Annotated in this window: 205 protein-coding genes, 8 tRNA genes and 1 other RNA gene (2 of these 214 only partly in view); 158 read left to right on the top strand and 56 right to left on the bottom strand. The window is 32.5% G+C overall.

Annotation, left to right across the window (positions count from 1 at the left end; genetic code table 11):
• The 7 genes from ROY99_08755 to ROY99_08785 all read right to left on the bottom strand — a co-directional run.
• On the bottom strand, positions 1-186 hold the 5' portion of the coding sequence (locus tag ROY99_08755; GenBank protein MDT3696472.1) for an MmgE/PrpD family protein. Its footprint begins 1,248 nt before the window's first position; only the first 186 of its 1,434 coding nucleotides appear in the window; the start codon lies at positions 184-186; its stop codon lies beyond the left edge, outside the window.
• A 329-nt stretch (positions 187-515) separates the two neighbouring features.
• The gene (locus ROY99_08760) at positions 516-854 is read right to left on the bottom strand and encodes a DUF5615 family PIN-like protein (protein MDT3696473.1); all 339 of its coding nucleotides are present in this window, start codon (positions 852-854) and stop codon (positions 516-518) included.
• 21 nt (positions 855-875) lie between these two features.
• Positions 876-1,097 (bottom strand): DUF433 domain-containing protein, encoded by a 222-nt coding sequence (locus ROY99_08765; protein MDT3696474.1) that lies wholly within the window; start codon positions 1,095-1,097, stop codon positions 876-878.
• Positions 1,098-1,153: 56 nt separating this feature from the next.
• Positions 1,154-3,127 carry a homoaconitase gene (gene lysF / locus ROY99_08770; GenBank protein ID MDT3696475.1) on the bottom strand — a complete coding sequence of 658 codons (1,974 nt, stop codon included), beginning with the start codon at positions 3,125-3,127 and terminating at the stop codon, positions 1,154-1,156.
• Positions 3,128-3,643: 516 nt separating this feature from the next.
• Positions 3,644-4,177: an HD domain-containing protein gene (locus tag ROY99_08775; protein ID MDT3696476.1), complete on the bottom strand. Its 534-nt coding sequence runs from the start codon at positions 4,175-4,177 to the stop codon at positions 3,644-3,646.
• 61 nt (positions 4,178-4,238) lie between these two features.
• Entirely contained in the window at positions 4,239-4,592 is a 354-nt protein-coding gene (locus tag ROY99_08780; GenBank protein MDT3696477.1) for a four helix bundle protein, read from the bottom strand.
• 57 nt (positions 4,593-4,649) lie between these two features.
• Positions 4,650-5,831 (bottom strand): isocitrate/isopropylmalate family dehydrogenase, encoded by a 1,182-nt coding sequence (locus tag ROY99_08785; protein ID MDT3696478.1) that lies wholly within the window; start codon positions 5,829-5,831, stop codon positions 4,650-4,652.
• 187 nt (positions 5,832-6,018) lie between these two features.
• Between ROY99_08785 and ROY99_08790 the strand changes: the two genes are divergently transcribed.
• The 3 genes from ROY99_08790 (at position 6,019) to ffs (ending at position 10,473) form a co-directional block, all read left to right on the top strand.
• Entirely contained in the window at positions 6,019-9,357 is a 3,339-nt protein-coding gene (locus ROY99_08790) for an ATP-binding protein (GenBank protein MDT3696479.1), read from the top strand.
• Positions 9,357-10,310, top strand: coding sequence for a site-specific DNA-methyltransferase (locus ROY99_08795; protein ID MDT3696480.1), 954 nt, complete (start codon positions 9,357-9,359; stop codon positions 10,308-10,310). Before ROY99_08790 ends, ROY99_08795 begins: the two co-directional genes overlap by 1 nt.
• Before the next feature lie 66 nt (positions 10,311-10,376).
• Positions 10,377-10,473: signal recognition particle sRNA small type (ffs, locus tag ROY99_08800), an RNA gene on the top strand.
• A 44-nt stretch (positions 10,474-10,517) separates the two neighbouring features.
• Here the strand turns inward: ffs and ROY99_08805 are convergent.
• The 5 genes from ROY99_08805 to glgC form a co-directional block, all read right to left on the bottom strand.
• Positions 10,518-10,994, bottom strand: a complete 477-nt coding sequence (locus ROY99_08805; protein ID MDT3696481.1) for a histidine phosphatase family protein — start codon at positions 10,992-10,994, stop codon at positions 10,518-10,520.
• A complete protein-coding gene (locus tag ROY99_08810) occupies positions 10,991-11,290 on the bottom strand; it encodes a hypothetical protein (protein MDT3696482.1) in 300 nt (99 codons plus the stop codon). Before ROY99_08810 ends, ROY99_08805 begins: the two co-directional genes overlap by 4 nt.
• 19 nt (positions 11,291-11,309) lie before the next feature.
• On the bottom strand, positions 11,310-12,056 hold the full coding sequence (locus tag ROY99_08815; protein ID MDT3696483.1) for a hypothetical protein: 747 nt from the start codon (positions 12,054-12,056) through the stop codon (positions 11,310-11,312).
• Between the two features lie 37 nt (positions 12,057-12,093).
• The gene (gene uvrC / locus ROY99_08820; GenBank protein ID MDT3696484.1) at positions 12,094-13,926 is read right to left on the bottom strand and encodes an excinuclease ABC subunit UvrC; all 1,833 of its coding nucleotides are present in this window, start codon (positions 13,924-13,926) and stop codon (positions 12,094-12,096) included.
• 208 nt (positions 13,927-14,134) lie between these two features.
• Positions 14,135-15,382: a glucose-1-phosphate adenylyltransferase gene (glgC, locus tag ROY99_08825; protein MDT3696485.1), complete on the bottom strand. Its 1,248-nt coding sequence runs from the start codon at positions 15,380-15,382 to the stop codon at positions 14,135-14,137.
• Between the two features lie 109 nt (positions 15,383-15,491).
• Here glgC and ROY99_08830 point away from each other — a divergent pair, with 109 nt between their 5' ends.
• The 4 genes from ROY99_08830 to ROY99_08845 all read left to right on the top strand — a co-directional run bounded on the left by ROY99_08830 (position 15,492) and on the right by ROY99_08845 (position 21,524).
• Positions 15,492-17,147, top strand: a complete 1,656-nt coding sequence (locus ROY99_08830; GenBank protein MDT3696486.1) for a M1 family metallopeptidase — start codon at positions 15,492-15,494, stop codon at positions 17,145-17,147.
• A 71-nt stretch (positions 17,148-17,218) separates the two neighbouring features.
• Positions 17,219-17,941: a UDP-2,3-diacylglucosamine diphosphatase gene (locus ROY99_08835; GenBank protein ID MDT3696487.1), complete on the top strand. Its 723-nt coding sequence runs from the start codon at positions 17,219-17,221 to the stop codon at positions 17,939-17,941.
• A 10-nt stretch (positions 17,942-17,951) separates the two neighbouring features.
• On the top strand, positions 17,952-20,177 hold the full coding sequence (locus ROY99_08840; protein MDT3696488.1) for a PBP1A family penicillin-binding protein: 2,226 nt from the start codon (positions 17,952-17,954) through the stop codon (positions 20,175-20,177).
• A 39-nt stretch (positions 20,178-20,216) separates the two neighbouring features.
• Complete coding sequence (locus ROY99_08845; protein ID MDT3696489.1) at positions 20,217-21,524, top strand: NfeD family protein; 1,308 nt, start codon at positions 20,217-20,219, stop codon at positions 21,522-21,524.
• 161 nt (positions 21,525-21,685) lie between these two features.
• Here the strand turns inward: ROY99_08845 and ROY99_08850 are convergent, their stop codons facing one another.
• The 6 genes from ROY99_08850 to gatA all read right to left on the bottom strand — a co-directional run bounded on the left by ROY99_08850 (position 21,686) and on the right by gatA (position 27,611).
• On the bottom strand, positions 21,686-22,741 hold the full coding sequence (locus tag ROY99_08850) for a DUF6263 family protein (GenBank protein ID MDT3696490.1): 1,056 nt from the start codon (positions 22,739-22,741) through the stop codon (positions 21,686-21,688).
• A gap of 9 nt (positions 22,742-22,750) precedes the next feature.
• Entirely contained in the window at positions 22,751-23,983 is a 1,233-nt protein-coding gene (locus ROY99_08855) for a DUF1343 domain-containing protein (protein MDT3696491.1), read from the bottom strand.
• A 118-nt stretch (positions 23,984-24,101) separates the two neighbouring features.
• Entirely contained in the window at positions 24,102-24,533 is a 432-nt protein-coding gene (ndk, locus tag ROY99_08860; GenBank protein ID MDT3696492.1) for a nucleoside-diphosphate kinase, read from the bottom strand.
• 9 nt (positions 24,534-24,542) lie between these two features.
• The gene (gene sucD, locus ROY99_08865; GenBank protein MDT3696493.1) at positions 24,543-25,559 is read right to left on the bottom strand and encodes a succinate--CoA ligase subunit alpha; all 1,017 of its coding nucleotides are present in this window, start codon (positions 25,557-25,559) and stop codon (positions 24,543-24,545) included.
• A 131-nt stretch (positions 25,560-25,690) separates the two neighbouring features.
• Positions 25,691-26,200 (bottom strand): GNAT family N-acetyltransferase, encoded by a 510-nt coding sequence (locus ROY99_08870; GenBank protein MDT3696494.1) that lies wholly within the window; start codon positions 26,198-26,200, stop codon positions 25,691-25,693.
• The gene (gene gatA, locus ROY99_08875; protein MDT3696495.1) at positions 26,184-27,611 is read right to left on the bottom strand and encodes an Asp-tRNA(Asn)/Glu-tRNA(Gln) amidotransferase subunit GatA; all 1,428 of its coding nucleotides are present in this window, start codon (positions 27,609-27,611) and stop codon (positions 26,184-26,186) included. The genes ROY99_08870 and gatA overlap by 17 nt, the downstream gene beginning before the upstream one ends.
• 213 nt (positions 27,612-27,824) lie before the next feature.
• On the opposite strand from gatA, the gene ROY99_08880 reads away from it, so the two are divergent.
• On the top strand, positions 27,825-29,711 hold the full coding sequence (locus ROY99_08880) for a Na+/H+ antiporter NhaC family protein (GenBank protein ID MDT3696496.1): 1,887 nt from the start codon (positions 27,825-27,827) through the stop codon (positions 29,709-29,711).
• Between the two features lie 139 nt (positions 29,712-29,850).
• On the opposite strand, the gene tatA is transcribed toward ROY99_08880, so the two are convergent.
• Genes tatA through ROY99_08910 form a run of 6 tightly spaced genes read right to left on the bottom strand, consistent with a single transcriptional unit; the run spans position 29,851 to position 33,053 of the window.
• The gene (gene tatA, locus ROY99_08885; GenBank protein ID MDT3696497.1) at positions 29,851-30,045 is read right to left on the bottom strand and encodes a twin-arginine translocase TatA/TatE family subunit; all 195 of its coding nucleotides are present in this window, start codon (positions 30,043-30,045) and stop codon (positions 29,851-29,853) included.
• A 10-nt stretch (positions 30,046-30,055) separates the two neighbouring features.
• On the bottom strand, positions 30,056-30,757 hold the full coding sequence (gene purQ, locus ROY99_08890; GenBank protein ID MDT3696498.1) for a phosphoribosylformylglycinamidine synthase subunit PurQ: 702 nt from the start codon (positions 30,755-30,757) through the stop codon (positions 30,056-30,058).
• Positions 30,754-31,005: a phosphoribosylformylglycinamidine synthase subunit PurS gene (gene purS, locus ROY99_08895; protein MDT3696499.1), complete on the bottom strand. Its 252-nt coding sequence runs from the start codon at positions 31,003-31,005 to the stop codon at positions 30,754-30,756. The genes purQ and purS overlap by 4 nt, the downstream gene beginning before the upstream one ends.
• Positions 31,006-31,008: 3 nt before the next feature.
• Complete coding sequence (gene pssA / locus ROY99_08900; GenBank protein ID MDT3696500.1) at positions 31,009-31,728, bottom strand: CDP-diacylglycerol--serine O-phosphatidyltransferase; 720 nt, start codon at positions 31,726-31,728, stop codon at positions 31,009-31,011.
• 3 nt (positions 31,729-31,731) lie between these two features.
• Entirely contained in the window at positions 31,732-32,376 is a 645-nt protein-coding gene (locus ROY99_08905) for a phosphatidylserine decarboxylase family protein (GenBank protein MDT3696501.1), read from the bottom strand.
• Complete coding sequence (locus ROY99_08910; protein ID MDT3696502.1) at positions 32,376-33,053, bottom strand: phosphoribosylaminoimidazolesuccinocarboxamide synthase; 678 nt, start codon at positions 33,051-33,053, stop codon at positions 32,376-32,378. Before ROY99_08910 ends, ROY99_08905 begins: the two co-directional genes overlap by 1 nt.
• Before the next feature lie 94 nt (positions 33,054-33,147).
• Between ROY99_08910 and ROY99_08915 the strand changes: the two genes are divergently transcribed.
• The 32 genes from ROY99_08915 to ROY99_09070 all read left to right on the top strand — a co-directional run bounded on the left by ROY99_08915 (position 33,148) and on the right by ROY99_09070 (position 68,131).
• Entirely contained in the window at positions 33,148-33,513 is a 366-nt protein-coding gene (locus ROY99_08915; protein ID MDT3696503.1) for a YbaB/EbfC family nucleoid-associated protein, read from the top strand.
• Positions 33,514-34,110 carry a recombination mediator RecR gene (gene recR / locus ROY99_08920; protein MDT3696504.1) on the top strand — a complete coding sequence of 199 codons (597 nt, stop codon included), beginning with the start codon at positions 33,514-33,516 and terminating at the stop codon, positions 34,108-34,110.
• Between the two features lie 235 nt (positions 34,111-34,345).
• Entirely contained in the window at positions 34,346-34,930 is a 585-nt protein-coding gene (locus ROY99_08925) for a hypothetical protein (protein ID MDT3696505.1), read from the top strand.
• Positions 34,931-34,937: 7 nt separating this feature from the next.
• On the top strand, positions 34,938-35,432 hold the full coding sequence (locus ROY99_08930) for a hypothetical protein (GenBank protein MDT3696506.1): 495 nt from the start codon (positions 34,938-34,940) through the stop codon (positions 35,430-35,432).
• 9 nt (positions 35,433-35,441) lie between these two features.
• Positions 35,442-36,305, top strand: coding sequence for a permease-like cell division protein FtsX (locus tag ROY99_08935; GenBank protein MDT3696507.1), 864 nt, complete (start codon positions 35,442-35,444; stop codon positions 36,303-36,305).
• Between the two features lie 75 nt (positions 36,306-36,380).
• On the top strand, positions 36,381-37,964 hold the full coding sequence (locus tag ROY99_08940) for an SLBB domain-containing protein (GenBank protein ID MDT3696508.1): 1,584 nt from the start codon (positions 36,381-36,383) through the stop codon (positions 37,962-37,964).
• 3 nt (positions 37,965-37,967) lie between these two features.
• Positions 37,968-39,095, top strand: coding sequence for a GNVR domain-containing protein (locus tag ROY99_08945; GenBank protein MDT3696509.1), 1,128 nt, complete (start codon positions 37,968-37,970; stop codon positions 39,093-39,095).
• 84 nt (positions 39,096-39,179) lie between these two features.
• The gene (locus ROY99_08950; protein MDT3696510.1) at positions 39,180-40,721 is read left to right on the top strand and encodes a lipid II flippase MurJ; all 1,542 of its coding nucleotides are present in this window, start codon (positions 39,180-39,182) and stop codon (positions 40,719-40,721) included.
• 29 nt (positions 40,722-40,750) lie between these two features.
• Positions 40,751-41,476, top strand: a complete 726-nt coding sequence (locus ROY99_08955) for a class I SAM-dependent methyltransferase (protein ID MDT3696511.1) — start codon at positions 40,751-40,753, stop codon at positions 41,474-41,476.
• A gap of 302 nt (positions 41,477-41,778) precedes the next feature.
• Positions 41,779-43,182 carry an O-antigen ligase family protein gene (locus ROY99_08960; GenBank protein ID MDT3696512.1) on the top strand — a complete coding sequence of 468 codons (1,404 nt, stop codon included), beginning with the start codon at positions 41,779-41,781 and terminating at the stop codon, positions 43,180-43,182.
• A gap of 632 nt (positions 43,183-43,814) precedes the next feature.
• Positions 43,815-44,912 carry a glycosyltransferase family 9 protein gene (locus ROY99_08965; protein ID MDT3696513.1) on the top strand — a complete coding sequence of 366 codons (1,098 nt, stop codon included), beginning with the start codon at positions 43,815-43,817 and terminating at the stop codon, positions 44,910-44,912.
• 487 nt (positions 44,913-45,399) lie between these two features.
• Positions 45,400-46,323 carry a hypothetical protein gene (locus tag ROY99_08970; GenBank protein ID MDT3696514.1) on the top strand — a complete coding sequence of 308 codons (924 nt, stop codon included), beginning with the start codon at positions 45,400-45,402 and terminating at the stop codon, positions 46,321-46,323.
• 17 nt (positions 46,324-46,340) lie between these two features.
• A complete protein-coding gene (locus ROY99_08975; protein MDT3696515.1) occupies positions 46,341-47,102 on the top strand; it encodes a class I SAM-dependent methyltransferase in 762 nt (253 codons plus the stop codon).
• 18 nt (positions 47,103-47,120) lie between these two features.
• Complete coding sequence (locus tag ROY99_08980; GenBank protein MDT3696516.1) at positions 47,121-48,218, top strand: glycosyltransferase; 1,098 nt, start codon at positions 47,121-47,123, stop codon at positions 48,216-48,218.
• 19 nt (positions 48,219-48,237) lie between these two features.
• Positions 48,238-48,576, top strand: coding sequence for a hypothetical protein (locus ROY99_08985; GenBank protein ID MDT3696517.1), 339 nt, complete (start codon positions 48,238-48,240; stop codon positions 48,574-48,576).
• A 9-nt stretch (positions 48,577-48,585) separates the two neighbouring features.
• Entirely contained in the window at positions 48,586-48,720 is a 135-nt protein-coding gene (locus ROY99_08990; protein MDT3696518.1) for a hypothetical protein, read from the top strand.
• An 11-nt stretch (positions 48,721-48,731) separates the two neighbouring features.
• Positions 48,732-49,745, top strand: a complete 1,014-nt coding sequence (locus tag ROY99_08995; protein MDT3696519.1) for a glycosyltransferase family 2 protein — start codon at positions 48,732-48,734, stop codon at positions 49,743-49,745.
• The gene (locus ROY99_09000; protein ID MDT3696520.1) at positions 49,726-50,871 is read left to right on the top strand and encodes a DegT/DnrJ/EryC1/StrS aminotransferase family protein; all 1,146 of its coding nucleotides are present in this window, start codon (positions 49,726-49,728) and stop codon (positions 50,869-50,871) included. The genes ROY99_08995 and ROY99_09000 overlap by 20 nt, the downstream gene beginning before the upstream one ends.
• A gap of 162 nt (positions 50,872-51,033) precedes the next feature.
• Complete coding sequence (locus ROY99_09005) at positions 51,034-52,194, top strand: DegT/DnrJ/EryC1/StrS family aminotransferase (protein MDT3696521.1); 1,161 nt, start codon at positions 51,034-51,036, stop codon at positions 52,192-52,194.
• 10 nt (positions 52,195-52,204) lie between these two features.
• Entirely contained in the window at positions 52,205-52,780 is a 576-nt protein-coding gene (locus tag ROY99_09010; GenBank protein MDT3696522.1) for a sugar transferase, read from the top strand.
• A 119-nt stretch (positions 52,781-52,899) separates the two neighbouring features.
• Positions 52,900-58,656 carry a C25 family cysteine peptidase gene (locus ROY99_09015; GenBank protein MDT3696523.1) on the top strand — a complete coding sequence of 1,919 codons (5,757 nt, stop codon included), beginning with the start codon at positions 52,900-52,902 and terminating at the stop codon, positions 58,654-58,656.
• Positions 58,657-58,697: 41 nt separating this feature from the next.
• Positions 58,698-60,530: a glutamine--fructose-6-phosphate transaminase (isomerizing) gene (gene glmS, locus ROY99_09020; protein MDT3696524.1), complete on the top strand. Its 1,833-nt coding sequence runs from the start codon at positions 58,698-58,700 to the stop codon at positions 60,528-60,530.
• Between the two features lie 63 nt (positions 60,531-60,593).
• Positions 60,594-60,666, top strand: a tRNA-Phe gene (locus ROY99_09025).
• An 82-nt stretch (positions 60,667-60,748) separates the two neighbouring features.
• Positions 60,749-62,236: a hypothetical protein gene (locus tag ROY99_09030; protein MDT3696525.1), complete on the top strand. Its 1,488-nt coding sequence runs from the start codon at positions 60,749-60,751 to the stop codon at positions 62,234-62,236.
• Positions 62,237-62,373: 137 nt separating this feature from the next.
• Positions 62,374-63,267 (top strand): phosphoribosylaminoimidazolesuccinocarboxamide synthase, encoded by an 894-nt coding sequence (locus ROY99_09035; protein ID MDT3696526.1) that lies wholly within the window; start codon positions 62,374-62,376, stop codon positions 63,265-63,267.
• Positions 63,268-63,582: a DUF971 domain-containing protein gene (locus tag ROY99_09040; GenBank protein MDT3696527.1), complete on the top strand. Its 315-nt coding sequence runs from the start codon at positions 63,268-63,270 to the stop codon at positions 63,580-63,582.
• Positions 63,569-64,174 carry a CDP-diacylglycerol--glycerol-3-phosphate 3-phosphatidyltransferase gene (pgsA, locus tag ROY99_09045; GenBank protein MDT3696528.1) on the top strand — a complete coding sequence of 202 codons (606 nt, stop codon included), beginning with the start codon at positions 63,569-63,571 and terminating at the stop codon, positions 64,172-64,174. Before ROY99_09040 ends, pgsA begins: the two co-directional genes overlap by 14 nt.
• Complete coding sequence (locus ROY99_09050; protein MDT3696529.1) at positions 64,152-64,610, top strand: phosphatidylglycerophosphatase A; 459 nt, start codon at positions 64,152-64,154, stop codon at positions 64,608-64,610. Before pgsA ends, ROY99_09050 begins: the two co-directional genes overlap by 23 nt.
• 2 nt (positions 64,611-64,612) lie before the next feature.
• Positions 64,613-65,869, top strand: a complete 1,257-nt coding sequence (locus tag ROY99_09055; protein MDT3696530.1) for a competence/damage-inducible protein A — start codon at positions 64,613-64,615, stop codon at positions 65,867-65,869.
• A complete protein-coding gene (gene thpR, locus ROY99_09060) occupies positions 65,862-66,407 on the top strand; it encodes an RNA 2',3'-cyclic phosphodiesterase (GenBank protein ID MDT3696531.1) in 546 nt (181 codons plus the stop codon). The genes ROY99_09055 and thpR overlap by 8 nt, the downstream gene beginning before the upstream one ends.
• Before the next feature lie 11 nt (positions 66,408-66,418).
• Positions 66,419-67,477, top strand: coding sequence for a recombinase RecA (gene recA / locus ROY99_09065; protein ID MDT3696532.1), 1,059 nt, complete (start codon positions 66,419-66,421; stop codon positions 67,475-67,477).
• Positions 67,478-67,489: 12 nt separating this feature from the next.
• Positions 67,490-68,131, top strand: a complete 642-nt coding sequence (locus tag ROY99_09070; GenBank protein ID MDT3696533.1) for a regulatory protein RecX — start codon at positions 67,490-67,492, stop codon at positions 68,129-68,131.
• Here the strand turns inward: ROY99_09070 and ROY99_09075 are convergent.
• Positions 68,118-68,549 (bottom strand): NUDIX hydrolase, encoded by a 432-nt coding sequence (locus ROY99_09075; GenBank protein MDT3696534.1) that lies wholly within the window; start codon positions 68,547-68,549, stop codon positions 68,118-68,120. The genes ROY99_09070 and ROY99_09075 overlap by 14 nt on opposite strands.
• A 185-nt stretch (positions 68,550-68,734) precedes the next feature.
• On the opposite strand from ROY99_09075, the gene ROY99_09080 reads away from it, so the two are divergent.
• Genes ROY99_09080 through ROY99_09100 form a run of 5 tightly spaced genes read left to right on the top strand, consistent with a single transcriptional unit; the run spans position 68,735 to position 71,380 of the window.
• On the top strand, positions 68,735-69,205 hold the full coding sequence (locus ROY99_09080) for a redoxin domain-containing protein (GenBank protein ID MDT3696535.1): 471 nt from the start codon (positions 68,735-68,737) through the stop codon (positions 69,203-69,205).
• Between the two features lie 17 nt (positions 69,206-69,222).
• Complete coding sequence (gene bcp / locus ROY99_09085) at positions 69,223-69,681, top strand: thioredoxin-dependent thiol peroxidase (GenBank protein MDT3696536.1); 459 nt, start codon at positions 69,223-69,225, stop codon at positions 69,679-69,681.
• Between the two features lies 1 nt (position 69,682).
• Positions 69,683-70,090, top strand: coding sequence for a 6-carboxytetrahydropterin synthase (locus ROY99_09090; protein MDT3696537.1), 408 nt, complete (start codon positions 69,683-69,685; stop codon positions 70,088-70,090).
• 1 nt (position 70,091) lies between these two features.
• Entirely contained in the window at positions 70,092-70,658 is a 567-nt protein-coding gene (gene folE / locus ROY99_09095; protein ID MDT3696538.1) for a GTP cyclohydrolase I FolE, read from the top strand.
• A complete protein-coding gene (locus tag ROY99_09100; GenBank protein MDT3696539.1) occupies positions 70,655-71,380 on the top strand; it encodes an SDR family oxidoreductase in 726 nt (241 codons plus the stop codon). Before folE ends, ROY99_09100 begins: the two co-directional genes overlap by 4 nt.
• A gap of 13 nt (positions 71,381-71,393) precedes the next feature.
• Here ROY99_09100 and ROY99_09105 read toward each other — a convergent pair whose 3' ends face one another.
• The gene (locus ROY99_09105; protein ID MDT3696540.1) at positions 71,394-71,858 is read right to left on the bottom strand and encodes a Spy/CpxP family protein refolding chaperone; all 465 of its coding nucleotides are present in this window, start codon (positions 71,856-71,858) and stop codon (positions 71,394-71,396) included.
• Positions 71,859-71,985: 127 nt separating this feature from the next.
• On the opposite strand from ROY99_09105, the gene ROY99_09110 reads away from it, so the two are divergent.
• The 12 genes from ROY99_09110 to ROY99_09165 all read left to right on the top strand — a co-directional run bounded on the left by ROY99_09110 (position 71,986) and on the right by ROY99_09165 (position 83,913).
• A complete protein-coding gene (locus ROY99_09110) occupies positions 71,986-72,531 on the top strand; it encodes an RNA polymerase sigma factor (GenBank protein ID MDT3696541.1) in 546 nt (181 codons plus the stop codon).
• Positions 72,521-73,132 (top strand): hypothetical protein, encoded by a 612-nt coding sequence (locus ROY99_09115; GenBank protein MDT3696542.1) that lies wholly within the window; start codon positions 72,521-72,523, stop codon positions 73,130-73,132. The genes ROY99_09110 and ROY99_09115 overlap by 11 nt, the downstream gene beginning before the upstream one ends.
• 12 nt (positions 73,133-73,144) lie before the next feature.
• A complete protein-coding gene (locus ROY99_09120) occupies positions 73,145-73,624 on the top strand; it encodes a hypothetical protein (GenBank protein MDT3696543.1) in 480 nt (159 codons plus the stop codon).
• 67 nt (positions 73,625-73,691) lie between these two features.
• Positions 73,692-73,775, top strand: a tRNA-Leu gene (locus tag ROY99_09125).
• Positions 73,776-73,813: 38 nt separating this feature from the next.
• Positions 73,814-74,575 carry a tetratricopeptide repeat protein gene (locus tag ROY99_09130; protein ID MDT3696544.1) on the top strand — a complete coding sequence of 254 codons (762 nt, stop codon included), beginning with the start codon at positions 73,814-73,816 and terminating at the stop codon, positions 74,573-74,575.
• A 52-nt stretch (positions 74,576-74,627) separates the two neighbouring features.
• Positions 74,628-75,257: a hypothetical protein gene (locus ROY99_09135; protein MDT3696545.1), complete on the top strand. Its 630-nt coding sequence runs from the start codon at positions 74,628-74,630 to the stop codon at positions 75,255-75,257.
• A gap of 204 nt (positions 75,258-75,461) precedes the next feature.
• Entirely contained in the window at positions 75,462-78,428 is a 2,967-nt protein-coding gene (locus ROY99_09140) for a tetratricopeptide repeat protein (protein ID MDT3696546.1), read from the top strand.
• Positions 78,425-80,020: a TonB-dependent receptor gene (locus ROY99_09145; GenBank protein MDT3696547.1), complete on the top strand. Its 1,596-nt coding sequence runs from the start codon at positions 78,425-78,427 to the stop codon at positions 80,018-80,020. The genes ROY99_09140 and ROY99_09145 overlap by 4 nt, the downstream gene beginning before the upstream one ends.
• 10 nt (positions 80,021-80,030) lie before the next feature.
• Entirely contained in the window at positions 80,031-82,121 is a 2,091-nt protein-coding gene (locus ROY99_09150) for an SPOR domain-containing protein (GenBank protein ID MDT3696548.1), read from the top strand.
• A gap of 18 nt (positions 82,122-82,139) precedes the next feature.
• Positions 82,140-82,796, top strand: a complete 657-nt coding sequence (locus tag ROY99_09155; protein ID MDT3696549.1) for a MotA/TolQ/ExbB proton channel family protein — start codon at positions 82,140-82,142, stop codon at positions 82,794-82,796.
• An 8-nt stretch (positions 82,797-82,804) separates the two neighbouring features.
• Positions 82,805-83,209 carry a biopolymer transporter ExbD gene (locus tag ROY99_09160; protein ID MDT3696550.1) on the top strand — a complete coding sequence of 135 codons (405 nt, stop codon included), beginning with the start codon at positions 82,805-82,807 and terminating at the stop codon, positions 83,207-83,209.
• A gap of 2 nt (positions 83,210-83,211) precedes the next feature.
• Positions 83,212-83,913 (top strand): energy transducer TonB, encoded by a 702-nt coding sequence (locus ROY99_09165; GenBank protein MDT3696551.1) that lies wholly within the window; start codon positions 83,212-83,214, stop codon positions 83,911-83,913.
• Here the strand turns inward: ROY99_09165 and ROY99_09170 are convergent.
• Genes ROY99_09170 through ROY99_09185 form a run of 4 tightly spaced genes read right to left on the bottom strand, consistent with a single transcriptional unit; the run spans position 83,885 to position 86,021 of the window.
• Positions 83,885-84,184: a hypothetical protein gene (locus ROY99_09170; GenBank protein MDT3696552.1), complete on the bottom strand. Its 300-nt coding sequence runs from the start codon at positions 84,182-84,184 to the stop codon at positions 83,885-83,887. The two genes, ROY99_09165 and ROY99_09170, sit on opposite strands and share 29 nt — an antisense overlap.
• Positions 84,185-84,189: 5 nt before the next feature.
• Complete coding sequence (locus tag ROY99_09175; protein MDT3696553.1) at positions 84,190-84,699, bottom strand: hypothetical protein; 510 nt, start codon at positions 84,697-84,699, stop codon at positions 84,190-84,192.
• Positions 84,696-85,166, bottom strand: a complete 471-nt coding sequence (locus ROY99_09180; protein ID MDT3696554.1) for a DUF2085 domain-containing protein — start codon at positions 85,164-85,166, stop codon at positions 84,696-84,698. The genes ROY99_09175 and ROY99_09180 overlap by 4 nt, the downstream gene beginning before the upstream one ends.
• 6 nt (positions 85,167-85,172) lie before the next feature.
• Positions 85,173-86,021: an NHL repeat-containing protein gene (locus ROY99_09185; protein ID MDT3696555.1), complete on the bottom strand. Its 849-nt coding sequence runs from the start codon at positions 86,019-86,021 to the stop codon at positions 85,173-85,175.
• A 139-nt stretch (positions 86,022-86,160) separates the two neighbouring features.
• Here ROY99_09185 and ROY99_09190 point away from each other — a divergent pair.
• From ROY99_09190 to ROY99_09360, 35 genes are all read left to right on the top strand, one after another.
• Positions 86,161-86,233: transfer RNA gene (locus ROY99_09190), tRNA-Gln, on the top strand.
• 203 nt (positions 86,234-86,436) lie between these two features.
• Positions 86,437-86,510: transfer RNA gene (locus ROY99_09195), tRNA-Glu, on the top strand.
• 53 nt (positions 86,511-86,563) lie between these two features.
• Positions 86,564-86,911, top strand: a complete 348-nt coding sequence (locus tag ROY99_09200) for a (2Fe-2S) ferredoxin domain-containing protein (protein MDT3696556.1) — start codon at positions 86,564-86,566, stop codon at positions 86,909-86,911.
• Positions 86,895-87,551 carry an endonuclease III gene (nth, locus tag ROY99_09205; protein ID MDT3696557.1) on the top strand — a complete coding sequence of 219 codons (657 nt, stop codon included), beginning with the start codon at positions 86,895-86,897 and terminating at the stop codon, positions 87,549-87,551. Before ROY99_09200 ends, nth begins: the two co-directional genes overlap by 17 nt.
• Positions 87,551-88,114 carry an HDIG domain-containing protein gene (locus ROY99_09210; protein MDT3696558.1) on the top strand — a complete coding sequence of 188 codons (564 nt, stop codon included), beginning with the start codon at positions 87,551-87,553 and terminating at the stop codon, positions 88,112-88,114. The genes nth and ROY99_09210 overlap by 1 nt, the downstream gene beginning before the upstream one ends.
• 239 nt (positions 88,115-88,353) lie before the next feature.
• Positions 88,354-92,343 carry a type IX secretion system sortase PorU gene (gene porU / locus ROY99_09215; GenBank protein MDT3696559.1) on the top strand — a complete coding sequence of 1,330 codons (3,990 nt, stop codon included), beginning with the start codon at positions 88,354-88,356 and terminating at the stop codon, positions 92,341-92,343.
• Positions 92,344-92,445: 102 nt separating this feature from the next.
• Complete coding sequence (gene porV / locus ROY99_09220; GenBank protein MDT3696560.1) at positions 92,446-93,645, top strand: type IX secretion system outer membrane channel protein PorV; 1,200 nt, start codon at positions 92,446-92,448, stop codon at positions 93,643-93,645.
• Positions 93,646-93,651: 6 nt separating this feature from the next.
• Positions 93,652-96,696 carry a T9SS type A sorting domain-containing protein gene (locus ROY99_09225; protein MDT3696561.1) on the top strand — a complete coding sequence of 1,015 codons (3,045 nt, stop codon included), beginning with the start codon at positions 93,652-93,654 and terminating at the stop codon, positions 96,694-96,696.
• Positions 96,697-96,724: 28 nt separating this feature from the next.
• Positions 96,725-99,847 carry a biopolymer transporter Tol gene (locus tag ROY99_09230; GenBank protein ID MDT3696562.1) on the top strand — a complete coding sequence of 1,041 codons (3,123 nt, stop codon included), beginning with the start codon at positions 96,725-96,727 and terminating at the stop codon, positions 99,845-99,847.
• A 13-nt stretch (positions 99,848-99,860) separates the two neighbouring features.
• Positions 99,861-100,733, top strand: coding sequence for a hypothetical protein (locus tag ROY99_09235; protein MDT3696563.1), 873 nt, complete (start codon positions 99,861-99,863; stop codon positions 100,731-100,733).
• A gap of 102 nt (positions 100,734-100,835) precedes the next feature.
• The gene (gene der, locus ROY99_09240; protein ID MDT3696564.1) at positions 100,836-102,146 is read left to right on the top strand and encodes a ribosome biogenesis GTPase Der; all 1,311 of its coding nucleotides are present in this window, start codon (positions 100,836-100,838) and stop codon (positions 102,144-102,146) included.
• 9 nt (positions 102,147-102,155) lie between these two features.
• Positions 102,156-102,785 (top strand): uracil phosphoribosyltransferase, encoded by a 630-nt coding sequence (gene upp / locus ROY99_09245; GenBank protein MDT3696565.1) that lies wholly within the window; start codon positions 102,156-102,158, stop codon positions 102,783-102,785.
• Positions 102,760-103,800: a tetratricopeptide repeat protein gene (locus ROY99_09250; protein ID MDT3696566.1), complete on the top strand. Its 1,041-nt coding sequence runs from the start codon at positions 102,760-102,762 to the stop codon at positions 103,798-103,800. The genes upp and ROY99_09250 overlap by 26 nt, the downstream gene beginning before the upstream one ends.
• 93 nt (positions 103,801-103,893) lie before the next feature.
• Positions 103,894-106,065, top strand: coding sequence for a bifunctional (p)ppGpp synthetase/guanosine-3',5'-bis(diphosphate) 3'-pyrophosphohydrolase (locus ROY99_09255; GenBank protein MDT3696567.1), 2,172 nt, complete (start codon positions 103,894-103,896; stop codon positions 106,063-106,065).
• A 26-nt stretch (positions 106,066-106,091) separates the two neighbouring features.
• Positions 106,092-106,499, top strand: coding sequence for a Holliday junction resolvase RuvX (gene ruvX / locus ROY99_09260; GenBank protein MDT3696568.1), 408 nt, complete (start codon positions 106,092-106,094; stop codon positions 106,497-106,499).
• Between the two features lie 57 nt (positions 106,500-106,556).
• Positions 106,557-106,835 (top strand): BMC domain-containing protein, encoded by a 279-nt coding sequence (locus ROY99_09265; protein ID MDT3696569.1) that lies wholly within the window; start codon positions 106,557-106,559, stop codon positions 106,833-106,835.
• Positions 106,836-106,839: 4 nt separating this feature from the next.
• The gene (locus tag ROY99_09270) at positions 106,840-107,709 is read left to right on the top strand and encodes a BMC domain-containing protein (GenBank protein MDT3696570.1); all 870 of its coding nucleotides are present in this window, start codon (positions 106,840-106,842) and stop codon (positions 107,707-107,709) included.
• The gene (locus ROY99_09275) at positions 107,710-108,624 is read left to right on the top strand and encodes a hypothetical protein (GenBank protein ID MDT3696571.1); all 915 of its coding nucleotides are present in this window, start codon (positions 107,710-107,712) and stop codon (positions 108,622-108,624) included. It begins immediately after the preceding gene.
• Between the two features lie 37 nt (positions 108,625-108,661).
• Positions 108,662-109,285 carry a dTMP kinase gene (gene tmk, locus ROY99_09280; protein ID MDT3696572.1) on the top strand — a complete coding sequence of 208 codons (624 nt, stop codon included), beginning with the start codon at positions 108,662-108,664 and terminating at the stop codon, positions 109,283-109,285.
• Positions 109,282-110,937, top strand: coding sequence for a S41 family peptidase (locus tag ROY99_09285; GenBank protein ID MDT3696573.1), 1,656 nt, complete (start codon positions 109,282-109,284; stop codon positions 110,935-110,937). The genes tmk and ROY99_09285 overlap by 4 nt, the downstream gene beginning before the upstream one ends.
• 5 nt (positions 110,938-110,942) lie before the next feature.
• The gene (locus ROY99_09290) at positions 110,943-111,242 is read left to right on the top strand and encodes a hypothetical protein (protein MDT3696574.1); all 300 of its coding nucleotides are present in this window, start codon (positions 110,943-110,945) and stop codon (positions 111,240-111,242) included.
• A 253-nt stretch (positions 111,243-111,495) separates the two neighbouring features.
• Positions 111,496-112,068 carry a cytochrome c3 family protein gene (locus tag ROY99_09295; GenBank protein MDT3696575.1) on the top strand — a complete coding sequence of 191 codons (573 nt, stop codon included), beginning with the start codon at positions 111,496-111,498 and terminating at the stop codon, positions 112,066-112,068.
• 26 nt (positions 112,069-112,094) lie between these two features.
• A complete protein-coding gene (locus ROY99_09300; GenBank protein ID MDT3696576.1) occupies positions 112,095-112,271 on the top strand; it encodes a hypothetical protein in 177 nt (58 codons plus the stop codon).
• The gene (locus ROY99_09305; GenBank protein MDT3696577.1) at positions 112,264-115,356 is read left to right on the top strand and encodes a TAT-variant-translocated molybdopterin oxidoreductase; all 3,093 of its coding nucleotides are present in this window, start codon (positions 112,264-112,266) and stop codon (positions 115,354-115,356) included. The genes ROY99_09300 and ROY99_09305 overlap by 8 nt, the downstream gene beginning before the upstream one ends.
• A complete protein-coding gene (nrfD, locus tag ROY99_09310; protein ID MDT3696578.1) occupies positions 115,356-116,732 on the top strand; it encodes an NrfD/PsrC family molybdoenzyme membrane anchor subunit in 1,377 nt (458 codons plus the stop codon). Before ROY99_09305 ends, nrfD begins: the two co-directional genes overlap by 1 nt.
• On the top strand, positions 116,725-117,891 hold the full coding sequence (locus ROY99_09315) for a quinol:electron acceptor oxidoreductase subunit ActD (GenBank protein ID MDT3696579.1): 1,167 nt from the start codon (positions 116,725-116,727) through the stop codon (positions 117,889-117,891). Before nrfD ends, ROY99_09315 begins: the two co-directional genes overlap by 8 nt.
• Positions 117,878-119,068, top strand: coding sequence for a quinol:cytochrome C oxidoreductase (locus ROY99_09320; GenBank protein MDT3696580.1), 1,191 nt, complete (start codon positions 117,878-117,880; stop codon positions 119,066-119,068). Before ROY99_09315 ends, ROY99_09320 begins: the two co-directional genes overlap by 14 nt.
• Before the next feature lie 25 nt (positions 119,069-119,093).
• Complete coding sequence (locus tag ROY99_09325) at positions 119,094-120,026, top strand: cytochrome c (protein ID MDT3696581.1); 933 nt, start codon at positions 119,094-119,096, stop codon at positions 120,024-120,026.
• 49 nt (positions 120,027-120,075) lie between these two features.
• Positions 120,076-120,831: an SCO family protein gene (locus ROY99_09330; GenBank protein MDT3696582.1), complete on the top strand. Its 756-nt coding sequence runs from the start codon at positions 120,076-120,078 to the stop codon at positions 120,829-120,831.
• 8 nt (positions 120,832-120,839) lie between these two features.
• Positions 120,840-122,501 carry a cbb3-type cytochrome c oxidase subunit I gene (locus ROY99_09335; protein ID MDT3696583.1) on the top strand — a complete coding sequence of 554 codons (1,662 nt, stop codon included), beginning with the start codon at positions 120,840-120,842 and terminating at the stop codon, positions 122,499-122,501.
• The gene (locus tag ROY99_09340; protein MDT3696584.1) at positions 122,498-123,118 is read left to right on the top strand and encodes a cytochrome c oxidase subunit 3 family protein; all 621 of its coding nucleotides are present in this window, start codon (positions 122,498-122,500) and stop codon (positions 123,116-123,118) included. The genes ROY99_09335 and ROY99_09340 overlap by 4 nt, the downstream gene beginning before the upstream one ends.
• A gap of 18 nt (positions 123,119-123,136) precedes the next feature.
• The gene (locus ROY99_09345; protein ID MDT3696585.1) at positions 123,137-123,442 is read left to right on the top strand and encodes a cytochrome C oxidase subunit IV family protein; all 306 of its coding nucleotides are present in this window, start codon (positions 123,137-123,139) and stop codon (positions 123,440-123,442) included.
• A 2-nt stretch (positions 123,443-123,444) separates the two neighbouring features.
• On the top strand, positions 123,445-124,068 hold the full coding sequence (gene coxB, locus ROY99_09350) for a cytochrome c oxidase subunit II (GenBank protein ID MDT3696586.1): 624 nt from the start codon (positions 123,445-123,447) through the stop codon (positions 124,066-124,068).
• Between the two features lie 18 nt (positions 124,069-124,086).
• The gene (locus tag ROY99_09355) at positions 124,087-124,950 is read left to right on the top strand and encodes a protoheme IX farnesyltransferase (GenBank protein ID MDT3696587.1); all 864 of its coding nucleotides are present in this window, start codon (positions 124,087-124,089) and stop codon (positions 124,948-124,950) included.
• A 17-nt stretch (positions 124,951-124,967) separates the two neighbouring features.
• Positions 124,968-126,290 (top strand): c-type cytochrome, encoded by a 1,323-nt coding sequence (locus tag ROY99_09360; GenBank protein ID MDT3696588.1) that lies wholly within the window; start codon positions 124,968-124,970, stop codon positions 126,288-126,290.
• Between the two features lie 45 nt (positions 126,291-126,335).
• Here ROY99_09360 and ROY99_09365 read toward each other — a convergent pair whose 3' ends face one another.
• The 6 genes from ROY99_09365 to ROY99_09390 all read right to left on the bottom strand — a co-directional run bounded on the left by ROY99_09365 (position 126,336) and on the right by ROY99_09390 (position 132,601).
• Positions 126,336-127,850, bottom strand: coding sequence for a magnesium chelatase (locus tag ROY99_09365; GenBank protein ID MDT3696589.1), 1,515 nt, complete (start codon positions 127,848-127,850; stop codon positions 126,336-126,338).
• Positions 127,851-127,854: 4 nt separating this feature from the next.
• Positions 127,855-128,955: a hypothetical protein gene (locus ROY99_09370; protein ID MDT3696590.1), complete on the bottom strand. Its 1,101-nt coding sequence runs from the start codon at positions 128,953-128,955 to the stop codon at positions 127,855-127,857.
• Between the two features lie 89 nt (positions 128,956-129,044).
• Positions 129,045-130,496 carry a serine hydrolase domain-containing protein gene (locus ROY99_09375; protein MDT3696591.1) on the bottom strand — a complete coding sequence of 484 codons (1,452 nt, stop codon included), beginning with the start codon at positions 130,494-130,496 and terminating at the stop codon, positions 129,045-129,047.
• A 50-nt stretch (positions 130,497-130,546) separates the two neighbouring features.
• A complete protein-coding gene (gene clpP / locus ROY99_09380; GenBank protein MDT3696592.1) occupies positions 130,547-131,167 on the bottom strand; it encodes an ATP-dependent Clp endopeptidase proteolytic subunit ClpP in 621 nt (206 codons plus the stop codon).
• Positions 131,157-132,473 carry a trigger factor gene (tig, locus tag ROY99_09385; protein ID MDT3696593.1) on the bottom strand — a complete coding sequence of 439 codons (1,317 nt, stop codon included), beginning with the start codon at positions 132,471-132,473 and terminating at the stop codon, positions 131,157-131,159. The genes clpP and tig overlap by 11 nt, the downstream gene beginning before the upstream one ends.
• A 45-nt stretch (positions 132,474-132,518) precedes the next feature.
• Positions 132,519-132,601: transfer RNA gene (locus tag ROY99_09390), tRNA-Leu, on the bottom strand.
• Between the two features lie 236 nt (positions 132,602-132,837).
• Here ROY99_09390 and ROY99_09395 point away from each other — a divergent pair.
• The 4 genes from ROY99_09395 to ROY99_09410 are packed head-to-tail and all read left to right on the top strand — an operon-like array spanning position 132,838 to position 139,175.
• Complete coding sequence (locus tag ROY99_09395; GenBank protein MDT3696594.1) at positions 132,838-133,566, top strand: protein phosphatase 2C domain-containing protein; 729 nt, start codon at positions 132,838-132,840, stop codon at positions 133,564-133,566.
• On the top strand, positions 133,563-135,509 hold the full coding sequence (locus ROY99_09400; GenBank protein ID MDT3696595.1) for a YCF48-related protein: 1,947 nt from the start codon (positions 133,563-133,565) through the stop codon (positions 135,507-135,509). Before ROY99_09395 ends, ROY99_09400 begins: the two co-directional genes overlap by 4 nt.
• 41 nt (positions 135,510-135,550) lie before the next feature.
• Entirely contained in the window at positions 135,551-137,767 is a 2,217-nt protein-coding gene (locus tag ROY99_09405; GenBank protein MDT3696596.1) for a hypothetical protein, read from the top strand.
• Entirely contained in the window at positions 137,754-139,175 is a 1,422-nt protein-coding gene (locus ROY99_09410) for a CCA tRNA nucleotidyltransferase (protein ID MDT3696597.1), read from the top strand. Before ROY99_09405 ends, ROY99_09410 begins: the two co-directional genes overlap by 14 nt.
• A gap of 4 nt (positions 139,176-139,179) precedes the next feature.
• Here ROY99_09410 and ROY99_09415 read toward each other — a convergent pair whose 3' ends face one another.
• Positions 139,180-139,593, bottom strand: a complete 414-nt coding sequence (locus tag ROY99_09415) for a hypothetical protein (protein ID MDT3696598.1) — start codon at positions 139,591-139,593, stop codon at positions 139,180-139,182.
• Between the two features lie 422 nt (positions 139,594-140,015).
• Between ROY99_09415 and ROY99_09420 the strand changes: the two genes are divergently transcribed.
• The 7 genes from ROY99_09420 (at position 140,016) to ROY99_09450 (ending at position 146,472) form a co-directional block, all read left to right on the top strand.
• The gene (locus ROY99_09420; protein ID MDT3696599.1) at positions 140,016-141,317 is read left to right on the top strand and encodes a TolC family protein; all 1,302 of its coding nucleotides are present in this window, start codon (positions 140,016-140,018) and stop codon (positions 141,315-141,317) included.
• A 26-nt stretch (positions 141,318-141,343) separates the two neighbouring features.
• Positions 141,344-142,636 (top strand): efflux RND transporter periplasmic adaptor subunit, encoded by a 1,293-nt coding sequence (locus ROY99_09425; GenBank protein MDT3696600.1) that lies wholly within the window; start codon positions 141,344-141,346, stop codon positions 142,634-142,636.
• A 15-nt stretch (positions 142,637-142,651) separates the two neighbouring features.
• Positions 142,652-143,371 (top strand): ABC transporter ATP-binding protein, encoded by a 720-nt coding sequence (locus ROY99_09430; protein ID MDT3696601.1) that lies wholly within the window; start codon positions 142,652-142,654, stop codon positions 143,369-143,371.
• Positions 143,372-143,446: 75 nt separating this feature from the next.
• Positions 143,447-144,682 carry an ABC transporter permease gene (locus ROY99_09435; protein ID MDT3696602.1) on the top strand — a complete coding sequence of 412 codons (1,236 nt, stop codon included), beginning with the start codon at positions 143,447-143,449 and terminating at the stop codon, positions 144,680-144,682.
• Positions 144,683-144,728: 46 nt separating this feature from the next.
• A complete protein-coding gene (locus ROY99_09440) occupies positions 144,729-145,076 on the top strand; it encodes a four helix bundle protein (protein ID MDT3696603.1) in 348 nt (115 codons plus the stop codon).
• Positions 145,060-145,215: a hypothetical protein gene (locus tag ROY99_09445; GenBank protein ID MDT3696604.1), complete on the top strand. Its 156-nt coding sequence runs from the start codon at positions 145,060-145,062 to the stop codon at positions 145,213-145,215. The genes ROY99_09440 and ROY99_09445 overlap by 17 nt, the downstream gene beginning before the upstream one ends.
• 30 nt (positions 145,216-145,245) lie before the next feature.
• Positions 145,246-146,472, top strand: coding sequence for an ABC transporter permease (locus ROY99_09450; GenBank protein ID MDT3696605.1), 1,227 nt, complete (start codon positions 145,246-145,248; stop codon positions 146,470-146,472).
• 88 nt (positions 146,473-146,560) lie between these two features.
• Here ROY99_09450 and ROY99_09455 read toward each other — a convergent pair whose 3' ends face one another.
• Positions 146,561-148,564, bottom strand: coding sequence for a helix-hairpin-helix domain-containing protein (locus ROY99_09455; GenBank protein ID MDT3696606.1), 2,004 nt, complete (start codon positions 148,562-148,564; stop codon positions 146,561-146,563).
• Positions 148,565-149,419 carry a hypothetical protein gene (locus ROY99_09460; GenBank protein MDT3696607.1) on the bottom strand — a complete coding sequence of 285 codons (855 nt, stop codon included), beginning with the start codon at positions 149,417-149,419 and terminating at the stop codon, positions 148,565-148,567. It lies immediately after the preceding gene.
• A gap of 73 nt (positions 149,420-149,492) precedes the next feature.
• Here ROY99_09460 and ROY99_09465 point away from each other — a divergent pair, with 73 nt between their 5' ends.
• Positions 149,493-150,371, top strand: a complete 879-nt coding sequence (locus ROY99_09465; GenBank protein MDT3696608.1) for a DUF4835 family protein — start codon at positions 149,493-149,495, stop codon at positions 150,369-150,371.
• 1 nt (position 150,372) lies between these two features.
• Here the strand turns inward: ROY99_09465 and ROY99_09470 are convergent, their stop codons facing one another.
• From ROY99_09470 to ROY99_09480, 3 genes are all read right to left on the bottom strand, one after another.
• The gene (locus ROY99_09470; protein MDT3696609.1) at positions 150,373-152,367 is read right to left on the bottom strand and encodes a peptidylprolyl isomerase; all 1,995 of its coding nucleotides are present in this window, start codon (positions 152,365-152,367) and stop codon (positions 150,373-150,375) included.
• Positions 152,368-152,382: 15 nt separating this feature from the next.
• Positions 152,383-153,513 carry a hypothetical protein gene (locus ROY99_09475; protein MDT3696610.1) on the bottom strand — a complete coding sequence of 377 codons (1,131 nt, stop codon included), beginning with the start codon at positions 153,511-153,513 and terminating at the stop codon, positions 152,383-152,385.
• A gap of 65 nt (positions 153,514-153,578) precedes the next feature.
• A complete protein-coding gene (locus ROY99_09480) occupies positions 153,579-154,769 on the bottom strand; it encodes a pyridoxal phosphate-dependent aminotransferase family protein (protein MDT3696611.1) in 1,191 nt (396 codons plus the stop codon).
• A 105-nt stretch (positions 154,770-154,874) separates the two neighbouring features.
• Between ROY99_09480 and ROY99_09485 the strand changes: the two genes are divergently transcribed.
• Positions 154,875-155,867 (top strand): NAD(P)-dependent oxidoreductase, encoded by a 993-nt coding sequence (locus tag ROY99_09485; GenBank protein MDT3696612.1) that lies wholly within the window; start codon positions 154,875-154,877, stop codon positions 155,865-155,867.
• Here ROY99_09485 and ROY99_09490 read toward each other — a convergent pair.
• On the bottom strand, positions 155,864-156,283 hold the full coding sequence (locus ROY99_09490) for a hypothetical protein (protein MDT3696613.1): 420 nt from the start codon (positions 156,281-156,283) through the stop codon (positions 155,864-155,866). The two genes, ROY99_09485 and ROY99_09490, sit on opposite strands and share 4 nt — an antisense overlap.
• Positions 156,284-156,615: 332 nt before the next feature.
• On the opposite strand from ROY99_09490, the gene ROY99_09495 reads away from it, so the two are divergent.
• The 24 genes from ROY99_09495 (at position 156,616) to ROY99_09610 (ending at position 178,691) form a co-directional block, all read left to right on the top strand.
• Positions 156,616-156,688, top strand: a tRNA-Ala gene (locus ROY99_09495).
• 79 nt (positions 156,689-156,767) lie between these two features.
• The gene (locus ROY99_09500) at positions 156,768-158,132 is read left to right on the top strand and encodes an MATE family efflux transporter (protein ID MDT3696614.1); all 1,365 of its coding nucleotides are present in this window, start codon (positions 156,768-156,770) and stop codon (positions 158,130-158,132) included.
• Positions 158,133-158,243: 111 nt separating this feature from the next.
• A complete protein-coding gene (locus ROY99_09505) occupies positions 158,244-158,642 on the top strand; it encodes a hypothetical protein (protein ID MDT3696615.1) in 399 nt (132 codons plus the stop codon).
• Between the two features lie 3 nt (positions 158,643-158,645).
• Positions 158,646-159,926: a SpoIID/LytB domain-containing protein gene (locus ROY99_09510; GenBank protein ID MDT3696616.1), complete on the top strand. Its 1,281-nt coding sequence runs from the start codon at positions 158,646-158,648 to the stop codon at positions 159,924-159,926.
• Positions 159,913-160,491 carry a Maf family protein gene (locus ROY99_09515; GenBank protein MDT3696617.1) on the top strand — a complete coding sequence of 193 codons (579 nt, stop codon included), beginning with the start codon at positions 159,913-159,915 and terminating at the stop codon, positions 160,489-160,491. The genes ROY99_09510 and ROY99_09515 overlap by 14 nt, the downstream gene beginning before the upstream one ends.
• Positions 160,491-161,447 (top strand): lysylphosphatidylglycerol synthase transmembrane domain-containing protein, encoded by a 957-nt coding sequence (locus tag ROY99_09520; GenBank protein MDT3696618.1) that lies wholly within the window; start codon positions 160,491-160,493, stop codon positions 161,445-161,447. Before ROY99_09515 ends, ROY99_09520 begins: the two co-directional genes overlap by 1 nt.
• Positions 161,448-161,607: 160 nt before the next feature.
• Positions 161,608-162,024, top strand: coding sequence for a YtxH domain-containing protein (locus tag ROY99_09525; protein ID MDT3696619.1), 417 nt, complete (start codon positions 161,608-161,610; stop codon positions 162,022-162,024).
• 9 nt (positions 162,025-162,033) lie between these two features.
• Positions 162,034-162,420, top strand: a complete 387-nt coding sequence (locus tag ROY99_09530; protein MDT3696620.1) for a hypothetical protein — start codon at positions 162,034-162,036, stop codon at positions 162,418-162,420.
• 42 nt (positions 162,421-162,462) lie between these two features.
• Positions 162,463-164,556, top strand: coding sequence for an elongation factor G (gene fusA, locus ROY99_09535; protein MDT3696621.1), 2,094 nt, complete (start codon positions 162,463-162,465; stop codon positions 164,554-164,556).
• Positions 164,557-164,601: 45 nt separating this feature from the next.
• On the top strand, positions 164,602-165,105 hold the full coding sequence (locus ROY99_09540; protein MDT3696622.1) for an HIT domain-containing protein: 504 nt from the start codon (positions 164,602-164,604) through the stop codon (positions 165,103-165,105).
• A gap of 43 nt (positions 165,106-165,148) precedes the next feature.
• Complete coding sequence (locus ROY99_09545) at positions 165,149-165,679, top strand: hypothetical protein (GenBank protein MDT3696623.1); 531 nt, start codon at positions 165,149-165,151, stop codon at positions 165,677-165,679.
• A gap of 68 nt (positions 165,680-165,747) precedes the next feature.
• A tRNA-Ile gene (locus ROY99_09550) sits at positions 165,748-165,821 on the top strand.
• Between the two features lie 347 nt (positions 165,822-166,168).
• Positions 166,169-169,372 carry an N-6 DNA methylase gene (locus ROY99_09555; protein MDT3696624.1) on the top strand — a complete coding sequence of 1,068 codons (3,204 nt, stop codon included), beginning with the start codon at positions 166,169-166,171 and terminating at the stop codon, positions 169,370-169,372.
• Between the two features lie 34 nt (positions 169,373-169,406).
• Positions 169,407-171,233: a DUF2779 domain-containing protein gene (locus ROY99_09560; GenBank protein MDT3696625.1), complete on the top strand. Its 1,827-nt coding sequence runs from the start codon at positions 169,407-169,409 to the stop codon at positions 171,231-171,233.
• 1 nt (position 171,234) lies between these two features.
• On the top strand, positions 171,235-172,230 hold the full coding sequence (locus ROY99_09565) for a WYL domain-containing protein (protein ID MDT3696626.1): 996 nt from the start codon (positions 171,235-171,237) through the stop codon (positions 172,228-172,230).
• Between the two features lie 106 nt (positions 172,231-172,336).
• The gene (locus ROY99_09570) at positions 172,337-173,281 is read left to right on the top strand and encodes a CBASS cGAMP-activated phospholipase (protein ID MDT3696627.1); all 945 of its coding nucleotides are present in this window, start codon (positions 172,337-172,339) and stop codon (positions 173,279-173,281) included.
• An 18-nt stretch (positions 173,282-173,299) separates the two neighbouring features.
• Positions 173,300-174,502 carry a nucleotidyltransferase gene (locus ROY99_09575; GenBank protein ID MDT3696628.1) on the top strand — a complete coding sequence of 401 codons (1,203 nt, stop codon included), beginning with the start codon at positions 173,300-173,302 and terminating at the stop codon, positions 174,500-174,502.
• On the top strand, positions 174,471-175,166 hold the full coding sequence (locus ROY99_09580) for a hypothetical protein (GenBank protein MDT3696629.1): 696 nt from the start codon (positions 174,471-174,473) through the stop codon (positions 175,164-175,166). Before ROY99_09575 ends, ROY99_09580 begins: the two co-directional genes overlap by 32 nt.
• A 36-nt stretch (positions 175,167-175,202) precedes the next feature.
• A complete protein-coding gene (locus ROY99_09585) occupies positions 175,203-175,610 on the top strand; it encodes a metal-dependent hydrolase (GenBank protein ID MDT3696630.1) in 408 nt (135 codons plus the stop codon).
• A 23-nt stretch (positions 175,611-175,633) separates the two neighbouring features.
• The gene (locus ROY99_09590) at positions 175,634-175,954 is read left to right on the top strand and encodes a hypothetical protein (protein MDT3696631.1); all 321 of its coding nucleotides are present in this window, start codon (positions 175,634-175,636) and stop codon (positions 175,952-175,954) included.
• A gap of 504 nt (positions 175,955-176,458) precedes the next feature.
• On the top strand, positions 176,459-176,956 hold the full coding sequence (locus ROY99_09595; protein MDT3696632.1) for a DEAD/DEAH box helicase: 498 nt from the start codon (positions 176,459-176,461) through the stop codon (positions 176,954-176,956).
• Between the two features lie 136 nt (positions 176,957-177,092).
• Positions 177,093-177,166: transfer RNA gene (locus ROY99_09600), tRNA-Ile, on the top strand.
• A 210-nt stretch (positions 177,167-177,376) separates the two neighbouring features.
• Positions 177,377-178,045, top strand: coding sequence for a CoA pyrophosphatase (locus tag ROY99_09605; protein MDT3696633.1), 669 nt, complete (start codon positions 177,377-177,379; stop codon positions 178,043-178,045).
• Complete coding sequence (locus tag ROY99_09610) at positions 178,038-178,691, top strand: HAD family hydrolase (GenBank protein MDT3696634.1); 654 nt, start codon at positions 178,038-178,040, stop codon at positions 178,689-178,691. Before ROY99_09605 ends, ROY99_09610 begins: the two co-directional genes overlap by 8 nt.
• Positions 178,692-178,782: 91 nt before the next feature.
• On the opposite strand, the gene ROY99_09615 is transcribed toward ROY99_09610, so the two are convergent.
• The 3 genes from ROY99_09615 to ROY99_09625 form a co-directional block, all read right to left on the bottom strand.
• On the bottom strand, positions 178,783-180,498 hold the full coding sequence (locus ROY99_09615; protein ID MDT3696635.1) for an OmpA family protein: 1,716 nt from the start codon (positions 180,496-180,498) through the stop codon (positions 178,783-178,785).
• A gap of 35 nt (positions 180,499-180,533) precedes the next feature.
• Positions 180,534-182,258 (bottom strand): capsule assembly Wzi family protein, encoded by a 1,725-nt coding sequence (locus ROY99_09620; protein MDT3696636.1) that lies wholly within the window; start codon positions 182,256-182,258, stop codon positions 180,534-180,536.
• Positions 182,259-182,362: 104 nt separating this feature from the next.
• Positions 182,363-184,399: a sugar transferase gene (locus tag ROY99_09625; protein ID MDT3696637.1), complete on the bottom strand. Its 2,037-nt coding sequence runs from the start codon at positions 184,397-184,399 to the stop codon at positions 182,363-182,365.
• 237 nt (positions 184,400-184,636) lie between these two features.
• Here ROY99_09625 and asnS point away from each other — a divergent pair, with 237 nt between their 5' ends.
• The 13 genes from asnS (at position 184,637) to ROY99_09690 (ending at position 198,346) form a co-directional block, all read left to right on the top strand.
• Positions 184,637-185,932 (top strand): asparagine--tRNA ligase, encoded by a 1,296-nt coding sequence (asnS, locus tag ROY99_09630; GenBank protein ID MDT3696638.1) that lies wholly within the window; start codon positions 184,637-184,639, stop codon positions 185,930-185,932.
• Positions 185,933-185,970: 38 nt separating this feature from the next.
• Positions 185,971-186,486, top strand: a complete 516-nt coding sequence (locus ROY99_09635) for an NADH-quinone oxidoreductase subunit J (protein ID MDT3696639.1) — start codon at positions 185,971-185,973, stop codon at positions 186,484-186,486.
• 13 nt (positions 186,487-186,499) lie between these two features.
• On the top strand, positions 186,500-186,802 hold the full coding sequence (gene nuoK, locus ROY99_09640; GenBank protein ID MDT3696640.1) for an NADH-quinone oxidoreductase subunit NuoK: 303 nt from the start codon (positions 186,500-186,502) through the stop codon (positions 186,800-186,802).
• Positions 186,803-186,820: 18 nt separating this feature from the next.
• Positions 186,821-188,758, top strand: coding sequence for an NADH-quinone oxidoreductase subunit L (gene nuoL / locus ROY99_09645; GenBank protein ID MDT3696641.1), 1,938 nt, complete (start codon positions 186,821-186,823; stop codon positions 188,756-188,758).
• Between the two features lies 1 nt (position 188,759).
• Positions 188,760-190,310, top strand: coding sequence for an NADH-quinone oxidoreductase subunit M (locus tag ROY99_09650; GenBank protein ID MDT3696642.1), 1,551 nt, complete (start codon positions 188,760-188,762; stop codon positions 190,308-190,310).
• 22 nt (positions 190,311-190,332) lie between these two features.
• A complete protein-coding gene (locus ROY99_09655; protein ID MDT3696643.1) occupies positions 190,333-191,763 on the top strand; it encodes an NADH-quinone oxidoreductase subunit N in 1,431 nt (476 codons plus the stop codon).
• A gap of 45 nt (positions 191,764-191,808) precedes the next feature.
• Entirely contained in the window at positions 191,809-193,365 is a 1,557-nt protein-coding gene (locus ROY99_09660; GenBank protein ID MDT3696644.1) for an NAD(P)H-hydrate dehydratase, read from the top strand.
• On the top strand, positions 193,358-193,792 hold the full coding sequence (locus ROY99_09665) for a VanZ family protein (protein ID MDT3696645.1): 435 nt from the start codon (positions 193,358-193,360) through the stop codon (positions 193,790-193,792). Before ROY99_09660 ends, ROY99_09665 begins: the two co-directional genes overlap by 8 nt.
• Before the next feature lie 89 nt (positions 193,793-193,881).
• Entirely contained in the window at positions 193,882-194,541 is a 660-nt protein-coding gene (locus ROY99_09670; protein ID MDT3696646.1) for an energy transducer TonB, read from the top strand.
• A 281-nt stretch (positions 194,542-194,822) separates the two neighbouring features.
• Positions 194,823-195,482 carry an energy transducer TonB gene (locus tag ROY99_09675; protein ID MDT3696647.1) on the top strand — a complete coding sequence of 220 codons (660 nt, stop codon included), beginning with the start codon at positions 194,823-194,825 and terminating at the stop codon, positions 195,480-195,482.
• 119 nt (positions 195,483-195,601) lie between these two features.
• Positions 195,602-196,630, top strand: a complete 1,029-nt coding sequence (locus ROY99_09680; GenBank protein MDT3696648.1) for a YdcF family protein — start codon at positions 195,602-195,604, stop codon at positions 196,628-196,630.
• 17 nt (positions 196,631-196,647) lie between these two features.
• A complete protein-coding gene (gene nusB, locus ROY99_09685) occupies positions 196,648-197,142 on the top strand; it encodes a transcription antitermination factor NusB (protein MDT3696649.1) in 495 nt (164 codons plus the stop codon).
• Positions 197,132-198,346 (top strand): MFS transporter, encoded by a 1,215-nt coding sequence (locus ROY99_09690; protein MDT3696650.1) that lies wholly within the window; start codon positions 197,132-197,134, stop codon positions 198,344-198,346. The genes nusB and ROY99_09690 overlap by 11 nt, the downstream gene beginning before the upstream one ends.
• Here ROY99_09690 and ROY99_09695 read toward each other — a convergent pair.
• Genes ROY99_09695 through ROY99_09705 form a run of 3 tightly spaced genes read right to left on the bottom strand, consistent with a single transcriptional unit; the run spans position 198,340 to position 202,080 of the window.
• Positions 198,340-199,347 (bottom strand): cation diffusion facilitator family transporter, encoded by a 1,008-nt coding sequence (locus ROY99_09695; protein MDT3696651.1) that lies wholly within the window; start codon positions 199,345-199,347, stop codon positions 198,340-198,342. The genes ROY99_09690 and ROY99_09695 overlap by 7 nt on opposite strands.
• Complete coding sequence (locus tag ROY99_09700; protein MDT3696652.1) at positions 199,348-200,502, bottom strand: methionine aminotransferase; 1,155 nt, start codon at positions 200,500-200,502, stop codon at positions 199,348-199,350.
• 6 nt (positions 200,503-200,508) lie between these two features.
• Positions 200,509-202,080 carry a tetratricopeptide repeat protein gene (locus ROY99_09705; GenBank protein ID MDT3696653.1) on the bottom strand — a complete coding sequence of 524 codons (1,572 nt, stop codon included), beginning with the start codon at positions 202,078-202,080 and terminating at the stop codon, positions 200,509-200,511.
• A gap of 403 nt (positions 202,081-202,483) precedes the next feature.
• On the opposite strand from ROY99_09705, the gene ROY99_09710 reads away from it, so the two are divergent.
• The 11 genes from ROY99_09710 to ROY99_09760 all read left to right on the top strand — a co-directional run bounded on the left by ROY99_09710 (position 202,484) and on the right by ROY99_09760 (position 215,639).
• Positions 202,484-204,109, top strand: a complete 1,626-nt coding sequence (locus ROY99_09710; protein MDT3696654.1) for a CTP synthase — start codon at positions 202,484-202,486, stop codon at positions 204,107-204,109.
• Positions 204,106-205,632 carry a DUF3808 domain-containing protein gene (locus ROY99_09715; protein MDT3696655.1) on the top strand — a complete coding sequence of 509 codons (1,527 nt, stop codon included), beginning with the start codon at positions 204,106-204,108 and terminating at the stop codon, positions 205,630-205,632. The genes ROY99_09710 and ROY99_09715 overlap by 4 nt, the downstream gene beginning before the upstream one ends.
• A gap of 72 nt (positions 205,633-205,704) precedes the next feature.
• Positions 205,705-206,313, top strand: a complete 609-nt coding sequence (gene purN / locus ROY99_09720; protein ID MDT3696656.1) for a phosphoribosylglycinamide formyltransferase — start codon at positions 205,705-205,707, stop codon at positions 206,311-206,313.
• A gap of 32 nt (positions 206,314-206,345) precedes the next feature.
• Complete coding sequence (purH, locus tag ROY99_09725) at positions 206,346-207,863, top strand: bifunctional phosphoribosylaminoimidazolecarboxamide formyltransferase/IMP cyclohydrolase (GenBank protein MDT3696657.1); 1,518 nt, start codon at positions 206,346-206,348, stop codon at positions 207,861-207,863.
• Positions 207,864-207,871: 8 nt separating this feature from the next.
• Positions 207,872-208,900: a rod shape-determining protein gene (locus tag ROY99_09730; GenBank protein MDT3696658.1), complete on the top strand. Its 1,029-nt coding sequence runs from the start codon at positions 207,872-207,874 to the stop codon at positions 208,898-208,900.
• Positions 208,900-209,733, top strand: coding sequence for a rod shape-determining protein MreC (gene mreC, locus ROY99_09735; protein MDT3696659.1), 834 nt, complete (start codon positions 208,900-208,902; stop codon positions 209,731-209,733). The genes ROY99_09730 and mreC overlap by 1 nt, the downstream gene beginning before the upstream one ends.
• A complete protein-coding gene (mreD, locus tag ROY99_09740) occupies positions 209,730-210,221 on the top strand; it encodes a rod shape-determining protein MreD (protein ID MDT3696660.1) in 492 nt (163 codons plus the stop codon). The genes mreC and mreD overlap by 4 nt, the downstream gene beginning before the upstream one ends.
• Positions 210,218-212,032 carry a penicillin-binding protein 2 gene (mrdA, locus tag ROY99_09745; GenBank protein MDT3696661.1) on the top strand — a complete coding sequence of 605 codons (1,815 nt, stop codon included), beginning with the start codon at positions 210,218-210,220 and terminating at the stop codon, positions 212,030-212,032. Before mreD ends, mrdA begins: the two co-directional genes overlap by 4 nt.
• Positions 212,022-213,251, top strand: a complete 1,230-nt coding sequence (gene rodA, locus ROY99_09750; protein ID MDT3696662.1) for a rod shape-determining protein RodA — start codon at positions 212,022-212,024, stop codon at positions 213,249-213,251. Before mrdA ends, rodA begins: the two co-directional genes overlap by 11 nt.
• A gap of 6 nt (positions 213,252-213,257) precedes the next feature.
• Complete coding sequence (pyrF, locus tag ROY99_09755) at positions 213,258-214,055, top strand: orotidine-5'-phosphate decarboxylase (GenBank protein ID MDT3696663.1); 798 nt, start codon at positions 213,258-213,260, stop codon at positions 214,053-214,055.
• A 96-nt stretch (positions 214,056-214,151) separates the two neighbouring features.
• Complete coding sequence (locus tag ROY99_09760; GenBank protein ID MDT3696664.1) at positions 214,152-215,639, top strand: DUF2851 family protein; 1,488 nt, start codon at positions 214,152-214,154, stop codon at positions 215,637-215,639.
• On the opposite strand, the gene ROY99_09765 is transcribed toward ROY99_09760, so the two are convergent.
• Genes ROY99_09765 through ROY99_09775 form a run of 3 tightly spaced genes read right to left on the bottom strand, consistent with a single transcriptional unit; the run spans position 215,623 to position 217,956 of the window.
• Positions 215,623-216,210, bottom strand: a complete 588-nt coding sequence (locus ROY99_09765; protein ID MDT3696665.1) for a DUF151 domain-containing protein — start codon at positions 216,208-216,210, stop codon at positions 215,623-215,625. The genes ROY99_09760 and ROY99_09765 overlap by 17 nt on opposite strands.
• 16 nt (positions 216,211-216,226) lie before the next feature.
• Positions 216,227-217,195, bottom strand: a complete 969-nt coding sequence (locus ROY99_09770; GenBank protein MDT3696666.1) for an electron transfer flavoprotein subunit alpha/FixB family protein — start codon at positions 217,193-217,195, stop codon at positions 216,227-216,229.
• Positions 217,196-217,203: 8 nt separating this feature from the next.
• A complete protein-coding gene (locus tag ROY99_09775) occupies positions 217,204-217,956 on the bottom strand; it encodes an electron transfer flavoprotein subunit beta/FixA family protein (protein ID MDT3696667.1) in 753 nt (250 codons plus the stop codon).
• A 133-nt stretch (positions 217,957-218,089) separates the two neighbouring features.
• On the opposite strand from ROY99_09775, the gene ROY99_09780 reads away from it, so the two are divergent.
• Positions 218,090-218,389 (top strand): ATP-dependent Clp protease adaptor ClpS, encoded by a 300-nt coding sequence (locus tag ROY99_09780; protein MDT3696668.1) that lies wholly within the window; start codon positions 218,090-218,092, stop codon positions 218,387-218,389.
• Position 218,390: 1 nt separating this feature from the next.
• Here the strand turns inward: ROY99_09780 and ROY99_09785 are convergent, their stop codons facing one another.
• Positions 218,391-218,783 carry an SET domain-containing protein-lysine N-methyltransferase gene (locus tag ROY99_09785; protein ID MDT3696669.1) on the bottom strand — a complete coding sequence of 131 codons (393 nt, stop codon included), beginning with the start codon at positions 218,781-218,783 and terminating at the stop codon, positions 218,391-218,393.
• Positions 218,784-219,159: 376 nt separating this feature from the next.
• Between ROY99_09785 and ROY99_09790 the strand changes: the two genes are divergently transcribed.
• From ROY99_09790 to ROY99_09805, 4 genes are read left to right on the top strand one after another with little or no spacing between them, the layout of a single operon-like run.
• A complete protein-coding gene (locus ROY99_09790) occupies positions 219,160-219,693 on the top strand; it encodes a cytochrome c family protein (GenBank protein MDT3696670.1) in 534 nt (177 codons plus the stop codon).
• 40 nt (positions 219,694-219,733) lie between these two features.
• Positions 219,734-220,999, top strand: a complete 1,266-nt coding sequence (locus ROY99_09795; GenBank protein MDT3696671.1) for a hypothetical protein — start codon at positions 219,734-219,736, stop codon at positions 220,997-220,999.
• Positions 221,000-221,009: 10 nt separating this feature from the next.
• Entirely contained in the window at positions 221,010-222,212 is a 1,203-nt protein-coding gene (locus ROY99_09800; GenBank protein MDT3696672.1) for a cytochrome c3 family protein, read from the top strand.
• A 24-nt stretch (positions 222,213-222,236) separates the two neighbouring features.
• Positions 222,237-223,139 carry a CxxxxCH/CxxCH domain-containing protein gene (locus ROY99_09805; GenBank protein ID MDT3696673.1) on the top strand — a complete coding sequence of 301 codons (903 nt, stop codon included), beginning with the start codon at positions 222,237-222,239 and terminating at the stop codon, positions 223,137-223,139.
• 293 nt (positions 223,140-223,432) lie between these two features.
• On the opposite strand, the gene ROY99_09810 is transcribed toward ROY99_09805, so the two are convergent.
• The 3 genes from ROY99_09810 to ROY99_09820 form a co-directional block, all read right to left on the bottom strand.
• Positions 223,433-224,470 carry a PorV/PorQ family protein gene (locus tag ROY99_09810; GenBank protein ID MDT3696674.1) on the bottom strand — a complete coding sequence of 346 codons (1,038 nt, stop codon included), beginning with the start codon at positions 224,468-224,470 and terminating at the stop codon, positions 223,433-223,435.
• A gap of 75 nt (positions 224,471-224,545) precedes the next feature.
• On the bottom strand, positions 224,546-228,091 hold the full coding sequence (locus tag ROY99_09815) for a hypothetical protein (protein ID MDT3696675.1): 3,546 nt from the start codon (positions 228,089-228,091) through the stop codon (positions 224,546-224,548).
• Positions 228,092-228,113: 22 nt separating this feature from the next.
• On the bottom strand, positions 228,114-230,686 hold the 3' portion of the coding sequence (locus ROY99_09820; GenBank protein ID MDT3696676.1) for a TonB-dependent receptor. It continues 187 nt past the right edge of the window; 2,573 of the gene's 2,760 nt are visible here — the last part of the coding sequence; its start codon lies beyond the right edge, outside the window; the stop codon is at positions 228,114-228,116.

Raw genomic sequence — 230,686 nt, forward strand, 5'->3', positions numbered from 1 at the left:
TGTTCCACCCATATCGTGATAGATATTGCGGATTATTCTCACATCTTTTGTATGATAACCGCCAAATGCACATCCAAAAGAATCGTAGAGATATCTTTTTACTTCGTGCACAACGTTTTGTGGTAAATCTTTGTATTGCAGATTAACTGCGAACTCTGACATTATTCTTGAGATTGATTTGCTCATTTGCTTTCCTTTCTAAAAAATTAAATTCGTTTAATTGATAATGGAACACTGATTTAACGGATCAAACTGATTTAAACGGATTTTTTATCTGTTCCAATCTGTCTAATCAGTTCGATCTGTGTTCCAATTTACTTTGTTTATGTTATTGAAACACTGATTTAACAAATCAAACTGATTTAAAAGGTTTTTTTATCTGTTCCAATCTGTCCAATCTGCTCGATCCGTGTTCCAATTATTTTTTTTCTAATTAAAGATTCTTTTATACCCATTCTTCCAATCCGCCGGTAACGATTAGCTCTTGTACTGCTTCTCCAAAAGTTTATAACAGATTATTTTCTGATTCTTAATTTCTTATCCTGGTAAACCGAAAAATTTCCTGCAATATCTTTTGAATGTGTATTAAAAATTTCTAAGAGAACATCAATTTTTTGTTGCCATCTTGCATTTTCCATTCTTAACAGAAGTATTCCTGCGTGAGGTCTCATAGAGTTGAATACCAACTCACCAAAATCTTTATCCATCGTTATAATTACTCTTGCTTCTTTAACGGCGAGTTCAAGTCTATCAGCATCTATCATTGAAGCATTAATGTCTCGTACAGATAGTACATCAAAACCGATTTCCTTAAAATATAATTCAGCTTTTTTACTTACTCCGGCATCAAACAATAGTTCAGGCTGGTTTTATAATCAGGCATTAATCGTATATATTTTTTCTGATTCTAAAACTTTGGAAGCATAAAGCAGTGCAGCTTTAATATCATCCTTTTTTAATTCAGGGTAATCTTCAAGAATTTCTTCTTGTGTTAATCCTGCTGCTAACGCTTTAATTATTTGGTCAACACTTATCCTTAAACCACGGATAGTTGGTTTACCAACAAGAATATCTCTGATTATTGTTATTCGCTGCATTAAGTCCAGTTTTAAACCTCTTTTTTTGCAAATTAATTTACAAAGGTAATCAATTACTATTTCAGTTTTCTCTTCACCCATTCTTCCAATCCGCCGGTAACAATAAGTTCCTGTGCAGCTTCACCGACAGGATCAATTGAATAGGTCCTGTTATCAAATGTTAAAGATGAATTTTCAAAATCTATTTTAATCTTCATTCCAGATTTTACTGTAAGCTTATCTTTCCCATATTTAGATTTTAAATCATTTACAAGCTGCGGGCATTCAATAAGTAAATATCCATTGTTAAGTGCATTACGCTTATAAGTTTCATTAAAAGTGCCGGCAACAACAAGCTGTATCCCTTTATACTTTAGTGCAGTTGCTGCCTGTTCGCGTGAAGAACCCGTTCCAAAATTAAAACCACCGACCAGGATATCACCTGATTTTGCTATCTTAACGAACTCCGGATCATAATTTTCCATAACAACTTCAGCCTGCTGCTGCGGAGTAAAATCATCAATGTAAGTGTATTTACCGGGATAAATTCCGTCAGTATTCATATTATCCTGATGACAGAAAAGTAATTCACCTTCAAGAACCGGTTTGAATCCAGTAATAATTTTAACTGATACTTTCGCATCTGATTTTTTAGGATTAACTTTTACTGTGCCTTTAATTTCACGAAGATCTTTGTTACTCCAGTCAAAATCAATCTTACCGGAAATAGCTGATGAAGCGACAACCGCAGGTGAAGCCAAATAAGCCTGAGCATTTGGTGAGCCCATTCTGCCTTTAAAGTTTCTGTTGGTTGCAGAAATTCCGATTTCACCATCTTCCAGCAAACCTGTTCCAAGACCGATGCAAGGTCCGCATCCGGAAGGAAGTGGAATTGCACCAGCTTCGATAAGCGACTGCCAATAACCGTATCGTTCAGCTTCTTTCTGTACTTCACTTGATGCAGCAGCAATATAAAATTTAACATTCGGATCAACTTTCTTACCTTTAACAACTGCAGCAGCTTCAGCAATATCATCAAGTCTGCTGTTAACACAGGAAACAAGATAAGCTTTGTTGATCTTGATTTCTTTTCCCTTAAGCTCGGAAACAGAGGCATAAGTTTTAACAGTATTGGGTCCCGAAACATAAGGTTCGACAGTTGTTAAGTCTAATTTTAATTCTTTTGCATAGAAAGCCTCTGCATCGGCTTTAGGAATATTATGTTCCAGTTCTTCGATTCTTTTATTATTAATTCTTGGATGTAGTCCATTTCCATCAACATCGGAAAAGACGCCCTGAAGTCCGCGATGTTCAATAAATCTCTCTCGTTTCTTCAGCCAAAGAATTGCTGCAAGATCAATTGGAAAAACTCCTGCAAGCGCACCCCACTCAGTTGTCATATTTGCGATTGCCAGTCTTTCATCAATAGTTAAATATCTAACTCCATCTCCAACGAATTCAATTGCGTGGTTTAACACTTCATCCTGATTGAAGAATCCACAAAGTGCAATGATAACATCTTTACCTGTTACACCTTGTCGTAAGCTGCCTTGCAATTCAACTTTTGCAATAGGCGGAACCTGCCACCAGGTTCTTCCGGTTGCCCAGATTGCTGCAGCATCAGTACGAACAATTGGAGTTCCGAGACAGCCAAGCCCGCCGTACATATTTGAGTGTGAATCTGAAGCAACAACCATTGTTCCGGGCCAGGCATAACCTTCTTCGCACATTATCTGATGTCCGATTCCTCTTCCGGCAGGATAGAAGTCTGCACCCATTGATTTAGCAAACTCTTCAATCTTTCTATACTTTTCAAGATTTTTTTCGGAAGTATCCTGTACATTATGATCGAGAGTATTTACAACCTGTCGTGGATTGAAAAGTTTTGTAGCTCCGATTGATTTAAATTTTGGAATGACTGCACCGGTGTTATCGTGTGTCATTACATACGCAGGTTTGATTGATAAATAATCACCTGCTCTAACTTCGTGTTTTGGATCTAATCCAACTGCGAACTTTTGTGCTATTTTTTCTATTAGTGTTTGTGACATATTTTTCTCCGTAATGATTGTCATTGCGAGTTACGATTTGAGTTGCCATTAGGGAACCAATCGTGACGAAGCAATCTGTAAAATTGTTTTCTACATTTATTTTTTTTGAAATACTATATTGAAGATTGTTTCACAAAAGACTCTTTACCAATAACAGTTATATTATCATTTATAAACTTCTTCAAAATTATATAAGTCTTTCCAATCAGGATTTAATTTATTAATAAGTTCTATCTTCTTTTTTCTAGAACCAGCTTTTATTTGCTTTTCTCTTTTGATAGCATCTCTGGCATTATCAAATGATTCAAAGTAAACAAGCTTATCTACATTATATTTTTTTTGTAAAACCTTCGATTAACTTAGCTTATTGCTCCCACACTCTTCTCATCAAACTATTAGTCATTCCTGAATAAAGTACAGAATTATTTTTATTAGATAATATGTAAATGTAATAATTCTTCATTTATCATAGAGATTGCTTTACTCGAAGACTCGTTCGCAATGACCTTCACTGTGTCAAGCTTTAAACGGATCAAAGGAAACAAAATCTGCATGATGAACAATTATTGCTTCAACATTGCGTTTTGCAAGGTCGCCTTCTTTTGCATGATAAGCAATTATATGCTGAACTTCATAAGGTAATCCAAATCTATCAGCAATTGAAACGCCGCTGAAAGGATGACGAAGCAAATGTCCGGCTTTGCTTGTTACAAGCTTACCGTCAACTTTATCATACTCAATAAGTTTTCCAATATCAATTAAGATTGCACCGGCGATAAGTAAATCCATATCAATTTTTATTTCACTGCCGAAATTTTCTTTCATTCTTTTTGCGATATCAACAGAAAGTTGAACAGCTGTCCGTTTGTGATTCATAAAAGAAATTTTGCAATCCTTAATCAATAATGAAAATGGAATGACTTCAAGATCTTCAGGAGTTAAAACTGAGTTTTCGATTGCATAGACCCAGCAGTTTAAAACTTTCTCTCTGAGCTGGTGATTTTCAATCCAATTAATTTCTGGCCATATTTTTAATACTTTTTCTTTCATTGATCCTCCGTAATAGGAAAGAAGCGAGATACAAGACGATTCATCGCAACTTTAATCATTTTTAATTTTTTTTAATAAATTTTGATAACATCGCAAAAGAATGTTTAATCATTTCTGCGAGTTGTTTAATATCTGTACAGTTTAAATAATCTAACTTAACTGCAATTTCAATCCTAGTATCCAATTCAACTGCTGATGCTCTTGCAATATCCAGAAATCTTAATGTTTCTAAATTTGAGCTTCTGATATTTCTCTCAGAAATATTTAAAGGAATCGAAATAGCAGCTTGCCTGATTTGAGAAGTAAGAGCAAAGTGTTCTTGTGACAGAAATTTTGAAGTAAACTTGTAAACTTCTGAAACGAGTTCAACGCTTTTTTTCCATACATCCAGTTTTTTATGACTAAGATCTAACATTTATTTTCTGATTTATTTTCCTCTTGCGTTTAGGTCTTTCGTCTTACTTCTTTCGTCTCACAATTTAGCAATTATTTCATCTGTCATTTGCTGTGTTGTGCAGGCACCTTTGCTGAATACATCAGGTCCGCCCCGCAGTTTCATCATATCATAAGTTTTAACTTTTCCTTCTTCAACCACTTTAGCAATTGCTTTTTTGATTTTTTCAGATTTTTCTGTTTCACCAATATGGTCAAGCATCATACAGGCACTCATAATCATTGCTATTGGATTTACGATTGAAGGATTTAACTCCTGATACTTTGGTGCACTTCCATGAGTCGGTTCAAAAACTGCAACCTCATCACCAATATTTGCACTGCAGGCAAAACCAAGTCCGCCAATCAGACCAGCAAAACCATCAGAAATAATATCTCCAAACATGTTTTCTGCAACTACAACTCCGTAATCCTCGGGATTTTTAGTAAGCCACATCATTTGTGCATCAATATTGGTATCCCACAAAGCAATTCCGGGATACTCTTTTGCTAATTCTTTTCCAATCTTTAACATCATTCCTGAAGTTTCGCGAAGCACATTTGGTTTTTCACAAACGGTAACATTTTTATAGCCGAATTTTTTTGCATACTCAAAAGCAGCGCGGATAATTCTTGTTGCAGCATGTTTGGTAACTATTCTTGTTGAAATTGCGAGCTCCTCATTGGGAACATCTTTAAATGCTTTCCATTTTGGATGAGATTCAAATGCAGCACGAACATTGGCAGGAGGATTTGTCCATTCAATTCCTGCATAAAGTCCTTCTGTATTTTGTCTGAAAATAACTGAGTTGACAATCGGTTCTTCATAGCTGCCTTTACCATCTTTTCTGATAAAGTTAAGCGGGTTTCCTTTGAATGCAATACAAGGACGAATACAAATATCAAGATTAAATATTTGTCTCATAGAAACTATTGGTGAAAAATAAACATAACCTTTCCCTTTTAATGAAGGATCAAGTTCTTTATCAGCTGCATCTTTTGGTTTAGAAGTAATAGCGCCAAAAAGCCCGAGTTTATGTTGTTTTAACAAATCAATTGTACGCTGTGGAAGTGCATTTCCTTCACTGCACCAGAAATCCCAGCCAATATCTCCATGGACATATTCGGCTTCAAATCCGACTGCGTTTAAAACTTTGATTGCTTCTGGTAATACTGTTTTACCAATGCCGTCCCCGGGCATTGAAACGATGGTTCTCTTCATAAAAAAAATTCCTGTATAATTAGAAAAAATTGACATCTCAAACTTAGCCATTTGATGATGATCAAAGCAAGGATTAAAGCCCCTATTTGGCTGAAACAGGATAAGAAAATTTAGTTTTAATCGGCAAAAATATTAAATTAGTAAGGAATTTGACGATAATAAGATATAATCGAACAAAACTATCAAAATGCCTGAAAATCTATCTGAAAAATCATTAGAACAAGCTAATCTCGAATCATTATTAGATTCTTCAATTGATGTTATTATTCGGATTTCTGATAGTGCAGTTATCTATTATTTGAGTGCTTCTTCTATTAATTTAATTGGATATTTGAATTCAGATTTATATGGTAAATCACTAATTGCGTTTATCAGTGAAGAACAAACTGAAGAGTTTAAATTGTGGCTTACAGAAGTTTTCCAATCTGATAAAACTAAAAGCTTCAGATCTGATTTAATTGACAATAAAAATAAAAAAGTTGCAGTCGAGTTTTCTCTCAAACGAATTGAGATTGATGGAAAACAATTTGCACAGGGAACAATCAGAGATATCAGAGCTCCTAAAGAAACAAAGCAAAATTTATTTAGCTCTGAAAACATTTTTAATTCAATCTGGAAAAACACAAAAGATGGAATGAGATTAACTGACCAGGATGGAATGGTTGTACTTTGTAATACAGCATTTGCTAATCTGTTTGGCAAACCTGCTGATGATATTATCAATCATCCAATCAGCGATCTTTATGCTGCGGAAAAAAGTGAACAGATAATTAAAAACTACAAGCGGAATTTTATTCAAAGCATGGTTAAAGATTATCTTGAAACATCTGCAACTTTATGGAATGGAAGTCAACTGTATTTTGAAGTCTCAAATTCTATAATAGATGATATTGGCGGAAAAAGATTTTTGCTTAGTATTTTCAGAGATATTGGTGAAAGAAAAGTAAATGAGAATCTGATTGATAAGAAGGGAAGGTTGCTTCAGGGAATTGCTAAAGCTTCAAATGCATTAATAACTGATTCAGAATATATAGACGGATTTAACATTGCTCTGGAAATTCTTGGCGAAGCTGCCGGTGCCGACAGGGTTTATATCTATAAACATTTCGAAGATGATGAAACCGGTGAATTATATTTCAGCCCTCAATATGAGTGGACTGCTCCTGGGATTACATCTCAATACAAAGATTCTATATTAGGTAAGCTTTCTTATTCCAGATTTGCACCATTAAAATTTTATGAATCTTTTATAAATGGCGAATCACTAAAATTTATAATTAAAGAATTGCCTCAGGAATTGCGTGAAGTTTTTATTGATAGAAATATCCGCTCAATTATTTTAGTTCCAATTATGATTGATGGAGCTTACTGGGGTTTTATCGGATTTGATGAATGCCACTCTGATAGATTGTGGAGCAGCGATGAAGAGTCAATGTTAAGCGCATTGGCTGCTACTTTCGGCGAAATATTAAAGAAGAATAAGTTTCGTGATGAGCTGCTCAGGAAAAATGCCGAACTGGATAGGGCGGTAATTGAAGCACAAAACGCTGCAAAAGCCAGAAGCGAGTTTTTAGCTTTAATGAGCCACGAAATCAGAACTCCGATGAATGGAGTTATCGGGATGACAGGATTGTTGCTTGAAACAATGCTGACTGAATCACAGAAGGATTATGTAAGTACAATAAGATTGAGCGGTGAGCAGCTCCTGGTTATTATAAACGATATACTTGATTTTTCAAAAATTGAATCTGAAAAGCTTGAGCTTGAAACACAGCCATTTGATCTTAGAGAATGTATCGAAGATTCTATGGACCTTGTATCAACAAAGGTAGCTGAGCAGGAAATCGAACTTTTTTATAATATTGATGAAAATACACCTTATGCAATTTACGGTGATGTTACAAGATTAAGACAAATTCTAACTAACCTGCTGAGTAATGCAGTAAAGTTTACAAAAAAAGGTGAAGTTGAAGTAATAGTAAAATCTGAGCAAATCGATTATAAAGAATATTTATTGAAATTTAATGTCAGAGATACCGGCATTGGAATTCCTGCTGATAAACTTGATAAACTGTTTCAGCCTTTTAGTCAGGTTGATTCATCAATTACCAGAAGTTTCGGAGGTACTGGTTTAGGTCTGGTTATAAGTAGAAAACTTGTTGAAATGATGGGCGGTGAAATTGGTGTAATCAGCGAAGTGGACAAAGGCAGTAATTTCTTCTTTACTATTAAAGCTGAATCTGTTACTTCTGATAAAAAAGTTTATTCTTTTGAATCCTCTTCTAAACTGATTGGCAAAACTGTTATGGTTCTTGATCAGAACTTTTCTAATGGGATGATGCTTAGAGATTTGATGATTAGATGGAAAATGAACTCAGGATTTATTAACAGTCTTACTGATTTAATTCCGAAACTTGAATCAAACAAAGACTCGGAATTGTTTATAATAAACTCACAGGGTTTTGAAAATAATATTCAAATCATAATTGAAAAAATTAAAAATACTATTAAGTCCAAAGAAATTGGATTTATCATTTTAAAAACTTATGGAAAAGAAATTGGTGTACTTGAAAATGAACGCTCCCCTTACTGTAAAATCATTTCTAAACCAATCAGACGAAAACAATTATATCAATCAATCTTAGGTTTTTTTGAAACAGAAGTTAAAGACGAACAAATAAAACCTGCAAAAAAAGAGTTAACACAGTTTGTTCCTGTAAACAAGTTTAAGATACTTCTTGTTGAAGATAATAATGTTAATCAGATGGTTGCAACAAGAATGCTGCAAAGAATTGGTTACATTGCAGATATTGCTTCTAATGGAAGAGAAGCAATTGAAGCATTGGAAAATATCAGTTACGATTTAATATTTATGGATATTTCTATGCCGGAGATGGATGGGCTTACGGCTTGCTCGCTTATTCGTTCAAATAAGGAGTTAAAAAGACAGCCCGTAATTATTGCAATGACTGCAAATGCTATGCATGGTGATCGGGAAAATTATTTGAAAGTAGGAATGAATGATTACATCAGCAAACCAGTAAATATTGATGATCTGACAATGATTATTGAAAAATGGTCTGAATCAATAGCTCGTGAAAAGCAAAACGATGTTTCTGTTGATCAAATATCAGACATTGAACTTAAATTTATTGATGAGACGAGAATCCTGTTCTTGCAGGACTTAAAGTCTCAAGCTGATCTTGAGTTCTTTAAAGAAATGCTTGATATATATATAAATGAAATCCCGAAAAATATTGAACTGATAAGAAATGCAATTTTTCAAAATAATTCAGAACACTTGCGTTTCTATGTTCATAAATTAAAAGGCTCATCCTTAACACTTGGAATTGAAAGTGTTCTGGAATATTTCAAGTCGCTCGAAAATATGGCATTGGAAAATAATATAACTGAAGAATCAATCGTTTTGTTCAAGAAAGTTTCTGCTCAGTTTGAAAAGATTATTGAGGATATTGTTTTGTTAAAAAGCAAATATGCAAATGTCAGTTTTCCTGATATTCAATAATGAATCACATTAATAAAAAACGGGCACCATTAAACCGAACTTTAGATATTACCAGTAAAGAAGCTGCTCGTTTCCGGAAGTCTCTTCTGAAATTGGAAAGTAAATCTTCTGTTGAAGAAATAACCGGAAGAATAATAAATCAGGATATATTTAGTGCGGCAGAATATCTGCCTGTCAAATTTGTTGACTTATTATTTATTGACCCTCCTTATAATCTGAATAAAAATTTTTCAACTCTTAAGTTCAGGGAGATGAAAAATAGTGAATATGAAAAATGGACAGATTCCTGGCTGCAGAAAATTGTTAAAATCTTAAAACCAGATGCTTCCATTTATTTCTGCTGCGATTGGAAAACCTCAATTCCAACTTATAACGTTTTAAAAAAATATTTTAATGTGCGTAACAGAATAACCTGGGAACGTGAAAAGGGAAGAGGCGCAAAAGATAATTGGAAGAATTCTTACGAAGATATTTGGTACTGCACTGTTTCTGACAAATTTACTTTTAATACTGATGCAGTTAAATTAAAAAGATTAGTCCGCGCTCCTTATAAATCTGATAATGGCAATCCTAAAGACTGGAAAAAAGAGAATGGAAAAAATTTCAGAATAACTCATCCATCTAATTTGTGGAATGATATAACAATTCCGTTTTGGTCTATGCCGGAGAATACAGATCATCCAACACAGAAACCGGAAAAGTTACTTGCTAAAATTATTCTTGCAAGTACAAATGAAAATGATTTTGTTTTTGATCCTTTTCTTGGTTCGGGAACAACTGCAGTAACAGCAAAAAAACTTAATCGCAAATTCTGTGGAGTTGAGATTGATGAAACTTTTGCTGCTCTTGCATCAAAGCGTTTAGAGTTTGCAGAAAAAGATAAATCAATTCAAGGTTACCACGATGGAGTTTTTTGGGAAAGAAATAGTTTAATGGAGCAGAAGAAAAAGTAATTCTGGCAGCAGTGTTTCTTGTTTGATAAACTAATTTTCTACATTTTTACAGCCCAACAAAATGGTTTTAGGGCACCGGTTAACAGGTTAATACCCAACCCCGTCAGGTCCGGAAGGAAGCAGCGGTCAGTATATAATTTGTGTAACTGTGTGCCTCTTTTTTATTATATCTGTTTTGTAAATTGTAAAAAGTCGTTCTGTTTGATATTATACTTGTATAGGAGGGATAAAAAACAACAACTTTCCACTGTTATATTTTATCTGACCATTAAATTCAATCCCTGCTAATGCAGCCGGTGGAAAAAAAATATTTAAACTGCCTGAATTACAGAAGTTGTTGATATGGATTGACAGATCAGGCTGATGACCAATAACAGCAATATTTTTATATTCAAGTGCATTAAGTAACTCTATCAGATCAGAAGAGCGGCTGCCTGTTCCAAGGTTATTATCTTTTATTAAACCCTGAGCGGGGTTAAACTCGGATAGTATTATCTCAGATGTTTGAACAGCTCTTATTAATGGTGAGGTTAATATAACATCTATATTTTTGATATAGTTTTTCCAGATTTTAACAGAATTTAATATTACTGTTTTTCCTTCTGAAGTTAGTTCACGATCAAAGTCTTTTTTATCTATAGAGATATTTTCTGCTATACTATGCCGGATTAAGTAGAGATTCATTTTGCAAAATCATAATTGATTGAAATAACAGTTATCATCTGATGAAAATCCATAAGTGTTTTTGCCAGTTGTTTACCTGCTTTAGAATTCATTAGCATATCCATTGTATCTTTTGATTCAAATTCTACTTCACAATAATAAGAATACTTCTGGTCAAGCAGCAGATTACTTTCAACCTTAGCGAGTTCTGTTTTTTTACCGGAAATTTCTATAAGCAATGGAATTATCACATCATTAAAATGCGAAAGTGCTTTGTCTTCTTCAGTTTTATGAAGGAAAAATAGTTGTTTGTACATTAATGATAAACTTTTGATATTAATACTTTTTTGTGGTATCGATAATTAAATTTTTGTTTGAAAAAGTTTTTATAGCTCTTATTTCCCTGATAATGAGCGAATCAAATAAGTTTTTATTACTTATAAATTTTTGGAGTCCGGCATTATAATTGAAAATATCCTTAAGGTTTCGTTCATCTTTCGGTTTTGTAAAAAATATATTTGTAACAATTGCAGTATCAGATATACCTGTAATAATCTGTTCTGCTTCTTTTTCGTCAGTACTAATGTTAGTGAATTGCCTGAAAGCAAGGTCAGAGTTGTGTTGTTCTAAAGTGTAGTATGATATCCTCTTTAGTTTTACATTTGCCTTTGAAATAAAGTCCTCTGTAATTACTGCAAAAATTCTGGAACCTGATTTTTTAAAGTTTAAATTTAGATAACCGTTAAGAGATTCATCTTTTATTAAAACATTAAGATCATCATCAACAATTGCGAAAAGATTATTGATTGGATTTTGATTTTCCATCAGTAAGGTAAAATATCTGATGTTGTTTATCAAAATGCTATCAACAAGGATTTTATTGTAACTATTTAAGGGTACATTAAAATTATGCAGTCCCTGAAAGATTTTTTTACTTGCTTCATTTCCGTTTATTGCTTCAGTAACCTGTTCAAGAAAAGAAGAACCGTTAAACACAAATGGCTCTTCCTTAATTTCTTTTTTGCAGGCAGTAAAAACGACAGCAAATATTAATAAGATTGAAGAAGAAATTTTAATAGTCATAATTTGCTAATAATGTTATGCTAAGATAATTAATAATCTAGTGTATGGCTATAATATTTGTTTTAAAGTATTCTGTCAGTAGCTGAGTTTTCTTTTTGCCGATAACATTTTCAATTTCTTCAATGGTGGAATTTCTTATTCCATTAAGACTGCCGAATTTTTCAAGTAAAAGTTTTGCAGTTTCAGTTCCAATACCTTTTATATCTGTTAATTCAGATTTAATAATTCGTTTACTTCTTCGTTCACGATGAAATGTAATTGCAAAACGATGAGCTTCATCTCTGATTTGCTGCAGCAGCTTTAATCCTGATGAAGTTTTAGGAATCAATTCAGGATCTGATTTACCCGGCAAATAAACCTCTTCAAGTCTTTTTGCCAGCCCAATTATACTGTAGTTCTCTATCTCAAGATAATCCAAAACCTCAACGGCACTTGATAACTGTCCTTTCCCTCCATCAACCATGATCAAATCAGGCAGCGGCTGATTTTCTTTAATCAGTCTTGAATATCTTCTTTCAATAACTTCTCGCATACTTGAAAAATCGTCAGGACCGGCAACAGTCTTGATAATAAATTTTCTATACTGACTTTTTTTAGGCTTTCCATCTTCAAAAACAACCATGCTGGCAACAGTATCGGATCCCTGCAGATTAGAAATATCAAAACATTCAATTTTTTTTGGAAGGATTTTTAATCTTAAATCTCTTTGTAATGCTGAAACTGAATAAGAAATATTGCCAAGATTCTTCATCTTTTGAAGCTGAATCTCTTTTAACTGAAGTATTGCATTTTCTTTACACATTTTAATCAGCGATTTAAGATCCCCGCGTTGTGGTACCGTAATCTTTACTTTTTTATCCGTTTTTGATTTTAACCACTCGATAAGTATTTCTTCATCACTTGGTTTTACTTCAAGCACTATCTCTTTTGGAATTTCTGCTGACTCACTGTAAAAATATTTAATTGCAGATGAGTAAATTTCTTCAATCTCTTCGCCATCTTCGATTGAAAGCTTCAGTTGTTTTTTCCCTATTAATTTTCCATCACGGATATTAAAAACCGCACAGGATGAATCTTTCCCTTCAAAAGCAATTGCAAAAACATCTCTGTCTTCATAATCATCACTTACAACTTTTTGTTTAGCAGAAAGTATTTCGAGCTGATTTATCTTATCTCTAACTTCTGCAGCTTTTTCAAACTCAAGCCTTGAAACATACTCCTCCATTTTTTGTTTTAGTTCTTTTATTAACTCATTTGTTTTACCCTTTAATAGTTTAACAACTTCGTTAACCATATCGTTATAATCTTTTGGTGGGATCAAACCTTCGCAGGGTCCATCACACTTATTAATATGATAATCCAGACATACTCTGAATTTCTTTGCGGCAATATTTTCTTCTGTAAGATCAAGTTTACAGCTTCTTACTTTAAATATTTGGTTTATGATCTTTAACGAAGTCCGCATACTCTTTACATCAGTGTATGGTCCAAAATATTTTGAGCCGTCATTTACGACATTTCGTGTAGAATAAATTCTTGGGAATAGTTCGTTGGTAATTTTTATAAACGGAAATGATTTATCGTCTTTAAGATTAACATTATATTTGGGTTTAAATTGTTTGATCAGGTTATTTTCAAGTATCAATGCTTCAAGTTCAGAATCAGTAACAACTAATTGAAGATCATCAATCTTACTAACAAGCGCTATGGTTTTTGCAGAGCCAGGATTTTCCTGGAAATAACTGCGAACCCTGTTTTTTAAATTCTTTGCCTTACCAACATAAATTACCTTGCCGTTCTTATTTAAGAACTGATAAACACCCGGGGATGAGGGCAGATTTTTTAGGTTGGTTTGTAATTTCTGATTCACAATAAAAAGCAATTATTAAAAATGTTAACTCTAAATAATTCAAAGCAAAGTTAAAACAAATTGATTTTAATAAAAATGACTTTGTAACATCTTGTGATTAAATACAGATTTATAAATAGAAAGAAGAAAGCTAAAAGGCATATTCTGAATCCTATTCCTCAATTGGATGAGCAACAATGAATAAATAATATGAATTATTTTTTAATAATTATTTACCGTCAGACACAACTAAATTTTTAGCAATTACAACAATACCGGTTTCGGTAACTGTAAATCTCTTTTTATCTTTTTCAGGATCAAATCCGATTTCGCAGCCTTCCGGAATAACAACGTTTTTATCGATTATTGCTCTTCTGATTCTTGCATGTCTTCCGATTACAACATTATTCATGATTATTGAATCAGTGATGTAGGAATAACTGTTAACCTTAACATTTGGACCAAGCAGTGATCTTTCGACCAAACCACCGGAAACAATTGTTCCATCACAAACAAGTGAATTTAAAGTTCTACCGACACGCTCACCTTCGTGCGAGACTGTTTTAGCAGGCGGAAACTGAACTTGATAAGTTCTTAATGGCCAATCAGGATCATACAGATTAAACTCAGGTATAACGCTTATCAAATCCATATTTGCTGCATAATAACTGTCAAGCGTTCCGATATCTTTCCAATAAGGCTGACTTTTTTTGTTTTCATCTAAAAACTTATATGCAACTACTTTTAGTCCTGCCTGTATCATATATGGAATAACTTGCTGACCAAAATCATGGTTCTTAATCTTCTTTGATTCCATTTCAAGCAAAACTTCTCTAAGAATATTTGCATTGAAAACATAGATACCCATGTTTACGAAAGAATAATCAGGTTTATCTGGAATGACAGGCGGTTTAGCTGGTTTTTCAATAAAGGAATTTACAATATAATTTTCATCAACTCCTACAATACCAAATCGGGTTGCTTCATATTTAGGAATTTCTAAAGAAGCAATCGACATATCTGCAGCTTTTTCGATATGATTATCCAAAAATTTCAGATAGTCCATTTTATAAATATGATCGCCGCCAAGTATTAAAACCCATTTTGCTTTTTTATCGGAAAACAAATTTAAGTTTTGATGAATTGCGTTCGCAGTTCCAAGATACCATTCGTTGTTTAATTTTCTTTGAGGCGGAACTGAATAAATAAACTCTCCAAGCTCCGGATTAAAAATACTCCAGGCTTCGTAAAGGTGCATATTAAGAGAATCAGATTTATACTGCGTTAATACATAGACTCTTCTAAAGCCTGAGTTTAAGCAGTTAGATAATGCAAAATCTATAATTCGATATTTTCCGCCAAATGGAACGGCTGGTTTACTTCTTACAGCAGTTAAGGGATGTAATCTTTCACCTTGCCCGCCGGCAAGAATAACTGTAATTGTATCTCTTAAAATTGATGAACCTTGAGATGGCATATTAAATCCTTAAATCTTTGTTGAAATATATTGAAATATCGATTGTTTGACAATCAGAGTAATAGTTAAATTAACATAAGTATTTTAAAAATTAAGTAATGATCTTTTAATGGTATCTTACAGAAAACTTTCTCTTTCCTTTATTATTATTATACTTTCGGCATCATCTGTTCTCCCTCAAGTATTTCTGAAGAATAAAGAATTTAACGATAAAAAGTACTTTGTAAGCCAACAACAAAAAGCTCTTGATATTTTATTTTATGATCTTTCAATTGATCTGGATGTTGATAAAAAAATTGTAAAAGGTATTGCAGTCTTAACTGCCGTAAAGGATCAATCCAATTATACTGGTCTTGAATCTGAAATTGAACTAAATTTATATGATAATATGGTGATTACCAATGTTGAGATTAATAGTAAACCTGCAGAATATTATCGCAAAAAAAACAGAATATTTATTAAAGAAACAGAAGCCAATTTTGATACTTTTAAAATCGAAATAGAATATTCCGGAACACCGCAAAGAGGGGGTTTTGATGGATTTGTTTTTGGATCAATAAAAGGTAACTCATTAGTATATAATATAAGTGAACCGGATTTAGCATCAACCTTTTTCCCGTGTGATGAAGATCCGTCTGACAAAGCTTTACTTGACATTAAAATTACCAACGACTCGCAGTTTGTTTCTGTATCAAACGGAAATTTAATTGAAATTAAAAATAAGGGAGCTAAAAAAACTTATCATTACAAAACAGTCTATCCAATATCTCCATATTTGATTGCTGTTTATTCAGCTAAATACCAAACTTTTTCAGATACATATATCAGTCTTGATGAACAAGATACGATGCAGATATATTATTATGTTTTACCAGAGCATTTTGATAATGCAAAAATTGATTTTGCAGGACATTTAGATTACATGAAAACTTTATCTGAGCTTTTCGGAGAGTATCCGTTTATTAAAGAAAAATATGGTGTTGCAGAATTTTTATGGAATTATGGCGCAATGGAAAATCAAACTATTACCGGAATTGGTTATAACTTCGTTAATGGTAATAATTTTTTTGAAGATACTTATGTCCATGAACTTGCTCATCATTGGTGGGGCAATTCGGTTGGACCAAAAACATGGAACGATATCTGGCTTAATGAAGGTTTTGCATCTTATGCAGAAGCTTTATACGCAGAGGCGAAGAATGGTAAAGAGGCATTGAAATCCAAGATGCTTAGTAAGTTTAGCAGTCATTTCAGAGGGACTTTGTATGCCCCAAAAAATTTGTTCGGTGAAGCAGTCTATGATAAAGGAGCCTGGGTTTTACATATGCTGCGTGATGAAATTGGAGACACAAATTTTTTTAACGTATTAAACAGCTATTATGAAATTTATAAATATTCAAATGCTTCGGTAGATGATTTTAAGACAGTTTGCGAAAACATTTCACGTATAGACCTTACTAAATTCTTTGATCAGTGGATTTATAATGGAACAGAAATTATTTATTGTACTTACAGTTTTGAAACAGAAAGCAACGATGGTCTGGAAGAAATAGAATTATATATAGATCAAAAAACAAGAGATTATCCGGAATTTCATTTTAATCTTGATGTAGAAATATTTTACAAAGATGGTACATCTGAAACAAAGAGTTTTTTTATAAACAAAACAAACAACAAATTTAACTTTAACACAGACAGAAAAATTGAAGCAATTTTACCTGATCCTGAGTCTAAACTGCTGGCAGAGTTTGAAAGTGAATATTAAACAAGAACAAAAGATTAGTTTTATTTATTTCTTGTATTCAGTAAATTTCCTGTAAACAAAAACGATTCTGTGTGAATAAAACTTATCTTTTCATCTCCGATATACATCTTGGTCTCCAATCAAAAGAGATCGAGAATAAAAAAGAAAGACAGCTTGTTAAGTTTCTTGAATTTGCTAAAGATAATTGTGATGAACTGTTTATTGTAGGTGATCTTTTTGATTACTGGTTTGAGTATAAAAGGGTATATCAAAAAGGAAATTTCAGAACATTTACTGCTTTACAGGATTTAACTGAAAAGGGAATTAAAGTGCATTACTTTATCGGTAATCATGATTTTTTCCATAAAGATTTTTTTGAAAATGAAATTGGAGTTCAATTATATCCTGATGCGAAAGAATTCATTTTAAATGGTAAAAAATTTTTTATTGGTCACGGCGATGGACTTGTTAAAAATGATCTTGGTTATAATATTCTGAAAAAAATATTGCGCAACCGATTTATTCAGTGGTTGTATGGACTAATTCATCCTGATATTGGTGTTGCTGTGGCAAGCAGAACAAGTAAATCAAGCAGAGATTATACTACAAAAAAAGATTATGGTGAAGAAGATGGCTTGTTTGGAGCCGCTAAAAATTTTATTGATCATGGTAACGATTATGTTTTGTTCGGGCATTTGCATAAAAGATGCTTTTTAAATTATAAACAAGGTATTTACATTAACCTTGGATCATGGATTGAAAATCCTTGCTACGGAAAGTTTACTGATAAATTTGAAATAATAGACTGGAAATAAAGAGTTTTGTATGGCTAAATCTTATAAGAAAAAAAATAACAACAATAAAAAGAAATGGATAATTTGGGGAAGTATTACATTCATTTTTCTTTTACTTGCTGTTTACACGATCAGCGGGCTTCCATCTCTTGATGAACTTGAGAATCCAAAACCTGTACTTGCAAGCAGGGTATTTTCTTCAGACGGTGAATTGATTGGTCAGTTTTTTATAGAAAACCGTATAGAAACTCAGATTGACAGCCTGCCGCCTTATGTTTTAAAAGCACTGATTGCAACTGAAGACAGAAACTTCTATGACCATTGGGGTGTTGATCTTACAAGATTTGTTAAAGCAATGATTAAAAATCTTTTTTCACTTTCTTTGCGCGAAGGTGCAAGCACTATAACACAACAACTTGCAAAAAATCTTTACTCACTTAAGGAAGGAAGAGAAAATTTTCTTGATAAAGGTGTAAGAAAAATCAGAGAATGGATTTCTGCTGTTCAGATTGAAAAGACATTTACTAAAAAAGAAATTGCAGAGCTTTATCTTAATGTTTCTTACTTTGGCAGAAGTGCTTATGGTATTGAATCCGCTTCTAAAGTATATTTTAATAAAAGAGCAAAAGATTTAACCCTGCCCGAAGCAGCTTTATTTGTTGCCTTGTTAAAGTCTTCCGTTATTTACGATCCTGTTACCCGTTACGAAAGTGCATTGCAGAGAAGAAATGTTGTAATGTATAATATGGTTGAAACTGATATGCTTAGTAAAGATGAATATGATAGATTGAAACAGCAGCCTATCCAGCTTGCATCAGAAAGATTGAGCCATGTTAAATCTGAAGCGCCACACTTCCTTGAATATATCCGTCAGCAAATGACAAATTTAGCTGATAAATACGGTTACGATCTTTACCGGGATGGTTTAAATATTTATACTTCGCTTGATATGAGAATGCAGCGAATCGCTAACCGTTCTGCAAAAAAACATATTGCTGATTATCAGATATTGTTTGATAAAAACTGGAACTGGGACCGTAATAAAAGTCTGCTGACTGATATTATTGATAAATCAATTAAGAATGATATCAGATATAAATCTGCCGAATCGAAAAATGACAAAGCACAAATTTATAACAAGCTGAAATATGATCTTGATTTTATTGACTCTGTTAAAAAAGTTGCTGCTAAAGTAGAAGTTGGATTTGTTGTGATTGAACCAAAAACGGGTATGATTAGAGCACTTGTTGGTGGTGAAAATCAGGACTTTGGAAGAGGATTAAACCATGTTACCGGAATAAGAAGACAACCTGGTTCATCGTTCAAACCATTTGTTTACGCAACTGCCGTCGAAAACGGATATACTCCGGCAACAACTGTCCTCAATCAAAAATTTGATTATAACGGCTGGTCACCATCAAATGCAGGTAATGAATACAGCAGTTACGAAACTTTGAGGTGGGGACTGGCAAATTCTGTAAATGTTATTGCCGGAAGATTGACTATTTCAGATATGGCTCCGCCGTATCAGGTAGTGAAGTTTGCACAAAGAATGGGAATAAAATCTAAAATGGATGCTTATCCTTCAATTGCACTTGGAACAGTCGAAGTAACACCATTAGAAATGGTTTCAGCAATGGGCACTTTTGTTAATCATGGTGTACATGTTGACCCAATATCAATACTAAAAATTGAAGACAGAAATGGTGTAGTGATAGATGAGTTTGTTCCGGAATCTGTGCAGGCGATTTCTCCGCAAACTTCTTCAATAATTGTTGATATGATGGCTGATGTTATTAATTATGGAACCGGAGCCGGAGTTAGAAGATACTTTCAATATCCGGCAGCAGGAAAGACCGGAACAACACAAAAATTTTCGGATGCTTGGTTTGTTGGTGTTACTCCAGATCTTGTTGCAGGTGCATGGGTAGGATTTGATGATCATCGTGTTAAGTTTACTAATTGGTATGGACAGGGAGGCAGAGCTGCATTACCTATTTGGGCGATGTTTATGGAAGGTGCTTATAAAGAATTAAAACTGCCGCTTAAGTATTTTACCCTTGCTGATGGAGTTGAAATGGCAACATTCTGCAAAGAAACAATGGACCTTGGAGATGCCAAACTTGCTACGGATGCCTGTCCAAAAACTTATACTGACCTTATTGATGTAAGTAAAGCACCTGGATATTGTGAAATTCATAGCGGAAGCGGCGGAAGAATAATTCATGAAAACCGCGATGGTGATAGTCAATGGTAAATTCATTTTTTTTACTCCTGAAATAAGAGAGAATTTATTATGAAATATTTATTAGCTCTTCTGATAACAGTTTCAATTTACTCTCAGCAAAAGTTAGTTTATATAGCTAATATTGATGGAGAGATAGATCTTGGATTAGCTCCTTATGTAACACGTGTAGTGAATGAAGCTGAAGAGAATAATGCTTCGGCTATTATTTTTAAAATTAATACTTTTGGCGGCAGAGTAGATGCTGCTACTCAAATTAAAGATGCAATCCTTTCCAGCAAAGTATTAACTATTGGATTTATAAATAACCGTGCAATATCTGCCGGTGCTTTAATAGCTCTTTCATGCAACAAAATTGTTATGGTGCCGGGCAGTTCAATTGGTGCAGCAACAGTTGTTGATCAGTCAGGTGAAAAAGTAGGTGAAAAATATCAATCCTATATGAGGTCTGAAATGCGTTCCACTGCAGAAAGAAACGGAAGAAGGACTGATATTGCAGAAGGAATGGTTGATGAAAGAGTTGTAATTGAGGGTTTAACTGATTCAACTCATTTGATTACTCTTACATCTGAAGAAGCTTATAAATATAAAATTGCAGATACATTGATAACAGATTATAAAAATGTTCTTGCTGCATTCAATTTGAAAAATGCTGAAATAGTACAGGTTTCATCTAATTGGGCAGAAGAGGTTGTAAGATTTCTTAATAATCCGATTATCTCTTCAATATTAATCATGATCGGATTCTTTGGCTTGATGGCTGAAATTAAAACACCGGGCTGGGGACTACCCGGTACAGCAGGACTAATTGCGCTCACTTTATTTTTCGGCTCTTCATATATTTTACAATTGGCTTCTATGTTGGAGATATTGCTTTTCCTTTTAGGATTAATTTTGCTGGTTGTAGAAATTTTTATAATCCCGGGTTTTGGAGTAACGGGTATATCAGGTATTACCTTAATATTAGTTTCAATTTTTTTGGCACTTTTGGGCAGCGATCCTTTTCTGGATATGAAATCTGTTTCAATGGCAATTATTCAACTTACAGTCTCACTGGTTGCAGCTTTAACAGGAATTTTCTTACTGGCAAAGTTTCTTCCAAAGTCCACTGCATTCAGCAGGCTTGTACTAGCCGAAACACAAAATGCAGATAAAGGATTTGTTTCATTTCCATCTGACACAAATTTAATCGGTAAAACAGGAATTGCTTATACAACATTAAGACCGGGCGGCACTGCGTTAATTGATGATAAAAAGGTTGATGTAGTTGCTGATTCAGAATACATTGAAAGAGATAAAAAGATAAAAGTTATTCGTGTTGAAGGCATTAAGGTAGTTGTAACAGCCGTTAAAGAATGATGAGATTTTAGAAATCCTGTTAACTTTTCTGACTAACAGCTTCTAAGCAAAAGTTTAGCTGCACTTAATATTTGTATGTTAAACTGCCTGAATTGAAATAATTTTTTATGAGATGAAATAAAAAATTTAAGCCGGTGATTAGCCGGCTTAACAATTAAAATTTATTTTAATAACTCTACAATGTTAGTGTTGGTAACTATGTCCGACCTGCTGCCTTTTTGTTTACCTTGTGGAGTATTTGCTTCCATCGAATAGTTTAACTGCATGCTTGTCTTAGTCTTGGATTTAATCTGTAATCCCTGATCAACATCAAAATAAATTTTACCTTCGGCAGTAGATTTAGGTTTATCGAAATTATAAGTTACATTTCCCTGACTCAATTTTGACTGTCCTTCATAATTAAAATTTATACTGGCATCAATTACTGCGATCCTGTGATCATCAAGCTTTTCAACATTTTCAACTTTGTATTTATTAACATAATTAATCTTATAAACCATCATTGGAACAGGTGCCTGTTTAAGTTCCCAGGTTGAATCTTTATAAACTTCTTTATCAGAAAGTTTGCGGATAATCTGAGTGATTAATGGTGCAAGAATTCCTGCAATTAATTCTTGTCTGATTGTATTGCGGTCATTTACAGAAATCGTATCGGCAGCACCTTTCAACTCAAGAAATTTATTTGATATTTTATCAGCTTTAAAAACTTCAATCACTTCACCTTTTTTGTTGAAGGTAACACTAAAAGGATTATTGTGAAGTGAATGATACTCTGCAAACTGAATTAACTTTGAAGTATCTGTATCTTTTCCTGATTCAAATTCAAATTTTTCTTTGTTAACATCTGCATTAAGTTTAATGGAATTAATATTTAATTCCGCTTCAGTGATTCCGTCTTTATCAACATCTTTAACTTCAAAATCAATCAGATAAACAATATTTTGTTCAACCCCGGAAGTAATTGTTGTATCCATTACAAGTTTTTGAATATTTTTTGAAATACTGGTTACCCTGTAAAGATGTTTATCACCTTTTTTAAACTTGTATTCCATCAAAAATGGCTTTCCGGAATTATCCATGCCTTCTGTTTTCAGGTTTGTTGAGTCAAAGCTGAATTTATTTTCACCGGATAATTCATTAGCTGGTTTACTATTTTTTTCTCCGCAGCTAATTAATAAAAATATAAATGAAATCAGGACAAATAAGTGTTTTAACATTTCTTCCTCTTAATAAAGTAAATAAGTATTTCTTTTCTTCTCAAATTTAGCGAGGTTCTTTTGCCAACTGCCAAAAATTTTATCAGGTGCAGTTTTTTTCTTAATAAGTTCTTTTAATTCACTGCTTCCAGCAAGTCTGTCAAAAGAATTATTAAAGCTCATTTTTTCACCGTATAATTTATTTAACACGTGTAATAGTTTTACACCAAATTTTACTGACTCAAATTTTTGCGGATCAGTTATTCTGATCTTAATTCCGTTGCAGGTCTTTCCTTTAAATTTCGGATTTGTTGCCATACCATCAATATCTTCAGGAATAAAAGCAACAGATTGCAATTCGGCGCCTTCGACCTTTAATAAATTAAGCTTTGAGATCACATCTTCCGAATTAATAAACGGAGCACCAAATTGTAAAAACGGAAATTTTGTCCCTCTGCCTTCAGATATATTTGTGCCTTCCAGTAAACAAATTCCCGGATATACAAGTGCGGTTTCCAATGAGTTAATATTTGGTGATGGTGAAATCCATTTAGAATAAAACTGATTAGGAATTTCCCTTTTCCAGTTTTTGCACTTAATAACATTAAGAACAATTTTATCAGAGTTTGGTAAAAGCTTTTCACCAATAAAATAATTTGCAAGCTCGCCAACTGTCATTCCGTGTGTAATCGGAATAGGAGCTATCCCGACAAATGATTTGAAGTTTTCATCAAGTACAGGTCCATCAACATAATTGCCGCCAATCGGATTCGGTCTATCTAAAATAATTATAGGAATATTATTCTCGATTGCAGATTCCAAAACGTAATAAAGAGTTGAGATATAGGTGTAAAATCTAGCTCCGACATCCTGTATATCAAAAATCAGCAGATTAATATCTTTTAAATTTTCCTGAGATGGCTTTCTATTATTACCATAAATAGAAATAATTGGAACTTTTCTATACAAGCTTTTTTTATTGATAAGCTCACCGGCTTCAGCACTTCCTTTAAATCCATGTTCAGGTGTAAAGATTGCTTTTAATGTAACTCCAGACATGTTGATTAAAGTATCAACTAAGTTAGTTCCATCAGAAAGCAGCGCAGTATGATTACAAACCACTCCAATGTTTTTGCCAGCAATAAGCTTTTGATTTTCAGAAAAAAGCAAATCGGTTCCAGTAAGTATTTGTGCTATATTTGAAACCGGGAAAACAGAAAGTATGATAAAGAATAATAATCCGAGTTTGTATTTTGATATCATTTTAAACTCCTTCTACTACTTCATAAAAACACAAATGTCCGCCTCAGCTTCCTGAAGACTGAAATTTAAAAATGTCACACTTCGGCAAAGATGGGTATGACATACAAAAAATTAATTTTTACACTGGAAAATTTTCGATTAATTCTTTACTGTTAAAAAAGAATGTAATTTCTCTTGCAGCATTTTCATCGGAATCAGAACCGTGAACAGCATTAAACTGAACACTCTTAGCATATAATTTCCTGACTGTTCCTTCTTCAGCTTTTGCGGGATCGGTTGCACCGATAAGTTTTCTATAATCTTCAACTGCATTTTGTTTCTCCAATGCAATCGGTACACAAGGTCCCGAAGTCATATATTCTACTAATTCACTGTAGAAAGGTCTTTCTTTGTGAATTTCATAAAATGCTTTTGCAGCATCTTTAGAAAGTTTAATCATTTTTAATGCTTTAATTTTAAAACCTGCTTTATTAATCATAGAGATTATTTCTCCGATATGATTATCACTTACTGCGTCAGGTTTTATTATTGCCAATGTCTTATTGTTCAATCAACGCTCCTATTTCTTTTTAGTTTTTATCTTATTTACTTTCTTAACCTGCTTCTTAGGCTTAACAGTTTTCTTCTTTTCAGATTTTTTCTTTGTCTTGGATTTTGAAGACTTAACTTGTTTAGTTTTTTTTGCAGTTGATTTTTTACTTTTCAGTTTTTCAATTGCTTTTAACATCGTGATCCCAATATCAGCAGGGCTTTCAATTACCAGAATTCCTGCTTTTTTCATTGCTGTCATTTTCTCCGCTGCGGTTCCTTTACCGCCTGAGATGATAGCTCCAGCGTGACCCATTCTTCTTCCCGGAGGTGCAGTTCTTCCGGCAATAAAACCAACCACAGGTTTCTTAACATTCTTCTTAATAAACTCAGCAGCTTCTTCTTCAGCACTGCCGCCGATTTCACCAATCATCACAATACCTTCAGTATCATTATCATCGTTAAACATTTTTATAATATCAATAAATCTTGATCCGATAACCGGATCGCCGCCAATGCCAACACATGTTGATTGTCCAAGATTTACATCTGTTAATTGTTTAACTGCTTCATAAGTTAAGGTACCAGAGCGCGATACAACTCCGATACTTCCTTTCTTATGAATGAACCCTGGCATAATTCCAACTTTAGCAATTCCGGGTGATATTACACCGGGACAATTTGGTCCGACAAGAATAACTTCCTTATTTCTTATTGAATCATAAACCTTTAACATATCATTTGTTGGAATTCCTTCAGTGATGCAGATAATATATTTTATTCCGGCATTAGCGGCTTCTAATATTGCATCTGCAGCAAATGCCGGCGGTACAAATATTACTGATGTATTTGCCTTTTGAATTTTTACAGCCTCTTCAACTGTATTAAATACCGGAACACCTTGAAAATCTGTGCCGCCCTTACCAGGTGTAACTCCTGCAACTACTCTTGTTCCATATTCAATCATCTGAGATGTATGGAAAGAGCCTTCACTACCTGTAATACCTTGTACAACCAGGCGGGTATTTTTATTGATTATAATTGGCATAATGATCCTTTTCTTAATTAAATTTTATGAGCAAAAATAAGGAAAAACTTTGGATAATGTTAAATGTTTTGTGGGATGTTAAATTCTAAATGTTGAAGGTTAAATGTTCGATGTTTAATTGAGAATTTATATTACTCTATGATTTTATAACCTATCAAATGCGTCACTAAAGTTGAACCCATCTGAAAAGGCTCTTCTTTAATAAAGACAAATCCAAGCTTAATATACCATTCCAGGGTTTTTACATTTTGTTTCATCACTCCAAGCCAAACTTTATTATATTGTTTTTCTTTTGCTGTTGAGTAAGCGTTATTTAATAATTTCTTTCCAATCCCAAAGCCCTGAAATTCCGGAAGGACATATAAAGAAGAAACAAATAATTTTTTCTCGATATAATTATCAAATAATTTCATCCAGCCAACTGGATTTGAGTTAACCTCAGCTACTATTCCTATTGAAAAAGGATCATTAAGTATTTCTAATAATCTATTATCAGAATAAAAATCATAAAAATATTTTTCAATATCTTTTAATGGGATGAAGGAATAAGTGTTCTTCCAGGTTGTGAGTAAAATATTTTTTACGATTGAGAAGTCAGCTTTTGTCCATTGACGTATATTTATTTCAGTTTGAAATTTCATCCTGAATGTGCTTTGCTAACTGAAATATTTTTTCTTCTTCAAATTGCTGAGATAAAATTTGCAAACCAATTGAAAGATTTTCTGAGTTCTTTCCGATTGGAATACTCATTCCGGGTATGCCAGCTAGGTTTGCAGATGTTGTGTAGATATCACTCAAATACATTTGCAAAGGATCATCAGATTTTTCACCAATCTTAAAAGCAACAGTTGGAGTAGTTGGAGTGATCAACAAATCAACCTGCTTAAATGTATTGTCAAAATCTTCTTTAATTAATCTTCTAACTTTTTGAGCTTTGCGATAATAAGCATCATAATATCCGGAAGAGAGAACGTATGTGCCGAGCATTATCCTGCGTTTTACTTCTTTACCGAGTCCTTCTGCTCTTGTGTTTACATACATTTCGTTCAAGTCGTTAAAGCTCTTTGATCTGATTCCATATCTTACACCATCAAATCTTGCTAAGTTTGAAGAAGTCTCGGCAGTTGTTAAGATATAATAAGCTGCAATAGTATATTCAGTTTTGGGTAACGAAACTTCTTTAACTTCATAACCCTCTAGTTTTAGTTCATCAACAATGTTTAGGATTGCTGTTTTAATTTCTTCATCCAATCCATTTGCAAAATATTCTTTTGGAATCCCAATCATAAACTTTTTGTCTTTTGATAATGAAGAAGAAAAATCCGGAATTACTTTTTCGATAGATGTAGAATCATTTACATCTTTTCCCGAAATAACTTCCATCACTAATGCCGCATCTTCAACATTTTTTGAGAATGGTCCGATTGAATCGAAAGATGAAGCGAATGCAGTTAAGCCAAAACGCGAAACTCTTCCATAAGTTGGTTTTAATCCAAACACACCGCAGAAAGCTGCAGGCTGACGAATCGAACCTCCAGTGTCGGTTCCGATTGAAACATCACAAAGATTTGCCGCAACTGCAGCTGCCGAGCCGCCGCTTGATCCGCCGGGCACTCTTGTTTTATCCGCAGGATTTAAAACTTTTCCAAATGCAGAGTTCTCATTTGATGAACCCATTGCAAATTCATCACAGTTTGTTTTGCCGATGATTATTGCATCTTCATCAATAAGTTTTTGTACTGCCGTAGCTGTGTAAAGTGAAGTAAAACCTTTTAAGATGTTTGATGAGCAGGTAAGCGGATGATCTTTGTAAGCAAGGACATCTTTTATTGCGATAACCATTCCCGCAAGTTTACCAGCAGAATTATTTTTTATTTTCTGCTCAACTGCTTTTGCTGTATCAATTGCTTCATCATTAAATACAAAGTTGAATGCATTAAGATCTTTTTGGTCTTCAATGTTCTTTAGAAAATGTTTTACATTATCTACAAGACCTAATTTGCCTGATCTAATAAGTTCTAATTTTTCTTTGTGGTTTTTATAAAAAGTCATCTTATTTTTTTTAATAAAGATTATAGTGTTTAAAATAACACTTTTGGTCTAATTACTGAATTGTTTGTCTTTAAGCTTATAAAGAAAAAATTACAGTGTGTTTGCAGATCAGTTTAAATGTAAGAATCAAAATATTTTTTGAATTATTTGAATTTATAGCATATATTTTTGGTGTTATTTAAACAAGTATTATTCCACTTAATATTTAATAATTTGAACAAATACATTTTTGCAGGTCTTTTTCTTTTATTTTTTTATTCAGGTGCATTTGCTCAGAAAATAACTTCGCCTTCTCTGGTGTTAAGTGATATCAGTTTTAATATAAATGGAACAGGGTTTTCCGATACATTAAAAACGATTGAAATAAAATTTATTAGTGATTCATATTCTAAAGAGATAAAAGTTGATTTAGCTGAAGGATCATTTGATACAGCTTTAACAATTCCGAATGCAGGAAAATACAAACTGATTTATTCCGGAGGTAAACAAGAAATTTCAGTAAATGTAATTCCAGGAATATTAAGTATTGTACCTCCAATTCTTGCTATTGTTCTTGCATTGCTTTTTAAGCAAGTGGTCATTTCTTTGATACTCGGTATCTATTCAGGCTCGTTATTTATAAATGGTTATAATCCGCTTACTGCATTTTTAAGATTGATTGATAAATATATTATTGAAGCAGTCAGCGATGTTTCGCATACGCAGGTTATAATTTTTACTTTACTCTTTGGCGGAGTGATTGGTTTAATTTCAAAAAGCGGCGGCACTACCGGAATTGCAAACTCTCTCTCAAAATTAGCTCGCACACGAAAATCAGGAATGATTGCAACCTGGCTTTCAGGTTTATTGATTTTTTTCGATGATTATGCGAATGCTCTTGTGGTCGGGAACCTTATGCGTCCTATAACCGATAAATTAAAAGTCTCGCGTGAAAAGCTGTCCTTTATAGTAGATGCAACTTCGGCACCGGTTGCAAGTATTTTTATAGTCAGTTCGTGGATAGGTTATGAAGTTGGATTAATTCAGGATGGTTTAACATCCATTGGTTCATCATTAAATGCATATTCAGTTTTTCTTGATTCAATAATTTTTAGATTTTATCCAATTGCGATGTTGTTTTTTATTCTTGTTATTGCCCTTACCAATAGAGATTTTGGTCCAATGTTAAAAGCCGAACGAAGGGCGGTTAGAGAAGGGCTGGTATCATCCCCAACTTCATCAAGCAATAAATTAATTGAGTCTAGTGAATTATTTGGGAATGAGGATAAAGCAAAATGGTATAATGGAATTGTTCCGATATTTTCATTGGTAATCATTACAATTGCCGGTTTGATCTATACCGGTTTAAGTTCGGTAAAAGAACAAGGTTTAACTGACTACAGTGTTAAAGATATTGTCAGCAATTCTAATTCATATCTTGCCTTGCTTTGGGGAAGTTCCTCTGCGTGTTTAATTGCTGCTGTAATGATAATTGCTCAGAAGATTCTGTCAGTTAAAGAGACAATTGATGCGTGGTTTAACGGTATCCGTTCAATGCTTTTGGCAGTTCTTATATTAACACTTGCCTGGAGCATTGGTGCTGTTACAAATGAAATGCGAACTGCAGATTATATTATTAGTTTAATAAGTCAATCCATTGATCCAAGATTTCTTCCTGTTATTGTTTTTGCTGTTTGCGGACTGATAAGTTTTGCTACTGGTACAAGCTGGGGAACAATGGCAATTATGTTTCCAATTGTAATTCCACTTTCTGCAGCGGTTACACAAATGAATAATTATTCTTCTGCTGATACACATTTAATTTTAATTGGAGTTGTTAGCTCTGTTCTGGCAGGCTGCGTTTGGGGAGATCATTGTTCACCAATTTCTGATACAACAATTTTAAGTTCAATGGCATCAAGCTGTGATCATATTGATCATGTACGCACTCAGCTTACTTATGCTGTTTCGGTTGCTGTTGTTACAATGCTGGTTGGTGATATTTTAACGGCGTTTGGTTTATCACCCTATATTGCTTTGTTATTGATTGCATCAGTTCTAATTGGGATGATCTATTTATTTGGAAGAAGAGCAGATGATGTTTCATCAGAAGATTTTTAAAATATTAATCTTATTTATATATAGGAATATCTCTTATAAAATTCCCGCTGTTTCTGAAGCGGGAATAAAAGATAATAAAGTCAATAAATATTAAAGATTTCGAATCAACTCGCTTGGTAGAAAAAATAACTGGTTTTAATTACGACTTATCAGTTTTCTTTACATCGTCATCAGTTTTCTTAATCTCGTCTTCAACATCTTTTAAGGACTTCTTGAATTCTCTCATGCCTTTACCTAAGCCTTGAGCAAGCTCAGGAATTTTTTTCGCACCAAATAATAAAAGGATAACAAGCACAATTATTATTATTTCACCAGTGCCTAAGTTTCCAAACATAATATCACCTTTAGTTTAATATATAATTTGCAATTGATTTAAATATTAATTGCCCATCAGTTCTGCCAAGAGTTGGGTCGCAAGCTCTTTCAGGATGAGGCATCATTCCCATAACATTACCGTTTTTATTTACAATTCCTGCAATGTTAAGTTGAGAACCATTTGGATTTACCTCATCATTAACATTTCCATCAGCATCAGAATATCTGAACAAAATCTGTTTATTTAATACAAGTTCTTCTAACAGTTTTTCATCAGCAAAATAATTACCTTCACCGTGTGCCACAGGTATTTTAACTGATAATAAATCTTTCGTAATCTCACTTGTAAAAATTGTATCACGATTATCAACCGAAAGATAAACATCTTTACAAGTAAACTTAAGGGAATTATTGCGTATCATAACACCGGGCAGTAAACCTGCTTCTAATAAAATCTGAAAGCCATTACAAATACCAATTACAATTCCGCCTTTATTTGCAAAGCTGATAACAGAATTCATTATGGGAGAAAATCTTGCAATTGCGCCTGTGCGAAGATAATCACCGTAAGAAAATCCGCCTGGCAAAAGAACAACACTGCTTTGTTTAAGGTCTGTATCCTTATGCCACAAAAATTCAACTTTGTAATCAAGAATTTTTTTTAACGAGTAATAAGCATCGTGATCGCAATTAGATCCGGGAAAAACTACAACTCCAAATTTCAGACTCATTTTATTTCTTCCAGCTTAAACTCAAAATCTTCCATAATAGGATTAGCAAGAAGTTTTGAACAATATTCATTTACTTCTTTTTCAGCGGCGTTCCGATCATTAACATCAACATCAAACTCAATTAGTTTACCTATCCTCGTTCCGTTAATGTTGGTAATACCAAGATGTTTAGCACCTTTTTCAACTGCAACACCCTGCGGGTCAAGAATGGAAGCCCGTCTTTTTATTAATACTGTAGCTTTAAACACTTTTCACTCAGATTTTTTATTTGAGAAATAGTTAAAAATTTGTCTAAAAATACCAAATACAATCATGAAAACAAAAATGAAGAACAAACCTTTGACAGTGAAGAACACGAGTAATACAAATACTAATAGATAGACTAAAATTAAGTAAGGATTTTTTTTGAAATTTTTGAAAGCATATTTTGATAAAGTATCATATTTAACATTGCTTACCATCAGCAACGATAAACCAATAACAAGCGGAATAATAAAATGCTCTTCAACTCCACTAAATCCATTATTATAAAAACCGAGAACGAAACTTACAATTGTTAATGCTGAAGAGGGAATTGGTAAACCGGTAAAATAAGCTTTATCAAATCCAACTAGTTGAACATTAAATCTTGCAAGGCGAAAACCGCCTGCAATCATTATTATAGAAGAGAGAATAATTCCGATAGTTTCAAACTGGTAGAAATAAGTTTTATAAAGTAAAAACGACGGAGCTGCACCAAAACTTATAATATCCGAAAGTGAATCAAGTTCAACACCAAGTTCGCTGCTTGATTTTGTCAGACGTGCCATAAATCCATCAAGCGCGTCAAACACTGCAGCAACAATAATCAGCCAGGCTGCATATACATAGTTTTCCTGACTTGCAGAAATTATCGAAAAAAAACCGCTGAACATGTTCATAGCGGTAAACAGATTTGGTATTACAGAAGGTGTAAGTCTAAATCGATTCATTAATTAATATTCAAAAAGAATTGTTTCACCAGCAGTAACGTTATCATCCTTTTTTACTTTTACAAGCCACTGCTCCGGAACAATTATATCAACACGACTTCCAAATTTAATCATACCGAACCTATTTCCAATGGATACAGATTCTCCGATTTTTACTTCGCTGATGATTCTTCTGGCAATAAAACCGGCAATCTGAATGAATAAAACTTTTCCAGCAGGCGAATTGATACCAATTTCATTTCTTTCATTTTGTTCCGAAGCTTTATCTTCAAAAGCAGCAATGTAATTTCCTTCGACATATTTTAAATAGTCAACTTTTCCTGTTATCGGTATTCGGTTTACATGAACATTAAGGGGAGACATAAAGATTGATACCATTTTTGCTTTGCTGTTAAGAAATCTCTCATCAATTACGTCTTTTACAAATAAAACTCTACCATCTGCTGGTGATACAACTATATTGGACTTTTCAGGTACTTTTCTTTCGGGATCACGAAAGAAGTTAAGTGTAAAAATAGCAAGCAAAACAGCAGTAAGAATTAATGGGACTCTAATATAATTTGAACTTGAAAAAATACTCAAAACAATAAGAATGAAGACAATAAAAAATACAACACCTATTGTATTGTAACCATATTTTGTAAACATTATTTTACACTCGCAATATTAAAAAGCTGGTCTGTATATTTTCTTATTTCGGCAGCAGTTGTAAGTTTGTAAGGATTTATTGCTTTAGCAGAATCACTTTTAGGAAAAATTTTGATACTTGCTGGTGAAAAGTCTCCGGTTAAAAAAAGTTTATCATCTGTTTTTCCAAAATGGCAGCATACTTCAGCAAGATTTTCATTTCGTCTTTCAAAAAATGATTTAAGAACAGCATTTATTTTAGAACACATTCGTGTAACTAACTTCAGATCTTCAGGGGTACAAAGATCGAAGGCAATTAAGTGACTTTCACTGATAATGCTTTCTTTACCGCATCCATAATGAAATTCAAATACAGGCAGATTTAATTCAGCACCTTCCTTCATTCCAAAAATTTTAGAATTTCTTTTATCAGCATTATTAAGGATTTTTACTCTAAAAGACAGCTGATTACTTACTGAAAATTTCAGTGAGTTCTCACCATCTTTTCTTAAGAATGTTGTCGGGATATGATATTCTTTTAAATAATCAAAGAAAAATGCACTGGTCAAAGCTATTTTTTTGCCAATATCTTTAACTTTTACTTTTTTACCGTTAATCTGGTAACTATCCAGATACTCCAGCAGAAGATAATTACCTTCATCCAATGGAATATCTTTATGTAGTAAAGTTTCTACCATTTTGCCTCTAAACTATAATTTTTACTTGATAAAATTTCAATTTGAAATTAGGCAAATTAAATATATAAAGTCAAACGATTGTATTATATTTGGCTTGAAAAAACTTAAAAATTACAAAATTCAGGAGATGTTTATGAAGGGCGGAATGCAGGGAATGTTGAAACAAGTGCAAAAAATGCAGGCTGAGATGCAAAGAGTACAAAATGAACTGGGAAATATGAGTGTTACCGAAGAAGCTGGCGGCGGGATGATAAAAGCTAAGGCTAATGGGATGAAAGAACTCATTTCTATTGAAATTGACCCACAAGTGATAAATGCGGAAGAAAAGGAAATTCTTGAAGATTTAGTCGTAGCAGCAGTCAATAAAGCTTTACAATCAGCAAATAAAATGGCTGAGGAAGAAATGGCAAAAGTTACCAAAGGGATGATACCCCCTGGCTTAAATATTCCGGGGTTTTAAGTGCAGATTGCAGAACCTCTGTTAATTGCAATAGAAGAGTTGAGCAAGTTGCCAGGGATTGGAAAAAAGACTGCCCAAAGACTGTCTTTGTATATATTAAAATCTGAACAAGATTCTGTTGACAGATTAATAAAATCAATATCTGATCTTAAACTTAAATTGCATTTTTGTTCAAGGTGCTTTAATCTAGCTGAAGAAGAACTTTGTGAAATCTGCAAAAGTGTAAAACGCGATACAAGTAAAATATGTGTTGTTGAAGAAGCCAGTGATGTGATAGCTATAGAGAAATCCAATGAATATTTTGGTTTATATCATGTTTTAGGTGGGGTTCTTTCACCGCTTTCCGGTATAACTGCAAATGATTTAAAGATCAAAGAATTACTTTTAAGATTTGAAAAAGAGAATATCTCAGAAGTAATCCTTGCCTTAAATCCCGATACTGAAGGTGAAACAACTTCTCTTTATCTTGCCCGATTGATTAAACCATTAAATGTTAAGGTAACAAGAATTGCACGTGGAATTCCTATCGGTGGTGATCTTGAGTTTGCTGATGAAGCAACAATTGGCAGAGCAATGCTGAATCGAATTGATTTATAATATAAAATTTATAGAGATTAGACATAATACTCAGAAATATTTATCTGAAATCTTTTTATGAATAATTAATTGAATAGCATCAAGTAATTCTGTCTTTTAGATTCATATCATTTATAAACAAAATTAGAAAAAGCTCTCTGAAATACTGGAATTGATATTTAATAAACTTTAATGTTTTTTTTGATAATTAATTTAGGCATTTTACTTTGTAAAGATTGATTTTGATTTGGAAAGAATGAAAAAGATATATTTTATAATAACTCTTACTTGTTTGCTGGGAGCCTGTAATTTATTTGATACAAGAGATGCTGAAGAACCAGATAAAGGAAAATCTAATTTTATTCCTGCAGTCAGAGCAGAGGATGTCATTACTAACCTTAAAAATTCCTTTGTTGATAAAAATGTTCAGAACTACATTGCTTGTTTTGTGGATACAATTTTTGCAGATAAACAGTTTAGTTTTTCAGCCTCAAGCGAAGCTATAACACGATGGGATATATTTCTTACAGGCTGGGGATTGGTTGAGGAAAAAAGATATTTTAGCAGTGTTGTTAACAAAGTGCCGGCTGATTTTCCTATATCATTAACATTTTCTGACGAGAACTTTAGCAATTTAAGTGGTGACTCATTGATTTACACTGCCAGTTATAATATTAATCTTCCTATTTCCGGTGCTGATCCTACACCAGCTAATTATGCGGGAGTATTACAGTTTAATATGTTAAGAGATGCGAGATCAGAATGGGTTATTTATTTTTGGAAGGACACAAGAGGTCAATCATTTCCAAGCTGGAGTGAATTAAAAGGAATATTCTATTAAAGAATTTTTGTTTATATCGTTCTTACTAATTTTATTTGGCGGTTGTACAAATCCATTTGCACCAAAGCTTGATACAAGCACTGATCAAAGTGTACTTCCTATTTCTGATCAAAAAGATATTCCAGGGGTTTTTCAGAATTTTCAGTATGCCTATTCTTTTAAAGACACAACTATTTATGGCAAACTACTTTCGGGCAGCTTTACTTTTACCTACAGAGATTATGATCAGGGATTTGATGTTACCTGGGGCAGAGATGATGAAATGCGTACAACTAACGGACTTTTTCAAAATGCACAAAGACTTGATCTGATATGGAATAATATTATTTTAAGTACACAAGATTCAGTTTCAGCCAATATTGTTAGAAGTTTTAATTTAACAATTACGTTTAATCCAACAGATGTTGTTCACGTTGATGGAAGAGTGAATTTGTCATTAAATAAAAATCCACTAACTCAGGTTTGGAAAATAGAACGCTGGATAGATGAATCAAATTTTTAAGAAAGACTTATGATTAAATTCTGGCTCAAAGAAGCAATTAAACTGATTGCAAGATCAAAGTTCTCATTTTTTCTTTCGCTTGTTTCGATTACACTTTCTGTAATACTTATTACTTTATCTGTATTTATTATTCAATTCTCAAATCATTTTGAACAGGATTTAAAGAGCAATATTGTTATAAGTGTTTTTATTAAAGATAAAATTGCAAAGACGGAAATTGATTCGATTAAAAGTGAACTGGAAAGCTATAACTTTCTTAAATCTGTTGATTATGTCAGTAAAGATGAAGCTGCAGAAATATTTGTTAAAGAAACAGGAGAAGATTTTAGAAAAATTCTTGACTATAATCCATTGCCAGCTTCCTTTAATCTGAAGCTGAAAGGTGATTATGCAGTTAATGATTCAATAAAATTAATCATACAAGATTTATCAAAACTAAGCTGGGGCGATGATGTAGTTTTCAGGCAGGATTTTTATCAGAAGATTTTAGCCTACATAGATAAAGGTAAAGTATATGTTTTTGCATTAACCGGATTGATATTTCTTGTTTCAATGTATCTGGTTTATAGTACAGTAAGATTAATATTAAACTCCAAATACTCTGAATTAGAAACGATGAAATTTGTTGGTGCAAAACTTTCAACCATTAAAATGCCGATAATTCTTAATAGTGCTCTAGCCGGACTAATTGCCGGTATTACTGCCTTAGCTATTTTAATTCTGTTATATTATTATGCAAGCGAGTATTTATTTTCGTTTGATCAAATAATCAAAGACAAGTATTTGTTTATAGGGATACTATTATGTATTGGACCACTTATCGGAGTATTCGTTACAATAGTATCCTTAAGAAAGATATCATTAAAAATTTAGTGTCATAGAGAATATCTTTCAATAATTATTATCTATTTATTAACTTTGCAGCACTTAAATAAACTTGGTTACAAATTGATAAGCAAAATAATATCATCTGTTATTTTATTTCTTTTACTTTTTAATAATTCATATTCACAGATACTTCCTACATATCCAGAAAGATCTTTCCGTTCATTTACCGATAGTTCATTTTCAAATTATATGCAGGCATCAGAAGGTGTGATAAATCCTGATGAATATAAAGTAGGACCAGGCGACAAAATATTTATTTCGATTAGTGGAGTGGAAGAAAGAATTTTTAACTTACTGATCAATCACGAAGGATATTTATATATTCCCAGAGTTGGCGCAGTTGATTTAAGAAATAAATCACTTGCAGAAGCGAAACAAAGTATTTTAGAAATACTTAATAAAAATTTCAGAAATGTTGATATCTACATTGCCCTGGCAGATGTAAGGAAAATAAAAGTATCCTTAATCGGCGATGTAGTTAAACCAGCAACATATACTCTAACCTCCAATTCAAGATTATTAGATCTTATTAAAACATCTCCGGGTTTAACGTCAACCTCAGATATAAGAAATATAAAAATAATAAACAGAGATAATGATACACTAAGTATTGATTTCCTTTCTTTTCTTAGATTGGGTAAAATTGAAAACAATCCTTTTTTAATAGATGGAGATGCAGTAATTGTTGACAAAGTTGATAAAACAGTTTTTATTAACGGACAAATAAAATATCCGGCTAATTATGAATTCAGAGAAGGTGAATCTATTTATGACTTTATTAAACTTGCTGGCGGATTAAAATACAAAGCAAAAACAGATTCGATTGAAGTGGTTAGTTTTGATAAAGATGGAAAAAAACAAGTAAGCCGTTTCTATTCAATTGAATATCTGAAGAATAATAATGTCCATCTGCAATTTAGTGATCAGGTTTTAGTCAGAGAGATAAGCGAGTATTATGATGAGCAGTGGGTTACAATAAGTGGTTTTGTAAAATATCCTGGTATTTATAAGATTATTAAAGATCAGACAACTCTAAGTGAATTGATTAATCAAGCTGGCGGATTTCTTAAAGATGCTGGTTTGGTTGATGCTTCAGTTTTCAGAACAGATGCCGATTCAAGCTATGATCCGGAATTTGAAAGATTAAAACTAATACCGCGTGCAGATATGACCGAAGATGAATATGATTATTTAAAAGCAAAATCAAGACAGCGCTATGGAAAAGTTGTAGTTGATTTTAGAGCTTTGTTTTTTAGAAATCAATTAAGCGAAGATATTGTTCTTAAACGAAATGATGTAATTACAATTCCCGAGAGAAGAAATTATATTACTTTAATCGGGCAGATAGTTAATCCTGGTAATATCGTCTATGATTCAAAATTATCAGTTAAGGATTATATTGCTTTAGCCGGCGGCTTTAGTTGGAGAGCAATTGAAAGCGATGTAAGAGTAATTAAAGTAAATACCGGCGAATGGATTGATGCAGATGATGTTGAACAACTGGATCCAGGAGACACTATCTGGGTTTTAGAAGATCCACCAGGTCCAAAATTCTGGGAAATATTTACAACAACTATTTCAGTACTCGGACAAGTAGCGGCAGTAATTGCAGCTACTGTTGCGGTAATTGTTGCAACGAGGTAAAAAATGAGCTGGCATGAAATTCTAAATGTTATTTTGTTTAATATAAAAACTATTCTTAAAATTACTATACTTAGCACCCTCTTTCTCTTTTTGATTTTATGGTTAATCTATCCTAGAACGTACAGTGCTAATGTTTCTGTCATGCCGCCCGAAAAACAGGAAAACATTGGTGGATTAAGCTCATTATTTAGCGGAGGAAATTTTTCAAGTATTTTAACAGGTGGAATGGCAACTGCTACCTCACAATTGTATGTCGAAATATTAAAAAGTAGAAGTGCAGCTTTATATGTTGTTGATAAACTGAACCTTACAAAGCTATATAATACTGAAGATAGAATTGAAGCCGCAGAAAAATTAATCGACAGATTAAATACTAATATCTCAAAAGAAGGGATAATAACATTAAATGTAGATGTTAAGTCAACTTTAATACCTATGTTGTTCAGTGATGAAGATTCATTGAAGGAACTTAGTGCAAGAATTTCAAATACATACATTGCTGCATTGGATTCAATTAATAAAGAGAAACTTTCTTCGAAAGCTAAAAGCGCCAGACAGTATATTCAGGAACAAATAGTTCAGACTAAGGCTTTACTAGATTCAGCCGAAACTGCTTTGATGGAATTTCAAAGTAGAAACAAAACTATAGCAATGACTGATCAAATTAAAGCGGCGATTGAAGGTTCTACTCAGCTAAAAACTGAGATAATAAAAACCGAAATTGAACTTGGGTTAGTTAAAACTGATGCAGGAGAAAGTAATCGGTTATATAATTCCTTATACAAAAAACTTCAGGAACTAAAGGAGCAATATTCAAATTTCGAAATCGGCAGTACAGATTATCTTTTAGCTTTTAAAGATGTACCAGTTTTAGGAAAAAAACTTGCGGGGTTATATAGGGAAGTCAGAATCCAGAACGAAGTTTATGTCCTATTACAACAACAATTTTATCAGGAAAAAATTCAGGAAAATAAGGATATCCCAACTGTTCAGGTATTGGATGAAGCGATACCACCAAAGAAAAAAAGTGAGCCAAAAATAGTTTTGAGTACTTTTACAGGATCAATATTAATAATGATAATCTCCATTTTTATACTACTCATTTCTAAAAAGAATAATTATAGTAAATAATATTTCGAGTGGATCAGCATTAGAATTTTTCTTAACTATGAGCTTTTGTAGAACCCAATTCAAGAGTGCAGATTAAAAATCAAAATGAAACACAAATTTTTATCTACAATAAGTGGAGCTACTTTATACATCTCTTTTATTTTAATATTATCTAAAGGTATTGGGTTTATTAGAGAAATCGTATTTGCTGGATATTATGGTACAGGAGTACAGTACGATATCTACTTAGTATCAAGTGTAATTCCATTAACTCTGAATATTATTGTTTTCTTTGTTGGACAAAATTACTTTATCCCTTCGTTGAGTAAATACTCAAATTTCGGAGAGAAGAGTGAGATAAAATTTTCTAAACAGGTATTTGTAAGTTATATATTATTGACATTCATACTTATTATACCATTGTATTTTTTTTCAGAATGGTTTCTTGAAATTTTTTTCAGTTTACCACAAAAGGAAATTAGTAGTACTCCTAAGTTAATCTTCCAAATCTTATTACTAACTGTCCCTCTTTCAGCTGGAATATCAATACTGACCTCTTATTTACAATCTAAGTTAGAGTTTAAATCCCCGGCTATTTCTCAATTATTTATTAATTTTTCAATTATTATCCTTATAGTATTGTATTCAAGTAGTTTAGGAAATATTTCTATTGCTCTGGGATATCTAATTGGTACACTTCTACAATTTGTTTATTTATTAAGGAAAACATTCGGAATCAGGGCATTTATTTTAGAAACAAAAAGTTTATTACCTGAAAAAATCAGATCAGTTTTATATTTAAATATTATTTACATTGTTCTGATTGAATCAATAGGACAGCTTTATTCAATAATTGACAGGATCTTTTTCGCAGAACTACCGGAAGGTGGAGTGGCTTCAATCTATTATGCACAAAGCTTGTTTCTTTTTCCGATATCAATTTTTACTTTTGCATTAAGCACAGTAATATTTCCCAGAATATCAAAGTCATTTTCAGAAAATAATCTTTTTGAGGTTAATGAAATCCTTTCACGTAGCAGCAGAGTTACCGTATTAATTTTTACACCAATTAGTTTGGTTTATTTATTTTATAGTACCCCATTGATAAAGCTAGTTTTTGAACGTGGTAAGTTTTCAAATGAAGGTACATTAATGACCAGCGAGGCTTTAGGTTTGTTTACGATAAGTTTAGTGTTTTATGCAATATATTCTATTTTAAATAAAGTTTTCTATAGTGCAAATTTATCTAAACTGTTACTTCTGCTTACTATAATAGGAATTTGTTTGAAGTATTTACTTAACTATCAACTGGTAGCTTATTTTGCACAGGCTGGCTTGGCTTTAAGTACTTCGATTACTTATATAGTATTTTTTATCATAAGTCTTTATTTAATCAAACTAAAACTAAACGTCAGCCTTGATAAAAAAGTCTGGTTAGAATTATTACTTAATGTCTTTAACGGAATATTTTCTTACATTTTTGTAGAAGCATTCTTTTACATATTTAGTTTTACTGATATTATTCTTGTAAAACTATCTTTTTATTTATTTGTTTATATGATTAATAACCTTTTGATTGAATATGAGACTATCAAATTTATTAAACAAAATCTTTTTAGAAACCAATTATTCTTTAATTTAAAATAATAGAATAAAATAAGTGATTAGGTAATTAAATGGAAAATGATTTTAGACAAGTATTTTATAAAGTATATAATTCCAAATTTAAACACGATCCTATTCATTCTGTTGAAATAGAGAAAAAAAACGAATGGAAGCATTTTGACTTTAAAATTTTCCCACTGATTAGAGATTTTTCAAAAACTGTAAGTATTCTCGAAATTGGATGCGGAAGGGGAACTTTACTTGAATATTTGAGAAATAAAAAATTTACAAACGTTATCGGAATTGATATTTCAAAAGAGCAAGTTGATTTAGCACAATCCAGGGGACTTAATGCAGTTGAATCTGATATTCTAAGTTTTCTTTCAGATTCAAATTCAAATTATGACATAATCTTTGCAATTGATATTGTAGAACATTTTGATAAGTCGGAATTAGTCGAGTTATTTAATGCTCTCTACAATAAATTGAATTGTAACGGTGTATTAATTATTCAAACGCCTAATGGACAGGCGATGTTTCCGGGTAGAATTATCTATGGAGATTTAACTCATCTTACAATTTTTACTCCCAATTCATTAGCACAAATCTTAAAATTAGCAAATTTTAACGGAATTGTTTTTTATGAAAAAGGTCCTGTAATGAAAAACCTTAAAGGTGTAATCAGAACTATTCTTTGGGAGATTCAAAAATTTATTTACAATATTCTACTTTTGATCTATTGTGGCAGAGGAGAAAAGATATTATCTCAAAATTTTATCTGCAGAGCTAGAAAATAACTTAGAATCATAGAATCTGATTTATCAATATCTGAGAACAATCTAAGACAATCATTCAAAATGCTGGAATCTTTATGAGTTATCTTTAAGTTTTTAATTATTAGCTTTTACTTTTATGGTAGTTTTAAGATGATTGCTTTGTATAATAATGATGATATTACTTAAAGATATCTGAAAAATTTTTAAAATTTATGTTTGATTATAGTAAAAAATGATTTCATGTTTGATTGATGTTCTTTAGAAGTTTGATAAAATTAATGATTAAATATTCAGAATATTCACTACTGGAATATCTTAATTAAATGATTAAAGTTTTTGATTTAAGTACTAAAGAATTTTTAATAATCTCTTTAACCTTTGCACTGATGTTATTATTTATTCCAACTATTATAGTCGTTGGGGTAGCCATTCTACTTTTAATCGTATTTTTGTATAAGATTAACAATCGCATCATTTTGCCTCTCGTAATTGTTTCTTTTTTAACAATGTCATCAGACTACTTAGGGGATTACCGAATATTTATAAGCTTATTTTTAACACTTTTACTTGTAATTATCTTTTTAATTGATCATGGTTTTGAATATGCTAAATATCCAAGATTACCTATTGGTATAATAAGATTTGTGATATTCTTATTGATAACTCTCATTTGCTCAACAGTGTTTTCATTTTACATTAATTTAAGTTTTATTGCTACAATAAGAGTAATGACTTTTTTAGTTATTTGTTATTTGATTTATTCGTTAATTAAAGAGAAAATAGAAATAAATATTCTGATTTACTCACTTATTGTTGTTATGATTCTATCAGGCATTTCTATGTTTATTGATTTATATCAATTAGGACTACAAAAATTTTTTATCAGAGGTGTTTTAGAAGATAAATATACCTTAATTGCACCTAAAGGGTTTACTGGAGAAACAATCTTTTTTATCTCATTTACTTTGTTAATTGCATTGTTATTTAAAAATGAAAGAAAAAGTTTCTATTCAAAGTTAGTAATTTGGCTTCTGATATTGGTGAATGGTATTCTTTTGATTTTGGCTAATTCAAGAGGTGGAATTTTAGCTGCAGTTATAGCTACAGCTGTGTTTTTATTAATAATAAAACCAAAAATATTTTTTAAGTTGTTTCTAATAATTGTATCTCTTTTAATAGTACTTTTTGTATTATCAAGTAACTTTAAGGATACATTTGAAGCATATATGAGATTGGAAACTGTTGATCAAAGATTAGTTTACTGGAATATGGGACTTGAAATTATCAGGGATAATCCAGTTTTTGGAGTTGGTCCAGACACTTTTCACAAACAATTTTTTAACTATATACCAAGCTCATTTATTCGTTTTCTTAATCCAGAACTTTCAAATCTTGGTAGTCCTCATCCACATAATTTCTTCATATATTTTTTCGCAGAGAATGGGATTCTTGGTCTATTAACAGCAATATTATTTTTTATAATGTTTTTCTACTATGCTGTAAAAACTTTTAATAAATCTAGAAAATTAAATTCAGAGTTTTACATTTTTACTGCTGTAATATTATCAATCGGTATTGGTATCTTTATAAGGTCATTTCTTGAAATAACTGGGTATCTTACATATGGTTATATAAAAACAGATTTGCCTTTCTGGTTATTATTTATCACTTTGTTAAAAATTAATGTGCAACTAAGTGATGAAACTATTTCAGAAATGAGAAGGTAATTTCCTTTAATACTATAATTATAAATCTGCTATTAGTAAAATATTACTTCGTTATTCTTGCAATCAAAATATGGTAATAAAATTATTTGATGAAGCAATCTTATCTCCTTTGATAGACTGAAGACATATTAATAATGTTAACATTTTAACTATACCAAACTCAAGAGCTTTGGCAGTAGTTTTTGCCCATTCAAACAACAAAAAATCTATGTACCTACATTAGCAGCAATCATTCAAAAACATTGCAGTTTTTATTTTTATACTCCTTGTTAATAGGTTTTGGGAGGTAGCCTAAATTGCTATCGGATATCTAATTGGAACTACTATTCAGCTTATATATGTTCAGTATAAATCAAAAATTAGTATAAAAATTTTTCATTGAATAAAGTAATGTTTTGTAATTGATCAAAGACATCGAGCCGATTACCGATTTTAATTATTATTATTAAATTTGTAGCATAATTAATAATTCCAAGTAGTTTTTTTTTCTTATTTTGATTCTGGAAGCGTTTTAGTCGAAATATCTTTATTTCTAAGTCTTTTTATTGTTAGCTATAGTCTAATAAACCCTAAGATAATTTCAATAATATCCGCTTATTTATAATATATTACTAAAAACAAGTATCATTCTAATGACATTAAAAGAAAAGATTGATAGTTCTAAACTTTTAAATTGGATTGTTGTTTACTTTTGTGATTTCCTTTTCTCATTGATTCGAATAGTTAGCAGAAGAAAAACTGAAATTACAGGGAAAGTTCTTTTGATTTCACTACATAAATTGGGTGATACAGTATTCACGATTCCGGCTATTAAGGCGCTGTTAAGAGAAAAAAATATTTCTATAACTATTGTGTGCTTTTCTCATTCAGAAATTATTTATAAGAAACAGTTAGACTTTGTGGAATATATTATTGTTGATTATGATGAGTTTATCTTTGGTGGGCGGATTGCTTCGAAGAGATTAAGAAAAAAAATAAAAAATCTTCAGGTTGACTCAATTGTTGATATGAAAGGAAGTGTTATCTCCGCCAGCATGATTTTTAATCATCGTTGCAGCCTAATTTACGGCATAAATGAGATTTACTATAGAAAAATATATAGTACTTTTATTCCGATAAGAAACAGCCCGCATCAAATCGATCTTTATTTTGATGCTGCTAAAGCTTTTAATCCTGAACTCAATACAAGTTTTAACGGATTTCAACCGAAAAGAATATTACAGGATGAAATTTATATCATTCCCCTGGCTGGTTGGTCTGCAAAAGAATGGGGACTTAATAATTTCATTTCTTTATATAAAATGCTTATAGAAAAATATAAAGTCAGTTTTGTATTTCCGCAAAATGCTATATCTGATGACATCATCTCTGAATTGAGGTATCAAAATATTAAAGTGATTAACAGTGAAGATATTGAACATTTTTTTCAGCTTCTGGAAACCTGTAAATTACTCATTTCGAATGATTCAGGACCGATACAGATGGCTGCAATGATAGGAATACCTACATTTACTATTTATGGTCCTACCAATCCAATCTTTCACATGCCATTAGGGAAAAATAACCATTTTATTAGGAAAGAATTGGACTGCTCACCCTATACAACAAAAGTTTGTTATGCTGATGCAGGGGAATCTTGTGGTCATAGGTCTTGTATGAATCAGTTAAATATTTATGATGTTTTTAATCAGATTGAGCTTTTAATTAAAGATATTGATAGTGATAAGTAGTTATTTAAAATTAAACCTTTTACATAGTTAAAACATTTGTATATAATATTAATTTTAATACTGAGAGTCCTTTCGCTTAAATAATACTTTTATTTGTCTTATACATATAAAGTTTTGTTATAAAATTTTTAAGTTCAAGCTAATCCTATCTCCTAAAAGTGAATTATAAGTTAAGCAACTTTTTCAATTAAATCTCTCCTGTTTTTTGCTTCAAATTAAACTGCGAACAAATATCTTAAAGTTGAATAATATCTTTTTCAGTTTTATTCATTAATAAAACATCAGAATTTTGTCTCGTTTATTAGTACTTTAGGCATTATCTTTACGCTTGTTTCATAAAATTATCTGCTTAATTAATTGATTAATTAAACACTTGTTTTCGCACGAATATTTGGTTAGTGAATTTTAATTGTTTAGTATCAAGGCTTTTATATAATACATTCAAATTAAAAAATCGTTGTTTTATTAAACTAAAAAAACTAATAAAATGGGAAATAATTTTATTGAAAGGTTTGAGTCTTATTTTGAACAACAACATATCAAATATTCAAAACTTGGTAATACTCTTTGGTATGATTATAATCGAGCCTTAGTTCCCATTGGTCCGGCAAAATTTGATTATAGGCTCAGTGAAGATCAATCAAAACAGTTATTATCAATGTTTCCTAAAACTCTTTTTATTAGATCGAACAACGGATTTCAGAAATTGAATTCTGCTCAATCATCATTGTGGTATGCTGTTATTAAAAATTCCTTCTTAGAAAGAGAGGAAATAAAATCTTATGAATCCAGGAAGAAAATCAAAAGAGGATTGGAATTTTGTAAGGTAGAGAGAGTTGATGCGGATTTTATAGCAAAAAAAGGTTATGATATACTTTATGCAGCAGTCAAAAGTTATAAAGGTAGAGTTAAAATATATACTGATGAAAAAGGGTTTTCTCAAAGAAATAGTGTACGAAATTTTTATCCTGAGATTTTTCACTATTGGGGGGTTTTTCATAATTCAAAACTAATTGGATATGCTGAAAATCTTATTTTTGATTCAATTGAAGCTTCTTATTCAACTATGAAATTTTTACCTGAAAAATTTTCTCTTTTCCCAACCTATGCTCTTGTTTATACTATGGATGAATATTATTTAAAAAAAAATAATTTTGAATATGTTAATGATGGCTTTAGAAATATTCTTCATGATACAAATATTCAAGGGTTTCTTATAAAGAATTTTGATTTTTTTAAACAGCCTACAGAGTTATATCTTTATTACAAGCCAATTATGAATTTGATAATTCAAACTATTTACCCGTTCAGAAACTTAATAACTTATGATAGAGGTATATTCCAAAAGATAAAAGCTATGGTTAAGTTAGAAGAAATTAGAAGAAACAGTTTAGTAAAAAAAATAATTTAATAAAATTGTGTTGTGTTATGAATAATAAAAATGTATTCAGCTCAAAAGAATTTGATAACTGGTTAGATAGAGATGGGTTGCAACCAGAAGAAAAAAAACTGATTGTAGATTATTTGGATAAAAATAAATCTACTCTCGAGGCAGGTACAGCTAGTGGAAGAATTTTGTTTGCAATGGAAAAGCTCGGGTTTACTAATTTATCTGGTTATGATTTTATTAGTGAATATATAAGTGCTGCCAAAAAAAAAAATACCAATTCAACAATTAATTTCTCAGTGCAAGACGCTACTAAATTAGATTTTGAGAATGAATTGTTTTGTCAAATTATATATCTTCAACAGATTGTTTCAACAATTGAAGAACCTGAAATGCGATTGACTGCACTTAAAGAATCATATAGGATATTGAAAAAGGGAGGCACTGCGATATTTTCATTCTTAAGTTATGAAAGCAAAAAAAACGATAGAGTATTCAAATTCATTTCACCTGTTATTAATTTTTTTAGATTCTTTAAATCAAATAAACTAAGTGAGCAATATATCCCATGGTTAAAATTTACAGGTAAAGTTAATTTTAAAGCTTTATTTGATATTGGACCCTTCAATTACTGGTTTCGTAAGCAGGAGATAATTGAATTATTAGAGAGTGTTGGATATAAAATTGAGTTTTATGGTTACCCCCAAAATATATTAAGTAATAATTCTTCCACTGAAAGTACTTTTAGAAAATGCATTGAAGAAGTCGGACATTTTTATGTGGTGTGTAAAAAAGTGTCATAAATTTTTTAATTAATAGATATGAAAGTATTATTACTATCTGATTCAGATTCACCACACACTCTTAGATGGGCTAAATCATTGCATAGTAGAGGTATAATGGTAGGAATTTTTTCAATTCATCGACCGAATCCCAAACTATACTTTGACTATCCTGATCTAAAATTATTTTCATTAAATATTTCGAGAAAAATTCAAGACAAAGCAGAGACAAACTTATCAAAACTAGTCTACCTGAAAGCAATAAGCGAGGTTAAAAAGACAATTGCTATATTTAAGCCTGATATCGTTCATGCACATTATGCTTCCAGTTATGGGTTTTTAGGGGCTATGACTAACTTTCATCCGTTTTTTATTTCAGTTTGGGGGAGTGATGTTTTTAGATTTCCAAAGTACTCTTTTTTACATAAATTTATTTTTACATTTTCAATATCAAGGGCTGATAAAATATTTTCTACAAGCAGGGTGATGAAAGCCGAAATTGAAAAGTATACTGATAAAAAGATTTTTGTTATACCTTTTGGTATTGATGTAGAAAGATTCAGACCAATTCAAGTTGAGAAAGTTTCTAATGATGATTGCATCTTGATTGGAACAATTAAAACTCTTGAGACAAGATACGGAATTGAATTTTTAATTCGTGCTTTTTCAATCTTGAAGGAAAAAAAACTGGGGAAAAAAATCAAGCTGTTAATTTGTGGTAAGGGTACTTTGCTTGATGAACTTAAGAAACTAACAGTTGAATTAGGTTTACAAGATGATACTATATTTACAGGGTACATTAATCATGATGATGTGCAGATTTATCATAATAAATTGGATATTTACGTTGCCCCATCTTTAGAGGAGAGTTTTGGTGTTGCTATACTCGAAGCCAGTGCGTGTAATAAACCAGTCGTTGTGTCCGATGTAGGCGGATTGCCTGAGGTTGTCGATCATGGAGTAACTGGTTTTATCGTTGAACCAAAGAATCCAGTTCACTTAGCTTCAGCTATTGAACAATTGATTATTGATCCTGAGTTGCGATATGAAATGGGTCGAAAGGGAAGAGAGAAGGTAACTGAAGAATATGATTGGAATAAATGTGTATCAGATATGGTGGAGCATTATGACATTTAAAAATAAATAAATTTTGAAAATGAGCATCGCTGAATTTTATTATCGTCTACTCAAGAAACCTGTACCATACTATGCCAAATATCCACTATGGTTAATAGTCTGGAAACCAATCAGGAAATATATAAATGTAGTAATAATACCAAACACACCATTTTCGAACTTGCGTATTTTATTGTATAGGTATTTAATTGGCTACAAGATTGGTAAAAATGTTTTTATTGGCATGAAATGCTACTTGGATGATCTTGAACCAAAAAATTTTACTATTGAAGATAATGTAACAATATCTTGCTGGTGCTATTTTGCTTATCACCAGATTGGACAAAAGTATTCAGGCATAAAAATTTGTAAAGGATGATATATTAGCATGCGTTTAAATATAATGGCTGGTAATGAAGGGATGATTTTTGTAGAAAACAGCATAATTGGAGCTGCTTTTTTAATAAATAAAAATATGCTATCAGATTTAAAAGCAGTTGCTGTACCAACTGAAATAATTTAGCTGATATTTGTATGGTAAAAATCTCTGTCATAATTCCATGTAGAAACGAAAAAAAATACATTATCGATTTTCTGGAAAGCGTTTTTAAGAACGATTATCCAAAAGAACTACTTGAAGTATTTATAATTGATGGCAAAAGTGTTGATGGCACTACAGAAATTCTGCAAAGATTTATTAAAGACTTTCCTATTTTTACGTTGTTAACTAATGAAAAGAAAACTGTTCCATATGCTTTGAATCAGGCAATTAAAAAGTGTACAGGTGATTACATAATTCGACTTGATGTGCATAGTAAAATTCCAGAAAATTATTTCTCAAAGTTAATTAAATCTGCAATTGAAATGGGAGCAGATAACATTGGTACAATTTGTATCACTGAAGTCAAAAACAAGAATCCCAAATCCCATGCTATTAAAAAAGTTTTAAGCAACAAAATCGGTGTTGGTAATTCATATTTCAGGATTGGTACCAAAACAGCCATTGAGGTTGATAATGTTCCTTTTGGTTGTTATAAAAAGAATGTTTTTAAAAAATATGGTTTGTTCAATAATCAATTAGTCCGAAATCAAGATATTGAACTGAATAAAAGAATAATTAAAGGCGGGGGAAAAATAATACTCTTACCTGAACCATATAGTATTTATTATGCGCGTGAAACATTTAATGATCTGGCAAAAAATAATTTTGCTACAGGATTATGGAATATCTTAACTATCTACATTACTAAAAATTTTAATTCTGTTAGTCTTAGGCATTTTATTCCATTAATATTTTTACTGTCATTATTGGTTCCACTTATTATGACTATTCTTAATGAATACTTTGGATTAATATCGTTATTAAGCTTGATAAGTTACTTTATCTTAATAATAACTGTAAGTTTAAAAAATAAAGATAATACAACAACACTTTACAACTTGATTGTTTCATTTATCGTCTTACACTTTTCATATGGTTTTGGTTCTTTGTCAGGCTTATTCAGACTGTATCTTCTATTTAAGAAAAATGAAATCGAATATTTATAAAAAATCAATTGCTTCTTTTTTAGAATGTAACCCTGAGAGAATATTCCTTTATTGGAAGGGAAGAGTTGCATTATATGCAATACTTAAAGCAATGGAATTAGATAACGATAGCGAGGTTATAATACCTGCTTTAACTTGTGTTGTCGTTCCAAATGCTTTATTATACGCTGGATTAAAACCTGTTTATATTGACGTTGAAAAAACAACTTTCAACATGAATGTATCATTGATTGAATCAGCGATTAGTAAGAAAACAAAAGTTATTGTTTGCCAGAATACTTATGGACTTTCATCAAATATTGATGAGATATTAACCATTGCAAAGAAATACAATCTTTATACTATAGAAGATTGTACACACGGTTTTGGTGGATATTACAATGGCAAACCAAATGGTTCTTATTGTGATGCTGCATTTTATTCGACTCAATGGAATAAACCATTTTCAACAGGGATAGGTGGTTTTTTGTATGTCAGTAATGATGAATTATTTTATAAGATTAAAAAACTTGAGCCTGAAAAAATAAAACCAGGAACAGCTGAGATCAGTTTATTAAGATTCTTATTAGTGTTCAGAAAATTTGCTATTAATAAATTTACTCAACCGTTATTGGTTGCATTTTACAGATTTTTAAGTAATAAGAATTTAATTCTTGGCTCAAATCAAGGAAACGAGTTAAATTCTATAGAGAAACCTGAATCGTATTTTAAAGATATTTCAAAAACACAGATTAAAGCTGGGATTAAGAGCCTTGCCCATCTTAAAGAAATAAACGAATTAAGACTGAAAAATGCAAAAGACTACACAGATTTCCTTAAATCCGAGAATAAGAATCATGTTGAAGAAAGTTACTTCAAAAATCATATGTTTCTGAAATATCCATTATTAGTAAAAAATAGAAAATTATTTAATGAATCAGCTAGAAAGATGAAAATTACTTTAGGTGATTGGTTTATATCTCCTTTACATCCAGTTGAAGATGATTTAAGTAAATGGTTTTTTGAGAGTACTAAATATCCGGTCGCCTCTCAAATCTCTAAGATCATTATCAACCTACCAACAGATATAAGAAATAATAACGGAGTTATTAAGTTTCTAAAGAAAAATTTAGAGAATATCTATTGATATTGATTTTTTATTACAATAAAACTCCATAAGACAATTTTGAAAAATTAAATATATTATTATCTTTGACTTCATTTTTGAGGAATACTAAATTATTAAGAAGTAACTTTTACTTACAGAATCTTATTATTATCTTATAACTGTAATTACAACAAAACTTTTATGAACAAAGATTACTTATTATTCCACAAACCATTTATATCTGAAGAAGAAATTAATGAAATGGTTGATACTTTACGTTCTGGCTGGCTTAGCATGGGACCCAAGACTATCAAGTTTGAAGAAGAATTTAATAAGTATATTGGTGCGAAAAAATCTGTTGCTGTTAACTCTTGGACGGCTGCTGGGCATTTAACATTAGAGGCTTTTGGAATTGAAAAAGGTGATGAAGTTATTGTCCCCACAATGACTTTTCCTGCAACAGCAGAAATTGTTTGTTATTTTGGTGCAAAACCAGTTATTGTTGATGTTGATGAAGATACTTTGAACATTTCTCTTAAAGAAATTGAAAAAGCAATAACACCAAAAACAAAAGCGATTATTCCAGTTCATTATGGCGGGCAACCCTGTGACCTTGATGAAATACAACAAATTGCAAAAGCACATAATCTTAAATTGCTCGAAGATGCTGCTCATTCCTTACCAGCAACTTATAAAGGGAAAAAAATCGGAACAATCTCAGATGTTACCTGTTTTAGTTTTTATGCCACCAAAACTCTTTCTACCGGAGAAGGTGGAATGATTTGTACCAATGACCTGGAGATTGCAGAGCGTTGTGCAATTATGCGTTTACATGGCATAAACCGAGATGCATGGAAAAGATATAGTGAGTCGGGTTCTTGGTATTATGAAGTTGTTGCTCCGGGTTACAAATATAATTTCACCGATTTGCAGGCTTCGCTTGGATTACCACAACTCAAGAAAGTTGATATGATGTGGGAATCAAGGAAGAGTATTGCAGCAAAATATTTTGAAGCGTTCAAGGATTTAGATCTAATAACATTACCTGTAATAAAAAGCGATAGAGAATCATCCTGGCATCTTTTCCCAGTCAGGTTAAATCTTAATATGTTGACAAAAAATCGTGCTCAGATTATTGAAGAATTAAAAGCTAATAATGTTGGTGTTGGTGTTCATTTTATGCCTGTTCATCAGCATCTTTATTATAGTGAAACATTTAATTTGGACGATAAAAATTATCCAGTAGCATCTGCAGCTTTCCCAAGATTAGTATCTTTACCAATATATCCCGGTATGACTGAACAAAGTGTAGAAAAAGTTATTACAGTAGTTAGAGAAGTTTTAAATAAGTATAGAAGATAAACTTTCTTTTATGGGAAAACAGGGAAGTTCCTTAAAAAGATTTACTGATATAGTTATTAGTATATTAACTATTATTATTACGTCGCCAATCTTATTAATTTCTGCATTAATAATAAAAATTGATTCTAAAGGTCCGGTGTTTTTTTTCCATGAACGAACAGGTCTGAATGGTAAGCCATTTAAGATGATGAAATTTCGTGGAATGATTGACAATGCGTTATTGCACGGTCCAGGTATCACACAAGTTAATGATCCAAGAATTACAAGAGTTGGCAAAATTTTAAGAAGAACTAGTATTGATGAATTACCTCAGCTTTTTAATGTATTAAAAGGAGAGATGAGTATAATCGGACCAAGACCTGAAATTACAAGCATAACATCTTCATATTCAAAAGAGCATCAAAAAGTATTTGACTTTTTACCAGGCATAACCGGCATATCACAGATCAATGGAAGACAGACTTTAACACCTGAGCAAAGAAATAAAATGGAGATTGAGTATTACAGTAATGAAACATTCTGGAAAGATCTCAGGATATTCTTTGTAACATTTTGGGTAATTGTAACAAACAAAGGAAATATTTAATTTCTAATGATCATTAGGTCATTAAAGGGTATATCAGTTTTTTTTGACCTTGTTTGGGTTTTATATAAAACCTAATTTTTTACAAACCTTATTAACTTTATTTATTCGGGCAAACAATTATGAAAAATTATCTTATTATACTTTTGTCTATTTTATTTTTTCAAAATGTTGTACTCTGTCAGTCGTTATCTCGAGATTATAAAGTAATTGAATCCAATGAAGATTATTTAATTCTGGAATTCAATTTTGAAAATGATTTTAATATAGAAGATTTTTTCATTGATGGAATAAAATTCACAAAAATTATCGACCCGATATATCCGATTCAAGACCCTGGCAATCCTTATTTACCCACAAGATATTATAATATTGGTATCCCTTTGAATTCTGATGCTAAGGTTACGATTCTTGATGAAAAAAAGGATTTTATTAAAGATAAATTCATAATTGCTGTTCCTGATTCTGCTGATCAACCCTACAAAAACCTACGATACAATCAAAACGTTTACGGTGTCAATAGTTATTTTCCTGCTAATTCAGTGAGCATTAATTCAACAGCAATTTTCAGATATTTAAAGACGGCTTCGTTATTCATTTCTCCTTTCCAATTCAATCCGGTTGAAAGAACATTAATTCATAATAAATGGATCCGTATAAGGATTGATTATAAACAGGATATTTCAATTACAGAAAATATTATCCCTGTTCATGATAATATGACTGATGACTACATAAGATATAATTTGGTTAATCCTGATGCAGCTTTAACTTTTACCGGAAAAATTAATCAATCTGCAAATAGAATCACTGATAATTATTGGTACAGTCCAAATAAAAACTATTATAAGATTTATCTAAACAAAAAAGGTGTTTACAGAGTAACCTATGATCAACTTATCGCTGCAGGAATTTCTCCTTCAAGTGGAATACAAGATGGAAAACTTGAGATTTATAACGATGGTTTATCTTTACCAATAGATATTGTTGATATTCAACAAGATGGTGTATTCAATTCTGGAGACTATTTTCAATTTGTTGGAAAACCAGCTACACCAGTTGATCAATACACAAGGATGAATATTTATAATACTTCAAATGTCTATTGGTTCTCTTATCAAGCTGATTCAGTAAATAATTATAAACATAAACAAGCTCATGGTAGTAGTAATATTACTCCTCTTATTACAAATACTGTTGAAACACTTCGTTGGGAAAAGGATACACTGTATCAAAAATTAGGTTATGCTGATGATAATAAAAGAGATTATTGGTTTTGGAACTGGGCTTCGGCGAGGTATCGTGCTCCTTTTAGAGATTTTGCATATTGGATTACCGACAGTCTGGCTTATAGAATTGTTGACTCTAAACCTCAATCGAAAATAAGAGTTGGTATGCATGGCTTAAGCAATGTTAGTTGTGTTGGAGGAAATGGTCATGATGCTTCAATAAAACTTAACGGTGTTACACTTGGTGTGCAGCAGTGGAATGGACAAAAATCAACTGTATTTGAGAAAGATATATATTTGGCTAGGTTTTCTTCTGTAGGAAGCGATACAGTTCAACTTAATTCGGATTCTCAAAAATTTGAGGTAATACTTTATGGAAATATATGTCCAGATGTATCCTTTGATGAAGTTTTAATTAATTATTTTGAGATAGATTATTGGCGTTGGAACAGAACTTATCCGAACTATTATTACTTTAAAAGCCCTCCAAATGATTTTCAGGAAAACAGATATTATCTTTTTGGATGGCAAAGAGATAATATGAAGATATATGTACCTTCGCGAAGTACTTTGTTAGTTAATCCATATATACCAAATGATAATGATAAAAGTGCTTACTTTAATGATACAATAACAGTTCAAACTGAATATTATTGTATAGCTGATGATTATTACTTAAGTGTAGATTCAATAAGACAAAGCTATTCATCAGACTTACGAAATACTAATAATGGTGCAGATTATATAATAATAACTCACAAGAATTTTTTACCAGCAGCCGAAAGACTTGCCGACTACAGATTGAATAATATTAAAGGTATATCAGAACCGAGGACGAAAGTTGTTGAAATTACAGATGTATATAATGAATTTTCTTATGGTTTATTGAATCCCTGGGCTTTGCAAAATTTTGTTAAATATGCTTACGAAAATTGGCAGTCTCCTGCTCCCCAATATATAGTACTTATGGGAGACATGAGTTATGATTATCGAAAGATTTTTCCAGAAAGCAAAGAAAATTTTATACCTTCCATTCCTTATCACTCAATGTTATATGGGCAGGCTCCAAGTGATAATGCTATTGTTACAGTTGTGGGTAATGATATTGTACCGGATTTAGCTATTGGTAGAATTTCCTGTGAAACTCTGGAAGAGGCAAATGTTTTAGTTGATAAAATAATCAACTATCCTGCTGATCCAGGTAAAGAGTGGAAACAAAACGTTTTGCTTTTATCTTCAGGTCTATCAGCAGAAGATGAAAATCAATTTGGATTTAACGACAAAAACATCATACTTGAAAACACATATTTGAAACCAAGTGGTATAAAAGCTACTAAAATATTCAGATATCCAAACAAACCAGATTATATCCCATTCCAGGGAGAAGGTCCGGATATCAGGAGAGAAATTGATAATGGAGCAGTTGTTGTTAGTTATTATGGGCATGGCGGGGGATTGCAATGGGATCTTGTCTTCACTAACAATGATATCCTTGAACTTAGGAATGGAAATAAAATGCCTTTTGTTGTTAGCGTAACATGTTATACAGCCCATTATGATAATCAGGAAATTTTTGGTGAAATCTTTAACTCATTACCTGATAGAGGCAGTATTGCATTTTTTGGTAGTTCCGGAGTTACGTTTTGGCCAACCACTGCAAATTTTAATCAGGAACTTTTCAACCATATCTTTACTCAGAAAGAATATATTATTGGTAAGGCAATTAACCATGCTAAATTAAATCAATCTTATGGTGCTATGATTGCGCTTTTAACTTTACTTGGTGACCCAGCCTTGGAATTAGCTTTACCCGACAAACCTGATTTTGTTATAAAATCCTCAGATATAAAAATTGATCCAACTAATCCGCTCGTTAATGATTCTGTTTCTGTTAAATTAACTATACATAATTTTGGCAGATCATTTCCTAATGATACATTAACAGTAAAATTGTATGAAAATATAATATCAGATACTACTGTAATTGACACTTATTACTTGTCAAATTTCGGAGAAGTGGATTCAACTATTTTTGTGTGGGTTCCAACTGAGCCAGGATTAAAAACATTGATAGCAACAGTTAATGAGGATAATAGAGTCCTTGAAGATGATCATTCTGATAACACAGCTTCAAATTCATTTAGTGTGTTTGATTTTGGTGAACCTAATATTATTAAACCTGTAAACGGATATTTTTCAAATGATGACAGCCTAGAATTTGTAATTGCAGATATTGGACTATACTTCGATAGAGATTTTAATTATTTGATTCAGATAAATAACAACTTAAATTTTGCTGGTCAGTTACTAATACAATCACCAGTATTAAAAGCTACTAATGGGATTGTTCGATGGAAATCTGGTTCTTTTGCTCCAGGTGAATATTTTTGGCGGGCAGTTATTTATGATAATGTTGATACTAATTTTAACTCTCCAAGAATCTTTACCATTACAAATCAACAAGGGAAAGGATATATAGCTCAAGTTGAACAATTAAAAATGTTTGATGTTGTGAACATGGATTATTCGGAAAGTTTTGCAGGACTGATTCTTAATACTCAGCTTAAACCTCCCTATCCAAGTCCAAAGTTTTTGTTGGATTCAATTTACTTTGATATTCCTCCTGATGATACTAAACCATCAATCTTTACAACTGATGGTTCCTATTTTTATTTTGGTACATTGCCCCCGTTTAATAATTGGTCAAAAACAAAAATATACAAAATTGGAACCGGAATTAATGGCACGAATGCCGGAGAAAATTATGGACCGATACCCAATTTGGAGTTATACATATATGGGAATTTAATGGTTCATCAAGGTTTTCTTTACAGTTGTACTGGAGCAACTGATAGGTTAACTAAAATTGATATAAATTCCGGTGACACCTCAATCGTTATAATTCCTGATAGTCTCTTGGTTTCTCTAAATAAACCAACACAAATTGGTGGAGTCTATCTTTATTCTGACGGGCAGTATGTATATAATTTGGGTATAGGTACTTGGAAATACCCTGGTAAATTCGTTTTGCGAAAATTTGATCCTCAGAATAGTTGGAATATTGTTGGGAATGATCTTGTTTTAGGTGGATTTACAATGCCATTAGTTGTTAGTTTTATTATAAGTCAAAATCACATTATAATATATGAAAATCAGAACCTCAAAACACTACAGAGATATAGTTTAGTTGATGGTTCATTTGAAGACGAATGGGTATATGCACTGAAGATCAAAGATTTTTATGCGATTTCCTATGATCATCAGAATGATTTTGTTTACTTTAATACTTTCAGACCAGGTAATACCCCTTACATTCCTGCGTTCTTTAAATATCATGGAACTTATGTAGAAGCCAATGGCAGGATTACTTCGCAAGAAATTGGTCCAGCTTCTAAATGGAATAATTTGCTGTTTAATATAGATCAAACTAATTCAAACGGTGTTTACAAATCTTATTTATTAGGGAAAAGAAAAAGCAACTCTGAATGGGTGATGATTGATTCATTATTTCAAGCTGGTTATGATTTATCAAATATTAATGTTAATGACTTTAATTTCATCAAGCTCAGATTTGATCTTGCAGACTCTTCTTTTGGAGCCGGTGAACCTATGAAGTTCAATTCACTTAAAGTGAACTATGAATATTTACCCGAGATTTCGGTAATTCCGAATAATTTTACATTCATACCGGACTCTATGCTGCACGGTTTACCTGTTCAAATGGACTTTAAAGTTAATAATGTTGGTTATATAAAGGCTGATAGTGTAAGATTGGATTTCTATCATAATCTTACTGATACAATTTTCTATTCAACTTATGTAAATGTTGACGCTGATTCTTCTTCAAGTATAACACACACTATATCAACAAATAATTTATTATATACTGCACCTGTTTCTACAATTGACGTTAAAGTAATTGCCACACCTAAACACGAAGAATACTACACATTTAATAATATGACTAATAATTATTTTTATGTGATTAGAGATTCTGCTAAACCAATATTCAATATTACATTTGATGGAAAAGAAATTATAAATGGAGACATTATTTCATCTGAGCCAGAGGTTGTTATAACTCTTGAAGATAATAGTCCACTACAACTTGATAGTACATTCTTTACAATAGTTCATACTTTTAAAAATGTACCTAAGATCATTAAAATACCAGGACCCGATATTAAATATGAATATACTCCATTCCCAAACTCTAAGGCTGTTGTAACATGGACTCCAAAATTAGAAGACGGAAGACATGTTCTTGAAGTATTAGCTAAAGATGCCTCAGGCAACTTCTTTGATTCTACTTCTTCAAGGTCTGTATTTAATGTTTATAACAATCCCGATTTGTTACAAGTTTACAACTATCCAAATCCATTTTCGGACAATACCTATTTTACATTTGAGATAAGAGGTGCTATGCCGCCAGAAGAATTAAAAATTAAAATTTTTACTGTGGCAGGAAGATTGATAAAAGAATTTGATCTTAACTCATCAGCTTTACAAATTGGGTTTAACAGGATCTTTTGGGATGGTAAGGATCAGGATGGTGATGATATTGCGAATGGTTTATATTTTTATAAAATTATCTCAAAACATGGTGATGAAACCAAAACTACTATTCAAAAGCTGGCTAAAGTTAAGTAGTTTTTGCTGAAATAATTTCAAATTAAGGAGTAACTTTTTAGATGTGTGGAATTGTTGGTTATGTGGGCAGTAAGAATTGTGTCCCAATCTTAATTAACGGATTAAAAAGACTTGAGTACCGCGGATACGACTCTGCTGGTATTGGTATTGTTAACCATAATTCTATAACTATCGTCAAAAACAAAGGGAAAGTTAGTCTGCTTGAACAAAAGGTTGATAAGTTAGATCTGGGATCAGAAATTGGACTTGGGCATACAAGATGGGCAACGCATGGTATCCCAAATGAATTGAATGCACACCCGCACTCGAATGAAGATCAGACAATTTTTTTAATCCATAATGGAATAATTGAAAACTATCAGGTACTTAAAAAAGGGCTGCAGTCTTTTGGCTATGAGTTTAAAAGCGAAACTGATTCTGAAGTATTAGTACATCTGATAGATAGTTTTACAAAGCGCGGTCACGATATAACTAAATCTGTTCAACTTGCACTTCACGAAGTTGAGGGGACTTATGGATTGGCTGTAATCTCATCTAAAGAACCTGATAAAATAATTGCTGCCCGAAAAGGCTCTCCTTTGGTTGTTGGTATTGGAGATAATGAAAATTTTTTAGCATCTGATGTTTCGGCTATACTTTCTTATACTAAACAAATTGTATATCTGGAAGATGGTGAAATTGCTGTTATCAAAAAAAATGAGTTTACAGCTAAAACAGCCTTTGATAATGAAATTGAAAAAGAAATACATGAAATCTCTATGACACTTGATGAGATTGACCGGGGCGGCTATGCTCATTTTATGTTAAAAGAGATAATGGAACAACCGGAAGCTTTGCGCAATTCAATTAGAGGAAGAATTATTGATGAAGATGGTAGGGCAATTTTAGGCGGATTGAGAGATGTAGTTGATAAACTTGCGGATTCTAAAAGAATTATTCTTACAGCCTGTGGCACATCCTGGCATGCAGGATTAGTTGGTGAGTATATGTTTGAACAATTTTGCAGGGTTCCAACAGAAGTTGAATATGCTTCCGAATTCAGATATCGTAATCCTGTTATTGAAAAAGAAGACGCAGTATTTTTCATCTCTCAAAGCGGTGAAACAGCTGATACTTTAGCTGCATTAAAAGAAGCAAAAATTAAAGGAGCATTAGTTTTAGGAATTTGCAATGTTGTAGGCAGTTCAATAGCAAGAGAAACTCAAGCCGGTGTTTATACACATGCCGGTCCAGAAATTGGCGTAGCTTCTACAAAAGCATTTACTACACAATTGACAGTATTAGCCTTAATTTCTCTTTTAATTGCACGAAAGAAAAATTTGAGTAAAGTTGATGGACAGCAGATTGCAAGTGAATTAAAACTTATACCAGAAAAGGTGGAAGAAATTTTAAAGTTAAATCTGCAAATTGAAAAGATAGCTGAAGAATTTAAGGATGCATCAAACTTTCTTTATCTTGGCAGAGGATACAATTTTCCGGTTGCATTGGAAGGTGCACTGAAATTAAAAGAAATTTCCTATATCCATGCTGAAGGTTATCCGGCAGCGGAAATGAAGCATGGACCAATTGCGTTGATTGATGAAAATATGCCAGTTGTATTCATTGCCCCCAAAGACTCAACTTATGAAAAGATTGTCAGTAATATTCAGGAAGTAAAAGCAAGAGGTGGTAGAATAATTTCAATTATTACTGAAGAAGATGAGCATATAAATAAATTAGTTGATTATAAAATTAAAATTCCAAGTACTATTAGAATGCTAATGCCAATCCTTACTGTCATTCCTCTTCAATTATTAGCCTACCATATTGCAGTTAAAAAAGGATTAAATGTAGATCAACCAAGAAATCTTGCAAAAAGTGTAACAGTTGAATAGAATATTTGAGATATTTTTTGTGATTTTGCAGATTTTCCATATTTTTACGCCACTAATTTTTAAGGGCAGGTAGCTCAGTCGGTAGAGCAAAGGACTGAAAATCCTTGTGTCGGCGGTTCAATTCCGTCCCTGCCCACATCTTATAATTGAGAATTATTATCACTCCAGATCTAATGATTATTATTTGTTAGACTTTTATACTCTGAAAATGGTTAAGGATGTTTGAAAGAGTTTTTGAAAGTATTAAAAAAGATAAGAATCTGATTTTTATTCCTTTTCTCACGTTCTTTGTTAGGGCAATTATATTTTATTTTATTCCTAACACCTATGAAGACGCTTTTATAACATTTAAATATTCTGAAAATCTTGCAAATGGCTTTGGGTTGGTTTATAACATTGGTGAAAAAGTATATGGAACAACGACACCATTTTTTGCAATAATACTTGCTTTCTTTAAATATTTTGGCATTTCTTGTATAATTTCTTCTTTGGTGATAAACCTGATATCCGAAAGTATTACTTCTTTATTCGTGTATAAATATCTTAAGAACTATACAAATGAATTAATTTCATTTTTTATTACACTACTTTTCGTTTTTTCACCTTCAAATATTAGTTGGTCCATTCAAGGAATGGAAACCGCATTTTTCGGAATGTTAATAGCAGCTTCATTTTTTTCACTTTACAAAAAAAAGTTGTTTTTAGCTTTTCTCTTTGCATTTTTGAGTGCGATAACAAGAATTGATGGATTAAGTGTTGTATTTATTATTTTTCTTTTTTCGTTTATCGAGAATAAATTTTCTATCTTCAAGTTTTTCACTGTTCCATTTCTAATCTTTATAGCTTGGTTGATTTTCTTACAAATATATTTTGGTAATTTTCTCCCTAATTCAATGTTAGCAAAACTAATTTTATATTCAGGGCACAGTAAATCGATGCTTCCGAATTTAAGTGTTGTATTATCAAAGTATTTTTTATCAGGTTATTATTCGAGCGCTCTTATTACTGTTCTTTTTATTACTGGAATTTACTTTACTTTAAAAAAAAGAATCAAACTTTTACCTATGATAGCTTGGTTCTTTATCTATTATTCTGCCTTGATAATATCTAAAACACAAATACATGGCTGGTATTTAATTCCACCTTTATTTGTTTTTCTTATTGTTTCAGGAATTGGAATTTTTTCTATATATAACATTTTGTTAAAAAACTTTTCCAGATATCAAAAACTATTGAATGCTTTTGTTGTTGTATTTGTTATTTTATCTTCTGCGTTTGCTCTGAAGTTGAAGATAGAGCAAATGAACTTTGAATTAAGCTATGAAGAAACTGTTAGGATACCTATTGGAAAATATCTTAATAAATATACACCAATAAGTTCTACTGTATTTTTAGAACCGATAGGAGTTATCGGATATTATTCAAATAGATACATATATGACGATAGTGCTCTGATCAGTCCAATATTTTTAGAAATAAATCGTCTTACATACAACGCATCTTCAGTTTATAAGAAAATTGAGTTGGTAAAACCTGATTATTTGGTTCTTCGTAATAGAGACCTTGAGGATTTTTACACCTCAACAAATCTCCTCAAAGAATATGAAAAGATTAAGAGTTTTAAAGATACCGTGTGGTTTAAAGAAAATTCTCCCCTTAGTATGACTATTTTTGAAAGAATTATTAAAAATAACCAAGCTAATTAATTGAATTTTCTGTTTTATAGTAAATAACCTTTTGTACTTATTTTATCTATATTCTATTGTTCCTTAAAAAAGCTAATAACTGATTGATAAGTTCTTACTACCTACATATATTTATCTATCAATTACAATGGATTTAAATGAAAGATAATGTAATCCTCGAAACAAATTTCCCTAACCTAAAGTTCTTTAAAAAAGGTAAAGTTAGAGACCTTTATGATTTAGGTGATTATTATTTAATAGTTTCAACAGATCGTTTGTCTGCATTTGATGTGATAATGGCACAGGGAATTCCTTTTAAGGGAAAAGTACTTAACAGGATTTCTGAGTTTTGGTTTAATCATACCAAACAAATTATTAAAAACCATCTTATAACTACTGATGTAAATAAATTTCCTGATGAATGTCTTCAGTATTCTGATGTTCTTAAAGGCAGAAGTATGCTTGTTAAGAAAACACATATAATTCCAATTGAGAGTGTAGTCAGAGGTTATATCACAGGCTCCGGCTGGGCAGATTACAAAAAATCCGGTGAAGTATGTGGAATTAAATTACCCGAAGGAATGGTAGAATCAGAAAAATTTTCAGAACCGCTATTTACTCCTTCAACCAAAGCTGAAATTGGCTTACACGATGAAAATATTTCAGAACAAAAGGCTGTGGAAATTGCTGGTGCTGATACAATAAAGTTTATCAAAGAAAAGACGATTGAGATTTATAAAAGTGCTGTTAATTTTGCCCTTGGTAAAGGTATTATAATTGCCGATACGAAAATGGAATTTGGAAGAGTTGGAAATGAAATAATCTTGGTGGATGAGTTATTAACTCCCGATTCTTCAAGATTCTGGCCTTTGGATAAATATGAAAAGGGAAAATCACAGGAAAGTTTTGATAAACAATTTGTACGTGATCATTTGGTATCAGTTAAATTTAATAAACAACCACCGCCGCCGATGCTGCCACAAGTTATTATAAATAAAACAAGTGAAAAATATCTGGAAGCACTTAAAATGCTTACTGGTGAAAGTTTGTGAATGCAGCCTAAAAAAATAAAATTAATTGATGGAACTAATCTGAAGATTCTTTGGAGTGATGGAGTTGAAGAATCTTTAAGTTTAAAAGAATTAAGGAAACACTGTCCTTGTGCTACTTGTACTGCGGAAAGAGATAAACAAGGGAAAAAATTTATACCATTGTATGTTGAAAATCAGGTGAGTGTCAGATCTATCAGCCAGGTAGGAAATTATGCAATTCAAATAAGATGGCAGGATGGGCATGATACAGGAATTTATGAGTACAAATTTTTAAGAAGTTTTAACTCTGCTGGAGCAAGATATGACTCTGCCTAATCAACTAACAATATTAAGAATCATATTAACACCAGTGTTCTTATTTTTTTTTCTTTCAGATGATAGCACTTATATTCAAATTTCTTTGGGGATATATATAATCGCTGCTCTTACTGATTGGTATGATGGATGGCTTGCAAGAAAATTTAATTATATAACTGAATGGGGAAAATTTTGGGATCCGCTTGCAGATAAGATTTTAACATCTGCTGCATTCATTGGATTTGTTTTAGTTGGCTTTTTGCAATTATGGATGGTGGTCCTGGTAATTATTAGAGATTTATTGATAACGTTATTAAGAATATATGCTGAAAACCGAGGCTATAATTTTGTTACAAGCTATTATGCAAAATGGAAAACTGTATTTCAAATGGTGTTCCTTTATTATCTGCTTCTTCTTTATGTTGGATTACATACTACACAGATTGTGAATGATTATCAGGATCTTCTTAAAATCCTTTCAAATCATAAATTTATCTATTCTACAATGCTGATAATCACTGTTATTACTGTTCATTCAGGTGTATCTTACATAGTGAAAAACAAACACTTAATTGCAAAGTTATTTAATGAAACCAATAAACTTGTTTGAAAAAATTGTTGGTTCAGGTTTGTATACCGGTTATGTCCCATTTGCTTCAGGAACTTTTGGAAGCATAGTTGCTGTCCTGTTTTATCTTATTCCAGGTTTTGAAAATTATTATGTTATTATTCCGTCAATAATAGTTTTATTTATTTATGGTATCTATGTTTCAGGCAAATTTGAAAAACAATATGGTAAAGACCCTTCTCAATGTACAGTAGATGAAATTGTCGGTACCTGGATTTCATTTACTTTACTTCCCAAAAAAATACTAGTAATTGTGTTTGCATTTTTCTTATGGCGTTTATTAGATATCGTTAAACCTTTTCCTGCCAGAAATTCTGAAAAATTATCCGGAGGTTTGGGAATTATGTTAGACGATGTTATTTCAGGTATTTATACTCTAATAATTATTCATTTAACTGTTTACTTTGGAGTACTATAAAAATGAAAGCTTATTTAATCTCAATTGGGGATGAATTATTAATTGGTCAAACTGTAAATTCAAATGCTGCCTTTATAGGCGCTCAGTTATCCGAAAATAATGTTTCAATTATTAAGTCATCGGTAATCAGCGATGATATTAAAACAATTATTAATGAAATTAATCTTGCGGTATCCACTGCAGATTTAGTAATATGTACCGGCGGTCTTGGTCCCACAGTTGATGATGTAACCCGATCAGCAGTTGTTCAATATTTTAATACCGAATTAGTCTTCAATGAACAAGCCTTTGAAGATATTAAATCTATGTTTGAAAGAAGAGGCAGGGAATTAAAGGATGTTCATAAAGATCAGGCAATGGTTCCTAAAAACGCAATTATTATCAGAAATGAGAAAGGAACGGCACCTGGATATTGGATTGAAGAAAATAGTAAGATCATAATTGTAATGCCCGGTGTACCTTATGAAATGAAGGCAATGGTTACAAATTTTATTATTCCAAAACTGGTTGATTATATTGGTAAACCAAATGAATACATTAAGAAAATTACACTTCAAACTACTGGATTACCGGAATCTTCTTTGGCTGAAAGACTTGGAGATTTAAACGAACTGCTCGGTGAAGCCAAGCTGGCTTTTTTACCTAATCAATACGGTGTCAGACTTAGAGTAACCGTTAAATCAACTGAAGAAGAAATTGCAAATAATTTACTTTCCGAAATTGAGCAAAAGCTTAGAAGTAAAATTGGACGTTATGTTTATGGCAGAGGTGATGATACACTCGAAGAAGTTGTTGGAAGACTGTTAAAAGAGCGTGAACTTAGAATTGCAACTGCTGAATCCTGCACCGGCGGCGGGTTGGGTGATAGAATAACCAATATCAGCGGAAGCAGCAAATATTATGAAAGAGGAGTAATAACTTACAGCAATGCTGCTAAGGTTGAATTGCTAAAAGTTAATGAAGATATTATGGCTGAAAAAGGTGCAGTTTCGGCTGAAGTTGCAATGCAAATGGCTGAAGGTGTAAAATCTGTAAGCGGCTGTGATATAGGAATTTCTTTAACCGGAATTTTGGGACCTTTGGGAGGTGTAACCGGTAAACCTGTGGGAACTGTGTATATCGGTTTTTGTGATGATAAACTGTGTACTGCAAAACGATTTCAGTTTGGTGAAGACAGAATTTTAAATAAAAACCGTGCAACACAAGCTGCACTCGAAATGATTCGAAGAAGTTTACTTGGAATTCCATTTGATGAATAGACTTTTTATTTCATTAAATATTCCCAATAATGTGATTGATAAGCTTACTGAATTAAAAAATTTATGTTCAGATGAAAAAGAATTGAAATGGGAACCGAAAGAAAAACTTCATTTAACTTTGAGATTCATTGGAAATGTTGATCAGGAAAAGACTACTGAATTGATAGACCGGTTAAAGATTATTAGTGATTGTTCGGCTATTAAATGCTCTCTTGAAAAATTTGATTTCTTTTTCAGAGATTCTGTTCCATCAATTCTATGGGCTGGATTAAAAATTGATGAAACTATAATAAAGGTGATCAGACAAATAGATGGTGTTCTTGAAAATCTTTCCATCAGTTTTGATAAAAAGAAATTTATGCCACATATTACATTAATCAGATTTAGAAAAGATCCTGGAATTAACTTTGTTAACACATTCAAAAACTTTAGTTTTGAACCAATTGTATTTCAGGCGAATTCAATTACACTTTTTAACAGTGTCTTAAAACCAAAAGGCTCTGTTTATTATGAAATGAAAAAATACTTTTTAAAATAATTGGAGATAATATGGCTTCTGACAGAGAACAAAAATTAAAAATTATAGATGACGCAATTGCCGGTATTGAAAAAACATACGGCAAAGGTGCAATTATGAAACTTGGCGATGGAGTTATCAGTGATATTGAAGCAATCCCAACGGGTGCACTTTCGTTGGATATTGCATTAGGAATTGGCGGAATTCCCAGAGGAAGAATTATTGAGATATATGGTCCCGAATCAAGCGGAAAAACAACCCTTTGTTTGCATATCATTTCTGAAGCACAAAAAATGGGCGGACTTGCTGCTTTTATTGATGCCGAACATGCACTTGATGTTAACTATGCAAAAAAATTAGGCGTTGATACTGCTAATCTATTAATATCACAACCTGATTATGGTGAACAAGCTCTTGAAATTGCTGATACATTGGTAAGAAGTAATGCACTTGATATTATTGTTATTGATTCTGTAGCGGCACTTGTACCGCGTTCTGAAATTGAGGGTGAAATGGGCGATGCTACTATGGCAGTTCAGGCAAGATTAATGTCGCAGGCATTAAGAAAATTAACCGGCGCAATTTCAAAATCAAAAACTTCAGTCGTTTTTATCAATCAGCTTAGAAGTAAAATTGGTGTAATGTTTGGCAATCCCGAAACAACAACAGGAGGTAATGCATTAAAGTTTTATGCTTCTGTTAGAATTGATATTAGAAAGATTGCAGCAATTAAAGAAGGTGATGAAGTAATTGGCAACAGAACAAAAGTAAAAATTGTAAAAAGTAAAGTTGCACCGCCGTTTAAACAAACTGAAATAGATATCTTGTATAATGAGGGTATAAGTAAAACAGGTGATGTTCTTGATCTTGCAACTGAATTAGGCATTATAAAAAAAGGCGGCGCCTGGTTTACTTATGGCGAAGAGAGAATTCAGGGAAGAGAACAGTTCAGACAGAAATTAATTGAATTTCCTGATATGTACAAAAGTATTGAACGCGATATAAAACAAAAGCTTGGCATTCTTAAAGAACCAGCATCTGCTCAGACTGAAGAAAAAGCTGAGGATAAATCCAAAACAAAAAAGAAATAATAATTTAGATGTATGAGGATTATCAGCATAAGAAAAAAGGATGATGAAAACGTAGTAATTAAATTTGATGATTCACAACAGCTGATTATATCAGTTGATACTTTATTTAAAAGCGGTCTTAAAAAAGATGATGAAATTTCTGAAGACCGCTTTGCTTTTTTAATTGAGAGTAATATATCCTATTATATCAAAAAGAAAGCCTTATCATTTTTAGCCAGAAGAGCACACACTGAAAAGGAGTTATTTTTAAAACTTAAAGCTAAATCCTATGACGAAGGTTTAATCAAATCGGTTATTAAAGAACTTCGCAATCTGTCATTTATTGATGATAGAGAATTTGCTGTTCAGTTTGTAAATGAAAAATCTTTCAGGAATAAATGGGGCAGATTAAAAATCAAATCTGCATTAATAAGCCGGGGGATTAACCACAAAATTATTGACCAAGTGTTATCTGCCTCCAGGTTGAAAGAACTGGAATCACAACAAATAAATGAATTAGCAGTAAAAAAGTATTCTATCTTAAAAAAAAGAGAAACTGATGAAAAAAAAATATTCCAAAAACTTATTTCTTTTCTGTTGAGTAAAGGTTACGATTATGATTCGGCATCAAATACTGTTAAAAAAATTATTAAAGCAGATATTATTGATTCTTAGTTAGTTGTTCAAAAAGATTTTTTACAAGTTGTTTGATTTTAACATTATCACTTGCTTCAATCACCTCATTTAATTTCATCCATTTTTTTCTCCTTAAATTCTTTTCAGGAAAGTCATTTAATTCTTCAGCTACTTGCATTGAAAAAACTTTTACTAAACATTTTTCATCATTTTTAACTATAATAAATGAGCCAAGTTCTGAAGTTTCGTTTTCTCCGATAACTCCGGCTTCTTCGTATGCTTCTTTCTTTGCTGATTCAAATGCCGTTAGATTATATTCAATATATCCTTTCGGAAAAATCCATTTCTTCTTTTTAATGGAAGTGATCATTAAAAATTCAATCGTAGTATTGATGTATCTGTATGGAATTACACAAGATTGTATGGAATCAAATTGTAAATCTTTTTTTTCTATCATTTATTAAACTAATTTCTGAAACAAAGATTGCTCAAATATCTAAATGATTTTATATTTTCAAATTGTTAATAATCACAGTCAATATAGTGATTACTTGGATAAAGAATCCGATTTGGCTAATTTTTCAAAGTGATTTCTAATTAACCTAACTAATTATATCAAAATATATCTCAGAGGAGTGTAAAATGGCTTTAAAAGTTGGAGACAAAGCACCAGAATTTAAATTACTTAATCAAGATGGCGAAACTGTTTCATTAAGCAATTATAAAGGTTCAAACGTTGTTGTATTATTTTTTCCTGCTGCTAATACCGGAGTATGTACCAAGGAAATGTGTACCTTCAGAGATGATCTGAAGATATTTGAAAAGCTGAATGCACAGGTTTTAGGAATTAGTGTTGATATGCACTATTCCTTAAAAATGTTTCATGAAAAAAATAATTATAATTTTCCCTTATTAAGTGATTTTAATAGAAAAACAATAAACGATTATGATGTAGTATTAGATGTATTTGCACCTGGTAAATTTGATTATCAGAAAGTTGCAAAAAGAGCTGCATTTGTTGTAGATAAAGATGGAATTCTAAAATATACTGAAGTGCTTTCAAGCCCAGGTGATGAACCGAATTACGAAGCAATAAAAAATGCACTTTCTTAATGGTCAGTAATTTCAAAATGTTAGAAGTTGGTGCTAAAGCTCCTGAGTTTTCTTTGTTAAATCAGGATGGAAAGAAAATATCATTAAAAGATTCTTTAGGAAAAAAAGTAGTGTTGTACTTTTATCCCAAAGACAATACACCCGGGTGTACAAAAGAAGCATGTAGCTTTAGAGATAATTTCACAAGATTTAATAAAATTGATGCAGCTATTCTGGGTGTTAGTCCTGATCCCGTCAAATCCCATAAAAAGTTTGCTGAAAAATATAAATTGAATTTTGACCTGCTTGCAGATGATGAGAAAAAAGTTGTTCAGCTTTACGGAGTATGGAAAGAAAAAAGCATGTTTGGTAGAAAGTATATGGGAGTAGAAAGAACAACATTTATAATAGATGAAAATGGCAGAATCAAAAATATTTTTAAAAAAGTTAAAGTTATAGGGCATGCTAAAGAAGTAATTGAAGCTTTGAAAGATTGAAATGATTTATATAACACGTAGAGAAACATTTGCCGCAGCACATAGATTATTTAAAGATGGACTAAGTGATGAAGAGAACCTGAAGCTTTTTGGAAAATGCAGCAGCCCTAACTGGCATGGACATAATTATACTTTGGAAGTTGTTGTAGCAGGAAAAGTTAATCCTGCCACAGGATTTGTGCTCGACTTGAAAGAGCTAAAAGAGATTATTCAGAAACATGTAATTTCTAAAGTCGATCATAAAAATCTGAATATCGATACTGATTTTATGATTGGTTTAAATCCTACTTCTGAAAACATAGTTGTTGCAATTTGGAAACAACTTGAGGATAAAATCCCTTCAGGTAAACTTTACTCTATAAAACTTTACGAAACAGAAAATAATTATTTTGAATATCGCGGTGAATGACATGGATAAAACGAAAACGAAAAAACTTATAAACGATTTGCTTATTGAAATTGGTGAAAATCCGAAACGGGAAGGTTTATTAAATACACCTAAACGTGTTGCTGAAGCATACGAGTTTCTTACAAAGGGTTATCATCAGGATATTAAAGAAGTTTTGAATGGCGCAATCTTTCATGAAAAGTATAGTAATATGGTGATAGTTAAGAATATAGATTTTTATAGTCTGTGTGAGCATCATATGCTTCCTTTTTATGGTAAAGTACATGTAGCTTATATTCCTGATGGTAAGATTGTTGGTCTCAGTAAAATTCCGAGAATAGTTGATGTCTTTGCTCGAAGACTTCAAGTTCAGGAAAGAATGACTCAGGAAATAGCTGATACCTTAAAAGAGTTTATTCAGCCAAGTGGTGTTGCAGTAGTTTCAGAAGCTTTTCACATGTGTATGATGATGAGAGGAGTTGAAAAGCAAAACTCATCAGCAACTACAAGTGCAATGCATGGTGTTTTTAAGGAAGATGCCCGAACAAGGTCAGAATTTCTTAATTTAATTGCAACAAAAAATTTATGAGAAATGAAAAACCCGGTGTCTGGATTACTGGTGCAAGCTCAGGAATCGGAAGATCAACAGCAATAGAATTTGCAAAGACCGGTGCAAAAGTGTTTGTTTCAGCACGAAGAGTTTCTGAATTAGAAAGATTAAATAATGAGTTAGAAGCAGATAATCTATCAGTTGAAATATATCCTTGTAATGTTGCTTCGCATACTAATGTTGATCAGACAGCAAAAAAAATACTGCAGAATTACAAAATTGATTGTCTGATAAATAACGCAGGAATAACTTCCTTTAAGTTAGCTGAAGATAATTCTGTAAATGAAATAAATGAAATTGTTACAACAAATCTCTTAGGTTCTATTTACACTATAAAAGCTGTTCTGCCACATATGATTTCGAATAACAGCGGAACAATAATTAATATATTATCGGTTGTTACAAAGAAAACTTTTACAAAAAGCTCTGCTTATGCAGCTTCGAAATCTGGATTACTCGCTTATACAAATTCTCTTAGAGAAGAGTTAAGACAGCACAATATCAGGGTGATAAATATTATTCCCGGTGCTACAGAAACAGCAATGTGGTCGAAAGAGGTAAGAAGTAAATATTTAGATAGGATGATGAATACAGAGAATATTGCACGCGTATTGGTTTGGGCTTTTTTGCAAAAGGATAATCTTGTTACTGAAGAAATTTTATTAAAACCTATCAGTGGTGATTTGCAAAAGCCGGATTAACCGGCTTTTAACTTTAATCTGTCATCATTCTTTGATGCATTAGTTTTCTATTAACTTTGTTCTTCATAAATCCCGGATTTCTATCCATTTCAATCCAAATCTTTTTCTGATTTGCATCCAGAATATCATAAACATCCATTCTGTGGTTTGTTCTGGCTAATTCGATTTTTCCCTTTATCTCATTTATTTCTTTGGTTAGATTCAGAACATCATTTCTTGAAAATTTTTCAGCGGTTTTCAGTTTTTTCATTTCCAGTTCTTTAAGTTCTAACTCTGCTCTTAACTTAACCATCTCTTCCTGGTTAGATAAGCGCATAGATTCAATTTTGGATTTTTGCTCTGTTGTTAAATTTAGTTTCTCAAGATTGTTTTCTCTTTGATATTGTCTGCCCTTATATTGATCTCTTTGGGCAAATATATCCTTATTTAAACCAATAATTACCAATAAAGCAACAAGAGGGATTAAGAACTTTTTCATAACTATTCCTTTCGGTTTTTAATTTTTGATTTTGACCTTTTGACAAATCAGGTTTAGTTTTGGTTTAAATGTTAAAGATTAAACCTAAAGTTCTTAATGCTTGTCTAAAATCATAATATAAATACTTATGCATAATACTGATGATGATTTTAAGCTGATTGAAAGTTTTATTGATGGCAACGAATCTGCTTTTAATCGGTTAATCTATAAATATCAGGATAAGATTTACTGGCACGCCAGAAGAATGACCGGTAATCATCTTGATGCCGATGAAATTGTTCAGGAAGTTTTGCTTGTGATATATAATAAAATTAAAACGTTTGAGTTTAAATCATCATTTTATACCTGGGTTTATACTATTACTAATACAAGAAGTATAAATTATCTTAAGAAAAGAGCTGTTAAAAAATATTTTAGTCTTGAAAAGGCTGAAAGTCTGGAAGACAGTAATAATATTATCTTAAACCTTGAGCAAAAACAACAGCTGCAGTTAATTGAAAAAGCTTTACAGAAACTTCCAGTTAAACAACGAGAAGTTTTTATTATGAGAAATTATAATGAAATGAGTTATGAAGAGATTTCTGAAATTACCGGAAAGGCAACCGGAACACTAAAAGCAAATTATTTTCATGCAATAAATAAAATTAAGGAGCTGATTGGTAATGAAATATAATGATGGAGATTTTGAAAATTATCTGATGGGTAAAATGTCTGAAAACGAAAGAAATGAATTTGAAAACTCGTTAATAAGTTCGTCTGAGCTGAAGACTAATTTTGATAAATATAAAAAGCTTACAGAATTAATAACTAATACACGGTCAATTAAATTAAGCGAAGAATATTCATCCAGAATTCTTTTAAGATTCAGAAATAATCTTCAGGTGGATAAGAAAAACAAATCATATTATAATCTTGGAGCAATAACAGCTGCCTTTGCATCAATTATACTCGGATTTGTATTGACAGTAAATCTGTTTATTAAAACCGATGTTGATAAAACTTCTGAACTGGTTACCATTATTGAAAACGATAGAGACTCAATAGTAAATTCTTTCGATATTTCTGATAAACTTATATCCAGAGCAGATTCGGAAAGTCTTAATAGAATTGATTCTGTTTATAATGATTTATTAAGTCAGAATATAGATTTTGAATCTGAGCCTGATAATTTTAATGCTTTTACTTATGATATAGAAAATGTTGATTTTGAACAATTTATCAGTGAAGAAAAAATTGATCAGATTTATGCTCAACTGATGGAAAAAAAATTTTAATGAGAGGTTAAAATGAAAAAAATACTATTAACACTTTTTTTAGTCGGGATTATTTCTTTTGTTGGAATTCCACAAAGAATGCACGATAAACCAAATAAACACAAAAATAAACTGGCACAATTAGAAAAGGCAAAACTGATTGATGCCCTTGAACTTGATGAAGAAACAGCAATACGATTCTTTGCACGGAGAAATCAATCAAAGAAAGATATTGATGAACTCGAAAAAAAATCCGATGAAATAATAGCTCAACTTGAAAATACTATGAAAGATAAGGATTCACATAAAGAAGAAAATCAAAAGCGACTTATTACAGATTTGTTAAAGACAAAACAGCAAATTGAATCTGAAAAACAAAAATTTATTAATTCACTTTCTGATATCTTATCAACTGAACAAATCGCAAGGTTTGTAGTTTTTGAAAAACGGTTCAGGGAAGAGATTCGTAATGTACTGTTTGACAGGAGGACACCAATTAAAACACAAAAATAATTTAATTTAGAACTGTTTAGTGTTGATTTTCATAGCTTATACATATAATTTGCCCACCAAAATTTAAGCGGAAGTGGTGAAATTGGTAGACACGCTATCTTGAGGGGGTAGTGCCTCGTTTGGCGTGCGGGTTCAAGTCCCGCCTTCCGCACATAGCTCAAATATTTATAAAATAAAAGGAAGGATATTATGAAGAGAAACAGCTTATTATCCATAGCTTTAATAATCTTTAGCTTTACGATAAATAGTATTGCGCAGGAAATGAAACCGGAAGCAGGAAAGCTTTATAATGAAGGTAATGCGTTATTGAAAAGTGAGAATATTAATGGTGCAATTGATAAATATAATGCGGCATTACAGATTGAAAAAGATTATAGAATTTATTATCAAAAGGGTGTGGCACTTAAAAAAGCCAATAGATTGGAGGAGTCAAAAACTGCTTTTGAAGAAGCACTTAAACTAAACAGTAATTTTGAAGGTGGATTAAATGCACTTGGTGGTGTCTATTTTTCTATGGGAAATTATTCAGCTGCAATTGATAATTTTGAAAAGATCCTAAATTCTAATGCAAGTAATGCTGTTAAACAAAAAGTTAAGAAAAATATATCACTTGCTTATGCAAAACTGGGTAATGATTATTTATCAAGTGGTGATGTTAATAAAGGAATTGAGTTTCTGAAAAAGGCTGTTGATAATGATAATTATGATGCCGCATATCTTTCACTTGCAAAAGTTTATTCAGAATTAGGTAAATATGATGAATCAATTGAAGCTGCTTTAAACGCTCTTAAGTATCGATCAAAAATTACAAAAGGTGGTCCATATTACTATTTAGGTATTTCCTATAAAGGTAAAGGCGATATGACCAAGGCAAAAGAAAACTTTAAACTTGCTTCTGCAGACCCAACCTATAAGAAAACTGCTGACTACGAACTTAGCAGTCTTAAGTAGTTAACCTGAAAATTTAAACCCTCCTCGCGAGGGTTTTTTGTTTTAAGGATCAATGGAAAAAACAACACAGATAAAAGACCTAAGTGAAATTGAGTTATTAGCATTACTTTCCGCTTGTTCAGTTTTAAGAAAAAAGAGTTATTTCAGAATTATTCTTGAACAATTAATAAAGAATAATACTCAATCAAAAAAGATTTATGAAGCATTGCTGCAAACATATTTATTTGCCGGTTTTCCTTCTGCACTTGTTTCACTTAAAATTTTTCATAAAACAGTAAGTAAACAAAAAAAATATAATGGCTTTGACCTGAAGAAATACTTTAGTCGCGGTAAAAGAAATTGTAAACTTATTTATGCTGATAAATATGATAATCTTCTTAAGAATATCAGATCATTTTCACCTGAAATGGCTGAGTGGCTGATTATTGAAGGCTATGGAAAAGTTTTAGGACGAAAAGGTCTCTCTTTGAAAGAAAGAGAAATATGTATTGTATCTATATTATCTGCAATGAAATTTGAAGACCAGCTTTATTCACATATAATTGGTGCTATCAATGTTGAGGTTGATAAAAAAGTAATACTGAAATCAATTAAAAATTTGTCTTTAATAAATGCAAAATTATCAGCAAAATTTGGTGAATCAGTTTTTAATCTTTATAACACACGTCAAAATAAAAGATAATAATCCTGAAAATAATTAATAAGCTTCTTAAAACTTTCTAAGACTTTTCTTTAGAAGATTCCCATATTTCATTTAGTGGCTTGCTTTTATGAAATATTGAGGTTTATATTTGCCCTGAGTTTTAATAATATTTCCCTGAAAACTTAAATCTTTTTAGATTAGTCTAAAACTCAGTTATACAAAATTTCAAGGCAAGGATTAAGTATGCAGAAATTCCTGTTAATTACTCTCATTTCCGCTTTTTTTCAGATATATCCACAAATATCAGAAAAGTTTGATATAGCAATGCATGCCTATCATAATCAGCAATATGCACAGGCTAACAGACTTTTTGAGGATTTTTTCAATGATTACAAAATTGTTGATGAATTTTTTGCAACAGCAAAATATTATTCAGCAGAATCTTTATTAAAACTTGGCAGAAAAAATGAAGCGGCAATAGGTTTTGAATACGTTGTAAACACATTTCATTGGTCAAATTACCGGGACAAAGCTTTATACAATTTGGGTTTGATTTACTTTAGTACAGAAAAATATGAATTATGCAGATTAAGACTGAAGAAACTTATTAACGAATATCCTGAAAGCGATTATTATGGCAACGGATTATATTGGATTGGTGAATCTTATTCAGTTGAAAATAAAACACAAGAAGCTATTCAATTTCTTGAAGAAGCAGTTGCAGATAAACGAAACAAAAAATATGCTGATTATTCTTTGTATGCTTTAGCTAATGCCTATGAACAAACAGGTGATTATAATAATGCTGTTAAGTATTATGATCAACTTTTAACATATCATAAAAATTCTTCTTTAGCTACCTCTGCACAAATAAGGATTGGGATTTGTTATTTTAAATTGAAAGATTATCAAAGCTCTATTGTTGAACTAAAAAGTCCAAGACTCACAAATCTATCTGATGAAATGTATTCTGAGAGCATTTATTTATTAGCAACTGCTCATTACAGAGTTAATGAATATTCGAATGCTGAAGAAAGTTATCAGGAAGTGATGGAAAAATTTCCGGAATCTGAATATTACAGACCTTCAAAGTATGGACTTGCCTGGTCTTTCTTCCAGCAAAAAAGATATGATGATGCTTACAATCAGTTTAATGAATTATCCACAGAACCAGATTCTATCGGCATTAAATCTTATTTCTGGAAAGGAGAGTGTAAACGATATTTAGGTAACTACACAGAAGCGAATAATATCTATAAAGCATTTCTGGAAAACTTTCCTGATGATAAGCTTGCTGAAGAAGCTAAGTATCAGCTAGGTGTTGTTTACTTTAATACCAACAATACCGATATGGCTACTCGCTACCTGATTTCTGCTAATACTTCCGACAATGATTTAATCAAAGCAAAATCTTTTGCAATGCTTGGTGAAATCGAATTAAGTAAAAGAGATTATAAGTCTGCAAAAAATTATTTTCAGTTGGTCCTGGATAATCAGAAAACCGAAAAACCAGTTATCAATAGGGCATTGCTTGGGATTGGTATAACAGAATATCACCTGAATGATTATAAAAACTCATTAAAGCATTTAAATCAATTAGATAATTCTGATCCATCTTTTGAAGCACAAAAACTTAACTTCTTTATTGCTGAAAATCATTTTGCTTTGAATAATTATAGTGAAGCATTAAATCGTTATAATTTTGCGATAGGAAACGATCCTGAAATTAACTTACAATCTGTGTACGGCAAAGCCTATTGTTATTTTAATAGCGGTGATTATGAAAATTCAGCAATTCAGTTTTTAGACTTTGTAAAAAAATATAAAGATGATAAAAGATTTTCTGATGCAAAACTTAGACTTGCTGACAGCTACTTCGGAAGCAAGAATTATACTGCCGCAAGTAAAATTTATGAAGAATTATTTACTGCTGATACAAGATTAAGCATAAATCCTTATGCCAGATATCAATATGCTCAGGCTTTATATAAATCCGGTAAAACTGCCGAGGCAATAAATGAGTTTATCAATATTCAGGAAAAATTTCCTGTTTCTGAATATGCTGAAGTTTCATTATTTACAATTGGCTGGATTTATTTTCAGCAAAGAAATTATCCTCAATCGATTGCCCAGTACAATAATGTTATTCTAAAATATCCCGGGACAAAACTTAAACCGGTTATTTATTACTCAGTTGGAGATGCGCAGTTTAATCAAGGTAAATATGATTCTGCAATTGTTAATTATGAAAAAGTATTATCTCAATTCCCATCATCTCAATATGTGTTCGATGCTGTAAATGGTATTCAATATAGTTATGTTGCAAAAGGAAATCCGGAAAGAGCCATATCATTTCTTGGCGAGTTTGTTTCTAAAAATCCAGGTTTGCCATACTCAGATCAGTTGTTGTTTAAGAAAGGTGAGATTTACTATGGATTACAACAATATGATAAAGCTAAATCAGAATACATTCATTTTTCTTCTGCATATCCAAACAGCAGTCTTATTCCGGATGCATATTATTGGATTGGAAAAAGCGCACAGAATTTAGGACTGAGTGAAGAAGCGATTTTTAACTTTGATATAGTTGCAAATAATTTCCAATCATCGGAATTAGCTTCTGCTTCCATTCTTGAGATTGGAAATATTTATCGTGCAGCTAAAAATTATCAATCAGCAATAAATATTTATGATAAGGGTATCAATCAACTTAAGAAATCAAATAAGGTTCCGGAATTCCAGTATAATAAAGGAATGACATATTTGGAGATGTCTAAATTTCAGGAAGCTTACTCGGTTTTTGAGGAAGTGGTAATGTATTACCCTGAAACTGTCTTTGGAGATAAATCAAAATTTGAACTTGCATTAATTGATATTGCCGGTGGAAGATTTTCTAACGCTGATGGACTTCTTATAACACTGGCTGAAAACAGGACAGATGAATTAGGTGCTAAATCCCAATACTATCTTGGTCAGTCACTTTACGATCAGAAAAAATATAATGATGCTCTTACAGCTTTGGTAAGAGTTAGAACTGTGTTTTCCAGATATGAGGAATGGTTGATGCGTTCGTATATGTTAAGCGGTGACTGTTATGTAAAGCTTAATGATAAACGAAACGCTGCTGAAATGTACAGAACGGTTTTGGCAAAATACCGCGGCACTCCGATAGGTAATGAAGCAGCACAAAAATTAAGGAAGGTACAATGAAACTGTTAATTTCTCTGATAATATCTTTTACAGTATTTGTTTCATTTGCACAGGATGATAAAACTAAAAATCCTGAAGTAGAACTTCCTGATTTTGTAATTACCGGCAGAAGTCAGCTTAACATTAAAAAGGTGGATAAGATTAAACCGGATTTTGTTTCTTCAATTAATGAGGAATTTATAAAACCTGCCTATTCACCTGAAGAATTAGAGATAGGCAGTTTTTCAAATCCGCTAAAAAGTGATATGAGTTTTTTGGATGATGTTTCTTTCTATAAAGGAAATCTTTCTGTTGGCGTAGGTGTTTACACAATTCCAACAGTTTCCGGTAATTACGCATATCCTTTTGAAAATGGAATAATAGAAGGGATGTTTAACGGTAACTATATTAGAGCATACGAAGATAACAGCGACAGATATAAAACAAGATTTGGTTTTAATCTGACTTATTGGTCTGATATTAATGGTGAGATTTTCCCAGGTACTCAGTTATCACTTAACGGAAACTATGGAACTACAAGCTTTAAGTTTTTCGCCTCAGATAATCCCAGAGAAAGAAGAACTTTGAATTATGGTAAAATTGAAGCAGCAATCAAAAATGATTTTGGTAAGTATTTTTTATTTGGTATTAAGTTCAATGATAATATTACCAATATTTCTCAGGAAATTTTTAGTGAACAGAATATAAGATTAAAAGCCGAAGCATTAGCTAAATTTTCTTCATTTAATCTTGAAACAGTAATTGACTATCAAAACCATATAATTAAAAATAATTTAAGCAATAACTCAGGAAACAGTTCTTTCCTGATCAGACCAGCTGCTGGTTTAAGTTTTACTAAACTAATCAAAGGCAGTATTGGCTGGACTTTTTCAACAACAGCTGGCAGTGTTTATAATGCAGTTTATGCTTCGGTAGCGATGAAATTAAACAAGAATATTACACTGTTTGGTGAATATGCTCCTTCTGTTCAGTTTGAAAGTCCGGGTAATTTTTTAAGAAAAAATCATTACTTCAGAGTTGATAGTATTGGCAGTATTTACTGGAAAAAAAGTAATGCGTTAACAGCTTCTGTTAAATATGAATATGACAAGTATTTTCAGATAGATGGCGGATTAAAATATTTTACTTCAGAAAATTTTCCGTATTTTATTCCTTCAACTGATTCAGGCAAATTTGATTTGAAATATGCTGATATGAAAAGTATTAGTCCGTTTGCAGACTTTTTGTTTTATCTTGGACCTTATGGAGAATTCTATAGCTCATTTGAGTTATCAGATATCAGAGACGTAGATGGAAATCAGATACCTTATCAGTCTGTATTGAAACTAAATGCAATTTACACTTATAAATTTTCTAATGGATTAAGTTCAAGTATTAAACTGGATTATCAGTCTAAAAGATATTCGGACTTAAAAAATGAAATATCACTTGGTGATTATTTCGATTTAGGTTTATCTTTTATTTATTCTTTTCAGCCAAATCTTGATTTAACTTTAGATATTAATAATCTTTTAAATCAGAAAAACTATTTTTGGAATGGTTACCGCGAAATTCCGTTAAATATTATTTTTGGCATAAATTATCGGCTATAAAAAACTGATTATGACTAAAGCAGAATTAATAAGAAAACTTGCGAAAAATTCGGGTATCCCTGATCAGGATGCGAAGATATTTTTTGAACTTCTGTTAAAAAGAATCTCTTCGGATACGAAAATCGGACAATCATTATTTCTGAGTGGTTTCGGATATTTCCACTTGATTAAAGGAAGTATCAAAAAACCGGCATTTAGTTATAGAGATAACGAAGTATCAGAAGAAGAAATTGATCTTATCTTGTTTTCTGAAGACAGTGATCTAAAAAATTCAAATACTAAAGGATTAGTATTTAGTATTCCTTTTACCGATGACGACAATTTCCACCCGATTGACACTGCTTTCAGCCTAAGTATTGGTAAACCTTTAATACCATTAAGAGGTGTTCCTTTTGATGATATTTATATTCCAACTTCGGGATATGAATACAGAAGACTGATTGAGTCCAAAGTAGATAAGGTTGTTACAAGCGCTGTAGTAGCTGAATTAGCAGAAAATTTTCCAATTCTTGTTATTGATGCAAGGTCTTATAATTCTAATCAGATTCAGTTAAAATGGAATGACTATACTGATACTGAAATATCTGATGAGAAACTGCCTGATGAACAAACTGTTCAGAAATCTGAATTAAGTGAATATGAAAAACAAACCCAGGAACTTAAAAACATCGCATGGGATTTTGGTGAAGATTTATCTAAGCAGATTGAAGTGGAATCCATACTTGACATCGCTGATGAAAAGATTAGTTTCGACTTAAATCAAAAAAAGGAAGAACTCATTCAAGATGAGATAAAGCAAAAAGAATTTAATGAAGAGAAAACTGAAACTTTAATTGAAGATTCTTTTATTGAAATTGGTGATGCAGAATTGACAAAACCTGTTGAGGTTTCTTTATCAGAGAATGTTGATAATGATTCATCACAAAAGTTGGATGAATTGTTGAGCTTTGATGAAAATACAGATGAAGTAAAAAGTGAACTAACGGAGATTATTTCATCTGAATCTGCAGAACCGGTTTTAAGTCAATCAGATATTTCTGAAAATAATAGCGATTTACTGATTGATGAATTAAATATTGATGAAATGCAAATTGATGAAGTTACCGGGCAGAATATAGAAATAATTGAAACACCTGATACTGCTGAAGATAAACAGTTCTGGGAGAATACATCAAAGTATTTTGAAACATATACACCCGATAAAACACAAGCAGAAAAAGAAAATGACGAAGCTGTTATCTCATCTGATACTGAACAAGTGATAGAAAATCCTGATTACTCAGAAAAACCTGAGGAAGATATTATAACTGAACTTGCTGAAACTTATGATGAGAATATTAAAGAAGCACAAGCAGAAACTAATAGAATAGAATTATCTGTTGATGAATCAGAAGACGAGGATAAAGAAGATGTTAAGGAACAAACTGAACAAAAAGCTGAATATTATGAACCTGTAGAAAGAAAAAATTATCTTCCATTTATCATTTTCCCTTTGATTGTAATTGTACTTTCTCTGGCTCTTTATTGGTATCTGGAATTTTATCAGAAGAAGGGAAATCCGGTTAGAAATATTAACATAAGTCTTAATACAGCCAATACAACTGTTATTAAAAGAGATTATGATATTCCAGTGTCAATTCCTTATCCAGTTCAAACTGAAGAAACTACTTTAGAACAAAACACCATTGCTTCAGAAGAAATTGAAAAGGAAGAAGTAAAAAAAGAAGAACCTGTGATAAATGAAAAGACTGAGAAACAACCCGAGACAAAAATTGAAAAGAAAGAAGTTAAACCGGAAGTACCTGTTAAGATTCCCGAATCAAAACCATTAACAACGACTTCAACTATAACAAACAATAAAGCATTAAATGTTGGAAACAACATATTTAAATATGGAGACCATTTTGTTGTTCAGGTTGCATCTTTTAGGGTTAGTTCAATCTCAGAAAATGAAGCAGGGAAATACAGGAACAAAGGTTACAATGCTTTTGTAGAAACAGCTGAAATTCGGGGACGTGGTATCTGGTACAGAGTAAGAGTTGGGAATTTTTCTACAAAAGAAGAAGCTCAGAATTTTATTAACAAAAATATAAGACCATAAATTTATTGAAGGAATAATATGAACCTATTTGATATTTTTCTAAAAGGCGGACTAATAATGTGGCCAATTCTTCTTAGCTCTATCATCGGTCTGGCTGTTTCTATTGATCGTTTTTTGATGTTAAGAAAAGCTAAAATTAATGTACCGGCTTTTATGGTAAGGATTCGCGGATTTATTAAGAAGAAAGATATTTCAGGCGCAATTAGTTATTGCATTGAGGAAAAATCTCCGGTTGCAAATATTGTACGGAAAGGATTAAACAAATACAGGTACGGACACGATAGAGTAAAAGATGCAATTGAAAACGCCGGCAGTCAGGAAGTCAGTAAACTGGAAAAAGGACTTTCGGTGCTTGCTTCGGTTGCTGGTATTGCTCCTTTGCTTGGTTTCTTAGGAACTGTTACCGGTATGATACAAGCTTTTATGACAATTGAAGAACTGGCTGGAGCAGCAAATCCAAGTGATTTAGCCGGAGGAATATGGGAGGCATTAATCACAACTGCTTTTGGATTGATTATTGGAATACCAGCTCTTGCACTTTACAATTATTTTTTAGGAGCTGTAAAAAAACTTGTCGGTGAGATGGAAACAGTTGCTAATGATGTGATTGATGTTATACAGGATGAAGGTAAAGGTGATTCTGAGAGTGATGATGAAGTAGAAATGGAATTATAGGTAATCAAATGAAATTTAAATTATCTAAAGAGCCGTTAAGCATTTTTGCTTATTCATCTTTAACCGATATTGTGATGCTGTTGTTAATATTCTTTTTATTAACATCTCATTTTGTAATACAAACCGGAGTTAAAGTTAAATTGCCCGGTTCAAAGATGAACGAAAGATCTCAGCCATCGCAGATGATTGTTACACTAACTGCTGCAGGTGCAGTTTTTGCGGGAGAGGAAGAAGTAAATATTGATCTGTTATCGGCAAAATTGAATGAATTAAAGACAAAAACAAATGAAGATAATCTGATAATCCGTGCTGATAAAACTGTTTCAATCGATCTTGTTATTAAAGTTATTGATGCTGCTAAGATTTCTAATATAGAAAAGTTTACAATTGAAACTGAAAAAGAGAATCTATAAAAATGCAAATATCAATTCAAAATATTAACAGGTTTTCTTATTCTGCTTCAATAGGATTTCACTTAATTCTATTACTTATCTTATTGATTGTTAACATCTCATTTGAATATCAGCCAAAAGATTATGTTGAGTTATCCTTTGGTACTACCGGTGGAACCGGATCATCTGGAACTGAAGGTGTTGCATTTGATGAAAGACTTGAGAAAGCAGAATTACAACAACAGGAAACTACCAAAGAAAAAAATCTTGAAGTGAAGGAAGTTGAACTGCCTAAGGCAAAGAATACTGATGTTGCTGATGTTAATCCTGCAAAAAAAGATAAAGAAGTTAAAAAGGAAACTACCAGTCAAACAGAAGAAAGAGTAAGCAATAATCCGCCTGGTGATAAAAAAGGAAATTTAAATCAGGGTAGTGGTGATTTTGGTTTCCATTTTGAAGGCGGCGGACTGGGAACGCGGAAAATTTACAGTTATGTTATTCCAACTTATCCCGAAGGTGTTAATAAAGAAATTGATATCAGATTGAAGTTTACAATTAAACCTGACGGAACGGTAGGCTCGATATTTTTGTTGACAAAAGCTGATACCAGACTTGAGAATGCTGCAATTAATTCATTATGGCAATGGAGATTTGAACCATTAACAATAAATCAGGCTCAAACTGATCAGACCGCAATTATTGTTTTTCCTTACCGCTTACAGTAGGTTCTTCTTTGTAATAAAATTTATAAAAGAAAAACTCAATTAATGTAAGTAAAGCAAGTGAAAAGGTATCTCTGTCGAAATGGAGACCCAATCCTTCCTGTTCCATAATTAGTTTTGCTATCATTCCTGTTATTGACCAGCCAACCGCAAAGAAAATTCCAATAAATGCTAAATTTTGAAAACCAGAAGCAAGGTTATCATCCTGCCATTTTTTAGTAAAGATTACAAGTGCAAAAATAAGATGACAAAAGAAAATTAATGCAGTTACCATTTAAGTTATTTTTCCTCTCTTAATTTTCTGTTAGCCAGACTCATACCGAAAGCACCGCCAATTATTCCAAAAACTGTATTGATAATAAAATGACTTGATAAGAACATCAGTAAATAACTTAATGAAAATCCGGTCTTTTCAATTTTGTGTGCAGCATTTCTCATCATTTCTAAAGAATCACCGAACAAAGAATCCAGATCCCATTGCTGGATTATAATCTCTGACTGAGGTAAAGTTTGAATAAAGTCGTTAGTTCTGGTTATATAAGTTATTAGCATCTCAAAAATAGTTATAAAAACTGTTGCTGTAAGACCAGTGAGAAAACCAAAACCAAGGGACTTGTTAAGTAAAACCATCTCGTTTGAATTACTAATTTTTTTATCCAGTAAAATACTGAATGCTGCTGCTGCCGGTATAAGTAAACAACAACTAAAATTTTTTATTCCCGGAACTGTTGAAAGAACTGCTGCACCAAATCCGGAGACAATTACCGGTAGATATTTTTTAAAATTCATGGATTCTTTTTCTGTAAAAGTAAATTTTCAATTGCACTTAAAATATATAGAAATACGATTGAACCGAAAAATAAACCGGTAGCTGCTGAGATTATTTTATTATAATTATAAACTTTAAGTGTTGTAAACAATACATCAGCTAATAACGGTAAAGAAAAGAAAACAAGAAGTTTTGTTTTAATCTTAAAAGATCCGTTTATTAAAATAACAGCTAATGCAGTTAAAGCTGAACCCAAATATATTCCACTGCATCTTGCACAAACCAAAAAGTAAATATTGCTGCAAGTAAATGACTTATTAATATCCTGATGACAAACTACTGCATAGAATTGCTTTTGAAATGGATAAACAGTTTTGAATAAGTTGATATCAAAACAGGGAGAAATAATACCTGTTAGCCAAATAACAGATAAGACAAATAAAAACAATCTAAATAATATCAGTTTTCTCTGAACAGGTAATTCCAATAAACATCAATCAATTTTGGAGAAGACTAAAATATTTTTATCAGTAAGAATATAAAGTTTACTGTTTAGAATAATAGCCGAACTGATGTTTGTATTCTCAAAGGAATAATTTAAATCCAGCCTGGTTACATTGCCGGTGCTGGATTTAAGATTAGAAAAGAAAACATTGTTGTTTACATCAGTTATGATCAGATTATTAAACAATATCCTTATAGATTGAAGTGTATTTTCAAATTGAAGTTTGGTAATACCATTGCCAAAGTTATCAAAGATAAAAATATCTCTATTATCAATTACATAGATGTTGTTAGCAGATGAAATTGCAAGTTGTGAAGGATTTTTAAGCTGAAATTTGCCTGCATCAATACCGCCGAAGTTCTGAAAAAAATTTCCGTAGATATCAAATTTAATTACTCTTCTGTTATCAGAATCAATCAGGTAAAGGTCTCCCTGATTTGAAACCGCAACACTTAACGGAAAGCCAAATTGTTCTTCTGAACTGCTGTTTTCATTTCTATTAAATGAAGAAACGAAATTTAAATTCTTATCAAATCTTTTAATTGAGTTATTATTCTTATCAGAAACATAAACTGATAAAGGATCGGCAAAGATATCAGCAGGGTCATCAAATGAATCGTTTGTCCAGCCATATCCGCCAAATGTTTTTAAAACATTTCCTAAAGTATCAAGTAAGATAATTTCATCATCGCCTTTGTCACAAACATAAATTAATCCATTTGCAGTTATGTAAAATGAAACTGCATTATTAAAATCACCATAAGAATCATTAATCTCAAATTTTTGAGCCGGAGTAATAACACTTAAAAAAACTATTAATACAAATATTCTGTACATATAAACAATTTTATTGATTAACATCTGCAAATTAAAACAACATTCTTCTTAATCTCAAGGGATAATTGCTTATCGTTAAATTGCATTTATAGGCTTCAATAGATATATTTGTTCCCACAAAAACAGAGAAAAATCTCATTGTCCCGTGGTGTAATTGGCAACACGTCTGACTCTGGATCAGAAGAGTTCAGGTTCGACCCCTGACGGGACAACTTGAAAATCTGCATTGAATAATAAAAGAGGTTTCTGAAAAAATCCGGTTTATCATATTTGAATAAACAAAAATCTTTTTATTATTTGTAAGATGCCCGCTTTAGTGTGGATGACGATTACTTCATAATTTTTTTTTCAGAGGTTCTTAATAATTAACAGGTAGCAGATTCAATCGTTATTTTTTTATTTTTTACTTACTCCCGGCGCGTTCGTCTAGTGGCTTAGGACACCGCCCTCTCAAGGCGGGGATCACGGGTTCGAATCCCGTACGCGCTACAAATTATTTATAAGCAATTATTATTTAAGCGGAGCCTTCCGCTTTCTTTATCATGAAACGATTTGAAAAACATATTTTTGTGTGTGAAAATTCAAGACCTGCTGATCATCCGCGCGGTTGCTGCTCTCAAAAAGGAAGTCAGGTAATAAGGGAATTGCTTAAATCAAGATTGAAAGAATTAGGACTGGGCTCAACAATTAGAGCAAATAGCAGCGGCTGTCTGGATGCTTGTGAATTTGGTCCTTCGATTGTTGTTTATCCAGAACAAGTTTGGTATGGCGGAGTTAAGAAGGAAGATGTTGAAGAAATCATTCAATCACATTTGATTAACAATGTTCCGGTAAAAAGGTTGTTTATCAATCATCCTCTTTATTTCAGAGATAATGAAACAGACAAATAAAAATCTTACTGTAAAAATTTTTGATATTTTAAAAAAAGAATATCCAAGAGTTAAACCAGCTTTAGAGTTTTCTAATCCTTTTGAGTTGTTAATCGCGACTATTCTTTCAGCACAATGTACTGATGAAAGAGTTAATGTTGTTACAAAACCTTTATTTAAAAAATATAAAACCCCGGATGATTTTATTAAGTTGACCAATGAGCAATTGGAGAAAGAGATTTATTCAACCGGATTTTATAAACAAAAAGCCAAAAGCATTCTGGCTTGCTGTAATACATTAATCGAAAATCATAAAGGTAAGGTGCCGGCAGATTTTGATGAGCTTGTGAAATTACCGGGTGTCGGAAGAAAAACAGCTTCAGTTATTGCAGGAAATGCTTTTGGCATCCCAGCTATTGCCGTTGATACACATGTTAAAAGATTGTCCAATCTGCTTGGTTTTGTGAATACACAGAATCCTGATAAAATAGAAATTGAGCTAAAAGAGTTATTGCCTAAATCATATTGGATTGTTTCTTCTCATTTACTTGCTGTACACGGCAGAAGAATTTGTATTGCCAACAGACCAAAATGTGATCACTGTGTAATTTCTGATTTGTGTCCAAGCTATAAACCTGAAAAAATAATTAAGAAGAAATAATGGATATTCATACAAACAGGGATTATTGTCTTAGTCTTCTTAAAGAATTTACAAAAGGTGAAAGCTTGCTTAAACATGCATTTGCAGTAGAAACCTGCGTAAAAGCTTATGCGGAAAAATTTGGTGAAGATGTAAACTATTGGGGTAATGTTGCTTTGCTGCATGATTTTGATTATGAAAAATATCCTGCACTAACTGAGCATCCTTTTAAAGGTGCTGAAATACTAAAAGAAAAAGGGTTTGAAGATAATTTTATAAAATCAATTCTATCTCATGCCGACTATAGCGGTGAATTAAGAGATACTTTGTTAAAAAAAGTGCTTTATGCCTGTGATGAATTAGCCGGATTTATTACAGCAGTTACTTATGTGCGACCTTCCAAATCTATTGATGAGGTTGAAGTATCTTCGGTTAGAAAAAAAATGAAGGATAAAGCGTTTGCAAAAGCAGTAAATCGTGAAGATATTATTAAAGGTGCTGAAATCCTGAATATTCCTTTGGAAGAGCATATTTTGTTCTGTATTGAGGCGATGAAGAAAAACAAAGTAGCATTAGGTTTATAGTTACTTTTCTGAAATAGATGAAAAATTATGGAATATGTTCAGTGCTTTACTATTGTCAGATTATTTTAGAATATGTTAATTATTAACCGGAATTTACAAAACACAACTAATTTAAAGACTTGACTATTTGATAATTAGATACCATTTTTGCTCAAAAATTCGGAGAAACTTTAGAGATTTTTGCTACAATACTGATAAAACCATATTAGATTTATTCTTATTATAAAAATTCTATGTAAATGAAAAGCAAGATCTCGATAATTCTGTTTCTCATCACCACATCTTTTATATATCCTCAGAGTGATGTTAGAATACTTAGTTCAGATTTTAATTCTGTAATTATTGAGTATTCTCCATTTTACATTGATACTTCGATAGTTTCAGTTGAAGGGCAGCAATACAGAAAGACAGAATTTCTTTTTGCTTCGATTAAAAATAATGATCACTGGGGTTCACCGATGATTTTGGAACGTAGGCTAAGTGTCGGCGTTCCATCAGAATTTGGGAATACAATTGAAATTATTTCTTTTGCATATAAAGAATTAGCCGGAAGTCTAATTCCTGTTCCTACTCCGGTTTTTGATACTCTTTCGATTTCATATCAGTATAAACAAAGCTCAGATTATTTGACTTTCAGATCTCCCGAAGAGATTGTTGAATTTGGTGAATTTGGAATGGTAAGGGAAATTGCTTCACAAACAATTAAAATTAATCCGGTAAGATTCGAACCATTGGATAGAAAGATAAGACTTTATACTAAAATTCTTTTCAGAATAAATTTTTCAAAGAATGCGGTCATCTCTTCGATACCTGCAGGGGATTTTCTGGATGGTGTGATTCTTAATTATGATGTTGCAAAGTACTGGAATCATAGCGTAACAGATAAACACCTTAATAAAAAGGTAACAGCAAATTCGGTTTTATCTACTGGTAAATGGATAAGATTTGAAACAGAAACCGAAGGAATCTATAAAATAGGTAAGTCAGAGTTATCTTTATATGGAATTGATGTCAATACTGTTGATCCGCGTACTATAAAAATCTATAACAACTCCGGGAAAGCACTACCTGAATTAAATTCAGCTCTGAGACCAGATGATTTAAATGAAAATGCAATTCTTGTTGTTGGTGAAGAAGATGGAAGGTTTGATGACAACGATTATATCCTGTTCTATGGAAGAGGAAATAGTTTTTGGGATATTGATTCAGATAATATTTCAGTTAAGAGATTTTTCAATCCATATTCCGCAAAAAATTATTTCTGGATAACATCAGGCGGACAAAATGGAAAACGTATGCAGATCAAAACAGGTTTGATTGGAACTGCAAACTACACTCAGACAAATACTGTTGCTTTTGCTGATTGGGAAATTGATAGAATAAATATAGGAAAGACCGGGCGTCAGTCTTTAGGTGATAATTTTTCTGCTTCAATTGTATCCCGTTCTTACACAAACAATCTTAATGGAAGAATTGATACCACTCAGATAAAATACAATTTCAGATTTGTTGTTGCTGCTCCTTCAGCTATGAATGTTAATATTACTGAAAACGGGACTTCTATATTTCAACAGAATCTTGCCGGCTACAGCGGAGATTACAGAGTTGGTAATCAGCATTTAATTAATGCAGTCTTCAACAATCCGCTGTCTCAGAACAGAAGTGTTTTAACCATAACTGCTAATCCGTCAACAGTATCAACAATATTATATCTGGATTATTTTACTATTGAATACCAAAAAGAATTACAAGCATTCTCAGACAAACTGTTATTTTTTTCCAAATTAAATACCGGAATAACCGAGTATAAACTGAATGGATTCACATCTTCCAACATAAAAGTATTTGATATAACTGATTATGCAAATGTTAAACTGGTAAATAACTATTCAATGTTAAGCGGCGGAGAGTGCTGGTTTCAATTTGAAGAATCAGCATCAGCAAGAACAAAATATTTTGCTTTGGGTAATGATAACTTTAATGCTCCGATTAATCCTATTGAAATTCAGAACTCTAATCTTCGCGGCGAAGAAATTGGTGCAAAGTTTATAATTATTACACACAAAGATTTCAAAGAGGCAGCTAACATACTAAAGAACTATCGTGAAACTAAGGCGCAAGTGCCAATATCAACTTATGTTGCTGATATAGAACAAATATATAACGAGTTTTCCGGAGGATTACTTGATCCGACAGCCCTCAGGGATTATCTGAAGTTTGCTTATGAAAATTGGCAGATTAAACCAGAATATGTTCTGCTTTTTGGAAAAGGGACTTATGATTACAAGAACCTTGAAGGTTATTCCGACAACTTCGTTCCAACCTGGCAGACGGTTGAATCGAATATCTATATAAATGGCGGTAATTCATTTACCACTGATGATTATTTTGTCCGGATAGTAGGTATTGATGACAAAGTTGATTTAGCATTAGGAAGAATAACTTGTGCCACTCCTGCAGAAGCTAATATTTTTGTAAATAAAATAATTAACTACGAACAAAATAGTGAAAAAGGTCTTTGGCGAAATTTAATTACTTTAGTAGCCGATGATGGATTAAAATCTGATGGAACTTACGAAGGGTCTGAACATACCGATCCTTGCGAAAAACTGGCAAACATCTACTTTCCAGGCTCATTTAACTTTAACAAAATTTACAGTGCTGCTTATCCTGATGTTATTACCGGGCAGGGCAGAAGAAAACCCGAAGTTAACAAAGCAATAATAGATGCAATAAATAATGGAACATTATTTCTTAATTATATCGGACATGGAAGTCCTGAACTTTGGGCTCACGAGGTTATTTTTGAAAAGAGTGTTGTCTTACCTCAGCTTAACAATGATAAATATTTCTTTTTAAGTGCAGCCACTTGCGATTTTGGATATTTTGATATTCCAAATTATAAAAGTTCAGCAGAAGCATTGTTATTCTTGCCTAACTCAGGCGCAATCGCTACATATACTGCAAACAGAGTTGTCTTTTCTACCCCAAATCACAATTTGAACTTTCTATTTGTTCAGTATTTGTTCAAATCACAAAGGGATACATTAAACCTTTCTATTCCAATTGGTAAAGCCTCACTAAAATATAAAGAGGATCATTTTACTATAAATGATATGAAGTATAATATTTTTGGAGATCCAACTTTAAGATTACACATACCTCAGTATTTTTCATCAATTGATTCAGTCAATGGGCAAAATCTTGCAGTTGACGTGCAGATACAAGCCTTAAGCAAAGCAGTAATAAAAGGGACGATATTAAAACCAGATAACACTCCCTGGTCAGATTTTAATGGTGAAGGAACCTTAACTGTTTTCGACTCAGAAAGGCGCGCATTACTTTCTCAAATAGGAAATTATCCGGTTAACATTCCCGGGGGAGTAATCTTTAATGGCAGAGTTTCGGTAATTAATGGGAAGTTTTCAGCGGAGTTTGTTGTTCCAAAAGATATTTCTTATGAGAATAAAAACGGCAAGGTAATTTTCTATTTTCTCAATAATGAATCAGATGGATTGGGTTATACAAATAAAGTAATTATAGGCGGTACTGATTCGTCTGTTGTTAATGATGGGAAAGGACCAAATATTGATATTTACTTCGATGATATCTCTGCTAATAATGGATATTTAGTAAACCAAAATCCTAAACTAATTGTTAATCTTAGTGATGAGACCGGATTAAATACTACCGGCACCGGTGTTGGGCATAAGTTAGAAGGAATTTTGAACAATGATAACACAAATCCAATTGATTTTACTAATTATTTTACAGGGGATTTAGATGCTGGAGGAAAATCAGGTACGATAAATTACAGATTTTCTTCAATAATGAACGGTGATTACCAATTGCTTGTTAAAGCCTGGGATGTATTTAATAATCTATCAGAGGAAGAAGCCTACTTTTCAGTAGTTGACGGAAATGATCTGATTGTTAGGGATGTTTATAACTATCCAAATCCGTTCAGCGATAGAACGCAGTTTACATTTCAGCAGAATCTTTTACAGCCAATTGATGTTAAGATCAAAGTATATTCAATAGCAGGAAGACTTATTAGTGAAATTGAAAAAAATAGTATAAATGACAGGTTTGTTGTTATTGATTGGGATGGCAGGGATGCCGATGGTGATAAACTTGGCAATGGTACTTATTTTTACAAAATAATAATTAAATCAACTGACGGTTCATTTACAAAAAGTGTGCTTGGTAAGCTATCGGTTGTTAAATAGCAGAACATAATTTTTTGTGTTTCGTTAGACAATAAATAACTATATTTATAAACTAAAATAAATTGTAAATAATATATACTCAATTATTTCGGAGGATAACTAATGAAAATAATTCTCAGACTTACGATGATCAGCTTGTTGATGTTAAACTTTGTCAAGGTTTCGTATGCACAAGGTGAAGCTGCTGTTCCGTTTTTATTACTTGCTCCTGATTCCCGTGCCGGCGGTATCGGAGAATCCGGCGGAGGTCTGGCAGATAACTCATCCGCTATTTTCTGGAATCCTGCAGGAATTGCATTTCTTACCGGAACAGAAGTTAGTATTACACATAGTAACTGGCTGCCTCAGTTTAAACTTGATCTTTTTTACGATTATTTAACTTACAGACAATATTTTGAAGAGCTTGATGGAAGTGTTACTGCAAGCATTACATATATGAATTTTGGAGAATTTGTCAGAACTGGTGAAGTTGATCCTACACCGATTGGCACATTTAGATCTTTTGATGCAGCATTGACTCTTGGATATGCTACTAAACTCTCTCCTGATTGGGGAATTGGTATTAATGCAAGATTAATCCATAGCAGACTTTCTGATAAGCCAACCGCAGAAGAAAAGGGCAAGGGTGTTGCAACATCTGTTAGTTTTGATATAGCTGCAATGTGGCGCCCTGCAGAACTTTTTATTCCTTTTACTGATGAGGATATTGGTGGCAAATTGAGTATTGGATTAAATCTAAGTAACCTTGGTCCGAAAATTTATTACATTGATAAAGCACAAGCTGATCCGATACCAACTAATTTCAGGTTAGGATTTGCCTATCAGATTATTTCAGATGAATTTAACAGTTTGATCTATACCCTGGATTTTAGCAAACTGCTAGTGAGAAGAATTACAAAACAGGTACCTATTGAAGGAACTGATTCTACTACTACTGTTTCAACTTCTGATGAATGGTATAAAGCAATATTTACTTCCTGGGCTGATAAACCAATCAGTGAAGAGCTGAGAGATATTGTTACATCAATGGGACTTGAATACTGGTATGGTGAACCCGGTGATTTTCTGTTTGCTCTTCGAACTGGATTTTTCTATGAAGATCCATCATACGGCAACAGAAAGTTTTTAACCTTTGGTGCCGGGATCAGATACGATATTTATGGATTTGATTTTAGTTACATAACTACTTCAGTCTTTAAGAATGGTGAAAATCATCCATTGTCGGATACTTTGAGATTTACTGTCTTAATTGGATGGGGTGCTGTTCCTGAATCAACAAGAGGTTTACCAAGGGGAATCTAAAATCTTATGTTAAAAAAAGTTCTAACCCTGATAATTTCAGTTTTTACTTTGGGCAGTTTATCTGCCCAAAGTTTTATTGGAAGTCTTAATCCACATCCTGTTCAAAAAAAAGTTATTGATGCTGTTGATACTGTTAAGATATTGGCAGTAATGGTAAATTTTCAGGAAGATAAAGATGGAACAACTTTTGGAAATGGAAAATTTGGCTCTATCTATTCTCAGAATTATGGCTCAAATATCCTTGATCCTTTACCACACGATAAAGATTATTTTGAATCGCATCTGACTTTTGTTAAGAACTATTTTCAAAAAGTTTCCAACGGAAAAGTTCTAATACAGTTTACTATACTGCCTGATACTTTTTCAGTCTCAAAAACTATGCGTAATTATGCACCTGCTCCTGGTTCGAATGACTTAACACCAATTGGAAATTTTGCACAGGAAGTCTGGAATAAAACTGATCAGTTAAATCCAACTTTCAATTTTTCAGATTTTGATTTGTTTCTAATATTTCATGCTGGAGTTGGACGAGATATTTCATTACCCGGCAGTCTTGGCAACGAAAGAGATTTGCCTTCAGTTTATTTGAGTGAAACTACTTTAAAAAATATTTATGGAAACAGTTTTACCGGTTTTCCTGTTCTGAATGGATCGTTCGCTATTACAAATAGTATGATCATTCCTGAAACTGAAAGCAGGGAACTTGAAACACTAACCGGAAAATTTTTATTTGAAATAAGTATTAACGGACTTCTTGTTGCAAGTGTTGCAAGTCATCTTGGATTACCAGACCTTTTTGATACTGAAACAGGCTATAGCGCAATTGGCAGATTTGGATTGATGGATGGACAGTCAATTTTTGCTTACAATGGGTGTTTTCCGCCTGAGCCATCAGCCTGGGAAAAAATATATTTGGGCTGGGCAGAAGCAGAAGTAATAAATCCCGGAGATCATTTTATAACTTTAGCAGCTAAACTAGCTTCTTCAGTTTCGGATACTGTTATTCTTAAAGTGCCGCTTAATTCGTCTGAGTATTTTTTAATTGAAAACAGACAAAGAGATGTTAATAATGACGGGGCAAATCTTGTTTATAAATCAAATGGTAATATTATAAACAGAAAATTTACTAAGGATACAACAGGATTTTACAGCTATGATACTGATTCTTTAGCAGGAGTTGTGCTTGATGTAGATGAATTTGATTGGGCTTTACCGGGTAACGGAATTGTTATCTGGCACATTGATGATAATGTTATAAATGAAAAGTTAACTGAAAATAAAATCAATACAAATAAAAACAGACGCGGTGTTGACGTTGAAGAAGCAGATGGCATTCAGGATATTGGAGAAAAATTTGTAACGATTTTTGGTGATCAGGTCATTGGTGAAGGAACTTATGAAGATTTTTGGTATGCAGGTAATAAAGCGTTACTGTATAAAAATGTTTTTTCAAAGACTACCCGACCTGACAGCAGAACTAATACTGGTGCAAACAGTTTAATTACTATTAAAAATTTTTCTGCTGTTTCAAATAAAATGTCCTTCAAGGTTGAGTATGGTGACTCAATAATTAAACCATTGTTTTCATTTGGTATAACAGGTTTACAAGATATTACAAGCTTAACGGGTTTTGGGATTGATAATAAATTCTTTGCAGTCAATTCGAATACTTCTTTGCAAGTTTTTAACAATGATTCTCTTTTATTTACTGCCTTTAACTTTTCCGACTTTAAACCTGCATCATTCAATATCGGGAATACAAGTTATTTGGTTGGCATTAAACAAATTGATACTGTGCAGCAGTATCCATCAAGAATTAATATCATCGGCTTTGATGGAAACCAATTCAATTCATACTCAGTTGATGCTGGTTATTTTTTAACAACTACACCGGTTGTAAGAAAAACAATTACTGAATCTTATCAGGTTTTAGCCGGTACCAACAACGGAAAAATTTTAATATTTAATTTTAATGACCTGTTAAGCGGAAGTGCTGCTGCAACTGAACAACCAATTGAAGACGGCACAGAAATAACACAAATAGCATCTGTTGATTTTAAAATATTTGCTATCGGAAGTAAAAATGGAGCTGATTCAAATTATGATTTTATTTATTCCGATGGGAAGTTAATTAAGTTTGATGATGAAAAACTTTTTAAGCTTGCTGTTGCAAAAGATAATAAAGGAAATGATTTGGCGATTGTAACTTCAGAAAAGAGCGGTAATTATTTTGCTAATGTTCTATTGTCTGAACAGATTATCAATAAATTTGAATTACCTTCATTACAATCAGCAGTTAACTATTCTCTCGCTGATATTAAAAATGACAGGAATATCTATCTTGTTACTGCATCAGATACAAAACTATATGCTTATTCATTAAATGGCTCAATGGCGGATAACTTTCCATTTATCTCAAAATCATCTGAGACTTTTGAAGGGATAGCTCTTGCAGCAGATATTGAAGGAGATAGCAAATCTGAAATTATCTTTTATACAGATACAGGCAAACTTTATTCAATTGATGGAGGAACGGGAAAAATTGTAAACAGTTTCCCGATTTCATTCGGATATGAATTAAGTACTTCTCCAATTTTATTTTTAGCTGACAATAAAATAAATATTGCCGGAGTTGATACTACTCAATCTTTTAAAGGATGGTCAATTTCAGGCACAGAAGGAAGATTAGATTGGACTGACCAATTTGCCAATCAAATGAATCAATCATTTATAACCAATGCACTTGCAAATAATTCTGTAAATGAATTTTTTCCAGAGCGTAAAGCATATAATTATCCTAATCCTGTTTACGGAAATCAGACTGCAATAAGATATTATGTTAGTGAAGATTCCAAAATAAATATTAAAATATTTGACCTGGCAGGAGATTATGTTGCTGAGATAAATGATAATGCTCAGGGAGGGATGGATAATGAAACTTTGTGGAGTGTAAATGATATTCAAAGCGGTGTTTATCTTGCCAGAATTGAAGCTGCAGGTTCAAGCGGTAAAACAGAATCAGTTGTAATTAAAATAGCTGTGGTAAAGTAATTTCTTTTTCCAACTAAATAATATCTTTATGAAACTCTTATTCTCATCTTTAATTATTGTTTTAAACATAAATATTTTTGCACAGTTCACTGAGTTTCATCCCGAGCTTGATTGGTACACAATTAAAGGTAAATATGTCGAAGTTCACTTCCATGATGGCGCTGAAAGAACTGCACAGGTAGTACTTAAAATTGCTGATGAAGTATGGGAGCCTATTTGTTCATTATACGGATATCAGCCGGATAAAGTGCATTATATTATTAAAGATATTGATGATTATTCTAACGGTGCTACCTATTTTTTTGATAACAAAATTGAGATATGGACAAGTGCACTTGATTTTGACCTACGCGGTACACACAACTGGTTAAGAAATGTTATATCACACGAATTTACTCACATGGTTCAGATACAATCAGCAATGAAAACTACCAGAAGTATTCCTGCTGTTTTTTTGCAGGTGTTATCGTACGAAGACAAAAGACGTCCGGATATTCTTTATGGTTTCCCTAATTTTGTCTTATCATATCCGTTGGCTACTGTAAATGTACCCGCCTGGTTTGCTGAAGGTACAGCACAGTATATGCGGACTGAATTTAATTATGATAATTGGGATTCACATCGTGATATGATTTTAAGGTCTTATGCACTTGAAGGTAAAATGCTAACCTGGAATGAAATGGGCGTATTTGGTAAGACAAGTCTTGGTAATGAATCAGTTTACAATTCCGGTTTTGCATTAACCAGATATATAGCTCAAAAGTACGGAGAAGATAAGTTAGGTGATATTACAAAGTTACTTGGCAGCTTTGGTAATTTTACAATTGATGCTGCAATGAAAAAAATAATAGGTGTAGATGGTGATGAGCTATATGATGAATGGAGTAAATTCCTGAAAGAAGATTATCGCAGACGAAGTGAAAAGGTTTTATCTGATTTAATAACCGGTGAAGAAATTGGCAAAGAAGGATTTGGAAATTTTTATCCTGTTTTTTCAAATAACGGAAAGAAAATTTATTACATCTCAAACAAATCATCAGATTATTTTGCTCCGGCGGGAATTTATGAATATGATATACAGACTAAAGAAGAAAAAAATATTACAGTAAATGTAAGATCAACATTTTCTTTCATACCAAATCAAAATAAAATTCTTTATGCAAAGATAACCGATGACAATAAAAACTGGTACAATGTTCATGATCTTTTTATCTATGATCTTGACACTAAAAAAGAAAAAAGACTTACTTACAACTTAAGAGCTAATAATCCTGCAGTGTCAAATGATGGAAAATCAATTGTGTTTATTTATCAGAAAGACGGTACAACAAATCTTGGCTCTGTTAATATTGATGGCTCAAACTTTAAGCGGTTAACTTTTTATGAGAATGGAGAGCAGGTCTATAATCCAAAGTTCTCACCGGATGATTCGTTTATTATTTTTGATTATTCTTATGGTAATACAAGAGATATTGCTAAAGTAGCTGAGTCAGGCGGAAATGTTGAGTTCTTAATCGCTACAGATAAAGATGAAAGAAATCCTGTCTTTGATAAAGACGGAAACATGATTTATGCTTCAGATAAAACTGGAATATTTAATCTTTACAGATACAGCTTTTCAGACGGTTTATCAGAGCAGTTAACAAATGTAATTGGCGGCGCATTTATGCCTGCGATCAATAATTCCAATGATATTGTTTATGCAGGTTATACTTCATCCGGTTATAAGATTTTTAGAATAACTTCGGATGAGCAAAAGAAAGTAAATGAAAATAACAATTACTTTCAGACATCAAATCCTCCTTTAAATACTAATAAATCATTCGGGGATATTAACAACTTTAACATAACTTCGTTGATTAATTATGAGGATAAAAATATTGACTGGAAAGAAAAAGAAACATACCGCGGTGCCTTTTCCAGAATGACTTTTTTCCCATTCCTGCGTTTTGATAATTACAATACCGGAAATACATTCATGGAAAAAATTAAACCCGGTGTATTTGTAACTACCGATGATATGCTAAACCGGTATTCGCTCTTTGCAGGCGGTTCTATTAATTCAAGAATGGAAAGAGATCTTTTTCTTGTTTTTGATTTTAAAAATAAATTGCCATTAGTAAGTTTGTTGGGTTTACGACCAGAGCTTTCTCTTGAATTATACAGCATCAGCAGAAAAACTAATGTGGATGTTATGTTTGGTGCTGATACAATCGGCAATGTTGTTAACTATGATTTTATTATTCCTACTGATGTTACTTATAATTTGTTTGAAATTGATTTTATAATTAACCACCGATTATTTTCCAGAAATCAAAATCTGCAGCTTAAGTATGTTTATAGTAGTTATACAGCAACTTTGGGCAGCTTCTTTTTACCTGATGCTGATAATACTTTATATCCCACAACAAAGGATAATTATTTTAACGGACACAATCTGGAAACAAAATTCACCTGGCGGGAAATTCTTCCAACTAAGGATGATGAAATAAATCCGGTTGGAATGGATATCAATTTTACATATAACTATGAGTTTAATGACTTTAATGATAAAGGTGAATATACTGTTGAAGATGGGATATTGAAACCTTTATATTCAAATTTTAACTTTCATAGGGTTGAATTAAAAACCGGATTTTTTCTGCCGGTTTATGATTCGCATACATTAAATACAACATTAAGATTGGGTTCAATATTAGGACCGGAAAAGCCAGACTTTTTTGATTTCTATCTTGGTGGATTGGTAGGAATGAAAGCTTATCCTTTTTATGCAATCAGTGGTAATGAAATAGCATGGTTAAACATTACCTATCGCTTTCCGCTGTTCAGAAATATTGATACAAAAATCGGACATCTTTATCTCGATAAGATATTCTTTTCAATTGGAGCTGATATTGGAAATGCCTGGAACGGTGATATTCCTGGACTTGATCAATTTAAGAAAGGTATCGGAGCAGAATTAAGAATTCAGCTTAACTCTTATTATCTTTTTCCAACAAGCATTTTCTTTAATGCATCCTATGGTTTTGATGAGTTTACAAGAGTAGTTAATAATGAATCAATTAAGTATGGCAAAGAATGGAATTTTTATGGCGGAGTTTTATTCGGGTTTGAAATATTAAATTTTAATCAATCACAGCATAGAAGATAATAACGGTGGAAGTATGAAAATGTTTTTGTTTATGTTTTTAATTCTTTTAATAAATTCTGATTTATTTGGACAGGAAAATATTTCTTTTATTCAAACCGGGAACCTTAGTTCAGATGCAAAGCAAATACTGCAATCATACAAAGACTCCAACTTACCTAAAATGGTTTTACAAAGTGAAAATAAAAAATCACCATTTCTTGCCGGTGTTCTTTCTTTGGTCGTTCCTGGAGCTGGTGAAATTTACTCTGAGGAATATTTAAAGGCAGGAATATTTCTTGCTATTGAAGCGGCTGTTATTACTACTGCTGTTGTATATGATAAAAAAGGAGATGATAAAACAACGGAATTCCAGAATTATGCTGATGCATATAATAATCCTGAACATAATTGGAGCGTTGTTAGATATGCACAATGGTTGGTTGAGTATGAGCATAATAACGATCCGGATTTATTGAGCAAGATTATAACAAGCAGTGATGAATCTTTACCCCCATGGCAGAGAGTTAACTGGGCTGAATTAAATGCTGCAGAAAAAGGCTCGCATAAATTACCCAAACACGGCGAACAGCAGTACTATGAATTGATAGGGAAGTATCATCAATACTCATCGGGGTGGAATGATTATACCGGAGGTGTGAATAATGATCAGATATCACCTAACTTTTTATTTTATTCTTCTATGCGCGGCGATGCAAACGATTTATATTCGATTGCTTCAACTGCAGTAATAGGAATTTATGTAAATCACTTTTTGAGTGCGCTGGATGCTGTTTGGTCTGCGGTAAGCTTTAATAAAAATTTAGTTGTTCAGCTCAGAATGGAAAATATTCAGCTAACTGATAGAGCAGTATTTTATCCAAAAGTTAATTTGAGTTTCAACTTTTAATAGTATTTTAAATTTTGGTATAGATTAATTGTAAGTATTAGTGCTTTAATTCAGTTTCTTTACTCCTTTCATTACAAAGTCTTATTTGCTTATTTTTCCAATATGAAATTACCAATTGTTGCAATCGTAGGACGCCCTAATGTTGGCAAATCAACACTTTTTAATCGCCTTATTGGTAAACGCGAGGCAATTGTAGATGATCAGAGTGGTGTAACGCGTGATAGAAATTATGGCGATTGTGAATGGAATGGAAAAATCTTCCACATTATTGATACAGGCGGATATGTACCTGAATCATCCGATCTTTTTGAAACTGCAATTCGTGAACAGATTGAAGTAGCTATTCAAGAATCTGATTCAATTATCTTTTTAGTTGATGTTAAAGATGGAGTTAATCCGGTTGATAAAATTATAATAGATATTCTTCGTCAGTCAGGCAAGGTTTTCTTTCTTGTAGTCAATAAAGTTGATGCTGAAATGCATGCGATAGCAGCAGCGGAATTTTACTCCTTAGGTATTGAAAAAATATATGATATTTCTGCATTGAGCGGAAGAAAAACCGGTGATCTTTTAGATGATATTACAAAAGATTTTCCGACTTATGATTTAATAGAAGAAGATAAAAGGTTAAAGATTGCGGTTGTAGGAAGACCAAATGTAGGAAAGTCATCTCTTACTAATGCACTGCTTGGAATTGAAAGAAGTATTGTTACAGATATTCCGGGAACAACACGTGACAGCCTTGATTCGGTTTTAAAATATTACGGAGAAGAAATTGTCTTAATTGATACTGCAGGGTTAAGAAAGAAAAAGAAAGTTGAAGAGAATATTGAATTCTTTTCCAACATCAGAACTTTTAAGGCAATAAGTGAATGTGACGTAACAGTACTGATGCTTGATGCACAAACCGGATTTGAAAAACAAGATCAGAAAATAATTGATGAGGTTGTGCGCTGGAGAAAAGGGCTGATAATTGCAGTTAATAAATGGGACCTTATTGAAAAAGAAACAAATACTGCCAGAAAATTTGAAGTAGCTATTAAAGATAAACTCGGCACGGTTGATTTTGCTCCTTTAATTTTTGTTTCTGCACTTACCAAACAAAGAATTTTTAAGATTATTGAACTTTGCAAAAAAGTGCAGAGTGAAAGAAGCAAAAAAATTCCGACATCCGAATTAAATGATGCTGTTTTACCTGAGATTGAAAAAAATCCGCCGCCGGCATCTCCAAGCGGTAAAGAAATAAAAATAAAATTTGTTAATCAGGTTGGTGAATACTATCCGATATTTTTATTTTTTACCAATTATCCAAAACATATTCCAGATCATTACAGAAGATTTCTTGAAAGAACATTAAGAAGAATTTATGGGTTTGAAGGAGTACCCATAACGGTTAGTTTTAGACAAAAATAATTTACTAATATGAAAGAAAATTTATTCATTGTCGAACATCCTATTATCAAAAGAGATGTTACAATACTTAGAGATAAAAATACCGAGTCAGAAACATTTCGTGCTGTATTGCAACGGGTTTCAAACTTACTTGCCGCTGAGGTTTCAAAAAAATTTTCTTTAACCGATATTATAATTGAAACTCCGCTTGAAACCGCAAAGGGAAGCAAGCTTACCAATGAAGTGATACTTGTGCCTGTTTTACGCGCCGGACTTGGAATGGTTAATGGTTTTTTACAAATAATTCCTGAAGCAAAGGTAGGGCATATTGGTTTACAGCGGGATGAAGAAACTTTGCAGCCTATTGATTATTATTATAAAATCCCTAAAAATCTTGCAACAGCAGAAGTAGTAATGCTTGATCCGATGCTTGCTACAGGCGGCAGTGCATCAGAAGCTATCTCTTATCTTAAAAAACACGGAGCTAAAAATCCCGTATTTGTCTGCATTGTTGCTGCTCCGGAAGGCGTAAAAAAACTTCAATCAAAACATCCTGATATAAAAATATTTGCTGCTGCTCTTGATAGAGAACTTAATTCCAAAGGTTACATTTTACCGGGTCTCGGCGATGCAGGTGACAGAACATTTGGCACGCTATAGATTTATTTTGTTTTTGTTTTTTCTGCTGTGTGTTTTACCGCAGTCAATCCTTCCTCAAACTTATCCGGATAAGTCTGTAAATCTATTTATTAAAAACGGAATTGATCTTATCATCAAACAGGAATATGATCAGGCAGAGAAAGTTTTTTTACAGTTAGAAAAAACACATAAAGAAATACCGCTCGGTAAAATTTATCTTGCAGCTGTTTTAATAGCAAGATCGTATGATTATCAAACGGAGTATGATCACGATAGAATTACTTCAAATCTGGAAGATGCAAAAAAAATCTCTGAAGGGTTATTAAAAAAAGATCCTGGTAATATCTGGAATAAATATTTTTATGCTTTAAGTGAAGGGTATTCAGCTTATTACGATGCACTACGTGAAAGGTGGTTAAGTGCTTTTTCAACAGGTGTAAATTCAGTTTCGGCATTTGAAGACTGCCTGTTCTCTGAACCGGATTTTTATGAAGCAATGATAGCTTTGGGCAGTTACAAATTCTGGAAAAGCAAAAAAACTGAATTCCTTAGCTGGCTTCCTTTTATTGATGATGAAAAAGAAATTGGGATTTCTTATTTGCAAAGTGCAGTTAAACATTCCGGATATAATTCTCATCTTGCGGTTTATTCGCTTATTTGGATTTACATTGAGCAGGATCAGTTTAGTAAAGCAATTTTGCTTGCTGAAAATGCTCTGAAAAATTATCCTGAATCAAGAATGTTTAAATGGGGTTTGGCAAGAGCATTGGAGGATAGTAATCCTGAAAAATCAATATCTGTTTATTATGATATCTTAAATTCTTATCCCGTTTTTTTAAAAACAAATAAGATAAATTTTGTAACATTGAAGCACATCATTGCTCAGCAATTGGTAAAACTAAAACGCTATGATGAAGCACTGGAAATTTGCAATGAAATCCTAAATTTGAAAGGATTTACTGATTTTGAATATGGTAAACTTGAAGACAGAATCGAACGGGTTAAAGACCTTAAAAAATCGCTCGACAGTAAATAATCTATGAATCAGGGTATTTCCTGTCACTTTAACAAGTCATCAAAAAAAATTAAATTAGTTACAAATTTAAAACTTGTCCTTTAAACAAGAATCATGGCTATAGAAAATCCAAAATATCAGAAGATGCTTGATAACCTGATTAAGGTTAGTAAAAGAAATCTGTCTTCAGTTAATGAATCTTTACTAACTAAAGCATTTGAGCTGAGCCTTGAAGCCCATAAACATGATTTGCGTGCATCGGGTGAGCCTTATTTTACACATCCTTATGAAGTTGCAATGGTCGTTGCTGAAGAATTCCCGCTTGATGATGTTACAATTGTAAGTGCTTTGCTGCATGATGTTGTTGAAGATACCGAATATACTTCTGATTTTTTAAGAAGAGAATTTGGACAGGAAGTATTTGAAATTGTTGATGGCGTTACCAAGATAAGCGGAATTTTCAGAGGGCACGAAATAACCAAAGCAGAAAACTACCGTAAACTTTTACTTTCGATGGTTAAGGATGTCAGGGTTATTCTTGTAAAGTTTGCTGATAGACTTCATAATATGAGAACTCTTGAATTTGTTAATCCGGATAAACAAAGGAGAATTGCTCAGGAAACATTAGAGATATATGCTCCGTTTGCTCATAGATTTGGTCTTGGAAAAGTTAAGTGGGAACTAGAAGATCTTGCATTCAAATATCTGAACAAAGAAGCTTATGAAGAACTTGCCCGAAAATTAAAATCCAAAAGAAAAGACCGTGAATCGTATATTAAAAAATTTGCTGAACCAATTAAGCAAAAACTAAATGAAGCAAATCTTAAATATGAATTAAGCGGAAGACCAAAGCACCTTTACAGCATCTACCGGAAAATGGTCAGAAGAAATAAACCATTTGAAGAAATCTATGACCTTTTTGCAATTAGAATAATTCTTGATACGAAGAATAAGAATGATTGTTACACAACACTTGGTATTGTAAATTTGGTTTATCTTCCCGTTCCAGACCGGTTTAAAGATTATATTTCAATTCCAAAGACAAACAACTATCAATCAATTCATACTACCGTTGTAGGACCTGTAGGCAGGTTAGTAGAAGTTCAGATAAGGACACAGGAAATGCATGAAGTTGCAGAAAAAGGAGTTGCAGCGCATTGGAGATACAAAGAAAATAAAACTGCTACTGATAATGAGCTTGAAACCTGGGTTAACTGGATACGAGACATTTTTGAAAATACCTCCAGAGATGACCAGAGAAAAGAATTGATGGAAAGTTTCAAGTTAAATCTTTATCAGGATGAAATTTATGTTTTTACTCCAAAAGGTGATTTAAGAAGATTACCTGTCGGTTCAACTCCGGTAGATTTTGCATTTGATATTCACAGCAAGGTAGGATTTCATTGTATCGGTGCTAAAATTGATGGTAAAATAGTTCCACTTGATACACAATTGCAGAGTGGTGATCAGGTTGAAATAATCAGTTCAAAAAATCAGCATCCGAATAAAAACTGGATTAAATTTGTAAAAACTCATAAAGCTAAAAATGAAATAAGAAAATGGTTAAATAAAGAGGAGCAGCTAATTGTTGATAAAGGAAGTGAAATCTGGGAAAAGAAATTAAAAAAGTTAAAGCTTACTTTTACACCCGATGATGTTCTTAAATTAGCTCACTCAAATAAATTTGATAATACGCGCCAGTTCTTTAAAGCGATTTCGCAGGGAACAATAAATATTGATGAAGTTCTAACTGCAAGCTCACAAAAAGAAGAGAAAGAATTTGAGAAAGAAATTGAGTTTAAGAAATTAGCAAATACTTCACGAAGTGATATTGGCGGAATTTTAGTTGATGGTAAAAAATCCGGGATTATGTACACTTATGCCAAATGCTGTAATCCAATTCCAGGTGATCCTGTAATCGGATACATTACCGTTGGAGAAGGAATAAAAATCCATCGTAAGAATTGTGTAAACCTTATCAATCTTTCATCAACCGATGCGGATAAACTGGTTAATGTTCAGTGGCCAGAAGTCGAAGGGTCATTATTTGTTGCGGGTATTACGCTAAAGGGTAAGGATAGACCCGGAATCCTGAATGATATTTCACATTCTATCGTTACATTTCAAAATACAAATATCAAATCGCTAAACATTAACACAAATGATTCTCTGTTTGAAGGAAGTGTTACTCTTTATGTAAGTAATCTGGATCATTTAAACAGAATAATGGAGAGATTAAAAAAAGTAACAGGTATTTATTCTATTGAAAGATTTGAATCTGCATGAGTTCTGTAATTACTGAGTCAAGAATTATGGCTGTTGATTTTGGTATTAAAAGAATCGGTATTGCATTGTCCGATTCGTTAAAACTGTTTGCTTATCCACATGTTACTTTGGCAAATGATTCAAATTTTTTTAATGAGTTAAAAAAAATTGTAGAAGAAAAACAGGTTGAGGAAGTTGTTCTGGGCATTCCTGCAGAAAACAATGTATCAAAAACATCTGTGGTTAAAAATATTGAAAAGTTTAAAGAAGAGCTGAAGAACAAAATTAAAGTAAAAATTATTTTATGGGATGAATCTTTTACTTCTTCAATTGCCCAGCAGAAAATACTGGAATCAGTTACTAAAAAGAAAAAAAGACAGAATAAAGGATTGATCGATATGTATGCTGCAGCAGTAATCCTGCAGGAATATCTGGATTCGATCAAAACCGTTTGACTTTGCATTCTTTACGGTTTATTTTTTCCTATCAAAAAATATATCTGGAGCAAACAATTGATTGAAAAATCTCTCGGCATATTTGAAACTAATAGTATATCTGCATCAATAAAAGCCTTATCAGTTATTGTTAAGGAGAATTCTTTAGATATTATCAATAAGCAGGTTTTAGGTGATGGTATCGTAGCATTAGTTTTTACAGGTAATTTAGGAGCAATGAAGAAAGCTTTTAAAATCAGTGCGGAGCATTTAAGTGCTTCAAGTGAATTCAGGGCTTTTCACATTATTCCAATGCCGCATAAAAATTTACTTACTTTATTTGGTATCAGAGGTTAAAATTATGTCCAATTCTTTCGGCTTAATTGAATCAAAAGGACTGGTTGCTTTAGTTGAAGCAGCAGATGTAATACTCAAAAACTCACCCGTTGAAATTCTGGGTGTGCATAAATTAAATAACGGCTTAACTGCCTTAGCGGTAAGCGGTGATCAGGATTATGTTAATGCTGCTGTTGAATCTGCCGTTGAAGCCGGTAAAAGAGTTGGTGAAATAAATGCTTTTACAGTTATTGATCAGCCTCCCAAACAAGTAGTGAAAATATTTGGTGATCTGTTTTTAGTTTCTATGGAAAATAATGATCTGATTTCTGATAGTAATGATGAATTAAACCTTAAAGCTAATAGAGTTTCCGCTCCTGAATTTGAAAAAGCTAAAATCGGGAATAATAAAGTACAGGTTATTAAAAGAAGAGAAATTTCAAAAATATCCGTTAAAGCAGCTCATTCTGATAAAAAAGCTAAAAAAATATCTTCTGGAAAAATTATTCAGGAAAAGCCTGAAGTAAAAGATAATTTACAATCTTCAGAAAATATTTTTTTGCATAATGAATCTGAAAGCAATGGACATAAAAATGATTTGAATCTTTCTACAATTGAACGCTTGAGAAAAGAAGCTTTAGGTGTTGCTGCAAAAAAAGTTTTTAATGAAAATACTACTACACTTGCTCCTGTTAAAAAGATAAAAGTAAAGAATGATTCATTAAGATTGGAAAATCAAATAGTAGATTTTGAACTAATTGATACATTGAATGTACATAAACTTAGAAATTATGCTAGAAGATTTCCTGAATTTCCAATTAAAGGAAGGGAAATATCCAGAGCTAACAGAGATGAGCTTATGGAATATTTTAATAAAATAGATACTCTGCGATAAGTGAAAAATAAAATTATCATAATAATTGCTTCTGTACTGTTTTCGATTTCGATCTGGATATCAATAACATTATCCGAGCAGTTCTTTTCTTCAATTGATATGAATGTCAAAGTTGTAAACCAGCCTAATGGTTACTCTTGCGGATATGTTAACCCTGAAACTGTTTCATTAAAGATTAAAGCAAAAGGATGGCAGTTACTTTCATTAAAGCTTAGCAGAGAAAATTATTTTTTAATTTCTGCTGATAATGACAGCGGATTAAGAAAAAAAGATCCGTTCAGCCAGATCAATGAAAACTCGTGGGTTAGTTCCGGCATAAATATCATCGAGATATCTCCAAGAAATATAACCTACAATGTAGAGAAAGTTAAAGTTAAGAAAGTTAAGATTCAGCCTAATGTTAATATTACCTTTAGTGAAGGCTTTGGATTAGCTACCCCGATAAAAGTATATCCTGATTCAGTTTATGTAGCCGGACCTGGGAGTATTGTGGATACACTTACAGCTATTGAAACTGATCTGTTAGAATTAACTTCACTTGATAATCCTGCTAAAGTAATTGCTGATATTAAAGAGATCAGAGGCTTTCAGTTTGAAAGGAAAAATGTAGAACTGAATCTGGATGTGCAAAGGATTGTTGAAAAAGTATTCAGTGATATAAAAGTTGTAATCAATGATGTACCAAAAGATGGTCATATCCTGCTTATTCCAAATACAGTTGAATGCAGTTTAAGAGGCGGGATAAGTATCTTAGGAAAAATTAATAGTGATCAGATAATTGCATCTGTGTTTTACAGCCAGATTGTTTATGATACAACAGGAACTATCAAACCAAGAATTATAATTCCTGACAATACACAGCTTGTGTTTACAAAACCTGCCAGACTTAATTACATAATCAAGAAGTTTGAATAGCGGTAACTGAATACAATTAAATCAAAGGCAACTAATTATGTTTATCAGCTTTGAAGGGATAGATTTTAGCGGAAAATCAACACAGGTAAAATTATTAGAAAGCTACCTTAAAAGCCAAAATAAAAAAGTTAAACTAATCCGCGAACCAGGCGGTACAGTAATATCTGAGAAAATAAGAAAAATTTTACTCGACAAAGAAAATAATTCTATGGTTATAGAAACAGAAATTTTTCTCTTTTCTGCAAGCAGGGCACAATTAGTAAGAGAAATTATCAGACCTTGTCTTGAAGATGGGTATTATGTTATCACAGATAGATTTCATGATTCTTCAACTGCCTATCAGGGATATGGAAGAGGTTTATCAGTTGAATCAATTGTTAAAATTAATAATCTTGCGATTGGCAATACTGTTCCAGATATAACTTTTTTTATTGATATCCCAATCGAAGCAGCTGCTGAGCGAAAAGCCAAAATGTCAATGGCAGATCTTGACAGAATTGAAGTTTCTGAAGAGAAATTTTTTGAGCGAGTAAGAAATGGTTATCTTGAAATTGCTGAATCTGAAAAAAGATTCAGAGTTATTGATGGCACAAAGAGTATCAATGAAATTAATGAACTGATAATAAATGAAATAAATATTTTTGAAGGTGTTAATAAATGAAGATTAGTAAATATGTTTGGTTCTCACTGTTAATTGCAGCAGCATTAAGTACATTTGGTTTTATCTATTCAAACAAAGATATCTATTTTGAAATAACTAAAAATCTTGAACTGTTTGGAAAAGTTTATAAAGAAATTTCCTTTAACTATGTTGATGAAATTGATCCACAGGAATTTATGAGAGCGGGTATAAAAGGGATGCTTAGTAAACTAGACCCTTACACTGTTTTTATTGATGAAAAAAATCAGGATGATATTGACCTTTTGACAAATGGCAAATACGGCGGAGTGGGTCTTTCAATTGGAATTAGAAATGATAAGGTTACAATTCTTGAAATCCTTGATGGATATTCTGCCCAGAAACAAGGGTTAAGGGTTGGCGACGTTATTACTTCAGTTGGTGATAAATCTGTTTCAACAGAAAAAATTGACGAGATCTCTTCATTTGTTAAAGGAGAACCTGGTACATCTGTTCAGATTAAAGTTCTAAGGTCAAATGAAAGTGATACTTTGATATTTAATTTGATAAGAGAAGAAGTAATTATTAAGAATATTGCATTTGCTGATTTCTATCCGGAAAATTCAGCGAATGTGTATATAAAACTAACTAATTTCAGCCGCTCCGCAGGTGATGAGTTAAGAAGTGCTTTGCGAGGATTAAAAAACAAAAAAGAAATCAGTTCAATTGTTCTTGACTTACGCGGTAATCCTGGTGGGCTGTTAGATGTTGCTGTTGATGTTTGTGACAAATTTCTTAATAAAGGTGTTTTGATTGTTTCCACAAGAGGAAAAGATATCAACAGTGAAAAAAAATATTTTGCAGATGAAGAACCTTTAGCTGGTACCGAAAAACTCATAGTCTTGATTAATGGAAATAGTGCTTCAGCATCTGAAATTGTAGCTGGTGCAATTCAGGATCATGATAGGGGAGTGATTTTAGGTACTCAATCATTTGGCAAAGGATTAGTCCAAACTATAACTCCGCTTAGCTTTAATACTTCTTTAAAGATTACAACTGCTAAATATTATACTCCAAGCGGACGATGCATTCAAAAAGTTGATTACTCAATGGATAACAAAGTAATTCCTGAACACGACTCGCTTAAAAAAGATATGTTTTCTACTGATAATAAAAGGATAGTTTACAGTGCAGGCGGAATAACACCTGATACTGTTGTGGAATACACCATAAAAAGTGATTTGCTGAAAGATCTGTTAGCGAAAGGAAAGATTTTTGATTTTGCTGATCAGTATTATTATAAAAATGAGAAATCAGATTTTAAGAAAATTGATGAGAAGAAATTGATTGCAGAGTTTAAACAATACCTTAAAGATTCTGATTATAAGTACGAATCGGAAACAGAAAAGAAATTCAATGAGCTGATCAAAACAATTAATGAAAAGAATAAGACAAGTAACATTGAAAGCACATTACAAAAGGTTAGAACAGATTTAAATAAAATCTTTGAGAATGAATTCAATGATTTTACAAAAGAGATTGTTTCTGAGCTTAAAATTGAAATTGCTTCGCGATATTTCGGTACAAACGGTGCTATCAAAGAGCGCTTATTGTATGATGAACAGTTTAATGCAGCTCTTAAAATCTTTTCCGATAAGAACATTTATCCGCGACTGCTTAATAGTAAAATGTAAAGATTATGACTAATTCTTTATTTAGAAGAACTAAAGTAATTTACAGGGTAAATCCAACTTATAATAGCTGTCCATCCTGCAAAGCATCCGGCACATTAGGCAGATCTCATAACAGAAATCTAAAGGAAAAGCTGATAAGTAAATTTTCAATTCACAAATATTACAGATGTAAGCAATGTGGATGGCGCGGTGCACTCAGAGTAATTAGATTTACCCAGGCTTCAGTTACTGTCCTGTTATTATATCTGCTGCTTATTTTTGCAATCGGTTTTATTACCCAGCAGATTTTAAAAAGACTGTTATAAGCAATTATTATTTGAGATAATATTTTTAAAAATAATTTTGAATTTATTAAACAAGGTTTTCGTTTGTTTTAAAAACATAAATTTATAACTTAGAATGTTTGAAATATAAATAATTGGTATTTAACAAACAGGGAAAACCTTCCATTATTTCCCTGTGAAATCCGCACTTTAATCTAAATAATTAATAATATAGTTCCAGGATAACCCTGTGAAAGAATTTTTACAATTTTGCCTATAAGGTAAAGGAATACTGATGAAGAAATCTTTTCTGGATTACATTTTTAGAAACAGATTACCTGTTGTGATTTTTGTTGTAATTGCTTCATTTACATTAACATATTTTGTTTCTAGTGCTGAGCGTGATGGTATAGGATATTCACCGGATCAGCCAATTGCATATTCTCATAAATTACATGCCGGAGATATGAAGATCGATTGTCAATATTGCCATGTTGGTGTAGAAAAATCCCGGCACGCAATGGTTCCTGCTGTAGCTACCTGCATGAACTGTCATACTGTAGCAAGAAAAGATACTCCCGAAATAAAAAAGCTTTCTGAGTATTATATTAATGGAATACCGCTGCAATGGAAACGGATTCACAAGATTCCAGACTATGCATATTTTAACCATTCGGTTCACGTAAATAAAGGGATAGATTGCACTGCTTGTCATGGTGAAATAACTACAATGGAAAAAGTCGGTCAGATGAATTCTTTTACTATGGGAAGCTGCTTAAATTGTCATAGGCACGCACACGAAAAACTCCCTGAATTAAGAGATAAAATAAAACCTGGTCCTGAATACTGTTCAGCTTGTCACAGGTAATGGATAACCAAAAATCAGAAGTTAACATGAACAGAAAAAAATTTTTTACATCATTAACGATTGGCACATTGGGATTTGCTCTTTTTAATTCATATCCATTTAAATTTTTTAAAGATAAATCTAAAACACTAAATTCAAATGTAAAGTTGAAGATCAATCCTATGACTGTTAGTAGAAAAAATAAAGGTGGTAAGAATGTCTGAACAGAATAATGGTTTAAATGCAGCTAACGAAGATAATACTCCTCATCCAAACTATTGGAGGAGTTTTGAATCATTATATAATGACCAAACAGTAATTGAAGCAAAGGCTCATGAATTTAAAGCAGGAGTAACAGATGATTTTTCTCCTTCTGGTTTATCAAGTATTTCCAGAAGAAAATTTATTGCATTGTTAGGTGCGTCTGCAGCTTTAGCTGGTACATCTTGTACGGATTATCGTGATAAAGGTGAGATTGTTCCTTATAATGTAAAACCTGAAGAGATTACAGTTGGAAAACCAAATTATTATGCTTCTACCTGTACGGCTTGCCAAAATGCATGCGGAATTTTAATTAAAACCCGTGAAGGTCGTCCAATTAAGATTGACGGCAATCCGGATCATCCAATTAATAAAGGAAAAATTTGTGCAAAGGGACAGGCAAATATTTTAAATTTATATGATCCTGAAAGAATTAAAACACCACAAAAAAATACAAACTCATCTTTTAATGAAGTTAGCTGGAAAGATGCAGATAATGAAATAATAACGGCGCTTGGATTAGCAGACAAAGGTGAAATAGCACTCATTTCTCATACCATCGTTTCGCCTACAATGCTTAAAGTTATTGAAGATTTTAAAGCTAAATATCCTTCAGCTAAACTTTACAGTTACGAATTATTTAATGACTCGATCAAGAATTCAGCATGGAGAAAAATATACGGTTCAGGAAATTTTCCGTTATTAAAATGGGATGAAGCTAAAATAATTCTTTCGCTTGAATCGGATTTTTTAGGCACTGAAGGAAACAAAGTTGAAAACTCCAGAATGTATTCGCAAAACAGAGATGTTGATAATAAAAAATTTACCAGGCTTTATTGTGTTGATAGCGGTTTAACGATTACCGGGATTAATTCTGACTATAGATTACGCATTGATCCGGCAGCACAGCTGGAATTTGTATTAAGTTTAACTAATGAAATAGTTAAAAAGGGGAGCATTACTTCAGTAATTAATATTTCAGATTATGATCTTAGTAGTTTTGCAAAAAAATATAATCTTGATTCAAAGATTTTAGATCACCTTGTTTCAGATCTTATTGCTAATAAAGGTAAATCAATTATTACCGCAGGTAATTCACTGCCGGAAAATGTTCATATAGCTGTTAATCTTTTAAATGATGCTTTAGGTAATAAAAGTTTATACAGAACAGATACATCATCAGTGTCTATTGTTGAACATTCAACCGTAGAAGAGTTTGAAACATTAGTTCAAAAAATGAATTCAGGTTCGGTGGCAGTAGTCATAAATATTGACTGCAATCCGGTTTACCATTTTGCAGATGATCTTGGCTTTGAGAAAGCTCTTTCTAAGGTGCCTTTAAGTATATCTCTTGCAGAAAGATTTAATGAAACATCATCGGTTACAAATTTTACACTTCCGCTTAATCATAACTTTGAAAGCTGGGGAGATGCACAAGTAAGGACCAATGTTATTTCATTACAACAGCCGGTTATTTCACCAATTCATAAAACAAGACAAAAAGAATCAATATTTTTAACATGGATATCAGGTAAGTCAGATAGTTTTACAGAGTATTTATATCTTAGTTATCTGAAGAATAACTGGGAAAAAAATATTTATCCAACTCTTAACTCTAAAATAAATTTTGAAAAATTCTGGCTTGGTGCTTTGCACGATGGAATTGTTAAAACAAATTCTACAGCAATAGAGCCTGGTGCAACTAATTCAGTAACTCTTGACTTACCACAAAAAGGACAAAAAAAATCTGAAAGTCTGACACTTGTTATTAAAGAAAATTATTCGCTTGGTGATGGCAGATATGCTCATAATGGATGGCTCCAGGAGTTACCTCATCCGGTTTCAAAGACAACTTGGGATAATTATGCAGCACTATCAGAAAAGACCTGTAAAGATTTTGGATTAGTAGATAATGATTTGATAGAAGTAAATATTGAAAATAGAAAACTGGTATTACCTGTTTTTATGCAAGCTGGAACAGCAGATAATGTGATTGTTGTAGAAAGCGGATACGGCAGAATAAATTCGGGTATTGTTGCTACCGGTGTTGGCTTCAATGTAAATTCACTTCTTTCGGTTAAATCTGATTTATCACCATGGATTTATAGTAATGCTAAAATTACTAAAACAGGTGATAAGTATTTACTGGCAACTACACAGGAACATCACGCTTTTGATGATCCTTTAGTTCAGGATTTACATATAATCAGAAAAATAATTCAGGAAGGCACTGTATCTCAGTATTTAAAGAATCCTTCATTTATAAAAGAAAATAATGCAGAACATTTGCCAAGTGTTTCAAATCCATATCCATATAATGGCGTAAAATGGGGTATGGCAATCGATTTAAATAAATGCACTGGCTGTGGAGATTGTGTCGTAGCTTGCGATGTTGAAAATAACATTCCGGTTGTTGGTAAAGATCAAGTGTTGAAAAGCAGGGAAATGCAATGGTTAAGGATTGATCGATATTACTCAGGCAGTCCTGATAATCCCAAAGTAAGCGTACAACCAATGTTATGTCAGCATTGTGATCAGGCACCTTGTGAAAATGTCTGTCCTGTTGTCGCAACAACCCACAGTCCTGATGGATTAAATCAAATGACTTACAACAGATGTGTTGGTACCCGGTATTGTTCGAACAACTGTCCCTATAAAGTTAGAAGATTTAACTTCTATAATTTCAGAGATCACTTCAGAGATAGTTATCAGGAGAATCCGATTTTAGCATTGATGCATAATCCTGAAGTTACAGTCAGGTCACGCGGTGTAATGGAGAAGTGTACTTTCTGTGTTCAAAGAATATCAGAAGCAAAGGCTGATGCTACATATCAGAAAAGAAATCTTAAAGGTTCAGATGTAACAACTGCCTGTCAGGATTCCTGCGGTTCAAACGCAATTTATTTTGGCGATATAAACGATAAAGAATCAGAATTTAATAAATATAGAAATCACGAGCTTGGATATTATGTTCTTGAAGAGCTTAACGTCAAGCCGAATGTAACTTACATTGCAAAACTTAGAAATATTCATTCGGAGGAAGTTTAGTGAATATTGATTACTCTCAGGAAGCGCCTCTAATTGCCGGTAGGTTAAAATTAGCTCAGATAGAAGAGCTGATTGCAAAACCTATGGATACAAAACCCGACCGTAAATATTATATTGCGCTTTCAATAGCTGTTACTGCTCTGCTTATCGGAGCTGTTTCTCTCGGTCTTACTTTCTATTATGGAACCGGGCTGTGGGGAAATAACCAGCCAGTTGGCTGGGCTTTTGAAATTGTTAATTTCGTTTTTTGGGTTGGTATAGGTCATGCAGGAACTTTAATCTCCGCAATACTATTCCTATTAAGACAGAAATGGCGTACCGGTATCGCCAGATTTGCTGAAGCGATGACGATTTTTGCTGTAATGTGTGCAGGCATTTTCCCTGCAATACACACAGGCAGACCCTGGCTGGATGGCTATTTACTGCCTTATCCAAATCAGCATGGTCTTTGGGTTAATTTTACTTCACCATTGCTGTGGGATGTCTTTGCTGTTACAACATATTTTACTGTATCACTTGTTTTCTGGTATGTAGGTCTTATTCCGGATTTTGGAAGTATGAGAGATAGAACAACCTCAAAACTCAAAAAAAATATTTACTCAATCTTTTCACTTGGCTGGAGACATTCAAACAGACACTGGTCTCATTACGAAAAAGCTTATATGCTTTTAGCCGGATTTGCAACACCACTTGTATTATCAGTCCACACCATCGTTAGTTTTGACTTTGCAGTCTCAATAATTCCCGGCTGGCATACTACAATTTTTCCTCCTTACTTTGTGGCTGGTGCTATTTTTTCCGGATTTGCAATGGTGGTTACAGTGCTGATTTTTGTTAGAAAGATTTTTGATCTGCAAAATATCATAACAATTGATCACCTGGAAAAAATGAATAAAGTAATTTTACTAACCGGTATGATGGTTGGGTATGCTTATTCAATGGAGTTCTTTATTGCCTGGTACAGCGGAGTTCAGGCAGAATCATTCCTTTTTCTTACCAGGGCACTTGGACCGTATGCATGGGCATATTGGATTATGATTAGTTGCAACGTTTTAATTCCGCAGCTTTTCTGGTTCAGAAAAATCAGACGGTCAGTTCCGCTAATGCTGATTATTGTAATTTTTGTAAATGTTGGTATGTGGTTCGAAAGATTTGTAATCACAGTAACATCATTAAACCGGGATTTCCTGCCTTCAAGCTGGGCTTACTTTACACCTACAATGTATGATTTCGGATTGTTGATCGGCAGTTTTGGTTTGTTCTTTACTCTTGTAATTTTATTTACTAAAGCATTGCCGGTAGTTTCGATTTCGGAAGTAAAAGCTGTTGCTGAAGGTGCTCAGCCTACTCACCACGGAGGTGATCATCATGAATAATGATAAGAATTTATATTGTATTGCTGCAACATTTAATACTCCTGATGAAATTATAAATGCAGCTAAAAAAGTTTCAGGTGCAGGTTATACACATTTTGATGTAAACACTCCATATCCTGTACACGGAATGGATGATGCTATGAAGTTAAAACCATCTAAACTTGGTTTTGTTACCTTGGTTATGGGATTAGCCGGCGCATCCATTGCATTACTTTTTATGTATTGGAGTTTATCTGTTGATTATCCGTTAGTGATTGGCGGTAAACCATATTTTGCTTTGCCAGCTTTTATTCCGGTTACATTTGAAATGACAGTATTGTTAGCTACTGTTGCAACTGTAGTTGCTATGATTATGCTTTTCTTTCAGTTGCCAGATAATAAACATCCTTTGCATGATACTCAGTATATGAAAAGTGTATCAAACGATAAGTATGGAATTACTATTGAAGCAAATGATGATAGGTTTAATGAAACAGAAGTTGAAAACTTTCTTAAAAAACTAAACCCGCTGAATATTGAATTTATATTTTATCCACCCGTAGAAACTTACCCGATATTTCAGCCTAAGTTTCTTTTATTATTAGCCTGTATAGCATTGGTAGTTTCAGGTGGAACATACTTTTCATTAAATAAGTTGATGTTTATGACTCCATTTACCTTTATGATGGATCAGGATAAGCTTATTCCGCAAAAGGGCAGCGAGTTATTTGCTGACGGTTTTGGAATGAGAAAACCTGTTGCCGGAACTGTAGCAAGAGGTTTTATTCCTTATCCTTACAAAGGACAGGTTAATCCAACAGAAGTATTGTCAAATCCATTTTTACCTACAAAAGAAAACATTGCTTTAGGAAAAGAAAAGTATGATATCTATTGTTCGCCTTGCCATGGCTATTTTGCTGATGGAGATAGCCGGTTAAATGGTCAATTTCCAAATCCGCCTACACTGCATTCGCAAAGGGCAAGAGATTTTAGTGATGGTATGTTTTATCATATAATAACAAATGGTCAAAATATAATGCCCTCTTATGAATCTCAAATAACAAGAGATGAAAGATGGGCTATAGTTAATTATATAAGAGTATTACAGCGTGCAAAAAATGCAAGCGATGCTGATTTAACAGAAATGAATAAGGAGGCTGGTAACAATGTCGCAAACTGATTTTCATTACCAGAAAAAAGAACTGCCTGCAAGTCTTACAAAGTTTGGTCTTATTCTGCTAACTATCGGAGTTATTCTTTCTTTAATTGCGTTTTTTGTCGATAGAGAAAGAGCATTGTTTGGCTATTTAGTTACTTATATGATGATAGTCAGCTTAGCAATTGGATCATTATTTCTTGTTGCACTTGAGTATGTTGCCGGTGCAGATTGGAGTACTCCAATAAGAAGAATTCCTGAATTCTTTTCCAAACTTTCACCCTTTTTATTTATTCTGGTAATTCCGCTTCTTGTATTTAATCATGATCTGTTTCATTGGGCGCACATAGAAGCAGTTGCAGAAGACAAAATACTACAAGGCAAAGCGCCCTATTTAAATATTACTTTCTTTGTGATAAGGACATTTGTATTTATTGGTCTTTGGACGTTATTCTATTGGGTGATGATAAAAAATTCACGTAAACAGGATACAACAAAAGATCAGAATCTTACAACAAAGAATATCAGACTGTCTGCAATATTTATTCCCGTATTTGCAATCAGTATTACTTTTACTGCAATTGATTTTATGATGAGTCTTGAACCGCATTGGTTCTCTACAATTTATGGAGTGTACTTCTTTTCAGGAATAGTAGTAACTGCATTAGCTGCGATAACACTTGTTGTAATATTGCTGAAAGAGAGAGGCTATTTTAGTCCCTGGATGAATGATGATCATCTATTTAGTCTTGGTGCAATGATATTTGCATTTATAAATTTCTGGGCTTACATAGCTTTTTCACAGTATCTGCTTATCTGGTATGCAGATCTTCCTGAGGAATCTTTTTGGTATTTAACCAGATGGAATGGCAGCTGGGCTTACATTTCAATTCTTTTAATTTTCGTTCAGTTTTTAGTTCCATATTTTGCTTTGTTAACCCAGCCGTCAAAGAAGAATCCAAAGAGATTAAAGTTTATTTCAATATGGCTTTTGTTTGCACACTTTGTGGATTTGTTTTGGTTAATAATGCCGAATATGAATTCGATGAAAGATGGATATACTTTTAGCTGGATTGATTTGGTATTTCCTATAGCTGGTGTCGGGTTTATTATTTTGATATTTATAATGAGTTATAAAAAAGATAATCTATTACCAATTGGTGATCCAAAATTAAAAAGAGGAATGGATTTTCATCTCTAATAATCATTGAGATAAAAGGTTTTATATGAAAGAAGTTGTAAAAGAAATGACAAAAAGAACTGAGCAGGCATTTGTTAATCCTGGTGCCCGTTTTGGTTTACTTTATATTTATGTTTTGATAATCGGGGTAATAATAGGTTTGTATTATGTAAGTAATCTTGAAAATATATCAAGGCAATCTGTTCCTCCGGTTTTGCCTGATACAACACTTGCAGTAACTGATCTAACGGTAAAAAAAGCCGTTAGCGTTCCACCTGTTATTCTAAGCGAAATATCTAAACCATCGCCGAATCTCTTATCTGAAGGTGAAAAGATTTATAAAACAAATTGTGCATCTTGTCATGGCGATAAAGGTGCAGGAGATGGACCGGCAGCTACAGGATTGAATCCGCCTCCGAGAGATTTTCTTTCTAAAGAAAAATGGGTTAACGGTACTAAACTTTCAGAGATATATAAAACTTTGCAGGAAGGTTTATTGCCTAGTGCTATGATTGCTTATGACTTCCTTTTACCTGAGCAAAAGTTTGCAGTTGCCCATTACATCAGACAGACTTTTGTACCTGATGCTGAAACAGATTCTGAAGATGATTTAGTAGCGCTTGATGCAACTTATAATTTATCTGCTGGAGTCCAATTAGCAGCACAGATTCCAGTAAATAGCGCAAGAATTATTATAGAAAATGAAAACCAAACAAAGATTGAGAATATTAAGAAGTTAACAGAAAAGATAAATTCATTAAGCGGTGATGCCGGATATAATATTTTTAATGAAGTAGTCAAGAATGAAAATACGGTTTTAATGTTTCTGACTATAAATAATGAATGGAAAAAAAGCGAAGACTCATTTATAAATCTGTTAGTCAACAATGTTAATCAGAATGGTTTTAACGGAACTATATATAACTTGAGTGCGAATGAATGGAATGTGTTGTTTGATTTTATGAATAAGCTGATTTAATCTTTGCAAAATGAAACTGTTTCTAAAAATATTCCTTATCATATTAATTGTGTCGGCATCTGTTTTTTCAAACAAAAAAAATAGTGAAATAGGAATAGATGAAAAATTAGGTAAGTATATTCCATTAGATAAAACATTTATTGATGAAAATGGAAAACAGGTTATTCTTAAAGACCTTTTTACTAAACCTACCATTCTTTCATTTGTTTATTATAATTGTCCTGGAATTTGTAGTCCGTTATTGATGGAGCTATCAGATATTATTGGTAAATCTGATCTTGTTGCAGGAGTTGATTATAATGTTGTATCAATAAGTATGGATCAGTTTGAAACCCCAAAAGATGCCGCTGAAAGAAAAGCAACATTCTACAAGGCAGTTAATAAAAATATTCCGCCTGAAAGCTGGAAGTTCTTAACCGGAGATAGTTTAACAATTAAAGAGGTTACTGATGCTGCCGGTTTTTATTTTAAAAGGCAGGGAAAAGAATTTCTTCATACAGGTGCATTTATTTTTGTTGATAATAAAGGAAAAATATGCCGTTATTTATTCCCGAGTTTTTCTGAAAGAAGCGGCTTCGGAATATTACCTTTTGATTTTAAAATGGCAGTAACAGAAACAGCCGAAGGTAATGTTACTCCGACAATTGCAAAAGTTTTACAGTTCTGTTTTAGTTATAGTCCTGAAGGGCAGACTTATGTGCTTAATTTTACAAGAATATTTGGTGCCGGGATTTTATTATTAGTTGGAGTTTTTATAATATTTTTAAAATTTAAACCAAAAAAAGATGATACTAAAACGAGGTAGTTATTTAGATGAATGAAACTATAACAGTTCCGACAAACGGAAAGCATCCAAGCTATTTGGATTATCAGGGAAAGTATAAAGGTTTTCTCGGCTGGATACTTTCTACTGACCATAAAAGAATTGGAATACTATATTTAATTTCTATACTTTCTTTTTTCCTTGTCGGGGTTACATTTGGATTTTTAATAAGATTGGAATTGATTGCTCCTGGAAGAACAATAGTAGATCCACAGACTTACAATGCATTCTTTACTCTGCATGGAGTAATAATGGTGTTTTTGTTTTTGATTCCTGCCGTGCCTGCAATTTTTGGTAACTTCTTTCTTCCAATACTTATTGGTGCGAGAGATGTTTCTTTTCCAAGACTTAATTTGTTGTCGTGGTACCTTTATATTATCGGCGGATTGCTTGCTATACTTTCTATAGTTGCTCCTGGCGGCGCTGCAGATACAGGCTGGACTTTTTATATCCCTTACAGTGTCAGAACCGGAACTAATGTCATCTATGCATTGTTCGCAGCTTTTGTACTGGGTTTCTCTTCAATATTAACCGGAATCAATTTCGTTACCACAGTACATCGTTTAAAAGCACCGGGAATGACCTGGTTTAAAACACCATTATCTGTCTGGTCTATTTATTCAACAGCGTGGGTACAGGTGCTGGTTACTCCAATTATTGGAATTACTTTGCTTTTAGTTATTATCGAAAGAACATTTAGTGTCGGATTATTTGATCCCGCACTTGGCGGTGATCCTGTTTTATTTCAACATTTGTTTTGGATTTACTCGCATCCTGCTGTTTATATTATGATCTTGCCGGCTATGGGTATTGTATCAGAAATAATTCCTGTGTTTGCGAGAAGAACAATTTTTGGATATAAATTTATTGCCTTATCAAGTGTAGCTATTGCATTTTTTGGTTCTTTAGTCTGGGCACATCATATGTTTACAGCTGGAATGAGCAATACAGGGCAGTTTGTCTTTTCACTTTTAACAATGATTGTTTCTATCCCAAGTGCAATAAAAGTTTTTAACTGGACTGCAACTTTGTATAAGGGTTCAATTGAAGTAGCTCCGCCGCTGCTTTATGTCCTTGCATTTATATTTCAGTTTTCTATCGGCGGACTAACAGGAGTAATGCTCGGTGTTCTATCTATTGATATTATGGTACATGATACTTCGTTTGTAGTTGCTCATTTTCATTATGTTATGTTTGGCGGAGCAGGTTTTGGGATTTTTGCAGCATTGCACTACTGGCTGCCTAAAATGTTCGGTAAAATGTATAATGTTAAAGTTGCTAAGAATACATTCTGGCTAGTATTTATCGGATTTAATCTGCTTTACTTCCCGATGTTTATTATGGGATGGTTAGGTATGCCAAGAAGATATTATGACTATTTACCGGAATTCCATATTTATCACTTACTCTCAACAATTGGATCCTGGATATTGATTTTAGGAATACTAATAATGTTTACTAATTTTATTGTTGCGCTGAAACGCGGTAAAAAAGTAACTGAAAAAAATATCTGGGGCGGAGAAACATTAGAGTGGACTATTGAAACCCCGCCAATTCATGAAAACTTTTTAGAAATTCCTACAGTGCACGAGGCACCTTATGAATACAAACAAAACGAAACTGATATAACACAATTTCAGGAGGTTAAGTGAGTCTTCAAGAACATACTGTAACTTATATCCATCGTGATGATGTTGGTGCACGAATGGGAATGTGGCTGTTCCTCTTTACAGAGCTGTTGCTTTTTGGAGGAATGTTTATTCTTTATTCTATTTACAGATTTACTTATCCGGATGAATTTCATCTTGCGGCAAAAGAGCTTAATACGATAATAGGAACTTTTAATACCGCAATTTTACTTACTAGCTCACTTACTATGGCATTGTCAATTGCTGCAATCCAGAGAAATAAGAAATCACTTTCTGTTTTTTTGCAGTTTATTACTATTGTGCTTGCTCTTGGATTTATGGTAAATAAATATTTTGAATGGGGTGCAAAGTTTAGTCATGGTATTTATCCGGGATCAGATATATTGTTAGCAAAACCTGCCGGTGAAATTATATTTTTTGGGTTGTATTATGTAATGACAGGTCTGCATGGGTTGCACGTTATTATAGGAATTGTCTTAATTGCTATTATGATGAGGTTTACTTCTAAAGGAATAATTAAGTCAGACAGCTATGTTAAATTGGAAACTATCGGGTTATACTGGCATCTGGTAGATATAATCTGGATTTTCTTATTCCCGTTATTTTATCTGATAACATAAGATTGAAAAAGGATTGATATGGAAAAAAAACAAGAAAAATATTCGGATAATTCACACAGCTATGGCAATTATATTCTTGTATGGCTCGCTTTGATGGCTCTTACTGCCGTAACAGTAGCGGTAGCAGGTATTAATCTTGGCGGATTAACAGTAGCAACTGCTTTGATTATTGCATCTGTTAAAGCTTATTTGGTATTAACAATATTTATGCATTTAAAAAGCGAAAGCAAAATATTCAGAGTGTTTGTTGGTGTTGCTCTGATTTTTCTTATAGTTTCATTCATTTTATTATTTGCTGATTATTCTTTTATTGTAAGGAATTAAATATGTTTAATGGTGCATCCAATTTTGCGCATGATGTAGATTCACTTTTTCTGTTTACACTTATTGTTTCAGTGTTCTTTCTGGTCCTGATAACAGGATTGATGATTTATTTTGTTATAAAATACAATCGAAAGAGAAACCCTAAAGCAACTAATTATCATGGAAGTACTAAACTTGAAATAACCTGGACTTTAATACCAACTATACTTGTGCTTATTATGTTTTGGTGGGGCTGGACTGGTTATTCAGCAATGTCTGATATTCCGGAAAATGCTATGACTGTTGATGTAACTGCACAAATGTGGAGATGGAGTTTTAAATATGCTAATGGAAAAATTGCTGATTCGTTATACGTTCCGGTTGATAAACCAATTGTATTGAATTTGCAATCTATGGATGTTGTTCATGCCTTTTATATCCCGGCGTTTAGAATTAAGAAAGATGTCTTTCCTAAACAAAACAGAGTTGTTTGGTTTGAAGCTACCGAAATTGGTGATTATGATATTGCCTGTGCAGAATATTGCGGATTAAATCATTCTTATATGTACAACAAAATTAAAGTTGTATCTGAAGATGATTTTAGCGATTGGTTATACGGAAGTTTTGATACTGAGCCGAAAAAATAAAACTGTCTCAAACATAAATTGTTAAGTCAAATTAAAATAATAACAGAGCTTACAAAGCTAAGCATCACTGTTTTCGTTACTGTTACAACTGCTTTCGGTTATATTGCTTATTCAGGTGTTATCAATTCTAAGATGATCCTGCCTACAATTGGTATCCTGTTTTTAGCTTGTGGATCGGCAGCAATAAATCATTATCAGGAACGGAATACAGACCAGCTGATGGAAAGAACAAAGAAGAGACCTATTCCTTCCGGAAAGATAAAAGCATCAACAGTGCTTTTCATGGCTGTGTTTCTTGCCGTCAGCGGTTCTGTTATGTTATTTTACGGCGGTAATCTGTTAGCCTTGTTACTTGGAATACTTAATCTGATTTGGTACAACGCAATCTATACACCACTGAAGAAAAAAACTCCGTTTGCAATAATCCCCGGATCAATTGTAGGTGCATTGCCTCCGATGGTTGGATGGGTATCAGCTGGAGGGGATATTTTTAATCCACAGATTTTATTAATAGCTATATTTTTCTTTATATGGCAAATACCGCATTTCTGGCTGCTTCTTTTACTGCTTGATAAAGATTATCAGAAAGCCGGCTTTCCAACTTTAACACAGATTTTCAATCAACAGCAGTTAGGAAGAATTACATTTATCTGGATAATTGCAACTGCAGTAACCGGTTTACTTTTACCATTATTTCAGATATCTCAGAATGGTTACATAAATTTAAGCCTGTTACTTGCTGCAATCTGGCTTGGTTATAAATCTATCAGTCTTATCAGAAGTACTGTTGAGAGAACATCTTATAAATTTGCCTTTAAGGGCATTAACTATTTTGCATTATTTGTTGTGCTGATGGTTTCAATTGATAAACTTCTATCTTAATTAAAAAATAAATACGTATGGAAATTTTAGATAAATTAGTTTTACCGCAATCTGCTGAACATATTGGACTTCTTCATTATATACTTACACTTGTTCTTGCTCTTTTTGTACCATTTATAAGTGTTGTGTTTGGAGGAACATTTACCTCTATCTACTTCCTTAATAGATTTAAAAAAACAAAACTTCCTTTTTATAAAAAATATTCTATTGAGTTAATTGAATATCTGACGATTAATCCTTTCGCTGGTATAATACTTGGGTTAGTTCCATTGTTAACTGCAATTATAATAGTTGCTCAATTGCTTCATACCGCAAGGATACAAACTGTTAGCTACCTTGCTCTCTCATTTATTTTTGTTTTAACTGCATTAATTTTGATTTATGCTTATAGACATTGGTTGGTCTCAATCAAGATAACTGATTTTGATAATACAAAAGAAGAAAACAGTAGATTTGAATCAAGTTCTTTTTATCTAAGATCCAATTATGGTAAAATCGGTTTAATATTTTTGTTTATAGGTATATGGTTTTATACAGCTGCAATAACATCAGCAACAAACTTTTTAACCTGGAGCTTTCCAGGGATTATCACCTCAATTGCTGCACCTGGAGTTTTATTAAACTTATTGATCTTCCTGACTTTTGCTTTAGCTTTAAGTAACGCTGCTTTTTTATTTATCCATTTATATTGGAAAAGAGAGAAAGAAACAGTCCATTCCGATTATACAAAATTCGTAAAGGATATTTGTTCAAAAGCCGGATTAAGGGCTTCTATTCCACTACCAGTTTTAATTGCAATTAACTTATTTTCCTTTTCAGAAACAGCATTATCTGGTTCAATATTTATCTATTCAGTTATCAGTATTGTTTTAATATTTCTTGCTTATCATTTATTCTATTTGATCTCAAGTAAGAACGAATACAAATTTGGATCAGTTATATTTATCGTTTTAATTTTTGGTTTAGCAGCTTTAATCATCAAAGATCAAAAAGCAATGACTAATGCAACTGTAGGTCATTCATTAGTTCTTAGTACAGAATACAATCGAGTGTTCTCCGAATTAAAAGGAGAGGGGAAAATTGCTGAGTTGAATGGTAAAGAAATTTATGATGTAAGATGTGCAAGCTGCCATAAGTTTGATCAAAAGTTTGTTGGACCGGCTCATTTTGATGTGCTTCCAAAATATGATGGTAAAAAAGCTCAGCTAATTGCATTTATCAAAAATCCTGTAAAAATAGATCCTGCTTACCCGCCAATGCCTAATCCAGGGTTAACTCCTAAGGAAGTAGATGCAGTAGTTAAATATTTATTGGACGAATATCACAGACAAAAAAAGTAGCCGGTAGTATTAAAGCAAGATGATGATTATTTCACCTTTTACTTTTTAATATAAATCTGAATCCTCATCGTTAATTTGATCTTCATACTTATCAGTCTTATTGATTGTAAACATACTGTTTAACATATCTTTAAACTGAAGACCTGACTGAATTCCGAATTTACTAAGCATAGAGTATTCAGCTAAACCGTGAAGAATAAATTCCATGAAAAGTAACGAAAGCTTTTCATCAGCATCTGCCTGATACTTGTTTAATACAGATTTAAGTCCAGGAATTTTCATTAGAATTGATTTATATTCTTCATTAGTTGCATTAAAAAGTATATCTATCTGATTATTTTTCGAGAACCAATTAACAATTTCGGAGTAAGGATCTTTGCCCTGTTTCTTCTTTAATATTTCGGGATTTGGAAAATACTTTTCGAAAATTGTTTTAATTGCTTTATTGATCAGAATATTCGCTACTTTAACGGGACCTTCCTGTTCACCTTCGTAAACAAGTTCTACTTTACCTGTAATAGTTGGAATCACTCCAGCCAGATCAGATATTCTGGCATAAACAACTTTTTCTGAATTAATGATTCTTCTTCTTTCAGCATAACTGATTAAATTTTCATAAGCAGAAATTGTTAATCTTGCTGATACACCGCTTTTTTCATCCACGTATTCACTTTTTCTTGCTTCAACAGCTATCTGTTCAATTAGTTCTTTTAAGAGCGGATAAACGATAACATGATCACTTTGCTCTTCTGCTAAATTTGCTTCTTGTTCAGTTATATTTTGTGATATTGAAATTGATTTTGGATAATGAGTAATTATCTGGCTGTCAATCCTGTCTTTGAGCGGAGTAACAATAGCTCCTCGGTTTGTATAGTCCTCCGGATTTGCAGTGAATATAAATTCAATATCAAGTGGAAGTCGTAATTTGAATCCTCTGATCTGAATATCGTTTTCCTGAAGTATATTAAATAATGAAACCTGTATCCTTGCCTGTAAATCAGGTAATTCATTTATAACAAATATTGAACGATGTGATCTTGGAATTAATCCAAAATGTATAACTCTTTCATCCGAATAAGGTAATTTCAAATTTGCTGCTTTAATCGGATCAACATCACCAATTAAATCAGACACAGTAACATCAGGTGTTGCAAGCTTTTCTGTATATCTGAAAGACTTGTGAAGCCAGGTAATCGGAAGATCATCACCCATTTCTTTCACTTTTAATTTTGATTGATAAGTTATTGGATTTAATGGATCTTCATTTAAATCACTTCCTTCGATAATCGGAATGTATTCATCAAGAAGATTAACTAATAATCTTGCAATTCTTGTCTTAGCCTGTCCTCTTAATCCAAGCAAAAGAATATTATGTCTTGAAAGAATTGCAGTTTGCAGTTCAGGCAGAACAGTTTCATCATAGCCGAATATCCCTTCAAATGGATTTGAATTATTCTTGAGTGATGCTATCATATTTTTACGCATCTCATCCTTGATTGAAAGCGGCTTATAACCACTTTTTTTCAGTTCAGCTAAATTTTTAATCTGGTTAACATTCATACAATCACCTTACTCTCTTTTTTCTGTTTCTTATGTAATCTTCAAAAATAAAATCTCCTAATCCTGATAAGCTGCTGTAAAAAGCACGCCCATTGTTTGTCTTTGTAAATTCTCTTACAAATTGCTGCAAATAAGGATCGCGTGCAATCATAAAGGTAGTAATAGCTATTCCAGCTCTTCTGAATTTTGCTGCCTGATCTAAAGTCCGGTTCAAAATTTTTCTATCAAGACCAAAACTATTTTTGTAATATCTGATTCCTTCTTTTAAGCAAGTTGGCTTACCATCTGTAATCATAAATATTTGTTTGTTGTTGGTTTTTCTTCGCCTTAATATATCGCCTGCTAATTCAAGCCCTGCAACAGTATTGGTGTGATAAGGTCCAACTTCAAGATAGGGCAGATCTCTTATTGAAATTTCCCAGGCATCATTTCCGAATACAATTATATCAAGAGTATCTTTAGGATATTTTGTAGTTATTAATTCAGATAAAGCCATTGCAACTTTTTTGGCAGGTGTAATGCGATCTTCGCCATATAGTATCATTGAATGAGAAATATCTATCATCAGAACGGTTGAAGTTAAGGTTTTATAATCTCTTTCTTCAACTTCAAGATCATCTTCTGTTAAACTGAATTCTTCAATACCATGATTTATTTGAGCTTTTCTTATAGAATCAGTTATATCAATCTGCTCAGGCAGATCACCAAACATATATTGTCTTTTCTCAGATGTTTGTTCATCACCCTGACCGGCTAAAAAGGTTTTGTGGTTACCTGTTAAATTCTTTTTTAATTTTCCAAAAATCTCTTCCAGAGATCGCTTTCTGATAGTTCTTTCTGATTTATTTGTGGGAATAAACTCTAATGTTTTATCATCTTGTTTAATGAAGTTTTGATTTTTAAGATCTTCAATAAAATCAGCCATTCCATAATTATTGTCAGTTATCTGATATCTTCTGTCTATATCATTCATCCAGTTAAGTGCTTCATCTACATCACCCGATGAAATAGTAAGTAATTGAAGAAAAATATTTAGAAGATTATCAAAAGTTGATTTAACTTTTTCTTTTGAAGGATCAAATTTTGTAAATCTGTAGCCGAGCATAAGCGTACCTAATCACCTATAATCAAATAATTGAGTATTCTTAATAATTAAGTTCTAAATAACAATATTTTATAAAATAGGAAAGGGAATTATTTCTTGCTTAGTTTTTTTATCAGGTCGTTGATTCTTTTGTCGGAGTTATTTAATTGTGAGGCATTTCTGTAATATCGAAGTGCCATACCTTCATTTTTGTCAATCAGATATGCATCTCCTAAGATACTCATAACTTTAAATGATTTGGGAAACAGTTTTACAAGTTCCTTAAGATAAATAATCGCATCAGATGATTTATTTAATTCTAACAAATTCTTAGAAAAAACAGTTAACCCATCTTCGTCAAAATTAAATAGTTCTTTTTGATATTTATAAATAAAAGATAGCTTTGAAATCGTTGAGTCAATCCCGCCTGTTTTATATATTTTCATTAATTCTTGTGAAATTGTTTGAGTAATTACAGGTTGAATTCCGGTTGAATAAAAACTCAGAATATCCTTTGCCGGCTCTCCTAAATTTATATCTCTGATATTAGTTAAATATACTGCTGCAATTTTTTTACTCGGAGAAATAATCATTGAACCGCTGAATCCTGTTCCAGCACCTGCATGACCAAAATATTTCAAAGTATCATTCTCAACATCAAGAGAAAATCCAAGTCCATAGTCAATATAAGTTCCGTTTTTTAATCGTGTTCTTTTAGTCATTACCCTTAAAGTATTTTCATCAACTAATTTATTTTCGAGTAAAGCCTTTGCAAAGAGCAACAGATCTTTTGAGTTGGATAAAAATCCACCACCAGCAACCTTTATACTTAAATCAGCCAGCGGAGCATTAATAAAATTGTAATCAACATTTTTCTCATATCCCCGCGCTCTAAACGGAATTATTTCTCGCTGTTTATCAGCTCTGGTTATTGACATTCCGGATGTTTTAAGAACTGTTTCAGTAACGTAATTATCAAACGGTTTTTTAGTTACCTCTTCAATAATTGCAGCAAGAATATTATAGCCTAATGATGTGTATAAATATTTTGTTCCAGGTTCAAACATTAATGAGTCGTACTCAAAAACCTTTAATGCATCTTTTGTTGTCAGATAAAGTTTTTTACTATCAAATTCACCCTCTTTATAATTTCGTATTCCGGCAGTATGATTTAATAATTGTCTGATAGTAAACTTATATTTTTTTTCAGGAAAGTAAGGAATGTATTTTCTGATATCTATATCAAGATTAAGAATACCTTTTTCCCATAGCTGCATAATAGCAATAGCGGTAATTGGTTTTGATATCGAAGCAATCCTGAATAATGATTTATCTGATACAGCAACATTATTTTCGATGTCAGAATAACCGATGCTGTTAACCCATTTAATTTCATTATTAACTAACAAGCCTGCTGAGATAGAAGGTACCTGTTTTGTTTTTATATAGTTTGATAAATATTCGTCTAAATATTTGTTTAACGTCTGCTGTGCATTTGTCTGATAAGGAACAAAAACAAAAACGATAAACAAGAGAATATTTATAATTATTTTATCTTTCATTACACGGTATTCAGTAAAAAAAAAGCTGTCAAAGGACAGCTTTATAAATCCTATTTAATAGTTACCCTTTTTTCAATAATGTTATCAATCAGCTTATATTGTTTTGCTTCTTCAGAAGATAAGAAATAATCTCTGTCACAGTCTTTTGTAATCTGTTCAATTGATTTTGAAGTATGCTCAGCTAATATTTTATACAAAGTATCACGGGTTTTGATCATTTCTTTTGCATGAATTTCAACATCAGTAACCTGTCCGCCGATTCCTTGTGTCCATGGTTGATGAATCATAATTTTAGAATGTGGAAGTGAGGATCTTTTTCCGGATGCTCCTCCGGCTAAAAGTATTGCGCCCATACTCGCAGCCATTCCCACACAAATAGTTGCAACATCAGGTTTTATATATTTCATAGTATCATAAATTGCCAGTCCAGCTGAAACACTTCCGCCGGGTGAATTAATGTACATCTGAATATCTTTCTCACTGTCTTCAGCTTCAAGGAAAATTAATTGCGCAATAGTTAAACTGGCAATGTGATCATCAATTGCTGTTCCTAAAAATACAATTCTTTCTCTGAGCAAACGCGAATAGATATCCATTCCTCGTTCACCGCGTCCGGTCTGTTCAATTACATAAGGTACTAACTGGTTAAAAATTTCAATATTATTTTTCATCTGTTACCTCTTGTTTTGATTTGAGTTTATCAGCATCAACTTTTACAATTGTATTGTTTGATTTAAGAAAATCAAATAATTTTTTATCCAATATACGTTCGCCTTGATTTGATGATTTATAATAGTTAATCAGCTTTTCGACAGGCAGACCAGTTTTTACTGATTCTGACTCAGCTAAATCTTTGTAGTCCTGATCTGTTAATAATATATTCTCTGCTTTTTGAATTTCGTTTTTAACCAGATACCATTTTACTTCAGTCTCCGCTGATTTTTCTAATCTCTTTTTTGCTTCTTCTTTATTAAAAGAATATTTATTTCTTTTTGCCTGCTCTTCTTCATTTTTAACATATTCGTTAAGAATATTATTAACAAGCGAACGAGGTGGAATAAATTCGTTGTTCTTCAGAATTTCGCTGATCAGTTTAATTCTGATCATTTCCTCTGTCTGATTATCATAATATGATTGGATATCTTTTCTAATTTCCTCGCGTAAATCAGACTCATTAGTAACTTTATTGCGGCTCATCTTTTTTATCAGTTCTTCATCCAATTCCGGATAAATAATTTTCTTTAATCCAAGAATCTTTACATCATAGTAATATTCTTCTTTATGCACTTCTTCAGTACCGTCATCATGTTTATGTGTGTGCTCATCTTTAAATACAAAGTTAAATGACTCACCAACTTTTTTATTTTTAGAGTTAACTACTATTTCTTTAGAAATGCCATCAGCAGTCAAATCTATCTGCATTTTCTCTGGTTTTGTATCCTGAATTATTTCGTCATTTTTTTTAATCAACAGAACTTCAGCATCAATTATAAATTGATTATCAGTTATTAGCTCAGCATCCTCTAACTTTTTATTTGTCTTTAAGAAATAGTCAATTTCTTTTTGGATCTCGGAATCACTTGCAATTAATTCAGGAATCTCGAAGGATAAATTTTTATAGTCTTTAACATTTAAAATTGGAATAGTTTCAAATTTAACTTTGAATGAAAGATCTTTTTCAGGTTCAAATTTAAGATCTGTCATAGCTGGCTGACCGATTGGCTTCAATTGTTTTTCATCTGCGATTTTCCAAAAAAAAGAATTAGCAATTTTTTCAGAAGCTTCGTATTCAAAAGCATCGCCGTACATTTTCTTCAGCATAGAAAGCGGAGCTTTTCCTTTTCTGAATCCCGGAATCTGAATTTTTTTAGTCTGCTTCTTAACTTCTTCTTCGATATCTTTTTTGATTTCATCGTACTGAAGTTTTATTTCAACTTCTTTTTCTGAAGAGTTTAAATCAACAACATTAAATTCCATAATAACAATAACCTTAAAAAAATAATAAATGAATTGATAAGAAAGTGCGAGAACGGGGACTCGAACCCCGACACCTCTCGGTACTAGATCCTAAGTCTAGCGCGTCTGCCAAATTCCGCCATTCTCGCGATTTTTGATTGTGGGATAAATTTTGCACAAACAGACCACAAATCTCAATTATCATTCGTTTTTATTGAAAAAACGCTTGCAAATATACTCTTACCAGTTTTGCCAAACAAATTGACTTAGAGTAACCTTCATTATCTCAAATCAATTTTTCTTCCCATTCAGCAGATAAGTTTATTATTTCTTATTTTTATAATCAAAATCATATTTAATTACTATCTATTTGTGAGGTATCTCAATGGGGTATCGTTATGTGAAATTTACCTCTGCCGGAGCTGAAAAAAAATTTAATGAGGATTCTTTAGAAGTTATTGAGATGCAGGAAGGCTTACTGTGTTTACTATGTGATGGTGTGGGCGGTGAATATGGTGGAGATCTTGCAGCCAGAATTGCATCAAAATCTGCGATGTATTTTTTTTCAGCAAATGATTCCACAGATTATCTAGAGAGGATCAAATCCACAATTGAAGAGGCGAATACTTTTTTGTTTAATCATTCTCTCAAAACTGTTTCTGAAAAAAATATGGCTACGACAATTGAGCTGATGTTCTTTACAGAAAGTTTTATTTACTGGGCTCACATTGGTGATTCCAGAATATATCATTTGAAATCCCAAAGACTGCATCTGCTGACAAAAGATCATTCGTTGGTACAAAAACTTTTGGATGAAGGATATATTTCCGGAAGTCAGGCTAAAAATCATCCTCAGCGTAATGTTATTATCAATGCACTCGGCGAGCATCAAAATACTCAGCCCGATGTAAGTAAAATAAAAGTTAATGATTTTGAAATAAATAAATTTTTTATCTGTTCAGATGGTGTCTCCAATCTGGTTAGTAATAAGGAATTAGAAGAAATCTTGAATTACACAGATCTGGAGCAGATGAAAACCCAGATAGTTAAGTTAATTAAACAGCGCGGTGCACCGGATGATTATTCTTTTATTATTATAGAAAAAATCAGATGATCGGCAGAAGGATACAAAATTACAAAGTTGTTTCGTTGATTGGTGCCGGTGGCATGGGATCTGTTTACAAAGTTTATGACACTTTACTTGAAAGATATGCTGCATTAAAAATTATAAACATCAATTCATTTCCTAATCATATATTTATCGAGAGATTTAAAAGAGAAGCAAGAAACCAGGCTAATCTTTCACACCCAAATATCGTTTCTGTTTATGAATTCGTACAGGAGAAAGATATCCTTGGAATTGTTATGGAATATATACACGGTCAAACGATTGAAAATATTATCGCAAAGAGCGGGCGGTTTGATTTATATTATGCAACTGAATTATTAGAACAGATTTTAAATGGCATCGAGGCAGCTCACAATTCAGGGTTTATACACAGAGATTTAAAACCTTCCAATATCATTCTTGATCACCAAGGTAATCCGAAAATCATGGATTTTGGAATTTCAAAATCTATTGAAGATATAAAAACTGTTACACAACAAAACTCCAGACCAGGAACGCTTTTATATATGAGTCCTGAACAATTAAGCGGTAATGTCGTCACAATTAAAAGTGATATTTATGCACTTGGAATTACATATTATGAAATGTTGACCGGATATCATCCGTATCAAGTAAGTAATATTTATGAAATTATTGATGCACATGTAAATAAAGTACCTGAAAGATTGACGAGCATTTTACCAGGGATTCCGGATTTTATTGATGAAATAATATTAAGAGCAATTGGTAAAGCAGGTGATAGTTCTTTTCACAATGCTCAGGAATTTAAGGAGGCTCTGAAGCTTGTTTCTAAAATTGATTCTTTTACTTCATCTGGATTAAATCAGTATGTACCCGAAGATGATTACACACCTTTGTTTAATGAAGATGAAGATAAGCCGGAGAAAACAGAATCTAAAGCATTTGGTAGGATTACAAACATTTTACTTATTCTCGTTTTTGTTGTTCTGGCAGTAATAGTATATAATGTAGTTATGAAAACAATAGATGAGTATGAAAAAGATGATATTAACTCGTTAAATTATTCCCAAGATTACACAAAAAATCCGCACTATATTTTATCAACTGATTGGATAGATGTAAAAATTAATACTGATGCCAATCTGAATGCTTTATATTTTACAAATGATTATAATGGTTTTCTTGCAGGAGATTCAGGTATTTTTCTCAAGACTGTTAATTCAGGAGTTGATTGGGAACTGATTAAAACTGCTTACAAGAACAATTTTCTTTCTCTTACACTTTCAGATAATAAAATCTTTGTTGCCGGCTCAAATGGTTTTATAGGAATTTATAATGACAAGAATAAACAATTAAAAAAAATAAATACAGGAATATCAGAATCAATTTTTCAGATCTCCTTCATTTCTGAGTATAATGGATTTGCAGTTGGCTCAAACGGATTGATCTTAAAAACTGAAGATGGAGGACTTACCTGGAACAGAAGGCTTAGTAATGTTTCGGAAAATCTTTTCTCAGTTGATTTTGCTGATGACCTTAACGGAACAATTGTCGGCTGGGATGGAGTTATTCTTAAAACTATAGATGGCGGAGAATCCTGGAGCAGAGTTAAATCTGAGTATAAAAGTTATTTTAAAAGTGTGGTTTTTGTAAATGAGTTTTTAGGTTTTATTGTCGGCGGAAATGGGTTGATACTGAGAACAGAAAATGGCGGTAATAGCTGGAAATCTATAAACTTAAATTCTACTTCTGGTTTGTATAAAATACTTTTTGATAATAATGATAATGGTAACATCATAACTAACAGAGGGGAAGTTTTGCATTCAACAGATGCTGGGAAAAGCTGGAAGATGAAATCTATAGGAAAACCTGTTGTCTTAAATGATATTAAAAAATTAAATTCCGGTAACTATATGATCGCTGGTAATAATGGAAGCTTATTTAAAAGCACTCTTCAAAAGAAATGATGTAATAATCTCGTCACCGATTTTAATCAATTTTATTTATTATGAAATTATTTTATAAACTTAAAACTAATATTTCGTTTATAATCCCAGCAATAATTCTGATACTTATAAATTATTTGTTTACAAAAGTAGCTCTCCTTAATACTTTTGGCTATGAGTTTGCAGCGGTTAATGGATTATTGTTCGTAGTAATTGCAGGATTGTTCACTTTTAACAAAACTCAAAAAGCAGAATTTAATCTGAAAAATATTTTATATAATCTGCTTGTATTTTTTTCGCTACCCCTGATAATCACACTGATCAATTCACTTTTCACGATGTTTTGTTCATTTTGGGATGGATTACTTTTTTATCTTTTAATTGCATTGCCTTCCTTATTACTTGGATTTTCTTTAGCACTGTTAATCGGTTTTTATTTCAAAAGGTTAAAACGAACTATATTTATTTTTACATTAATATGGCTTGTACTTATTCCGGTAGTTGAAATTTACTTTTATCCCCAGATTTATTTTTACTCACCTTTGATTGGTTTCTTCCCTGGTAATATTTATGATGAAGGATTAAGTCCTGATTGGAAATTAGTCTGGCATCAATTAATAGTTTTGTTTTTCAGTATTACGATTGTCAGGCTTATTTATAAAAAACCAAAACCGCTGTTAAACAATAGGAATAAGTTTATAAGCGGAGTAATCCTTTTATTTATTGTATTTCAGTTTCTCTCTCCATTTTTAGGTTTTTCTACTTCATTTTATAAGTTGAATAATATACTTGAAAAAAAAATTGAAACTGAAAACTTTATTCTGCATTACGATAAGCTAACCGATGATGAAGTTGAATACATTTCTTTAAGTCAGGAATATTATTTCTTCATACTTAAAGATTATTTAAAAGTAAGTCCTTCAAAAAAAATAAATGTTTATATTTTTAATAACCGCGAACAGAAGAAAAATCTGTTTGGAGCTGGAAATGCCGATGTAACAAAACCTTGGCAATATACCGCTTACCTGAGTGCTGATTCATGGGATAATACATTGAAGCATGAACTTGTTCATATTTTTTCTGCGGAGTTTGGGACAGGTATTTTTAAATTGGCTGGCGGATTTAATCCTGCACTTATTGAAGGTGTTGCAAAGGCAGTAGAAGGAATATCATATGATTATGAACTGATTGATTTTACTGCGCTGGCATACAATAATAACTATAGATTAAAAATAGTTCCATTATTTAGCGGCTTTAATTTTTTCCGTTCAAATGCTGCATTGGGTTATACATACAGCGGAGCCTTTATTAAATACCTTATTGATAAATACGGTTTAATCAAAGTAAAAGAATTTTATTCAACAAATGATTTTGAATCAGTGTTTAATAAGAAGTTAGAGGATGAAGAGAAATTATTTGAAGAGTATTTATCAATGTTACCGGCTTTTGCTGGACAGGAAATGGCTGATTATTACTTCGGTCGTTTATCTATTATTCAAAAAATATGTCCAAGATTCATTTCTGACAGAATAACAGAAGCTTATAATTATCTTGCTGAAGGTAATTTGAGTAAAGCAGAAAAATTATTTACTGAAGTTAACTATAAAGCAATAGATTATTCAGCCTTGATAGGTCTATCAGAAACTTATCATAAAAAAAAGGAAACTTATAAGGCTATAAAACTTCTGTCAGAAGACAACCTGAAAAAATTTACCAATTCTCCTTACGAATATCTTTTGATGTTAAGATTAGGCGACCTTAATGCTCTTAATGATATGTATCCAATTGCAGGAATAATTTATCAAAAGATTATTGAAAGCAATCCATCTTTTAATCTTGTTTCTTTATCAAAGAATCGTTTAAAACTGCTAGATAAAGATTTACTTAAAACTTATCTCGAAGGTAATGATTCACTAAAATATACGATACTGACTAGCATAAATAAAGATAGTCTTGATTACAATCTGATTCCATCTATCTTAAATCTAAGTAATGGAATGAACATTAATTATAAGCAGATTATAAAAAATTTCAATAAGACTTTTGTTATTGATAATTTAGAAAGCAGTTATGCAGCTTATAAGTTATCTGATTTTATGTTGGCAAATAAAGATTATGCAAATGCAAGAAAATATTCTGCATTAGCATTAAGGTATAAAAACCAGAATCCGTTTTACTTTGCTGTAAAACAAAATTTTAACAAAACAAACTGGTTTTTTAATAATGCAGATAGTTTTATAAATAAAAATATTACAGACACTACGAATGTTATCAATTAATAATCAGTCAATAGAAGAAAAACTGAGTAAGAATCCTGTCCTAATTAAGATTGCTCAGATTGCACAGAGTGAAAACAAAAATGTTTTCGTTGTTGGCGGATTTGTCAGAGATCTGATATTAAAACGTGAAAGAAATGATATTGATATTCTTGTTATTGGAAGCGGAGTTAATTTTGCTAAAACAGTTGCAGAAAAACTGAATATCAGCAATGTTAACTATTTTAAAAATTTTGGCACTGCTCAATTAAGCTTTAATAATATGGATATTGAATTTGTTGGTGCACGAAGGGAATCATACGACCGGAAAACCCGCAAACCTATTGTTGAAGATGGTACTTTTGAAGACGATATAAGCAGACGCGATTTTACAATTAATACTCTGGCTGTTTCACTTAATAAAACAGACTTTGGGAAAGTAATTGATACCTATGATGGTTTGACCGACATAAAAAATCAAATTATAAAAACACCATTAGATCCATTTAAAACTTTTGACGATGATCCTTTAAGAATAATGAGAGCCTTCAGGTTTGCTGCACAATTAAATTTTAAAGTTGAAAAGAATTTAATGAAAGCTGCCTATGATATGCGTCATCGGCTTTCGATAGTTTCTCAGGAAAGAATAACAGATGAATTTTTAAAGATTCTCTCAACTCCGAAACCATCTATTGGATTAAAGCTTTTATTTGATTCGCGGGTACTTGAAATTGTTTTTCCTGAAATAGCAATAATGTCTGGTGTTGATCAGCGAAAAGATTATCATCATAAAGATGTCTTTCTTCATACTTTACAGGTTGTTGATAATATTTGCGAAGAAACTGATAATATTTGGTTAAGATTTGCTGCATTAGTCCATGATATAGCAAAACCTCCTACAAAGAAATTTGTTGAAGGAATAGGATGGACATTTCATGGTCACGAAAATCTTGGTGCAAAAATGATGAAAAAAATATTTCACCGAATGAAATTACCTCTTAATAAATTAGAATATGTTCAAAAGCTCATCACTTTGCATCTGCGTCCGATTGCATTAGCTAAAGAAGAAGTAACAGATTCAGCCATCAGAAGATTGATAGTTCAGGCTGATGATGATCTAGAGGATCTGATTACTTTGTGCAGGGCTGATATTACCAGTAAAAACCCAAATAAAGTTGAAGAGTATCTTGGAAACTATGAACGCGTAATGCAGAAGGTTCGGGATGTTAAAGAACGAGATCAACTCCGTGCCTTTCAATCACCGGTTAGGGGAGAAGAGATTATGCAAATCTGTAATCTTAAACCATCAAAGAAAGTTGGTGAAATAAAAACTGCTATTGAAGAAGCTATTCTTGATGGAAAGATTGGAAATAATTATGAAGAAGCGCTGAGTTATCTGATGAAAATAAAAGACGAGTTTCTTAGCAGGTAACAGACTAAAAACTATATACTAAACCAACAAAATATCTTTTCTCTTCAATCCGAACTATATTATTTTGAATACCCGCTGAAAAATTAATAGGGGACTCATACTGATAATTCTGAATCTTTTTGTTAATTGTAAGATGCTTGTTGATCAACTCCTCATCGCTCAATACTGCAGTAGTATCAGTTTTAGTCTTTTCGCCGGACTTTTTATCGTGGAGTATAGCATAAATAACTATGCCTGCAATTATTGCTGCTCCAGCAATATAGAAAACAGTATTATCATTTGATTCGTTTACATTGATCGGGCTGCCGGAGCCGCCTCCGATCTGTTCAAATATTCTATTAACTTGCTGAGCATCTAAGTTGTTTGTTAAACAAAATATTGTTATAAAAAACATCATTAAGAAAAATTTAGTCTTCATTGATCACATTCTCATAAGTTTATTATTTTCTAAAAAATAATACTGAATTAACAGAATAGTTTCAACAGATAACTTTAACCGATTTTAACAATTTGCAGCAGACTATTCCAAAAAAAATAATGGAGAATATTATTATATCTGCCAACAACTGATTATTCCAGAATCTCTTTATTTATAATTCAAGAATTAGTTCAGAATTACCACAACAACATTTTGCTGAAATCTCATTAAGAGAGCATCATTAACGATTTATTGAAACTATTAGTTACCGTATGTGTAATTATATAACCATCTATAACTAAGCAAACCAGGTTTTAATCAATTAGACTATTTTTGGAATGTTTATTATCAATAAATGATTGGAAATTTTGTAGTATTTTTGAACTGAATTTAGGTTTTAAATAAATCAAGCGGAGAAACAAATGAAATTTTTCTTTTTCTCAATATTACTTTTATTAAATGTCAGCATTTATTCTCAGGATCAGTTATCCTTAAATGAAGCAATAAAAATTGCACTTCAAAAAAACAGCGGACTGCTTACAAATCAGAATAATATGTTAAAAAGTGAATCTGCACTTACTGCAGCTTATGGAAATTTTTTACCCAATCTTGGTGCTTCAGGCAACTGGAATTGGAATAAGAATAAAGGTGATGGTTATGAGGTTGATTCGAGAAGCTGGTCTATTGGAATAAATTCAAGTATAGTTTTATTTGATGGTCTTTCAAATTTTGCTAACCTTTCACAAAGTCAAAACAATTATGAAGCTGTTAAATTATCAATTGAACAGAAAAAACAGGAAGTAATCTTTCAGACTATTAATCTGTACTATGCTATTGTTGAAGCCGAACAGGTACTAAAAGTTAGAGAAGAAGATGTTAAGCAGCAGCAGAAAAATCTTGAAACTATTGAAGAACGGAACAGATTAGGATCTGTTACTAAAGCTGATGTTTATCAACAGCAGGTGCAGCTGGGTAATGCAGAGTTGCAACTGATTCAGCAGAAAAATCTTTTGGAAACCGCTAAAAGTAATTTATTATTTTATCTTGGATTGGATGTTTTAGAGAACTATCAATACTCCGATAGTTTTTCTGAAAGAGAAATTAAAATATTGGATACTGATATCAATACCGATTACGACAAGCTGTCGGAGCTAGTCAAGCAGGCATTAATTAATCGTAGAGATTATCTTGCTCAAAAACTGACCCTGGATTCTTATTATGATAATCTTACAATTGCACGATCAGGACATCTACCATCATTAACTGGAAGAGTAGGTTATGGAACAGATGCTGCCACTCCAAATAATCTTTTTAAAGATCATTCATTTTCTGCTGGACTTACTTTAAGTATTCCACTGTTTTCTGGCTTCTCTACTCATAACTTAATACAAAGTGCTGAAGTTGATGCTATGAATTATGAACTTCAGGTTAAAGACAGCGAAAGATTGATAAAACAAGAAATACAGAAATCTTTTCTGGACCTTGAAGCAGCTAAAAAAGGTTTACTTGTTACTCAAAAAAATGTAAGTGCTGCTGAAGAAAACCTTAAGATTGAACAAGAAAAATACAACCTTGGTGCAGGTAAATTGCTTGATGTTTTAATTGCAAATACTTCTTATCAAAATGCAAAAACTAATTACATAAATTCACAGTTTAATTATATCAAACTAAGTGAAGAACTTAAATATAATCTGGGCACTTTGGATTATAAGTCTTACGAATAAAATTTTAAAACAGGAGAATATCTCAAATGGCAAATGGAAAGAAAAAATCAAAGAAAAAATTATTGATATTTGGAGGACTTGGTTTACTAATTCTTGTTTTGTTGATTGTTGCCTTTATAGGCGGTAGTAAAGAAGAAATCATTTCTGTTCAGATTGAAAAGGTTGTTAACAGAACAATAACACAAACTGTTGCTGCAACCGGAAAGATTAATCCTGAATTTAAAGTTGTGATTAATCCGGAAGTAACCGGCGAGATTGTTGAACTTCCGGTTAAAGAAGGTGACTTTGTTAAAAAAGGTCAGCTTTTAATCAGAATAAAAGGAGATCAATATCAGGCACAGAAGCAAAGATTGGAAGCTAATCTTTTAGCAGCTCAGGCTAACTTGAAAATGAGAGAAGCAGAATTAACAAAAGTAGAACTTGATTATAATCGTGTTCAGGAATTGCATAGCAAAGGTCTTGCAAGTGATTCAGAACTTGAAGCAGCAAAGTCTAATTACTTAACAACAAAAGCCTCATACGAAGCCGCTGAAGCTAATGTGCTGCAAAGTAAAGCTTCGCTGCGGGAAACTCTTGAGATGCTTTATAAAACTACAATCCTATCACCTATGGACGGAGTTGTTACTAAATTAAATGTTGAGGTTGGTGAAAGAGTATTTGGTGCTGGGTTTTCAATGGGTACTGATATTATGACTGTTTCTGATTTAAGAAATATTGAGGCAGTTGTTGATGTTGATGAGAATGATGTTGTTTTGGTTTCAATCGGTGATACAGCAAGGATTCAAGTTGATGCTTTTAAAGACCAGGAATTTATTGGTATAGTATCAGAAATTGGAAATAGTGCCAAGACAACTGGTTTAGGTACGCAAAACGAAGTTGTTAATTTTGAAGTCAAGATAAAACTAATTGATCCCAAGAATTCATTAAGACCTGGAATGAGTTGTACAGCTAATATTGAAACTGAAACAATTCAAAATGTTTTGAGTGTGCCGATACAAAGTGTTACAACAAGAGAAGGCGGTACAAGCAATGATAAAATGTCTGAGAATGAAGGGACAGGTGAATTCCAACAGGTGGAAGAAATTAAAAAAGAAAAAATACATAAGGTAAAAGAAATAGTGTTTCTTGTTGAAAACGGAAAAGCCAAAAAAGTTGAAGTTGAAACCGGCTTAAGTGATGATAACTATATTGCAATCCTAAGCGGCTTAAAAGGCGGCGAAGATGTAGTTTCGGGTAGTTATAAAGCAATCTCCAGAGATTTAAATGATGGCTTGCAAGTTAGAGTGGAAGAAAAAAATAAAAATTTCAATAAGAAATAAACCCGGTAGATGATAATGAACATAATTAATATAGAACATATTGCAAAGGTTTATCAGGTCGGGATGGAGCAGGTTCATGCGCTTAGAGATGTATCTCTTAAGATTAATAAAAATGAATATGTTGCGATCATGGGACCATCAGGCTCTGGTAAATCAACTTTGATGAATATGCTTGGATGTCTTGATACCCCCACATCTGGTGTCTATGATTTTAAAGGTGTTAGTGTTAGTGAAATGACAGACAATGAACTCGCAAGAATCAGAAATAAAGAAATTGGATTTGTCTTTCAGACATTTAATCTGCTTGCAAGATCAGATGCTGTGCATAATGTAGAGCTGCCTCTGATTTATGCAGGTATTCCATCTGCTGAAAGAAAAGAAAGAGCCAGACAAGCTTTAATTGATGTGGGTCTTGGTGACCGGATGCACCACAAACCTAATGAGCTTTCCGGCGGGCAAAGACAAAGAGTTGCTATCGCCAGGGCTTTGGTTACTAATCCGGCTATTATTCTTGCCGATGAACCGACAGGTAATCTTGATTCAAAAACCGGAGAAGAAATTATGGCACTTTTTCTGGAAATTCATGAAAAAGGAAATACTATAATTCTTGTAACCCACGAAGAGTACATTGCCGAACATGCTATGCGTATTTTAAGATTAAGAGATGGTTTGATTGAGAAAGATGAAGTAGTAGAGAGAAGATACATTCCAAAAGTAAGAGAAACTATTTTGTGAAAAAAGATTTCAATCTGTTTCTTGTTTTAAGTAGAATAATTCAGATTGAATTTTATATTCAAAGGAAAAGTGAATATGACATCAATGCTTTTAGAATTAAGTGAAGGACTGTCAATTGCCTGGCGAGCAATTAAAGCGAATAAAATTCGTGCGATACTTACTATGCTGGGAATTTTTATTGGTGTAACAGCAGTAGTGCTTATGTCAACTGCAATAAAAGGGATTGATAATTCACTTCAGCAAGGGGTTAGTTCGCTTGGTTCTGATGTATTATACATTGATAAATGGGCATGGTTCTCAAATGAAGAATGGTGGAGGATGCGTAATCGAAAGAACATCGTAATGGATGATTATTACAAGTTTAAAGATTTAGCAAAGATGCCTTTAGCTATTGCACCTGTTTCTAATTCTGTGCAAACTATAAAATATGGTGACAGAAAAGTTGAAAATGTTTTTCTCACAGGTTCAAATGCAGATTATGTGAAAACAACTAATTTTGATTTTAGTGCAGGCAGATTTTTCAGTGAAATTGAATCTGATGGTTCAAGAAATGTTGCAGTAGTTGGAAGTGAAATTAGTAGTAAATTATTTCCCAGAGGAGATGCTTTAGATAAGACTATTAAAATTGGTCCGGTAAATTATAAAATTGTTGGTGTTTTGGCAGAACAGGGCAGCACACTTTTAGGAGCGTTCAATCCGGATAATCAGGTCTTTGTTCCTCTCGGAACAATATTTAAATATTTTTCCTCCAGACACATGAGATCAATTACTATTAATGTGCGTGCAGCAAGTCCTGAAATGTTAGAAGCAACTAAGGATGAAGCAGAGGGAATTATGAGAAAGATCAGAGGTTTAGCACATAACGAACCAAATGATTTTTCAATTAATCAGCAGGAAGGATTAACAAGCTTTTTTGATTCAATTACAATTGTTATAAAGATAGCCGGATTATTTATTACCGGATTATCTCTTTTTGTAGGTGCGGTTGGAATTATGAATATTATGTTTGTTTCAGTTAAGGAAAGAACAAGAGAAATCGGATTAAGAAAAGCAATCGGTGCTACACGTAGAACAATACTTACACAGTTTTTATTGGAGTCATCTGTCATTTGCCTGATTGGAGGTATAATTGGACTAATAGCTGCTATACTTTTAAGTTTTATGCTTAATCAGTTCTTTCCAACTTCAGTTCAGTATGATGTAGTTATTTTGGCTATTGTTATTTCATTGTTAACAGGAGTTGTCTCCGGATTGGCACCTGCTTATACTGCAGCTAAGCTAGATCCCGTTGATGCGCTGAGGTATGAGTAGAGCGGAGTAATGGAGAGTGGAGTTTTGAATAATAGAATGAGAAAAAATGAAAGAACACACTAAAAGAAGAAATTTGAATCGTGGTTATATAAAGCTGGAAGTTTGGAATGATGCAATCAGTTTATTCAAATTAACTCATAATCTTGTGAATAAAATTTCAAACCTTGATTACAAATTAAAAGCTCAAATTTTGGATGCGGCTCAGTCTATCTCATCTAACATTGCTGAAGGTGATGGAAGAAAATCAATAAATGAGTATTTATATTTTCTTAATATTAGTTTAGGTTCTTCTGCAGTATTATTAACTCGGATAATTGGACTAAAAGAGATTGATTTAATAAATGTAAATGATTTTGAGGAATTTGATTCAAAACATTATGAAAAAACATTATGAAGTTGAAAACAAACTACTCAGTTTAGTGAAATCACTTCAAACAAAACAATCAAACGGAACTTGGGATAATCTAGTTCACGAACAAGAAGTTGAGTATGGAACAAATTCCATAACTCCAACTATCCATCATTCCACTTGAATGATGCAGAGATTTAAAAAGGTATTTAAAATGAAAATAAATCAAATACTTGCAATTTCACTTCAATCTTTGAAGAGCAACAGACTTAGAACTTTCTTGACAATACTTGGTGTAGTTGTTGGTATTTTTTCAATTATTGTGATAATGACTATACTAAGTATGCTGCAAAACAGCATTGATGAAGGACTATCAAGTCTTAGCAAAAATACTTTTCAAATACAAAAGCACGATAATGTTTTTGGCGGCGGTCCACAGATGCGTGATAGAAACAGAAAAGATATAACCATTGAAGAAGGTGAAAGATTAAGAGACATGCTTACTCAAGCTAAATATGTTGGAGTTGAACAATGGCAGTTTGGTATTGTTGTTAAGTATGGTAATAAAGAAACTAATCCAAATATTTCTGTTGCAGGTGTAAATACAGACGCGATGAAAACAAATGATTGGAATGTTGAAGAAGGAAGAGATTTCCGTGAAAGTGATATTACTCATAGTGCCAATGTTTGTTTGATATTTCACCCAATTGCTGAAAAGCTTTTCCCAAACAGCAATCCGATTGGTAAGGAAATCAGAGTAGATGGAAGAGCAATGCGGGTAATTGGTTTAATTGAGCCGCAAACTGCTCTGTTTGGACAAAGCCGGGATAACTATGTTATTGTACCTATTACAACCTGGCAATCTATGTATGGCAAATATGGACGTTCGGTTAACCTTACTGTTATGTCTCAAAGTAAAGAAGATTATAATCAGGTTATTGAAGCTGCAACCGGCTATATGAGAACGATCAGAAAAGTTGCACCGGGTGAACCAAATGATTTTTACATTTTCAGTAATGAGTCAATGATTGAACAAACTGATCAGATTACAGGTCCGATTAAACTTATTGCACTGGCAATTTCTTTAATTGCATTGATAGCGGCTGGTGTTGGTATAATGAATATTATGTTGGTTTCAGTTACTGAAAGAACAAGAGAAATTGGAATTAGAAAAGCACTTGGTGCTCGGAAGTTGTGGATATTAATCCAATTTCTGTTTGAAGCAATTATTCTTTGTCTGCTTGGTGGAATATTGGGAATAATAATTGGCGTTAGTATAGGTAACTTTGCTGGAAGTTTGTTAAATGCTCAGACAGCTATACCATGGGATTGGGTATTTATTGGTTTGACTATGTGTGTTGCAGTTGGAGTTATCTTTGGAACTTATCCAGCTTATAAGGCTTCAAACTTAGATCCGATTGAAGCGCTGCGATATGAATAAAATGGAGTAGTGGAGTTTTGAAGTAATGGAGAGAATGATAAAAAGTTCTTCTTATATTTCAACACTCCAGCATTCCATCGCTCCTTTTTTAAAAACTCAAATCGATTTGTAAACTAAACCTGTTATCCAGATTTCCAATTATTTGGTTGTCTCCCGAACTGAGAAAAGTTGCATCTGGTTTATAAGTTTCAGAATATTTTGCAGAGACTGTTATCAGATTTATTGGTTTATATCTTATCAAAAAATACCAGCGGATTCCTTTTCCATACATAGCTAAATTTGGCATTACTCCAACAAGATCGTTTTCAAATTCGTAAACAGCGGAATTAAATGAATCTGTGTGAAAGAAAATAATTCTACCATATACAACAAATTTTTTTAAGAACAAAAACCTTGCTTCCTGAAAAATTAATAATCCATTTTCAGTTTTATTAGCTGAACGAATTAAAAAATTATTGTATTCAATCCGGGTTCTAAGTCTAAGTAGATTATTAGTTTCATAAATCAATTCAGTTCGTGCGGTTTGTTTTAATCTTCTCACTATCTTGTTTTCATCATCAATTATTTCTGTAATCTCTTTATTCTCATATTTATATCTTAATTTTATTTCAAAGCCCCGGCTAAAACTTGTTAAGAAATCTATCAGTAGTTCATCACCTTCGCTTGAAAGAGAATTTTCATATGTTTTATATGGAAATTTGAATATGTCATAATATAAATTAATTATTCCTATGTTGGATTTTAATTTAACACCAGAATAAAAACCGACTTCATTATTCGTCTTTCCGGAACGTTCTCCAAAACCAAAACCAAACAGGTTTTTATAATTTCTTGGATATGACCTTATAGCAGTTGTGAAGATAAGATTTTTTGATGCTGCAAATTGTAATCCATTGTGTGAAGCAACAGAAGTCTGATCATAAGAAGCTTCTCCGAACAAAGAAAATTTGTAATAATTTATATTGTAGTAAACAGATAAGTAATTGAAGTTTTGCCCTGATAAATCATACAGCGAACTGTATTCTAATGGTTTATCAAACTTTACCTTATAATAAATTGCACCCACATTAAAAATATTTGCAGCTCTGTAATCAAATGATCCCCCATAAAATATCTGCTGAGCAGAATTTTTCTTTGCTATTTCTGTTGTTGTCCGATGAAATCCTGTTTTACTGATTGTAATAATTTCGTTTGATTCTTCATTTATGCTGGCATCAATATTATAATTTGAATAAAATCCTGTCAGCCGAAAGTTGTTAAATTGAATAGTTGAAGCAGCACCTCTAAAAAAGTTATATTCAGCAGCACTTGTATAAGGTCTGATAAATCTGGAACTCTTTTTAACCGGAAAAACTGCATCTGCTCCTTTGGAAAAACCGAATGGACTCCATAATGCTAATCCTTGTCCAAGCTCAATAGTGTAATCACCTATTATTAAATTATTTATAAAACCTGCATCCTTCATCTGAAAATGAAAAGAAGAAAAATCGGTATGTAATACTTCTCCCGGGTCCTTTTCAATCAGTACACCTGCCTGAAAATTTCTATCGTATTTTATTTGAAATCTGTTATAAGTTTTAATTTTTGATCCTGCAAATCTTTGATTTGAAAATCCTCGTCTCGTTTGTAAATCATTTGATATTCTGCTTCTGAGAGTTGTCCTGAATTTTGAATAGAATGGAATTGAATATTCATCAGATTCAGAAAATTGCTCCTGATCAAATTTATTTTCTACTATTAAAAATGGGATGATCTGTCCGATAAGATTTTTGTCTAAATCTCTAACTGCAAATAATTCATTTACAGAATAGAAATATCCGAATTTATCTCTGTGATTAATTATTTTTTCAGCAGAGACATTATCCATCCCCGGAATTTTGGTTAACTCAAAAATATCTGCTTTGTTCAGGTCTATTGGATTAGTAATTATATCTTCAACATAATCATAAAGGTCTTCATCCTCGGATTCACTTTCTGTTTCTATTAAAACATCATCAAGAATTTCTTCAGTCTTCAAAACAGTACTATCAATTTGTGCATAAGCAGGAATAATAATTGCAGTTAAAAAAATAGTTGTAAATAAATATCTCAATTATTCTATCCCAAGATATTTCCGGATGGATTTGTTTCTATTGTCTTCGCGTCCAAAGCTTACAATAATTCCCGCTTGATGAGTAAAACCAAGACTATTATGACTGAACATTGCATAATCAAAACTATAGTTCAGATAGTTGATTCCAATACCTGCACTGAATCTTGATGGTTCATTTGAAAATCCGGTCCTGAAAGAAATGTACTCAATTATATCGTAAATAATTCCGAACTGAAATGATGCTTTATACTTTATATCTTTATTTACAGAAAAGTTTAGGTTTAATTCTTCAACCACATCATAAGAAAGTCCGGCATCAATAACTACAGGTATCTGATTATTCGAATTGCTATATGATGCACGATTTATATTATGCAGATAAAAACCTAATCTAAGATCATTTGCTACGTATGCTAATCCGCCAAGATTTAAAAATAATACTCCATCATTACCATAATTTTTTATTGATACTGTTTGATAATTAATTGCCGCACCAAAAAAGAACTTGCCGGTAAGGTTATATGAATATCCAAGTGCAATTCTTGTCTCACGAAAAAGATCAAATCCATAAGTCATTCCACCTAATGAAAAAGAACCAACACTTGTGGGTTCATGATATGCTATAAAACCGTTTGAAAGCTCTGTTAAACCAAAAGGAGCAGGGGAATAAAAAATCCCAACTTCTCTCCAGTTCATCTGAGATAATCCCGCAGGATTGTTGAAAATGCTGAACACATCGTTACTTAATGCAACATCTGAATTAGATATGGAAATTTGCTTTGCACCGGGATTATACTGAGAATATGCACTAAAAGTTAATAGGTAAATTATTATAATTGTGATGGATTGTTTCATAAACTCCAAACTTTATAGGTCGAGTATATCTAAATTCATATTTTAAGTCAAATAAAAGATTTTAAGGATTAAAATGAGATATTGGATTTTTGTTTTATTGTTTCCTTTTACATTAACTTTTGCACAGGAGTTACATTGTAAAGTAACTGTAAACTATGAAGGTTTAGCAGTAATCAACCGCGAGCGGTTAATTGACTTTGCAGGTATAGTTGAGACTTATATGAATACAACTCAGTTTACTCCTGATCCGTGGAATGGAGAAAAAATAGAATGTTCATTTAATATTTTTTTTACTGGTGTTGCAAATGAAACTGATTATTCTGCTCAGATGGTAATTGTTTCAACAAGACCAGTGTATAAATCCACAAGGCAGACTCCGATGCTTACAATCAACGACGCAAACTGGACATTCAGATATTTACCTAATCAACCTCTGATTGCTAATCAGGCAATCTTTGATCCTCTCACAAGCTTTTTAGATTTTTATGCCAATATAATTATTGGCTTTGATTGGGAAACCTGGGCAGAACTTGGAGGCACACCGTACTTTAATAAAGCTCTTGATATTATAAATTTAAGTATCAGCAGTCCGTTTAAAAAAGGCTGGGAACAAAGCAGTGCTTCTTATTCAAAATGGGGCTTATGCAATGATCTTCTAAGTGATAGATTTCGTCCTTTCAGAGAAGCTTTTTATGAATATCATTACGGAGTAGATGAATATCAGATTCGTAAAAAAAATGCACAGGATAAATTGGTCAATATGATTAGTACACTTGAGGATATGCAGAAGAAGGTTGGTTTTGCTAATAGCGTATTAATTAAACAATTCTTTGATATAAAATACGGTGAATTTATCGAGCTGCTTCGGGATTATCCGGACTTATCAGTATTTACAAGACTGAAAAAAATTGATCCTTCACATGCTTCTAAATATGATGAGGCAATGAAATAGATTATTTAAGTTCAACACTTAGAATTTTATCATTTTCAGTTATAGAAAAAACTATTTCTAAACCGTTGATTACTTTACCAAACAGAGTATATCTTCTATTTAGATGCGGATAAGAACCTTGCATTATAAAAAACTGTGAGCTTTCAGTATCTTTACCGGCACTTGCCATTCCTACATATCCTGTGTTAAAATTTTTATCGGAAAATTCAGAGATAATATCATATCCTGGTCCGCCCCAGCCGGTTGAAGTTGGATCCCCAGCCTGAATTACAAAACCGGGCACAACACGATGAAAAACTATTTTATTAAAAAAATTTTCTTTTACAAGCGTGCAAAAATTTGCAACTGAAACAGGTGCAACTTCAGAATCAAATTCAATTTCAATATTACCTTTGGTTGTCTTTATAATTGCTTTTTCATACTTAAAAGCATTTGTCCATATCTCTTCAAACTTATCTAATTCTTTAAAGCCGATATTATGATCTTCGGTTTTATTTGAAACAAATCTCCTGATAGAATAAAGCTTTGATAACTTTACATTATTAATTATTTCAGTATAAAAATCCTGATCAATTTTTTCTGAGAGATTAACTAAAGAAATTACAGCTTCAAGGTAATCTGATTTATCCTTGAAACTATTAATTTGATTAAAGATTAAGTCCTTTAACTCTCTTTTATTTTTTGCTACAAAATCCACATCAATTGCATCAGCAGCAATTGAAATCAAGGGAGCGAAAGATGATTGTAAAGCGGATAAAATAACTTGTTTTAATTCAATAGTTTCATATACTTTATCCTTGATACTAAGCATTAAAGAAAGAAGAGTTATCCGGTCTAATGAATCTGATGTTGAAAAATAAGAATCGTATAATAATTTGAATGCATTATTTAGATCAGGATTTTTTGCATAAAATCTATAACAATATTTTTTGCCAAGTTTAATATGATTTAATAATTTTTTATGATCCTCATAATTGCCAAACAACTCAAATTTGGATAAGAAAAGTTCACCAATAAAATCCGCTGATCTTGTTATATCAAACATCATACTATCAGTTTCACTTTTGATAAAAGACTTTAATACATCGTTTAAAAATGGCTTAATGTTTTTTATAGATATCGCTGATTGTAAAGCTGCATTTGGATTACTATCATTTAAGAAACTTAAGTATAATTTAATATTTTCAGCAGGGAATGAATTTAAATTAGTTCCTAATAGATGCAGCACTTTAATAAGTTGAATTTTTGCTGAGAAGTCTGTTGAATTTAAAATACCCGATAAGTTTAAGCTAGCAATTTCTAAACTGTTTTTATTATTGATATTCATTAAAACAAATGTTAAAAACTGATCATCTTCTCTTGCAAAATCAGAGTTGAGCAATTCTCCTATATTATCTTTGCTCAGGTTATTATCTCCGTATCTTGCTAATGTAAATAAAGCCTGCTTGATTCTGTTTTTTGTTGAAAGCGGATGTGTAATTTCAATTTCTAAAATTGCTTTTGCTTCTTCACTTTTTATTCCGCGAATTTGAAATTGAAGTATGCCTTCAGCTATTCCTTCATAAGGGAAAAGGGATTTTCTATATGATTTATAATAATCGATCAGTTTTTTAAAATCATTCTGATTCCCGATTTTACCAATTGTATAAAAAATATCACCAAAGAAATTTTCAGACACAGGGGCTTGCAGATTATCCCATAAAAAATTCAGTGATTGTTCGCTTCTACCGATTTGCCCAAGAGCAAAACAAACATCACTGCCATAATGCAACATATCAAGCTTAATTAAATCAGGGACTAAAGTAGTATCTTCACTATGAGCTATTGAGAGGATTGCTGAGTGTATTTTTCTTTCATCATCGGTATGTAAATATTTAGAGATAATATTTTTATCAAAACTTCTTTCGTAAGTTGTTTTGATAAGGTCATGCATAGTGGAATTATACTGAGCAATTATAAGATTACTCAGGACAACTAGAATACAGATGACTCTCATTTACTTTTCACAGACTCAATTTTGATCAAAGTCGGATTGCCAGATTCTATACTTTTTATAGATTTCACCATTTAAAATTTCTGCACCTCTATTCATCATTTCATTATCTTCCAAAATCCAGCTTGCTTCACCCAGATCAATTCCGAGTGCGTGTGCACGGTTAACAATTTCCCAGTAAAAAACTGCATCAAGTCCTTTTTTCTGATGTTCGGGTATTATGCCGAGAGTGATAATTCTTGACCAGGTAATATTCTTTTTTTGAGTAAAAAGTTTTAAAAAATTAAATGGTAAAAGTCTTCCATTCATATTTTTAAATATCTGATTATAATCAAGCATTACTAAAGAAAAGCCGACTAACTGATTATTTATTTCTCCGAATAGAATTAATGATGGTTCTGCTAGTTGTTTAAGATCTTTTGCCATAGCATCAATTTGCGCTCCAGTCATTGGAATAAATCCCCAATTTGGTGCCCAGGCTTTATTGTACACTATCTTTACTTTCTCAAGTTCTTTTTGGAAATGTTTCATGTCTAATTGGGTGATCTTTAATTTATAACGATCTCTTGCAATTTGTTGAACTCTTTTTACTTTTTCGGAAGACATTACTTTATGATTTTCTAATTTGTAAGCATAAAGATCTTTGGCTTTCGACATTCCATAATTTTCACATAATGTAAGGTAATATTTTGGATTATAAGTCATTAATAATCTTGGTGAATCATCAAACCCTTCCAAAAGCATTCCCCATTCATCGTTACTTGAAGGATTAGCTGGTCCTAACATTCTAGTCAATCCTTTATCTTTCAGCCAGTTCTTTGCAGTATCAAAAAGAGCATTTGCAATCTGTTGATCATTTATAGATTCGAAGAATCCCCAAAATCCTGAATTATCTTTATGAAGTTTCAGATGTGTATCGTTTTTAATTGCTGCAATTCTGCCAACGATTTGGTTATTTTTATACGCAATAAAATAATCTGCTGAAGCATCCTGAAAGAATGGATTTTTATCTTTATTCAACAGAGTTTTTCTTTCCATAATTAAAGGCGGAACCCAATAAGGGTCATTTTTATAAAAATTCCATTGACATTTAATAAATGTATTTAGATCTGATTTCGATTCAACTTTTTTGATTATTATATCTTGCATAAACTTTCCTTAATAAAAAAAAGCATACCCGTCATTGAGTATGCTTTTATTCAGTTTGATTAAACTTAAATAAGTCCGAGCTCCTTGCCAGTTATTTCAAAAATATTTATGATTTCATCAAGATGTTCTTTCTGATGTGTAGCCATATAACTTGTTCTCATCATTTGTCTTCCTTGGGGAACACCAGGTGAAATGAAAACATTTACAAAAACTCCTCTATCATAAAGTTTTCGCCACATCTGAAATGCGAGTGCATCATCTCCAACAATTACCGGCACAATTGCTGTTCGTCCGTCAATAACATTAAAACCTTTTTCTTTAAGATTTTTTCTCATATAATTAGCATTATCAATAAGCATATTGACCCGGTGCGGTTCAGCTTCCAGAATATCCAATGCTGCTAATGCAGAAGCAACAGAAGCTGGTGTTGGAGAAGCGCTGAATATCAAAGCTGGAGAAAAATGTTTCAAAAAGTTTATTACCCGTTCAGCTCCGGCAACAAAGCCGCCTAACGATGCAAATGTTTTACTGAATGTGCCCATTGTCAGATCAACTTCTTTAACAAGATCAAATTCACTTGCAGTGCCTCTTCCGCCTTTACCAATAACTCCAACTGAATGTGCATCATCAATCATTACTCTTGCTTCATATTTTTTAGCAATTTCTATTAAATGCGGCAGATCAACAATTTCACCGCCTGTGCTAAAAACTCCGTCTGATACAATTAATTTTCCAGCTTCTGAGGGAAGTTTAGAGATTGTTTTTTCAAGATCCTCCATATCATTATGCTTATAGCGGGCGAGCCCTCCTAAAGCACCTTTTGCCATTAAAGTTCCAGCAACAATACAGGCATGGTTGTCTTTGTCCGAAATAACAAAATCATTTCTTTGAACTAATGTTGGAATTACTCCCTGAGCAGATTGATAGCCTGTACTAAAAAGTAATACCGCTTCAACATTAAAGAACTTTGCCAGCCTTGATTCCAATTCAATATGTAAATCAAGAGTGCCGGTTAGATAACGTGAACCGGAACAGCCTGTTCCATATTTCTCAACTGCTTTAATAGCTGCTTCTTTAACATAAGGATGACCAGTTAAACCTAAATAATTATTTGATCCTGCCATTATGATTTTCTTACCTTCAATCATAACTACCGGTCCTTCATTTTCTTCAATTGGTCTGAAGTAAGGATAAAAGCCCATCGCTTTAACTTCATCAGCGCGAGTAAATTCGTAACATTTTTTAAACAGATCCAAAAATTCCTCCTGAGTTTAAAAGGATTAACTAAAAGTGATTCCACTTTTTATTAAATTGTGTGTAAAAATTATCATTAAATAGACTTAAAAACAAATAAACTTAAAATGCATAACAAACAAACAGCAGTAGTAACAGGTGCGAATGGTTTTGTAGGAAGCCATCTGGTAGATAATCTTTTAAGCAAAGGATTTACAGTAAGATGTTTAGTAAGGGAATCAAGTAATCTTAGATGGCTTGAAGGAAAAAATATTGAGTTATTTAAAACCGGATTATTAGATAAGGATGGATTAAGAAAGGCATTTAAAGATGCTGATTATATCTTCCATGTTGCAGGGGTAGTTAAATCTAAAACTAAAGAAGGCTACTTTAAAGGAAATGTTGATACAACCAAAATACTCCTGGAAGTTGCATTAGAATTTAAATCATCAATAAAAAGATTCTTGGTTGTCAGCAGTCAAACTGTTGCTGGTCCATCAACAAAAGAAAAACCGGTTGATGAAAATACAATTCCGGTTCCTATTACAACTTATGGAAAAAGTAAATATGAGGAAGAGAAACTTGTTTTATCTTATAAAGATAAGCTTCCGATAACAATTTGCAGGGCACCGGCAGTTTATGGTGAGCGTGATACAGAAATCTTTATTTATTTTCAAACTTTCAGTAAAGGAATAACTACTACGATTGGATTTGATAAAAAAGAGCTCAGTCTTATTCACGCAGTTGATTTGGTAGAAGGATTCTATCTTGCAGCAGTAAACGAAAAAGCTAAAGGTGAAATTTATTTTATCAGTTCTGAAAAGTTTTATACCTGGCAGGAAATAAATTCGATAACATCAAAAGTCCTGAACAAAAAACCATTAGTGATAAAAGTTCCGCATTTTTTAGTTTATACTATAGCGGCTATCGCACAATTTTTTGCGGTATTTAGTAAGAAACCTGCAACTTTAAACATAGAAAAGGCAAAGGATCTTACACAACAATACTGGACTTGTGATACTTCTAAAGCGGTTAGAGATTTAGGTTATCAACAAAAAATTTCAATTGAAGATGGTATTGAAAGAACAGTAGAATGGTATAAAGAAATGAAATGGTTTTAATTATTCAGAGCACCTTCTTCAATCCATTTTTTAATTCCACGGATTTGTTCGTTTGTTACCGGCTTTGCATAACCTACAGGCGGCATTGGTGGGAATGGCGGTCTAGCTTCAATTGTCCATACTAATTTACTTAAATCCGGTTCACGTGGAAATACAATAGTTGGATCTGCAGTAACACCAGAATAAGTGGAAAGGTCCAATCCTTTTGATGGATTAGGCTGTGCGTGACAACCTGAAAAAGCACATTTAACCTGTAAGATCGGATAAATATTCTCCGCGAAACTGATATTTGACTGAGGCATTGGTTTGGAATCAACATCTTCAACTGTTAAAGTATCATCACACGAAATCAATATTAATGAAAATGCTGTTAAAACTAAAAATCTTAAAATGTTATTGGTGTAAAGAATATTCATAAAGTTCAAAATTACCTGAAACTATTTAATGAATTTGAACAAATATAAAAATGAAAAAATCATTCTATTATTGTTTTGAAATTGGTATTTTTATTTAACCTTTCTATTTTTATAAAAGAAATTTGAAAAATTATCATTTGATGATTTCAATTATAAACAGAATTTCTTTTTACTAATAAAATAGAAAATATCTGGGGCTATAGCTCAGCTGGGAGAGCGTCCCGATGTAATCGGGAAGGTCATCGGTTCACAAATATTAAATTGTGAAAAAATTCAAACTGTTTGTTGAATAATTAAAGACAGAATATTTACTTAGATAAAATAAAAAATTCGGGGCTATAGCTCAGCTGGGAGAGCGCTTGAATGGCATTCAAGAGGTCAGCGGTTCGATCCCGCTTAGCTCCACTTTAACCCACTTCATTGTGGGTATTTTTTTATAGGGGGCTGCAATATTGTGTTGTAACTATTTTATTATTTATGTTGAATGAATTTATTACCTGTTAACAATTATTATAAAAAGATACTAAGGGTTTCATTACCTGCAATAGCTGGTCTTTCAACACAGATGGTCGTTTCAATGGTGGATTCAGCTATGGTTGGCAGGTTAGAAGAAACAACTTATGCACTTGCAGCGATGGGAATCGGAGTTCTCGCGACTTGGGCTCTGGTCAGTTTCTTTTCCAGTTTAGCTACAGGAACACATGTAATTGTTGCCCGAAGATTTGGTCAGGCAAATTATTTAGAATGCGGAAACACATTAAATAACTCACTGATCATTTCATTCAGTATTGGAATAATCGTTACTGTAATTGGTGATTATTTTGCTTCAACAATTGCTGATTTTTTTGCCAGTGATGATATGGTAGCAAAATATGCCTCAGATTATCTGTTCTTCAGATTTTTAGGAATACCTTTTTTTCTTATCTCTGTATCTTTTCGCGGTTTTTTCTTTGGCATAGGTAAAACAAAGGTTTTTATGATCTCTGGAATATTGACAAATTTTTTCAATATTATTTTTAACTATATTTTTATCTATGGTGAGTTTGGAATGCCGAGGATGGGACTTGCAGGTGCTGGTTTAGGTTCTACGCTTGCAACTGTAATAGATGTTTTGTTTTATCTGATAATAATACTTCTGCCGGTATATAGGAAACGATATCAGAACTTCAGATTCTTTAAAGTTGATACTGAAATAATAAAAGGAATCTTTAAAATTTCTTTACCTGTATCGTTTCAGAATGTTTTTGTATTAATAGGATTTTTAAGTTTTGTTTCGATTACTGGAATAATTGGAACAAAGCAGCAAGCAGCTACTCAGGCAATTATATCAACTTTATTTATGTCTTTTTTGCCTCTGTTTGGATTTGGAGCTGCTGTTCAAACACTTGTGGGAAATAATCTTGGGGCAAAGAAATTTCATCTTGCAAAGCTTTATGGATTTGAAACTGTTAAAGTTGCTACGATTTTTACAATTATCCTTGGAATAATTTTTATTTCAATTCCACAATATGTTCTTCTCATTATTACAACTGATTGGGGAATTATTGAAATGGCAAAGCCTGCATTAAGAATAGCTGGAGTAACACAAATATTTTACGCTACCGGTGTTGTATTGGCAAACGCATTACAAGCTGCCGGTAGAACTGTTTTTGTGATGGTAGCCGAAATGGTTACTAATCTTATAATTTTTGTACCATTAGCATATTTGTTAGGTGTTGTATTAGACTTTGGATTAACAGGTGCCTGGATGGCGCTGCCAGGTTATATTATTATTTATTCAATTGCGGTGTTTATCAGATTTAACTCAAAAAACTGGAATACCAATATTCCGATAAATCTGGAAAATTAGTTATATCTGTAAATATGCTTGGTATATTATAGCATTCGGTGTAAAATAAATTGAGAATTATTTTTACATAAAAAACTTGACAATCTTAACTAATGGGAATATATTTTGGTTGTGAAAACAAAAACTTCAACAATTATAGCGGTTTTGCTTCTGATTGCCACAGTTTATGGTGGTGCATTTATTCAGTATTTCCAAGGTAAAAGCGAATCAGATAATATAAAACTTGAATGGCAAACCGGTGAAGAGAATAATCTTCAAAAGTTTGTTATTGAGCGTAAAACACCGCAAAGTAGTTTTGCTGAAGTTGGAACAATTACCCCTAAAGGGAGCAATTCTTATTACTCATATATTGATCAGAATGCCTATAAGACAAATGATCTTATCTTTATCTATCGTTTAAAGATTGTTGACAATAACGGTCAGATTACATATTCCAACGAAACCACTGTCTCTCATAGCATTTCAGGTGTTAAAAGAACCTGGGGCAGTATTAAGGCTATGTTCAGATAATTTGTGAAGTTCTATTCTTCGTTTTCTTTTTTGCTGAACCGGTTTTCTAATAAAAACTTCTATCTCCAATTATTTCTTTATTCTTTCCTCATTTTTTTTATCTCTTGTTCATCTGTAAAAAGAATTTATGATGATACTGCATCTGACAATTATGATTCATTTTATGTACGGGTATTAGTAAATGAAAGACCGGGTAATTTATCTCTTATTGTAAAGGATAAACTCTATTTATCAAATGAGTCGGAAATTATAGCGGAGGTAAAGAGTGGTAATAACTTAAACTTTTCATCAGTTAATGAAAATATAAAGCTGCAAATTGCTGATAAAACTTTTACTGCAGGTGTTTTCTGGATTGAATCTGCTGCCGATAATAAAATTATTGTTATTGATGAGAAAAAATATCGTGGTAAACTGAGGGTGTTTAATTTAAATAATGAAATTAAAATAGTTAATGAATTAAGACTTGAAGATTATGTTAAAGGAGTTATGACCCGTGAAATGCCTGTTGGAAAAGGAAATGACAACTATAATGCTCTTAAAGCATTTTCAATTTGTATCAGAACTTATGCATTTAACCGAATAGCACAAAAAAGAGATTCGTTCGATCTTTATCCTGATACCAGAGATCAGGTTTATGGCGGCGTTGTATCTGAAACCGACTTCACTAATCAGATTGTTGATGAAACAGCCGGACAAATATTATCTTTTGATGGAAAACCAGCACAAGTTTTTTATCATTCAACTTGCGGCGGATTTACTGAAGATGTACAAAATGTTTTTAATTCAGAACAAGTGCCCTATCTTATAAGCATTAAAGATGGTTTAGATCCATTCTGCAAAGTATCTCCAAGATATGAGTGGACTGAAAAATATTCAGAAAGCCTTTTTATTAATAGACTTTTTAATTCAGGGTTATTGAAAAATTCAGATTATTCAATTCAGGACATTTCAGTTGATTCCAGATTTGAATCAGGAAGAGTTAATGAGTTAAAAATTAATTTGATAAACACAGACGGTCAGATAAAAAATATTTCTTTGTTTAGTAATAATATCAGAAGCATTATAAAAACATCTGATGGCAGTTCAATTTTAAGAAGTACAATGTTTAATATAACTTTAGATTCAAATAAAAATGTTCTGATAAATGGAAAGGGTTTTGGACATGGTGTTGGTATGTGTCAATGGGGAGCAATTGGTCAATCAAAACAGGGGATAAGTTATAAAGATATTTTAAATCATTATTATCCAGGAACAGAAATTATTTTAATTGATGATAAATTCTAAAATTCAAATTTATCTTGCTTCAAAATCTCCCAGAAGAAGAAAGTTATTGAAACAGTTAGGTCTCAAATTCAAGTCATTCGGAATTGATATAAATGAAACTGTAAAAAGGAATGAAAAACCTTCTTATGCAGTAGTAAGACTTTCAAGAGAAAAGTTGGAAATTGCAAAAAATCAAATATCAGATGGAATTATAATAACAGCAGATACAATTGTTGTTTTAGATGGAAAGATTTTAGGTAAACCAAAAGATAGTAAAGATGCTTTTAGAACTTTAAAGTTACTAAGCGGTCGTACTCATATAGTTTATACTGGATTCTCTGTCTTTAATTCGATTAATCAAAAAACCATTTCTGAATATGAAAAGACTAAAGTAACTTTTCATAATCTTTCTGATCAGGAGATAAAAAAATATGTAGCATCTGGAAGCCCAATGGATAAAGCTGGTGCTTATGGAATTCAGGATGATTTTGGGGCTGTGTTTATTAAAAAGATTAACGGGTGCTATTATAATGTAGTAGGTTTACCTTTGGCAAAATTATACCGCGCATTATCAAGGATTATTTAATGCTGAAACTGCTGCATAAGAAAATATTATTATCTATTGCTCTTGCTGCAATTGTCTATCTGGCTTTTATAATCTATGCTGACTATCAGAAAATCATCTTGTCTTTCAGCAGATTTAGTTGGTGGTTAATGCCTATTCTATTATTCCTTTCACTGGGTAATTATTTAACCAGATTTTTAAAATGGCAGTATTATCTTAAGATCATTAAAGTTAGTCTGAAATTTTTCGATTCACTTGCAATATTTCTATCCGGTTTAGTAATGAGTGTTACACCCGGGAAAATGGGAGAGTTATTAAAATCTTATCTTGTAAAGCAAGTTAACAGCACACCAGTTAGTAAAACAGCGCCGATCATTTTTGCAGAAAGGATTACGGATTTTTTAGCATTAACCTTATTATCAGTTTTAGGTGCTTATTATTTTAATTACGGAAAAATAATTGCTGTAATAATATTAGCAATAATTCTTATTGGAATTATTATCCTCACTAATCGAAAAGTGTTTGAATTGATTATTCGTTTGGCACTAAAAATAAATTTTCTAAAAAAGCATGTTTTAAAAATGCAAAACATTTACGATTCTTCTTCTGCTTTACTATCTTTTTTTCCACTCATAACTATGACTGCTTTAAGTGCATTTTCCTGGGGACTGGAGGGAATAGGTTATTATATAGTTATTTCAAACTTTAACTCAGGTTTTAGTCTTATATGGTCTTTATTTAGTTATAGTTTTGCAACAATTGTAGGTGCAGTTTCAATGCTGCCCGGGGGATTAGGAGTAACAGAAGGTTCCTTAACTCTGATGTCTGTTCAACAAGGGCTTTCGGAAAATGATGCTACTGCTTCAACATTTATAATAAGAGTAGTTACTTTATGGTTTGCTGTTTTAATTGGTGCTATCGGGCTGATAATCTATCAAAAGAAGTTTGGTAAAGAGATTTCATTTGAAAATGATTGATAATTTATCGTTTTTATAAACATCTGTAATGATACTGATAATGAGGTTTTAAATCTGTAAAATAAAAATGAATTTGAAACTTAAGCTTTACATTACCTTGATTTTAGAAAGCCCTATTGATATATTTTGACAGGTAATTTTATATAGAAAGGAGTTTGATATGCCACGTGATAATAATCTTGCAAAAGGATTTTTTATAGGATTTCTAGCTGGGGGTACTGTAGGTGCAATTATTGCGCTGTTAACAGCTCCCAAAAGCGGTAAAGAACTAAGAGCTGATATAAAATCGAAATCAGAAGAGTATTTGGATGAAGCTGAAAAATATCTTGCTGAGGCAAAAGACAAAGCAAGAGAGTTGATAAATGAAGGCAAAAAGAAATCTGAAAGAATAATTCTTGATGCAAAATCAAAATCAGAAGATATTTTAAAAGATGCTGAAAAGATTTTTAAAGATGCAAAAGTTAAAACAACTGAAGCTTTTCAGGCAGGAAAAGAAAAAGTTGAATCTGAAGCCGAAAGGTTAAAGTCTTCTGTTAAAGCAGGGATTGATGCTTATAAGGAAGCAAAAAACTCTTAAAGTTAATTTATGGATGTAATACAAATCTTTACTATAATATTAATTGCATCTGCTTCTGCACTTTGTATTGCACTGATTTTCTATTTGAATAAAATAGTAAAATCAGTGCAGTCCGTTGATAAGAATATTAAAGAGCTTGCTGCCAACCTTAAGCCGCTTATTCAATCATCTCTTCAGCTTTCCGAAAATTTAAGTCAAATAACATCTGATGCTAAGGAACAATTAAAAATTTCCCGGTCGGTTATTAATGATGTTAAAGAACGCGCTGATAAAATATTGAATTTAGAAAGCAAAGTCCGAACCGGTATAGAGGATGCCATTATGCCTTTAGTTAATAACCTAACTGCAATCGGAAAAGGAATTGATACATTTTGGAGAAGTTTTAAAAGTAAGTAATCGTTTTTTATTCTCACCTTTAATTTATTAGGAGGAATTCCCTTGAAAGAATATGGACCTGAATTAATACGTAATATAGCATTTATTGGACATGGTGGAAGCGGTAAGACTTCTTTATCAGAAGTATTATTATACACTGCCGGAGAAATTAATCGTATAGGAAACGTACTGGAAGGTAATACTGTATCAGACTATACCTCAAATGAAATTGAAAAACAGATATCTATCTCAACATCCTTAATGCATATCGAATGGAACGGAAAAAAGATTAATATCCTTGATACACCCGGTTATTCTGATTTTATGGGCGATGTAAAATCAGCTCTTAAGGTCTGTGATACTGCAGTTATGATAATTAAATCTGCCGAAGGAATTGAAGTTGGTTCTGAAGTTACAGGAAAATTTGTTAACGAGTTTAAATTACCATCTGCTATAATTATTAATAAAGTTGATAACGAACATTCAACATTTGAAGAGACTCTGGAAAAAACAAAAGAAAGATTAACTTCAGGTGCGATAGTTGTTACTTTTCCTGTTTCAGAGGGTCTAAACTTTAATGCAGTTGTTGATGTTATAAAAATGAAAGCTTTTACCTATGGTGATGCTGGTTCAAAAAAAGTGACCGAAAGTGAAATACCTGCCAATCTAAAGACTAAAGCCGATGATTACCGGACTCAACTGATTGAAAAAATTGCTGAAAGCAGTGAAGAGTTAATGAATAAGTATTTTGAAACAGGATCTTTATCAGATTCTGATATCGAAACCGGACTCAAAGCTTCAATAATAAGCAGAAGTTTCTCTCCTGTATTTGCAATCTCTGCCAACAAAGCAGTTGGATTAAATAACTTTCTGGATTTTGTAACACAATATTTCCCTTCACCAGCTGACCGCGGCGGCGAAGAGGCACAATTATCTGGCAAGAGCGAAAAAGTATTAGTTAAACCAGACTCTGCAGGTGAACCAGTTTTGTTTGTATTTAAAACCGTAGCTGAACAGCATGTCGGTGAACTTTCTTTGTTCAAAGTTTACTCCGGTACAGTTAAAGCAGGTTTGGATTTAATAAATGAATCGAATGGTAAGACAGAGAGATTAAGTCAGCTTTCAATATTAAACGGAAGAAATAGAAAAGATGTAACACAGATAACAGCCGGTGATCTTGGTGCAGTTGTAAAATTAAAAGATACTCATACTAATAATACATTAGCATCAAAAAGTCTTTCTGTAATTATTGATGAGATAGAATTTCCTGAAGCTGTTATAAGAAGTGCAATTTTGCCAAAAGCAAAGGGCGATGAAGATAAAATTGCATCCGGCTTGCATACACTACACGAAGAAGACCCTTCATTTTTTGTAAAGTATGATCCCGAAATATCTCAAACAATTATTTCGGGACAGGGAGAACTTCAACTTGCTCTTGCTGCCAAGAGATTAAAAGAAAGATACAAAGTTGATGTTGATCTTATTGAACCTAGAATTCCATACCGCGAAACTATCAAAGGCAGAGTAGATGATGTAGAATACAAACATAAAAAACAATCGGGCGGTAGAGGACAGTATGGTCACGTTCATTTTAAGATGGAACCTTTGCCAAGAGGAACAGGATTTGAATTTGTTGATGCAATTGTGGGCGGTGTTGTTCCGGGAAGATTTATACCTGCTGTTGAAAAGGGAATAGCTGAAATTATGAATAAAGGAGTGCTTTCAGGCAACAAAGTAGTTGATGTTAAAGTTACACTGCATTTTGGTTCTTATCATGATGTTGACTCTGATGAAATGTCTTTCAAGCTAGCTGCTATCCAATGTTTTAAAAAAGGATTCTTAGAATGTAAACCCTGTTTACTTGAACCAATTTATGAAATTGAAGTTGTTGTACCTGATGAATATATGGGCGATGTAATGGGAGATATCTCAAGTAAACGCGGTAAGATATTAGGTATGGATTCTGATGGAAAATTTCAAATAATTAAAGCGCTTGTTCCTTTATCCGAGCTTCACAAATATTCTTCACAATTACGCAGTTTAACACAAGGCAGGGGAGTGCATAAAAGAAAATTCTCTCATTACGAAGAAGTGCCTAAAGAAGTTGAGCAAAAAGTAATCGAAGAATATAATAAATCAAGAGAAGAGGATAAGTAATATTTACAGCGGAGTTATACTCCGCTTTTTTTTGTTAGGTTAAAAATGGAAAAACTTTGGTCTCCCTGGCGTTCAAAATATATTGAATCATTTAATTCAAATCCGGATTTATCCAAGTGTATTTTTTGTGAAATTGCTTCTTTAAGCCCGAATGAGCCAGATAACCTTATTGTTTACAAAGATAAATTTACATTTACATTGTTAAATCTATATCCATATAATAATGGTCATCTGATGATAGTGCCTTATAGACATACAAACGACTTTATTACTTTAAGCAAAGAAGAATATTCCGAATTAATGAAAAATTTACAACTTGCTCAGCAGGCACTTTCAAAAGTTATGCATCCTCACGGTTTTAATATTGGCGCTAATATTGGTAAGACAGCCGGAGCCGGGATTGAAGACCATATTCATTTTCACATAGTACCGAGATGGAACGGAGACTCTAATTTTATGCCTGTGATTGGCGAAGTTAAAGTGATATCTCAGGACCTTCTTGAAACTAAATCCAGATTAATCCAAGCTTATTCAGAACTGCTGAAATAGAATAATTCATTAATCTATTAATTACAATATTTTCAGAAATAACTTGAAAAATCTACTAATCCTTTTAATTGCAGTTATTGCATTTTATGGCTGTGATAATAAAATTGCTAAACCTGTAGACGGCAAAACAACTCCGCTTGTATTACGCGATGGACTTCTTTATCCTGATTCAACTTCTCAGATTCCGTTTACTGGCAGAAATAAATCAAAAGCATTGGAGCATTATGTTGAGTATGATGTTGTTGATGGAATTAAAGAAGGAGATTTTATTATTTATTTCCCAAACAATAACATTGAAATGATTGGGAAAATGTCAAATAATAAAAACGTTGGTAAGTGGAAATATTATAGACCGGATGGAACTTTAGAAACACTCGGTGATTATGTTGATGATTTACCGTCAGGAAACTGGACATGGTATTCACCTGATGGGATAGTTGTTGAAGAAGGATCCTACAAAGATGGTAAAAGAGTTGGCAAATGGAAAAGTTACGATTCAACAGGTACTCCAACAATCATCAGAACATATGAAGATGATAAATTAATTGATTCAGTTTCGGTTACAGAAAACTGAAAATCATCTCACTGACATCTGCTTGATTTAAAAAATATTATACACTATTTTTGTGCGCTTAAAAATTTGGGCCCATAGCTCAGTTGGTTAGAGCATCTGACTCATAATCAGAGGGTCGGTGGTTCAAGTCCATCTGGGCCCACTTAAAAAGGCTGAAAGTCTGACGATTTCAGCCTTTTGTTTTTATTAAAAAGGATTTTCTGAATAACTGCATTTTATTCGTTCTGAATAAGTCCCGGAATCTATTCGATTATTTTTAAGCATTAAAACATTTTTGATTTGCCGCTGCCGGAATGATTGAAATAAGCTGGATTTCTTGTAAGTCTTTAAAGACAATTATCTTCCATTTCTTTTTCTTAGGAAATATTAGACTTAAAGTTTTTCTTTAATTATTTTTGATTCAGCCTGATTGATAAATTATTAATTGATATTTACAATTACATGTAATTTTTTCAAACAGGGAGTTGGTGGAGCCTTCATAATTCAGAATTGAAATTAAAAACAAAAATTGAAATTAATACTAACTCAATGACTGATACCAAGTCAGAGCACATAAAAGAATACCTTAAAAAAGTTAAATCTGCCAATAAAGAGCTTACCAAGAAAGAAGCCTTTAAAGATTTACTAAATCGCTTATATTCTAACGATAAAGAAATAACCAGATTGATTGATAAAATTACTCTCGGGGCTGAAAAAACAATTTTCAACATTCCACGCAAAGATAAAATTCATAAAGGCAGAGCTGATACTCTGTTTAATAATATAATTATTGAATTTGAAAATGACCTTAAGATCACACTTGTACATGCAAAAGAGCAGCTCGCTGGTTATTTACTCGGGCAGTTAAGATCAGGTGAAGGTTATAATTTTACTTTAATAGCCTCAGATTTTGTTAATTGGAAAGTTTTTGTGCCGGATGTTAGTCAACTTGACAGGATTGAAAATCTTCAGGAACATGAACTTATCCTTAACGAAGTTAAAAGCTCTGCTTTTGTTTTGAATGAAAGAAACTCTGAAGAATTTTACTATTGGATTGACAGGTTTCTTTTTAAAGAAGTTAAACAAAAGGCTACACTAAAGGGAATTGAAGAAGCATTTGGTTATCAAAGTTACATTTTTATTGAGTCCTTCCGTGAACTTAATAAGTGGTTTAACGAAGCAAAGAAGTTTGGTGAAGTTCAGGTTTCTTTTGAACAGTGGAGTAAATTTTTGAGTATTGCGTATGGAAGTTTTGATGCACGTGATAACAATTTTCTTATCCACACTTATCTAAGTATTTTCTCAAAGATGCTTGCTTACAGTGTTGTTTCAAGCGATGATTATATTGATGATTCCGAATTAAAGGGTATCCTTGATGGCACAATCTTTCACAGGTTTAACATTCGCAATTTTGTTGATAACGACTTTTTCCACTGGATAAATACCGGACGAAGTTTTAACAATCTGAAAAAAGTTTATCGTCTTATTGCACAGGAAATTTCCAACTTTGATTATCAGAATGTTGATGAAGATGTACTGAAAGGTGTTTATCAGGAGCTTATTGATATTGATACAAGACATTCGCTTGGTGAGTATTATACGCCCGATTGGCTTTGCGAAAGAATTGTTCAAGAGTTTGAATTCAAGAAATCGGATAAAATATTAGATCCTGCTTGCGGCAGCGGCTCTTTTCTCAGAGCAGCAATTCACAGAATACGCGAACTAAATCCAGACGTATCGGTTGAAGAATTAAACGAACAGATTTATGGAATTGATATTCACCCTCTTAGTGTGCAGATAACAAAAACAACTTTACTCTTAGCACTTGGCAAAGAAGTTATAAATGCACAAAAACCTGTTCATCTTAACATAATTCTTGCAAATACACTGCTTGCACCAGAAGGAGTTCAGAACTTGTTTGGCGGCGAGTTTCAGATGAATATTGATAAGGAAAAATATTTTCTTACAACACAGGTGCTTGATGATGTTAAAATGTTTGATAAAGCTTTAAACCTTTGCGATGAACTTGCAGAACAAACAATGGGGAAGAAAAAAGAAACTGAAGATGTGTTTGAAAACATTTTCAGAAAACATTTTAAGGGAAGCGGAATTACTGCACGGGTTATAGAAAGCTTTTATAAAATATACACAGGATTAAAATCTGTAAAAGAAAAAGGAAGGGATAGCATCTGGAAATTTATAGTGCAGAACTCATATAAACCTTATTTTCTTGCAAACAAGTTTGATTATGTAATCGGTAACCCGCCGTGGTTTACTTACAGCTCGATAAGAAATGAAGATTATCAAAACATACTTAATGCTCTTGCTGAAAAGTATGAAGTTAAGCCTGATGAAGTCAAGAATTTTACCAATCTGGAAATTGCTGCTATCTTTTTATCATATTGTAGTAGCTATTTCCTAAAAGATAATTCTCATCTTGCATTTGTATTGCCAAGAAGCTTTTTCAGTGCTGATCATCATAATAATTCCAGAACAGGAAAATCAAAAGGTTACAGGATTATAAATCTCTGGGACTTTAAAGATGTTAAGCCACTGTTCAGAGTTCCAAGTTGCGTGTTCTTTGTTCAAAAAGAAGAAAAGCAAAGAAAGATTACAAGCAAAGGATTACCTGGTAAAACTTTTACTGGCGATTTAAAATCACATAATTGTAAGCTTTCGGAGGCAAAGGAATTAAGTGAAGTTGAAGAAAATTGGTATTTAAGAAAACAGGGAAAATCTACAGCGTTTTCAAATCAGAAATCAAGTTCAAGTAAAGAAGAAAATCCTTACAAAAAATTATTCAAAAGAGGAGCAGAGATAACACCAAGGAATTTTTATTTTATTGAATTAACACAAGAAATTCCGCCTGATTGGGATGACAGAATAATAAACATTCAGACTTCGGCTTCATCCAAAAAAGAAGCTAAGAAACCATGGAATTTAGTTGATATGCATGGAAGGATAGAAAGCAAATTTTTATTCAGAACTGCTCTTGCAAAAAGTATTTTACCTTTTGCATTGATAAATCCTGATTTAATTACTTTACCAATTGAAGTTAATAAAACTGATGGGTTAAAAGATATAAAACTATTTTCGGTTGAGGAATTAAGAGAAGAAGGATTTCTTAATGCGTCAAAGTGGTTTCAGAATGTAGAAAGATTCTGGGAAGTTTCTAAGACAGCAGCGAACAAAGATTTGACTTCAATCGACTACCTGAATTATCACAATAAACTTTTAAGCCAGAACTTGAATGCCGAATATGTTGTTATTTACAATTCATCTGCGAAAGATGCTAATGCTACTGTCGTAAACAGAAATGATTTAGATTTAGAATTCTTAGTTGACACTAAAGCTTATGTTTACTTTACATTGAACTCTAATGAAGCTTACTACTTAACGGCAATATTGAATTCAAAAATTCCCAATGAATTAATGAAGGATTTTCAATCCAAAGGATTATTCGGTGCAAGGGATGTTCACAAAAAGATTCTCGACATTTACTTTCCGCGTTTTGATGAAACAAATGAAGTTCATAAAAAGCTTGCAGAATTAAGCGAAACATCACACAAAAAAGCAGCAAAATATTTAGAGGACAATCCACCACAAAAAGAACTAACCGCCACACGTCTCGGCAAACTCCGTCTCGACATAAAGAAACACCTTTCCGAAGAGATGAAGGAGATAGATAAGCTGGTGAAGAAGGTTGTGGGGTGAGGTATGCCAACAATTAATTTTAAAGGAGGTTAATATGTCATTATACTTATCAAAAAGTGATTTTAAAGTAGCATATGATTGTCCTGCCAAGCTCTACTATAAGAAAAAAGGTTACCCAAATATAAAAGATCTAGATGAATACCTTCAACATCTAGCCCGTGGAGGTTATATGGTAGGAAAACTAGCAACATTACTTTATCCATCAGGCATCCTGATAGATACTGGCACTGATCACGAGAAAGCAATTGCACAAACAAGTTCTTATTTACAAAAGCAAGATGTAACATTATTCGAAGCGGCAATCGAAAGCAATAGAAAACTTATAAGAGTAGATATTCTTGAGAAAAAAAATAAGAAAGTGAATTTAATCGAAGTTAAATCCAAGTCTTATGAAACAACCACGGATGAAAAAAAGCAAAAAAAGATATTTAAAGAGCTTGAAGAATATATTATTGATGTTGCTTTTCAGTACTTTGTTATTCAAGAAGCTTTCCCAGAGTGGGATGTTACATCCTATCTTTATTTACCGGATAAGGCTAAGAATACGAGCATTGAAGGGTTAAATTCTTTCTTCGAAATAAAAGAAGTTATAGTACCTGATAGCAAGTTTAGAAAATATGACGTTGCATTCGACTATAAGCATTTAGATGAATTATTGAAAGATGATTTAATGACTTTGGTGAATGTAAATGAAAAAGTAGTAGAACTTCAAAATATTATTAAAGAAAAAACTGAAAGTTTTTTAGCTTCTTTAGAGAAGGAAATAAAGAAAATAAAAATCCCAGTTAACAAGGATTGCTTTAAGTGTGAATATAAATTGGTAAATGATAAATTTCCTCTTAGTGGTTTTGATGAATGTTGGAAAGATTATCCACGAGTTGACCATCATATTAGTGAATTGTATTATATTGGTTCCATTGGTGGATGGAAAAATCCTCTAGCAAACCAACTTATTAATCAAAAAAGAATTTCCCTTGCTGATTTTCCACTCGAGTCATTAAAAGATGGAGATCGCGCAATTAGACAAAAAATCCAAATCAAGAGCACACTGGAAAACAAAGAATGGATTAATAAGAATCTAAAAGATGAATTAAATAAACTAGATTATCCTTTACACTTCATTGATTTTGAAACAACAATGACTGCATTACCTTTCCATAAAGGTATGCGTCCCTATGAAGTTATTAATTTTCAATGGAGCTGCCATACAATTAAAAAAGTTGGAGAAAAACCTGTACATTCAGAATGGATTAATCTTGAACCTTCTTTTCCCAGTTTTAAGTTTGCGGAATCATTAATGAATGCTATTGGAAGTGAAGGCACTCCCCTGATGTGGTCACATTATGAAAATACTATGTTAAAAACCATTTATAACCAATTTGCTAAATACGGGTATCAAAATCCTGAACTTAAAGAGTGGTTAGAATATATGGTAAAGTTTGATAAGAACGATGAAGGCAGATTTGTGGATATGAATAGAATTGCCTTCAATAATTATTTTCACCCGGCAATGAAAGGTAAAACTTCGATTAAATGGACATTGCCAGCAATCTTAAGTTCAAATACTTCTGAAACTATAGAGAAATATCTTCTGGACTTTGAATCAGGACTTTCACTATTGAAAAAAGACGAACAAGGAAAATTAATTGATCCATATAAACTCTTACCTGAAATTGAAATTTATGATAGAGCTGAATCAATTGAAGATGGTACAGGCGCTATGAGAGCCTATGAAGATGTAATGTTTGGTTTACGAAAAGGTAGCGAAATTGAATTAGAAAAATATAAACAGGCATTGTTGCGTTATTGCAAACTCGATTCGCTTGCAATGGTTATCATTTGGGAATATTGGACTAGTTGAAATGAAAAACAAATATCAAAGAGCTAGAATATTAATTATAGATAGAGAACTCTCAAAAGGTAAGACAGTAAAAACTCAAGAAATTAGACGTTTAATTTCCCAAGCGGGAATAAACGTGAGTTTACGACAAATTGAAAAAGATTTAGAGCACATGAAAGAAGATTTACCAATAGGATATGAAGCCCCTCTCTCATACGATACAAGAAGAAAAGGATATTTTTATACAGATCCAAATTTTACAATTCAAGCTTTTGGACTTAAATCTGAAGATATTATGACCTTACTTTTTTATGCAAGGACATTGGAACAATATAATGGTTTTAAAATATTTGAAAACATTTTGAAAACTATTGAAAAAGTGATCGATAATTCTGGAATAGCAAAAAACACAAAGGAGTTAGTCGCAGATAGAACACTTCTACAAACTGAAAAAATACAGATGAGTAAAGGTGTTGAGTTAATTCAACCTATTCTAAAAGCAATTTTAGAAAAACAAATAATTGAATTTAACTATCAAAAATTTGAGGATTCAAATCCTAGCAAGAAGTTATTGTCGCCAATATTGTTAAAAGAGGATAAAAATTATTGGTATGTTATTGGACTTGTGAATGAAAAAAACACACCTACAACTTTTGCATTAGATAGAATAAGTAGTTTAATAATTACTAATAAGTATTTTACGCCGCCTTCTTTTGACTTTGATAATTATTTTAAATATTCCTTTGGCATAACAGTCCCAGATACAAAACCAATTAAAGTAATACTATCTTTCTCGGAGTTTCAAGGAAATTATATAAAAGCATTACCAATTCATGAAACTCAAAAAATAATAAAGGATAACAAAAACGAACTGCGAATTTCTATTCAAGTCAAACCAACATATGAATTTTACTCAAAAATATTAGGTTATGGTTCTGATGTAATAGTAATATCACCTCGTTCAATTGCGAAAGAAATAAAGCAACAGCTCCAGACTGCTCTAAAGAATTATAAATAACTTCAGAGTTTTATTTTATTTTTTCAATATGACGAACTCACAATTCGCTGAATTCATTTATTTTAAATGTAAATCATTGTGATTGAATAATTAAACGCAATTAAATATGTCAAAAAATTATAAAATATTATCGTTGGACGGTGGAGGAATAAAAGGTGTTTTCACTCTTGGGGTTTTATCACAGTTTGAAAATTTTTTAGGAAAACCTATTAACAATTATTTCGATTTGGTTGTCGGTACATCAACCGGTGGAATTATAGCCCTTGGTTTAGGGAAGGGATTTTCTGCAAATGATCTTCTGGAATTTTATACTAAGATGGGTTGCGATATTTTTTCTGGCAATCGGCTTTTGAATGCCCTAAAGCATTGGGGTTTTTCTAAATACAAGAATGAAATTTTGAGAAAATATTTAGAAGAAAAATTTGGAGAAACAAAATTAGGAGAGTCGAAAATCAGACTCGTAATCCCAAGCCAGAATCTTGATAATGGAGAACTAAATCTATTTAAAACTGCTCACCATAATGATTTTAAGAACGATTATAAATTAAAAATGTCAGAGATTGCCCTAGCCACTTCAGCCGCACCGAGCTATTTCCCAGTCTTTAAAGCAACAAATGGTTTGTATTTAGTTGATGGCGGTCTATATGCGAACAATCCAATCGCAATTGCTGCAGTTGAGGCAGTTGGAATTTTAAATTGGCCCTCCTCAAATATTTGTATTCTTAGCATAGGATGCACGCATGAGGCAATTGATATACAAACAGCAAAGAAGTATTCTTTTGGAAAAGGATATTGGGCAAGTAATTCTTTAAAGTTAATTATGAAAGGGCAATCATCGGCTGCGCTTGGTATGGCAGTTCATCTTACTAATCGTAATGTAGTAAGAATTGATGAGACTGTTGCTAAGGGTAAATTTTCACTTGATTCAATTTCTGGAATTGAAAACTTAAAAGGTCTTGGTTATGATAAAGGGAAAAAAGAATTTCAAAATATTAAAGAAAAGTTTTTTTCAGAATCAGCGAAAGAATTTATACCAATACATGAATTATAAATAAAGGAGATATTTAAAATGGAAACTATGATAGGAACAAGTTTTCTTAACGAAATTGCAGATAGACTTGAATTACCAGATTCAGCTTACGAGAAAGCAGAAGAAAGATATAAAGACATTGGCAGTTGGCTAAGCCGTGAAGATTCTGAATGTAAAGATTTTTCGCCGCACATTTTTTCTCAGGGGTCTTTTCGGTTGGGTACCGCAAATAGACCACTTAATTCAAAGGAAGAATATGATTTAGATTTAGCTTGTAATCTGGAAGAAGGGATCTCAAAGGATAATTATTCGCAGGCAAAACTTAAGAATTTAATAGGAAAAGAACTTGAGTTATTTAAGAGTGCACGGGGAATTAAAGAGGGTGTTGAGGAAAAGAAACGATGTTGGCGATTGACGTATGCCGATAAGATAAAATTTCATATGGACATTGTTCCCTGCATCCCTGAAAATGAGGATCAAAGACGAATTATTAAAAAGGCAATATTGCTTGAAAGCAATGATGAGTTTTTATCAGAATCAGTATCTGAATTAACTGTTGCAATTACAGATAATACTCACCCAGAGTATTTTTCAATTAGTAATAATTGGAACATAAGTAACCCCGAAGGATATGCCAGATGGTTTGAAACAAGAATGAAACAAGCTTATCAGCTTCTTCAAGAAAGAGCCAAGCTATATAAATCTGCTACAATAGATTCAATTCCAAATTATAAATGGAAAACTCCATTACAAAAGTGTGTGCAACTATTAAAAAGGCATAGAGATATTATTTTTAAGGATGATCCTGATGTTAAGCCAATTTCTATAATTATTACTACGCTTGCGGCAAGAGCATATCAGGGAGAAAATAATCTTGAAGATGCTGTACTTAATATTCTTGATAGATTTGAATCCCTCGTTTTAGCTAAAACACCTCGTATTCCTAATCCAGTTAATCCTGCAGAAGATTTTAGTGATAAATGGAGTTCAGAAGAAGGCCGCGAATTGAAATTAGAGCAAAACTTTCGGAAATGGTTATTACAAGCCCAAGTGGATTTTAGAAAAATTATTACATCACAAAATGCTGATTACTTAGTAGAACAATCAATAGAAAAATTTGCTATTAAAATGGACAGAAATGAATTAGCAAAGAAATTGGGTATAAGTTTAAGCTCAGTTAATATTATAAGTCCAAAGCACCATGAAATTATTGAAAAGTCAAAACCCTGGCAAAGATGCTAGGTTATTACAAACTGATAGGTATGGTATAGTGCAATTTTTAAATGATTATCCTAAAATGGTTATTGTCCCTTCTAGAGAGGACGGATTAATTATTAGTGGAATGTTTTCTTTTTCTGCCAGTCAAACTGGTAGTTTAACCATTTTAGATGATTATCATCTCAAGATCATTATACCTGATTCGTTTCCCAAAACTATACCTGCTGTTTATGAATTAGATAATAAAATTCCAAGAGATGGAAAGCATCATATTAATCCTGATGATACACTTTGTTTAGGATCACCTCTAAGGTTGAAATTTATTTTATCAAAATGTAAATCGTTAATTGGCTTTGCTGAGAAAATATTAATCCCATATTTATATTCTATGTCTCACCAGCGTTTAGTAGGTGGCGACCTACCTGCTGATGAATTAGAACATGGTGAGGAAGGAATAATAAGAGATTATTATGAACTGCTTAAACTTAATTCACCCGAACAAATTAGATTGGCTTTATTACTTTTAGGAACGAGGAAACGTGTTGCAAATAAAAAATTATGTCCCTGTAATTGCGGAAAAAGATATGGAAAGTGTAAATATCGCAAGGTACTTGAGGAATACAGATTTTTAGCAAATAGAGGTTGGTTTAGAAATCACGCAAGAAATTTAGGTGGCTATAATAGATGAAAATTAATTAACTATAAAATATGAAAGGAGGCCCCTATGCCTAATGGAAATGTACATAAAACCGCAGGTGCTATTTTAGGTCCACTAGCCTATTTAGCTATTCACAATAATTCGCAGCAGAAAGAAAAAGTTGATCTTGGCGAATTACTTTTATCTTCTGGAATCGGATTGAGCACAGCACGAATACCAGACATACTTGAGCCAGCTATCCATCCAAATCATAGGACTTTCTTTCATAGCTTTGTGTTTGGAGTGATCTTATGTTTTATAATTGTTTATGCATGGAACGATTTGAAAGCAAAGAGATGTGAAAGAAAGGTAATGGGTATTCAAAATTGGAGTAGATATGAATTTTTAGATATTATCATAATGATTGGTGTTGGTTCCATTCTATTACACTTAATTATGGATGGATATACACCTAGAGGGATACCAATTATTTAATAAAAAATTGAAAGGTTAAAAAAATGGCTAAAAGAAAAAATCAAAGTGACCATGATGATATGGTTAAAACAACAGTTAATTATATCGTTAGCAATCTATATACTGATGAAAAAGCTGATATAGATGATTATGAAACACCGACAAAAATTATTTGGAGTAAAACTAATGATGGTCATGTTCCTGACGTTACAGCAAAATATAAAGATGTTGAACATATTTGGGAGATTGAAACAGAGGATTCCATCTCACTTGATCATACAAAAAGTCAATGGCAATTATTCTCGACATTTGCGACACAACATTATGCAATATTTCATATAGTTGTTCCCGAAGGTTTTTCTTAAGAAGCTGAGAAACAAGCTAACGAGTGGGGTATTAAAGCTGAATTTCACGAAGTTAAATAGCAAAAAAACTAAAACTTTAAGGAGAAACATTATGAGTAAGAAAAAAGATAGAATTGTTTAAAGAAATCAAGATGGTGATTGGGTAAATAAAAAAAACATCGCTGATAAAGCATCATCTATACATAAAACACAGAAGAAAGCAGAAGATGCAGCTAGCCAAATACTTAAACATCAGGGTGGTGGTGAATTAACTACCAAAGGGCTTGATGGTAAAATTCGTAGCAAAGATACAATTGCACCCGGCAATGACCCGAATCTGCCAAAGGATAAAGATCATTAAATAATATTTTGAAAAACACTTCAACCTGTAGAATTTTTTTTTACTCTAAGTGGATTCTAATTTAAGCATTATTTCAAAGTTGAGTTAGTCAATGCAAATAACTAAATTTATGTGCTATTAAGATAAGAAACGAACAATAGTATAAGTTAGAAATTTTAAATTAAATGCAAAAACCGGAAGTTATTCAGCTACTAAAAAAAATTCTTAATAATCCATTAGCAGAGTTCAGATTTGGTCAGTGGGAAGCAATAGACGCGGTTGCTAATCACAATAAAATACTGCTTTTAGTTCAGCGGACTGGCTGGGGAAAAAGTATTGTATATTTATTTTCAACAAAAATTTTGAGGGATAGTGGAAGAGATATAACGCTTATTATTTCACCACTGCTGGCTTTGATGCGTAATCAACTTGATGCAGCGAAGCTTATCGGAATAACTGCAGAAACAATCAATTCAGCAAACACAAGAGAATGGCAGCAGGTAATAAACATAATCAAATCTGATAAAGTTGATGCACTATTAATCTCACCGGAAAGACTTGCAAATGAAAATTTTATTGAAGAAGTGATAATTACGCTTTCAGATAAAATTGGTTTGTTTGTTGTAGATGAAACCCATTGTATATCCGATGGGGTCACGATTTTAGACCTGATTACAGAATAATAAAAAAATTATGGCGAAGTTCTTAAAGAAGAAAAATGAATAATTCCATTTTAGTTACTAAAAGAGTAAAGTCATCTCACTGACATCTGCTTGATTTAAAAAATATTATACACTATTTTTGTGCGCTTAAAAATTTGGGCCCATAGCTCAGTTGGTTAGAGCATCTGACTCATAATCAGAGGGTCGGTGGTTCAAGTCCATCTGGGCCCACTTAAAAAGGCTGAAAGTCTGACGATTTCAGCCTTTTGTTTTTATTAAAAAGAAATTTCTGAAAAATTGTGTTATGGTAATTCCGAAATAGCTTCGGATGATAAGTTGAAGAATCTGAAAAGAATCAAACCTTGACAGATGGGATAATATTCTAATCTATTTGTTTTTAGGAATAGTTTTTTAGGAACTCTGCAAAAAATTAATTCTGTAATGAAATATTCTACACTCATATCTAAAAAAATATCTAAAGAACCAGAAATTATTGGAAGAGATAGATATTTGAATTCAGCAGTACTAATACCAATTGTTGAATTGAATGGTGTTGAAAATTTACTTTTTCAAAAACGTTCTTTAAAAGTAAGACAACCTGGTGAAGTTAGTTTTCCGGGTGGTCATTATGAAAGTCAAAAAGATAATGGTTTTCTTTCAACAGCTCTGAGAGAAACTTGTGAAGAACTCGGAATTGAAAAAAAGAAAATCCGGATTCTTGGTAAACTTGGTACTTTTATTGGTCCTATGGGAGTTATTGTTGAAGCATTCATAGGTAAACTTAAAATTAGCTCACCTGAACAATTAAATATTGATACAAATGAGGTGGAAAGAATATTTGTTTTACCAATAGATTTTTTTTTGCGTATAAATCCACTTGAATTTTTCACTCGTGTTGAACTGCATCCAAGTATGATGAATGAAAATGGAGATAAGTTGGAACTTCTTCCGGTTAAAGATCTTGGTTTACCTGAGCGTTATGCTTTACCCTGGACAAACGGTAAACATCGTGTACTTGTTTATAAAAACAGCGAAGAGACTATCTGGGGTATTACCGCTGAATTAGTATTTGAATTGATAAATAGAATAAAGTCTTGTATTAATGAATAATTATAAACATATAATCTGGGATTGGAACGGAACTTTGTTGAATGATGTTGATTATAGTAAAAATATTATCAACAAAATTCTCTCAGATAATGATTTGCCAAAATTATCTTTACAAAAATACCGTGAGATTTTTACTTTTCCGGTTCAGGATTATTATATAGCTGCAGGATTAGATTTTTCAAAAACATCTTTTGAAATTCTTGGTAAAAACTTTATTGATGAATATGAATCAAAAAAACTCACTTGCAATTTATATGATAATGCTGTTGAAATTCTTAGTTTAATTCATCAGAAAGGTGTTACCCAGTCAGTTCTTTCAGCATATCTGCACGAAAATCTTGTAAAGATTTTAGAACATTATAGTTTAACGAAGTATTTTGACTACGTAAATGGTTTAGATAATATTTATGCCGGCAGTAAGGTAAATATTGGATTAAAGCTGATTGAAAAGATTGATCTGCCTGGTAATGAAATCTTATTTGTTGGTGATACTTTGCATGATGCAGAAGTTGCAAATGCTATGGGTGTTGATTGTGTTCTGATTGCGAATGGTCATCAAATAAAAGAGAAATTGGCATTAAAGCACGATAAGGTATTTGAAGATCTAAATGATTTGAAAAATTATTTATCACTGGATAAAATGTAAGTGTTAATTTATAATGACAAAACAACGAAAAATATTGGCAGTTAATTTAAATTAGTTTACAAGCTTATATCTACCTGCATCTTAAAAAAAATTAATTTTTAATCAACAAACTGCGATTCTTCAAAGCTTCTTCAAGAGTATTAAAATATCCGACTCTTACCCTGTACCATGTTCCATCAAGATCAGGTGAATTTGCAATAACTACAAAAGAATTGAAGCCTTTATTCTTTAGTTCAAAAGATTCGTTTTCGGCTTTACCTTTGTTTCTAAATGAAGAAACCTGATAACAATATAGATATCCATCTGTAAAAACCATTTTGCCAACATTTCGTTCAACAGATGGATTATAAACTCTTGATGAAGAAAGGTCAACTTGTTTTTGCTTCTCTGTTGGTTTGATCTCTGTATTAACAGTACTCTCATCATTATTATCTATGAGTACGATTGCAACTCTTCTGTTAAGTGTTCTGCCTGTTTCTGTGCTGTTATCTGCAATCGGATAATCTGATGAGTAGCCAGCAGTAAATAATCTTGATTTATCAATTCCGTTAGTAATAAAATAATTGTAAACAGATTCAGCCCTCTGTTTTGACAGCTCCAAATTTTTGTCATATCTGCCGGTATTATCGGTATGTCCTTCAATCTTCCATTTAGTATCCGGATAATCATTCATAACTTGCAGAACTTTTTGCAGCTCAGAATAAGCAGAGTTAAGAAGATTTGCTTTACCAGTTTCAAAATTTACTGCACCGCTTAAAATAAATTCAGTTTTTTTTATTGGCTCATAAACTTTTTCATCTATTGGGCATCCCCATTTATTGACTTCGGTACCAATCGGAGTATTTGGGCAAAGGTCTTTGTAATCTGGAACTCCATCACCATCAGAATCTTCCGGGCAGCCTCTTTCATCTACTTTTACTCCTTTGGGAGTATCCGGACATAGGTCTTTATAATCTGGTACACCATCCTGATCTGAATCAACAGGACAGCCTTTTTCATTGACCGGAATGTTTACAGGAGTATTGGGACATTCATCTAAATAGTCCGGTACACCATCTTTATCTGTATCAACAGGACAACCAAAATCATCAACAATTACAAACGGAGGAGTATCCGGGCATAAATCATATTCATCTCGTACTCCATCTCCATCTGTATCTTTTACTCCGCCAAAATAAAATGTCAATCCGGCAAGAGCATGAAAATAAATATCCTTATCTGTGCCTAATTGAAAGCCATCAAGTAAATCAGAGTTTACATAATTAATTCCTGCAGCCAGTTTCATCCCAAAATAATCACTAAAAAGTATCTTCGTTCCAAACTCGCCGGTTAATATCATTTTATGCGGACTGAAAGCTGTAACTGATGGAATCAATGCATTACCATTTTTATCTCCTGGTTCAAAATATAAATACGATATACTGCCGAAAAGATATGGTATAAATGATTTACCGATAGCATAATTAAAAGATGATCCAGCACCAAATGAATAGATAAGAGTTCTGTAATCAGCAGTTTGAAAACTCGAACTTGCTCCCCCTTCTCCGGTTATATAACCTGCAGTTCCGATTATTTCAAACCCAAATGTTGCCGGAGAGAGAGTAGGGAAATAATATTCAAGCGATGCTCTTGTAAGAAAATCTATTCCATTCTTCTTAAAGTCAGTTCTGCTGTAGGTAATTCCGCCATCAACTGAGAGACCAAATTTGTTTGAGAGTGGATGAAAGATTTTAGGTTCATAATGTCTTTGAGGTGTAACTTCAAATGTTAAAAACACAACGAATATAATCAGAAAGAAAATTCTCATTTTATTTCCCTCTATAATTATGGCAATAAAGAAAATTATAGTCCGTAAAATAATGTAAATGAAATTGAATTATTAGACCCAATCATAAAAACAGGTTCTCGAGTTGCTGCCTGATCATTTATATCTGAATAAATATAGGATCCTTTTAATATAAGATCGTGTAAATATTCGTATGTAAATTCAAAGCCTAATCTGTTTTCTGTTCTTAATGGCGGATAGAGGAATGGTAGTTCAATTTCTTTCATTCCCGCGTAAGCATAGTATATTTCTTCCAATCCACCTTTTCTAATATACTCATTATAAAGTTTAAATTTCAATCCGCGCAATAATTGGAAATCTAATTGAATCCGGAATTGATCAGCGTTTTGACCTAACCAATGACCAAGCGAATATTTTAAATGCTTATAATTTGTTACTTCATTCTTATGCTCATATACCCATGGATTTAATCGGGTATATTCTATTGATAAATCAAGATTATCGAATACCAGATCAACAGTTTTTCCGCCAAGAGTAAATCCAATCCATGTATTTCGAAAATCATTATCAAGTATGTTTCTTATTTCAGTTACATCAACCAATAAAGTAGAATACCATTTGAAGTTAACTGGATATTTTACTGCGATGTCAAAATACATTACTCCATTTGCATCATTAACATCACCTCTTCCGGAGTTGTGATCAAGAAACTTGAAGAACATAAATGGTAAAAAGAATTCAGGTCTTAATCCACCTCCATAAACAACAGAATTTCCGGCAGATACATCAAGCCATTGAAATGGAGTTAATGTTACAATGTTTGCAGCAATGTATTTAGGAATATAACTTTTAATAAGTGTTTGGCTTATTGAACCAGGATAAGAATTGTAGAAATAAGCTGAATCATAAACCTGAGAACTCAGCCAGCCATGTATATACGAAAATCTTAACCATTCAACTGGTTTCAATTGTAATTGAATATACGGGTATGAAGGTGATTTGTCGGATAATATTAATTGTCCGAATTTTCCATGTCCCCATTGCAAATAATCTTTAATCAATGAAACGCTGCCCCATCTCCAATTAAAATTTATACTGCCTTTGGCATCAGAATACTCTATACCATTTGGTGCATTTTTCGTCCAGGCACCGCGCAGTGGAGAGAAGTATTTATTTTTATCAACGTTATCGCCAAACTCACCTTTATCACGAAGATCAAAACTAAATCCGAACCAATCAGCATAGCTTCCATAAGTAGAAATTCCAATAGAACGTGAATGACCTGATAATTTATTTGTGGTGGATATTCCGTAAGAAGCAATGGGAGAAAATTTAATATTAAAAAGCGAATCACTATAACTAAATAAATACCATCTTTCATTTAAGTCAGAAAAGAAATTCATTACAACACTGTTCTGTTTAGATAAAGACGAGCTTAATAAAAAATCAATTTCATATTTGTATTCCTGACAATAAAATTTTAAGACTTCAAGCTCCAGATTATTTAGGGCGGACTCTTTTTCTGAAAACAAATTAACCACTTCAACAATTTTACCGGCTATATAATTTCTGGAAAATGGTTTTACTTCGTCATCAAGTTTGATAATACCTTTTAAATTTAATTTTTCAAGAAAATCATATATCCCATTTTCTACAGGTACATTAACAACCTGAGAATAAATATTAGAAGAGTTTTGAAAAACAGAAACTGAAAAAGACAGAAGTCCGGTTAAGAGCAGAAGATATCGAGAGAAATTTTTCTGAGAATACAATGATTTCACTTAATAATAATATTGTGGATTAAAAATACTAATTCTAAATCGATATAGTTACCGTATTTGAATAAAATTGCGTATTAACCAAAATGTATGATGATTAGTAATTCTTATGCGCTTCTTTTCCGATTGAATACAATATTTATAGTAATTTTAATTAAATATTTTATGTCAGTTTTAATCGGGTCTTTATCAAATAAATCTAAATATTTTTTTTCTGAAGCTTCAATTTCTTCTATTGTTGTTGGTAAATCAGCGTAAAATGGCGGGATTAAACCGGGTTTATATTTTTTCCTTCTTTGTTGAAATTCCGGTGAATACAATGATAAGTAATGTGCACTGACAGGTCGTACGCCAACAAGCTTCATTTCCCATTTAAATAAATTTACAATCATTGGAATCTCATCTATCCAAAACTTTCTAAAAAACTTGCCCCAGCTGGAAATTCTAAAATCATTATTAAACTTACCACCATCAGAAAGATTATTTTGTTTATAAACCAATTCCTGCAGATATTCCGAATAAGGGTGCATAGTTCTGATTTTATAGACAAATATTTTTGTTCCATCTTTACCAATTCTTCTCATCTTGAAAACCAAACTATAAGAAGGGTTCTTGTCTGTTGATGGTTCTTTAACTTTTCTTACTGCAAAATAAACAAAATTGTTTATCTCAGTCAGACTAAGTATTTCAAAACCGCAGAAAACTAATCTGCCTAAAGTTTCTGCAAGTGAGATAGCCCTGTTTTTGCCTTTGGATAGTAAAAAATAAAATTTTCTAAGAACAGGCAGTTTTGGAAATACTCTTTTCCAGATAAAATCAAAAAGATAGAAAACATTGGCTATCAAGAATGGATAATTTTTCTGAAAATTTTTGTAATGATTTTTGATTGGTATTACACAGCCTAAATAAACACCATTTTTAACTAATTTCAAATTAACTAATCTGAAATAATCATTTATTCTTATAAGATCATTTAGTTTGTGAAGATTAACTATCAGCTCCATTGATGAGTTACCTAATACATCAATGTTATATCTATCTGCAGACCTCAATATCAAAGTTTTATTTGCATCAAAGGACTTTAATTCCACTTCTCTTTCTAAAAAATTAAATACTTCCGGAAACTCTTTGAAATATTGAAACTGAAGTTTTTGTTTTGTGACAGATTCAGACACCTGACTGTTTATTAGTCTGTACCTTCCGGCATAAGATTTCTTATTTGAAGAAATTGCCGGATTTCCAAGTTCAAATGTTTTTAGAAAAATATTGGTAACTTCATCTGTAGGGTATGGCAAAGTTCTAACATATAAAAACAGAAACATTATAAATGAAACACCTGAATAAACAGAAACTGATTGAATAAAATAAGGCCAATAATCATCTTTGATATTTATTGTAAACACTGCCAATGTAATGACGGATAAAATCAGAAGATAAAATTTTATTTGCAAACCGGCTGCTGCCCAATTGTTTGACGATTGTTTTAGCGGATTGAATTTGTGCGTAAAAAGTGCGGCGAAAAACCAGCTGAGAAATATTAGAATTATAACTATCCAATGTCTTTCATTAATGTTTTGAAATCCGACTTTATTTATTATGAAAAAGTAAATAGAAATAGTTAAGAGAATAAAATCGGGTATTGTGTATCTCCAGGAAACTGGATTTCTTTCAATGATTTTTATTATTCCTTTGTTATAAGAAATAAAATAAAAGTACACACTTTCAACTGCTACGCCTGTAAGCATTGAGCCAAGAATAACATATCTTGAAAGATTTTCGGCATTAATATGCAAAAGAAAGAATGTGAGCGAACCAAGGCTTAATATTATTGAGATATATATTTTCCGTAATGATTGAGAATACTCATGTTCTCTTGTTAGAAATGCCTTATTAGCAATTATGGAAGAAAAAAATAATGACATTAAATAATAAGCAAAAAGAGCCTGATATTCTGATTCAAGCAAGATTGTGCTTCGTTTGTAGTAATGCCAAATAAAAAACGTTAAACTATAGATTATTAAACTGACAGCAGTATTTCTTAAAAAGTAACCAGATTTTCGGTTTTTAAAACCATTATTTCTATAGAGCCCGGTTTCTTTATTCTTTTGTGTAGCTAATAGTATATCTGAATTATGAATTTCCATAAATATTAAAAATAGATTTTATAATATATCTAAAAATCTTAAATATTAAGAAAATCATATCAGATAATTTTTTGCAAGGATTATTTTAGATTTAAATTAATAAATCCACATTAATCCAAAACTAATTTCCTGTTCTTTTGCTTACAAAAATTGTTACACTATACTATTGCATTAATTGGTTTTTTTTACTGCACTCTTTATATTTGAAACAATTTTCAAAGGAATTAAGCAGGATTAATGCAGAAAATCAGAATAAGCGATTTAGGAAATTTTGTAGGGCAGGAAGTTACACTTCAAGGTTGGTTATTTAATAAAAGATCAAGCGGTAAAATTAAGTTCATTATCCTACGCGATGGCTCAGGTTATTTGCAATGCGTTTATTTTAAAGGTAATCTTTCACCAGAAGTTTTTGATATAGCTGATAAAATCGGTCAGGAATCATCAATTGAAGTTACCGGAAAAGTAAAAGCGGAACCAAGAGCTACCGGCGGATACGAACTTGATGCAACCGGATTGAAAATTATATCTGAAGCTCACGATTATCCTATTACTCCCAAAGATCATGGAATCGAATTTTTATTGGATAACAGACACCTTTGGTTAAGATCCAGTAAACAAGTTGCTATTATGAAAATAAGGCATAGGATTGTAAAAGCAATCAGAGACTTTTTTGACGACAGAGGATTTACTCTGATGGATCCACCAATTTTAACTCCTAATGCCGTTGAAGGTACATCAACACTTTTCGAAACTCCGTATTTTGATCTTGGTAATGCTTACTTAACTCAATCAGGACAGCTTTATGCCGAAGCCGGTGCAATGGCGCTTGGTAAAGTTTACACATTTGGTCCTACATTTCGTGCTGAAAAATCCAAAACCAGAAGACACTTAACAGAATTCTGGATGGTTGAACCTGAAGTAGCTTTTAATGATCTGAATGACAATATGGATCTCGCAGAAGAATTTCTTGAGTATATTGTTCAAACTGTGCTGAAGGAAAAAGCGAATGAATTAAAAGTATTGGAAAGAGATACAACAAAACTGCAGAATGTTAAGCGTCCTTTCCCGCGTGTTCACTACGATGAGGCAGTTGAAATCCTGAAAAAAAATGGAATAGATTTTAACTGGGGCAATGATTTAGGCGGTGCTGATGAAACAATTGTCTCAGAACAGTTTGACAGACCTGTTATGGTTCATCATTATCCAGCCGAAGTAAAAGCATTTTATATGAAAAGGGATCCTGATTATCCCAAATATGCCCTTGCTGTCGATGTACTTGCCCCAGAAGGATATGGCGAAATTATCGGCGGTAGCCAGAGGGAAGATAATCTTGATTTTTTGTTGGAAAGAATCAAAGAGCATAATCTTCCGCAAAGTGCATTCGAGTGGTATCTTGATCTAAGAAGATTTGGCTCAGTTCCGCATTCAGGATTTGGGTTAGGTCTCGAAAGAACAGTTAGCTGGATTTGCGGCTTGGATCATTTAAGAGAGGCGATTCCTTTTCCAAGAATGATTTACAGGAATACTCCCTAACAATTAAAATTGTATAAATAAACAATAGAAAAGTTTAAATGAATTTAGAAGTATTTTTATTTTTTGTTTTTGGTATTATCGCTGCTGTTACAGCAGTTTTAATGATAACCAGGCGCAATCCTGTAATATCTGCATTATTTCTCATTCTTAATTTTGCAGCACTCGCCGGTTTATACATAACTTTAAATGCTCAGTTTATTGCAGTAACCCAGATTATTGTATATGCCGGGGCAATAATGATATTGTTCTTATTTGTTTTAATGCTCTTAAGAACAGAAAACCAGAAAAAACTTTTTGAGTTAAATCCAAAAACCAAAATCTTTGCTATGATAATTGCGTTCGTTGTTTTTGTACAACTTGTTTACATGATATTTTTTGCAAGTCCGTCAGCAAATGTTTCAAAAGATGTTTCAAAAAGTGTTGAAGCAGGAACAATAGAATCTATCGGCAGGGAATTATTTACAAATTACATAGTTCCTTTTGAAGCCGCAGGGTTTTTATTACTTGCTGCAACAATTGGCGCATTAGTATTAGCAAAAAAGAAATTTGATTAAAGAGTTTATTATGATTATTACAATTGAATATTACCTGATCTTAAGTGCATTTATGTTTCTAACGGGTGTTGCAGGAGTGCTTATAAACAGAAATGCAATTGTTGTTTTTATGAGTATAGAATTAATGCTCAATTCTGCTAATCTTACATTAGTTGCATTTTCTTCTTTCCTTGGAAATTCAATTGGACAGTTATTTGTGTTTTTTGTAATGACTGTGGCTGCTGCAGAAGCTGCTGTAGGTTTAGCAATTATTATTGCGATTTTCCGTAATAAGCTTACAGTTAATATTGACGAAATAAATATTCTTAAGTGGTAAAAACCAAAATATATTCTTATGCGTGATTTAATTTACTTAACTGTTATACTTCCTTTACTTGGATTTTTAATCAACGGGATTTTTGGAAGTAAGATAAAAAATGAAAAACTGATCGGAATTATTGGAAGTGGTGTGGTTGGTATTTCATTCATAATAGCGCTAGGTGCCTTTTTCGAAACACTTGCATTACCATTAGAACAAAGGCAGAAGATAGTAAGTCTTTTTAGCTGGATGGCTGTTGGAAAGCTTAATGTCAGTTTTGCCTTTCAAGTTGATCAGCTTTCATTAGTTATGGCATTGGTTGTAACCGGAGTAGGATTTATTATCCACGTTTATTCAATTGGTTATATGCATGGAGATAAAGGTTACTGGAGATTTTTCTCTTACATGAATCTCTTCATCTTTGCTATGATGAATCTTATACTTGCAGATAATTTTGTTCTGTTGTTTCTTGGATGGGAGGGAGTAGGACTGTGTTCTTATTTATTAATTGGATTTTGGTATGATAGAAAGTTTGAAAAAAGTACTGTTGCTGATGCTTCCAAAAAAGCATTTATTGTAAACAGAGTTGGTGATTTTGGATTTCTGCTTGGTATGTTTTTAATCTATATGACCTTTGGTAGTCTTAATTTCAATGAAGTTTTCTCACGTGCTGTTTCATTCAGTGTTCCGGCTTATGTGTATGGATTTATTGCTATCTTTTTATTTATCGGTGCAACAGGTAAATCAGCTCAGATCCCATTATTTGTTTGGCTGCCGGATGCAATGGCTGGTCCAACTCCAGTCTCTGCGCTTATTCATGCCGCTACAATGGTTACTGCAGGAGTATATATGGTTGCAAGAACATCAATTATATATGCAAGTGCACCTCAGATAATGATGGTGATTGCCATTATCGGAGCTTTAACTGCATTTTTTGCTGCTACAATTGGTATAGTTCAAAATGATATAAAGAAAGTTCTTGCTTACTCAACTGTTTCACAACTTGGCTATATGTTTTTAGCGATGGGTGTTGGTGCATTTTCTGCCGGAATCTTTCACGTGATGACACACGCCTTTTTCAAAGCACTTTTATTTCTTGCCGCCGGTTCAGTAATCCATGCAATGCATGAAGAACAGGATATTCAAAAATTCGGCGGGCTGAAAAAGTATATGCCTCGAACTCATTTTACTTTTTTAATTGCTGCTTTGGCTATTTCAGGTATTCCACCATTGTCCGGTTTCTTTAGTAAAGATGAGATATTATGGTTCTCTTTTGCTAACAGTGGATTATTTTTATGGATAATTGGAGCAGGAACAGCAATGATGACTGCCTTTTATATGTTCAGACTCTATATATTAACCTTCGATGGTAAAGAAAGATTTGGTAAAGATAAACATCCGCATGAATCGCCTTCAGTGATTACTATTCCGTTAATTGTTTTAGCTGTACTTTCTGTTATCGGTGGTTTTATTGGTATTCCCGAAGTATTTTCAGGTGAACACGGTAATCAATTTCATAATTGGCTGGCTCCAATTTTTAAAGATGCAGATCGTAAACTTGCCCATTTCAGTATGCACTCACATTCAACTGAGATTTTATTGATGGTTCTATCCGTAGTATTTGCTCTCAGTGCTATTTGGTTTGCACGATATGTATATCTTAAGAAGCCGTCAATTGCATCAGATACTGTAAAGAGATTTAAAGGATTATATAATCTTTTATGGAATAAGTATTTTGTTGATGAAGCTTATGATGCTGTAGTTGTTAACCCAATTGTTCAAACATCAAAATCTTTCCTTTGGCAGATAGCTGATAATAAGATAATTGATGGAGTTGTAAATGGTTCAGCTAAATTAATTGACATATTTTCTGTTAATATCAGGAAATTACAAAATGGTGTTGCGCAATTTTACGCCCTGGTAATGGTGCTCGGAATTGTAGCAGCTTTTTTCTGGATTATTTTTAGTTTATAAAATGGAAAACAGTTTACTACTTACATATTTAATTCTGACACCATTTATTGGTTCATTCCTTGTCTTGTTTTTTAAAAAGGGACAAGAACATCTGATTCGTTATACTGCTTTAGTAATTTCAACTATTGCTTTTATTATTTCAGTTATAATCTATTTTCAGTTTGATGCTGCTAATGCCGGATTTCAATTTGTTGATAAATTTCAGTGGATTAATGGACTCAATATCCATTTCCATATCGGCATAGATGGAATGTCACTGTTGTTGGTATTACTTACTACATTTCTAACACCCTTAACTCTTGTTTCAAGTTGGTCAAGCATAGAAAGTAAAGTTAAGGAATTTACATTTTTCTTTTTAATGCTCGAAGTCGGGATGCTTGGTGTATTTATTTCACTTGATCTGTTTCTATTCTATGTATTCTGGGAAGCAATGTTGATTCCAATGTATTTTATTATTGGTATCTGGGGTGGAAAAGAAAGAATTTACGCTGCGGTTAAGTTTTTTATTTACACTATGTTCGGCAGCTTATTAATGCTTGTTGCGCTTATATGGTTAGCTGTTTATGCAATTGGTCCATTAGGTTATTTTACAACAAATCTGATTGAGTTATATGCTGTTGCACCTCAAATACCAATGAATATTCAGACCTGGATGTTTATCGCATTTGCTTTCAGCTTTGCAATTAAAGTTCCTGTTTTTCCATTGCATACCTGGCTGCCCGATGCTCACGTTCAGGCTCCAACCGCCGGTTCTGTTATTCTTGCAGGCGTTTTACTAAAAATGGGGACTTATGGATTGTTGAGATTTAATCTTCCACTTTTCCCTGAAGTTTCTATCGCTGCAGCACCTTACATATCCATACTTGCAATTATAGGGATCATTTACGGCGCTTTAGTATCAATGGTTCAAACAGATGTAAAAAAATTAGTTGCTTATTCTTCAGTATCACACTTAGGATTTGTTGTCCTCGGAATATTTGCAATGACTCAGGAATCTATACAAGGCGCTATAATACAAATGGTTAATCATGGTTTATCAACTGGAGCGTTATTTCTTTTGGTAGGTATAATTTATGAAAGAACTCATACAAGAGAAATTTCTGATTATGGTGGTATAGCTAAACTGGTTCCGGTTTATGCATTCGCTTTAATGTTTGCCTCACTTTCTTCGGTTGGACTGCCGGGATTAAACGGATTTATAGGTGAATTTTTAATACTGCTTGGTTCTTTTAAATCGCCGGTTCTTGGAAGCTGGTGGTTTACAGTATTTGCAGCTTCCGGAGTTATCTTTGCTGCTGTTTATTTATTATGGATGTACCAGAGAGTAGTATATGGCGAGGTAACAAATCCAAAGCTTAACGGATTAAAAGACATGAACAACAGGGAAATATTTGTTCTTCTACCGATTTTTATTTTTATAGTTTGGATAGGAATTTATCCTAGTACTTTTCTAAAAGTTTCTGATAAATCTACTGCTAAAGTCGTAAAGCAGATGTATAATCCGGATAAAATCAAACCAGTTCAAATGGGCTTAATTCAATCAAATAAGTAAAGAAGTTTAAAGATTAATAATAATGTTTAATAACTATCAAGAATTTTGGAATTTGCTGCCGATGATAATCATCGCTGTTGGTATAATTATTTCACTGATTATCGAAATGTATTCAAAGAAAAGTGATGTTATAATACCATGGTTTTCTATAATAATATTTGTAGCGGCAGGCTTACACGCACTTTTTTATGTAAACGATGTTTCAATTGTATTACAAAACATGCTTGCTACCGGCGGTAATGCAAATATCTTTCATGCAATTTTTACTCTGGGTGCAGCAGTCGTAACGCTGCTTTCCATTGACTATCTGAAAAAATACGGTATATATTTTAGTGAATATTATTTAATTCTTCAGACCTCTGTATTGGGTATGATGCTGATGGCTGCAGCAAAAGATATTCTTGTAATCTTTCTTGGGCTGGAACTTATGTCAATATCATTTTATATCCTTGCTGGTATGAACAGGAAAAGATCAAATGCTAATGAAGCATCTCTTAAATATTTTTTATTAGGTGCATTTGCTACAGGATTTATAGTGTATGGAATTGCTCTTATTTATGGTTCTGCTCATACAACTTCAATAGATTTTATAACATCAAATTTTAATTTATTATCAGATAATTTATTATTTGTCGCTGGTGTTTTATTATTCTTGATTGGTTTTTCCTTTAAGATTGCTGCATTTCCTTTTCATATGTGGGTTCCTGATGTTTATGAAGGAGCACCAACCTCGGTTGCAGCGTTATTTTCTACCGGTGGTAAAGCTGCTGCATTTAGTGCAATCATAGCTACATTATTCGCTTTATTTAATAACGGAGGGCAAGGTAATTTCTTTACACCATTTCTTGCTGTTATTTCTGTTTTATCTATGTTCTATGGCAGCATTGTGGCAATTGCACAGGACAATATTAAAAGAATGCTTGCATATTCATCTATTTCACACGCTGGTTATCTGATAATTGGTTTAGCTGCTGGTAATTATGATGCAGCTGCTGGAGTTATTTTTTATCTGGCTGCTTACACCTTTATGAATTTAGGAGCGTTTGGGGTTGTAGCTTTGATTGAAGGAAAAGATGAAACTAATCTTTCAATTAATTCTTATTCAGGTTTAGGAAGCAAAAAACCTTTTTTAGCTGCACTTCTTGCTTTACTTATGTTTAGTCTTGCAGGTATTCCTCCTTTTGCTGGATTCTTCGGAAAGTATTATATATTTATTGCAGCTGTAAAAGCCAAGTTAACCTGGCTTGCAATTCTTGGAGTAATATCTAGTGCGATTAGTGTATATTTTTATATTAGGATTGTTGTACTGATGTATTTTAAAACTTCTGAAACTGAACTTGAATATGATGGAAGTAATAACTATATGTTTGCAATTATTCTTTCAGTTTTAATTGTTGTAATAATGGGAGTTTTCCCCGGGAGTTTTATTGATTTGGTTACGAAGTTTATTTAATTGTGGAAGAAATTTAATTTCTTCTCTCTTTCCTTTGGTTTAAGTATGATTCCACTTTATAATACATCCGATATCCGGCGTCTTGACTCTTTTGCTATTAAAAAGTTAAAAGTACCAGGTATTGTACTAATGGAAAATGCATCTGTTGGTATTTATCAAGCTATCACTCAAAAATATCCGGAGGTCAAATCAATTGGAATTATTTGTGGGAAAGGTAATAATGGAGGTGATGGGTTTGCAGTTGCAAGACATTTTTCAAATAACGATTTTGAAGTTAAGGTTCTAAATATCGGTGATGTAAATAGCTTGAGCGGTGATTGCAGAATAAATTTTGAAATATTAAAAAGATTATCATCTCATAGAAACAATCTTAAAATTAAATCATTCAAATCAATTAAGGATACCAATTGGTTAAAAAAATGTGATCTAATTGTTGATGCTATGTTAGGGAGCGGATTTACAGGAGAACTAAAAGAACCATATTACAGCATTGTAAAATCGGTAAATAAATTCCGGTCGGTTAAATGTGCCGTTGACATTCCAACAGGATTGGATTCTGATACAGGTTTTGCTGATTGTGTTTTTAATTCTGATTTAACTGTTACGCTTGGTGAATTTAAAAAAGGTCTTTTTATTGAGAGGGGATATCAAAATTGCGGTGATGTGCAATTAAAAGAAATTGGTGTTGGAAATGATTTTTTTAATAGCATTTATAACGATACATATTTATTAGAACCTGAAGATGTTTTTCAGGCACTGCCAAAGAGAAACAAATTGGTAAATAAATATACTGCCGGTAAAGTATTATCAATAGCAGGATCATATCAATATCCCGGAGCTGGTGCACTTACATCTCATTCTGCTTTGGTTGCTGGAGCGGGCGCATCAGTTCTCTATATACCTGAAAGTGCAAAAAAACTGGTACACAAAAGTTTAACCGAAGTAGTGGTTGAATCTTATGGAACTTCTAAAACATATTGTTTTAATTCAGATGCACTTAAGCAGATTAAAGAAAGAATTAAGTGGGCAGATGTTTTGGTTATTGGTCCTGGATTAGGCAGATCAGTCGAAACAAATAACGCAGTTAAAGAATTGCTGCTTAATAAACGATTTAAATTAACTGTTCTTGATGCAGATGCTTTAAATGCACTTGATGAGAGTTTTTTAGATAAGATTGATTTAAGTGATTGTGTATTTACACCGCATATTGGAGAATTTTCTAGTCTAATTAATACAGATATCAGCAAAATCCGTAAAGATATCTTAAAATACGGAAGAGATTTTGCGTTAAGACATAAGACAGTTTTAATATTAAAAGGTGCTCCAACAATTATTTTTAACAAAACCGGCGAAGCATTGATAAACACAACAGGGAACAGTGGTATGGCAAAGTTTGGTACTGGTGATGTTTTAACCGGTATTTTAGGCGGATTACTTGCACAAACAAAAAATATCGAAACAGCAGCTTTTACTGCAGTTTATCTGCACAGTCTTTCTGCTGATCTTTTGTTAAAGAAAAAGCCATTATCCAATTATCTTCCTACTGATATAATTAAAAATTTTCCTGATGCAGTAAAATTTATTGAGGGAAGTGTTGTATAGTTTTTTAGAAAAAAATAAAAAATATCTCATTCATCTGCCGTTGATAGTTTACTGGTTAATACTTTTCACCCTAACTTCAATGCCGGCTAGTGTAGCTATTATTACAGAATTCGGAGATAAAATTAGTCATTTTGGTGCGTATGGACTGCTAAGTGTGTTTTTATATTTAACAATGTACTTTCAGGATAAATTCATATTGCTTAAAAAATTTCCCGGGATATTTACAATAGTAATCGCATCACTTTACGGGATGCTGGATGAAATCCATCAGATTTATGTGCCGGGTAGATTTGCAGAAGTGCTGGATTGGCTGGCTGATTTTACCGGTTCGGTTTTAGCTGTATTAATTACCAGATACTTATTAGAATACATTAAAAGAACAGAATTTGAAAAAAGCAAATCAAATACTGGAACTTTTAAAAAATAATTTTGTAAAAGACTTGAAAAATTATTTGACAATAGAAAAACTCATTATTAAGTTAGCACCACTTAATTGCTAGTTAGGAGAAAAAAACAATGGCAATCAACAAAACTAAAAAAGCAGACTTGATGTCTAAGTACAAGAGAGTATTTGAAATCAGTTTAATTGTTTCTTTAGCACTTCTGATTGTTGCCTTTAAATTCTTTCCGGATTTCAAGGGACAGGAAGTAAAAATTGAAGGACCGCAGGAATTATTTCAGGTAGAGGATATCCAACAGACTAAACAGGAAAACAGACCACCGCCTCCGCCAAAGCCTCCAATTCCGATTGAAGCACCGTCTTCGGATGTACTTGAAGATATAGAAATTGGTGATACTGAAATTGATATTACTGAACAAATTGAAGCACCACCACCTCCACCGAAAGAAGATAAGAAAATTGTTGAAGAAGAGCCGGTTTATTTTGTTGCTGTTGAGGAAATGCCCGAACCTATCGGAGGTATTGGAGAGATTCAAAAGAAAATTGTATATCCTGAAATTGCTAAAAGAGCTGGAGTTGAAGGAAAAGTTTATGTTCTCGCTTTTGTTAATGAACAGGGAACAGTAACTGATGCAAAAATAATTAAAGGTATTGGAGCTGGCTGTGATGAAGCTGCTTTGGATGCTGTAAAGAAAACAAAATTTAAACCAGGGAAACAAAGAGGTAAACCAGTTAAAGTGCAGGTATCAATCCCTGTAGTTTTCAAACTGCAGTAAATTTTCAGGCGTCGTAATGACGCCTTTTTTTTTTTAAGTTGAAAACTCCTGATATAGATTAAAGTAGAAGATGGCAATTAAAAGTTTCTTTTTTATCTCATCAATCATACTGAAAATTTCTCCGCTCTAAACATTTCTTAGAAATAAAATAATTACTAACCATAAATTAAAATGCTAGACTAACGTCCTTTAACCGGAACAAAAGTCTTTGTAAGGAGTGAAATGAGCGTAATAATAAATTATTAAATCAATAATTCTTTAGTGAGTAAGGAGAGGAGCAAATGTCATTTAATAAATCAAAAAAAGCAGATCTAATGGCAAATTACAAAAGAGTTTTTGAGATCGGTTTAATCTTTTCTTTAGGTCTTCTTATTGTTGCATTTAAATTTTTCCCTGATATAAGAACTGAAGAGTTAGAGGAAGAAAAGCCACCGACAATTATAAGTATTGAAGATATTTTGCCCACTCAGCAAAATAAAATACCTCCGCCGCCTCCAAAACCTCCAATTCCAATTGAAGCACCATCTACGGAGGTTTTAGAAGATTTTGAAATTGGAGAGACAGAAATTGATATTACTGAACAGATATCGGCTCCACCTCCTCCACCAGCAGTGGATAGAAAAATTGTAGAAGTAGAGGATGAATTTTTTGTTGTTGTTGAAGAGATGCCCCAACCTATCGGTGGTATTGGAGAGATTCAAAAGAAAATTGTATATCCTGAAATTGCTAAAAGAACTGGAGTTGAAGGAAAAGTTTATGTTCTCGCTTATGTTAATGAACAGGGAACAGTAACTGATGCTAAGATAATGAAGGGTATTGGAGCTGGCTGCGATGAAGCTGCTTTGGATGCAGTAAAGAAAACAAAATTTACACCAGGAAAACAAAGAGGCAAACCTGTTAAAGTGAAGGTGTGGGTTCCTGTAGCTTTCAAACTGCAGTAAATTTTTGGGCGTCGAAAGGACGCCTTTTTTGCATCGGTTAGCTGCTAAAATTAAGTTTCATCAAACAATCAGAATTTGTATTTTAGCTTAGTTTTAATTTAAAAATCTTCATTGAAATTATGAATAAGAGTAAAAGCAGTAATAAGCAAAGCAGCATTTGGGCTTTTATCTTTATTCTGATAATTGATCTGGCATTTCTTTATTATCTAAAGTACCGAAATCAAAACATTAGCCTCAGTGAGTTTAATATTTTAAACTTTGGAAATTTGTTAAATCTGTTCACTTTTTTAATAATAGCAATCGGTTTACTAATCATCAAACTGAAGATAAAAAGCTTAAGCAACATTAATTATTTCTGGTTTTCGATTATGCTGCTTCAAGTTTTTCTAATTATATCGTTTCTACTTTATGGTTATAAACTTCCATTTGGCAAGTATTATGCGCTGGGACAGTCTGGCAACAGACTTTTTGTGGGATTTATTTATATGCTTTATCAGTTTTTACTTTTTGTATTTATGTTTTCAGTATGGTTATCGATCAATAAAACCAAGAACCTGATTTTTATCCGTGCAGTAATTAACTCTGCAATTCTATTTTTTGCAATAATAATTCTATCGTTTGTTTTTATTGTAGTGAAAGAAAATCAGTTTGATGAAAAACTAACAAAGCGTAAAAATGATAATATTGCAGTTGTTTTAGGTGCTGCTGTGTGGTCGGATAATAAACCTAGTCCTTCATTGGCAGCAAGAGTTGATCGGGCACTAAGTTTATTAGATACAGGTGAAGTAAATTCAATTTATCTTACAGGTAGTAATGCACCCGGAGAACTAGCTGAATCAGAAGTTGCTTATCAATATATAGAAAGCAAAAGAAAGCCAACTGAAAATATTTTTATTGAAAAGAACACAACTTCGACCAATGAACAAATAAGTTTTATAAAGAATTATCTTTTGAAAAAAAATAAAAATAAAAACATTATCATTATTTCTGATAGCTATCATTTAGTCAGAATAATTGAGATTAGTAAATTCCATAACATTAAAGTGCAGGCTGTTCCTTCAAAACTTAATTTGACTTTTGAAAACGCATTATATTTCAAATTCAGAGAAGCTTTGGCTCTTGTTGTGTTTTGGTTTTTTGCATATTAAAAAGTATTGGAGAGTTAATGTCACAAAAATATAAAAGAAGAACAGTTAGAGAAAAAGTTTTACAGATATTGTATGCTTATGAAGTAAATAATGAGAATTTACAAGCACTTTCTGATAGTTTATTGGCAGAAGTTCAGGATGAAAAACTGATTCGTTTTGGTAAAGAATTAATCAACAAAGTTCTTATCAATAAAAATGAATTTGATCAACGGATTAAACAGCGGGTTAGTAACTGGGAAATGAATCGAATAGCATTGATTGACCGGATTCTGCTTCGGATGGCGCTTTGTGAAATAATGTATTTCCCGGATATCCCACCTAAAGTCTCTATTAATGAAGCCATTGAAATTGCCAAAACTTTTAGTACTGCAGGTAGTGGAAAGTTTATAAATGGAATCCTTGATGCTATTCTTATTGATGAAAGATCAACAGGACGGTTGACAAAAACAGGCAGGGGACTTGTTGATGAGACAATTTTAAAATCCCATAAAAAAAATCCAGATGACAAATAAGAAAAAAGTCTTTATCTGGACGCTGTTCGATTTTGCAAACACATCATTTTCGATTGTTGTTGTAACATTTGTATATGCAGTTTACTTTAAAAAAGTAATTGCAGAAGGTAAATCAATCGGCGATCTTTACTGGTCTATTGGTACAAGTCTCGCTATGATAATAACTGCTATTATTTCTCCAGTATTAGGTGCAATAGCTGATTACTCAGCAGGAAAAAAAAGATTTTTATTATTCTTTACGCTGTTATGTATTGCTGCTACATCTTCATTGTTCTTTGTGGGCAGAGGAGAAGTTTTTTGGGGAGTTATATTATTTGTGCTGGCAAATATCGGATTTGAAGCAGGATTAGTTTTTTATGATTCTTTTCTGCCGGAGATTACAGAACCAAAAAATTTCGGAAGAGTAAGCGGTTATGGATTTGCAATGGGCTATTTAGGTTCTCTCGCCACTCTCGCAATTATCTATCCGTTTATTCAAGCTGAAATGATAAAAGAATCATTCCCGGTTGCTGCATTATTCTTTTTAATATTTGCAATTCCTTTGTTTGTTTATCTGAAAGATAACCGAAAAATAAAATCTGAAAAAGTTTCTTATCTGAATATCGGAGTCTCGCGGGTCTGGAATACAATTTCGCATTTAAAGCATTATAAAAATCTTGCAGTATTTTTGTTAGCATATTTCTTCTACATAGAAGGTGTTAATACTATAATCTTTTTTTCGGGCAATTATGCCAGTACAACTTTAGGATTTACAGAGACTGAGCTTTTAATCTTCTTTTTAACTGTTCAAACCACAGCTATTGCAGGCTCAGTGATACTTGGTATTATTGCTGATTCAATCGGGCAAAAGAAAACAATAATTATCACATTGATAATGTGGTTGGTTACAGTATTGTTTGCATATTTAGCTCAGGATAAAAATAGTTTTTATATCGTTGGATTAATTGCCGGTGCAGCAATGGGCTCAAGTCAATCCACTAGCCGAAGTTTAATGAGTAAACTTACCCCGCAGGAAAAAAAGACGGAGTTCTTCGGGTTTTACTCCTTTTTCGGAAAAAGCTCTGCTATTATTGGTCCTTTAGTTTTCGGATTTGTAAGTTTTATTTCAGGCGACCAGAGACTTGCTATATTTTCAATTGGAATATTTTTTCTGATCGGACTAATTATATTGTTGTGGGTTGATGATCCAAAAGCGGATCAATGATCTTTATAATTTTTATAAATCGGAGAACCAATTAATTTTTTTTGATCCCAAACAAAAGATTTGCTCTTTACTTCTTTTCTGTATTCACAATTATTGTAATTACAGAATTTACATAAATCATCAATACAATAATCAAAATGTATTTTCAATTCTGCTTGCGGAAATGCCTTTTGTAATTCGTTTCTAATAAAAGATTCTTCATCGTGTGTTTGTCTGATATTAAAAAAATATGGGAGTATCAGATGAAAATCTATAAAGATCTTATCTCCGGACTGCCAGAAACGCAGTTCATGGATATCGATCCAATAATCTCTTTTTATTGAAATAATTTTATCTGTTAATTTATCCAGCATCTTCTGATCAACTTCATTCATCAATCCAGCAATTGACTCTCTGATCAGCTTATAACCTGTAACTAAAATATTAAGTGCAACAAGGATAGCAATTATAGGATCCAGTAATTCAACACCTGTTAGAATTACAAGAAGTACTGCTATGATAACTCCAAAACTAGTTATGGAATCAGTCAAAACGTGTTTTCCATCAGCAACTAATGTAAGAGAATTAGTTTTCTTGCCCGTTCGAATTAAATAATTACCAAGAATCAGATTGATGATTGAAGCAAATGATATTACAACGGCGCCGATGCCAAGTTGTTTTAGTTCCGGTCCGGCAATAATTGAGTTAACACTTTCAATGATGATAACTATTGCAGCAATTATAATTAATAATCCTTCGATACCGGCTGAAAAGTATTCAATATTTCCATGTCCGTAAGGGTGAGATGTATCTGCCGGAAGAGAGCTGAGAAAAATACTGAACAGTGCCATACTTGTAGCTAAAATATGAACAATAGACTCTGCGGCATCAGAAAAGATTGCGGCTGAACCAGTGATAAGGTAGGCAGATAGTTTAAAAACAAACATACTCAAGCCAACAATAAGAGAAATTACTGCTGCTTTCTTTCTAAGCCTAATCATCCTTGTGTTTTGATCGTCCATTTATAAACTACATAATTTTTTTGATGCACTAATCAGCACTTCGTCTTTCTTTGCAAAACAAACCCGGACTATTTTTGAACTGATTTTTGTTGAATAAAACGGCGATATTGGAATTACTGCAACTCCGGCTTTTTCAATCAGATGTTTTGAAAAATCCATATCATTCAATTCAGAAATATTTGAGTAATCCAAAAGTTGAAAATAAGTTCCGTTACATTCGCGGAGCTTAAAATTAGATTCTTTGATTAAATTCCTGAACAAATCCCGTTTCTGTTCGTAGAAACTTTTCAAACTTAAAATGTTTGAATCATCTTTTAAAAACTCAGCAATTGCTAATTGAACAGGTGTGTTTACAGCGAACATGATAAACTGATGGATTTTTCTGAATTCTCTTGTTAGATTTTCTGGCGCACAGCAATAACCAACCTTCCAACCAGTTGTATGGAATGTTTTGCCAAATGATGAGATTACAAAAGTTCTTTTTGCAAGCTCTTCATTTCTTGTAAAACTTAAATGTTCTTTCCCATCAAATATGATGTGTTCATATACTTCATCGCTGATCAGATAGATATTTTTATTCTTTACTAATTCAGCAAGAGTAGAAATATCATTATGACTTAGTACAGCTCCAGTTGGATTGTGAGGAGAATTAAACACAATGCACTTGGTTTTCCCGGTAATTGAAGCAGCTACATTATCCCAGGGAATACTATAATCTTTCTCATTCAATTTAATAGCTATTGGAACACCACCATTTAATTTAATAGCAGGAATGTAGGAATCATAAGCAGGTTCAAAAACAATTACTTCGTCTCCTTTTTCAATAAGAGTTGAGAAAGCTGTAAATAAAGCCTGAGTTGCTCCGGCAGTTATTGTGATTTCTGTATCAGGATTATAAGGTTTACCATATAGATTAAAAATTACTCTTGAAATTTCTTTTCTCAACTCAATAGTGCCGGGCATTGGAGCGTACTGATTGAACCCCTTTTTCATAAAGCTGTTAACAAGCTCGATTAATTCATCTGAACAATTAAAATCCGGAAAACCCTGAGACAAGTTTATTGCATTGTGATCATTTGCAAGTTTTGACATAACCGCAAAAATACTTGTTCCAGTATCCGGCAATTTAGAATTAAATTCTTTTTTCTGATTCATATTATTTTACTCAACTTTAAATCTTTCAACAGCAGGTCTAAGATTGTCGTAAAGCCTTTTAAGTTGTTGATAAGCAAACTGATTACCTCTCTGCGCTGATTCTCGATAATATTTTACAGCCTCTTGGATTGACTTTCTTAAGCCAATTCCATTTTCATAACAATATCCCAATGCAAATTGTGCAAGAAGAGAACCTTTAGATTCAGCTTCCTGCAAAATCTTTATCTCTTCTGAAAAATCAGCAGTGTTTTTCTGATCTAAAACTTTGGATAAAGCTAATCTTACATTTGCTTCAATACTTTTTAACTTATATGCATAATTCCAAAGCTGAATACCTTTGTTCTTATCCTGAGCAGTATATTTTCCCGAATAATAATTATAACCAGTTTCGATAATTGCCGGCAGATGATTTTGTTTTGCGGATTTTTCTAAAAGATTTAAAGCATCCAGATCAGTTAATCTGTTATCATAACCAAGCTTATGTAATCCATACCAAACAAATTGAGCAGTCGGATCATTAAAGCTTATACCATTATTAAGAATTGTATAAAAATCTTTTTCACGAATAAGTTTCCAAAGTAAATACGCTGATCTTGGTGAATCAAGTATTGTTGCTCTGATGTAATACTCGGCAGCCAACAATAAATTTAGTCCTGTTGAGTTACCAGTTTGATATAATCTGCCTAAAATTGTCAGAGCTTCAGGGCTTCCTGCTTCTGCAATTTTTGAAATAATGTTCAGATCAATGGTTGATAAATTTTTATAGAAAAAGGAATCTTTTGGAGTTTTTAATGAATCATTTATCAACTTATTATTAATCCGAATTAAATCAGTAAGTAAAACCTCATCACTAAAACCTCTAACTGTATCTACTTCTGAATCAAAATCAATAAAAACCAAACCAACAGAAGGCTGGATGTTACTTGTAATTTCTTCATCTTTAGAATTTTTTGATTTTTGATAAGAAAATTTATTTTGAGCTACTGAATCTTTAAACTCGTGTGAAACTTTAGAATCAAGCTCTGCTAAAACTTCTTTTGCAGGTTCATAACCACCGTCAGCGGATTTCTTTATCCAAAAGTAAGATTTATTCCAATCTCTTCTTACTATCAGGTTATCTGTATATAGAATACCAACAACATATTGCGCCTGACTCATACCTGCTTCGGCTGCCGACAAAAAATATTCATAAGCAGTAAAAGGATTCCATTCTGTTCCCCAGCCATTCATGAGCATAATTCCGTAATTATGCATTGCAGCAGTTAGTTTTTGTAAAGCAGCTTTTTGTATCCAATACACAGCGGTTACAGTATCAGCTACAATTCCGTCTCCGGTTAACAACCGAAGTCCGAGTTCGTGCTGAGCAAGCGGATCGCCGCTATTTGCTAGTTGTACTAGTTTAAATTGCTGTAATAGTTGATAAGATAAATCTGGCTGATAAAAATATGGATTATTTTTATAGGGTCTGTTCTTTTTGAACGCCAGACTTTTGGTTGAATCCTGACTAAAAGATAATGTATTAAATGAGTTTAAAAATAAAAGTAAGAGTATCGAACTTAATATTGTTTTATAAGACACAGGTTTCTCTGCTGCAAAATTCCAAAAGTGTTATAATAATGTAATTGTAATTTATAGATTCTTCAACAAATATATGGTGATTTTATTTTGCACTAAAAGAATATTTTTTTAGGTTTCTGAAAAATTGTGGTGTAATCATTTCAAACTAGTTCCTAATCCAAATAGAAGGATTCTGAAATAGTCTGTCCATTACAGTAAGAATAATATCTGCAATTTTTAATTATTCGAACGAATTGTCAGAAATATATTATAATAAAACGATTATAGCCGGAGGTAATTTTTTAATCTAAAATATTCTGAGCTTGAAAGACGCAAGCTAAGTTTAAATAAGTTGAATAGGTAAAAATTCTCAATTTGAAATCTTAAAACTGCACTCTATATTTGATAACAAAAAAAAAGCAAAATGTCGGCACGAAAAAAAGTTAAGTTTATCTTTGTAACAGGCGGTGTTGTTTCCAGTTTAGGAAAGGGAATTACTGCCTCATCACTTGGTCTTCTACTAAAACAGCGCGGTTTCAGAGTAACAATTCAAAAATTTGATCCTTATATTAATGTTGATCCCGGAACTATGAGTCCGTTTCAGCATGGAGAAGTTTATGTAACTGATGATGGTGCAGAAACCGATCTGGACCTTGGTCATTATGAGAGGTTTCTTGATGTTAATATGAGCCGTGCTAATAATACTACTACCGGACAAGTTTATTATGATGTTATTACTAAAGAGCGAAGAGGAGATTTTCTTGGGGCAACCGTTCAGGTAATTCCGCATATTACAGATGAAATTAAAAGCAGAATGTTGAAGTTGAGTGAACTTGGTGAATATGATATTATAATTAGCGAGATTGGCGGAACTGTTGGAGATATTGAAAGTTTGCCTTTCATTGAGGCAATGAGACAATTGATGCTGCAGTTTGGCAGAGCAAACACAATGAATATTCATGTTACACTTGTGCCGTATATTGCATCAGCAGGTGAAGTAAAAACAAAGCCAACACAACATAGTGTAAAAAACTTATTAGAGCTTGGTATTCAACCGGATGTTTTGATTTGCAGATCTGAAAAAAAACTTGAGCGGGAATTAAGAGATAAAATTGCACTCTTTACTAATGTCAATTCAAAAGCTGTAATTTCAAATTATGACAGCTCTTCGATTTATGAAGTACCTTTGGTTTTGTATAAGGAAAAGCTTGATCAGATTGTTATCGAAAGACTTCATTTATCTGATAGAAAAATTAATCTTGAGAACTGGGAATTATTTGTTCAAAAAATTAAAAGTCCTGCCCAAAGTGTTGAAATTGCTCTTTGTGGAAAATATACAGAACATATTGACGCGTATAAAAGTATAATGGAATCTTTTATACACGCTGGTGCTGAAAATAACTGCAAAGTCATTGTAAGACCAATAAGTTCCGAAAGACTTGAAACTGAAGATATTAAAAAATTATTTGATGGTATCAGCGGCATACTTGTGCCCGGCGGCTTTGGAGAAAGAGGAATAGAAGGTAAAATAAATGCAGTTAAATATGCCAGAGAAAATGACATTCCTTTCTTTGGGATATGTTTAGGTATGCAGTGTGCTGTAATTGAATTTGCAAGAAATGTATGTAATATTAAAAAAGCTCATAGCTCAGAGTTCAAGAAAAATAAATATAGTGTTATTGATCTTATGCCGGATCAAAAAAATATTAAAGCAATGGGTGCAACTATGAGATTAGGCGCTTATCAGTGCAATATCAAGGATAAAACCCAGGCATTCAAAGCCTACAAAAGTAATTATATTTCTGAAAGACATCGTCATCGTTATGAAGTTAATAATAAATTCAGAACAAAGTTAATAGAAAACGGAATGGTGCTTTGCGGGCTTTCACCTGATGGAGAGCTTGTTGAGATGATTGAACTGCCTGATAAAAAATGGTTTGTCGCATGTCAGTTTCATCCTGAATTAAAATCAAGAGCAACAAAAGCTCATCCGCTTTTCAGAGAGTTTGTAAAAGCTTCATTAAGTAAATCGCAGGAAAAGAATTTATGATAACTGATAAAACTACGATTAAGTTTTTAATATTATTTGTTGTTCTGTTTTTTCAATCTCAAATTATTTCTCAGACTTCAATAGACAGACAAATACAGGTAGGATTAGATAAAATTTATAACTTTAATTGGGAAGCAGGGTTTGAATCTTTCAATTCAGTAATAAAAAAATATCCTGATGATCCGCGCGGCTATCATTATAAATCAGTTATCTATTTATGGTTTTATCTTGGAAATCTACGAGAGGACAATCTGGATTCTTTCTATCTGTACTCAGATAAAGCAATTGAACTTGCTGACAAAAAAATGCAGGAGAATCCTTCAGCTGAATTAAGTTACCTTTTAGGTTCAATTTACTATAATAAATCAATTGCTGAAGCCAGAAACGGAAATTTTCTTCAGGCACTATGGACAAGTAGTCAGATGAAAGCAAATCTTGAAGATGCGATTAAAGTTAAACCAGATTTTTATGATGCATTTCTTGGATTGGGATTATATAATTTTGCGTTGTCACAAATACCTTCTAGTTTGGAATGGGCAGCTAATCTTGTAGGTATTACTGCTGATAAGGAAAAGGGATTAAAACTTGTTATTAAATCAGTACAAAAAGGTAAGTTGTCTAAAGTTGATGCTCAGTATTATTTATCTCAATTGTATTCCCGTGTTATTGTTGATCATCCTGAAGCGAAGAAAATTCTTACCGGTTTAGTAAGGAGATATCCTAAAAACTTGCTGTTTAATTTTTCACTTGGTTGGGTAGAGTACGAATTATGTGAATTAAACAATGCTGAAAAACACTTACGCAAAGTTCTTATTGCAAAAGATGAGCTTTATCCGTTCATCACATCAAACTCAAATCTTTTATTAGCAAACATCTTTTTTGACAGGAATCAGTTTGATTCAGCAAGAGTTTATTATCAAAGTTTTTTGAAAAATGCTGTCAACAATGATTTTAAGGGATTTGCAAATTTCAAAATAGGACTCTCTTTAGAATTATCAGGTAATAGAAAAGATGCATTAAAGTTCTACAAACTTTCGGATGCCGGTAACACTGATATTGAGGATGATCTTTATGCAGAAAGAAAAGGAAAGGAACTAGCAGATTCAGTTCTGAGTGAATTAGAAAAGAGATTAATTTTAATCAGCAGTTTGTATAAACAAAATAAATTAAACACTGTAAAGGATTCAATAATCAGTTATCTGCAATCCACTGGTATTAAAAATGAACTGAAGGCGGAAGCAAAACTGCTTTTGGCTCAGGTATTGTATCAGCAGAAAAAATATAAAGAGTCGCTTAATACTGCAGTGGATTGTTTGAATATAGAAATAAAAAAAGAATTCTGGATTCACGCATTCGCTCATTATATTTCTGCCTGGGACAGTTATCAATTAAAAAACTATACTGATTCAAAATTATTTCTGCTTCAGATCAAAGGAATAAGTGAATATGATTTCAGGAGTTCACTTGAAAACAAGATATATTCTTTAGAACGGTTGCTGCCGCAGGATATAAGAAATAATTGATTTTTAGCTTTTCTTTAATTGCTTCTTTTTTAGTGATTAGCTAATTTTCGCCAACATTTCAGGTATTTTTAATTGAACATTGCAATTTTTGTATCTGGTAGAGGTTCAAATCTTCAGGCTATTTTAAATGATTCTGAGTTAAAGCAAATTATACGTATAATTGCTGTAGTAAGTGATAAGATAGAATGCAAGGCTTTTGAAATCGCACGGAAATTTGGGATTGAAACTTATACAATTGGTCAGGGAGATACTAAAATCAGTGCAGAACAATTAACAAAAAAACTATTGGATTTAGATGTATCACTTATTGTTTTAGCCGGATACTTAAAATTAATTCCTAATGTTCTTATTGAATCTTTTGCCAACAAGATGATAAATATTCATCCTGCGCTATTACCTTCTTTTGGTGGAAAAGGTATGTATGGAATTAATGTTCATAAAGCTGTCTTTAATTCTTCTGCAAAAGTAAGCGGTGCAACAGTGCATCTGGTAGATAGTACCTTTGATACCGGAAAAATTATTGCTCAGCAATGTGTTGATATTTCTGATGCTTCTTCACCAGAAGAAATAGCAGAAAGAGTACTAACAATTGAACATAAAATTTTGCCTGAAGTAATAAAAGCATTTGCGCTAAAAAAAATAAAATTCGGGCCAGAACGAATTGAAATTATAAAAGATTAGAAAATTTATTTTCTATTCATAAGGAAATTGAATTGAAAAAACATGCCTTAATCAGCGTTTCAGATAAAACTAAAATCATTGATTTTGCTGCTGTCTTAATTAAAAACGGATATGAAATTATCGCTACGGGTAATACAGCAAAGCTTCTTAAGGAAAATAATTTAACCGTAACAGAAATAAGTTCTTTAACTGGTTTTCCTGAAATATTTGACGGCAGAGTAAAAACTCTTCATCCAAAAATTTTTGGTGGGATTTTATTTAGAAGAGATAATGATTCTGATATTGCACAGGCAAATGTAAATCAAATTTTTCCAATAGATATAATCTGTGTTAATCTTTATCCGTTTGTAAAAACCATTACAAAACCTGATTCAACTTTAGAAGAGATTATAGAGAATATAGATATCGGAGGACCAAGTCTTGTGAGAGCCTCTGCAAAGAATTATAAATATGTTTCTATCTTGACTAATCCGGAGCAATATGATTCATTTCTTGATGAATTAAATAAAGGCGAAGTATCTGAAAGCACTCGCAAAAAATTAGCTGTAGAAGCTTTTTCTTATACCTCAAATTATGATACACATATTGCTAATTATCTTGAAAAAAAGTTTGAAGAACCGCCTTCATATTTAAGAATTAATGAAAAAATAAATTACACTCTGAGATACGGAGAGAATCCACATCAGTCAGCTTCGGTTTATGGCTGCTTTAACGATTACTTTGAAGTTTTTCACGGCAAAGAGATATCTTATAACAATATTTTAGATCTCGTTTCCGCAGTTGAATTGTGTGAAGATCTTGGAGGAATATCCTGTACAATAATCAAACATAACAATCCTGCAGGTGCTGCAACAGCAAGCAGTAATCTTGATGCTTATAATCGCGCATTGAAATGTGATCCGGTTTCTTCTTTTGGCGGTATCGTTGCATTTAATCGTGAAGTTGATGTTGAAACTGCAGAAGAGTTAAATAAAATATTTTTGGAAATAGTATGTGCTCCGTCATTTAGCAGCAAAGCATTAGATTTGTTGAAAAAGAAAAAAGACAGAAGACTGGTTATTAAGAAAAAAAATATTTTGAATAGTTCAAAATCTTTCAGATCTATTCCTGGTGGTGTGCTTGCTCAGGATTCGGATACTATTTCGCTTAATGAATCAGAGTTAAAATTTGTTACAGATAAAAAACCATCTGAATCAGAGTTGGAAGACTTAAAATTTGCATGGAAGGTAGCAAAACACACTAAATCTAATGCGATAGTTTATGTTAAAAATAATTCAACATTAGGAGTTGGTGCTGGTCAGATGTCAAGAATAGATTCAGCTAAGATTGCAGTGATGAAAGCAAAAGAACATGGACTTGACTTGACCGGATCGGTTGCAGCTTCTGATGCATTCTTTCCATTTGCAGATGGTCTATTGGAGATAATAAAATGTGGTGCGGTTTCAGTTATTCAGCCAGGAGGCTCTGTAAGAGATCAGGAAGTAATTGATGCAGCAAATAAAAGTAATATTTCAATGGTATTTACAGGTATAAGGCACTTTAAACATTAAGAGGAACAATGGGTATATTCGATCTTTTTTCAAACGACATTGCAATTGATTTAGGTACTGCCAATACTCTTATCTATGTAAAAGGAAAAGGTATTGTTCTAAATGAACCTTCGATTGTAGCATTTGATAAAAATTCTAAACGCATTATTGCACTTGGCAATAAAGCTAAAGAAATGCAGGGCAGAGAACATAAAGAAATAAAAGTAACACGTCCTATGCGCGATGGAGTAATTGCAGATTTTGAAATTGCTGAAGGTATGATAAGAGCATTTATAAAACGAGTGCGCGGCGGCAGTGCAATGGCAAGCCGTAGAGTTATTGTTGCTGTTCCAAGCGGAGTAACAGAAGTTGAAAAAAGAGCGGTTAGAGACAGCGCTGAGCATGCCGGTGCTAAAGAAGTCCATTTGATGGCTGAACCTATGGCGGCTGCAATTGGAATTGGTATTGATGTTGAAGCACCTGTTGGAAATATGATAATTGATGTAGGCGGCGGAACTACCGAAATTGCAGTGATCGCATTATCTGGTATTGTTAATGAAGAATCTATACGTGTTGCAGGCGATGAAATGAATTATGCTATAATGCAATTCTTCAAAAAAAATCATAATATTTTAATCGGTGAAAGAACTGCCGAAGCTATTAAATGTGAAGTAGGCTCTGCAGTTCCACTTAAAGAAGAGATAACAATACAAGTTAAAGGCAGAGACCTGGTCGGAGGAATTCCAAAAACAACTGAAGTCAGTTCTGTTGAGATCAGAGAAGCATTAAATGAATCAGTTGTGCAAATAGTTGATGCAGTAAGACAGACTCTTGAGAGAACACCGCCGGAACTTTCTGCAGATATTTTGGATCGCGGTGTTATGATAACCGGCGGAGGTGCATTACTAAAAGGATTGGATGAAAGAATAAGAATGGAAACAAATTTGCCTGTTCATATATCTGAAGATCCGTTAACGGCTGTTGTTAGAGGTGCAGGAAAAGTAATTGATAATTTAAGTCAGTTTTCTAAGGTATTAATCCGTAACCGAAGATATTAATGATCAGATTTTTTTCTTCAGCATGGGAAAAGTTTAAAGAATACATTGTACTTGTCGTTTTAATAATAATCAGCTTAGTATTACTCTCGCAAAATAATTCACAGGGAATTCAAAAAGTCCGTGCAGTTGCGTTTGGTTCTTTCGCAACAGTTACTTCAATCTTTTCAGATATTTTTAACATTAGTAATCTTAAGAATGAAAATGAAGAATTAAGACGTACTAATGCAGAGATAATGCTGCAGCTTAGCAAACTGAGAGAATCTGCAATTGTTAATGAAGATCTTAAAGGGTTACTTGCCTTTAAAGATTCAACTAATTATCCGCTTATATCTGCTTCCATCATTTCCAAATCATTATCCAGATCACAGGGAACAGTTACTCTTAATGTTGGTAAATCCAGCAATGTAAAAACTGGTATGCCGGTTGTTACCGATAAGGGAATAGCAGGTATTGTATATTCAGTCTCTGATAATTATTCAATAGCAAGAACACTTAATAATGTTGATCTTAGTCTAACAGTAAAATGTGAAAGAACACGCGAAAATGCAGTGATGAAATGGATCGGTGATAGACTTGTGATGATAAATGTGCCCAAAACATACGGATTAAAAAAAGGTGACAGAGTTGTAACTTCTGAGATAAGTTCTATAGTTCCGGTTCCGATTCCTGTTGGTGTTGTTGCTGAAATTGGTAATCTTGAAATGGGAATATTTAATGAGGTTACAATTAAACCCTTTGTTGATTTTCAGAAAGTTGAAAATGTTTTTGTACTTGGCTTGGTAAAAGACAAAGAGATTGATGATATACAATTTAACTTTTTAAACAAGAGATGATTAAACCCGCGTATATATTATCCTTTATCCTGTTTTTCCCTTTACTGCTTATTCAAACAACAGTAGTTCCTTTAATAGCTATTGATATCATTATTCCTGATTTGATCATAATAGTATTAGTTTATTATGCGATTACACAAGGGCAGATATATGGAACAGTTTTAGGGTTTATTTATGGTTTTTTATTTGATATTATCACCGGAAGTCTTTTAGGAAGTACTATGATAGCTAAAACTATTGCAGGGTTTACAGCTGGTTATTTTTCATCAGAAAATAAAAGAGATCAATATCTGATTTCCTATAATTTTGCTTTAATCGTTTTATTAGCTTCACTTATCGACTCAACAATCAGTGCTTTTTTTTCGTCAGTTAGTTTTACCACCAATATTTTTATTCTGTTTATTCAATATGCCTTATTTCCTGCATTATATACTTCGTCAATTGCACTACTTGGTATGATCTTTTATCCTAAAAGGAGATTATTTTGAAATCCGTAAACTTTGCATCAATTAACAGACGAAGTTTTATAAGTGGTTTTTTAATCATCGTCTTTGCAGTTATTTCTTTCAGATTATTTCAAATGCAGATATTAGACCGGCAGTCGTATGAAGAAAAGTCAGCAGATAATAGCATAAAAGCCATCGAACAAATACCTTTCCGTGGTGTTTTTTATGACAGAAATTTGAAAGTAATGGTTGATAATATTCCAGCTTATACTCTGCGTATAACACCTGCAGATTATGACACAACACTTAATCAGATGATTGATAAAATACTCGGAGTCAATTCCGGTTATGTTTCATTAATTTTAAAAAAGAATAAAGTTTATTCTAAATTTATTCCCATAAGAATTAAAAGAGGTGTTAGCTTTGAGGTAGTTTCGTGGTACGAAGAAAACAAAGAGTATTTACCCGGAGTGGATTATATTGTTGAGATGCAGAGGGGTTATCCATTTGGAATCATGGCTTCACATTCATTTGGTTATACAAAAGAAATTTCACCACAGCAATTAAAAAGTGAAAAAGATTATTATGCTCCTGGTGATTATGTCGGACATAACGGAATTGAAAAACAATATGAAAAAGATCTAAGAGGTACTAAGGGATTTAATTATGTGCTGGTAAATTCTAACAGAAAAGAAATAGGCAAGTACAAGGATGGAACAGCAGATAAAAATTCAATCAAGGGTAAAGACCTGGTTCTTTCATTTGATGCTGATGTTCAAAAAGTAGCTGAAGAACAGATGCTTGGCAAAAGAGGGGCTGTTGTTGCTATTGAACCGGGTACTGGTGAAATCTTAGCTATTTTAAGCGCACCTGATTATGATTTAAACCAATTCTCTTATGTTACTTCTAAAGAATTTCTTCAGGAACTTTATAATGATCCTGATAAGCCATCTTTTAACAGAGCTACAATGTCTCTTAAACCGCCCGGCTCTACTTTTAAGATGCTTGCTGCTATAGCTGCGTTGGATTTAGGTATTATCACTCCGCAAACAACTTTTTACTGCGGCGGTGGTTTTACATTTGGCAGATTCTTCAAATGTCACGGTTCACACGGTTCTGTGAATGTTATCCATGCGATTGAAAAATCTTGTAATTCTTTTTTTTACCAGCTCATTTATAAGATTGGATTGGATAAATGGAAAGAGTATGCATTAAAATTTGGGTTCTCTCAGAAAACTGGAATTGATATAGGTGAAGAAGCTGCGGGTTTTATACCAGGCGAAGATTATTATATAAAATTGTATGGAGAAAAGTGGCCTCGTAGTATAATGGCAAGCCTTGGAATAGGGCAGGGAGAAGTTAGTGTTACTCCTTTACAATTGGCAAAGTATGTTGCACTTATTGCAAATGATGGTAAATCATTTCAGCCTCACATTGTTAAAGGTTATTTGGATGATCAGACAAAAAAAATTATACCTTACAAATTTCCGGAAATAAATACAGGAGTAAAAAAAGAAGTTTTTGATATTGTAAAAGAAGGTATGTTCTTAGTTGTTAATGGTTCTGGTACGGCAACACATATAAGGATGTCTGATATTCATATATCAGGTAAAACTGGCACTGCACAAAATCCACATGGTAAAGATCATGCTTTATTTGTAGGATTTGCACCTTCAGAAAATCCTAAGATTGCAGTTGCAGTTGTGGTAGAAAACGTTGGTTTTGGCGGCACACATGCTGCTCCGATTGCTAAAGCTCTGATTGAGACTTATTTAAAAAAGAAATCAAATGATATTAAATCTGATGGTTTAAAGAAGAATCAAACTATTGCCGGAGTTAATATTGAGAATTGATTATAAGCTAAGTGATAAATTTGATTTCGGATTATTTATTCCTGTAATCATCTTGTTTCTTGTTGGATTAACTGCTATTTACAGTTCAACATTTAATCATCCGACAATGAGTGGAAATTTTAACAGGCAATTGATTTTTGGCATCGCTGCATTTATTATTTTCTTTATCACTTATTCTGTTCCTTCAAATACTTTTAGAATGATTGCAATCCCAACCTATCTTTTATCACTTTTACTTTTATTGATTGTTTTAGTTGTGGGTAGAAAAACATCTGGTGCCAGAAGCTGGCTGGATATCGGACCATTAGGCTTTCAACCTTCGGAATTAGCTAAATTAGGTACCATACTTGTTTTATCTTTGTTCTTGAGCAGAAAAAATACTGACATAGAATCCTTTAAAGATATCGTTCTTGCTCTTTGTATTGGCTTTATACCGGTTATGATGATATTACTTGAACCTGATATGGGAACAGCAATTGTTTTTGTAGGGCTTATACTTCTGCTTATTTTCTGGAAAGGCATATCTGTCTTTGGTTTATTTATTGTGTTATCGCCGGGCTTTGTTGCTATATCAGCATTATTTGGATTTTATTATTTCCTTGGTGCTTTGGTTTTAACATTAATCGTTCTATTACTTTTCCGTAAAGATATATTTTTTAGCGGATCAATATTTGCGTTAAATCTTGCTTCAGGATTTTTTGCTGATTACTTATATCATGCTTTAAGTCCTCATCAGCAGAAGCGAATACAATCATTTATTGATCCTAATATGGATCCGCTCGGTGCAGGATACAACACTATACAAGCTAAAGTTGCTATCGGAAGCGGTGGATTATTTGGCAAAGGATTTCTACAGGGTAATCAGACTCAGCTCCAATACATTCCTGAGCAGTGGACTGACTTTATTTATTGTGTAATTGGTGAAGAGTTTGGTTTTATTGGTTCTATGATAGTTCTTATTTTGTTTTTTTACTTATTTCTTAAAATTCTGAAAATTGCATCTACAACAAAAGATGAGTTTTTAAGTTTAACAATTATTGGAATACTATCAGTTTATTTCATCCATTTTTTAATCAATGTTGGAATGGTTGTCGGAATATTACCAGTTATTGGAATCCCGCTGCCTTTTGTTAGTTATGGAGGCAGTTCTCTTTTAGTAAATATGTTTATGCTCGGTATGATCGCTAATATATTCAGAAGCAGAAAAAACTTTACATAAAAATTTATGAAAGCTCTCGAAAAGATTTTAAATAATAATAAATCAGGTAAGTTTATTTGTGTAGGATTGGATAGCGACATAAAAAAGTTGCCTAAAATTCTGCAGAGTGATAAAGATGCTGTATATAAGTTTAATTCAGAAATTATTGAAGCTACAAAAGATTATGCAGCAGCGTATAAAATAAATTTTGCATTCTATGAACAAAACGGTTCAAAAGGTTTAAGTGAACTGGAAAAAACGGTAGAACTTATTCCCGGTAAAATTCTCTCAATTGCAGATGCAAAACGTGGCGATATTGGTAATACTTCTGAAATGTATGCCCGCTCAGTTTATGAGCATTTTAAATTTGATGCTGTAACGCTAAACCCGTATATGGGTAAAGATTCGCTGCAGCCCTTTTTAAATTATTATGATAAATTAAATTTTGTGTTAGTGCTTACCTCAAATCCAGGTGCAAATGATTTTGAAAAACTTATTTTGAACAATGGCAGATTTGTCTATCAGGAGATTCTTAATAGAATAAACCAATGGAATGAAAATCATAATTGCGGAATAGTATTTGGAGCCACAAAAATTGAGGAGCTAAAATCCAATATAAAAGATTTTGGAGAATTAACTGTATTGCTGCCGGGTGTTGGTGCACAGGGAGGCAGTATGCAGGATGTTAAAAATGTTTTTAATGATAATAAGAGAGAGAATTATATAGTTAACGTAAGCAGAAGTATTATTTATAAAAGCCCGGATTCAGATTTTGCTGAGGCAGCAAGAAATGAAATTATTTCATTACATCAAATAAAAAGTTGATTGAAAACGGTTTAAATCATAAAAATACTTAAGCTAAATTTTACTGTTGTTAAGATATTCATCAAAGAAAGTGCTTAAACTAATTATGAGTTTCTCTTGAAAACAAAAAGCAAATTTCCAGAAGACATTATCTATAAAATTTGGGAAGATAAACGTTTTAATCTGCCGCTTTCTACAGCTGAAGGACTTCCGATAGATATTCTGGATTCAGGTGTTAGAAATAATGAAGCTGCAGGTCCGGATTATCAACATGCAAGAATAAAAATCGGCAATATAACTTTTACGGGTGATGTTGAAATAGATACTGCCCATTCGGATTGGAAGTCACACGGGCATAATATTAATGAAAGGTATAATAAAGTAATACTACATGTAGTTTTATCTGACGATTCTTCCTATCCTTTTGTTATTACTCAGAATGGAAGAAAGGTTCCGACACTTTCGATAGAAAAACACCTTAGCTCTTCAATAAAGAAAAATATCAGTAAAGATCTGGTTGAAATAAATCAGAGTTCCCAAATAAAAATGCCCTGTTCAGAGTTAAACGATAAACTTCCGCGAAAAGATAAACTACAATTAGTTAAAAATCTGGGATTAGTTCGGTTTAAAAATAAATGTGAAAATGATATTGAGAGACTGAAAGAAATAATTTTACTTAAGCAGCTTAAGATTAAAGAACCAAAGGTTTATCATGACTTCCATAAAGAAGTAACAAGCAGGGCTTTCAGTCAATCAGAATTTGAGCAGAAGCAGATATGGGAAAAATTACTATATGAACAAATATTTGAAGCTCTCGGGTATTCAAAGAATAAAGACAGTATGCTTAAGCTTAGCAGATATGCAGAGATAGAAAATATTTATAAAATTGAAAATCTTAATTCGGAAAAAATTGAAAGTATCTTATTTCATATAAGCGGTTTGTTCCCTGAAGTTACTGAAATAGCTGATGAAAGAACTTCAGAATATGTACGAAGCTGCATTGATATATGGAATAATGCTAAGATGAATTTTGATTCAGGGATAATGAATAAAAATGAATGGAACTTTTTTAAACTAAGACCACAGAATTTTCCTACATTAAGAATTGCTGCCGGTGCCAGAATACTAAAAAAGCTTGTTACTGCTGATCTATTTAACAATCTGACTACGGTATTTGAACAGTTCTCAGATACAAATAAAATTATTAATAAACTTCGCAATACAATAATTATAAAAAGCGATGGATATTGGGCTAACTATTATACTTTTAATAAACCATCAAAAAGTAAATTAAACTATTTTATCGGTGTTGGTCGTGCAGATGAAATTGTTGTAAACATAGTTCTGCCATTATTCTCTGTTTATTTTGAGATGATGAATCAAGCAGAAATATCCAAAAAGGTTCTCAATGTATTTTTAAATTATTATCAAAAGGAAAGCAATCATTTAGTTGATCAGGTTAATGAGAATCTCGGTTTTAAGAATGAAAAATTCCGTAGTGTTTATTATCAGGGAATGATTGAATTATTCAGGAATTATTGCATAAAGGACAGATGTCTGCAGTGTGAAATAGGCAAAAAGGTTTTTACTAATTACTCTGAGTAAGCCTTTTAATTTCATCTCTTAATTTTGCAGCCCGTTCAAACTCTTCGCTTTCCAAAGCTTCTCTTAGCTTATCTTGTAATGCAGCAATTTTAGCATCTTTAGATAATGGCTTTTTATCCTGTTCCAACTCGGTACTTTCAAAACCAGGTATTTCAGATTCATCAGAAGGTAAAAATGCGGCGGCTGCCATTACATTTTCACTAACAAAGATCGGTGCATCAGAACGTACTGCTAAAGCAATAGCGTCGCTTGGTCGTGCGTCAATTTCATTAGTTAACCCCGATGCTTCTAAAATAATTCTTGCAAAAAAAGTATTATCTCTTAATTCAGTTATAATTATCTCAACTACATTTGCACCAAGATTATCAATCAGAATTTTTAATAGATCATGTGTTAATGGTCTTGGTGGTTTTATTCTTTCCATTTCAAGAGCTATAGCTTGTGCTTCAAATCCGCCAATAATTATCGGCAGTCTTCTTACACCATTAACTTCTTTAAGAAGGATTGCATAGGCGCCGCCGGTAGAAGCGCTTGATGATAGACCAAGTATTTCACACTGAACTTTTTCCAACTTTAAGCCTGTTGAGTTATGATTTTATTTTTTTTATTTCTTCGGTTAAAACTGGTAAAATATCAAAGACATCTCCAGCAATACCATAATCAGCAACACTGAAAATAGGTGCATCTTTATCTTTATTTATTGCAACAATATATTTTGATGAAGACATACCTGCCAGATGCTGGATTGCACCCGAAATTCCGCAAGCAATGTAAAGAGAAGGAGAAACCGTCTTACCTGTTTGTCCAACCTGTTCACTGTGTGGTCGCCATCCGGCATCAACAACAGCTCTGGATGCGCCGATTGCAGCACCAAGAACATCTGCCAAGGATTCAATAAGATTAAAGTGTTCCGGTCCTTTCATTCCTCTGCCTCCGGCTACAATAATGTTTGCTTCTGCAACATCAAGTTTTCCTTCAGATTTTTTGTATGCAACTACTTTTGATTTCAGGTTTGGATTTGTAATCTCTTCAACTTTTATTTCAGGATTTTGCCCAGATACTTTTTCAGCTTTAAAAACATTTGGTCTGATAGTAAAGATTTTTACATCAGAGCTAAGTTTTGATCTTATGAGTGCTTTACCTGCATAAACTGGTCGTGTTGCAATTATTTCACCAGTTTTTACTGTTAGATTTACACAATCAACAATACAGGCAGATTTTAGCTTAACTGCTATTCTGGGAGCTAATTCATTTCCAAAAGAAGTATTGCCTAATATAATTATGCCTGCATTAGATTCTTTAGCATAATTGCTAATCAAATCCGAGTAGGCACTTGAGCTAAAGTTATACAACTCAGCATTTTTTAAGTGGGTAATTTTTGCTGCACTATAATTTCCAAGATTTGATAATCCTTCGACTTCAGAACCGATTACAACAGCTTCAAATTCAAGGTCTAATTCTTTAGCAAGAGATGCGCCGACACTTACAGCCTCATAAGAAATTTTTTTAATACTGCCTTCTCTTTGTTCAATTATTGATAAAACTTTATTTGCCATATTTACACCTATATTACCTTTGCTTCTTCTCTTAAAAGTTTAACTAATTCAGGAACTACACTCTTATCTGTTCCCAATATTCTTCCTGGCTGCTTTGATGGTGGAAGAAACATCTCAAGAGTTTCGCTAAGCAGAGAATAAGCTGCTGCTGGTTTTTCAGCTATATTTTTTTTCTTTGCAGACATAATACCTTTTAATGAAGCATATCTTGGCTCATTCAAACCCTTTTGAGCAGTGATTACAACGGGGGTTTCGGTTTCAACAACTTCACGCCCACCTTCAATTTCTCTTTCGGCAGTAACTTTATTACCATCTAATTTTAAATCAACTACAACAGGAATACAATTATAGCCTAAAAATTCAGCAGTTAATTGACCTGTTATTGAATTATCAAAATCTACGGATTGCTTTCCGAAAAAAACTAATTCACAACCCAATGATTTTATTTCTTCGCTAAGCGCATATGCAATTCCAAATGAATCCCGTTGAGCATCATCTTTTAATAGCACACCTTCATCAACGCCCATTGCAAGTGCTTTCCGGATAGTTTCTTTGTTAGCTTCTCCACCGACGCTTAATGCATAAACAATAGTATCAGATCCTAATTTTTCTTTTGTCTTCAGAGCTTCTTCAATTGCAAACTCATCATAAGGATTAAGTATATATGTAACTCCTGCTGAATCAATAGATTTGTTATCTGAGCCGATCTTTATTCTTGTTGCAGTGTCTGGTACATGACTGATACATACAGCTATTTTCATTTAACCTCCATAAAGTTCTTAGATTTTTGTTCAAAAATATAAACATGTATGTATCTAAAAACAATTTTATTATTTTTTACATATTAAAATTACAGTATCTTATATTATCTTTAGCAAGGTTAGAAAAGAAATAATGTTGCTTATGGAATTGCAGCCAAATGAATCTCAACACTATGAAGCTATAACTGAAGAGACCACAGGTATTGGTTTAAGTTCTCGGGTGTTGCTGTTTAACGATGACTGGCACACATTTGATGAAGTAATAACACAATTAATCTCTGCAATAAAATGCACTTACGAAAAAGCAAGAAGTCTGGCTTTTGAAGTTCATGTTAAAGGTAAAGCAATTGTGTTTAACGGCAGTATGAAAGATTGTCTGATAGTATCCTCTGTGTTAGAAGAGATTGCACTGCACACACAAATTATTACTTAACTCAGTTATTTTTATTTTCGCAGTTTACGCAAGCACAGTATTGATAAATCTCGTCATATCCATAATGTATCGTCAACTCATCACCTGATTTGATATTTGAAACTGCAAGTAGTAGTAAATTCCCTTTTTCGTCCTCATCAACATCACAGTTATAATTACAAGAATGATTTATATACTTCAAAAGTGAATTATTAGAAACATCTATAAATTCATTATCGTTTTTGTAAAAGATATAAACATTATTCTCTTCATTTTCTCTGCGTTCACATTCATCGGAATCAATAACTTCACCGGTTATTTGCACGATGACATCTCCTTCATTAAAAGAAGTATTTGCAAACAACCCTTTGCCATGAACTGATGACTTATCAACCTTTAATAAGTTTTTATACATATATGAATTAATGAAATAGTTATTAAAATCAGGCAGCTAAAATATGAATTTTTGGTGTACTAAAAAATTATTATCTGTTTCGTTGATTACTGAGTATTTACCTAAAATGCTTTTTATTTTCATTATTGGGAGAATTGTTTATTCATTTTTCAAAACAAAGAAAAGGATATTAGTTGCTAATCAAAAATGATTGAAAAAAGAAATATTTTTTGGTATTTAATTTGTTTTATAGGATAATCTACATCAATATATTCAGGGAGAGTACTGTAAAATAAGTTTTCAGTAAATAAGAATTATCTATCATTTTTTAGTTTTTGCCTTTATTGATAATTCTTTCCATATTGCAATAAACATTAACTTAATTTTAGGAGGTTGTATGAAACTCTTTAGTTGCTCTCTAGTTGTTTTTATGCTCGTTTCATTAATTGACGCTTTTCCTCAAAACGGAAATTCGTTTATCGGCGTTGAAGCATGTGCAATGTGTCATAAAACTGAAAAACAGGGAAGTCAGTTATCTATTTGGCAGAATAGCAAACATGCCAAAGCTTACGAAACCCTCAAAACAGAAAAAGCAGATAATATAGCTAAAGAAAAAGGTTTTTCTACTCCAGCAGTTCAAACAACAGAATGTCTTAAATGTCACGCCAGCGGGTACAATGTTGATCCATCTTTATTAGGAAAGAAGTTTAAAATTGAAGATGGAGTTCAATGCGAAACTTGCCACGGAGCAGGCTCTGCATATAAGGATATGAAAATAATGAAAGATAAAGAACTTGCCATTAAAAATGGATTAGTAGTTCATGATAAACTGGAGAATTTCTGTATTGGCTGTCATAATGTTGAAAGTCCTACATTTGTTGATTTTAATGTTGATGAAGCCTGGAATAAAATAAAACACCCGAAGCCATAAACTAAAAAATCTATTAAAGAATAATTTAGCAGATGCATAAATGAAGAAACTTATACTTGTTTTTCTGCTTGCAATAAACACAATAGTTTTTGCTCAGAATATAAATGGTCGTTTTTCAAGTTCTGTTTACACTTTTGAAAGATATGATTCACTTAATTCTTCTGAAAACTATGTGCGAGCATATGAAATGCTTAATCTTAATCTTAACTATGATAAGTTTTCAGTCCGATCTTTTTTAAATTTCGAAACTGACTTAACTAAAGAGCAGATTTCAGACCCAAGGTTAAGGTTTTACAACTTATATCTTGAAGCCAGAGATTTACTAAATATAGCTACTGTCAAAGTCGGAAGACAGCCAATAATCAACAATGTAGTTGGCGGCTTATTTGACGGCGGCTCTATTATTTTAAAACACACTGATTATAAGTTGAATGCATTTTATGGTGGAAATGTCCCTGCCTATCAGAAACTGGAAATAACAAATAATTTCAAAGACAATTTTATTATGGGTGGTAAGTTTACTACCACTGTTATTCCAAATTCTCAATTCTCGATCGGTTATGTTAATAAGAACTTTAAGCCAGATAGTTATTTTGCAAACAGATTAGACCCGAATTTGAATCTTATTGAAGTTGAAATTGAGAATAAATCAAATCAGTATCAGTTTATTACGGGTGAATTAAATTATACAATGCCTGAAATTGTTCAGGCATTTTTCCGTTATGATTATGATATAAATTTCAATCAGACATCAAGATTTGAGTTCGATGCCCGTACCGAAGCAGTTAAAGATCTTGGTTTGAATGTTTATTACAATTTCAGAGAGCCAAAAATCAGATATAATTCAATTTTTTCTGTGTTTGATTATGGCAATACCCACGAGATTGAAATAGGTGCCGATTATAAAATAAATCGAATAATTACTGTTATTGGGAAGTTTGGTAATGTTCAGTATAAGGATGAAAACTCCCAAAGAGTTGCAATTGGTTTATCAACTTCTTATGGATCTTTGAATTATCGTAAAACATTTGGCTATGCTGGTGAACTTGATGCAATTTCACTTTACTCAGGTTACACTTTATTTGATGGTTTGTTAACCCCTTCAGTTGGATTATCATATACAAATTACAAGCTTAGTCCCGATGCAGAGTCTAATAGTATTACATCGTTATTAGTTGGTACAAATATTCGACCCTTTAGAGTTTTATCCTTTGATCTTCAGGGACAGTATATGGATAATAAAATCTACAAAAATGATCTTAGGTTATTCTTTAAACTTAATTACTGGTTTAACTTAAATATTTAAATCTCATATTATGCAAAAAATCAAAGTACTATATCTGTTTATCTTTCTTGGCATAACTGCATTATTATTAACAGGTGCGGTAAGCAGTAAGAAAGAAAATAATCTATCTTCAAATGAAGGCAAGATCAAATTTTCTCATTCGCTTCATAAAGACCTTGTGGATTGTCAGACTTGTCATTCAGCAGTAATGGAAAGCATAAGCCTTAAAAGTAGTTTATTCCCGAATCACGATAATTGTTCAGATTGTCATGAAGTAGATAATGACGAAGAATGTTCAACCTGTCATTATGATGATAATTTTGAAGCATTATCTGCCAGTAAAACCGGATTAATATTTAATCATAAATTTCATCTCACTGATCAGAAAATTGATTGTGAATCCTGCCATAAAGGTATTTCTGAAGTTGATTATAGTTGGCAGGCTGCTCAGCCAAATCCGCCAATGGAGCAGTGTTACAGCTGTCATAATGATAAATCTACTGCTTCCAATGCTTGTGAATCCTGCCATACATCAACAGTTAATCTGATACCACAAAACCATAGAGTTGTAAGTTTTGCCAAAACACACAAGTTTGCTGCATCTGAGTTTAAGGCTAATTGTATAATGTGCCACGATAATCAATCTTGTGATGAATGCCATGTTGCAACAATTGGAATTACAGAAGTTAATCTGAAAAATGATTTTTATCAGCCGTATTATTCAAGCAATTTTGTAGATGGTGCAAAAGTTCAGGTCATCAACCGTGTTCATGAATTAAACTATAGATTTTCTCATGGTATTGATGCGAAAGGAAAAACCTCTGATTGTCAGACCTGCCATCAGGTAGAAACATTTTGTGCTGAATGCCATCAATCAGAAAATCAGGATTTTGCTTTTGGCGGAATAGTACCAGCAACTCATCTAAAACCTACATTTAAAACTTTTGGTGTTGGTACCGGCGGCGGCGATCACGCAACTTTAGCAAAAAGAGATATTGAAAGATGTATGTCCTGTCATGATGTTAATGGTGCTGACCCAACTTGTATTACTTGTCACTTTGACGCTGATGGTATAAAAGGTACTAATCCAAAAACACATCCTATCGGATTTATGAAGGGAGAGAAAGGTGATTGGCATAATGACTTTGGTTCTATTTGTTATAATTGCCATACAAGTGCATCACCGAATTCTCCGCGGTCTGCAGGATTCTGTAATTATTGTCATGGAATTTAAATGAAATTTAATAACGGAAAATCAATGAAGTACTTAAAAATATTTTTTGCAGCTAATGTTTCATTTTTATTTTTTATTGGCTGCAGTGATATAAGAGAAGACATTCCAATATCTGCACCTAAGATTGCACTTCATAAAGACGGAATAAAAAATCCGGCTTCTCCAAATTTTCACGGTAAGCTTGTGGCAGCTGCTAATTGGGATATGAAACAATGTCAGCAATGTCATGCTGCTAATTATAACGGAGGTACTGCAGAAGCAAGCTGTTATACTTGTCATAAAACTCCCGGCGGACCTGAAGCCTGCAATACTTGTCACGGTGATTTTGCAAATACTTTAAGAATTGCACCGCCAAGGGCTTTGAATGGTAATATACTTTCATCTGATAGGGGAGTTGGAGCGCATACTAAACATCTTTTTGATAACAAACTTGGTAAAGTTGTCAGCTGTAATGAATGCCATATAGAACCGGCAGCAGGATTTTCTGACCCATCACATATTGATAATACACCAGGTGCTGAAATAATATTTGGTTTGCTTTCAAGATTACAATCAAATGTTTCCGGTGGTTTTAATTATCAATCCAGCCTTGGGAACTTTACCCCAAACCCAAGTTTCGATGCTTCAGATGGAAGCTGCTCAAACACTTACTGCCACGGATATTTTAAAAATGGTAATTTGAATAATGCAGTTTTGTTTACTGCACAATCACAGGGAGCAGCTTGTGGTACTTGTCATGGTGATGCAGCTACCGGCAATCCATTACCGAAAACTCCTGCTCAGGGAGGAACACATCCGCCGAGTCAAAATTGTCAGCAATGTCATGGTGATGTAGTAGAGAATAGCAATGGTAATTATTCAATAGTTAATAAGGATAAGCATATCAATGGTAAGTTAAATGTTTTTAATAATGAATTTGAATTTTAACATTATCAGGTAATACAGAAAATTAAAGCCGCACTAAGATGCGGCTTTTTTTATTGTCTTAAGGTTTTGTTTTCAGTTTGCTTATACCGGAAAGAGTTGTATCAGTTAATAAGTTTCACCGATCTAAATCCAAATTTGTAAATGCCGTTTACTAATAAGCATAAAAAAAGATGCTGTCTCAAAGCCACAATTTGTCAGTCTGAGTTTGGCAAGACTAATATTTGTGCAATAATCACACTTCAACAAGTTCGGAGTGATCCTAAACTTTATTAATGAGACAGCATCAAGTTTTATTAAAATATCAATCCAATATCTATGTATTGAATATTTTTTAATCTGCCATAATCTCCATAAGCATAGTTAAATTTTATGCTGATACCACTTGTCATTTCATAATTTATTCCAGCGCCCAAAGTAAAACTTTGCTCACTGTTTGCCAGAAATAATGATTTATATCCTCCTCTGATAAATACTAATTCATCATAGGCTAATTCTATTCCAGCATTAAGATACTCACTATTATCATTGGGATGAGTTGCATCAAAAGCTGTTTTAACTCTTATGTATCTTGATTTAATCACGTCCATTGAAAATCCGATTCTGAAGATCAGCGGAAGATCATATTGATCCATTTCAAATTTAGCCGGAATATTATTTGGTCCTGTGCTGATATTATTATCAGGATCATAATTAAGCTGAATATCTCTTCCATCCAGTTTCATTTTAGTTCCAAAGTTGGAAATGCTGGCGCCGATTACTAAATCATTAAAAGGGGTTACATAGTACGTTCCAACATCTAAGGCAAATCCAGTTGATGAGGTACTCCAGATTGATTCTCTGATAAACTTAGCATTAAAGCCAATTGAAAATCTATCAGTCAGGCTTTTTGCATATCCAACAGCAAAAGACACAGAGCCTGCATCCCAATACTGTCCATTGCCTTCAGGGAACTCGAAAGTTCTTACTTTATCCTCAGGGATTCTAAAAGAAGTAACAGAAAAAGAAATTGCTCCGAAGGATTCAAGATTTAAAGATACCGCAGCATAATCGAAATTTATATCTGCTAACCATTGTGTATGACTGAATGCAACCTGTCCGTTCCCTTTACTAATTGCTATACCCGCGGGATTATAATATGCAGCATAAATATCATCACTTACACCTACATAAGTTCCACCCATTCCAAGTGCTCTGGCACCTGGTGCAATTTTAAGAAATTGTCCGGCAGTAGTGCCAACTTTAGAAATTTCTCTAAATATTTGCGGATATATATTTATTTGACTAATAACGAAACTCAGCATCAGAATTATTAGTATAGAAAATTTTCTCATTTTAAAATTACTCCATTAAATTCATTTCAAATATTTTTGTGATAGAATTTTAACTATCTCTAATATTTTTATAATCTATTTAATTACAGCAAACCTGCCGATTTTTTCACCAACTCCGGGAATATCAACATGAAATATGTAAACACCATAAGCTATTCTCATTCCCTCCGAGCTTAAAAGATCCCAGCTAGCCATACTTGTTAAATCATCTTTTTCAATTGTATCAACAAGCTCACCAGTAATAGTGTATATTCTGATTGTACATCTTGGCGGAAGATTTCTGAATTGAATTTCTCTTTCTCCGCGCTTTGTTAAAGTTCTGCCCGGATTTTCAGACAATCCGTATGCAACGTAAGGGTTAGGAACAACATAAATATTATCTAAAGATTGTTTTTGAAGCTCTTTGTTCTCTTTTACTTTTTTTGTTTCAAAGATATAAGTATCTCCTGATTCAAAAGGCTTTTTAGTCTTTATCTGAAAAACATCTCCGCTTTTAGGAAGAATCTGAGTGGGTTTGGATTTATCCAGTTTTAATATAACTTCATAACTTGTGGCAGCATTGGTTGCCCCCTGAGGCTGAAGAACAATACCTTCACCCCAATCCCATCTTTTATTATTTCTTCTTGCAGGTATAATTTCATCAATCACAAAAGTTGCAGGTTCATTGGCAGTTACATTAAATATTTTAAAAGGCATTGCAAATTTTCCAATTAAAGTATTAACAGTATCAGCAAATTTCCAGCTTCCATCTGCTAAAGTATCAGTATCGTTCCATCTGATTTCCCAATCAGCACTAATTTTTGTTCTTAAACTAGCAGTTCCAATTAATGCAGGATAGAATATTGTATCTAATACGGTTACATTACTGTTATGAATAAACTTAGTATTTTCAGCATCAAAATGAAGTGAATCAGCTTTGATGAAAACTCTTAATCCGTCAAATGCTGGATTGCCATCTTCATTATTCAATAGTTTGCTTTCATAAACAGGATAATATCTGTAATAAATTTTAAACTGTTCTCCGGCAGGTAAATATCCAGGTCGTCTTCCGGCAATCTGTCCGGAGATATAGTTAATGATTATTTTTGAAGTATCAACCACATTATTTGACTCATCTAATAGTTGTAAACTGCCTGGTAGAATGTTTCTATGAGGAAGAGTAACAAGGATAGTATCTTTAGATATAAATGTGGTTTGGATACCTGTAGAATCAAGAACATTATATGTCTTTGCATCTTCAAAATCTATTTTATAAAGATTATCCTTAACAGCAAGTTTATCTAATACTTTAACTTTTATTTTACCAGTTGCATCTGAGTTTACTGATGTTGGTTCACCATCTAATCCAACTTCAGGATCAGTTATTCCTGTTGAAATGGGACCAGGAGTAACCTGAACAGTATTTACATCAAAAATCAGCTCACCGGTTAATGGATCTTGTTGAATAACGGACTGGGTTTCTGTCGGTGGTAAATCAGGTGAGCCATGATCATAAGCTACAACAGCATAATAATAAGTAACACCATTTTGTACTGTAGAATCAACATACTCGTGCTGCAAACCGGTGTTATCGCCAAGATAATATTTAACACCGCGTCCGTCATATTCACGTTGTGCAAGACCGGAGTATTCATTTATCAAATCAAACTGAGCTCTTTTGCCTGTGTTTGGATCAATAAGCGCCTGACCTAAAAACGGAACTCCATTAGCATCGGTAATTGTATAAACATCCGAGAAGTTAAAATCTCTGCTTCTATAAATTTTGTATCCTTCAAAGTCTTTTGTGCGGGTTAAGGGGTCAACCGAATCTTCGGATTTAGCATCCCAGAATAATCTTACTTTACCATCTTCGGCAACTGCGGTAACAATTGGTTTTGCCGGCGGTTGTGCAAATCTGTAATCGGCTTCAAGAATTCTAACAGAAGTAATTGCATTAAGAAGCAAATCATTAAGATTTTCACCCATTATTATTGCCATCGAAAATCTTTGAGTTTCACCTCTCTTAAGTGACATAGGTCCGGTAGAGAAACAAAAAATATTATCGCCGGCAGTTTTTAATAACGGCTGTTCAGGATCAATATAAGGTTTTGTAAACCATTGCCACATAAGTTCATCTTCTTTAGGAAAGTTTGAATCACCGTACCGCCCTGCAGTAAAGCCAGTTAAACCCATCATATCAGATTCTGAGATATCTCTATATCCAAAGTTAGGTTCTGAACCAGCCCATTTATATCCCGGTAATCTGATATCACTTAAAGAAGCTTCTTCTTCTTTATCCATAATGCCATTATTGTTTATATCAAGATACCATGCTTGCGAAGGAGCACCGTCTCCTTCACCATAGTCAGGTCCCGGATAATTGGGTGATTCTGGTCCTATTCCATCTATTCCAACATCATCTTTTTCTGGGTCCCAATCTCCATCTTCATCACCAGACCATCTTGGCTTAGGAGCGCCATAAACCCTTGTATATTTAGCAACATCATAAATACCATAAGTAAGTGGAGTTGCAACGCCATCAATATAAAATCCTTTATCATTAAACGGGCTTTCATCAATAATTCCATCGTCATCATTATCAATTCCATCATTATCAAACGAAGGAGATTCAAGGAATTTCCAACCAAAATAACCTGGAATTTTTCCACCCATTCCCTGAAAATCTTCATCCCAAGCATAAACCATACTTCTTGCTCTTTGATCGAAAGAAGGGAAGTTAGGCGGCAATATAGGAGGAACAAAAAATGCTCTATCGTCATTATAATCTGTAGAGCCGCCAACGTGAGGATCGCCATACATACCAAAGTAAACTTTATCCAGGTCTTTCTCCGAAGCATTTGTAACCTGATAAACCATAAAGATTATATCTTCAGCCATTGGGTTATTAAACTGTAATATTCTTACAGTAACCTCTAAGCCTAAACCACCTTTAGTTGGGTCGCTGGGGAATGGCTGATAACGATCAATAAATTCATAGTTAGTATAATCATCAATAGCATAAAACACTTCTTCATCAGGTGCAGTAGCCATATCACCTAAAAATGCAGGCCAAAGATATTTGCCGGCAACAGGTGAGTACCATTGATCAGGCCAAGAGTCAGGTTTACCATCTCCATTTTTATCTTCTGCTAAAAGAGAAGCAATTTTATTCTGATTTGGGTCTGAATAACCGGTCTTAGGCAGCCAGCCCCATTTTAAACTTCCGTCAGGGCTGTAATCGCCCTCAGTAGTCCTTATATGTGAATCGCTTATAATGTGTAATGTATCTCCATTAACATCAATGACCTCGGCACCGGCTAATAAGCCAAATTCAAATCCATAACCTAATCCATTCCAAACCAGGTCAAGTACATTTGATAACACACTTGGTGTGCAAACAGAACCATAATTATATAAAATTGTAGTTATTTTATTTCCTTTGATAGTTATGTCTTTTATTTCTCTTTTTTCACCATTTACTTTGTTTAATTTAACTCCTGTAATCGGACCAAACAGAGCTTCAGATTGCTCAGGTGTTAAATTCTTATAGAAATAAGGATCAACACTATCTGGAACCTGTGCAACAGTTAAGCTGGTTAAAAAGATCAGAAGCGGCAGTATTAAAAAAAATTTCTTTCTCATTATAAAAACCCTAATAGAATGTTCAATTAAATATTATTGAAAAACCAAGTCTTACTTCACGCGGTCGGTTTACATTTTCCGGGCGTCTTGAATAATAATTATCAATAAAACTCTTATCAATTAATCCCGGATCACCTCTGTTAATTCTGTTTCGCAAGTCATTAAACTGATTTGCATTTAAAACCTCTTCAATATTAGACAATGATTTTCCGGAGCTTGCATACACATATCTGTCATTTTGTGTATCAAACAGATTGTTAATATGGATAAAGACAGAATAGTTTAATGGGCCAAAAGAAAAGTATTTTTCAAATTTAAGATCAACTTCCCATTGCATTGATTTAGAGCCTGAGTTTTGCTGATACGTAATAGTAGATAAACTTGGAGGTAAAGCCGGTGTGTAAGGAGTGCCAGCTTGAATATTATATATTACACCCACAGACCATGAACTTGGTTCTGTTAAAGTAAAAGTACCATTTATTAAATGCGGGCGGTCGAAGTCCAAAGGTACTAAATAAGTCTCTGTTTGTTTTCCAGAAGCTTCACTAAAGAATAAATCCTCCTCCGGTTCAGTTCTGTTTCCTTCAGCAACCTGAAAAGTATAATCGAGTGTTGCAGAAAACAATTCGCCCGGTCCTCTTCTTTTAAGGAAGGAAAGCGTGATTCCTCTAACATTTGAATAAGCAAGGTTTGTTAATACTTTGTACTGACGTGCCTGTTCAGTATAAATAGTCTGTGTAAAAATATAATCTCTTACATCTTTATAATAACCTGTCAGATCAAATTTGAAATCATCTGTAAGCTGCTGCTGTAATCCGATTTCATATTGTACAGAGCGTTGAGGATTTACATTAGGATTTCCAAATGTAGGAATTGAAGCAATATTAGGCACCCATCTTACATCATTTGAATATAAACTTGATAATGAACCAATCTGATAAAAATGTCCGTAAGAAAATCTTATTACACCTCTATCAGTGATCGGATAAGAAACACTGAATCTTGGCGATAACATATGCTTAACTTCTGCCGGTTTCAGATATGCATTCATATATCCTGATAATGAATCAGTAAGATTCTTAGAAAAATCATAATTATAATCAGAAGCTGCATTAAAAAATTCGTATCTAAATCCAATATTGAGTATTAAAGTTTTTGCTAACTCCATTTTATCAAGAAAATATACAGCGCCCTGGAAAGGATTTTTGTCATAAGTTGAAACGTCGAATAGACCGCCGCGAATAATTGTCAGCGAAGTATCATATAATACATCATTTATATTAAGCGGAGTAATTGAAGGTATGCCTCCAATATCTTTGTATTTATAAAAGTCTAAAGTAAAACCATCTCTTTTAATATTATGTTTTCTGAATTCAAATCCTGCTTTTACCTCATGAACACCAAACATCTGAGAAACCAAATCTCCTTTGATGCTGTAAGTTTCAGTTGATCTGTGCCAAATTTCATTATCAGTTCCGCCAGAATAGTATGTTGTATTACCAACTGTCTTTCTATAAAAATTAGGCAGATATCTAATATCATTTGGATTTTCATAAAGATAATGTTCTGCACGGTTAAATGAATAAGACCCTTTTAATGTATAGAAGGTTTTATCATCAATTGTATGTGTTAAATCGAGTGTATTGATTACACCTCTGCTGTAATCCCATCCTAAGCCATCAGGATTAAACAAGTAATTCCTTTTGAAATCTCTTGACTTAGCCCTGTCATAAACAAATTCATATTTTAATTTTATCAGAGAGCCGAACTTTTGACTTACATTAAATTGTAAATTAAGAGTTTGATTTGGATTAATTGGAACATATTTTTTATCGCCTGTTGGTGTACCATCACTGCCAGGTGTAAAAGGATTGAAGAAATAAGCACCCGTTGCATCACCATATCTTGGATCAGAATTTTTAAAATTGGCTGGAGTTAAATATGAATCACTGGGATTGTACAATCTGTAACCATAATATCCGCCTTTAAAATTTTCATATATTCCTGATGCAAAAAATTGCGTTGATGAACTGATAGGTAAAGGTCCTCCAAAGGTTGCTTCAACACGAGCTCTGTTTAGAACATCAATTTTATCCAAATTAGTAAAGAAGTCAGTTCTGGAAGTAACATAGTCGCCGCCGTAACCTCTAATACTAAATGTATATTTATCTGAGCCTTCTTTGGTAACATAATTAACAACTCCGCTAAGTGCATTTCCAAACTCTGCACTAAATGTTCCTGTAGATACCGAAGCCTCCTGCACTGCATTGGAAGCTAATCCTACCGATCTTGCATTTCCATAAGGATCATTTAATGAGAGACCATTCAGAGTGTATGCCACTTCATTCCCGTATCCTCCTCTAACGTGGATACTGCCGTCATCGCCGGTAACAACTCCAGCTTGTAATTTTATTACATCAGCGATATTATCAACAGGCAAATTCTCAAGTGATTCAGATGTAATAGCAACTGTAGGGTTTGTTAAATCCTGCCTGATCAGTGGATTCCTGTCACCCTGAACTACAACAGCTTCAAGCGTAATTTCACCCGGATTTAATTTGAAGTCTAAACTAGTAGTAAAACCAACATTAATGG

Origin of the sequence: Ignavibacterium sp. (genome assembly GCA_032027145.1) — a bacterium.
GTDB lineage: Bacteria > Bacteroidota > Ignavibacteria > Ignavibacteriales > Ignavibacteriaceae > IGN3.

Bases quoted from the DNA above. Each gene is read 5' to 3' on its own strand.
- ROY99_08765 (MDT3696474.1), bottom strand. From the start codon at position 1,097: ATGCAGCGAATAACAATAATCAGAGATATTCTTGTTGGTAAACCAACT.
- lysF (MDT3696475.1), bottom strand. From the start codon at position 3,127: ATGTCACAAACACTAATAGAAAAAATAGCACAAAAGTTCGCAGTTGGA.
- ROY99_08775 (MDT3696476.1), bottom strand. From the start codon at position 4,177: ATGAAAGAAAAAGTATTAAAAATATGGCCAGAAATTAATTGGATTGAA.
- ROY99_08780 (MDT3696477.1), bottom strand. From the start codon at position 4,592: ATGTTAGATCTTAGTCATAAAAAACTGGATGTATGGAAAAAAAGCGTT.
- ROY99_08785 (MDT3696478.1), bottom strand. From the start codon at position 5,831: ATGAAGAGAACCATCGTTTCAATGCCCGGGGACGGCATTGGTAAAACA.
- ROY99_08790 (MDT3696479.1), top strand. From the start codon at position 6,019: ATGCCTGAAAATCTATCTGAAAAATCATTAGAACAAGCTAATCTCGAA.
- ROY99_08795 (MDT3696480.1), top strand. From the start codon at position 9,357: ATGAATCACATTAATAAAAAACGGGCACCATTAAACCGAACTTTAGAT.
- ROY99_08805 (MDT3696481.1), bottom strand. From the start codon at position 10,994: ATGAATCTCTACTTAATCCGGCATAGTATAGCAGAAAATATCTCTATA.
- ROY99_08810 (MDT3696482.1), bottom strand. From the start codon at position 11,290: ATGTACAAACAACTATTTTTCCTTCATAAAACTGAAGAAGACAAAGCA.
- ROY99_08815 (MDT3696483.1), bottom strand. From the start codon at position 12,056: ATGACTATTAAAATTTCTTCTTCAATCTTATTAATATTTGCTGTCGTT.
- glgC (MDT3696485.1), bottom strand. From the start codon at position 15,382: ATGCCATCTCAAGGTTCATCAATTTTAAGAGATACAATTACAGTTATT.
- ROY99_08830 (MDT3696486.1), top strand. From the start codon at position 15,492: ATGGTATCTTACAGAAAACTTTCTCTTTCCTTTATTATTATTATACTT.
- ROY99_08840 (MDT3696488.1), top strand. From the start codon at position 17,952: ATGGCTAAATCTTATAAGAAAAAAAATAACAACAATAAAAAGAAATGG.
- ROY99_08845 (MDT3696489.1), top strand. From the start codon at position 20,217: ATGAAATATTTATTAGCTCTTCTGATAACAGTTTCAATTTACTCTCAG.
- ROY99_08850 (MDT3696490.1), bottom strand. From the start codon at position 22,741: ATGTTAAAACACTTATTTGTCCTGATTTCATTTATATTTTTATTAATT.
- ROY99_08855 (MDT3696491.1), bottom strand. From the start codon at position 23,983: ATGATATCAAAATACAAACTCGGATTATTATTCTTTATCATACTTTCT.
- sucD (MDT3696493.1), bottom strand. From the start codon at position 25,559: ATGCCAATTATAATCAATAAAAATACCCGCCTGGTTGTACAAGGTATT.
- ROY99_08870 (MDT3696494.1), bottom strand. From the start codon at position 26,200: ATGAAATTTCAAACTGAAATAAATATACGTCAATGGACAAAAGCTGAC.
- gatA (MDT3696495.1), bottom strand. From the start codon at position 27,611: ATGACTTTTTATAAAAACCACAAAGAAAAATTAGAACTTATTAGATCA.
- tatA (MDT3696497.1), bottom strand. From the start codon at position 30,045: ATGTTTGGAAACTTAGGCACTGGTGAAATAATAATAATTGTGCTTGTT.
- purQ (MDT3696498.1), bottom strand. From the start codon at position 30,757: ATGAGTCTGAAATTTGGAGTTGTAGTTTTTCCCGGATCTAATTGCGAT.
- pssA (MDT3696500.1), bottom strand. From the start codon at position 31,728: ATGAATCGATTTAGACTTACACCTTCTGTAATACCAAATCTGTTTACC.
- ROY99_08905 (MDT3696501.1), bottom strand. From the start codon at position 32,376: ATGTTTACAAAATATGGTTACAATACAATAGGTGTTGTATTTTTTATT.
- ROY99_08910 (MDT3696502.1), bottom strand. From the start codon at position 33,053: ATGGTAGAAACTTTACTACATAAAGATATTCCATTGGATGAAGGTAAT.
- ROY99_08925 (MDT3696505.1), top strand. From the start codon at position 34,346: ATGAAAAAGATATATTTTATAATAACTCTTACTTGTTTGCTGGGAGCC.
- ROY99_08935 (MDT3696507.1), top strand. From the start codon at position 35,442: ATGATTAAATTCTGGCTCAAAGAAGCAATTAAACTGATTGCAAGATCA.
- ROY99_08945 (MDT3696509.1), top strand. From the start codon at position 37,968: ATGAGCTGGCATGAAATTCTAAATGTTATTTTGTTTAATATAAAAACT.
- ROY99_08950 (MDT3696510.1), top strand. From the start codon at position 39,180: ATGAAACACAAATTTTTATCTACAATAAGTGGAGCTACTTTATACATC.
- ROY99_08955 (MDT3696511.1), top strand. From the start codon at position 40,751: ATGGAAAATGATTTTAGACAAGTATTTTATAAAGTATATAATTCCAAA.
- ROY99_08960 (MDT3696512.1), top strand. From the start codon at position 41,779: ATGATTAAAGTTTTTGATTTAAGTACTAAAGAATTTTTAATAATCTCT.
- ROY99_08965 (MDT3696513.1), top strand. From the start codon at position 43,815: ATGACATTAAAAGAAAAGATTGATAGTTCTAAACTTTTAAATTGGATT.
- ROY99_08970 (MDT3696514.1), top strand. From the start codon at position 45,400: ATGGGAAATAATTTTATTGAAAGGTTTGAGTCTTATTTTGAACAACAA.
- ROY99_08975 (MDT3696515.1), top strand. From the start codon at position 46,341: ATGAATAATAAAAATGTATTCAGCTCAAAAGAATTTGATAACTGGTTA.
- ROY99_08980 (MDT3696516.1), top strand. From the start codon at position 47,121: ATGAAAGTATTATTACTATCTGATTCAGATTCACCACACACTCTTAGA.
- ROY99_08985 (MDT3696517.1), top strand. From the start codon at position 48,238: ATGAGCATCGCTGAATTTTATTATCGTCTACTCAAGAAACCTGTACCA.
- ROY99_08990 (MDT3696518.1), top strand. From the start codon at position 48,586: ATGCGTTTAAATATAATGGCTGGTAATGAAGGGATGATTTTTGTAGAA.
- ROY99_08995 (MDT3696519.1), top strand. From the start codon at position 48,732: ATGGTAAAAATCTCTGTCATAATTCCATGTAGAAACGAAAAAAAATAC.
- ROY99_09000 (MDT3696520.1), top strand. From the start codon at position 49,726: ATGAAATCGAATATTTATAAAAAATCAATTGCTTCTTTTTTAGAATGT.
- ROY99_09005 (MDT3696521.1), top strand. From the start codon at position 51,034: ATGAACAAAGATTACTTATTATTCCACAAACCATTTATATCTGAAGAA.
- ROY99_09010 (MDT3696522.1), top strand. From the start codon at position 52,205: ATGGGAAAACAGGGAAGTTCCTTAAAAAGATTTACTGATATAGTTATT.
- ROY99_09015 (MDT3696523.1), top strand. From the start codon at position 52,900: ATGAAAAATTATCTTATTATACTTTTGTCTATTTTATTTTTTCAAAAT.
- glmS (MDT3696524.1), top strand. From the start codon at position 58,698: ATGTGTGGAATTGTTGGTTATGTGGGCAGTAAGAATTGTGTCCCAATC.
- ROY99_09030 (MDT3696525.1), top strand. From the start codon at position 60,749: ATGTTTGAAAGAGTTTTTGAAAGTATTAAAAAAGATAAGAATCTGATT.
- ROY99_09035 (MDT3696526.1), top strand. From the start codon at position 62,374: ATGAAAGATAATGTAATCCTCGAAACAAATTTCCCTAACCTAAAGTTC.
- ROY99_09040 (MDT3696527.1), top strand. From the start codon at position 63,268: ATGCAGCCTAAAAAAATAAAATTAATTGATGGAACTAATCTGAAGATT.
- pgsA (MDT3696528.1), top strand. From the start codon at position 63,569: ATGACTCTGCCTAATCAACTAACAATATTAAGAATCATATTAACACCA.
- ROY99_09050 (MDT3696529.1), top strand. From the start codon at position 64,152: ATGAAACCAATAAACTTGTTTGAAAAAATTGTTGGTTCAGGTTTGTAT.
- ROY99_09055 (MDT3696530.1), top strand. From the start codon at position 64,613: ATGAAAGCTTATTTAATCTCAATTGGGGATGAATTATTAATTGGTCAA.
- thpR (MDT3696531.1), top strand. From the start codon at position 65,862: ATGAATAGACTTTTTATTTCATTAAATATTCCCAATAATGTGATTGAT.
- recA (MDT3696532.1), top strand. From the start codon at position 66,419: ATGGCTTCTGACAGAGAACAAAAATTAAAAATTATAGATGACGCAATT.
- ROY99_09070 (MDT3696533.1), top strand. From the start codon at position 67,490: ATGAGGATTATCAGCATAAGAAAAAAGGATGATGAAAACGTAGTAATT.
- ROY99_09075 (MDT3696534.1), bottom strand. From the start codon at position 68,549: ATGATAGAAAAAAAAGATTTACAATTTGATTCCATACAATCTTGTGTA.
- ROY99_09080 (MDT3696535.1), top strand. From the start codon at position 68,735: ATGGCTTTAAAAGTTGGAGACAAAGCACCAGAATTTAAATTACTTAAT.
- bcp (MDT3696536.1), top strand. From the start codon at position 69,223: ATGTTAGAAGTTGGTGCTAAAGCTCCTGAGTTTTCTTTGTTAAATCAG.
- ROY99_09090 (MDT3696537.1), top strand. From the start codon at position 69,683: ATGATTTATATAACACGTAGAGAAACATTTGCCGCAGCACATAGATTA.
- folE (MDT3696538.1), top strand. From the start codon at position 70,092: ATGGATAAAACGAAAACGAAAAAACTTATAAACGATTTGCTTATTGAA.
- ROY99_09100 (MDT3696539.1), top strand. From the start codon at position 70,655: ATGAGAAATGAAAAACCCGGTGTCTGGATTACTGGTGCAAGCTCAGGA.
- ROY99_09105 (MDT3696540.1), bottom strand. From the start codon at position 71,858: ATGAAAAAGTTCTTAATCCCTCTTGTTGCTTTATTGGTAATTATTGGT.
- ROY99_09110 (MDT3696541.1), top strand. From the start codon at position 71,986: ATGCATAATACTGATGATGATTTTAAGCTGATTGAAAGTTTTATTGAT.
- ROY99_09115 (MDT3696542.1), top strand. From the start codon at position 72,521: ATGAAATATAATGATGGAGATTTTGAAAATTATCTGATGGGTAAAATG.
- ROY99_09120 (MDT3696543.1), top strand. From the start codon at position 73,145: ATGAAAAAAATACTATTAACACTTTTTTTAGTCGGGATTATTTCTTTT.
- ROY99_09130 (MDT3696544.1), top strand. From the start codon at position 73,814: ATGAAGAGAAACAGCTTATTATCCATAGCTTTAATAATCTTTAGCTTT.
- ROY99_09135 (MDT3696545.1), top strand. From the start codon at position 74,628: ATGGAAAAAACAACACAGATAAAAGACCTAAGTGAAATTGAGTTATTA.
- ROY99_09140 (MDT3696546.1), top strand. From the start codon at position 75,462: ATGCAGAAATTCCTGTTAATTACTCTCATTTCCGCTTTTTTTCAGATA.
- ROY99_09145 (MDT3696547.1), top strand. From the start codon at position 78,425: ATGAAACTGTTAATTTCTCTGATAATATCTTTTACAGTATTTGTTTCA.
- ROY99_09150 (MDT3696548.1), top strand. From the start codon at position 80,031: ATGACTAAAGCAGAATTAATAAGAAAACTTGCGAAAAATTCGGGTATC.
- ROY99_09155 (MDT3696549.1), top strand. From the start codon at position 82,140: ATGAACCTATTTGATATTTTTCTAAAAGGCGGACTAATAATGTGGCCA.
- ROY99_09160 (MDT3696550.1), top strand. From the start codon at position 82,805: ATGAAATTTAAATTATCTAAAGAGCCGTTAAGCATTTTTGCTTATTCA.
- ROY99_09165 (MDT3696551.1), top strand. From the start codon at position 83,212: ATGCAAATATCAATTCAAAATATTAACAGGTTTTCTTATTCTGCTTCA.
- ROY99_09170 (MDT3696552.1), bottom strand. From the start codon at position 84,184: ATGGTAACTGCATTAATTTTCTTTTGTCATCTTATTTTTGCACTTGTA.
- ROY99_09175 (MDT3696553.1), bottom strand. From the start codon at position 84,699: ATGAATTTTAAAAAATATCTACCGGTAATTGTCTCCGGATTTGGTGCA.
- ROY99_09185 (MDT3696555.1), bottom strand. From the start codon at position 86,021: ATGTACAGAATATTTGTATTAATAGTTTTTTTAAGTGTTATTACTCCG.
- ROY99_09200 (MDT3696556.1), top strand. From the start codon at position 86,564: ATGAAACGATTTGAAAAACATATTTTTGTGTGTGAAAATTCAAGACCT.
- nth (MDT3696557.1), top strand. From the start codon at position 86,895: ATGAAACAGACAAATAAAAATCTTACTGTAAAAATTTTTGATATTTTA.
- ROY99_09210 (MDT3696558.1), top strand. From the start codon at position 87,551: ATGGATATTCATACAAACAGGGATTATTGTCTTAGTCTTCTTAAAGAA.
- porU (MDT3696559.1), top strand. From the start codon at position 88,354: ATGAAAAGCAAGATCTCGATAATTCTGTTTCTCATCACCACATCTTTT.
- porV (MDT3696560.1), top strand. From the start codon at position 92,446: ATGAAAATAATTCTCAGACTTACGATGATCAGCTTGTTGATGTTAAAC.
- ROY99_09225 (MDT3696561.1), top strand. From the start codon at position 93,652: ATGTTAAAAAAAGTTCTAACCCTGATAATTTCAGTTTTTACTTTGGGC.
- ROY99_09230 (MDT3696562.1), top strand. From the start codon at position 96,725: ATGAAACTCTTATTCTCATCTTTAATTATTGTTTTAAACATAAATATT.
- ROY99_09235 (MDT3696563.1), top strand. From the start codon at position 99,861: ATGAAAATGTTTTTGTTTATGTTTTTAATTCTTTTAATAAATTCTGAT.
- der (MDT3696564.1), top strand. From the start codon at position 100,836: ATGAAATTACCAATTGTTGCAATCGTAGGACGCCCTAATGTTGGCAAA.
- upp (MDT3696565.1), top strand. From the start codon at position 102,156: ATGAAAGAAAATTTATTCATTGTCGAACATCCTATTATCAAAAGAGAT.
- ROY99_09255 (MDT3696567.1), top strand. From the start codon at position 103,894: ATGGCTATAGAAAATCCAAAATATCAGAAGATGCTTGATAACCTGATT.
- ruvX (MDT3696568.1), top strand. From the start codon at position 106,092: ATGGCTGTTGATTTTGGTATTAAAAGAATCGGTATTGCATTGTCCGAT.
- ROY99_09270 (MDT3696570.1), top strand. From the start codon at position 106,840: ATGTCCAATTCTTTCGGCTTAATTGAATCAAAAGGACTGGTTGCTTTA.
- tmk (MDT3696572.1), top strand. From the start codon at position 108,662: ATGTTTATCAGCTTTGAAGGGATAGATTTTAGCGGAAAATCAACACAG.
- ROY99_09285 (MDT3696573.1), top strand. From the start codon at position 109,282: ATGAAGATTAGTAAATATGTTTGGTTCTCACTGTTAATTGCAGCAGCA.
- ROY99_09290 (MDT3696574.1), top strand. From the start codon at position 110,943: ATGACTAATTCTTTATTTAGAAGAACTAAAGTAATTTACAGGGTAAAT.
- ROY99_09295 (MDT3696575.1), top strand. From the start codon at position 111,496: ATGAAGAAATCTTTTCTGGATTACATTTTTAGAAACAGATTACCTGTT.
- ROY99_09300 (MDT3696576.1), top strand. From the start codon at position 112,095: ATGAACAGAAAAAAATTTTTTACATCATTAACGATTGGCACATTGGGA.
- ROY99_09305 (MDT3696577.1), top strand. From the start codon at position 112,264: ATGTCTGAACAGAATAATGGTTTAAATGCAGCTAACGAAGATAATACT.
- ROY99_09315 (MDT3696579.1), top strand. From the start codon at position 116,725: ATGAATAATGATAAGAATTTATATTGTATTGCTGCAACATTTAATACT.
- ROY99_09320 (MDT3696580.1), top strand. From the start codon at position 117,878: ATGTCGCAAACTGATTTTCATTACCAGAAAAAAGAACTGCCTGCAAGT.
- ROY99_09325 (MDT3696581.1), top strand. From the start codon at position 119,094: ATGAAAGAAGTTGTAAAAGAAATGACAAAAAGAACTGAGCAGGCATTT.
- ROY99_09335 (MDT3696583.1), top strand. From the start codon at position 120,840: ATGAATGAAACTATAACAGTTCCGACAAACGGAAAGCATCCAAGCTAT.
- ROY99_09345 (MDT3696585.1), top strand. From the start codon at position 123,137: ATGGAAAAAAAACAAGAAAAATATTCGGATAATTCACACAGCTATGGC.
- coxB (MDT3696586.1), top strand. From the start codon at position 123,445: ATGTTTAATGGTGCATCCAATTTTGCGCATGATGTAGATTCACTTTTT.
- ROY99_09360 (MDT3696588.1), top strand. From the start codon at position 124,968: ATGGAAATTTTAGATAAATTAGTTTTACCGCAATCTGCTGAACATATT.
- ROY99_09365 (MDT3696589.1), bottom strand. From the start codon at position 127,850: ATGAATGTTAACCAGATTAAAAATTTAGCTGAACTGAAAAAAAGTGGT.
- ROY99_09370 (MDT3696590.1), bottom strand. From the start codon at position 128,955: ATGCTCGGCTACAGATTTACAAAATTTGATCCTTCAAAAGAAAAAGTT.
- ROY99_09375 (MDT3696591.1), bottom strand. From the start codon at position 130,496: ATGAAAGATAAAATAATTATAAATATTCTCTTGTTTATCGTTTTTGTT.
- clpP (MDT3696592.1), bottom strand. From the start codon at position 131,167: ATGAAAAATAATATTGAAATTTTTAACCAGTTAGTACCTTATGTAATT.
- tig (MDT3696593.1), bottom strand. From the start codon at position 132,473: ATGGAATTTAATGTTGTTGATTTAAACTCTTCAGAAAAAGAAGTTGAA.
- ROY99_09395 (MDT3696594.1), top strand. From the start codon at position 132,838: ATGGGGTATCGTTATGTGAAATTTACCTCTGCCGGAGCTGAAAAAAAA.
- ROY99_09400 (MDT3696595.1), top strand. From the start codon at position 133,563: ATGATCGGCAGAAGGATACAAAATTACAAAGTTGTTTCGTTGATTGGT.
- ROY99_09405 (MDT3696596.1), top strand. From the start codon at position 135,551: ATGAAATTATTTTATAAACTTAAAACTAATATTTCGTTTATAATCCCA.
- ROY99_09410 (MDT3696597.1), top strand. From the start codon at position 137,754: ATGTTATCAATTAATAATCAGTCAATAGAAGAAAAACTGAGTAAGAAT.
- ROY99_09415 (MDT3696598.1), bottom strand. From the start codon at position 139,593: ATGAAGACTAAATTTTTCTTAATGATGTTTTTTATAACAATATTTTGT.
- ROY99_09420 (MDT3696599.1), top strand. From the start codon at position 140,016: ATGAAATTTTTCTTTTTCTCAATATTACTTTTATTAAATGTCAGCATT.
- ROY99_09425 (MDT3696600.1), top strand. From the start codon at position 141,344: ATGGCAAATGGAAAGAAAAAATCAAAGAAAAAATTATTGATATTTGGA.
- ROY99_09430 (MDT3696601.1), top strand. From the start codon at position 142,652: ATGAACATAATTAATATAGAACATATTGCAAAGGTTTATCAGGTCGGG.
- ROY99_09435 (MDT3696602.1), top strand. From the start codon at position 143,447: ATGACATCAATGCTTTTAGAATTAAGTGAAGGACTGTCAATTGCCTGG.
- ROY99_09440 (MDT3696603.1), top strand. From the start codon at position 144,729: ATGAAAGAACACACTAAAAGAAGAAATTTGAATCGTGGTTATATAAAG.
- ROY99_09445 (MDT3696604.1), top strand. From the start codon at position 145,060: ATGAAAAAACATTATGAAGTTGAAAACAAACTACTCAGTTTAGTGAAA.
- ROY99_09450 (MDT3696605.1), top strand. From the start codon at position 145,246: ATGAAAATAAATCAAATACTTGCAATTTCACTTCAATCTTTGAAGAGC.
- ROY99_09460 (MDT3696607.1), bottom strand. From the start codon at position 149,419: ATGAAACAATCCATCACAATTATAATAATTTACCTATTAACTTTTAGT.
- ROY99_09465 (MDT3696608.1), top strand. From the start codon at position 149,493: ATGAGATATTGGATTTTTGTTTTATTGTTTCCTTTTACATTAACTTTT.
- ROY99_09470 (MDT3696609.1), bottom strand. From the start codon at position 152,367: ATGAGAGTCATCTGTATTCTAGTTGTCCTGAGTAATCTTATAATTGCT.
- ROY99_09475 (MDT3696610.1), bottom strand. From the start codon at position 153,513: ATGCAAGATATAATAATCAAAAAAGTTGAATCGAAATCAGATCTAAAT.
- ROY99_09485 (MDT3696612.1), top strand. From the start codon at position 154,875: ATGCATAACAAACAAACAGCAGTAGTAACAGGTGCGAATGGTTTTGTA.
- ROY99_09490 (MDT3696613.1), bottom strand. From the start codon at position 156,283: ATGAATATTCTTTACACCAATAACATTTTAAGATTTTTAGTTTTAACA.
- ROY99_09500 (MDT3696614.1), top strand. From the start codon at position 156,768: ATGAATTTATTACCTGTTAACAATTATTATAAAAAGATACTAAGGGTT.
- ROY99_09515 (MDT3696617.1), top strand. From the start codon at position 159,913: ATGATAAATTCTAAAATTCAAATTTATCTTGCTTCAAAATCTCCCAGA.
- ROY99_09520 (MDT3696618.1), top strand. From the start codon at position 160,491: ATGCTGAAACTGCTGCATAAGAAAATATTATTATCTATTGCTCTTGCT.
- ROY99_09525 (MDT3696619.1), top strand. From the start codon at position 161,608: ATGCCACGTGATAATAATCTTGCAAAAGGATTTTTTATAGGATTTCTA.
- ROY99_09530 (MDT3696620.1), top strand. From the start codon at position 162,034: ATGGATGTAATACAAATCTTTACTATAATATTAATTGCATCTGCTTCT.
- ROY99_09540 (MDT3696622.1), top strand. From the start codon at position 164,602: ATGGAAAAACTTTGGTCTCCCTGGCGTTCAAAATATATTGAATCATTT.
- ROY99_09560 (MDT3696625.1), top strand. From the start codon at position 169,407: ATGTCATTATACTTATCAAAAAGTGATTTTAAAGTAGCATATGATTGT.
- ROY99_09565 (MDT3696626.1), top strand. From the start codon at position 171,235: ATGAAAAACAAATATCAAAGAGCTAGAATATTAATTATAGATAGAGAA.
- ROY99_09570 (MDT3696627.1), top strand. From the start codon at position 172,337: ATGTCAAAAAATTATAAAATATTATCGTTGGACGGTGGAGGAATAAAA.
- ROY99_09575 (MDT3696628.1), top strand. From the start codon at position 173,300: ATGGAAACTATGATAGGAACAAGTTTTCTTAACGAAATTGCAGATAGA.
- ROY99_09585 (MDT3696630.1), top strand. From the start codon at position 175,203: ATGCCTAATGGAAATGTACATAAAACCGCAGGTGCTATTTTAGGTCCA.
- ROY99_09590 (MDT3696631.1), top strand. From the start codon at position 175,634: ATGGCTAAAAGAAAAAATCAAAGTGACCATGATGATATGGTTAAAACA.
- ROY99_09595 (MDT3696632.1), top strand. From the start codon at position 176,459: ATGCAAAAACCGGAAGTTATTCAGCTACTAAAAAAAATTCTTAATAAT.
- ROY99_09605 (MDT3696633.1), top strand. From the start codon at position 177,377: ATGAAATATTCTACACTCATATCTAAAAAAATATCTAAAGAACCAGAA.
- ROY99_09610 (MDT3696634.1), top strand. From the start codon at position 178,038: ATGAATAATTATAAACATATAATCTGGGATTGGAACGGAACTTTGTTG.
- ROY99_09615 (MDT3696635.1), bottom strand. From the start codon at position 180,498: ATGAGAATTTTCTTTCTGATTATATTCGTTGTGTTTTTAACATTTGAA.
- ROY99_09625 (MDT3696637.1), bottom strand. From the start codon at position 184,399: ATGGAAATTCATAATTCAGATATACTATTAGCTACACAAAAGAATAAA.
- asnS (MDT3696638.1), top strand. From the start codon at position 184,637: ATGCAGAAAATCAGAATAAGCGATTTAGGAAATTTTGTAGGGCAGGAA.
- ROY99_09635 (MDT3696639.1), top strand. From the start codon at position 185,971: ATGAATTTAGAAGTATTTTTATTTTTTGTTTTTGGTATTATCGCTGCT.
- nuoL (MDT3696641.1), top strand. From the start codon at position 186,821: ATGCGTGATTTAATTTACTTAACTGTTATACTTCCTTTACTTGGATTT.
- ROY99_09650 (MDT3696642.1), top strand. From the start codon at position 188,760: ATGGAAAACAGTTTACTACTTACATATTTAATTCTGACACCATTTATT.
- ROY99_09655 (MDT3696643.1), top strand. From the start codon at position 190,333: ATGTTTAATAACTATCAAGAATTTTGGAATTTGCTGCCGATGATAATC.
- ROY99_09660 (MDT3696644.1), top strand. From the start codon at position 191,809: ATGATTCCACTTTATAATACATCCGATATCCGGCGTCTTGACTCTTTT.
- ROY99_09670 (MDT3696646.1), top strand. From the start codon at position 193,882: ATGGCAATCAACAAAACTAAAAAAGCAGACTTGATGTCTAAGTACAAG.
- ROY99_09675 (MDT3696647.1), top strand. From the start codon at position 194,823: ATGTCATTTAATAAATCAAAAAAAGCAGATCTAATGGCAAATTACAAA.
- ROY99_09680 (MDT3696648.1), top strand. From the start codon at position 195,602: ATGAATAAGAGTAAAAGCAGTAATAAGCAAAGCAGCATTTGGGCTTTT.
- nusB (MDT3696649.1), top strand. From the start codon at position 196,648: ATGTCACAAAAATATAAAAGAAGAACAGTTAGAGAAAAAGTTTTACAG.
- ROY99_09690 (MDT3696650.1), top strand. From the start codon at position 197,132: ATGACAAATAAGAAAAAAGTCTTTATCTGGACGCTGTTCGATTTTGCA.
- ROY99_09695 (MDT3696651.1), bottom strand. From the start codon at position 199,347: ATGGACGATCAAAACACAAGGATGATTAGGCTTAGAAAGAAAGCAGCA.
- ROY99_09700 (MDT3696652.1), bottom strand. From the start codon at position 200,502: ATGAATCAGAAAAAAGAATTTAATTCTAAATTGCCGGATACTGGAACA.
- ROY99_09710 (MDT3696654.1), top strand. From the start codon at position 202,484: ATGTCGGCACGAAAAAAAGTTAAGTTTATCTTTGTAACAGGCGGTGTT.
- ROY99_09715 (MDT3696655.1), top strand. From the start codon at position 204,106: ATGATAACTGATAAAACTACGATTAAGTTTTTAATATTATTTGTTGTT.
- ROY99_09730 (MDT3696658.1), top strand. From the start codon at position 207,872: ATGGGTATATTCGATCTTTTTTCAAACGACATTGCAATTGATTTAGGT.
- mreC (MDT3696659.1), top strand. From the start codon at position 208,900: ATGATCAGATTTTTTTCTTCAGCATGGGAAAAGTTTAAAGAATACATT.
- mreD (MDT3696660.1), top strand. From the start codon at position 209,730: ATGATTAAACCCGCGTATATATTATCCTTTATCCTGTTTTTCCCTTTA.
- pyrF (MDT3696663.1), top strand. From the start codon at position 213,258: ATGAAAGCTCTCGAAAAGATTTTAAATAATAATAAATCAGGTAAGTTT.
- ROY99_09770 (MDT3696666.1), bottom strand. From the start codon at position 217,195: ATGGCAAATAAAGTTTTATCAATAATTGAACAAAGAGAAGGCAGTATT.
- ROY99_09775 (MDT3696667.1), bottom strand. From the start codon at position 217,956: ATGAAAATAGCTGTATGTATCAGTCATGTACCAGACACTGCAACAAGA.
- ROY99_09780 (MDT3696668.1), top strand. From the start codon at position 218,090: ATGTTGCTTATGGAATTGCAGCCAAATGAATCTCAACACTATGAAGCT.
- ROY99_09785 (MDT3696669.1), bottom strand. From the start codon at position 218,783: ATGTATAAAAACTTATTAAAGGTTGATAAGTCATCAGTTCATGGCAAA.
- ROY99_09790 (MDT3696670.1), top strand. From the start codon at position 219,160: ATGAAACTCTTTAGTTGCTCTCTAGTTGTTTTTATGCTCGTTTCATTA.
- ROY99_09795 (MDT3696671.1), top strand. From the start codon at position 219,734: ATGAAGAAACTTATACTTGTTTTTCTGCTTGCAATAAACACAATAGTT.
- ROY99_09800 (MDT3696672.1), top strand. From the start codon at position 221,010: ATGCAAAAAATCAAAGTACTATATCTGTTTATCTTTCTTGGCATAACT.
- ROY99_09805 (MDT3696673.1), top strand. From the start codon at position 222,237: ATGAAGTACTTAAAAATATTTTTTGCAGCTAATGTTTCATTTTTATTT.
- ROY99_09810 (MDT3696674.1), bottom strand. From the start codon at position 224,470: ATGAGAAAATTTTCTATACTAATAATTCTGATGCTGAGTTTCGTTATT.
- ROY99_09815 (MDT3696675.1), bottom strand. From the start codon at position 228,091: ATGAGAAAGAAATTTTTTTTAATACTGCCGCTTCTGATCTTTTTAACC.